Source organism: Serratia sp. JSRIV001, from assembly GCF_019968745.1.
Classification (GTDB): Bacteria; Pseudomonadota; Gammaproteobacteria; order Enterobacterales; family Enterobacteriaceae; genus Chania; species Chania fonticola_B.
Genome location: NZ_CP074147.1, coordinates 5,298,141 through 5,528,826, shown reverse-complemented (window position 1 = coordinate 5,528,826; position 230,686 = coordinate 5,298,141). Strand labels below are relative to the sequence as shown.

The 230,686-nt window shown below is 54.5% G+C and carries 221 protein-coding genes, 2 tRNA genes, 4 rRNA genes, 1 pseudogene and 1 riboswitch (2 of these 229 only partly in view); of the genes and pseudogenes, 146 read left to right on the top strand and 82 right to left on the bottom strand.

Translation table 11 applies throughout. The annotated features are described in order from the left end of the window. Positions 1-218, top strand: the 3' portion of a protein-coding gene (locus KGP17_RS25705) for a YdgH/BhsA/McbA-like domain containing protein (protein WP_223498588.1). The gene continues 67 nt to the left of window position 1, outside the view; only the last 218 of its 285 coding nucleotides appear in the window; its start codon lies beyond the left edge, outside the window; it ends in the stop codon at positions 216-218. A 42-nt stretch (positions 219-260) separates the two neighbouring features. Here the strand turns inward: KGP17_RS25705 and KGP17_RS25700 are convergent, their stop codons facing one another. The 3 genes from KGP17_RS25700 to feoA form a co-directional block, all read right to left on the bottom strand. Next, positions 261-500, bottom strand: a complete 240-nt coding sequence (locus tag KGP17_RS25700; protein ID WP_179253423.1) for a FeoC-like transcriptional regulator — start codon at positions 498-500, stop codon at positions 261-263. Beyond that, positions 500-2,812, bottom strand: coding sequence for a Fe(2+) transporter permease subunit FeoB (gene feoB, locus KGP17_RS25695; RefSeq protein ID WP_021807450.1), 2,313 nt, complete (start codon positions 2,810-2,812; stop codon positions 500-502). Before feoB ends, KGP17_RS25700 begins: the two co-directional genes overlap by 1 nt. Positions 2,813-2,887: 75 nt before the next feature. Next, positions 2,888-3,112 carry a ferrous iron transporter A gene (gene feoA, locus KGP17_RS25690; protein ID WP_021807451.1) on the bottom strand — a complete coding sequence of 75 codons (225 nt, stop codon included), beginning with the start codon at positions 3,110-3,112 and terminating at the stop codon, positions 2,888-2,890. Between the two features lie 788 nt (positions 3,113-3,900). Here feoA and KGP17_RS25685 point away from each other — a divergent pair. Further along, on the top strand, positions 3,901-5,592 hold the full coding sequence (locus KGP17_RS25685) for a molecular chaperone HscC (RefSeq protein WP_021807452.1): 1,692 nt from the start codon (positions 3,901-3,903) through the stop codon (positions 5,590-5,592). A gap of 51 nt (positions 5,593-5,643) precedes the next feature. Here the strand turns inward: KGP17_RS25685 and KGP17_RS25680 are convergent, their stop codons facing one another. From KGP17_RS25680 to greB, 4 genes are all read right to left on the bottom strand, one after another. Then, positions 5,644-8,367 carry a DUF805 domain-containing protein gene (locus KGP17_RS25680; protein WP_223498587.1) on the bottom strand — a complete coding sequence of 908 codons (2,724 nt, stop codon included), beginning with the start codon at positions 8,365-8,367 and terminating at the stop codon, positions 5,644-5,646. Then, positions 8,364-9,071 (bottom strand): DUF1266 domain-containing protein, encoded by a 708-nt coding sequence (locus tag KGP17_RS25675; RefSeq protein ID WP_223498586.1) that lies wholly within the window; start codon positions 9,069-9,071, stop codon positions 8,364-8,366. Before KGP17_RS25675 ends, KGP17_RS25680 begins: the two co-directional genes overlap by 4 nt. A 170-nt stretch (positions 9,072-9,241) precedes the next feature. Then, the gene (locus KGP17_RS25670) at positions 9,242-11,572 is read right to left on the bottom strand and encodes a Tex family protein (RefSeq protein ID WP_223498585.1); all 2,331 of its coding nucleotides are present in this window, start codon (positions 11,570-11,572) and stop codon (positions 9,242-9,244) included. Between the two features lie 125 nt (positions 11,573-11,697). After that, positions 11,698-12,180 (bottom strand): transcription elongation factor GreB, encoded by a 483-nt coding sequence (gene greB / locus KGP17_RS25665; RefSeq protein ID WP_021181715.1) that lies wholly within the window; start codon positions 12,178-12,180, stop codon positions 11,698-11,700. A 378-nt stretch (positions 12,181-12,558) separates the two neighbouring features. Between greB and ompR the strand changes: the two genes are divergently transcribed. Both ompR and envZ read left to right on the top strand, forming a co-directional pair. Then, the gene (ompR, locus tag KGP17_RS25660; RefSeq protein WP_004709363.1) at positions 12,559-13,278 is read left to right on the top strand and encodes a two-component system response regulator OmpR; all 720 of its coding nucleotides are present in this window, start codon (positions 12,559-12,561) and stop codon (positions 13,276-13,278) included. Further along, positions 13,275-14,645 (top strand): two-component system sensor histidine kinase EnvZ, encoded by a 1,371-nt coding sequence (envZ, locus tag KGP17_RS25655; protein ID WP_021807456.1) that lies wholly within the window; start codon positions 13,275-13,277, stop codon positions 14,643-14,645. The genes ompR and envZ overlap by 4 nt, the downstream gene beginning before the upstream one ends. Positions 14,646-14,679: 34 nt before the next feature. Here envZ and KGP17_RS25650 read toward each other — a convergent pair. The 6 genes and pseudogenes from KGP17_RS25650 to KGP17_RS25625 all read right to left on the bottom strand — a co-directional run. Beyond that, a pseudogene (locus tag KGP17_RS25650) lies at positions 14,680-14,865 on the bottom strand (plasmid stabilization protein); the annotation flags it as partial. A 151-nt stretch (positions 14,866-15,016) separates the two neighbouring features. Then, complete coding sequence (gene pckA, locus KGP17_RS25645; RefSeq protein ID WP_021807458.1) at positions 15,017-16,636, bottom strand: phosphoenolpyruvate carboxykinase (ATP); 1,620 nt, start codon at positions 16,634-16,636, stop codon at positions 15,017-15,019. Positions 16,637-16,836: 200 nt separating this feature from the next. Beyond that, positions 16,837-17,715 (bottom strand): Hsp33 family molecular chaperone HslO, encoded by an 879-nt coding sequence (gene hslO / locus KGP17_RS25640; RefSeq protein WP_021807459.1) that lies wholly within the window; start codon positions 17,713-17,715, stop codon positions 16,837-16,839. Between the two features lie 25 nt (positions 17,716-17,740). Continuing rightward, complete coding sequence (gene hslR, locus KGP17_RS25635; RefSeq protein WP_059199457.1) at positions 17,741-18,148, bottom strand: ribosome-associated heat shock protein Hsp15; 408 nt, start codon at positions 18,146-18,148, stop codon at positions 17,741-17,743. Beyond that, positions 18,145-18,825, bottom strand: a complete 681-nt coding sequence (gene yrfG / locus KGP17_RS25630; RefSeq protein WP_218520175.1) for a GMP/IMP nucleotidase — start codon at positions 18,823-18,825, stop codon at positions 18,145-18,147. Before yrfG ends, hslR begins: the two co-directional genes overlap by 4 nt. 84 nt (positions 18,826-18,909) lie before the next feature. After that, positions 18,910-21,042, bottom strand: coding sequence for an intracellular growth attenuator family protein (locus KGP17_RS25625; RefSeq protein WP_021807461.1), 2,133 nt, complete (start codon positions 21,040-21,042; stop codon positions 18,910-18,912). Between the two features lie 448 nt (positions 21,043-21,490). Between KGP17_RS25625 and nudE the strand changes: the two genes are divergently transcribed. After that, the gene (gene nudE / locus KGP17_RS25620; RefSeq protein ID WP_021807462.1) at positions 21,491-22,045 is read left to right on the top strand and encodes an ADP compounds hydrolase NudE; all 555 of its coding nucleotides are present in this window, start codon (positions 21,491-21,493) and stop codon (positions 22,043-22,045) included. Positions 22,046-22,149: 104 nt separating this feature from the next. Here nudE and mrcA read toward each other — a convergent pair whose 3' ends face one another. Beyond that, positions 22,150-24,708, bottom strand: a complete 2,559-nt coding sequence (gene mrcA / locus KGP17_RS25615; RefSeq protein ID WP_223498584.1) for a peptidoglycan glycosyltransferase/peptidoglycan DD-transpeptidase MrcA — start codon at positions 24,706-24,708, stop codon at positions 22,150-22,152. Between the two features lie 121 nt (positions 24,709-24,829). On the opposite strand from mrcA, the gene pilM reads away from it, so the two are divergent. From pilM to trpS, 12 genes are all read left to right on the top strand, one after another. Continuing rightward, positions 24,830-25,672, top strand: coding sequence for a type IV pilus biogenesis protein PilM (pilM, locus tag KGP17_RS25610; protein ID WP_021807464.1), 843 nt, complete (start codon positions 24,830-24,832; stop codon positions 25,670-25,672). Beyond that, positions 25,672-26,208 (top strand): PilN domain-containing protein, encoded by a 537-nt coding sequence (locus tag KGP17_RS25605; protein ID WP_223498583.1) that lies wholly within the window; start codon positions 25,672-25,674, stop codon positions 26,206-26,208. The genes pilM and KGP17_RS25605 overlap by 1 nt, the downstream gene beginning before the upstream one ends. Continuing rightward, complete coding sequence (locus KGP17_RS25600; protein ID WP_209529977.1) at positions 26,201-26,710, top strand: hypothetical protein; 510 nt, start codon at positions 26,201-26,203, stop codon at positions 26,708-26,710. The genes KGP17_RS25605 and KGP17_RS25600 overlap by 8 nt, the downstream gene beginning before the upstream one ends. Next, entirely contained in the window at positions 26,703-27,059 is a 357-nt protein-coding gene (locus tag KGP17_RS25595; RefSeq protein ID WP_223498582.1) for a hypothetical protein, read from the top strand. The genes KGP17_RS25600 and KGP17_RS25595 overlap by 8 nt, the downstream gene beginning before the upstream one ends. Then, a complete protein-coding gene (gene hofQ, locus KGP17_RS25590; RefSeq protein WP_223498581.1) occupies positions 27,059-28,306 on the top strand; it encodes a DNA uptake porin HofQ in 1,248 nt (415 codons plus the stop codon). The genes KGP17_RS25595 and hofQ overlap by 1 nt, the downstream gene beginning before the upstream one ends. Before the next feature lie 552 nt (positions 28,307-28,858). Then, positions 28,859-29,380 carry a shikimate kinase AroK gene (gene aroK / locus KGP17_RS25585; RefSeq protein ID WP_005271698.1) on the top strand — a complete coding sequence of 174 codons (522 nt, stop codon included), beginning with the start codon at positions 28,859-28,861 and terminating at the stop codon, positions 29,378-29,380. A 94-nt stretch (positions 29,381-29,474) separates the two neighbouring features. Then, complete coding sequence (aroB, locus tag KGP17_RS25580; protein WP_021807469.1) at positions 29,475-30,572, top strand: 3-dehydroquinate synthase; 1,098 nt, start codon at positions 29,475-29,477, stop codon at positions 30,570-30,572. 281 nt (positions 30,573-30,853) lie between these two features. After that, the gene (locus tag KGP17_RS25575; protein WP_021807470.1) at positions 30,854-31,846 is read left to right on the top strand and encodes an SPOR domain-containing protein; all 993 of its coding nucleotides are present in this window, start codon (positions 30,854-30,856) and stop codon (positions 31,844-31,846) included. 84 nt (positions 31,847-31,930) lie between these two features. Beyond that, complete coding sequence (gene dam, locus KGP17_RS25570; RefSeq protein WP_021807471.1) at positions 31,931-32,752, top strand: adenine-specific DNA-methyltransferase; 822 nt, start codon at positions 31,931-31,933, stop codon at positions 32,750-32,752. Between the two features lie 26 nt (positions 32,753-32,778). Next, positions 32,779-33,456: a ribulose-phosphate 3-epimerase gene (gene rpe, locus KGP17_RS25565; RefSeq protein ID WP_024482734.1), complete on the top strand. Its 678-nt coding sequence runs from the start codon at positions 32,779-32,781 to the stop codon at positions 33,454-33,456. Continuing rightward, complete coding sequence (locus KGP17_RS25560; protein ID WP_021807473.1) at positions 33,449-34,147, top strand: phosphoglycolate phosphatase; 699 nt, start codon at positions 33,449-33,451, stop codon at positions 34,145-34,147. The genes rpe and KGP17_RS25560 overlap by 8 nt, the downstream gene beginning before the upstream one ends. Before the next feature lie 2 nt (positions 34,148-34,149). Next, entirely contained in the window at positions 34,150-35,154 is a 1,005-nt protein-coding gene (gene trpS / locus KGP17_RS25555; protein ID WP_223498580.1) for a tryptophan--tRNA ligase, read from the top strand. A gap of 125 nt (positions 35,155-35,279) precedes the next feature. On the opposite strand, the gene cysG is transcribed toward trpS, so the two are convergent. The 4 genes from cysG to nirB all read right to left on the bottom strand — a co-directional run bounded on the left by cysG (position 35,280) and on the right by nirB (position 40,484). Further along, positions 35,280-36,683 carry a siroheme synthase CysG gene (gene cysG / locus KGP17_RS25550; RefSeq protein WP_223498579.1) on the bottom strand — a complete coding sequence of 468 codons (1,404 nt, stop codon included), beginning with the start codon at positions 36,681-36,683 and terminating at the stop codon, positions 35,280-35,282. Positions 36,684-36,736: 53 nt separating this feature from the next. Then, positions 36,737-37,537: a nitrite transporter NirC gene (nirC, locus tag KGP17_RS25545; RefSeq protein ID WP_021807475.1), complete on the bottom strand. Its 801-nt coding sequence runs from the start codon at positions 37,535-37,537 to the stop codon at positions 36,737-36,739. Between the two features lie 71 nt (positions 37,538-37,608). Then, entirely contained in the window at positions 37,609-37,938 is a 330-nt protein-coding gene (gene nirD, locus KGP17_RS25540) for a nitrite reductase small subunit NirD (RefSeq protein ID WP_071681341.1), read from the bottom strand. After that, on the bottom strand, positions 37,935-40,484 hold the full coding sequence (gene nirB / locus KGP17_RS25535) for a nitrite reductase large subunit NirB (protein ID WP_021807477.1): 2,550 nt from the start codon (positions 40,482-40,484) through the stop codon (positions 37,935-37,937). The genes nirD and nirB overlap by 4 nt, the downstream gene beginning before the upstream one ends. Positions 40,485-40,770: 286 nt before the next feature. Between nirB and KGP17_RS25530 the strand changes: the two genes are divergently transcribed. Then, entirely contained in the window at positions 40,771-42,054 is a 1,284-nt protein-coding gene (locus KGP17_RS25530) for a cytosine deaminase (protein ID WP_021181689.1), read from the top strand. Positions 42,055-42,109: 55 nt separating this feature from the next. Here KGP17_RS25530 and tsgA read toward each other — a convergent pair whose 3' ends face one another. From tsgA to KGP17_RS25500, 6 genes are all read right to left on the bottom strand, one after another. Next, on the bottom strand, positions 42,110-43,294 hold the full coding sequence (tsgA, locus tag KGP17_RS25525; protein WP_021181688.1) for an MFS transporter TsgA: 1,185 nt from the start codon (positions 43,292-43,294) through the stop codon (positions 42,110-42,112). A 233-nt stretch (positions 43,295-43,527) separates the two neighbouring features. Beyond that, entirely contained in the window at positions 43,528-44,508 is a 981-nt protein-coding gene (locus tag KGP17_RS25520) for a LacI family DNA-binding transcriptional regulator (RefSeq protein WP_223498578.1), read from the bottom strand. Positions 44,509-44,597: 89 nt separating this feature from the next. Next, positions 44,598-45,908: a 6-phospho-beta-glucosidase gene (locus KGP17_RS25515; protein WP_223498577.1), complete on the bottom strand. Its 1,311-nt coding sequence runs from the start codon at positions 45,906-45,908 to the stop codon at positions 44,598-44,600. Continuing rightward, positions 45,905-46,243, bottom strand: coding sequence for a PTS lactose/cellobiose transporter subunit IIA (locus KGP17_RS25510; protein WP_037411230.1), 339 nt, complete (start codon positions 46,241-46,243; stop codon positions 45,905-45,907). The genes KGP17_RS25515 and KGP17_RS25510 overlap by 4 nt, the downstream gene beginning before the upstream one ends. 25 nt (positions 46,244-46,268) lie before the next feature. Next, entirely contained in the window at positions 46,269-47,594 is a 1,326-nt protein-coding gene (locus KGP17_RS25505) for a PTS sugar transporter subunit IIC (RefSeq protein ID WP_021807481.1), read from the bottom strand. 16 nt (positions 47,595-47,610) lie between these two features. Further along, entirely contained in the window at positions 47,611-47,916 is a 306-nt protein-coding gene (locus tag KGP17_RS25500) for a PTS sugar transporter subunit IIB (RefSeq protein ID WP_037376515.1), read from the bottom strand. 311 nt (positions 47,917-48,227) lie between these two features. On the opposite strand from KGP17_RS25500, the gene ppiA reads away from it, so the two are divergent. From ppiA to btsR, 3 genes are all read left to right on the top strand, one after another. Continuing rightward, on the top strand, positions 48,228-48,797 hold the full coding sequence (gene ppiA, locus KGP17_RS25495) for a peptidylprolyl isomerase A (RefSeq protein WP_021181682.1): 570 nt from the start codon (positions 48,228-48,230) through the stop codon (positions 48,795-48,797). A 295-nt stretch (positions 48,798-49,092) separates the two neighbouring features. Beyond that, positions 49,093-50,778 (top strand): sensor histidine kinase, encoded by a 1,686-nt coding sequence (locus tag KGP17_RS25490; RefSeq protein ID WP_021807483.1) that lies wholly within the window; start codon positions 49,093-49,095, stop codon positions 50,776-50,778. Further along, positions 50,778-51,503: a two-component system response regulator BtsR gene (btsR, locus tag KGP17_RS25485; RefSeq protein WP_223498576.1), complete on the top strand. Its 726-nt coding sequence runs from the start codon at positions 50,778-50,780 to the stop codon at positions 51,501-51,503. Before KGP17_RS25490 ends, btsR begins: the two co-directional genes overlap by 1 nt. Before the next feature lie 494 nt (positions 51,504-51,997). Here btsR and KGP17_RS25480 read toward each other — a convergent pair whose 3' ends face one another. Further along, positions 51,998-52,957 (bottom strand): IS110 family transposase, encoded by a 960-nt coding sequence (locus KGP17_RS25480; protein ID WP_059199085.1) that lies wholly within the window; start codon positions 52,955-52,957, stop codon positions 51,998-52,000. 339 nt (positions 52,958-53,296) lie between these two features. On the opposite strand from KGP17_RS25480, the gene KGP17_RS25475 reads away from it, so the two are divergent. Beyond that, a complete protein-coding gene (locus KGP17_RS25475) occupies positions 53,297-54,823 on the top strand; it encodes a helicase HerA-like C-terminal domain-containing protein (RefSeq protein ID WP_223498575.1) in 1,527 nt (508 codons plus the stop codon). A gap of 209 nt (positions 54,824-55,032) precedes the next feature. Here KGP17_RS25475 and KGP17_RS25470 read toward each other — a convergent pair whose 3' ends face one another. Continuing rightward, positions 55,033-55,356 carry a DNA-binding transcriptional regulator gene (locus KGP17_RS25470; RefSeq protein WP_223498574.1) on the bottom strand — a complete coding sequence of 108 codons (324 nt, stop codon included), beginning with the start codon at positions 55,354-55,356 and terminating at the stop codon, positions 55,033-55,035. Then, complete coding sequence (locus KGP17_RS25465; protein ID WP_179250706.1) at positions 55,340-55,699, bottom strand: type II toxin-antitoxin system RelE/ParE family toxin; 360 nt, start codon at positions 55,697-55,699, stop codon at positions 55,340-55,342. Before KGP17_RS25465 ends, KGP17_RS25470 begins: the two co-directional genes overlap by 17 nt. 216 nt (positions 55,700-55,915) lie before the next feature. Here KGP17_RS25465 and KGP17_RS25460 point away from each other — a divergent pair, with 216 nt between their 5' ends. Together KGP17_RS25460 and KGP17_RS25455 are read left to right on the top strand one after the other, a co-directional pair. After that, the gene (locus KGP17_RS25460) at positions 55,916-56,491 is read left to right on the top strand and encodes an aminodeoxychorismate synthase component II (RefSeq protein WP_059199470.1); all 576 of its coding nucleotides are present in this window, start codon (positions 55,916-55,918) and stop codon (positions 56,489-56,491) included. 94 nt (positions 56,492-56,585) lie between these two features. Further along, the gene (locus KGP17_RS25455; protein ID WP_024482717.1) at positions 56,586-57,803 is read left to right on the top strand and encodes an aspartate aminotransferase family protein; all 1,218 of its coding nucleotides are present in this window, start codon (positions 56,586-56,588) and stop codon (positions 57,801-57,803) included. 31 nt (positions 57,804-57,834) lie between these two features. Here the strand turns inward: KGP17_RS25455 and KGP17_RS25450 are convergent, their stop codons facing one another. Continuing rightward, positions 57,835-59,910 carry a YccS/YhfK family putative transporter gene (locus KGP17_RS25450; RefSeq protein ID WP_223498573.1) on the bottom strand — a complete coding sequence of 692 codons (2,076 nt, stop codon included), beginning with the start codon at positions 59,908-59,910 and terminating at the stop codon, positions 57,835-57,837. A 56-nt stretch (positions 59,911-59,966) separates the two neighbouring features. Further along, positions 59,967-60,599, bottom strand: a complete 633-nt coding sequence (gene crp / locus KGP17_RS25445; RefSeq protein ID WP_005969523.1) for a cAMP-activated global transcriptional regulator CRP — start codon at positions 60,597-60,599, stop codon at positions 59,967-59,969. A 381-nt stretch (positions 60,600-60,980) separates the two neighbouring features. Here crp and KGP17_RS25440 point away from each other — a divergent pair, with 381 nt between their 5' ends. After that, positions 60,981-61,388 carry an OsmC family protein gene (locus KGP17_RS25440; RefSeq protein ID WP_021181673.1) on the top strand — a complete coding sequence of 136 codons (408 nt, stop codon included), beginning with the start codon at positions 60,981-60,983 and terminating at the stop codon, positions 61,386-61,388. Between the two features lie 2 nt (positions 61,389-61,390). Here the strand turns inward: KGP17_RS25440 and KGP17_RS25435 are convergent, their stop codons facing one another. Beyond that, positions 61,391-62,299, bottom strand: a complete 909-nt coding sequence (locus KGP17_RS25435) for a LysR substrate-binding domain-containing protein (protein WP_223498572.1) — start codon at positions 62,297-62,299, stop codon at positions 61,391-61,393. 192 nt (positions 62,300-62,491) lie between these two features. On the opposite strand from KGP17_RS25435, the gene KGP17_RS25430 reads away from it, so the two are divergent. Both KGP17_RS25430 and KGP17_RS25425 read left to right on the top strand, forming a co-directional pair. Continuing rightward, positions 62,492-63,691 (top strand): MFS transporter, encoded by a 1,200-nt coding sequence (locus KGP17_RS25430; protein WP_059199473.1) that lies wholly within the window; start codon positions 62,492-62,494, stop codon positions 63,689-63,691. Next, positions 63,688-64,866, top strand: a complete 1,179-nt coding sequence (locus KGP17_RS25425) for an amidohydrolase (protein WP_223498571.1) — start codon at positions 63,688-63,690, stop codon at positions 64,864-64,866. Before KGP17_RS25430 ends, KGP17_RS25425 begins: the two co-directional genes overlap by 4 nt. Before the next feature lie 36 nt (positions 64,867-64,902). Here KGP17_RS25425 and KGP17_RS25420 read toward each other — a convergent pair whose 3' ends face one another. From KGP17_RS25420 to KGP17_RS25410, 3 genes are all read right to left on the bottom strand, one after another. Continuing rightward, positions 64,903-65,772, bottom strand: a complete 870-nt coding sequence (locus KGP17_RS25420) for a phosphoribulokinase (protein ID WP_094981641.1) — start codon at positions 65,770-65,772, stop codon at positions 64,903-64,905. Between the two features lie 151 nt (positions 65,773-65,923). Continuing rightward, complete coding sequence (locus KGP17_RS25415; protein ID WP_021808044.1) at positions 65,924-66,157, bottom strand: YheU family protein; 234 nt, start codon at positions 66,155-66,157, stop codon at positions 65,924-65,926. Further along, positions 66,154-67,134: a hydrolase gene (locus tag KGP17_RS25410; protein ID WP_021808043.1), complete on the bottom strand. Its 981-nt coding sequence runs from the start codon at positions 67,132-67,134 to the stop codon at positions 66,154-66,156. Before KGP17_RS25410 ends, KGP17_RS25415 begins: the two co-directional genes overlap by 4 nt. 117 nt (positions 67,135-67,251) lie before the next feature. Between KGP17_RS25410 and KGP17_RS25405 the strand changes: the two genes are divergently transcribed. The 6 genes from KGP17_RS25405 to tauD all read left to right on the top strand — a co-directional run bounded on the left by KGP17_RS25405 (position 67,252) and on the right by tauD (position 72,240). Next, positions 67,252-67,854: a LysE family translocator gene (locus KGP17_RS25405; protein ID WP_021808042.1), complete on the top strand. Its 603-nt coding sequence runs from the start codon at positions 67,252-67,254 to the stop codon at positions 67,852-67,854. Between the two features lie 10 nt (positions 67,855-67,864). Further along, entirely contained in the window at positions 67,865-68,647 is a 783-nt protein-coding gene (locus KGP17_RS25400) for a PhzF family phenazine biosynthesis protein (protein ID WP_209555022.1), read from the top strand. Between the two features lie 144 nt (positions 68,648-68,791). Then, positions 68,792-69,787, top strand: a complete 996-nt coding sequence (gene tauA / locus KGP17_RS25395; RefSeq protein WP_218520195.1) for a taurine ABC transporter substrate-binding protein — start codon at positions 68,792-68,794, stop codon at positions 69,785-69,787. Between the two features lie 10 nt (positions 69,788-69,797). Then, positions 69,798-70,565, top strand: coding sequence for a taurine ABC transporter ATP-binding subunit (gene tauB, locus KGP17_RS25390; RefSeq protein ID WP_223498570.1), 768 nt, complete (start codon positions 69,798-69,800; stop codon positions 70,563-70,565). After that, positions 70,562-71,395: a taurine ABC transporter permease TauC gene (gene tauC, locus KGP17_RS25385; protein ID WP_021181658.1), complete on the top strand. Its 834-nt coding sequence runs from the start codon at positions 70,562-70,564 to the stop codon at positions 71,393-71,395. Before tauB ends, tauC begins: the two co-directional genes overlap by 4 nt. Next, positions 71,392-72,240, top strand: coding sequence for a taurine dioxygenase (gene tauD / locus KGP17_RS25380; protein WP_021808034.1), 849 nt, complete (start codon positions 71,392-71,394; stop codon positions 72,238-72,240). The genes tauC and tauD overlap by 4 nt, the downstream gene beginning before the upstream one ends. A 3-nt stretch (positions 72,241-72,243) precedes the next feature. On the opposite strand, the gene KGP17_RS25375 is transcribed toward tauD, so the two are convergent. Next, the gene (locus KGP17_RS25375; RefSeq protein WP_223498569.1) at positions 72,244-72,963 is read right to left on the bottom strand and encodes an NUDIX domain-containing protein; all 720 of its coding nucleotides are present in this window, start codon (positions 72,961-72,963) and stop codon (positions 72,244-72,246) included. A 192-nt stretch (positions 72,964-73,155) separates the two neighbouring features. On the opposite strand from KGP17_RS25375, the gene prs reads away from it, so the two are divergent. Together prs and KGP17_RS25365 are read left to right on the top strand one after the other, a co-directional pair. Next, on the top strand, positions 73,156-74,016 hold the full coding sequence (gene prs / locus KGP17_RS25370; RefSeq protein WP_059199480.1) for a ribose-phosphate diphosphokinase: 861 nt from the start codon (positions 73,156-73,158) through the stop codon (positions 74,014-74,016). A gap of 10 nt (positions 74,017-74,026) precedes the next feature. Beyond that, positions 74,027-75,517 carry a nicotinate phosphoribosyltransferase gene (locus KGP17_RS25365; RefSeq protein ID WP_223498568.1) on the top strand — a complete coding sequence of 497 codons (1,491 nt, stop codon included), beginning with the start codon at positions 74,027-74,029 and terminating at the stop codon, positions 75,515-75,517. 37 nt (positions 75,518-75,554) lie between these two features. Here the strand turns inward: KGP17_RS25365 and KGP17_RS25360 are convergent, their stop codons facing one another. Further along, positions 75,555-77,474 (bottom strand): ABC transporter ATP-binding protein, encoded by a 1,920-nt coding sequence (locus KGP17_RS25360; protein WP_115159427.1) that lies wholly within the window; start codon positions 77,472-77,474, stop codon positions 75,555-75,557. A gap of 134 nt (positions 77,475-77,608) precedes the next feature. On the opposite strand from KGP17_RS25360, the gene kefG reads away from it, so the two are divergent. The 4 genes from kefG to slyD all read left to right on the top strand — a co-directional run bounded on the left by kefG (position 77,609) and on the right by slyD (position 80,874). After that, positions 77,609-78,163 carry a glutathione-regulated potassium-efflux system ancillary protein KefG gene (gene kefG / locus KGP17_RS25355; protein ID WP_039996157.1) on the top strand — a complete coding sequence of 185 codons (555 nt, stop codon included), beginning with the start codon at positions 77,609-77,611 and terminating at the stop codon, positions 78,161-78,163. Then, on the top strand, positions 78,163-79,974 hold the full coding sequence (kefB, locus tag KGP17_RS25350; protein ID WP_021808028.1) for a glutathione-regulated potassium-efflux system protein KefB: 1,812 nt from the start codon (positions 78,163-78,165) through the stop codon (positions 79,972-79,974). Before kefG ends, kefB begins: the two co-directional genes overlap by 1 nt. A 14-nt stretch (positions 79,975-79,988) precedes the next feature. After that, complete coding sequence (locus KGP17_RS25345; protein WP_037376686.1) at positions 79,989-80,192, top strand: YheV family putative zinc ribbon protein; 204 nt, start codon at positions 79,989-79,991, stop codon at positions 80,190-80,192. A gap of 94 nt (positions 80,193-80,286) precedes the next feature. Beyond that, positions 80,287-80,874: a peptidylprolyl isomerase gene (gene slyD, locus KGP17_RS25340; RefSeq protein ID WP_021181645.1), complete on the top strand. Its 588-nt coding sequence runs from the start codon at positions 80,287-80,289 to the stop codon at positions 80,872-80,874. A gap of 45 nt (positions 80,875-80,919) precedes the next feature. Here slyD and KGP17_RS25335 read toward each other — a convergent pair whose 3' ends face one another. Further along, complete coding sequence (locus tag KGP17_RS25335; protein ID WP_021808027.1) at positions 80,920-81,147, bottom strand: SlyX family protein; 228 nt, start codon at positions 81,145-81,147, stop codon at positions 80,920-80,922. 317 nt (positions 81,148-81,464) lie between these two features. Here KGP17_RS25335 and fkpA point away from each other — a divergent pair, with 317 nt between their 5' ends. From fkpA to KGP17_RS25130, 41 genes are all read left to right on the top strand, one after another. Then, on the top strand, positions 81,465-82,325 hold the full coding sequence (fkpA, locus tag KGP17_RS25330) for an FKBP-type peptidyl-prolyl cis-trans isomerase (protein WP_223498567.1): 861 nt from the start codon (positions 81,465-81,467) through the stop codon (positions 82,323-82,325). A 326-nt stretch (positions 82,326-82,651) separates the two neighbouring features. Next, positions 82,652-83,374, top strand: a complete 723-nt coding sequence (locus KGP17_RS25325) for a transcriptional regulator (protein ID WP_021181642.1) — start codon at positions 82,652-82,654, stop codon at positions 83,372-83,374. Continuing rightward, positions 83,374-83,763 (top strand): sulfurtransferase complex subunit TusD, encoded by a 390-nt coding sequence (gene tusD / locus KGP17_RS25320; RefSeq protein ID WP_021808025.1) that lies wholly within the window; start codon positions 83,374-83,376, stop codon positions 83,761-83,763. Before KGP17_RS25325 ends, tusD begins: the two co-directional genes overlap by 1 nt. A 9-nt stretch (positions 83,764-83,772) precedes the next feature. Beyond that, a complete protein-coding gene (gene tusC, locus KGP17_RS25315; RefSeq protein ID WP_021808024.1) occupies positions 83,773-84,132 on the top strand; it encodes a sulfurtransferase complex subunit TusC in 360 nt (119 codons plus the stop codon). A 9-nt stretch (positions 84,133-84,141) separates the two neighbouring features. Next, positions 84,142-84,429: a sulfurtransferase complex subunit TusB gene (tusB, locus tag KGP17_RS25310; protein ID WP_021181639.1), complete on the top strand. Its 288-nt coding sequence runs from the start codon at positions 84,142-84,144 to the stop codon at positions 84,427-84,429. A 144-nt stretch (positions 84,430-84,573) separates the two neighbouring features. Continuing rightward, positions 84,574-84,948, top strand: a complete 375-nt coding sequence (rpsL, locus tag KGP17_RS25305) for a 30S ribosomal protein S12 (protein WP_021181638.1) — start codon at positions 84,574-84,576, stop codon at positions 84,946-84,948. 91 nt (positions 84,949-85,039) lie between these two features. Continuing rightward, positions 85,040-85,510 (top strand): 30S ribosomal protein S7, encoded by a 471-nt coding sequence (gene rpsG / locus KGP17_RS25300; protein ID WP_021181637.1) that lies wholly within the window; start codon positions 85,040-85,042, stop codon positions 85,508-85,510. 90 nt (positions 85,511-85,600) lie between these two features. Then, positions 85,601-87,715, top strand: a complete 2,115-nt coding sequence (gene fusA, locus KGP17_RS25295) for an elongation factor G (protein WP_021181636.1) — start codon at positions 85,601-85,603, stop codon at positions 87,713-87,715. A 71-nt stretch (positions 87,716-87,786) separates the two neighbouring features. Then, positions 87,787-88,971 carry an elongation factor Tu gene (gene tuf / locus KGP17_RS25290; protein ID WP_046808053.1) on the top strand — a complete coding sequence of 395 codons (1,185 nt, stop codon included), beginning with the start codon at positions 87,787-87,789 and terminating at the stop codon, positions 88,969-88,971. Between the two features lie 133 nt (positions 88,972-89,104). Further along, positions 89,105-89,299 (top strand): bacterioferritin-associated ferredoxin, encoded by a 195-nt coding sequence (gene bfd / locus KGP17_RS25285; protein ID WP_024485620.1) that lies wholly within the window; start codon positions 89,105-89,107, stop codon positions 89,297-89,299. Between the two features lie 74 nt (positions 89,300-89,373). Then, positions 89,374-89,853 carry a bacterioferritin gene (gene bfr, locus KGP17_RS25280; RefSeq protein WP_021182231.1) on the top strand — a complete coding sequence of 160 codons (480 nt, stop codon included), beginning with the start codon at positions 89,374-89,376 and terminating at the stop codon, positions 89,851-89,853. A 473-nt stretch (positions 89,854-90,326) separates the two neighbouring features. Further along, positions 90,327-90,638, top strand: a complete 312-nt coding sequence (rpsJ, locus tag KGP17_RS25275; RefSeq protein ID WP_001181005.1) for a 30S ribosomal protein S10 — start codon at positions 90,327-90,329, stop codon at positions 90,636-90,638. Between the two features lie 31 nt (positions 90,639-90,669). After that, on the top strand, positions 90,670-91,299 hold the full coding sequence (gene rplC, locus KGP17_RS25270; RefSeq protein WP_004956193.1) for a 50S ribosomal protein L3: 630 nt from the start codon (positions 90,670-90,672) through the stop codon (positions 91,297-91,299). A gap of 10 nt (positions 91,300-91,309) precedes the next feature. Further along, positions 91,310-91,915 carry a 50S ribosomal protein L4 gene (gene rplD, locus KGP17_RS25265; protein ID WP_021182230.1) on the top strand — a complete coding sequence of 202 codons (606 nt, stop codon included), beginning with the start codon at positions 91,310-91,312 and terminating at the stop codon, positions 91,913-91,915. Next, positions 91,912-92,214 carry a 50S ribosomal protein L23 gene (gene rplW / locus KGP17_RS25260; RefSeq protein WP_021182229.1) on the top strand — a complete coding sequence of 101 codons (303 nt, stop codon included), beginning with the start codon at positions 91,912-91,914 and terminating at the stop codon, positions 92,212-92,214. The genes rplD and rplW overlap by 4 nt, the downstream gene beginning before the upstream one ends. Before the next feature lie 18 nt (positions 92,215-92,232). Beyond that, the gene (gene rplB, locus KGP17_RS25255) at positions 92,233-93,057 is read left to right on the top strand and encodes a 50S ribosomal protein L2 (RefSeq protein ID WP_021182228.1); all 825 of its coding nucleotides are present in this window, start codon (positions 92,233-92,235) and stop codon (positions 93,055-93,057) included. A 14-nt stretch (positions 93,058-93,071) separates the two neighbouring features. Beyond that, positions 93,072-93,350, top strand: coding sequence for a 30S ribosomal protein S19 (gene rpsS / locus KGP17_RS25250; protein WP_004929772.1), 279 nt, complete (start codon positions 93,072-93,074; stop codon positions 93,348-93,350). 14 nt (positions 93,351-93,364) lie between these two features. Further along, on the top strand, positions 93,365-93,697 hold the full coding sequence (gene rplV, locus KGP17_RS25245; RefSeq protein ID WP_004391423.1) for a 50S ribosomal protein L22: 333 nt from the start codon (positions 93,365-93,367) through the stop codon (positions 93,695-93,697). A 17-nt stretch (positions 93,698-93,714) separates the two neighbouring features. Further along, the gene (gene rpsC, locus KGP17_RS25240) at positions 93,715-94,413 is read left to right on the top strand and encodes a 30S ribosomal protein S3 (protein ID WP_004956187.1); all 699 of its coding nucleotides are present in this window, start codon (positions 93,715-93,717) and stop codon (positions 94,411-94,413) included. Positions 94,414-94,425: 12 nt separating this feature from the next. Then, the gene (gene rplP / locus KGP17_RS25235; protein ID WP_004929764.1) at positions 94,426-94,836 is read left to right on the top strand and encodes a 50S ribosomal protein L16; all 411 of its coding nucleotides are present in this window, start codon (positions 94,426-94,428) and stop codon (positions 94,834-94,836) included. Next, the gene (gene rpmC, locus KGP17_RS25230) at positions 94,836-95,027 is read left to right on the top strand and encodes a 50S ribosomal protein L29 (protein WP_002218942.1); all 192 of its coding nucleotides are present in this window, start codon (positions 94,836-94,838) and stop codon (positions 95,025-95,027) included. Before rplP ends, rpmC begins: the two co-directional genes overlap by 1 nt. 1 nt (position 95,028) lies before the next feature. Beyond that, the gene (rpsQ, locus tag KGP17_RS25225; protein WP_021182227.1) at positions 95,029-95,283 is read left to right on the top strand and encodes a 30S ribosomal protein S17; all 255 of its coding nucleotides are present in this window, start codon (positions 95,029-95,031) and stop codon (positions 95,281-95,283) included. A gap of 166 nt (positions 95,284-95,449) precedes the next feature. Beyond that, a complete protein-coding gene (rplN, locus tag KGP17_RS25220) occupies positions 95,450-95,821 on the top strand; it encodes a 50S ribosomal protein L14 (RefSeq protein WP_020837240.1) in 372 nt (123 codons plus the stop codon). 10 nt (positions 95,822-95,831) lie between these two features. Then, the gene (gene rplX, locus KGP17_RS25215; protein WP_021808126.1) at positions 95,832-96,146 is read left to right on the top strand and encodes a 50S ribosomal protein L24; all 315 of its coding nucleotides are present in this window, start codon (positions 95,832-95,834) and stop codon (positions 96,144-96,146) included. 14 nt (positions 96,147-96,160) lie between these two features. Continuing rightward, a complete protein-coding gene (gene rplE / locus KGP17_RS25210) occupies positions 96,161-96,700 on the top strand; it encodes a 50S ribosomal protein L5 (protein ID WP_021808125.1) in 540 nt (179 codons plus the stop codon). A gap of 13 nt (positions 96,701-96,713) precedes the next feature. Beyond that, positions 96,714-97,019, top strand: a complete 306-nt coding sequence (gene rpsN, locus KGP17_RS25205) for a 30S ribosomal protein S14 (protein WP_021182224.1) — start codon at positions 96,714-96,716, stop codon at positions 97,017-97,019. A 30-nt stretch (positions 97,020-97,049) separates the two neighbouring features. After that, positions 97,050-97,442 (top strand): 30S ribosomal protein S8, encoded by a 393-nt coding sequence (rpsH, locus tag KGP17_RS25200; protein ID WP_021182223.1) that lies wholly within the window; start codon positions 97,050-97,052, stop codon positions 97,440-97,442. A gap of 14 nt (positions 97,443-97,456) precedes the next feature. After that, positions 97,457-97,990 (top strand): 50S ribosomal protein L6, encoded by a 534-nt coding sequence (gene rplF, locus KGP17_RS25195; protein WP_021182222.1) that lies wholly within the window; start codon positions 97,457-97,459, stop codon positions 97,988-97,990. A 9-nt stretch (positions 97,991-97,999) separates the two neighbouring features. Beyond that, positions 98,000-98,353: a 50S ribosomal protein L18 gene (rplR, locus tag KGP17_RS25190; RefSeq protein WP_021182221.1), complete on the top strand. Its 354-nt coding sequence runs from the start codon at positions 98,000-98,002 to the stop codon at positions 98,351-98,353. A 14-nt stretch (positions 98,354-98,367) separates the two neighbouring features. Next, positions 98,368-98,868 (top strand): 30S ribosomal protein S5, encoded by a 501-nt coding sequence (gene rpsE / locus KGP17_RS25185; RefSeq protein ID WP_021182220.1) that lies wholly within the window; start codon positions 98,368-98,370, stop codon positions 98,866-98,868. 6 nt (positions 98,869-98,874) lie between these two features. Continuing rightward, positions 98,875-99,054 (top strand): 50S ribosomal protein L30, encoded by a 180-nt coding sequence (gene rpmD / locus KGP17_RS25180; RefSeq protein WP_004956161.1) that lies wholly within the window; start codon positions 98,875-98,877, stop codon positions 99,052-99,054. A gap of 3 nt (positions 99,055-99,057) precedes the next feature. Beyond that, positions 99,058-99,492 carry a 50S ribosomal protein L15 gene (gene rplO, locus KGP17_RS25175; protein WP_021182219.1) on the top strand — a complete coding sequence of 145 codons (435 nt, stop codon included), beginning with the start codon at positions 99,058-99,060 and terminating at the stop codon, positions 99,490-99,492. Between the two features lie 8 nt (positions 99,493-99,500). Then, entirely contained in the window at positions 99,501-100,832 is a 1,332-nt protein-coding gene (gene secY, locus KGP17_RS25170; protein WP_021182218.1) for a preprotein translocase subunit SecY, read from the top strand. A 33-nt stretch (positions 100,833-100,865) separates the two neighbouring features. Continuing rightward, positions 100,866-100,982, top strand: coding sequence for a 50S ribosomal protein L36 (gene rpmJ / locus KGP17_RS25165; RefSeq protein ID WP_002227352.1), 117 nt, complete (start codon positions 100,866-100,868; stop codon positions 100,980-100,982). 146 nt (positions 100,983-101,128) lie between these two features. Next, the gene (gene rpsM, locus KGP17_RS25160) at positions 101,129-101,485 is read left to right on the top strand and encodes a 30S ribosomal protein S13 (protein ID WP_021182217.1); all 357 of its coding nucleotides are present in this window, start codon (positions 101,129-101,131) and stop codon (positions 101,483-101,485) included. A gap of 16 nt (positions 101,486-101,501) precedes the next feature. Further along, complete coding sequence (gene rpsK / locus KGP17_RS25155) at positions 101,502-101,891, top strand: 30S ribosomal protein S11 (RefSeq protein ID WP_004929731.1); 390 nt, start codon at positions 101,502-101,504, stop codon at positions 101,889-101,891. Positions 101,892-101,924: 33 nt separating this feature from the next. Beyond that, positions 101,925-102,545, top strand: a complete 621-nt coding sequence (rpsD, locus tag KGP17_RS25150) for a 30S ribosomal protein S4 (RefSeq protein ID WP_021182216.1) — start codon at positions 101,925-101,927, stop codon at positions 102,543-102,545. A 26-nt stretch (positions 102,546-102,571) separates the two neighbouring features. Continuing rightward, a complete protein-coding gene (gene rpoA, locus KGP17_RS25145; RefSeq protein ID WP_002919219.1) occupies positions 102,572-103,561 on the top strand; it encodes a DNA-directed RNA polymerase subunit alpha in 990 nt (329 codons plus the stop codon). Positions 103,562-103,601: 40 nt separating this feature from the next. Further along, a complete protein-coding gene (rplQ, locus tag KGP17_RS25140) occupies positions 103,602-103,991 on the top strand; it encodes a 50S ribosomal protein L17 (protein ID WP_004929726.1) in 390 nt (129 codons plus the stop codon). A gap of 151 nt (positions 103,992-104,142) precedes the next feature. Continuing rightward, positions 104,143-104,574 carry a Zn(2+)-responsive transcriptional regulator gene (zntR, locus tag KGP17_RS25135; protein WP_037376737.1) on the top strand — a complete coding sequence of 144 codons (432 nt, stop codon included), beginning with the start codon at positions 104,143-104,145 and terminating at the stop codon, positions 104,572-104,574. 80 nt (positions 104,575-104,654) lie between these two features. Beyond that, positions 104,655-104,861 (top strand): alternative ribosome-rescue factor A, encoded by a 207-nt coding sequence (locus tag KGP17_RS25130; protein ID WP_021808122.1) that lies wholly within the window; start codon positions 104,655-104,657, stop codon positions 104,859-104,861. A 51-nt stretch (positions 104,862-104,912) separates the two neighbouring features. On the opposite strand, the gene mscL is transcribed toward KGP17_RS25130, so the two are convergent. From mscL to def, 5 genes are all read right to left on the bottom strand, one after another. Further along, positions 104,913-105,329: a large-conductance mechanosensitive channel protein MscL gene (mscL, locus tag KGP17_RS25125; protein WP_021808121.1), complete on the bottom strand. Its 417-nt coding sequence runs from the start codon at positions 105,327-105,329 to the stop codon at positions 104,913-104,915. Positions 105,330-105,468: 139 nt separating this feature from the next. Continuing rightward, positions 105,469-106,845: a Trk system potassium transporter TrkA gene (gene trkA, locus KGP17_RS25120; RefSeq protein WP_021182211.1), complete on the bottom strand. Its 1,377-nt coding sequence runs from the start codon at positions 106,843-106,845 to the stop codon at positions 105,469-105,471. Between the two features lie 70 nt (positions 106,846-106,915). Next, on the bottom strand, positions 106,916-108,205 hold the full coding sequence (rsmB, locus tag KGP17_RS25115) for a 16S rRNA (cytosine(967)-C(5))-methyltransferase RsmB (protein WP_094983206.1): 1,290 nt from the start codon (positions 108,203-108,205) through the stop codon (positions 106,916-106,918). A gap of 72 nt (positions 108,206-108,277) precedes the next feature. Then, positions 108,278-109,222 carry a methionyl-tRNA formyltransferase gene (gene fmt / locus KGP17_RS25110; RefSeq protein ID WP_071683074.1) on the bottom strand — a complete coding sequence of 315 codons (945 nt, stop codon included), beginning with the start codon at positions 109,220-109,222 and terminating at the stop codon, positions 108,278-108,280. 17 nt (positions 109,223-109,239) lie between these two features. Continuing rightward, on the bottom strand, positions 109,240-109,749 hold the full coding sequence (gene def, locus KGP17_RS25105) for a peptide deformylase (RefSeq protein ID WP_021182208.1): 510 nt from the start codon (positions 109,747-109,749) through the stop codon (positions 109,240-109,242). A 132-nt stretch (positions 109,750-109,881) separates the two neighbouring features. On the opposite strand from def, the gene dprA reads away from it, so the two are divergent. From dprA to aroE, 5 genes are read left to right on the top strand one after another with little or no spacing between them, the layout of a single operon-like run. Further along, the gene (gene dprA, locus KGP17_RS25100) at positions 109,882-111,003 is read left to right on the top strand and encodes a DNA-protecting protein DprA (RefSeq protein ID WP_021808118.1); all 1,122 of its coding nucleotides are present in this window, start codon (positions 109,882-109,884) and stop codon (positions 111,001-111,003) included. After that, entirely contained in the window at positions 110,975-111,448 is a 474-nt protein-coding gene (locus tag KGP17_RS25095) for a DUF494 family protein (RefSeq protein ID WP_021182206.1), read from the top strand. Before dprA ends, KGP17_RS25095 begins: the two co-directional genes overlap by 29 nt. A gap of 25 nt (positions 111,449-111,473) precedes the next feature. Continuing rightward, positions 111,474-112,019, top strand: coding sequence for a type I DNA topoisomerase (locus KGP17_RS25090; protein WP_021182205.1), 546 nt, complete (start codon positions 111,474-111,476; stop codon positions 112,017-112,019). 7 nt (positions 112,020-112,026) lie between these two features. Continuing rightward, on the top strand, positions 112,027-112,596 hold the full coding sequence (tsaC, locus tag KGP17_RS25085) for an L-threonylcarbamoyladenylate synthase type 1 TsaC (protein ID WP_223498566.1): 570 nt from the start codon (positions 112,027-112,029) through the stop codon (positions 112,594-112,596). An 11-nt stretch (positions 112,597-112,607) separates the two neighbouring features. After that, a complete protein-coding gene (gene aroE, locus KGP17_RS25080; protein WP_094983208.1) occupies positions 112,608-113,426 on the top strand; it encodes a shikimate dehydrogenase in 819 nt (272 codons plus the stop codon). Positions 113,427-113,459: 33 nt separating this feature from the next. Here the strand turns inward: aroE and KGP17_RS25075 are convergent, their stop codons facing one another. Beyond that, positions 113,460-114,002: a gamma carbonic anhydrase family protein gene (locus KGP17_RS25075; RefSeq protein WP_021808115.1), complete on the bottom strand. Its 543-nt coding sequence runs from the start codon at positions 114,000-114,002 to the stop codon at positions 113,460-113,462. A 516-nt stretch (positions 114,003-114,518) separates the two neighbouring features. Between KGP17_RS25075 and KGP17_RS25070 the strand changes: the two genes are divergently transcribed. The 10 genes from KGP17_RS25070 (at position 114,519) to aceK (ending at position 126,167) form a co-directional block, all read left to right on the top strand. After that, a 16S ribosomal RNA gene (locus KGP17_RS25070) occupies positions 114,519-116,059 on the top strand. A 145-nt stretch (positions 116,060-116,204) separates the two neighbouring features. After that, positions 116,205-116,280, top strand: a tRNA-Glu gene (locus KGP17_RS25065). A 242-nt stretch (positions 116,281-116,522) separates the two neighbouring features. Further along, a 23S ribosomal RNA gene (locus KGP17_RS25060) occupies positions 116,523-119,430 on the top strand. 104 nt (positions 119,431-119,534) lie between these two features. Continuing rightward, positions 119,535-119,650: ribosomal RNA gene (rrf, locus tag KGP17_RS25055) — 5S ribosomal RNA — on the top strand. A 13-nt stretch (positions 119,651-119,663) separates the two neighbouring features. Further along, positions 119,664-119,739, top strand: a tRNA-Thr gene (locus tag KGP17_RS25050). 52 nt (positions 119,740-119,791) lie between these two features. Continuing rightward, positions 119,792-119,907: ribosomal RNA gene (rrf, locus tag KGP17_RS25045) — 5S ribosomal RNA — on the top strand. Together the 16S, 23S and 5S rRNA genes with 2 tRNA genes alongside form the textbook arrangement of a ribosomal RNA operon. Before the next feature lie 195 nt (positions 119,908-120,102). After that, complete coding sequence (gene metA / locus KGP17_RS25040; protein WP_059199050.1) at positions 120,103-121,032, top strand: homoserine O-succinyltransferase; 930 nt, start codon at positions 120,103-120,105, stop codon at positions 121,030-121,032. A 375-nt stretch (positions 121,033-121,407) separates the two neighbouring features. Continuing rightward, positions 121,408-123,006, top strand: coding sequence for a malate synthase A (gene aceB, locus KGP17_RS25035; RefSeq protein WP_223498565.1), 1,599 nt, complete (start codon positions 121,408-121,410; stop codon positions 123,004-123,006). A gap of 46 nt (positions 123,007-123,052) precedes the next feature. Then, complete coding sequence (gene aceA / locus KGP17_RS25030) at positions 123,053-124,360, top strand: isocitrate lyase (protein ID WP_021180852.1); 1,308 nt, start codon at positions 123,053-123,055, stop codon at positions 124,358-124,360. Between the two features lie 61 nt (positions 124,361-124,421). Next, on the top strand, positions 124,422-126,167 hold the full coding sequence (gene aceK, locus KGP17_RS25025; RefSeq protein ID WP_223499725.1) for a bifunctional isocitrate dehydrogenase kinase/phosphatase: 1,746 nt from the start codon (positions 124,422-124,424) through the stop codon (positions 126,165-126,167). Positions 126,168-126,200: 33 nt separating this feature from the next. On the opposite strand, the gene edd is transcribed toward aceK, so the two are convergent. The 3 genes from edd to iclR form a co-directional block, all read right to left on the bottom strand. Further along, positions 126,201-128,015 carry a phosphogluconate dehydratase gene (edd, locus tag KGP17_RS25020; RefSeq protein WP_223498564.1) on the bottom strand — a complete coding sequence of 605 codons (1,815 nt, stop codon included), beginning with the start codon at positions 128,013-128,015 and terminating at the stop codon, positions 126,201-126,203. Positions 128,016-128,080: 65 nt separating this feature from the next. Beyond that, positions 128,081-128,620 carry a gluconokinase gene (gene gntK / locus KGP17_RS25015; RefSeq protein ID WP_059199047.1) on the bottom strand — a complete coding sequence of 180 codons (540 nt, stop codon included), beginning with the start codon at positions 128,618-128,620 and terminating at the stop codon, positions 128,081-128,083. Between the two features lie 258 nt (positions 128,621-128,878). After that, on the bottom strand, positions 128,879-129,709 hold the full coding sequence (iclR, locus tag KGP17_RS25010; protein WP_024484007.1) for a glyoxylate bypass operon transcriptional repressor IclR: 831 nt from the start codon (positions 129,707-129,709) through the stop codon (positions 128,879-128,881). A gap of 275 nt (positions 129,710-129,984) precedes the next feature. Here iclR and metH point away from each other — a divergent pair, with 275 nt between their 5' ends. Beyond that, positions 129,985-133,665, top strand: coding sequence for a methionine synthase (metH, locus tag KGP17_RS25005; RefSeq protein WP_223498563.1), 3,681 nt, complete (start codon positions 129,985-129,987; stop codon positions 133,663-133,665). A 37-nt stretch (positions 133,666-133,702) separates the two neighbouring features. Then, positions 133,703-134,269, top strand: coding sequence for a glycerol-3-phosphate responsive antiterminator (locus KGP17_RS25000; protein WP_071681639.1), 567 nt, complete (start codon positions 133,703-133,705; stop codon positions 134,267-134,269). A 34-nt stretch (positions 134,270-134,303) separates the two neighbouring features. On the opposite strand, the gene KGP17_RS24995 is transcribed toward KGP17_RS25000, so the two are convergent. Both KGP17_RS24995 and KGP17_RS24990 read right to left on the bottom strand, forming a co-directional pair. Continuing rightward, entirely contained in the window at positions 134,304-135,752 is a 1,449-nt protein-coding gene (locus tag KGP17_RS24995) for an FGGY-family carbohydrate kinase (RefSeq protein WP_021180846.1), read from the bottom strand. A 20-nt stretch (positions 135,753-135,772) separates the two neighbouring features. Continuing rightward, on the bottom strand, positions 135,773-137,053 hold the full coding sequence (locus KGP17_RS24990; RefSeq protein ID WP_071681657.1) for a nitrate/nitrite transporter: 1,281 nt from the start codon (positions 137,051-137,053) through the stop codon (positions 135,773-135,775). Between the two features lie 464 nt (positions 137,054-137,517). Here KGP17_RS24990 and KGP17_RS24985 point away from each other — a divergent pair, with 464 nt between their 5' ends. From KGP17_RS24985 to KGP17_RS24965, 5 genes are all read left to right on the top strand, one after another. After that, positions 137,518-138,303 carry an SDR family oxidoreductase gene (locus KGP17_RS24985; protein WP_071681636.1) on the top strand — a complete coding sequence of 262 codons (786 nt, stop codon included), beginning with the start codon at positions 137,518-137,520 and terminating at the stop codon, positions 138,301-138,303. Between the two features lie 70 nt (positions 138,304-138,373). Continuing rightward, on the top strand, positions 138,374-139,828 hold the full coding sequence (locus KGP17_RS24980) for an FAD-binding oxidoreductase (RefSeq protein ID WP_094982857.1): 1,455 nt from the start codon (positions 138,374-138,376) through the stop codon (positions 139,826-139,828). Positions 139,829-139,882: 54 nt separating this feature from the next. Next, positions 139,883-141,217 carry an MFS transporter gene (locus tag KGP17_RS24975; protein ID WP_223498562.1) on the top strand — a complete coding sequence of 445 codons (1,335 nt, stop codon included), beginning with the start codon at positions 139,883-139,885 and terminating at the stop codon, positions 141,215-141,217. 12 nt (positions 141,218-141,229) lie between these two features. Further along, positions 141,230-142,033 (top strand): hypothetical protein, encoded by an 804-nt coding sequence (locus KGP17_RS24970; protein WP_223498561.1) that lies wholly within the window; start codon positions 141,230-141,232, stop codon positions 142,031-142,033. Then, on the top strand, positions 142,030-142,968 hold the full coding sequence (locus KGP17_RS24965; RefSeq protein WP_223498560.1) for an electron transfer flavoprotein subunit alpha/FixB family protein: 939 nt from the start codon (positions 142,030-142,032) through the stop codon (positions 142,966-142,968). Before KGP17_RS24970 ends, KGP17_RS24965 begins: the two co-directional genes overlap by 4 nt. On the opposite strand, the gene KGP17_RS24960 is transcribed toward KGP17_RS24965, so the two are convergent. Together KGP17_RS24960 and KGP17_RS24955 are read right to left on the bottom strand one after the other, a co-directional pair. Then, a complete protein-coding gene (locus tag KGP17_RS24960) occupies positions 142,965-143,237 on the bottom strand; it encodes a 4Fe-4S dicluster domain-containing protein (RefSeq protein ID WP_115159953.1) in 273 nt (90 codons plus the stop codon). The two genes, KGP17_RS24965 and KGP17_RS24960, sit on opposite strands and share 4 nt — an antisense overlap. Continuing rightward, positions 143,234-144,487, bottom strand: coding sequence for an FAD-dependent oxidoreductase (locus tag KGP17_RS24955; protein ID WP_223498559.1), 1,254 nt, complete (start codon positions 144,485-144,487; stop codon positions 143,234-143,236). The genes KGP17_RS24960 and KGP17_RS24955 overlap by 4 nt, the downstream gene beginning before the upstream one ends. A gap of 320 nt (positions 144,488-144,807) precedes the next feature. Between KGP17_RS24955 and KGP17_RS24950 the strand changes: the two genes are divergently transcribed. Continuing rightward, positions 144,808-146,457: a Na/Pi cotransporter family protein gene (locus KGP17_RS24950; protein WP_094982851.1), complete on the top strand. Its 1,650-nt coding sequence runs from the start codon at positions 144,808-144,810 to the stop codon at positions 146,455-146,457. 66 nt (positions 146,458-146,523) lie between these two features. Here the strand turns inward: KGP17_RS24950 and panS are convergent, their stop codons facing one another. Then, complete coding sequence (panS, locus tag KGP17_RS24945; protein WP_024483999.1) at positions 146,524-147,444, bottom strand: ketopantoate/pantoate/pantothenate transporter PanS; 921 nt, start codon at positions 147,442-147,444, stop codon at positions 146,524-146,526. Between the two features lie 259 nt (positions 147,445-147,703). Beyond that, positions 147,704-149,071, bottom strand: a complete 1,368-nt coding sequence (gene lysC, locus KGP17_RS24940; protein ID WP_223498558.1) for a lysine-sensitive aspartokinase 3 — start codon at positions 149,069-149,071, stop codon at positions 147,704-147,706. Positions 149,072-149,181: 110 nt separating this feature from the next. Further along, positions 149,182-149,375: riboswitch (Lysine riboswitch) on the bottom strand. A 336-nt stretch (positions 149,376-149,711) separates the two neighbouring features. On the opposite strand from lysC, the gene pgi reads away from it, so the two are divergent. Further along, positions 149,712-151,358, top strand: coding sequence for a glucose-6-phosphate isomerase (gene pgi, locus KGP17_RS24935; RefSeq protein WP_059199036.1), 1,647 nt, complete (start codon positions 149,712-149,714; stop codon positions 151,356-151,358). 62 nt (positions 151,359-151,420) lie between these two features. Here the strand turns inward: pgi and KGP17_RS24930 are convergent, their stop codons facing one another. Next, on the bottom strand, positions 151,421-152,857 hold the full coding sequence (locus KGP17_RS24930; protein WP_223498557.1) for a capsule assembly Wzi family protein: 1,437 nt from the start codon (positions 152,855-152,857) through the stop codon (positions 151,421-151,423). 224 nt (positions 152,858-153,081) lie between these two features. Here KGP17_RS24930 and psiE point away from each other — a divergent pair, with 224 nt between their 5' ends. Then, positions 153,082-153,489 (top strand): phosphate-starvation-inducible protein PsiE, encoded by a 408-nt coding sequence (psiE, locus tag KGP17_RS24925; protein WP_021180827.1) that lies wholly within the window; start codon positions 153,082-153,084, stop codon positions 153,487-153,489. Between the two features lie 88 nt (positions 153,490-153,577). Here psiE and malG read toward each other — a convergent pair whose 3' ends face one another. From malG to malE, 3 genes are all read right to left on the bottom strand, one after another. Further along, a complete protein-coding gene (gene malG / locus KGP17_RS24920) occupies positions 153,578-154,468 on the bottom strand; it encodes a maltose ABC transporter permease MalG (RefSeq protein ID WP_021180826.1) in 891 nt (296 codons plus the stop codon). A gap of 12 nt (positions 154,469-154,480) precedes the next feature. Further along, positions 154,481-156,055, bottom strand: a complete 1,575-nt coding sequence (malF, locus tag KGP17_RS24915) for a maltose ABC transporter permease MalF (protein ID WP_223498556.1) — start codon at positions 156,053-156,055, stop codon at positions 154,481-154,483. Between the two features lie 93 nt (positions 156,056-156,148). Beyond that, the gene (malE, locus tag KGP17_RS24910; protein ID WP_021180824.1) at positions 156,149-157,345 is read right to left on the bottom strand and encodes a maltose/maltodextrin ABC transporter substrate-binding protein MalE; all 1,197 of its coding nucleotides are present in this window, start codon (positions 157,343-157,345) and stop codon (positions 156,149-156,151) included. A 354-nt stretch (positions 157,346-157,699) separates the two neighbouring features. On the opposite strand from malE, the gene KGP17_RS24905 reads away from it, so the two are divergent. The 6 genes from KGP17_RS24905 (at position 157,700) to ubiA (ending at position 163,829) form a co-directional block, all read left to right on the top strand. Then, positions 157,700-158,674, top strand: coding sequence for an alpha-amylase family glycosyl hydrolase (locus KGP17_RS24905; protein WP_223498555.1), 975 nt, complete (start codon positions 157,700-157,702; stop codon positions 158,672-158,674). Then, positions 158,667-159,782 (top strand): maltose/maltodextrin ABC transporter ATP-binding protein MalK, encoded by a 1,116-nt coding sequence (gene malK / locus KGP17_RS24900; RefSeq protein ID WP_059199032.1) that lies wholly within the window; start codon positions 158,667-158,669, stop codon positions 159,780-159,782. Before KGP17_RS24905 ends, malK begins: the two co-directional genes overlap by 8 nt. Before the next feature lie 29 nt (positions 159,783-159,811). Further along, complete coding sequence (locus KGP17_RS24895; RefSeq protein WP_141234374.1) at positions 159,812-161,107, top strand: maltoporin; 1,296 nt, start codon at positions 159,812-159,814, stop codon at positions 161,105-161,107. A 112-nt stretch (positions 161,108-161,219) separates the two neighbouring features. Next, positions 161,220-162,122 (top strand): maltose operon protein MalM, encoded by a 903-nt coding sequence (malM, locus tag KGP17_RS24890; protein WP_223498554.1) that lies wholly within the window; start codon positions 161,220-161,222, stop codon positions 162,120-162,122. 301 nt (positions 162,123-162,423) lie between these two features. Continuing rightward, positions 162,424-162,945, top strand: a complete 522-nt coding sequence (gene ubiC / locus KGP17_RS24885) for a chorismate lyase (protein WP_021180819.1) — start codon at positions 162,424-162,426, stop codon at positions 162,943-162,945. 17 nt (positions 162,946-162,962) lie between these two features. Continuing rightward, positions 162,963-163,829, top strand: coding sequence for a 4-hydroxybenzoate octaprenyltransferase (gene ubiA, locus KGP17_RS24880; RefSeq protein ID WP_209529599.1), 867 nt, complete (start codon positions 162,963-162,965; stop codon positions 163,827-163,829). 69 nt (positions 163,830-163,898) lie between these two features. On the opposite strand, the gene plsB is transcribed toward ubiA, so the two are convergent. Further along, a complete protein-coding gene (plsB, locus tag KGP17_RS24875) occupies positions 163,899-166,364 on the bottom strand; it encodes a glycerol-3-phosphate 1-O-acyltransferase PlsB (protein ID WP_223498553.1) in 2,466 nt (821 codons plus the stop codon). Between the two features lie 322 nt (positions 166,365-166,686). Here plsB and KGP17_RS24870 point away from each other — a divergent pair, with 322 nt between their 5' ends. The 4 genes from KGP17_RS24870 to KGP17_RS24855 all read left to right on the top strand — a co-directional run bounded on the left by KGP17_RS24870 (position 166,687) and on the right by KGP17_RS24855 (position 169,755). Further along, positions 166,687-167,055 (top strand): diacylglycerol kinase, encoded by a 369-nt coding sequence (locus tag KGP17_RS24870; RefSeq protein ID WP_021180816.1) that lies wholly within the window; start codon positions 166,687-166,689, stop codon positions 167,053-167,055. A gap of 123 nt (positions 167,056-167,178) precedes the next feature. Further along, entirely contained in the window at positions 167,179-167,787 is a 609-nt protein-coding gene (gene lexA, locus KGP17_RS24865; protein WP_021180815.1) for a transcriptional repressor LexA, read from the top strand. Between the two features lie 111 nt (positions 167,788-167,898). After that, positions 167,899-169,239 (top strand): MATE family efflux transporter DinF, encoded by a 1,341-nt coding sequence (gene dinF, locus KGP17_RS24860; RefSeq protein ID WP_223498552.1) that lies wholly within the window; start codon positions 167,899-167,901, stop codon positions 169,237-169,239. A gap of 306 nt (positions 169,240-169,545) precedes the next feature. Beyond that, positions 169,546-169,755: a CsbD family protein gene (locus KGP17_RS24855; RefSeq protein WP_024483982.1), complete on the top strand. Its 210-nt coding sequence runs from the start codon at positions 169,546-169,548 to the stop codon at positions 169,753-169,755. 115 nt (positions 169,756-169,870) lie between these two features. Here KGP17_RS24855 and zur read toward each other — a convergent pair whose 3' ends face one another. Beyond that, the gene (zur, locus tag KGP17_RS24850) at positions 169,871-170,380 is read right to left on the bottom strand and encodes a zinc uptake transcriptional repressor Zur (RefSeq protein WP_024483981.1); all 510 of its coding nucleotides are present in this window, start codon (positions 170,378-170,380) and stop codon (positions 169,871-169,873) included. Between the two features lie 220 nt (positions 170,381-170,600). Between zur and KGP17_RS24845 the strand changes: the two genes are divergently transcribed. The 3 genes from KGP17_RS24845 (at position 170,601) to pspG (ending at position 172,714) form a co-directional block, all read left to right on the top strand. Next, positions 170,601-171,173 (top strand): sugar O-acetyltransferase, encoded by a 573-nt coding sequence (locus tag KGP17_RS24845; RefSeq protein ID WP_209523947.1) that lies wholly within the window; start codon positions 170,601-170,603, stop codon positions 171,171-171,173. A gap of 153 nt (positions 171,174-171,326) precedes the next feature. Next, positions 171,327-172,337, top strand: coding sequence for a tRNA dihydrouridine(20/20a) synthase DusA (dusA, locus tag KGP17_RS24840; protein ID WP_024528008.1), 1,011 nt, complete (start codon positions 171,327-171,329; stop codon positions 172,335-172,337). A 158-nt stretch (positions 172,338-172,495) separates the two neighbouring features. Next, positions 172,496-172,714, top strand: coding sequence for an envelope stress response protein PspG (pspG, locus tag KGP17_RS24835; protein WP_021180810.1), 219 nt, complete (start codon positions 172,496-172,498; stop codon positions 172,712-172,714). A gap of 295 nt (positions 172,715-173,009) precedes the next feature. Here the strand turns inward: pspG and KGP17_RS24830 are convergent, their stop codons facing one another. Beyond that, positions 173,010-173,999 (bottom strand): quinone oxidoreductase, encoded by a 990-nt coding sequence (locus KGP17_RS24830; protein WP_223498551.1) that lies wholly within the window; start codon positions 173,997-173,999, stop codon positions 173,010-173,012. 167 nt (positions 174,000-174,166) lie between these two features. On the opposite strand from KGP17_RS24830, the gene dnaB reads away from it, so the two are divergent. Beyond that, positions 174,167-175,579, top strand: coding sequence for a replicative DNA helicase (gene dnaB / locus KGP17_RS24825; protein ID WP_024483977.1), 1,413 nt, complete (start codon positions 174,167-174,169; stop codon positions 175,577-175,579). Positions 175,580-175,596: 17 nt separating this feature from the next. Then, complete coding sequence (gene alr, locus KGP17_RS24820; protein WP_179249246.1) at positions 175,597-176,676, top strand: alanine racemase; 1,080 nt, start codon at positions 175,597-175,599, stop codon at positions 176,674-176,676. Between the two features lie 87 nt (positions 176,677-176,763). Here alr and KGP17_RS24815 read toward each other — a convergent pair whose 3' ends face one another. Continuing rightward, positions 176,764-177,531: a transporter substrate-binding domain-containing protein gene (locus KGP17_RS24815; RefSeq protein ID WP_021180806.1), complete on the bottom strand. Its 768-nt coding sequence runs from the start codon at positions 177,529-177,531 to the stop codon at positions 176,764-176,766. Positions 177,532-177,755: 224 nt separating this feature from the next. Here KGP17_RS24815 and KGP17_RS24810 point away from each other — a divergent pair, with 224 nt between their 5' ends. The 4 genes from KGP17_RS24810 to KGP17_RS24795 all read left to right on the top strand — a co-directional run bounded on the left by KGP17_RS24810 (position 177,756) and on the right by KGP17_RS24795 (position 180,883). Continuing rightward, positions 177,756-178,223 (top strand): Lrp/AsnC family transcriptional regulator, encoded by a 468-nt coding sequence (locus KGP17_RS24810; RefSeq protein ID WP_115159942.1) that lies wholly within the window; start codon positions 177,756-177,758, stop codon positions 178,221-178,223. Positions 178,224-178,297: 74 nt separating this feature from the next. Continuing rightward, positions 178,298-179,491 carry an amino acid aminotransferase gene (locus tag KGP17_RS24805; protein WP_223498550.1) on the top strand — a complete coding sequence of 398 codons (1,194 nt, stop codon included), beginning with the start codon at positions 178,298-178,300 and terminating at the stop codon, positions 179,489-179,491. Between the two features lie 245 nt (positions 179,492-179,736). Then, complete coding sequence (locus KGP17_RS24800; protein WP_021180803.1) at positions 179,737-180,090, top strand: MmcQ/YjbR family DNA-binding protein; 354 nt, start codon at positions 179,737-179,739, stop codon at positions 180,088-180,090. A 373-nt stretch (positions 180,091-180,463) separates the two neighbouring features. Then, positions 180,464-180,883, top strand: a complete 420-nt coding sequence (locus KGP17_RS24795) for a DUF1090 domain-containing protein (RefSeq protein ID WP_059199022.1) — start codon at positions 180,464-180,466, stop codon at positions 180,881-180,883. Positions 180,884-181,101: 218 nt separating this feature from the next. Here the strand turns inward: KGP17_RS24795 and uvrA are convergent, their stop codons facing one another. Then, positions 181,102-183,930, bottom strand: coding sequence for an excinuclease ABC subunit UvrA (gene uvrA / locus KGP17_RS24790; RefSeq protein WP_223498549.1), 2,829 nt, complete (start codon positions 183,928-183,930; stop codon positions 181,102-181,104). Positions 183,931-184,217: 287 nt separating this feature from the next. Between uvrA and ssb1 the strand changes: the two genes are divergently transcribed. Continuing rightward, positions 184,218-184,760: a single-stranded DNA-binding protein SSB1 gene (gene ssb1 / locus KGP17_RS24785; RefSeq protein WP_024483970.1), complete on the top strand. Its 543-nt coding sequence runs from the start codon at positions 184,218-184,220 to the stop codon at positions 184,758-184,760. 97 nt (positions 184,761-184,857) lie between these two features. On the opposite strand, the gene KGP17_RS24780 is transcribed toward ssb1, so the two are convergent. From KGP17_RS24780 to KGP17_RS24765, 4 genes are all read right to left on the bottom strand, one after another. Further along, entirely contained in the window at positions 184,858-185,589 is a 732-nt protein-coding gene (locus KGP17_RS24780; protein WP_094982838.1) for a Fic family protein, read from the bottom strand. After that, positions 185,564-186,241 (bottom strand): hypothetical protein, encoded by a 678-nt coding sequence (locus KGP17_RS24775; protein WP_094982837.1) that lies wholly within the window; start codon positions 186,239-186,241, stop codon positions 185,564-185,566. Before KGP17_RS24775 ends, KGP17_RS24780 begins: the two co-directional genes overlap by 26 nt. Positions 186,242-186,536: 295 nt before the next feature. Then, the gene (locus KGP17_RS24770; RefSeq protein ID WP_223498548.1) at positions 186,537-187,286 is read right to left on the bottom strand and encodes a 3-oxoacyl-ACP reductase family protein; all 750 of its coding nucleotides are present in this window, start codon (positions 187,284-187,286) and stop codon (positions 186,537-186,539) included. 196 nt (positions 187,287-187,482) lie between these two features. Then, positions 187,483-187,743: a YdgH/BhsA/McbA-like domain containing protein gene (locus KGP17_RS24765; RefSeq protein ID WP_223498547.1), complete on the bottom strand. Its 261-nt coding sequence runs from the start codon at positions 187,741-187,743 to the stop codon at positions 187,483-187,485. Positions 187,744-187,954: 211 nt separating this feature from the next. Here KGP17_RS24765 and KGP17_RS24760 point away from each other — a divergent pair, with 211 nt between their 5' ends. From KGP17_RS24760 to KGP17_RS24740, 5 genes are all read left to right on the top strand, one after another. Further along, positions 187,955-188,179, top strand: coding sequence for a lipocalin-like domain-containing protein (locus KGP17_RS24760; protein ID WP_314733075.1), 225 nt, complete (start codon positions 187,955-187,957; stop codon positions 188,177-188,179). Continuing rightward, positions 188,176-188,844 carry a glutathione S-transferase family protein gene (locus KGP17_RS24755; protein ID WP_179244403.1) on the top strand — a complete coding sequence of 223 codons (669 nt, stop codon included), beginning with the start codon at positions 188,176-188,178 and terminating at the stop codon, positions 188,842-188,844. Before KGP17_RS24760 ends, KGP17_RS24755 begins: the two co-directional genes overlap by 4 nt. Before the next feature lie 46 nt (positions 188,845-188,890). Then, positions 188,891-189,298, top strand: coding sequence for a VOC family protein (locus tag KGP17_RS24750; protein WP_021180795.1), 408 nt, complete (start codon positions 188,891-188,893; stop codon positions 189,296-189,298). Positions 189,299-189,686: 388 nt separating this feature from the next. Beyond that, entirely contained in the window at positions 189,687-191,048 is a 1,362-nt protein-coding gene (locus KGP17_RS24745; RefSeq protein WP_039995975.1) for an NCS2 family permease, read from the top strand. A gap of 184 nt (positions 191,049-191,232) precedes the next feature. Further along, on the top strand, positions 191,233-192,882 hold the full coding sequence (locus tag KGP17_RS24740; RefSeq protein ID WP_021180793.1) for a Na+/H+ antiporter: 1,650 nt from the start codon (positions 191,233-191,235) through the stop codon (positions 192,880-192,882). Between the two features lie 36 nt (positions 192,883-192,918). Here the strand turns inward: KGP17_RS24740 and KGP17_RS24735 are convergent, their stop codons facing one another. Together KGP17_RS24735 and KGP17_RS24730 are read right to left on the bottom strand one after the other, a co-directional pair. Continuing rightward, positions 192,919-194,646 (bottom strand): SulP family inorganic anion transporter, encoded by a 1,728-nt coding sequence (locus KGP17_RS24735; protein WP_223498546.1) that lies wholly within the window; start codon positions 194,644-194,646, stop codon positions 192,919-192,921. 252 nt (positions 194,647-194,898) lie between these two features. Then, positions 194,899-195,783, bottom strand: coding sequence for a LysR family transcriptional regulator (locus KGP17_RS24730; RefSeq protein WP_094981540.1), 885 nt, complete (start codon positions 195,781-195,783; stop codon positions 194,899-194,901). Between the two features lie 134 nt (positions 195,784-195,917). Here KGP17_RS24730 and KGP17_RS24725 point away from each other — a divergent pair, with 134 nt between their 5' ends. Further along, positions 195,918-196,340: a CidA/LrgA family protein gene (locus KGP17_RS24725; RefSeq protein WP_059199016.1), complete on the top strand. Its 423-nt coding sequence runs from the start codon at positions 195,918-195,920 to the stop codon at positions 196,338-196,340. After that, a complete protein-coding gene (locus tag KGP17_RS24720; RefSeq protein ID WP_021180789.1) occupies positions 196,333-197,022 on the top strand; it encodes an LrgB family protein in 690 nt (229 codons plus the stop codon). The genes KGP17_RS24725 and KGP17_RS24720 overlap by 8 nt, the downstream gene beginning before the upstream one ends. A gap of 30 nt (positions 197,023-197,052) precedes the next feature. On the opposite strand, the gene KGP17_RS24715 is transcribed toward KGP17_RS24720, so the two are convergent. Together KGP17_RS24715 and lpxP are read right to left on the bottom strand one after the other, a co-directional pair. Beyond that, positions 197,053-197,742, bottom strand: a complete 690-nt coding sequence (locus KGP17_RS24715) for a CTP synthase (RefSeq protein WP_094981542.1) — start codon at positions 197,740-197,742, stop codon at positions 197,053-197,055. Positions 197,743-197,873: 131 nt separating this feature from the next. Beyond that, positions 197,874-198,794, bottom strand: a complete 921-nt coding sequence (gene lpxP / locus KGP17_RS24710; protein WP_059199014.1) for a kdo(2)-lipid IV(A) palmitoleoyltransferase — start codon at positions 198,792-198,794, stop codon at positions 197,874-197,876. Positions 198,795-199,157: 363 nt separating this feature from the next. On the opposite strand from lpxP, the gene KGP17_RS24705 reads away from it, so the two are divergent. Next, positions 199,158-202,478, top strand: coding sequence for an autotransporter domain-containing protein (locus KGP17_RS24705; RefSeq protein ID WP_223498545.1), 3,321 nt, complete (start codon positions 199,158-199,160; stop codon positions 202,476-202,478). Between the two features lie 79 nt (positions 202,479-202,557). On the opposite strand, the gene fis is transcribed toward KGP17_RS24705, so the two are convergent. The 8 genes from fis to KGP17_RS24665 all read right to left on the bottom strand — a co-directional run bounded on the left by fis (position 202,558) and on the right by KGP17_RS24665 (position 209,624). Beyond that, positions 202,558-202,854 (bottom strand): DNA-binding transcriptional regulator Fis, encoded by a 297-nt coding sequence (gene fis, locus KGP17_RS24700; protein ID WP_000462905.1) that lies wholly within the window; start codon positions 202,852-202,854, stop codon positions 202,558-202,560. Then, on the bottom strand, positions 202,836-203,840 hold the full coding sequence (gene dusB / locus KGP17_RS24695; RefSeq protein ID WP_059199012.1) for a tRNA dihydrouridine synthase DusB: 1,005 nt from the start codon (positions 203,838-203,840) through the stop codon (positions 202,836-202,838). The genes fis and dusB overlap by 19 nt, the downstream gene beginning before the upstream one ends. A gap of 355 nt (positions 203,841-204,195) precedes the next feature. After that, positions 204,196-204,930: a carbonic anhydrase gene (locus tag KGP17_RS24690; RefSeq protein WP_223498544.1), complete on the bottom strand. Its 735-nt coding sequence runs from the start codon at positions 204,928-204,930 to the stop codon at positions 204,196-204,198. A 192-nt stretch (positions 204,931-205,122) separates the two neighbouring features. Continuing rightward, on the bottom strand, positions 205,123-206,004 hold the full coding sequence (gene prmA, locus KGP17_RS24685; protein WP_223498543.1) for a 50S ribosomal protein L11 methyltransferase: 882 nt from the start codon (positions 206,002-206,004) through the stop codon (positions 205,123-205,125). A gap of 10 nt (positions 206,005-206,014) precedes the next feature. After that, a complete protein-coding gene (gene panF / locus KGP17_RS24680; RefSeq protein WP_094981536.1) occupies positions 206,015-207,460 on the bottom strand; it encodes a sodium/pantothenate symporter in 1,446 nt (481 codons plus the stop codon). Then, on the bottom strand, positions 207,450-207,692 hold the full coding sequence (locus tag KGP17_RS24675) for a YhdT family protein (RefSeq protein ID WP_024486310.1): 243 nt from the start codon (positions 207,690-207,692) through the stop codon (positions 207,450-207,452). Before KGP17_RS24675 ends, panF begins: the two co-directional genes overlap by 11 nt. 131 nt (positions 207,693-207,823) lie before the next feature. After that, on the bottom strand, positions 207,824-208,783 hold the full coding sequence (locus KGP17_RS24670) for a sugar kinase (protein ID WP_071681558.1): 960 nt from the start codon (positions 208,781-208,783) through the stop codon (positions 207,824-207,826). 10 nt (positions 208,784-208,793) lie between these two features. Beyond that, positions 208,794-209,624: a DeoR/GlpR family DNA-binding transcription regulator gene (locus tag KGP17_RS24665; RefSeq protein ID WP_223498542.1), complete on the bottom strand. Its 831-nt coding sequence runs from the start codon at positions 209,622-209,624 to the stop codon at positions 208,794-208,796. A gap of 401 nt (positions 209,625-210,025) precedes the next feature. On the opposite strand from KGP17_RS24665, the gene KGP17_RS24660 reads away from it, so the two are divergent. From KGP17_RS24660 to gatZ, 6 genes are all read left to right on the top strand, one after another. After that, the gene (locus KGP17_RS24660) at positions 210,026-210,880 is read left to right on the top strand and encodes a tagatose bisphosphate family class II aldolase (RefSeq protein WP_021180778.1); all 855 of its coding nucleotides are present in this window, start codon (positions 210,026-210,028) and stop codon (positions 210,878-210,880) included. Positions 210,881-210,948: 68 nt separating this feature from the next. Then, positions 210,949-211,839, top strand: coding sequence for a substrate-binding domain-containing protein (locus KGP17_RS24655; RefSeq protein WP_094981532.1), 891 nt, complete (start codon positions 210,949-210,951; stop codon positions 211,837-211,839). Positions 211,840-212,027: 188 nt separating this feature from the next. Next, positions 212,028-213,521 (top strand): sugar ABC transporter ATP-binding protein, encoded by a 1,494-nt coding sequence (locus KGP17_RS24650; protein WP_223498541.1) that lies wholly within the window; start codon positions 212,028-212,030, stop codon positions 213,519-213,521. After that, positions 213,521-214,510, top strand: coding sequence for an ABC transporter permease (locus KGP17_RS24645; protein WP_059199005.1), 990 nt, complete (start codon positions 213,521-213,523; stop codon positions 214,508-214,510). Before KGP17_RS24650 ends, KGP17_RS24645 begins: the two co-directional genes overlap by 1 nt. Positions 214,511-214,544: 34 nt before the next feature. Next, positions 214,545-215,504, top strand: coding sequence for a sugar kinase (locus KGP17_RS24640; RefSeq protein WP_059199004.1), 960 nt, complete (start codon positions 214,545-214,547; stop codon positions 215,502-215,504). Positions 215,505-215,589: 85 nt separating this feature from the next. Further along, positions 215,590-216,879 carry a tagatose-bisphosphate aldolase subunit GatZ gene (gatZ, locus tag KGP17_RS24635; protein WP_223498540.1) on the top strand — a complete coding sequence of 430 codons (1,290 nt, stop codon included), beginning with the start codon at positions 215,590-215,592 and terminating at the stop codon, positions 216,877-216,879. Between the two features lie 84 nt (positions 216,880-216,963). Here the strand turns inward: gatZ and accC are convergent, their stop codons facing one another. The 6 genes from accC to KGP17_RS24605 form a co-directional block, all read right to left on the bottom strand. Next, entirely contained in the window at positions 216,964-218,313 is a 1,350-nt protein-coding gene (accC, locus tag KGP17_RS24630; protein WP_021180772.1) for an acetyl-CoA carboxylase biotin carboxylase subunit, read from the bottom strand. 11 nt (positions 218,314-218,324) lie between these two features. Next, positions 218,325-218,789, bottom strand: a complete 465-nt coding sequence (gene accB, locus KGP17_RS24625) for an acetyl-CoA carboxylase biotin carboxyl carrier protein (protein WP_059199002.1) — start codon at positions 218,787-218,789, stop codon at positions 218,325-218,327. 32 nt (positions 218,790-218,821) lie between these two features. Beyond that, on the bottom strand, positions 218,822-219,274 hold the full coding sequence (gene aroQ / locus KGP17_RS24620) for a type II 3-dehydroquinate dehydratase (RefSeq protein WP_021180770.1): 453 nt from the start codon (positions 219,272-219,274) through the stop codon (positions 218,822-218,824). A gap of 276 nt (positions 219,275-219,550) precedes the next feature. Continuing rightward, a complete protein-coding gene (gene msrQ / locus KGP17_RS24615; protein WP_059199001.1) occupies positions 219,551-220,159 on the bottom strand; it encodes a protein-methionine-sulfoxide reductase heme-binding subunit MsrQ in 609 nt (202 codons plus the stop codon). Then, the gene (gene msrP, locus KGP17_RS24610) at positions 220,160-221,161 is read right to left on the bottom strand and encodes a protein-methionine-sulfoxide reductase catalytic subunit MsrP (RefSeq protein ID WP_021180768.1); all 1,002 of its coding nucleotides are present in this window, start codon (positions 221,159-221,161) and stop codon (positions 220,160-220,162) included. Positions 221,162-221,296: 135 nt separating this feature from the next. Beyond that, positions 221,297-222,277, bottom strand: a complete 981-nt coding sequence (locus KGP17_RS24605; protein ID WP_059199000.1) for an MDR family oxidoreductase — start codon at positions 222,275-222,277, stop codon at positions 221,297-221,299. A 295-nt stretch (positions 222,278-222,572) separates the two neighbouring features. Between KGP17_RS24605 and csrD the strand changes: the two genes are divergently transcribed. The 7 genes from csrD to yhdP all read left to right on the top strand — a co-directional run. After that, positions 222,573-224,504: an RNase E specificity factor CsrD gene (gene csrD / locus KGP17_RS24600; protein ID WP_021807014.1), complete on the top strand. Its 1,932-nt coding sequence runs from the start codon at positions 222,573-222,575 to the stop codon at positions 224,502-224,504. Between the two features lie 322 nt (positions 224,505-224,826). After that, positions 224,827-225,870, top strand: coding sequence for a rod shape-determining protein MreB (mreB, locus tag KGP17_RS24595; protein ID WP_021180765.1), 1,044 nt, complete (start codon positions 224,827-224,829; stop codon positions 225,868-225,870). Positions 225,871-225,966: 96 nt separating this feature from the next. Beyond that, on the top strand, positions 225,967-226,959 hold the full coding sequence (mreC, locus tag KGP17_RS24590) for a rod shape-determining protein MreC (RefSeq protein ID WP_021180764.1): 993 nt from the start codon (positions 225,967-225,969) through the stop codon (positions 226,957-226,959). Beyond that, the gene (gene mreD / locus KGP17_RS24585; RefSeq protein ID WP_021180763.1) at positions 226,956-227,444 is read left to right on the top strand and encodes a rod shape-determining protein MreD; all 489 of its coding nucleotides are present in this window, start codon (positions 226,956-226,958) and stop codon (positions 227,442-227,444) included. Before mreC ends, mreD begins: the two co-directional genes overlap by 4 nt. Positions 227,445-227,454: 10 nt before the next feature. Beyond that, a complete protein-coding gene (locus tag KGP17_RS24580) occupies positions 227,455-228,039 on the top strand; it encodes a nucleoside triphosphate pyrophosphatase (RefSeq protein ID WP_021180762.1) in 585 nt (194 codons plus the stop codon). A gap of 85 nt (positions 228,040-228,124) precedes the next feature. Continuing rightward, positions 228,125-229,594: a ribonuclease G gene (gene rng, locus KGP17_RS24575; RefSeq protein ID WP_021807013.1), complete on the top strand. Its 1,470-nt coding sequence runs from the start codon at positions 228,125-228,127 to the stop codon at positions 229,592-229,594. A 723-nt stretch (positions 229,595-230,317) separates the two neighbouring features. Further along, on the top strand, positions 230,318-230,686 hold the 5' portion of the coding sequence (gene yhdP / locus KGP17_RS24570) for an AsmA2 domain-containing protein YhdP (protein WP_094981527.1). Its footprint extends 3,438 nt past the window's final position; the window shows 369 of its 3,807 coding nt (coding positions 1-369); its start codon is at positions 230,318-230,320; its stop codon lies off the right edge, out of view.

The following is a 230,686-nucleotide window of genomic DNA, read 5'->3' as shown; positions in this document are numbered from 1 at the left end:
CAACCTTGCTAACTAAGGACGAGCTGGATAAGAACCCAGGCAAGTATGAGAAAATTGGTACCGTGTCTTCAACAGCACAGGCCACCGATCCGATGGACTTGAAAGATGAATTGTCCAAACTGGCCGATGAGAAAGGGGGCCAATACTATGTCGTGCTGGCTGCCCGTGAGCACGGCAAGTTCAGCGCCGTAGCGGATGTGTATAAAGACAAGCAATAATCTTCAAGTAGGGGGTGCAGGCAAACTATTGCGCCCCTGTATTCACCCCTTCAAACGATAAATCACCGTGTTACAAGCCAGCCCTTCTGGGCAACTCTTACAGCTGCCGCTCAGGCATTCGTTGCTATCGAGCTCAATGCGTTCAACTTTCCCCATGGCGGTCAAACGTTGCAGCATTGCTTCAACCAATGGCAAGGGCGTTGCCAACTGCTGACTCAGCTGTTGCGCCTGAGCGCTGCCCCGAAGGGCAAGCGCATCACGGATTTGCAGCAGGCTGGCCATTAGTGGCAGTCACCCGAACTTTGACAACAGGACGCCGAGGTGGCGCTACGCAAACGGATCGTTACGCGGCTACGAGCCTTGCGCAAGCCCAATAGCACCAGCGCATTGAACAGCAGCACGATCAGGATCGCTGTCGCGCTGTATTGCGGATGTTGGCTGAAGGTCGCGATCTGATAGAACAGCGTTGCCAGCGAATAGGCCACGTTCAGCCCCCACAGGATGGAGAAGGTCATCCAACCCCGGCTGGACTCACGTGCAATAGCGCCCATCACCGAAACGCAGGGAACGTACAGCAACACGAAAATCAGATAGCTGTAGGCAGAGATTGAAGTGCCAAATTTGCTACTCATAACGCCCATTGAGCCCACGCCCATCTCACCATCGCCCTTGCTGGCTTCGATAGGGTTGGAGAGTACGCTCAGGCTGAAGGTGCTCTTCAGGCCCTGCCAGGTTTCATTGACGGCGGTGCCTAGCTCATCAAGCAGGTTGAAGTTGGCGGCATCGAAGTGCTCATTGGTAATGTTCTCTGCGGTGTACAGCGTGTTGAGCGTTCCGACCACCACTTCTTTGGCCATCGCCCCGGTTACCAGCCCGACGGTTGCTTGCCAGTTATCATTGTGTACGCCCATTGGCTGCAATAATGGCGTCAGCACTTTGGAAACCGAGGCCAGCGCTGAATCATTGATACTGTCTACCGGCTGCCCGCTGAACGAGAAGCTGTTCAGGCCGCCAATAAAGATGCTGGCAATCACGATCACTTTCCCGGCGCGCAGCACAAAACCTTTCAGGCGTTGCCAGGTTTGCAGCAACAGGCTTTTCAGATGCGGCACGTGATAAACCGGCAGCTCCATCACGAACGGTGATGCTTCGCCGCGCATGATGGTGTATTTCAGCACCAGGCCGGTGAGGATCGCCACCACGATGCCGAGCATATACAGCGAGAACACCACGCCCGCGCCATCCTGGCCGAAGAAGGCCGCGGCGAATACGGCAAAGATTGCCAAACGCGCGCCGCAGGACATAAAGGGGGCCATCATGATGGTGATCAGGCGTTCACGTGGGGCATCCAAGGTGCGTGCGCCCATAATGGACGGCACGTTACAGCCAAAGCCGACGATCAGCGGCACAAAGGATTTACCCGGCAGCCCGAGCGCCTGCATCAGGCGGTCCATCACAAATGCCGCTCGCGCCATATAGCCGGAGTCTTCCAGGAATGACAGGAACAGATACATCATGCCGATCTGGGGAACCAGCGGCAGCACGGTATTGATACCGCCCCCCACGCCCTGCGCCAGGAAGACGGTCAGCCACTGCGGGAAATGCAGGGTATAACCGATCCACTGGATGCCCTGAATAAAGATGGCCGCCGAACCGAGATCGAAGATTGGTTGCAGTGCGCCACCGATGTTGATCGCCAATACGAACATGATGTACATCACCAGCAGGAAGATCGGCACCCCCAGCCAGCGGTTGAGGATCACCCGATCCAGTACCTCCGTCAGGCGGTTTGGCAATGCCAGCTTGGAGTTGCTGACCGCATCGCAGATAGTGGCGATCGACTGGTAGCGGGCATCGGCAATTACCAGCGCGGGATCTTCCTGCTGCTGCTGTTGCAGCGCTTGCCTGGAATGAGCCAGCAGATCGGTGGCGTTCCCGGCTAACTGATGGCTGTAGATGTCGCCCTCCAGCATTTGCAGGGCCAGCCAGCGGCGTTGTTCGGTGGGCAACTGTTGAGGCATGGCCTCGGTCAGCGTAGCGATTTCGTCTAACAGCAGCGGCGGATAGGCCACCAGCGCTTTTAACTCATTGAAGCGGTGATTGTCGATGGTCTGTTTCAGCAGGCCAATGCCGTCGGCCTTGGTGGAAACCATGGATACCACCGGGCAGCCAAGGCGCTCGGCCAGGGCGGCGACATCGATCTCAATATTCTGGCTCTTGGCAATATCTTGCATGTTCAAGGCCACGATGCACGGAATACCCAGCTCCAGCAGTTGCAGCGTCAGGTAGAGGTTGCGTTCCAGATTGGAGGCATCGACCACGTTGATCAGCATATCCGCATCGCCGCTCAGGATGTAGTGACAGGCGATCTGCTCATCCAGCGAGGTTTGTTCGGAGATGGTGGTGAGCGAGTAGGTGCCTGGTAAATCAACCAGCGTAACCTGCGACTGCGGCGTCGTAAACTGGCCCTCTTTACGCTCAACCGTCACCCCGGCCCAGTTACCGACCCGCTGGCGTGCTCCGGTGAGCTGGTTGAACAGCGTCGTCTTGCCCGAGTTCGGGTTACCGATTAAGCCAATAGTGATTTTTTTCATAAACCAACGTGATATCAGTAAATTAAGTATCGGCCGTGTTTGCACACGGCAACTGCCTGAGGCGGGGACAGCGCGTTACGCTTGGCTATCTAGCAGGATCAGGTCTATATCTTTTTTCCGCAGTACCAGGCTAACGCGGCGAGTCTTTATTTCTATCGGATCGCCAAATGGTGCCACGCGTACCACGTCAAACTGCGAGCCGGGCAGCATGCCAAGCGACAGTAATTTCTGGCGGTAGGCCGGGCTAATCTCGCTGGAGAAACCGGTAATTTTATAGGTATGTTTAGGAAGCAGCTGCATATTGCCTTCTCAATGCGTTGAGCATTCCCACAGGAATGACACCTTCAGAACATTTGCTGCCCAGACTACCTGTGAAAAGGTGTATGGGGCCAGGAGCGCCGAGCCAAAAACAGAGCAATGAATACACAGAATCATAGTGATAACAATTATCGTATTCAATACGGAATGTATGGGCAATTGTAAATGCTGTCATATCTGCAATGGACGCCTTGCCAGCTCCTGTTTTAGCACTAAGCCAAACGCACTGCAAATGAGTGCAAAAGGTTAATTAAGTTGCAAATTTGTGCATTTTCTTGCGGTAATGAAACAGTTGTAGCTCTATTGGCGTGGCTGAAAGTTTTATGGCGCAGATCTGGCAACATCGCCTGCTGTAAATGAGAGGGGTAAGTATTTGTGTTTACGACACAATCGACGAACTGAAAAGGTGGTGTTAATAAGGGTGTTAACAACGGAGCATTTTTACCGGAGTGCGGGCTTTAAGCGATAGCTCGAAACCGGGTGGCAAAATAATCGCCATTTTATTGCGGTAGGTCAAAATTGTTGGGGGTGGCGCTACCGGTGGCGCAAGAAAAGATGAAAGCCAGGGGAACGAGCAACTGGCTAAATTTTTCAACTAAAGTAGAACATGGCTTTCGAGCAAAAAAATTCCATGGCGATGAGCTATGTAATACCATCATGTTAATATCAAACGATAATAACCCCCCATCATGGACTAGGTTGTTGCGCTTAATACGACTGTACCAGCAGCATCAGGCGCAGCAAGCATCCTTCTCTACGAGGTCAGGACGATGTTACAGCAGCATGACGCTACTCCGGCAATCGGCATCGATTTAGGCACCACCAATAGCCTCATCAGTGTCTGGCAAGACGGGGAGTCGCGCCTAATCCCCAATGCGCTCAATGAATTTCTTACCCCCTCGGTCGTCAGCATTGATGAAGACGGGGCGATACTGGTTGGCCGCTCTGCGTTATCTCGCCTGACGACCCACCCGCAAAAGACGGCAGCGCTGTTTAAACGTTACATGGGCAGCAAGAAGAAATTCAAACTGGACCAACAGACGTTTGACGCCCCAGAGCTATCGGCCATCGTGCTGAAATCGCTGAAATCAGACGCAGAGAGTTTTCTTGGCCAGCCGATCCGCGACGTTGTGATTTCGGTACCTGCCTATTTTAGCGATGAGCAGCGTAAGCAAACCCGCTTTGCCGCTGAACTGGCGGGTTTAAATGCGGTGCGGCTGATTAATGAACCGACCGCGGCTTCGATGGCTTATGGCCTGCACACCCAAGGGGTTGGCCGTACTTTGGTGTTTGACCTGGGCGGAGGCACTTTTGACGTCACGGTATTGGAATATGATCTGCCGCTGATTGAGGTGCACGCTTCGGCGGGGGATAACTATCTTGGCGGTGAAGATTTCACCCAAGCAATCATGAAAGCCTGCCTCAACGAATGGCAACTGAACGCCTCGCAGATTGCGCCCCACGATATGGCACGGTTGTATGATTGCGTCGAGCAGTGGAAATGCCAGCTCAGTCAGCAACAGGGCTCGCATCAGTTGCATTGGCAATGGCAGGATCGACAATGGGAAATAGAGCTGGATGAACGTAAAGCAGGGGAGATCTGGCTTCCGCTGCTGAATCGCCTGCGCGCACCGATTGAGCAGGTGCTGCACGATGCGCGTTTGCAACCGCAGCAGATGGATCATCTGGTATTGGTCGGCGGAGCCACGAAGCTGAACACTATCCAAAAACTGGTGGTGAAGCTATTCGGCCAGTTGCCGCATCAGCACCTCGATCCCAGAACTATCGTAGCATTGGGGGCCGCAGTTCATGCCGCCTGCCGCCTGCGCGATCAAAATATCGACGAAGTGATCCTGACGGATGTCTGTCCCTATACGCTGGGCATTGCTACCTCGAATGCGGATCGGCATGGGATTTTCTCACCGATTCTGGAACGTAATACCGTAGTCCCGACTTCACGGGTGGAAAGCTTCACCACGACGCATGTGGAGCAAAAGGCGATCCGGATAGCGATCTATCAGGGGGAAAGCCCACATGTTGACAACAATATTCTGGTGGATGAGTTTACCGTGCCGGTAAAGCCTAACGGCCATATTCAATCACTGGACGTTCGTTTCAGTTACGATATCAATGGGCTGCTAGAGGTTGATGTCCATTTGCCAGACAGCGGTGATTCCTTCTCAAAAGTGATCGACCACAGCCCCATTGGCCTGAGCCCAGAACAGCGAAAGCAAAGTCAGCAGCGTTTGCAGGAGTTAAAAGTGCATCCGCGCGATACGCTGTCCAACCGTACCTTGCAGGCTCGGCTGGAAAAAGCCTGGGCGCAGTCACTGGGTGATGAGCGTATGCAGATCGGTTTGTGGCTACAGGAGTTTGAAGCGGTGCTGGTTAGCCAGCAGGAGCAAAAAATCCAGCCCATACGCCTGCGGCTGGAACGTTTTCTGGACGAGATGAGTTTCTGATCGTCCACTGCCCCCATAAAACGTTGGGGGCAGTTCCTCACGCCACAATCCTCAGCGCTTTTCTCCTGGCGGCGGGCCATATTGGTTCGCGTGCTTCACGCCGGGTATCAGCAGATACAGCAGGATCAGATAGGGCATGCCTATCAGCAACACAGCTTCAAAGACCGGGTATTTACGGTTTAAATCATGGCTGCGCCGCAGCAGTGCGCTGAACGTATTGAGCAGTAGTAACCCGATAATGACCCAGGCCGAAAGCACGTTGATGAGCAGTAGGTAAACCGCAACCATCACCAGCGGTACTAGCGTCAACTGAGCCAGCAGGCCCAGGCGGTTGATGCGTCGGTCAAATTGCCAGAACTGCCAGAAGCGAGTATCTGGCCTTTGCTCCTTCGCACGTTGCTTTTCAATGACGCGCTGATCCGATAGCTGCACTAATAACCCGGCATTCAATCGCAGAATGGGGGACAGACTGCTATTTGTCAGACAGGCCATCAACTGTTGACGTTCATCTTGCTCCAACTTATCCCAATCGTAGTCATACAGGCGATAGCCAACCTGAGCTATTTTTGTCAGCAATGAGTCCCGGGCAAACAGCGTTGAGCTCCCCAGGGCTTTGGGCTTTTTACCGTTAAGTAATGCCAGCTGTAGGTCGGTTTCCACCTGATTGCCGCAGGCTAACCGTTGAAGCACCTCCCGGCTTTTGTCCTGTATTTGCTGGTCGCCATGGCGTAGTAAAAAGGCGTAAAGCAAGGCTTGCTCGGCCATCGGAGCCTGTTCTATTTCCTCGGGCCAACTGGCAACACGATGATAGAAATGATCGACATTAGTGCAGTTGCACAGCTCTGGCTGGCTCTCCACGCGGAGTAAAAACTGGCTGATAGATACAGGTAACTCCAACCAGCAAAGGAAGTGCAGACGGTGGTCCAACAACAGTTGTTGCTCAAGCTGCCAGACTAGGTCACCTTTTGCCGGGTCGAGTTGTCGGATTAACGGATACAGTTCATAGACGGGATGCTGTTCACTGAGCGTTAAGTGGTTTATCTGCCGGACAGTATCGATATGCCCGGCCGCCCCGTTGAGTAATAGCACCAGTAAACAGGTTTGCCGGTATTGATCCCAGGGAGCGGTAGCGTCGCTAAACGGCGGGATCTCAATCTGCTCCACTGCAGCTAAATAATTCAGCCAGTCATTGATGGTGCCAAGCTGTGCACTAAACGCCGGCTGCTGATACAAGCGGTTCAATCGTGCTGGTGACAGGTAACGCCATTGCCGTAGCCAGAAGACGGCTTGATGCCAGCTAGCGGAGCCAGTATCGGTATATCTCTCTGGCAGTTCGTGATCAATTGGCCCATCCAGCCACTGAATGAAGTCGGCAATGACGCTCGAATCATTCAACCATGCCAGCCGCTGTGCCGCCTGAGATTGCAGCCCTTGCAGGATCAGGGCCTGTAGGGGATCGGCCGGTGTAGGCTGGTCAATAATTTGCTGCAACAGGCCTTCATTACCCAAGGTTAGCATGCAGGCGTGGCGGTACAGTAATCGCAGAGGGTCGGAACCCTCATCAAGCATTAGCTGGTCATACATCACACCGACATGACCGTTACCGGATTTCCAATGGATATAAGCCTGGGCAATCGGCACTGCCGCCCAGTCAAACTGAGCGGCCTCTCCCCAGCGTACCAAGGTCTGTACCGTTTGTGTCGGGGTCAGGAAATTCTGCATCTCATCATCTGCCGCTATCCCTGCCGCAGCAGGGTAAACCGGCCGATCAAAAGCCTGGATCAACAGCGGTAGGTAAGCCGGATGCTGTTCACGGCACCAATCCAATAGGCCTTGCTCGGCCTGCGCGTGCTGCTCTAACCGATATAGCTGTAGCCAATAATCAAACGCCCGCTGATTATCCTGCAGCAAAGCACAATGCCGGGCAGCCAGGTACAACCAATCGCTATTCTCTGCGTCCAGCGCCAGCTGTGCCAAACAGTGATCCCGCAACGTTTCGCTGGGCACTTCCGCCAGGCTGTACCATTGCGCCAGCTGTTTCATTAGCCGTGGGCAATCAGGCCAGTAAATCACTGATGGATTACTCAGCAGTAAACGCAGCATCCATTCTGGCTCATTCCAGTACAGATGATACGCATGGCGGAAGAAGGCAACGGTTTCTACTTGAGCAGGCAGGCTGATTGACGACAGTGTGGATAGATCGAAGATATCGGGGCGTGCGATATAGTCTAAATAATCATCCATCCTGGCCGCGTCATCCTGCTCCAGTTCGTTCAGGCGATGCCGCCAGTTTAAACGTTCCGCTAATAACCTGACGCAGTCGGTAGAGATACATGCTGAGTGGTAAACCCGATCGAGCAGATGCCAGCGCAGCCGATCAATGAGTGCAATATCGTACTGATCCAGCTGAGCGATATAGCGATGCCAGCTTTGTGGCTTATAACGCGTTTCCGGGGTATTCAACAGAGCGTCGAATTGGGCCAGCATGCTCTCGAATAATGGTTCTGCAGCGGATGGCGACGGCTCGGGCGCCTGTTCGAGTTGAGTTGTTCCCTCATCATGAGAACCGTCATCTTCAGCACTGTGTGCAGAACGCAGCATAAACGGGGTCTCGGCCAGTTTTCGCGCGTGCTCAAAAGCCTGACGTAATAGCTGAAAACCGCTCGGGTCATTTTCAGGATGATGGTCGGGGAGCTTACTGCGATAGGCGGCACGAATGGCTTGTTGATCTTCGGTTGGCTCAATGCCTAAAATTTGCCAGCAACGTTGATTCATGACCAATCAACCTCTTCCAGGGACGCCGGTTTCTCTATTTCATGGCAGTCAATGTGCCAGGCCAGATGTTTTAAGGGGCTATCTGCATGGCAATAGAGTTGCTGTTGCATCTGAATATAGTTTTCCGTTCCACTTTGATGGCAAAAAGCATAGTGCTGCTGCTCAGGAGTTTCCTGGTTTAATGACTGCCAATAGGCTCGGCCGACGAAAAATGCGGCGTAATAGCTTTCCCAGTTGGCATAATAGTGGCGTGCGCGCAGTGCTAGCCGGGTATGGAACCACAGGCTCTCCTCTGCGGTGAACCAGCCATTAAGCAGAGCAATGCGACAAAGAAATCCCATTCGCCCAAGGTCCCAGGAATGGATCCCACCATCACCACAAATAACCGCCGTATCAGCGACTATTTGCATCAATACCTGTTCTTCCGCTGAATTTTGCTCTACACGTTCCTGCCATTGGGTCGGGCTGAGGCGATGCCAGAGAAAATAGTAGTGCGCCAGATCTCTCGCATGTCCTCCATCCGCCATGCGAATTATCATGTTTATCACTTCAGAACGCGAGGCGATCCCCCAGCTATCGGTCAAATCGACGGTCGTCTCGAAGGGATAAAATTTGGGTGAATCAAAGGTTGGGCCGTTATCTGCATTCAGCGCCACCATGGGAGAGGAAAGAGCCATTAGCCAATGCTGATAGTGTTGTTCCATCAATCAAGTTCCAATAAATCCCTGTTTTATATCGGCATCAGCAGCCTGCCGATTAAGTCAGGTAGGGGCCAGAACGGAGAGACGATCTATAAGCCGGCGATGTCTCTTGAACAGGAGGTTTGTCCAAGAGACAGCCGAAGGAGGGGATAAGGGTTTATCCCCTCAGCTCATTATTTCTTGCCAAACGCCGCGGCCAGCGCATCACCCATGGCGCTGTTACCTGCCGGGGTGCTGTTGCGTGGTTTAGGCTTATTAGCCGCTGGGCGTGAGTTTTTATCGCGAGCTGGAGCGCTATTATTGCCCCCGCCACGGCGTGGTGAACCTTCACCCGGTTGCTCATCCAGGCGCATGCTCAGCGCGATACGCTTACGCTGCAGATCCACCTCCATCACCTTCACCTTGACGATATCACCGGCTTTTACCACGGTATGCGGATCTTCAACGAACTTGTCCGCCAGTGACGAGATGTGCACCAGGCCATCCTGATGGACGCCGATATCAACAAAGGCACCAAAGTTAGTGACGTTGGTGACCGAACCTTCCAGGATCATACCCACTTGCAGGTCGTTGAGGGTTTCCACCCCTTCGGCGAAGGTAGCCGTTTTGAATTCCGGGCGTGGGTCGCGGCCCGGTTTTTCCAGCTCTTTCAGGATGTCGGTGACCGTTGGTACGCCGAATTTCTCATCGGTAAAGTCGCTGGCTTTCAGGCTGCGTACCGCGCTCGGGTTGCCCATCAAATCTTGCAGAGCCTGGCGGGTTGCGGCCAGAATGCGTTCCACCACCGGGTAGGTTTCCGGGTGAACGGTTGACGCATCCAGCGGGTTATCGCCGTGGTTGATGCGCAGGAAGCCCGCGCATTGCTCGAAGGCTTTTGGCCCCAAACGGCTCACTTTCAGCAGCTGTTCACGGTTGCTGAAGCGGCCATTCTCATCACGCCAGGTGACGATATTCTGCGCCATCATGCGCGTCAGGCCAGCTACGCGGGTCAGCAGCGGCACGGAGGCGGTGTTCAGATCAACGCCAACGGCGTTCACACAGTCTTCCACCACCGAGTCCAGCTTCTTGGCTAACTGGCTTTGGCTGACGTCGTGTTGGTATTGGCCCACGCCGATAGATTTAGGGTCGATCTTCACCAGTTCCGCCAACGGATCTTGCAGACGGCGGGCGATGGAAACCGCACCGCGCAGCGAAACGTCCAGGTTCGGGAACTCCAACGCGGCCAGCTCGGAAGCGGAATACACCGAAGCTCCGGCCTCGCTGACGATCACTTTCTGGGCTTTAACGTCCGGGAACTGCTGCTGCAGCTCGGCAAAGAAACGCTCGGTCTCGCGGGATGCGGTGCCGTTACCGATGGCAACCAGCTCAACCTTGTGTTTGATACACAGCGCGGCAACGACCGCAGCGGCTTTGGCTGCCTGCCCGGTATGCGGATAGACGGTATCGGTGGCAACCAGCTTGCCGGTGGCATCCACCACCGCCACTTTAACGCCGGTGCGCAGGCCAGGATCCAGGCCCATGGTAGCGCGCATACCGGCCGGAGCGGCCATCAGCAGGTCGTGCATGTTGCGGGCGAAAACGTTGATCGCTTCGTCTTCCGCACGCTCACGCAGGGTACTCATCAGCTCGGTTTCCAGATGCAGCAACACCTTGATACGCCACGTCCAGTTAACCACGGATTTACGCCAGGCATCTGCCGGCGCGTTGTTCAGGCGCAGGTTGAGATGGTTGGTGATAATCAGCTCGCCCTGGCTTTCACGCGGGGTTTCTTCAAACTGCGGATCGGCGTTCAGCGCCAGTTGCAGCACGCCTTCATTGCGGCCACGGAACATCGCCAGCGCACGGTGCGAAGGCACTTGCGCAATAGGCTCATGGTGATCGAAGTAGTCACGGAATTTCGCGCCTTCCTCTTCTTTTTCCTCGACAACCTTGGACACCAGATGGGCGTTTTTCCACAGGTAGTCACGCACCTTGGCCAGCAGGGCAGCGTCTACGGCAAAGCGTTCCATCAGGATGTAGCGTGCACCGTCCAGCGCCGCTTTGACGTCTGCCACGCCCTTCTCGGCATCGACAAACCCTTCGGCCAGTTGCTCTGGCTGCTGTTGCGGATCTTGCCACAGGGAGTCTGCCAGCGGTTCCAGACCGGCTTCAATAGCGATCTGCCCACGGGTGCGGCGTTTCGGTTTGTAGGGCAGGTAAAGGTCTTCGAGTTCGGTTTTGCTTTGCGTGGCGTTGATTGCCCCCGCTAACTGCTCGGTCAGTTTACCCTGATCTTCAATGGACTTGAGAATGGTTTGGCGGCGATCTTCCAGTTCACGCAGATAGCCCAGACGAGTCTCCAACTGACGCAGTTGGGTATCATCCAGGCCCCCGGTGACTTCCTTACGATAGCGTGCGATAAACGGCACGGTATTACCTTCATCCAGCAGACGGATGGCGGAGTCAACTTGCTCCGGGCGGGCCTGCAGTTCGGTTGCAATAATGCGGCTCAGTGGATCAGTCATAAGTCAGGTATCTGTTAGCAGCGATAATCGATAGGGGGATAGTTATACGTTTTGCAGGGGGAAAATGCCAGTCCAGAGGGCCGAGGTTTTGATGGGCGCAGCATGCGGCGCCCCTAAGGTCTCAACTATTCTTCGTCTTTGATATATTCGATCTCGTTGACCGTCCAGTAGGCAATACCTGCCGGGGTCTCAACCGTAGCCGTATCTCCCACCTCTTTTTTCAGCAAGGCGCGAGCCATGGGTGAGTCGATGGAGATGTAGTCTTTACGGCCAAAGATTTCGTCGTAACCCACGATGCGAAAGCGTTTGGTATCGCCATCGTCATTCTCGATCTCTACCCAGGCCCCAAAGAACACCTTGCCCGCCTGCTGCGGCGAATAATCGACAATTTTCAGTTGCTCAAGGCACTTGGTGAGATAACGTACTCGACGATCGATCTCACGCAGCCGCTTCTTATTGTATTGGTAATCGGCGTTTTCACTTCGGTCGCCCAGGCTGGCGGCCCAGGTGACTTTCTTGGTCACTTCCGGGCGGTCTTCACGCCACAGAAAATCCAATTCTTTTTTGAGCTTGTTGTAACCCTCACGGGTGATCAGCAATGTTTTCATCGTCATCCATCATCAAATCACAGGAGCAGTGGGCATTCTCGCATAAAGCGGCCACCATATCCGTTGGCGTTTTTTTTATAAACCTGAGGTACACTGCCAATTCGCCAGTCTTGCGGTTTTCTGCCAAGAGTGTACATCATACGCAGCGGGAAGTTGTTTACCGATCTGCCGCTCCGGTTTAAGTGAAAATTGTTGATATTTGGGCAAAAGAATAAGCTTTGTAACAATTTTGGCTAGAATATATACCATTAAACGCTGTCAGTAATGATGGAGTTTTTGAACAATACGAGGCTGTTGCCAAATAGCCGCCAGCGGTGCCAATGCATAAGTGCGGGCCACAGTCTAGAATCAGGCAATACAGCCTTTGGGAGTCAGACAATGCAAGAGAATCACAAGATTCTGGTCGTCGATGATGACATGCGCCTGCGCGCGCTTTTAGAGCGTTACTTAACCGAACAGGGCTTCCAGGTTCGCAGCGTTGCCAACGCTGAGCAAATGGATCGTTTGCTGACGCGTGAGTCTTTCCATCTGATGGTATTAGACCTGATGTTGCCGGGTGAGGATGGGCTATCCATTTGCCGCCGCCTGCGCAGTCAAAGCAACCCGATGCCGATCATTATGGTGACCGCCAAGGGTGAAGAAGTGGACCGTATCGTCGGGCTGGAAATCGGTGCCGATGACTATATCCCTAAGCCGTTCAACCCACGTGAACTGCTTGCCCGTATCCGTGCCGTGCTGCGCCGTCAGGCCAACGAACTGCCGGGTGCGCCTTCTCAGGAAGAGGCGGTGATCGCCTTTGGTAAATTCAAACTGAACCTCGGCACGCGCGAGATGTTCCGTGAAGATGAGCCTATGCCATTAACCAGCGGTGAATTTGCCGTGCTGAAAGCCTTGGTCAGCCACCCACGCGAACCGTTATCGCGCGATAAGCTGATGAATCTGGCCCGTGGCCGCGAATACAGCGCGATGGAGCGTTCCATCGACGTGCAGATCTCGCGCCTGCGCCGCATGGTCGAAGAAGATCCGGCACATCCACGCTATATCCAGACCGTTTGGGGTCTTGGCTACGTCTTCGTCCCGGACGGCAGTAAGGCATGAGGCGATTACGCTTTTCACCGCGTAGCTCGTTTGCCCGAACTTTGCTGTTGATCGTCACCTTGCTGTTCGTCAGCCTGGTGACGACCTATCTGGTGGTGCTTAACTTCGCCATCCTGCCCAGTCTGCAGCAGTTCAATAAGGTATTGGCGTACGAAGTTCGTATGCTGATGACCGATCGGCTGCAACTGGAGGACGGTACCTTGCTTGAGGTGCCGCCAGCGTTCCGCCGCGAGATCTACCGCGAGCTGGGCATTTCGCTTTATACCAACGCGGCTGCTGAAGAGAGCGGCCTGCGCTGGGCGCAACACTACCAATTCCTTAGCCAGCAGATGGCGCAGCAACTAGGTGGCCCGACCGACGTCCGCGTCGAGGTTAACAAAAACTCCCCGGTGGTCTGGCTGAAAACCTGGTTGCAGCCAGATATCTGGGTGCGCGTCCCGCTGACCGAAATCCATCAAGGCGATTTCTCGCCGCTGTTCCGCTACACCCTGGCGATTATGCTGCTGGCGATAGGCGGCGCCTGGCTATTTATCCGCATTCAGAACCGCCCTCTGGTGGAGCTGGAGCACGCCGCCTTGCAGGTAGGCAAAGGCATTATTCCGCCGCCGTTACGTGAGTATGGTGCCTCTGAGGTGCGCTCGGTAACCCGGGCCTTCAACCAGATGGCCTCTGGGGTGAAGTTGCTGGCCGACGATCGCACGCTGCTGATGGCGGGGGTCAGTCATGACCTGCGCACGCCGTTGACGCGTATCCGTCTGGCGACGGAAATGATGAGCGAGCAAGACGGTTATCTGGCGGAGTCGATCAATAAAGATATCGAAGAATGTAACGCCATCATCGAACAGTTTATTGATTACCTGCGTACCGGCCAGGAGATGCAAACCGAAATTTGCGATTTGAATTCCATTCTGGGCGAAGTGGTGGCCACCGAAAGTGGCTACGAGCGGGTGATTGAAACCGATATTCTGCCGGGTGAGCTGATGGTGGATGTGCATCCGCTCTCGATCAAACGTGCGGTGGTGAATATGGTGGTGAATGCGGCGCGCTATGGCAACGGCTGGATCAAGGTCAGCAGCGGGCGAGAACTGCAGCGCGGCTGGTTCCAGGTGGAGGATGATGGCCCCGGTATCAAGCCGGAAGAGCTGAAGCACCTGTTCCAACCCTTTGTGCGCGGCGACAGTGCGCGTAGCACCAGCGGCACCGGGTTAGGGTTGGCGATCGTGCAGCGCATCATTGACGCTCATGCTGGCGTGCTGGATATCGGCACCAGCGAGCGTGGTGGGCTGCGTATCCGAGCCTATCTCCCAATACCGATCGAGAAGAAAGAAACTTCCAGCGGGACCCCGCCAGCCAAAGAGAACGCCTGATATCCTGACTTAAGGCCGCAGCATTGTGGCCTGGTCAGGGCTTCGTGTTTCCTTCATATTCATCGCCAAAGGTGACATCGCGCGGTGGTTCCTCCCCGCGCGGCGGGATTTTCAACTCGACGCCGCCTAATTCGGCAAAGTGTTGATGCATCCAGGTTCCCAATCCATAACGCGGTGGCTTCTTCAGTAAGGTTTGTTTCAAGTCCATATGTGCCTCCTCCAGCCTTCAACGGGCGCAGCATTGCAGCGCCCCTCCAAATTGACCACAAGTGCAAGTCAGCCACGAATTCAAACCAACCTCAAGTGCAAATCAGCCAAAAATAGAAAAGGCGCGGAATTCCGCGCCTTGGCTTAGGAGGTAATCAACGCTATTACAGTTTCGGACCCGAGCTGACCAGTGCAGCGCCTGCCGGGGTATCGGTGTATTTGTCGAAGTTGGTGATAAAGCGGTTCGCCAGATCGTGCGCCTTCTCTTCCCACTGTTCTATGTTGGCATAGGTGGCACGTGGGTCGAGGATGGCCGGATCAACGCCTGGCAGGGCGGTAGGCATCGACAGATCGAAGATTGGCAGCGTGATGGTTTCTGCCTTATCGATTTCACCGTTGAGGATGGCGTCGATAATGCCGCGGGTGTCTTTGATCGAGATACGCTTACCGGTGCCGTTCCAGCCGGTATTGACCAGGTAAGCCTGGGCTCCGGCTGCCTGCATGCGCTTGACCAGCACTTCTGCATACTGGGTTGGGTGCAGTGACAGGAATGCCGCGCCAAAGCAGGCAGAGAAGGTTGGCGTTGGCTCGGTAACGCCGCGCTCGGTACCGGCCAGTTTGGCGGTGAAACCGGACAGGAAGTGGTACTGGGTCTGGTTGGCCGTCAGGCGTGATACCGGTGGCAGTACGCCGAAGGCGTCCGCAGTCAGGAAGATCACCTTGGTAGCGTGGCCCGCTTTGGACACCGGCTTGACGATATTGTGGATGTGGTAGATCGGATAGGAAACGCGGGTGTTCTCGGTTTTCGATCCGTCGTTGAAGTCCACGGTGCCGTCGGCCAATACGGTGACGTTTTCCAGCAGCGCATCACGCTTGATGGCGTGATAGATATCTGGCTCGGCTTCTTCCGACAACTTGATGGTCTTGGCGTAGCAGCCGCCTTCGAAGTTGAAGACGCCATCGTCATCCCAGCCGTGTTCGTCATCGCCAATCAGTTGGCGTTTCGGATCGGTGGACAGGGTGGTTTTACCGGTGCCGGACAGGCCGAAGAACACCGCCACGTCGCCTTTCTCGCCCACGTTGGCCGAGCAGTGCATGGAGGCAATGCCTTTAAGCGGCAGCAGGTAGTTCATGATGGAGAACATACCCTTTTTCATTTCGCCGCCGTACCAGGTGCCGCCGATCAGCTGCATACGCTCGGTCAGGTTGAATGCCACGAAGTTTTCCGAGTTCATTCCCTGCTGCTGCCAGTTCGGGTTGGTGCACTTGGCGCCGTTCATCACCACGAAATCAGGCTCAAAGCCCTGCAGTTCTTCATCGCTCGGGCGGATAAACATGTTTTTGACGAAATGCGCTTGCCAGGCCACTTCTGTGATAAAGCGGACTTTCAGGCGGGAGTCTGCGTTAGCACCGCAGAAGGTATCGACCACGAACAGGCGCTTGCCGGAAAGCTGCTCGGTGACCAATTTTTTCAGATCTGCCCAGACTTCAGGGCTGAGAGGTTTGTTATCGTTCTTGCCTTTACCTTGATCGGCCCACCAGACGGTGTCCCGGGTGATATCGTCACGGACGATGTACTTATCTTTTGGCGAACGGCCGGTGAAGATGCCGGTATCGACGGCAACGGCACCCAGATTGGTTACTACACCACGCTCAAACCCTTGCAGTGAAGGGTCCGTTTCTTCCTTAAACAGTAATTCATAACTCGGATTGTGAACGATTTCACCAACGTTATGAATTCCATAAGCGGCAAGATCCTGGTGGGTTATACCATTAACACGCATGTCACTACTCCTTGATCACAGAATTTCTGGCGACAATTGTAGGGATCCATGGCGATGTAACCGCGATAGGTATCAAATATTTAACGTATTAAACGTTTTTTAGTTACGTTATGAGATGTAGACCACGGAATAAAGCAAGCGTGCAAACGGCGAGGGCTGACGTGCGTCACAACTCGACGCACGTCACACCGCGGTGTTGCTTAATGCAGTTGGGTGTTGCTGTCGGCATTGCCGTTGTGGAGGGCGGCGATGTCTAACGCATCGAATACATAATGATTACCACAGTAATCACAGTGCATATCGATGTTGCCATCCTGTTCCAGCATATCGGCCACTTCTTCCGCTGGCAGCGTGATCAAGGCATCGGCACAGCGCTGGCGTGAACAGGTGCAGCGGAAGATCACGTCCTGAGGTTCGTACAGCGTAACCTCTTCCTGATGATAGAGGCGATACAGCACTTCGTTGGCCGGCAGGGTGAACAGCTCGTGATCCTTGATGGTGGCGGTCAGCTGCACCAGATGGTCGAAATCATCGGCATTGCCATCCTGAGCTGGCAGTACCTGCAGCAGCATACCGGCAGCCGCAGGTTTGCCTTCAGCTTCACCGGTACGGATAAACAGGCGCGTTGGCAACTGTTCGGACTGGCGGAAATACCCTTCCAGACACTGGGCCAGCGTTTCACCTTCCAGACCCACCACGCCCTGATAGCGTTCACCTTCAGACGGGCTGATGGTGATCACCATAATGCCGTTACCCAGCATCTGGTGCAGGGTGCTGTCGGCCACAATCTCGCCTTCGACACGGGCTACACCACGCATCTCCTGGCGATTATTGCCGTTGATCACTGCCAGTTTCAGCGGGCCGTCGCCTTGCACCTGAACGGTAATGTCACCGTCGAACTTCAGCGTGGCGGTCAGCAGGCTGGTGGCTACCAGCAACTCGCCCAGCAGTTTTTGTACCGGTGCCGGATAATCATGGTTGGTCAGGATGTGCTGATAGGTTTCGCTGACGGTAACCAGCTCACCGCGCACCGCGTAGTTTTCGAACAGGTAACGGTGTAATTGGTCATGGTTGGACATAGTTTTCTCTCATTGAGGCGAGGGATTATTCCTGCTCGCCAAATTTAAATTTAATCAAATCGCGCCGCTCTTTCTTGTCCGGACGACGATCCGGATGCGGCATGGTCAGCGCATTCATCTTGCGTGCCAGCGCCACTTTCTCGCGATTGGCAATGCTGGCCTCGGTTTCCTGATACATCAGCTGCGCCTCCTCGGCTCCACGCCGTTGGCTATTGATGGCCAGCACGATGACAGTGCGTTCGTCGTTGCCCTGACGCAGCTTGATTTCGGCATTGATTTCAACGGCTTTACTCGGCTTGCCGCGTTGCCCGTTGTAGTGCACCTTGCCGCCGTCGATCATGTCACGGGCCAGTGCGCGGGTTTTGTAAAATCGGGCGGCCCACAGCCATTTATCCAGGCGGACGGCCTCATCCGGTGTTGCTTTGGCTTTCATTGCTCCCTCCGTTCCAAGGCCGGTATCAACTGGCGGTAGTCGCTCATCGACGGATAACGCTGGAAAGTTTTACTCGCCATGCTGGAATCCGGGTTCTGCACGCCAAGGCAGTAGCGGATACCAAACTTGCTTGCGGCATCCAGAATGGGTTCACCATCATCCACAAACAGCGTGCGCTGCGGGTCAAAGCCGGTTAGTTGCTGAACTGCCTGCCACAGACGCTGATCTTCCTTTGGATAACCAAATGTGTGGGTGGAAAGTAATAAATCAAGGTGTCGATCCAAACCGGTGTGCTCAACCTTCACCGCCAGACTGTGTGGATGCGCGTTGGTGAGCAGGATGGTGCGCTGCCCGGCATCGCGTAACGCCTGCAAAAATGGTTGGGTATCTTCACGCAGCCGAGCGCGGTTACCGACTTCGCTGGTCATTTGGTAGATATTCAGCCCTAGGCGTTCGCTCCAGTAATCAAAGCAATACCAGTTCATGGTGTGTTGCACGGCCAGGTATTCCTGGTGAATGATTTTGCTGGCGTCGTCGAAGGGAATGTCTCGTTGCTCACTCAACGCCTGCGGTACCAGCGTTAGCCAAAAATGGCTGTCGAATTCAAGATCCAGCAGGGTGCCGTCCATATCCAGCAGTACGGTATCAATATCGTGCCAGTCAAACTCAGGAACCATGTACCAACTCCATAGGCGGGATAGCGGTATCCCGCGGATGATAAAAAACATACAGCCTAGTATAGGCGGATGGCAGGTTGGAGGCTACGCCATCGGGCGTATGGACATCGGGGTGAGCTGCGGGTTGAAGCAACTGTCGTAATAGCGCTGGATATCGGCGAGGCGATGTTGGTTTTTGCGCCTGCGTTGTACCAACCGCCAGGAGTTGTAACCCAGCACGACGACCAACACCAGCAACAGCAGGCTGGTGCCAAGATAGCGCCACAGGGTCACGATATCCGGTTCACTATGCAGGGCGATATGCCGAGTGCCGTTGGCATCGACAAAGATATTGGTGATCACCCCGTTTGCCCGGAACGGCGTATGTAGCAACATGCTGCTAAGACGCTGTAGTTCTTTCCATTGGTCGAGTGAGTTGTATTCGTTCAGCGGCTGTGTGGGCAAGGGATAATCCACCAACTGCTTGCCTTCGTCACTGGTAATCAAAAAACCGCCCGGTGGTGGGCTGTTGAGGGCCGCAGCGGCCTGACGGGTTTCCCGCACCACGAAGGCAGAGGTAGCCGCGTTACTCAGGTTTTCCAGCGATTCAGCACTGACCGGACGCAGCAGGACGTTAACGCCTTCCAGCGCCCCGGATTTGGCCCGTTTCACCAGGTTGGCCCAGTTCTTGACGTTACCCAGATTGACCAGCGCATTCTTCAAGCGCACACAGTCGGCCTCCGTGCCACACAGGTCCTGCGTTTTCAATACGATATCCGCAAAGTCATCCAACAGGATCATGCCTGACTTTTCAATGGCGCTGGCCAACTGTGGGTTCACTTTCTGCTCGGCACCGCTTGGGTGCAGTTGCCGGTTGATGGTGGCCATCAGCGCAGCCGCTTTATCGATCACTTCCGATTCGGGCTGTGGCAGCGGGGTCGCCGTATTCCAGTAGATCCCAGAACAATCGAAAGGCATAAAGCTTGGCGCAGTGGCGCTGTTGTTGCCCGAAGGAACGTAGCACATGCCGTTGCCCTGAATTTTCAGCCTATCGCCGATATGCAGTGGAATGGCCTCCAGCGCTTGAACGCTGGTGACTTCCGTTTTCTGTGTGCCCTGTAACCACGCGGTGCTCAATTTAGCGGGTAGGCTGAGTGGAATGTAGATTAACAGTAACAACAGCACCACGAGCGAACTGGCCGCTAATACGGCGTTCTTGCCCCAATGCTGCAAGGGGAAGTTTTTCACTTCGTCATGCAGGGAAAGATAGTGCCCTTGACGTACCACCTGCCGGTTGAGGTAGATATCCACATTGGTGGTTTTACCCAGGTCTGCATTCAGGTAAGGCAACCAGTGCGGGGGGTAGATCAAATCGATAATGCCAAAAGAGATATTACTGATTTGCCCCTGATTGGACTCACCGAATAACCCCCAGCGCTTTGGCGTGCCGCGCAGACAGTGCACCTCTTTCAGCTCTTTTTCGCTCGGGCGGCGCAACAGATGCCAGCAGCTCCAGACGATCATCAGCACCGCTACCAGAATGATCCAGGGGATCACTACCACCGGACTGATCAGGCTAAGGAACAGCAGCAGTAGGGCAGCAGAGATGAGGGCCGCTTCCTTGACGCCGTTCGGCCGGTTAAGCTCATGTTCCTCGCGGGTTTCCTTGCGAATGTTCACCAACTCAATATGTTCGCTCTCTTCTTTGCGGATGGAGGCGTTCCTTGTCGGGGTTGTAGTCACTACCGGCGAAGGTGGGCTGTCGTAAATATGATCCAGCAGCGAATGGCCGTTGAGTGAGATCACCAGCGGTAGAGTCTGGGTCTTGATCACTTCGACATGGTTATCGGCGCTGATGTACTGCTCCCAAAACGGAGGAAGATGGATCTCTTCCGAGTCGAGATAGTAGCGCCAGTTGTTGGGTTCATCGCTTGCCAGACCATAGCGGGTAATGGCATGGGTGATCGGGTAAACGTTGTCGCTCTGTGCGGTCAACGCCAGCCTGGCAGAAGGCAGGGAAGCGGAACCTGACAGCAGTTTGTTGCCCAGGCGGTTTTGTTGGTTGAGGTAATTCTCGATAGCTGCCCGCTCTGGCGCGGTCAGTTTGCGGTGGTTAGGTTTGACGAACGGCAGGATACCTGCCAAGGCTGGCTGGGGGCGGAATTTAAACCACAAGTAGAGGCCAGCAGCGATCAGGCAGGCTAGCGCTAAGGCCAATATCAACGCTATTGTGCTCATGCTATTCTCGTCCTACACCCATGAAACCGCCAATCTTACGCAAAGCCAGACATTATACGGAGTTAACCGCCCAGAGATAGAATGACCCACCGTTTAGTTGTTATCCGGCTCTCATTCGTGGCTATCGTTAGGCATTTACCGTACGATTTTTTAACCTGCACGAGCATAGCAATCCTCATGGTGTCCGGATATCAGGATTATCCTATTTGCCTACCTGTTTTTTTATCCACCGGGATAGCTGCTGGTCAGGTTTGTTAAAAAAAAGTAAATTACAGGCTAAGCTCGTTGCGGAAATGGTTCCCATTAACGCACAATGTGATCAAGATCGAGTTTAGCCAGTGGTTGACCCTTTTGCTGTCTGCCACAACGCGCATATTATTATCCTGGTTACCTGCCTGAGAGTACTGAGTATTCAGTGTATTAAGCGGTTAACCTATTTGAGGCAATCATGGATAAACAGCTGCAAAAACCTAAAATTCTGAAAGTAGAAACGGTCGCGCGCTCGCGTTTATTTAACGTAGAGTCGGTCGATCTGGAGTTCAGTAACGGTGTGCGGCGGGTCTATGAGCGTATGCGCCCTTCGGAACGTGAAGCGGTGATGATTGTGCCGGTGATAGGGGATGATTTGCTGCTGATCCGTGAATATGCGGTAGGCACCGAATCCTATGAGCTGGGCTTCCCCAAAGGGCTGATTGATCCTGGCGAAGGAGTGTTGGAAGCCGCTAATCGCGAACTGATGGAAGAAGTCGGCTTTGGGGCCGGGCGCTTTGATTTCCTCAGCAAACTGACGATGGCACCTTCCTATTTTTCCAGCCAGATGAATATCGTGCTGGCACACGACCTCTATGCGCAAAGCCTGGAGGGGGACGAGCCAGAGCCGTTACCCCAGGTACGTTGGCCGATAGCCAACATGATGGCACTGCTGGCGGAACCGGACTTTCGTGAGGCGCGCAATGTCAGCGCATTGTTCCTGGCAGAGGCATTTCTGCGCGGTTCACGCTAACCCTCCATCGATTCATCTGCTGACAAATCCGCCTGGGCTCACAACATACGGCGCCCGCCGGTTAAGATAAAAAAATGGCCAGATTGCTCTGGCCATTGTCGTTTTTAGAACAGCTCGTGACTTTCGCCACCAGGGTCTGTCAGGGTGGTTCCGGCATCATGTACCGAGAACTCCGTGGGTTGAGTGCCTTCGATAAAGTACTCGGAACGGCTACCTCCGCCCCCGTTGGACAGTTTGCCGGTGCTCTTGTCGATGGTCACGCTGACAATCCCTGGCGGTGGAGTGACTTTCTGCTCTGGCAGGCCTTCCAGCGCCACCTTCATAAAGTCATCCCAAGCCGGTTGAGCACTCTTCGCCCCACCTTCACCACCGGAAATCTGATCCGGGATAGCACCTGAAGCGGAGGAACGGCCAAGATTGCGGCGGTGATCGTCGAAACCGATCCACACCGATGTCACTGTTTCTGGGCCGTAGCCGGAGAACCAGGCATCTTTCGAACTGTTGGTGGTACCGGTTTTGCCGCCGATATCATGGCGTTTAAGATCGCGGCCTGCGCGCCAGCCGGTGCCCATCCAACCCGGTTCACCGAAGATATTGGTGTTCAATGCATCACGGATCAGGAACGACAGCGGGGTGCTGATCACGTGTGGCGCATACTGCTGGTCGTTATCTTGCTGCATCTGGGCCGGGGTTACCTGCTCAAGCTGTGGCATCGGGACGTTGGCATTGTTGCCTTCCTGCGATACCGCCACGTTCTCGACGTTATCATCGGAAAGCATGGCTGAACGATGCGTATCGCCGTAGATCACCGGCAGGTTGCAGCTATTGCAGACCACTTTCGGTTTGGCTTCGAATACCGCGTTACCCGTATCGTCTTCGATCTTGGTGATGAAGTACGGGTCAATCAGATAGCCACCGTTGGCCAACACGGCATAGCCGCGAGCCACCTGTAGCGGAGTGAACGAAGCCGAACCTAGCGCCAGCGATTCCGAATGCACGATATTTTGCGCCGGGAAACCAAAGCGTTGCAGATATTCAGCGGCATAGTCCACGCCCATGGCGCGCATTGCCCGCACCATCACCACGTTTTTCGATTGGCCTAGGCCTTGGCGTAGTCGGATAGGACCGTCGTAAGTAGGTGGCGAGTTTTTCGGCCGCCAGTCGGTACCGGCACCGGCATCCCAACGGGTGATCGGCAGATCGTTGAGGATGGTGGCCAGCGTCAGGCCCTTATCCATCGCCGCGGTATACAGGAACGGTTTGATGTTGGACCCCACCTGGCGCAGCGCCTGGGTTGCGCGGTTGAACTTGCTCTGGTTGAAATCGAAGCCGCCGACCAACGCCTTGATAGCGCCAGTATTAGGATCGAGCGACACCAGCGCCGAGTTCACGTCCGGCACCTGTGACAGCCACCAGTTGTCGTTAACTTTACGCACCCAGATCTGTTGGCCGGGCTGCACCACGTCGGTGACGCGCTTCGGCGTAGGGCCTTGCAGCGTATCGCTCTTGAACGCACGTGCCCAGCGCATGCCAGACATAGGGAGCGTAATGCGGCTGCCATCGGCCAGCATGGCGGTAGCCTGTTCGGCATCCGCCTGCAGGATCACCGCAGGAGACAGCGGGCCGTAGTTCGGCAGGTTCTTCAGTGAATCGACAATCTGTTTCTGATCCCAGGCAGGCTCACCCACTTTCCACAGCACGTTTGACGGGCCGCGATAGCCGTGGCGCATGTCGTAGTTGAGGATGTTGTTACGTACCGCCTCCTGCGCACCTTGTTGCAGCCGCTTGGTGATGGTGGTGTAGACCTTGTAACCGTCGGTATAGGCGTTTTCACCGTAACGCTTGATCATCTCCTGACGCACCAGCTCTGAAAGATAAGGGGCAGAGAAGCTGATTTCCGGCGCATGGTAATTGGCTACCAAAGGTTCACTGCGGGCCTGATCGTACTGCGCCTGTGTGATGTAGCGCTCATCCAGCATTCGCGATAGCACCACGTTACGACGCGCTACGGAGCGATCGTGGGAGTACAACGGGTTAAAGGTAGAAGGTGCCTTGGGTAATCCGGCAATGGTGGCCATTTCGCTCAGCGTCAGTTGGCTGACATCCTTACCAAAATAGACGTGCGCGGCAGCACCCACGCCATAAGCGCGGTAACCCAGATAGATTTTGTTCAGATACAGCTCAAGAATTTCATCCTTGGTCAGCATCTGTTCAATGCGGATCGCCAGGAAGGCTTCCTTGATTTTGCGCATCAAAGTGCGTTCCGGGCTCAGGAAGAAGTTTCTGGCCAACTGCTGGGTGATGGTACTGGCCCCCTGCGAAGCATGGCCGGAAACCAGCGCGACCGAGGCGGCACGGAAGATACCAACGGGATCGACCCCGTGATGATCATAGAAACGGCTGTCCTCTGTGGCGATGAAGGCATGCACCATCACCGGTGGGATTTGGTCCAGCTTGAGAGGAATACGGCGTTTTTCACCATATTGGGCGATCAGTTCGCCCTCCGCGCTGTAAACCTGCATCGGGATTTGTAGCCGCACGTCTTTCAGCGTTGCGACATCGGGCAGCTGTGGCTCGACATATTTGTACAAGCCAAAAATCGAGGCTGCTCCCAGCACGATGCAAAACACTGCAAGGATTAAAAGATACTTTACGAACTTCACCTGAGATTTCCCATTTCATGTCAATTGGGCAGTTTATAAACAACCGCGCGGTAGTATAAAGGCAAGCCTGCAACATGGATATGTTCTTTTGTTATCTGAGGGTACGGAGGTGGGGTGAAATATGTTTTCTCAAACGTGGCAGGTGGGGTTGGATATCCAGGATCACAGCATCAGAGCGCTGGCTGCGCAGCGTCGGCGTAACGGTTGGCAATTGCGCCACTGGTGGCAACAGGCATTGCCCTATTCGGCGCTGCGGGCGGGGCATTTAGAGAGTTCTGCGATGCTGGTGGCGGTACTCAAGCAGTGGCGTAGCCGGTTACCAAGACATATTTCCTTACGCATTGCTTTACCCGCGCAGCGGGTTTTACAGCAGACGTTACCCCTGCCGGATCTGCGCTTGCAGGAACCGGTTCGCCATGACTACATCACCACCCAGGGTCTGAAACAGTTCCCGTTAGACAGCCAGACGTTAGCATTGGATTACCGCCAGGCGCAGCCCAATACCCATCAGTTGCTGCTCACCGCGGCCCGCCAGCAGGAGCTGCAACAATGGCTGCATTGCCTGCAACAGGCGGATCTGCATCCCCAGGTGATCGATATCGCCCCCAATGCGCTAAGTATGATGGCCGCCTTTGCCGGCTTGGCTCCCGATGCCGGGCTGCTGCATCGCCTGGAGTCGGAATGGTTATGGGTAGCACCGCGAGCGATGTCCTTTGCTTATGGCGTCTTGCCTGCGGGGGAAGCCGTCGGCGTCAAGCAAGCGTTGGCAGCCCTGCGTTCAGCTTGCCCAGCCATGGGGGCTAAAGAGGTGTATTACAGCAGCGTGCTGGACGAGGCCGCGCCAGAAGGTGCCATGCCTTGGTCACCGTTCACGGCTTTCAGCCGCTTATACCCACCGCTGCCCGCTCAGCCGATGGCGTTTGTTCTGGCTGGCGGGTTGGCTCTGCGCCGCGAGGATGCCTGATGTATCAGGTCAATCTGTTGCCCTGGCGCCTCAGACGGCAGCGGCAGCGCTACACCTTCTGGTTACGCTGCTTCGTTGCTCAATTGCTGCTGGTGTTGGCTATGCTCACGGCAGCCTACTTTTTGCTGTTCTACCAACAGGCCAGGCAACACTCGATATTGCAGGACTTAGCGCAGCAACACACTGAGCTGGAAGAGCGTATTCAGCAGACTCAGCAAAAGATGGCCGAACTGGCCCGTTTAGCCGCAGAAAGCGACCGTTACCAGCATAATCGAGCGCACAACCTGCGTTACCTGTCGCTATTGCAGCAGCTCTCGGTAACGCTGCCGGACACTTTGTGGCTCACGGGGTTTGAAGAGAACCCCAAGGGGATCTCATTGTGGGGGCAAGGTGGGGCGTATGGGGAGATCGTCACCTTTGAACGGCGGTTGGCCGCGCTACCTTTGTTACAGGGCTGTCGCCTGGTTGAAGTCACACAACGAAAGGAGGGAGGGTTGGCGTTCACTCTAACGGCACGCTGGGGGCAGGATGGATAAGCCCCTGCCAGACTGGCTGATCCCCTGGCTAGCCCGGCCTGGTTGGCAGTTGCTGGCGGCTCAATGGCTGGTATTAGCCGGGGTTGGGCTGTTGGCCTGCAGTGGGCTGATCTCGGGGGAATGGCAACGGTGGGAAAGGCTGGATGAGCAGCGTCAGCAGTTGGTACACCAGATTGCAGAGCGTCAGCAGCAACTTAGCCAGCTACCGCCGTTAGCAGAGCTTGAGCAGCGGTTGGGGCATCAGGTGTTGATCGTGCCTGATGAGCCGGGGGATTTGGGTACTCAGCTCTATCAGCTTGGGGGGCGGCTGCTACGTTTCCAGCAGCAGGAGAAACCAGCCCAACAAAAGATAAGGTTACAGCTAGATTTCGAGGGCTTGCTGCGCTTGCTGGACGCGCTGCCCTCCACCCGCAGGATTGGGCAAATGAAGATCGAGAGGCAGCCCGAAGGGTTAACCACTCAACTGACTCTGATTAGCTCAGAAGAGGCGGTGGATGAATAAGGCGTGGTGGTTTTGGCTGTTGCTCTCGGCCCCGCTGTGGGCTGAACAGTATCGCGATCCGTTCCAGCCACCGCTAACGGCGGCCTGCGCCGATCCTACTGTTTCACCGGAGGATTGGCGGCTGAAAGGGATTATTGGCACGCCGGATTTGCGCTATGGCTGGGTGGTCACCCCGCAGGGGCAGTGGTTGGGGTTATTGCCCCAGCAGCGGGTGCTGGATGGGGATTGGCAAGTGATGCAGATCCAGCCCCGGCAGCTTGAACTCGTTGCGCAGGATAGGGCCGAAGCATGTCGGCCACGCACGGGTAGTGTGGTGCTCACGTTGGGGAAAAACCGTAAGGAAAAGTGATGAAAGGATATCAGTGGCTTTTGGTGGGGTGGCTGGTTCTCCCTTTGGCGGTGATGGCGGGTGTGCAGCAGGAAAAGCCGGTGTCACTGGTGTTCCATGATACTCCGGTCAGCCTGATTTTACAGGCGCTGGCGGAGTATCAAGATCTGAACCTGGTCGCTGCCGAGGGGGTCGATACCAATCTGACGCTGCGGTTGGACAATGTTCCCTGGCAGCAGGCGTTGGCCGTGGTATTACGCATGGGCAAGCTGACGATGACGTTGGAGGGCAATGTGATGATGGTTTTCCCACTGCCGGATGAACAGGAGCTGCTTCGTCGGCAGCGGGAGTTGGCGCAGCAGGAGTCGCTGCACAACCTGAAGATCACGCTGCAAAACGCGGAGGCCAGCGAGATAGCGCAGAGCCTGGATAGCCAACGTGGCAAATTATTGACCGAGCGTGGCAGCGTCGTGGTGGATAGACGCACCAACGCGTTGCTGCTGCGTGACACCGCTCAGGCGCTGGCCCAGTTGAAAACCTGGGTGGCAGAGATGGATGCCCCGCTGGAACAGGTGCAACTGGCTGCCCATATTGTCACCATCAGCAGCGAGAATTTGCGGGAGCTTGGCGTAAGGTGGGGCCTGGCGGCAGAAGAAAGGCCAGCCAAAAAGCTGCGGATAGACAATTTCAGCGTTGGTCTGCCGGTAGAGAACAGCGCCATAACGGCCGGTTTCCACCTGGCACGCATCAGCGGGCGCATTCTGGATCTGGAGCTGTCGGCGCTGGAGCAGGAAAATCAGGTGGAGATTATCGCCAGCCCGCGCCTGCTTACCGCACATCTGCAAACCGCCAGCATTAAGCAGGGCACGGAAATCCCCTACGAGGTGTCGAGCGGTTCCAGCGGTGCCACCTCGATCGAGTTCAAGGACGCGGTGCTGGGCATGGAAGTCACGCCGAAGATTTTACCCAATGGCCGCATCACCCTGGCGTTACAGATCAGCCAGAATATGCCCGGGCGTTCGATCAAACAGGGCGAAGGAGAGGCGCTGGCGATCGACAAGCAGGAGATTAAAACCCAGGTGACGGTGAAAGATGGTGAAACCATCGTCTTAGGGGGCATTTTTCAGCGTCAGCGCAACCAAACGGCCGATAAAGTCCCTGGCGTGGGCGATATCCCCTTGCTGGGATCGCTGTTCAAACACAGCAACCAACAGCATAAAAGGCGCGAGTTGGTGATTTTCATCACGCCCACACTGGTTAAAGTCTAAATTGTCTCGATCGTGATGTTTGGCACGGTGGTGACGCCAAGTCCAAATGAGGGAAACCGACGAAAGTTGCCGTTAATCTGCCAAATCACGACATCCCGTGACTTTTTCAGATAAACTCCAGGCGGAGATCTCGCTGCAATGCTCGGTTCATGAGGTCTTAGTCCAAAATCCTAGCCGTTGAAAACGCTTAAAAGTTGGCAAGCAAATGCACTTTTTTTCGTGCCTTAGAGGCATCTGAGTTTGACGCTGCGGCCGATTTAGCTTACAAGGGTTACCGAATTGAGCACCGAGGTTTTTTTGTTAATGCTGTACCCGTCGTCTTCCAGGCTGAAACCTGGGATCCATAGGGTATAAGACGCCGTTAAAAACGTATGGTTTCCCTCCTGCGGCGTGGATAGTGATTTATTCGGTTGCCAAACTACCAAGAGTGTTGAGATAATTTTTCGTCTGATCTCGCACTATCGCTCATGAGGTTTCAGTTTAGGTCCCGCCGCTAATTTGATTGGCGGGGCGGGTTATCATTAACGAATTGTCTTAGTAATACCGAAAAACATGGCAGAGAAACGCAATATCTTTCTGGTTGGGCCTATGGGTGCCGGCAAAAGCACTATTGGCCGTCAGTTAGCTCAGCAACTCAATATGGAGTTTTTCGACTCCGATCAAGAAATTGAGCGACGTACCGGAGCTGACGTGGGCTGGGTATTCGACGTGGAAGGGGAAGAAGGTTTCCGCGATCGTGAAGAAAAAGTCATTAATGAACTGACGGAAAAGCAAGGGATTGTGCTGGCTACCGGCGGGGGCTCGGTTAAGTCGCGTGAAACGCGTAACCGCCTGTCGGCGCGTGGTGTCGTGGTCTATTTGGAAACCACTATCGAGAAGCAGTTGGCCCGTACTCAGCGCGACAAGAAGCGTCCGCTGCTGCAGGTAGACTCTCCTCCGCGTGAGGTGCTGGAAGCGCTGGCTAGAGAGCGCAATCCGTTGTACGAAGAAATTGCAGATGTCACTATCCGCACCGACGATCAAAGCGCTAAAGTGGTTGCCAACCAGATTATCAACATGCTGGAAAGTAACTGATAGCGGGTTCCGTGTTGGCCGCGGGCAAATGCGGAAATTCTGATTGTGTTCCCCGCGTTGGCGGGGATAAACCACACCGAGAACTGAGCGCGACATGGAGAGAATTACCGTAACGCTTGGGGAGCGTAGCTACCCGATTACCATAGCCGCCGGATTGTTTGACGATCCGGCTTCTTTTATGCCGCTAAAGGCGGGTGAACAGGTCATGCTGGTCACCAACCAGACTTTGGCACCGTTGTATCTGGAGCGGATCCGGTCGGTGCTGGAACAGGGCGGCGTAGTGGTGGATCAGGTGATTCTACCTGATGGCGAACAGTATAAATCTCTGGCCGTACTCGAGCAGGTGTTCTCGGCGCTGCTGGAAAAGCCCCACGGTCGCGATACCACGTTAGTTGCCCTCGGCGGCGGCGTGATTGGCGATCTGACCGGCTTTGCCGCAGCGTGCTATCAACGCGGTGTGCGTTTTATCCAGGTTCCTACCACGCTGCTCTCGCAGGTGGATTCCTCCGTTGGCGGCAAAACCGCCGTCAATCATCCGCTCGGTAAAAATATGATCGGTGCCTTCTACCAACCGGCTTCGGTGGTGGTAGATTTGGACTGCCTGCGTACTTTACCGGCGCGTGAACTCTCCTCTGGTCTGGCGGAAGTGATCAAATACGGGATTATTCTCGATGGTGATTTTTTCGTCTGGCTGGAAAATAATATTGATGCGCTGGTTGCGCTGGATATGGACGCGTTAGCGTACTGCATCCGCCGCTGTTGCGAATTGAAGGCCGAAGTGGTGGCTGCCGATGAACGTGAAAACGGTCTGCGGGCGTTGCTCAATCTGGGCCATACCTACGGCCATGCCATCGAAGCCGAAATGGGCTACGGTGTCTGGCTGCACGGTGAAGCCGTGGCGGCTGGCATGGTGATGGCTGCGCAAACAGCACGTCGCCTGGGCCAGTTCTCGGCTGACGATATTGAACGGATCAAGGCGCTGCTGCTGCGCGCCGGGTTGCCGGTTTGCGGGCCGCAGGAAATGACGCCTGAGGCCTATCTGCCACACATGCTGCGTGATAAAAAAGTGTTGGCGGGGGCGTTGCGTTTGGTATTGCCGAAGGGCATTGGTGAAGCAGAAGTTCGTGGCGGTGTCGCCCATGAGCTGGTGCTGGCATCCATCGCTGACTGTTTACCAACACAGCGCGCGTAAGTCGGTTACACTCAATAACGTTAACGTTTCGCCAGGTCGATATGCAGCCGTTGCTCTGCTGCTATCCGGGCTGTACCTTGCCCGCCGGGCAATTCCATGGATGGCGTAATTTGACGCAGGTCGACAGTGCTTGAGCTTGCGGGCTATAACAGTAGCTTGGCTGCTGTTAGACTCTATAAAAATTGTGCGTAAGGCGAGACAGATATCGCTTTGCCATCATCGGGTTAATAGTCTCGAACCACCTGGGTGGCGAGATTTTGCCTCTAGTTGGAGGGTTTCAGATGGATGAATTTAAACCAGAAGACGATCTCAGGCCTGATACCAGCGATCGCCGTCCTTCGCGTTCACGTCGGCCAGCCGCAACTGGGCCGCGTTTTGCCGTTTCACGCCAGCATATGATGATTGGGATTGGCATTTTGGTGCTGCTGTTGCTGATCATCGGTATCGGTTCGGCGCTGAAGGCCCCCACCAAGCACGAGGTTGCGCAACAAGGGGCAACCCGCGACATCAATCTGTCGGGCTCATCGTCGCTGACCACCAGCAACAACGGTGTTGCGGGCGGCACTACGGATACCAACGATAACAACGGTGTCAGTACCTCTCAGCCCCAGACTGTTAGCGTTCCACCTATCTCCAGCACGCCGACTGAAGCACAACCTGTAGTACCACAGGGCGGTGCTGGTGAGCGTGTCGATCTGCCTGGCAACATGGCTGATGCCTTGTCATCACAGCAAGGTCAGGTTGATGCTGCTGCCGCGCAAAGTCTCAATGCCCCGGTTTCCGCTTTGCCAACCGCTCCGGCAACCGTGATGAACGGTGCTGCCGCGCGTCCGGCGGCGAATAACAATGCAACCGCTGCAACGCAGCCGCATAAAACGCCTGCCTCCAAGCCAGCAGCCACCAAGCCGACAGCATCGGTCAAACCTTCTGCGACCACCACCACGGTTTACACCCCGCCGGCCAAAGGCAAGAGTGGTGTGGTGAGCGGCAGCGGAAGCTCACTGAAAACCGCACCGGGTAGCCATTACACGCTGCAGTTGAGCAGTGCCTCACGCTCCGATACGTTGAATGCTTTTGCCAAGCAACAGAATTTGCCACACTTTATGGTGTACGAGACCAAACGTGATGGTAAACCCTGGTATGTGTTAGTGAGCGGCAACTACGCTTCTTCGGCGGAGGCCAAGCGTGCTATCGCCACACTGCCGGCGGAAGTTCAGGCGAAAAAACCATGGGTCCGCCCTGTACAGCAAGTACAGCAAGACCTGAAAAAATAATCATTAATTTTGTGCGCTGATGTGCTGTCTGAAACAGAGTACATATCCGCCGCTCTGAATTGTAATAAGTAGCTAACTGACGGCATGAAGAAAAACCGCGCTTTTTTAAAATGGGCTGGTGGAAAATACCCGCTGATAGACGAGATCCGTCGTCATTTACCAGAGGGTAACTGCTTAATCGAGCCCTTCGTGGGCGCGGGTTCAGTCTTCCTGAACACAGAGTACGAGGCTTATATTCTCGCCGATATCAACAGCGACCTTATCAGCCTGTATAACATCGTTAAGCTGCGCACGAGTGATTTCGTGCGCGATGCCCGCTTGCTTTTCACCGACGAATTCAATAACTCAGAGCAGTTCTACCTGCTGCGCGAAGAGTTCAACACTACTGCCGATGAGTATCGGCGCGCGCTGCTGTTCCTGTATCTGAACCGCCACTGCTATAACGGCCTGTGCCGCTATAACCTGCGTGGTGAGTTCAATGTGCCGTTTGGGCGTTACAAGAAACCTTACTTCCCGGAAGAAGAGCTGTATTGGTTTGCTGAAAAATCACGCAATGCTACTTTTGTCTGCGAGCATTATCACGATACCATGGTGAAGGCGACCCAAGGTGCGGTGGTCTATTGCGATCCGCCTTATGCTCCTCTGTCGGCAACGGCGAATTTTACCGCTTATCACACCAACAGCTTTAGCCTGGCCGATCAGCAAGGGCTGGCGCGCATTGCGCATCAGCTGTCGGTTGAAAGCCAGGTGCCGGTGTTGATTTCCAACCATGACACCGAGCTGACGCGTGACTGGTATCAGCATGCTTCGCTGCATGTGGTGAAGGCTCGTCGCACCATCAGCCGCAATATTTTAGGCCGCAGTAAAGTGAACGAACTTCTGGCGCTGTATAAAAAAGCGGAATAACTCGACCCCTACGTTTGGAGAAGCGGATGAAAAAGTTTTTGATTGCCCCGTCCATTCTGTCTGCAGATTTTGCCCGCCTGGGTGAAGATACTGCCAAAGTGTTGGCCGCCGGTGCCGACGTGGTGCATTTTGACGTGATGGATAACCACTACGTGCCTAATCTGACGATCGGGCCAATGGTGTGCGAAGCCTTGCGCAATTACGGCATTACCGCACCGATTGACGTCCATCTGATGGTAAAACCGGTCGATCGCATCGTGCCGGACTTTGCCAAGGCGGGGGCAACCTACATCTCTTTCCATCCCGAAGCTTCTGAACACGTCGACCGTACCATCCAACTGATCAAAGAGAACGGCTGCAAGGCGGGCCTGGTGTTTAACCCAGCGACCCCGTTGAGCTATCTCGATTACGTAATGGACAAGATCGACGTGATCCTGCTGATGTCGGTCAACCCTGGTTTCGGTGGTCAATCCTTTATCCACGGCACGTTAGACAAGCTGCGTCAGGTTCGCAAACTGATCGACGAAAGTGGCCGCGACATTCGCCTGGAAGTGGACGGCGGCGTGAAGGTAGACAATATTGCCGAGATCGCAGCGGCGGGCGCGGACATGTTCGTGGCAGGCTCGGCCATCTTTGGCAAGCCGGATTACCGCGCGGTGATTGATCAAATGCGCAGCGAGCTGGCCAAGGTGAGTCATGGCTGATTTTAGCGCTATCCGTGGTCTGGCCTTCGATCTCGACGGCACGCTGGTAGACAGTGCGCCGGGTTTGGCGGCGGCCATCGATATGGCGTTGGCGGAAATGGGTCTGCCGCAGGCCGGTGAGGCCCGTGTTGGCACCTGGATTGGTAACGGTGCCGATGTGCTGGTCCAGCGTGCGCTGCGCTGGGCAGAGGTGGAAGCCACGCCAGAGCTGTGCCTGCAAATGCGTCAACGTTTCGACCATTTCTATGGGCAAACCGTAGAAAGCGGCAGCCGCCTGTTTCCACAGGTAATAGAGACGCTGGCCCGGTTGGCCAAGCTTGGCTACCCGCTAGCGCTGGTCACCAACAAGCCGACACCCTTTGTAGCCCCTTTGCTGACGGCGCTCGGCATTATCGACTTTTTCTCGCTGATCATCGGCGGTGACGACGTGGTGGAGAAAAAGCCACATCCTGCCCCGCTGTATCTGGTGTTCGGCAAGCTTGGCCTGCGGGCCGGTGAAGTGTTGTTCGTCGGGGATTCGCGCAATGACATTCAGGCGGCGCAGGCGGCAGGTTGCCCGAGCGTCGGTCTGACTTACGGATATAACTACGGTGAAGCGATCGCCCTGAGCCACCCCGACCGCGTGTTGGAGCGCTTCGCCGATTTGTTGCCCGCACTTGGGCTGTCATCTTTAGAAGATCGGGAAATTTAACTATGAGTAAGCCCATCGTTTTCAGCGGCGCGCAGCCGTCCGGTGAACTGACTATCGGCAACTACATGGGGGCGCTGCGCCAGTGGGTGCAGCTGCAGGACGAGTTTGATTGCATCTACTGCATCGTCGATCTGCATGCCATCACCGTGCGTCAGGATGCACAACAGCTGCGTAAAGCCACCCTGGATACGCTGGCGCTGTACCTGGCTTGTGGTATCGATCCAGAGAAAAGCACCATCTTCGTGCAGTCTCATGTGCCGGAACATACGCAACTGAGCTGGGTGCTGAACTGCTACACCTATTTCGGTGAACTGAGCCGCATGACCCAGTTCAAAGACAAGTCGTCGCGCTATGCGGAAAACATCAACGCCGGTCTGTTCAGCTATCCGGTGCTGATGGCGGCAGATATTCTGCTGTATCAGACCAATCAGGTGCCGGTCGGTGAAGATCAGAAACAGCATCTGGAACTGAGCCGTGACGTCGGCCAGCGCTTCAACGCGCTGTATGGCGACGTGTTCAAGGTGCCGGAGCCGTTTATTCCGAAATCCGGTGCGCGCGTGATGTCGCTGCAAGAGCCGACCAAGAAGATGTCCAAGTCGGACGATAACCGTAACAACGTGATCGGCCTGCTGGAAGATCCGAAGGCGGTGACCAAGAAGATCAAACGTGCGATGACCGATTCCCAGGATCCGCCGGTCATTCGTTACGACATTGCCAATAAAGCGGGGGTGTCCAACCTGTTGGATATCCTTGCCGGCGTGACCGGCAAGAGCATTGCTCAGCTGGAAGCCGAGTTTGAGGGCCAGATGTATGGTCACCTGAAGGGCGCCGTAGCAGAGGCCGTATCTGGTATGTTGGTCGAGCTGCAAGAGCGTTATCACCGTTTCCGCAACGATGAGGCTCTGTTACAGCAGGTGATGCGTGATGGCGCAGCGAAAGCCCGTGCTCGTGCGCAGGAAACCTTGGCGAAGGTATATGAAGCCGTAGGTTTTGTACCGCATCCTTAATGGATGTAGACAGAGTCTCAGCCAGTAGGGGCGCCGCATGCGGCCCCCCTGGGATCGAACCTGTTTGGTAACGACAAACTTAGCAACATTACTACCTATCTGAAGCGGCCAAAGGGTCGCTTTTTTTATGCTATTTTGCTCAAATCTGCTGGTGTTTCCCGGCAGGCATTCCAGTTCAGCTTGCTGCGCAGGCTGACAACGCTGCCAACGATAATCAGGCTTGGGCTGGCAGCCTGTTTGGCTAGCTCACCCAGTTGCGCCAGCTCGCCTTCTATCACACGTTGGCGAGTTGAGGTGCCGTTTTCGACCAGAGCTACGGGCATTGAGGCCGCCATACCGTGAGCGATCAGCTGCTGCTGGATTTCTGCCGCCTGAGTTAGCCCCATATAGAACACCAGCGTCTGCTGTTTGGCGGCAAGCTGTGCCCAGTCCAATCCGCCGTCGGCCTTGGCGTGGCCCGTCACCAAACGCACGCTTTGCGCGTGATCGCGGTGGGTGAGGGGGATGCCGCTGTAAGCCGAACAACCCGAAGCCGCAGTGATCCCCGGCACTACCGAGAAGGGAATATTCGCTTCGGCCAGCGTTTCCAGTTCTTCGCCACCCCGGCCAAAGATGAAGGGGTCGCCCCCTTTTAGCCGGACGACACGCAGGCCTCGTCTGGCCTGCTCCACCAGGATCTGATTGATGTGTTCCTGAGGTACGCAGTGATATCCGGCACGCTTGCCTACAAAGATACGCTCGGCATCGCGGCGCACCAGGGCCATAATTTCTTCAGAGACCAGGCGGTCGTAAACGACAACGTCAGCCTGTTGGATCTGCTGCAGACCTTTCAGCGTCAGCAGGCCAGCATCGCCGGGGCCTGCACCTACCAGCACCACTTCACCCTGTTCTTCAGGCCGATCGGCGAACAGCTTTTCAACCTGCTGGTTGGCCTGCGGGGTATCGCCGTTGGCCAGGGACTGCGCCAGTCTGTCGTGTACGAACAACCTTTCCCAGAAGCGGCGACGAGCGCCAATGCTGGCAAACTCCTGCTTCACCCGCTGGCGCAATGAACCCGCCAACTGAGCCAGTTGACCCAGATGCTGCGGCAGAATGGCTTCCAGTTTTTCCCGTAGCAGACGTGCCAGCACCGGGGCTTTGCCCCCGGAAGAAACGGCCACCATAATCGGCGAACGATCGATAATCGAAGGCATGATAAAGCTGGCGCGTTTGGGGTCGTCCACCACGTTGCAGAACACCTGCTGTTGGTTGGCGCACTGATAGACCAGGGCGTTGACTTCCACCCGATCGGTGGCGGCAATCACTAACCATTTTTCTGCCAGCAAGTCGGCAGAAAACTCACTTTCTACCAGAGTCACCTGGCCCTGTTCGGCCCAGATCAGGAATTGCTCACTGAATTCGAGCGAGTTGACGGTTAACTGCGCACCGGCGTCCAGCAGCAGGCGAGCCTTACGTTCAGCGACTTCCCCGCCGCCGACCAGCAGGCAGGCTTTGTGTTGCAGTTGGCAGAAAATGGGTAAGTAATCCATCGGCAATCCTCGGAGAAGTGGCTAACGGGGGCGATTGCTCACCCCAAAAATCATTATGCGGTTTGGCGAGCGGCGGCAATCTCAGCCTGTGGACGTTGGGCACGTGGTGTGGCATACCAGTAACCGAGGCCCATAAAGACGGCACCAGAGACCATATTGCCCAGAGTCACCCACAGCAGGTTATGACCGATACCGCTCAGGGTATAGGCTTCGCTGTGGTGGCCGAACCAGGACAGGGCAAACAGCGTCATGTTAGCCACCGAGTGCTCGTAACCGGAAGCGATAAACGCCAGCAAACACCACCAGATGGCGATGAATTTGGCCGCGCCTTCAACGCGCAGTGCCATCCAGATCGCCAGGCAAACCAGCCAGTTACACAGCACGCCTTTGAAGAACAGCACTTCTGCCGGGGCGGTGGTTTTGGCCAGCGCCACGGTATGCACCAGGCTGGTATCCATCGGCAGCAGGCTACCGCCGCCGTAATAATACATCAGCGCGACCAGCACCGAACCGAGCAGGTTACCCAACCAGGTTTGTGGCAGCACGGCCCACATCTGGCGGTGCTTGATGGTACCGGCTTTGACGCCCAGCATCAGAAACATGGTGTGGCCAGTGAACAGCTCTGAACCGGCGATAATCACCAGCGTCAGTGCGATCCCGAAGGTGGCACCCATGACCAACGGACGGATAGACGGATCCACCAGGTTGCCGAGGGTAAAGATCAGGATGATGCCAAGGCCGACATAGGCCCCGGCCATAGCGGAACTGATCCAGAAGCCGAGCGGACTCTCTTTGGCCAGTTTGACGATGCGTGCCGCGTTGGCAGCACATTTGTTGATGGTGTCGGTGAACATAAATTTCCCTGGGAAGTAATAAAAATTGGTGCCGTGCCCCTTGGTTAACCTTAACCAAGGGGCATCGTGTTTTATTGCATTGCCACCTGAACCAGGCCGTCGACTACCCGGCTGGTGAAGCTGGCCACGGAGCGGCTCTCATCTTCCAGACAGAAACCGTCGTGCAGGCGGAAATGCTGTTTTTTCAGTGGGCTGGCGACCCACAATTCACCCTGATGCTCGGCAATCAGTCCGCGAGAGAGCACGCTGGCCTGGGCAAACGGGTCGATATTGCTGATGGCAAACAGCCGTTCGTCGGCATAGGGGCGGAATATCGCCACCTGCTGGGTACCGATCAGCGCACACACGCCGGTCGCGGGCAGAATATCGGCGATGGGGCAAACGGTGATCCACTGGCTCATGCGTTGTTCTCCTCGGTTTCCAGCAAGGTGACGGGAATGCGTTCATCCGGGCGAGCTGGGCGATGTTGCTCGCGCTCGGCCACGACCTGCACGTTAGGATCGCGCTGGCTGTTGTTAATAAAGTGAGCGAAACGCACCTGCGATGCAGGATTTTCGACAGTTGCTTTCCATTCGCAGATCACTGCTTCGCGCAGGCGGGCAATTTCGGTTTCCAGCTGTGCGTTGATGCCCAGCTTGTCGTCGATAATCACCTTGCGCAGATAATCGATGCCGCCTTCCAGGCTTTCCAGCCAGACCGAGGTACGCTGCAGCTTATCGCCGGTGCGGATGTAGAACATCATGAAACGGTCGAGGTAACGCATCAGCGTTTCGTTGTCGAGATCGGCGGCCAGCAAATCGGCATGGCGTGGTTTCATCCCGCCGTTGCCACAGACGTACAGGTTCCAGCCGTTCTCGGTGGCAATAATGCCGACGTCTTTCCCCTGCGCCTCGGCACACTCGCGGGTACAGCCGGAAACGCCAAACTTCATCTTGTGCGGGGTACGGATGCCTTTGTAACGGTGTTCAAGCTGCACGCCGAAGCCAACGCTGTCACCCACGCCATAACGGCACCAGGTGCTGCCGACGCAGGTTTTCGCCATCCGCAGCGCTTTGGCGTAGGCGTGGCCGGTTTCGAAACCGGCGGCGATCAGCTTGCTCCAGATGGCGGGCAGATCGTCTTTCTGCGCACCGAACATGCCGATACGCATCGAGCCGGTCATCTTGGTGTACAGGTTGTATTCTTTGGCAATCTGGCCGACGGCGATCAGACCTTCCGGCGTGATTTCACCACCGGCAGAGCGTGGGATCACCGAGTAAGTGCCGTCTTTCTGGATGTTGCCCAGGAAGTTGTCGTTGGTGTCTTGCAGCGGCGTGTGCTGCGGTTTGAGCACATACTCGTTCCAGCAGGAGGCCAGCAGTGAACCGACGGTCGGTTTACACACTTCGCAGCCGTAACCCTTACCGTATTTCGCCAACAGCTCGTCGAAGGTCTTGATGCCTTCAACCCGGATCAGGTGGTACAGCTCCTGGCGGGAATAGGCAAAGTGTTCGCATAGGTGATGGTTAACCTCGATGCCCTGTTTGCTCAGTTCGGCATTCAGCACCTGGGTGATCAGTGGAATACAGCCGCCGCAGCCGGTACCGGCCTTGGTCTCGGACTTGATCGCCGCCACGGTATGGCAGCCCATATTCACCGCTTTGATGATATCGCCCTTGCTAACGTCGAAGCAGGAACAGATCTGTGCGGTTTCTGGCAGTGAATCTACGCCGATGGCAGGCTTGCTGCCGGCATGGGCTGGCAGGATCAGGCTGTCCGGGTTTTCCGGCAGTTCGATATTATTCAGTGCCAGCTGCAGCAGGTTGCCGTAGTCGCTGGTATCGCCGACCAGCACCGCGCCGAGCAACGTTTTGTTGTCCGCGCTGACGACCAAGCGCTTGTAAACCTCTTTGCTTTCATCCAGATAGACGTAGCTGCGGGCGCCTTCGGTACGCGCATGCGCATCGCCAATGCCCCCAACATCGACCCCTAGCAGCTTCAGTTTGGCGCTCATATCGGCACCCTGGAAGCTGTTTTCACGGCTCAGCAGATGGTCGGCGGTGACCTGAGCCATCTTGTAGCCCGGCGCGACCAAGCCGAAAGTGCGCTGCTGCCAGGAGGCGCATTCGCCAATGGCATAAACGTCTGGATCGGAGGTCTGGCAGTTATCGTTAATCGCAATGCCGCCGCGTGGGGCGGTAGCCAGCCCGCATTGGTGAGCCAGTTTGTCCTGCGGGCGGATACCGGTGGAGAAGACGATAAAGTCGACTTCCAGCTCGCTGCCGTCGGCAAAGTGCATGGTTTTGCGTGCGCTTTTGCCGCCGTTGATAATTTCGGTGGTGTTCTTACCGGTGTGGACTTTGACACCCATGCGCTCGATCTTGCGGCGCAGCTGGTCGCCGCCCATTGGATCGAGCTGTTCTGCCATCAACATCGGCGCGAACTCGATCACGTGGGTTTCCACGCCCAGGCTTTTCAGTGCGCCAGCCGCTTCCAGGCCGAGCAGGCCACCGCCTACTACCGCGCCACGTTTACTGCGGCGGGCGCAGGATTCGATAGCGTTGAGATCTTCAATGGTGCGGTAAACGAAGCAGTCCTGAGTCTCTGAACCTTTGATCGGCGGGATCCACGGGTAGGAGCCGGTCGCCATGATCAGCTTGTCGTAATACACCGTGCGGCCGGTATTGGAGTGGATCACTTTCTCTGCGCGGTTAATGGTGATCGCGCGCTCGCCTACCAGCACTTTGACGCCCTGTTTTTCGTAGAAGCCTTCGCGGACCAGCGAAAGCTCTTCGGCAGTGTGGTGGGAGAAATAGGAGGAGAGATGCACGCGGTCGTAGGCGATGCGTGGCTCTTCACAAAAGATGGTGATGTCGAACTGGTCTTTGTCTGCCTTTTCCAGCAGATCTTCGATAAAGCGGTGGCCGACCATGCCGTTGCCGATAACCGCGAGTTGGACTCTGCTCATTATTGCCTCAAAATTCTGATTTCCTGGATGTACCTTATTCCTCCCAGAAGGCAATTTATTGATACAGGTCAAGCTAGCCCCTATATACCTCTAAGGTGGTATATCTATGATTTTTATCGACATTTGATAAGTTGCGGTTTTTACTCAACTTTAGCTGAATCGAGCCAGTTAATGGAAAAAATACTCCTTGGGGAGTAGCGAAAGGGGAGAGGCACCAAGCGGCGATTTTGTCAGCTCGTCATTGCCCAGTATGATGAAAGAAATGGTGAGCCGAGCAGAGGAAAAAATGGCGAACAATCCGGTCAAGTTTATCGATAACCTGCGCCTGAGCGGGCATGAAGGGCTATGGCAACTGGCTATTGAGCAGGGGCGGATCGCGCATATCATTCCACAGCCTGAGGGGCTGGAGTGGCGCAGCGACGTGTTGGATGCCGAAGGCGGGCTGGCGCTGCCGCCGTTTATCGAGCCGCATATCCACCTGGATACCACGCAAACCGCCGGGCAGCCCGCATGGAACCAGTCCGGCACGCTGTTTGAAGGTATTGAGCGCTGGGCGGAGCGTAAAGCACTGCTCACCCATGAGGACGTGAAACAGCGCGCCTGGCAGACGCTGAAATGGCAAATCGCCAACGGCGTGCAGCATGTGCGCACCCATGTCGACGTCTCCGATCCTACGCTGACCGCGCTGCGCGCCATGCTGGAGGTCAAGCAGGAGGTCGCTCCTTGGATCACGCTGCAGATCGTGGCCTTCCCTCAGGAAGGGATCATGTCATATCCCAATGGGGAAGCCCTGCTGGAGGAGGCGTTACGGCTCGGGGCGGATGTGGTCGGTGCTATCCCGCATTTTGAATTCACCCGCGAATACGGCGTAGAGTCGCTGCACAAGGCCTTTGCTCTGGCACAGAAATACGATCGGCTGGTGGACGTGCACTGCGACGAGATTGACGACGAGCAGTCCCGTTTTGTGGAGACCGTGGCCGCGCTGGCATTGAAGCTGGAGATGGGCGCCAAGGTCACCGCCAGCCACACCACCGCGATGCATTCCTACAATGGGGCCTATACCTCAAGGCTGTTCCGGCTGCTGAAAATGTCCGGTATCAACTTCGTGGCCAACCCGTTGGTGAATATTCACCTGCAAGGGCGTTTCGATACCTATCCTAAACGGCGTGGCATCACACGGGTGAAGGAGATGCTGGAGGCGGGCATCAACGTCTGCTTTGGTCATGACGACGTGTTTGACCCCTGGTATCCGCTGGGCACCGCCAATATGTTGCAGGTGCTGCATATGGGGCTCCACGTCTGCCAACTGATGGGTTATGGCCAGATCGATGACGGTTTGAATCTGATCACCACCCACAGCGCACGAACTTTGAACCTGACGGATTACGGTTTGCGTGCAGGCAATAGTGCCGATTTGGTGATCTTACCCGCAGACAGCGGTTTTGACGCAGTACGCCGCCAGACGCCGGTACGCTATTCGATCCGTGCGGGTGCGGTCATCGCGGCCACCCAGCCTGCGCAAACCACGCTGTATCTGGAGCAGGAAGAGCAGGTCGACTTCAGGCGTTAGACATAAAAAAAGGGTTCTGCGTTGGCAGAACCCTGATGGGGAAAACTAGCAACAGTTAGTGCGTGGTATGCCCATGGTTACGGTGCTTGGTCACAAAACCGAGCAGCAGACACATCACAAACACGGCCAGATACAGGCCGTTGGCCGTAGTCAGTGCGGCATGGACCCCGCTGCTGGCAACGATCGGGCCGGTGACCACGAAGGTCAGCATGGTACCGATGGTGCCGCAGGTCAGGATAAAGTTGACCAGTTTCGGTGAGGAAACCTTGGTTTGCTGCGAACCGAGCGTGATCAGCGTGGTGTAGATCGCGCTGGAGACGAAGCCCAGAGCCATGATGTAGTAGCTCAGGTACTCAGGATTATCGGTGCTGATAAACAGGTACATGGCACCCGTTGCCAGCGCGGCCAGCACGGTGACGATGCGTTGCAGGTCAAAGAAGCGCAGCACGAAGCTGAACACCCACATACCGATCATGTAAGAAGTCCAGAAGTTGCTGACTACCTTGCCCGCCTGATCGATATTCATGCCGAAGGTTTTGGTGGCGTATTCCGGCACCCATTGGATAAAGCCCAACTGGCCAAGGATGTAGCACAGCGCGGCGATAGCCAGGAACAGCACGCCGATGCCCCATTTCTCTTTCACCACCGGCTCGCTGCTTTTCTCCCCTTTGTCACCCAGAACCGGGAACTCGGAACACAGCGTCAGCACGAAGATGGCCAGGTACAGCACCCCAATGCAGGCATAAACCCAGTACCAGCCAATGCTGCGCGCCAGCAGCATTGCGGCGATGATTGGGAAGATCATCCCGGCCATGCTGAAGAAGGAGTCGGTAAACAGCAAGCGTGAACCACGTTGGCGGCCCGCATACATATGGGTGATCAGGAAGGTGCCGATCGACATGGTGATACCGCTGACCACACCGAGCACAAACATGCACAGCGAGAACAGGGTCAGGCTTTTGCCCACCATCAGCCCGGCGATGGCCAGCAGCATCAGGATAAAGCCAAAGATCAGCTGACGTTTCAGCGGAATGATTTCCATCAGCCAGGCATTGAGGAAGATTGAAATCAAAATACCCGCGTTAAGGAAGGTAAAGGTATTGCTCATGCTGGAAACCGGCAGATTGAAATACTCTGCGATGTTTCCCATCACCATCCCTGTGACGATCACTAATGCACCGGTCAGCGCATAAGAGAAGAAGCTGATCCAGGTTAGCCGGATGCGGTTGCTGTCATTCATGTATATAGGCCTGATTATCTTTGTTGTGGTTTATACCCGTGGGCTGTCAGGACGTAACCTGAGATCCCTGGGGTTTAAAGCTGGCATAAGGCCGCAGGTTTTTCCTGCTAAAAACTGGAAAAGATCCCGATCAGGCCACCAGGAGGCGGATCCTAGCATAGACAACGGGAGTTTATGTGACGAGCATCGATTTTTTGATGCAATGGATGAAAGGTTTTTAGATTTTTATGTGATCAGCTACCGGGTGTGGCGATCGAATCGCGCTGGATGATGGTCGGCTCAAAGCTCACCGGTGCGGTCAGTGGATCTATCAGCAGACGAGCGGCATATTGCGCCATTTCGGTAATAGGGAAATGCACGCTGGTGAGCGCCGGGCGGACAAAAGGCGCTCGCTCGCCGCTGTCATAGCAGATCAATGAGATATCCTGCGGTACACGCAGATGCCGTTCATTAATCGCCAGCAAGGCACCCATCGCCATTTCTTCGTTGCAGCAGTAGATCGCCGTAGGCAGCGCTTTGCTGCGCAGCAACTGGTCAGCGCACTGGTAGCCGCTTTCCAGGTCATAGACCCCTTCCGGGCAGCCTAGCGGTTGCAGGTTGGCGGCCTGCATCGCATTGAGGAACCCTTGTAACCGCTGTTGGCTGGAGGCTCGTTGGGCTGGGCCACTGATACAGGCAATGCGCCGATGGCCGGCATCGATGAGCTGCTGGGTAGCAAGCTGGCTGGCATAAACGTGATCGAAGGTGACACAGCGATCTTCCAGGCCAGGGACCAGGCGATCCAGCAGCACAAAGGAGCGCTGTTCGGCCGCCAACTGACGCAGCCGATCGTCGCTGAGGCAGCGCACGTGGAGGATCACTCCGTCGCAACGCAGGCTGAACAGGCGTTGGATCGCCAGCAGTTCATTTTCCGCACTGTTGCGGCCTTGGGTTACCAGCAGCTGTTTACCGTTGGACTCGGCTTCGGTTTGGACGAAATCCATCAGGGCACCAAAGAAGCCCCCTCGGTATGAGGTGGTGACCAGGCCCAAGGTATTGCTTTGGCTGGATGCCAACGCCCTGGCCGCGGGGTTGGGGGTATAGCCCAGTTCGGCCACCGCCCGTTTGACCTTCTCGCGGGTGAGCGCTTTGACCTTGTTGTCGCCGTTGACCACGCGTGACACAGTCGCGCGGGATACGCCCGCTATCGCTGCGACATCTTCCAGTGTCACCATTTTACTGCTCCTGATTACGGGCTTATCCCCCCACTTGATCAGATTACAGGAGATAAGTGGGTCCGGCGAGCCGAACCCAATGTTGATGGTTATGCGTTAAACTGCGGCAAATAGGCTTTATTCACCTCCAGCACTTCTTCCAGCAGCGGCTGGGCAATTTGGGCGTTGGCGACCAGAGGATTGGTGACCAGTGCCAGCAGCCCACTGCGGCGATCGCCATGCACGGCGGCCTCTATCGTCAGGCGTTCATAGGCTTTAACCTGCTGGGTCAGCGCATGCATCGAATCCGGCAGTTGGCCAAACGTCAGCGGATGGGCACCCTGAGCATCGACGATACAGTTGGTTTCTATCACAGCATCGTCTGGCAAACCGCGAATAGCGCCACGATTTGCGGTATTGACCACTAATTGCGTACCGAGATTATTGTGAATGGCACGGATCAGCTCTAACGCCACTTCGGAATAGAAGGAACCACCACGGAAACTGAGCTGCTCGGGCTTGCTGTCGAGATGTGGGTCTGCATACAGTTCGAACAACTCCTTCTCTACTTTCATCACCTGCTCGGCACGGGTACCGCGTTCGGCTGCGGCGGCAATCTCCTCTGCCAGCATCTCTTTGGTCTGGTAGAAATAGCGGTGATAAGGGCAGGGGATCGCCCCTACGGCGCGCAGGAACTCTGGCGGCCAAGGCTCTTCCTTGATGTTGTTCATGGTCAGCGCGGCACCGTCACACAGCATGTCGAGTACCTTGTCGGTCACGTCCTTGCCGTTTTGCAGCACCTGGTGGACCCACACCATGTGGTTCAACCCGGCGAATTGCAGTTGTACCTCGGCGTAAGGGGCCTTCAGCATATTGGCGATCATGTGATGCATGCTGATCGGCACGTTACACAGGCCGATGATTTTCGCCTTGGTATAACGCGAAACGGCTTCGGTCACGATACCGGCCGGGTTGGTAAAGTTGATGATCCAGGCATCGGGTGCCAGCTGTTCAACCTTGCGGGCGATATTCAGCATCACCGGGATGGTGCGCAGCGCCTTGGCAAAACCGCCAACGCCGGTAGTTTCCTGGCCGATCAGTTGGTATTTCAGGCCCAGGCGCTCGTCGGCTGCCCTGGCAGGCAACTGACCCACGCGGAACTGGGTGAGAACGAAACTGGCACCGCGAATGGCCTCGTCCAGATCGAAATGCACGCTGACCTTCACCTGCTCCAGGCCGTTACGGGCCAGCATACGCTGGGTTAATGCGGCAATGATCTCGACCTTCTCCCGGCCAGGCTCAACGTCCACCAACGCCAGTTCGGTCACCGGCAACTCTTCAATTCGCAGGATCAGGCCTTCCACCAACTCCGGCGTGTAGCTGCTACCGCCGCCAATAATGGCGATTTTTAATGCGCTCATGAGCGGGCCTCCAATTGTACCTGACGGCGATAAAGTTCGATCATGTCGTCGGCCAGATCCTGAATGACCATGGCGTTCATCAAGTGATCCTGTGCGTGTACGGTGATCAGGGTGATGGCCAGTTTGCCGCAGCCTTCGTCCATGCCGATCAGTTGGGTCTGAATGCGGTGGGCCTGTTTCACCGCCTGCTTGGATTCGGCCATATGTTCGGCGGAACCGGTGAAATCACCGGCACGGGCCTGTTGCAAAGCCATCAGCGCGCTGCTGCGGGCGCTACCGGCAAATACCAGCAGCTCCATAATGGTGCTTTCAAAATCCTGGCTGACTTCAGCCATCAGTTCAGTCACGTTATCTCTCCTGTTACTGTGCGGCGGCGGCGTTGCTGGCTTCACGTTCAGCCTCGGCCTGCTCGTGTTCCTGCGCCAGTAGTTGTTTTTCATACACCTTGAAGAACGGCAGCCAGATCGCCAGGTCAATCACCATCAGCACCAGCACCAATACGGCGGCACGGATATCCCAGGAGGCGGAGATCATCGCTCCCAGCGGTGCCGGAGCGGTCCAGGGAGCCATCGCCACCATTTTCTCCACCATATCCCAGTGCAGGGCGAAATAAGCCAGAGTGGCGTTAACCATCGGCACCACAATCAATGGGATAAACAGCGTTGGGTTCATCACCACCGGCGAACCAAACAGCAGCGGTTCATTGATATTGAAAGCCGCCGGGACCACGCTCAGCTTGCCGATGGTGCGTAGATGAATGGAACGGCTGCGCAGATAAAGGAAGGCCAACACCAGCGTGGAGCCAGAGCCGCCGATACAGACATAGAATGACCAGAATGGCGCGGTCAGCGTTTGGGTCATGGCTGCACCGTTGGCGACCAGCGCGGCGTTAGTGGCCAGGTTAGCCATAAAGATCGGGTTCAGCAGGCCGGTCACGATGTTGTCGCCGTGAATACCGGCAAACCACAGCAGGTTGGCAATCAGCACCGCCAAAAGGATGGCTGGCAGCGTATCGCCGACGGAAATCAGCGGCTGGAACACCTGCATAATCGCAGCGGGCAGCAGCAGTTGGAATTCGCTCTGCATCAGGAGGCTGATGGGGTAGACCGTCAACAGAATGCCGACCACTGGGTACAGCAGTTCAAACGAGCGGGCAATGGCAGGGGGAACCTGCTCTGGCATGCGAATGGTGATGTTGTACTTTTTCAGCAGGCGGATCAGTTCGACCGACCAAATGGCGCAGATCAGGGCGGTGAATACCCCCTGGCCACCCAGAAAATCGAGGGACATCTTGTTGTCGACCTGTGGCGCGGAGGCCAGCAGGAATGCCATCAGCGACAGCAGCGCAGCGGTCAGCGCATCCATTTTGTAGTGCTTTGCCAGACTGTAGGCGGTACCAATAGAGACAAATACGCTCATCAACCCCATGGTCATAAAGAACGGCATGGTGATGGTGTCCCAGTGCTTCTTGGCGAACCCTAACCAGGCTTGCCCAAAGCTGGAGGTGGTGGTCGCGTCAAACGGCGGGTTGGCGACGATCAGCATGATACTGCCGACGATCAAAAATGGCATAGCGCTGATAAAACCGTCACGAATGGCAATAATATGGCGCTGGCTACCGATCCGGCCAGCCAGTGGCGCGATATGGCTTTCGACCACGCGCATCAGGGAAGCGTATAGGCTCATAGGGTTCTCCGCGGCGTCAGGCGATCAGGCTGAGGGCTTGGTCTAATACCTTGTCACCGCGCAGGGTGCCGTAATCCATCATGTCGATGACGGCAACCGGCAGGCCATGCGGCCCGGCAAGCTGGCTGAAGCGGGCCAGTTCGTACTTTACCTGTGGCCCCAACAGCACCACGCTGGCAGTTGGCAACTCAGCTTCGAAATCCGCAGCCGGTACCGCCACAATCTCCACGGCCAGTTCGCGCTTTTGCGCTTCGGTTTGCATGCGTTTGACCAGCATGCTGGTGGACATCCCCGCGGCACAGCACAGCACTATCTTTTTCATCATTGCTCTCCAGTATTATTATGGTTATCAGCGCAAATGAGAGCGCTCTCATTTATTTAGCCTAGCTGGATTGCAGAACCAAACCGGGATTTGTGTCGCAAAAACCGATGAAGGGCGAAAATCGGCAAATAATGCGTGATCGGCTTGGCAAAAATCAGTACGGGGATCATACTGTCGGCAGGAAAAAACCGGGCGCACTCAGAAACGTCCGGCAATTGAGTAAATATAGGTAAATGGCTGGCGCTGCCGGGCGCAGCTCTTTAGAATCAAAGCGCTTTCCGTTGTTTGTATCTCAAAGAAAGGACCCGTTCATGTTCAAACGTACTTTAGTGACCTTCGTTGCGCTGTGTTCACTGACAGCCATGGCACCCGCCGCATTAGCCGCCGGTGAAACCCACGTCATGCTGACCACCTCGGCAGGGAATATCGAATTGGCGCTCGACAGTCAGAAGGCACCGGTCTCAACCAAGAACTTCATTGACTACGTGAACAGCGGTTACTACAACAACACCGTTTTCCACCGCGTGATCCCTGGTTTCATGGTTCAGGGTGGCGGTTTTACTGCGGATATGCAGCAGAAAACCACCAATGCACCGATCAAAAACGAAGCCGACAACGGCCTGCGTAACCTGCGTGGCACCATTTCCATGGCGCGTACCGCCGATAAAGACAGTGCCACCAGCCAGTTCTTCCTGAACGTGGCAGACAATGCGTTCCTCGATCATGGCCAGCGTGATTTTGGCTACGCGGTGTTTGGCAAAATCGTTAAAGGTATGGACGTAGTAGATAAAATCTCCCAGGTACCCACTGGCAACGTCGGTCCTTACCAGAATGTCCCGAGTAAACCTATCGTGATCCTGTCGGCCAAAGTGCTGCCATAAATCACCCAAGCCGGTCTCTAGCTGGGGGCCGGCCTGCTTTTCCCTCCTGAATGTTTGCCTGCATCACTGTTTTTTTCGATCCCACGTGATTTAATTGCCCGCTTTTATACCCTATGGATTTCAAGTTGCAGCTAGGCGACAAACTTACTCATCCTCAGGAGCTTACTTTTGGGTAAGTGACTGGGGTGAGTAAGTGCAGGTAACAACGCTGCAGCTTGAAAGACGACGGGAATATAACCAGACCGGATACCCGGCACTTTTTTGATCGCTCCGTTGTTCAGGATGAGCCGTTTTTATGTACGAATTTAACCAGGTGTTACTGCTGCTACAGCAGATGTGCGTGTATCTCGTCATTGCCTATCTGCTGAGCAAGACGCCGCTGTTTATTCCGTTGATGCAGGTGACCATTCGCCTGCCGCACAAGTTGCTGTGCTACGTCATTTTCTCGGTGTTCTGCATTATGGGCACCTATTTTGGCCTGCATATTCAAGACTCCATCGCCAATACCCGCGCTATCGGCGCCGTGTTGGGCGGGCTGCTGGGTGGGCCCTCCGTCGGTTTCCTGGTTGGCCTAACGGGCGGCTTGCATCGTTATACACTGGGGGGCATGACAGACGTCGCCTGTGCGATCTCCACGGTGGCCGAAGGTCTGGTTGGCGGTATTGTGCACAGCATTGCCATGCGGCGCGGGCGTATCGATCTGCTGTTCAACCCGCTGTTTGTCGCCGGGATTGCGTTGGTGGCCGAAGTGCTGCAAATGGCGATTATCCTGATCGTCGCGCGTCCGTTCCCCGAAGCGGTGCTGCTGGTGGAGCACATCGTCCTGCCGATGCTGATCGCCAATACCATCGGTGCCGCCATGTTCATGCAGATCCTGCTTGATCGGCGGGCGATGTTTGAGAAATACACCAGCGCCTTCTCCTCCAAGGCGTTGAAGATTGCCGAACGTACCGAGGGTATTCTGCGCCAGGGGTTTGACCAGGAAAACAGCATGAAGGTGGCGCGAGTGGTCTATCAGGAGCTGGGCATCGGCGCCGTGGCGATCACCGACCGTGACAAGCTGCTGGCCTTTATCGGCATTGGTGACGACCACCATCTGCCGGGCACGCCGATCTCCTCGGTCCACTCCCATCGCGCCATCGATAACAACGAGGTGGTGTATGCCGACGGCAATGAGCTGTCTTACTGCTGCTCCATCAACGGCAATTGCAAACTAGGTTCGACACTGGTGATCCCGCTGCGTGGTGAAAACCAGCGAGTGATTGGCACCATCAAACTGTATGAACCCAAGACCAAGCTGTTTAGCACCATTAATCGCACGCTGGGGGAAGGGATTGCCAGCCTGCTGTCGGCGCAAATCATGGCCGGGCAATATGAGCGCCATAAACAGCTGCTGGCCCAGTCGGAAATCAAACTGCTGCATGCGCAGGTGAACCCGCATTTCCTGTTCAACGCCCTGAATACGCTGGTGGCGGTGATCCGCCGCGATGGCGACCGGGCCTGCGAACTGGTGCAGTATCTGTCGACCTTTTTCCGTAAAAACCTCAAGCGCTCCGACGATGAGGTGAGCCTGGCGGACGAGATCGAACATGTGAACGCCTATCTGCAGATCGAAAAGGCCCGTTTTGCCGATCGGCTGGAGATCACCGTTTCGCTGCCGGAAGAGTTGCTGGCAGTGCGTTTACCTGCGTTCTCGCTGCAGCCGATTGTGGAAAATGCCATCAAGCACGGTACTTCCCACCTGTTGGGGATTGGCCGTGTCGATATTGGTGCTCGTCTGGAGGGCGATCACTTGCTGTTGCAGGTGACGGATAACGCCGGGCTGTTCCGTCAGCAGACCGGTGGCAGCGGGTTGGGGATGAACCTGGTCGATCGGCGTATCCGCGTGCGCTATGGTGAAGATTATGGCGTGCAGGTCACCTGCGAACCTGAAGCCTATACTTGCATCACCCTTAACGTTCCCTTGGCGAGGGCTGCTTGATGTTGAACGTACTGATTGTCGATGACGAGCCCTTTGCCCGCGATAACCTGCGCCACCTGCTGGAAGAGGAAGAGGGCATTACCATTATTGGTGAATGCGCCAATGCCATTGAGGCCATCAGCCAAATCCACCGCTTGCAACCGGACGTGGTATTCCTGGACATCCAGATGCCGCGTATCAGCGGATTGGAAATGGTTGGCATGCTCGATCCGAACCGTATGCCCTACATCGTGTTTCTGACGGCCTATGACGAATACGCAGTGCAGGCCTTTGAGCAGCATGCGTTTGATTACCTGCTGAAACCGGCGGAGCCGAATCGGCTGAATAAAACCCTGCAGCGCCTGCATCAGCGCCGTGCTCCGCAGAATATTGCGGCGTTGGATGAAAGCGCGGGCTACCTGAAATACATTCCCTGCACCGGCCACAGCCGGATTTACCTGCTGCGTTTCGACGAGGTGATCGCTATCCGCTCACGCTCGACCGGGGTGTATGTGGTACGCAATGACGGCATGGAGTGTTTTACCGAACTGACGCTTCGCACGTTGGAAAGCCGCACGCCATTGGTGCGCTGCCACCGGCAATATCTGGTGAACCTTGAGCGGGTCAAAGAGATCCGTTTTGAAGAAAGTGGCACGGCGGAAATGATTATGTCGGTGGGGGAGCCGGTACCGGTCAGCCGCCGCTATCTCAAATCGCTGAAAGAAGAGCTGGGGTTACGCGGATAACGTTAAGCGACTCGGTTTGGCATGAGAGACTCTAATGTGCCACAGATTGACTCCTACGATTGATATCGGTTCCGCATCAGCTCCCTCTTACTAAAGGAAGGGCTGGTTGCACGTCCCGCGATACGGTTTGGCATGAGGGACCCTAATGTGCCGCAGATTGACTCCTACGATAGATATCGGCTCCGCATCAGCTCCCTCTCCCTAAAGGAAGGACTGGTTGCACGTCCCGCAATACGGTTTGGCATGAGGGACCCTAACGTGCCACAGATTAACTCCTACGATTGATATCGGCTCTGCATCAGCTCCCTCTCACAAAAGGAAGGACTGGGTGCACGTCCCGCGATACGGTTTGGCATGAGGGACCCTAATGTGCCGCAGATTGACTCCTACGATTGATATCGGCTTGAAGAGTTTGCTGAGGTGACCTCTTTCACTTGCAAAAGAGCAGGGGCTAATAGCTCCCTCTCCCTGTGGGAGAGATACCGTCTTGTCGGCTATCCGGCAAGCGGTATTTCCGCATTAAATGTCTTTCCTGATTTCACCACACCATAGGCCAGTTGCAGCAACTTTCGCATCGCCGCACACACTCTTTCTTTGCCCGACTTCCCACGCAACTTTAGCCTTTCTGTTAAGTCTTTAACCACAACATTGTATTGGCCTGCCACTACCGCGGGCATGTATAACGCACTTCGCAGCTCACCGTGCCCCACTTTCGATAACCGGCTTTTCCCTTTAAACATCCCCGACTCACATCGCTGTGGATTCAGTCCTGCGTACGCTACCAGGGCCTTGCTGCTGGTGAACCGACGCAGGTTTCCTGCGAAGGCCAGCAGGCTGGAGCTCAGCATCTCTCCCACTCCAGGGATACTTTTTAGCAACTCGCTGTCCCGTTTCAGGTCAGGGTTATCATCGATGTGCTGACTGATTTTCTTTTTCGTTTCTCGTATCAGTTCATCCAACGTGGCGATGTGCTCATTGAGTGAAGGGACGATGACTGCTTCGGCCACCTCCAGGCGATTTTCTTCCATCTGACGCATCTCTTCCAGGTTCTTAAGATGCCTGACCAACGCGGTCAACTGGCGCTCGCTCAACGGGGCTGGGAACCACGGGGCAGGCTGATGCAGTGCGCAGTAGCGGGCTATCATCGCTGCATCGCTTTTGTCCGTTTTGTTCCGGGCCAGTTCTGTATTGCCGAAGGAATGGATACACGCCGGGTTCATCAGACTGACGTGGTAGTTGTTGTCTGCCAGATAAGTGGCCAGTTCCGTGCTGTAGCTCCCGGTGGCTTCCATACAGACATGACAGTCGCCAAAGCGGCTCAACCAGGCTGCGAACTCGCGGCATCCAGAAGGGGTATTGGCAAACTTTTTGGTTTTATACTTCTGATTGTCCAGCAGTACGGCGACATCAAATTTGTGTTTAGCGATATCAACGCCGACAGGGGTTCTACGCATTATGGCACTCCATAACCATGTCTGAAATTTATCGCCGGACCATCCTTATATGTAGGTGCTCATAGGCACAGGATACCGTTCGGTCTACAAGGCGACAGGGAAATAGACAGCCGGGGCACAATCTCTCCCACGGGCTCATAGGCACTAGGGTTAGGGGGAGCTCACCGGCTATCTCCCGATGATCAGTCGGGGATCTTCTCCGCTAAGGCGGAGAAGATCAAGACATAAGGGTTGGGGTGAGGGGCCCTTTTGTTTGTCCTTGACGGGTTTACGTCTCGCTTATAGCCTTGATGATATCAACGGGCGCATTCGCGCCGTACAGGGTTATAGGAACAGAAAATGAGCGAAGCACGGATTATTGCCAAAGCGATGAAAGACGGGAAACCGGCGCAGGAACTGGTCATTTTGCCTGCCCTGGCTAACCGCCACGGGTTGATCACCGGGGCGACCGGTACGGGCAAAACGGTCACCCTGCAAAAGATGGCGGAGCAGTTCTCGCGCATCGGCATTCCGGTATTCCTGGCGGACGTTAAAGGCGATCTGTCGGGCATTGCGGCCGAAGGTGTTCCCTCCGAGAAGTTGCAGGCGCGGTTGGCGGCAATTGGCGTTACCGACTGGCAACCCCAAGCCTGTTCCATGATCCCTTGGGATATTTTTGGTGAAAAGGGCCATCCTATCCGTGCCACCATTTCCGATCTTGGCCCGCTGCTGCTAGGCCGCCTGTTGGATCTGAATGAGGTGCAGAGCGGCGTGTTGCAGTTGGTGTTCAAGATCGCCGATGACAACGCCTTACTGTTGCTGGATATGAAAGACCTGCGTGCGATGGTGCAGTACGTCGGGGATAACGCCAAACAGTTCCAAACCCAGTACGGCAACATCTCTTCGGCCTCGATCGGGGCGATCCAGCGTGGTTTGCTGACGCTGGAACAGCAGGGTGCCAATCAGTTCTTTGGCGAGCCGATGTTGGATATCAACGATCTGATGAGAACCGACGCCAACGGGCACGGCATTATCAACCTGCTGGCGGCGGATAAGCTGATTAACCAGCCGAAGCTGTATGCGGTGTTTTTGCTGTGGCTACTGGCGGAGCTGTTTGAGCATTTGCCGGAAGTGGGCGATCCGGAACAGCCAAAGCTGGTGTTTTTCTTCGACGAAGCCCACCTACTGTTTAACGATGCGCCACCGGCATTGCTGACCAAAATTGAACAGGTGGTGCGCCTGATCCGTTCCAAAGGCGTGGGCATCTACTTTGTCACCCAGAATCCGTTGGATATCCCGGACAGTGTCCTGGGCCAGCTGGGTAACCGTGTCCAGCACGCGCTGCGGGCCTTTACACCACGCGATCAGAAAGCGGTGAAGGCGGCGGCACAAACCATGCGCGCCAATCCAGACTTTGATGCGGAAATGGCAATCACTGAGCTAGGCGTGGGCGAGGCACTAGTCTCCTTCCTGGATGAAAAAGGGCGGCCGAACGTGGTGGAGCGTGCGATGGTGATCGCTCCGGAATCGAAAATGGGCATGCTGGGGGCCGAAGGGATGAACAGCGCCATCAATAAATCCCCGCTCTACGGACGTTATGAGGATATGGTAGATCGTGAATCTGCCTATGAAAAACTGGCCGCAGGTGGTTTTGCCACTGTGGGTACGCCACAGCCTGGGCAACCGGCTCAGAAACCGGCCGCAGGGCAGGAAAGCGGCGGTGGCTTGATGGGCGGCTTGAACGAGATCCTGTTTGGTTCCACTGGGCCACGCGGCGGTAAACACGACGGCATCGTGCAGACCGCCGCCAAGAGCATGGCGCGCGATCTGGGCCGCCAGATCCTGCGCGGCGTTTTAGGCTCGATCATGGGTGGCCGCAAAAAGTAGGTCTGTGATTATTTTGTGGGGCGCAGAATACTGCGTCCGTTTAGCTTTGCCAGCGGTTTCAAACTTGGCAGTCAGAGCAGATTTCGCAGACAGTGTCTGCGAAATGGCTTGCCTCACAAATTTCTCTGATAGCATCCGAGCAATTTCCAGGCTAAAGCCCTAAAACTGCTCAGGATGCTTGGTGTGAAACTGGATGATTGAGCAAGTCATTAAATCAACACATTAAGCCCATGTTTCAGGACCACGGTAAGTAACTTCAACGACAGGCCACTGGGGCGTTTTGCGCCGCTTTCCCATTTTTGTACTGTAGAAACGCTGGTGTTTAGATAACGGGCAAAGACTGGCTGGCTGACATTGAGCTTTTCCCGCAATGCTTTGATTTCAAGTGGTTGAAGATCTTTGACGCTGCTGATGCAGGCTTGATCGAAGCTACGCATCGTCTCCTGCGGGATGGCATCGACGCTGAATAACCCAGAAGCTGCACTATGGATGGCTTCAAACGCAGGACTTTTGAATTTACTTTTTGCGGTCATGACAAATCTCCACCAGCTCTTTATTTGTAATCAATGCCATAATCTTTTCATCTGTAAGTACCGCATAGTACTTTGCTAACTCTCGAAATCCAGCAAGTTCACGTTTATCGATGTTGGCCATATCCTGTTTAGCATACAGGAACGTGTAAAACCAATGCACTCCGCCTTTGGCTAATATTATCGCGCGATCACGATTCTCCCTTAGGTGCTTCTTGTATATTCCGCCTCCGAGGTCATCGGCCTTCCCTTCTATCACTGCGTCAATAGCCCGGCATAATTCCCTATCTTTGATGCCATGAGATTCGGCCATTTTGGCAAACCATTTGGTTTTAAATACGCGCATTAGGTTGACATCCTGTTACCTTAACTATAGCACTCGGTGCTACACTACTCTCTTTTTTGGCTGATTCAACGTTTTCCAATCAGCAAAACTGGCTGTCTTTATGGATTACTGTTCGAACGTGGCTATAGGTGTAACGGCGAAGGTTAGATAAACTCGGCTATCTAGCTATTTGATACGGGCGACCGTAACGATCCTTCATACTAAGTTCATTTAAACATGCTGCTGCTGATCGATAACTACGACTCTTTTACCTACAACCTCTATCAGTACTTCTGCGAACTGGGTGCAGAAGTGCTGGTGAAGCGTAACGATGAACTGCAACTGGCCGATATTGAGCGGCTGGCACCGCAACATCTGGTGATCTCCCCTGGCCCCTGTACGCCGAACGAGGCGGGCATCTCGCTGGCCGCGATCCGCCATTTTGCCGGCAAGTTGCCGATCCTTGGGGTTTGCCTTGGGCATCAGGCGTTGGGCCAGGCGTTTGGTGCCGACGTGGTTCGCGCTCGAGAGGTGATGCACGGCAAAACCTCAGCTATCCGCCATCAAAATCTCGGCGTGTTCAAGGGATTGAATAATCCACTGACCGTCACCCGCTACCATTCACTGATCCTGGACGCGGCGACGTTGCCGGAGTGCTTTGAGGTGACCGCCTGGAGCGAACGTGACGGCGAACGGGATGAGATCATGGGGATCCGCCACCGGACGCTGGCGCTGGAAGGCGTACAGTTCCATCCAGAGAGCATTCTCAGCGAACAGGGGCACCAACTGCTGGGTAATTTCCTTGGAAGTTAGCCGTTAGTGGTTTTTTAAGCTTGCCCTTGATTGGTTTTTTATGCATATTTTGTGATTATATTTTCACTTGATAGTTAGCCGCCTGGAGCCAGTAATGACCGAAAAAACCGCAGTTACCCGCAGCACCTTTGATCAGGTTATCCTGCCTGTTTATGCACCCGCCCAGTTTGTGCCGGTGAAGGGCAAGGGGAGCCGCGTATGGGACCAGCAGGGGAAAGAGTATATCGACTTCTCTGGTGGCATCGCGGTGACTGCGTTGGGGCACTGCCATCCGGCACTGGTTGAGGCTCTAAAGCAGCAGGGCGAAACCTTGTGGCATACCAGCAACGTATTCACCAATGAGCCCGCGCTGCGCCTGGCCAGTAAATTGATCGCTGCCACCTTCGCCGACCGGGTGTTTTTCGCCAACTCGGGTGCGGAGGCTAACGAAGCGGCTTTCAAGCTCGCTCGTCATTACGCCATCACCCGTCATAGCCCGTATAAAACCAAGATTATCGCGTTTAATAACGCTTTCCATGGCCGTACGCTGTTCACCGTTTCCGTGGGCGGGCAGCCAAAATATTCCGACGGCTTTGGGCCGAAACCGGCCGATATCGTGCATGTACCTTTCAACGATCTGGCCGCGGTGAAAGCGGTGATGGACGATCACACCTGTGCGGTAGTGATGGAGCCTATTCAGGGTGAAGGGGGCATTACCGCCGCCGATCCTGTCTTCCTCAAGGGCGTACGTGAACTTTGCGACCAACATCAGGCGCTGCTGGTGTTTGATGAAGTGCAAAGCGGTATGGGCCGTAGCGGCAAGCTGTTTACCTATATGCATTACGGCATTACGCCAGACATCCTCACTACTGCTAAAGCGCTGGGCGGCGGTTTCCCGGTGAGCGCGATGCTGACCACCGAAGAGATCGCCTCGGTGATGCAGGTTGGCACCCACGGCACCACCTACGGCGGCAACCCACTGGCCTGTGCAGTGGCAGAGGCAGCGTTGGACGTGATCAACACGCCAGAGGTGCTAAGCGGGATTGAGCAGCGTCGTGGGCTGTTTGTTCAGGCTTTGCAGGAGATCGGTAAGAAATACGATGTGTTCAGCGATATTCGTGGCATGGGGCTGTTGATTGGCGCGGAACTGAAGGCTGGCTATCACGGCAAAGCGCGTGATTTCCTCACTGCCGCTGCTGCACGTGGTTTGATGATCCTCAATGCCGGGCCAAATGTGATCCGTTTTGCCCCTTCGTTGGTGGTTGAGCTGAAAGATATCGACGAGGGCATGGCGCTGTTCGAATTGGCCGTACAGGATGTGATTAACGGCTGATCAAGTTAGCGGGGCTGCGGTCCCGCTAGTCTCAGCTTTCCCGCAATTTGCGCTTCAGCCAGATCCCATGATGTGGGCGCTGGCGCCATGCCAATGACGAAATGGTATGCATCACGGTCAGGTGAGAAAGGATCCGCCTCAAGTGGCGTTCCATCTCGGTGATCGGCATATCTGGATGCAGGTCCGGCGGCTGCATGATGCTGTTGCTGGTACTCGGGCCGTCATATTCCAACCGCTGCTGACAGCTCTGTAAGGCGATCTCACAGGTTTGCAGATACTCCTGAGCCAGCTTTGGCGTCAGCATATAGTGCTCGCGCGCCAGAATGGTCATCGCATTCAGGTGTTCAACAATAAACTGGTTATGGGTGATCCACAGCCGCATATCAGCCAGATAATTCGATTCAAACCCCGGTTCCTGCATCGCCTGATTGAGCGAGGTAAACAGGGCGTTATGCGCCTGATTGACCTGCATGCGTGTGTAGGCCAGTTCGCTGGGGTCGGGTTCCTGTTCTTCCAGCAATAAACGCAGTGCAGTCTGATCGTGCTCCAGAGCCTGATGGGCGTTTTTACGCAGCATGCCGCTCTGCCACTGCGGCCATAGCCAGATTGTGCCACCAAACACCAGTACGCAGCCGATAAGGGTATCGATCAGGCGGGGGACCAGGAAATGGGTACCGTTCAGCGCCAGGAGCTGCAAGGTGTAGACGGCGGTCACGGTGAAGCCCATCACCGCCAGCCCGTAGTTTTTCCGCAGGATCAGATAGGCCGCCAGGGTGATGACCAACATGATGCTCAGCGTCACGTTCTCCGGCATCTGTAGTTGCAACAGTCCAGCGGCAATCACCAGCCCGGCCAACGTGCCGAGGGCACGGTGCTGGATCCTCACCCGCGTGGCGTTATAGCCGTTTTGGCTGACCAGCATGATGGTCAGCAAGATCCAGTAGGGTTTTGGCAGATTGAACAGCATGCCCAGGCTGCTGCCTGCCGCCAGAATGACCCCCAGTCTGGCGGCGTTACGCAAGGCGTTGGATTTGAACGATAGATAGCTCACCACTGCAGGCCAGAACGGCAGGCGTGACTGATTGGCCATCAGATTACGGCGGTAAAGTGGGTGCTGAGTGCGCAGCAGGCGTGCGATGCGACTGAAGTGGTAATAGCAGAACTGGCCAACCGGATTATCGGCGTGCTGTGAGGCCACTTTTTCCAGCGCCGCCAGCTCATTCTTCATGCTGAAACGCGTAGAGTGCCGATGATAGAGAATATCGTCGGCCACCACCCGCAGGCGCGTGGCGATCACCTGGGCGTTGCGGCGGATGATCGCTTCGGCCTGGCTTTGCTCCACCAGCTTTTGCACTTCTTCCGGCAGATGCAGGCTGACGGTGATGTGCTCTTGCAAATCGAGCGCCACCTGAAACGTACGCCGCAGGCGCTTTTGCTCCAGGTTATTGGCATGGGGCAGGAAATTAAGCTGTTGGTATAGCAGACTGATCAGATCCATGACTTTCTGCTGGCGTTGCAACAGCGGCGGCAGGGCAGTTTCAGGATCGGTATGCTGCGTCAGTAATGAGTATTTGGCTTCAAAATAGTCGGCCAGCTGCATATACAGCTGGCTTAGAGATTCGCGCATCGGCTGCTCTTTCCACAGCTTGAACCAGGCCCAGGTAAACAGCCCGTACCAGGCGGTGCCGACGATATACAGCAAAGGGGCATGCCAGATTGGCACGGTGCCTACCATGCTGAGGGAAAAGATGGCGGCGACCAATGCGGCTGGTAGCAGGCGTGCGTGCAGCGGGCTGATCTCACCGCTGACGCCGAGCAACAGCGCCATTGCCAGCATCAGCAAGGGTAACGGCAGATCCCACAGCAGGGCTTGTTGCAGCAGAAGGCTGCTGAGTGCGAACAGGGAGCCGCCTACGACCAGGCGTTTGAAAAAGCGTTTGTGCGGCGTATCCAGCCCGGCAATGTTGCAGCAGGCGGGCACCAACGAGAACAGCATGCCGAGTTGCAGGTTGCCAATCAGTAAACCAAACGCCACCGGCAGGCACAACACCAGCGTTTGCCGCAGTGCGTAGTTGACTTCCGGGTGGTAGATCAGGCGGCGCCACATGGTTGGCTATTCAGCAGGTAAAGAAACGGCGCATTGCTGCACCGTTTCCCTGGGGATTAACGCGTACCGTACACGACAATGGTTTTGCCGTGCGCGGAGATCAGGTTTTGATCTTCGAGCATTTTCAAAATACGACCGACGGTTTCACGTGAGCAACCGACGATTTGGCCAATTTCCTGGCGGGTGATTTTGATCTGCATGCCGTCTGGGTGAGTCATGGCATCAGGCTGTTTTGCCAGGTTCAGCAAGGTCTGTGCAATGCGGCCGGTTACGTCAAGGAAGGCGAGATTACCCACTTTCTCTGAGGTGACTTGCAGGCGGTTAGCCATCTGTGCGGACAGGCGCATCAGGATATCCGGGTTAACCTGGATCAACTGGCGGAATTTCTTGTAGGAAATTTCAGCCACTTCACAGGCGGTTTTGGCCCGTACCCAGGCGCTACGCTCCTGGCCTTCTTCAAATAATCCTAGCTCGCCGATGAAATCCCCCTGGTTAAGGTAGGACAGGATCATCTCTTTGCCTTCTTCATCTTTAATCAGCACCGCGACGGAGCCTTTGACGATGTAGTAAAGCGTTTCGGCCTTTTCACCTTGGTGAATAAGCGTACTCTTCGATGGATATTTGTGGATATGGCAATGAGACAGGAACCATTCGAGAGTCGGGTCTGTTTGCGGTTTGCCGAGAACCATTCGCTGTTATCCTCTGTTGTTATCGCTGCCTTGTATCACAGGGGTCAGAGTTCCCTGTAAAACGTGCTTATAGCCCGGTGTTTTAATTGTGGCTATCAACAGGTTTTGAGGCGTGTTATAGAAATACGCTTGTGCTCTAGCATATTAACTTGCAGGGAGAGCTGCAAGCTACATTCTGTTAACAAACCAATATAGGGGCCTTTCCTTGGACATATCCCTGAAATCGGTGACCTGGAAAGAGTTATTGCGGCTCTGTTTGTAGCACAGAGTGAGGCGGGTGTCTTGTGTTGTCTCGCTTCAGCATGATTAGCGTCAGGTTACGTTGCCAGAATGTATGCGAAAGCGTACCCTGTTTTTAAGAAATTAACCGGAGTGTGTAACATGCAGGCAAGAGTTAAGTGGGTAGAAGGGCTGACATTCCTGGGTGAGTCTGCGTCTGGTCACCAGGTTTTGATGGATGGCAACGCTGGCGATAAAGCGCCAAGCCCGATGGAAATGGTGTTGATGTCCGTCGGCGGCTGTAGCGCCATCGACGTAGTGTCGATCCTGCAAAAAGGGCGTAACGATGTGCGTGACTGTGAGGTAAAACTGACCTCCGAGCGTCGTGAAGAAGCACCGCGTCTGTTTACCCATATCAATCTGCATTTTATCGTCACCGGCAAAGGGCTGACCGATAAGATCGTCGAGCGTGCGGTGGATCTTTCCGCCGAGAAATACTGCTCCGTCTCCTTGATGCTGGGTAAAGCCGCCAGCATTACCCACAGCTTCGAAATCCGCGAAGTGGCCTGATCCTACCAAGGGTAGCGCAGGCAGTGGGCACGCAATAAATCAAGAAATCGCCGTGCCGTCACGGTTAGCGGCGATTTCTGTGAATACAGCACGCAATATTGCGCTTGTGGCAACGTGTCGATAGGCAATGCCACCAGCCGACGCTGCAAATAGAACGGTGCACTCATCGCCCGCGCCACGATAGTCAAATAATCCGCCTCCAGCACCATATTCAAGCCACAGGTCACAGAGTCCGAGCGAATGGGCGAACGACTCAATTGCTGATAGAAGGTGCCTAACACCGCACGCAACTGCTGGTAGTAACCCATATCGGTTTCCGGTAATAACCACTTGGCCTCACGCAATTCGTCCAACGAGGTGGCCTGCGCCAGTGGGTGCCCCTGGCGTGCGATAATGCAAAAAGAGGCGTTGAACAGCGGTTCATGCACCAGATCCTCCAGCGGAAGTTCCGGGCTGACGGTACCCACGGCAAAATCCAGGCGGCCTTCGCGCAATGCTGGCAGTAGCGTAGAAAGCTGCGCCTCGCGGATCAGCAGATTGGCCTGTGGAAAAGGTTGTTTGAAGGCCTCGACCAGTTCCGGTAATACCGTCAGGGCGAGTAGCGAAGAGCAGCCAATGGCGACGTTACCTTGCGAATGCTGATTCAACTGCTGGATCTCGTCGGCGGCGCGCTGCAATTCCTCCAGGATCAACTGCATTCGCAGGGCGAAGGCGCGGCCGGTTTCGGTCAGCGTCATTCCCTGACTGCTGCGATTGATCAACTGGGTTTCCAGGATCTGTTCCAGTTCACGGATGGTGCGGCTCACCGCCGGTTGAGATTGCTCAAGCGCGCGTGCCGCCCCGCGAATACTGCCGCTTCGGATCACCTGCTGGAAGACTTTCAACTGTTGTAACTTCGGTAAATAGCGCATTCCCCACCCTATCAATAAAAAGCATCACCCCTTACAAAATTGTATCTTATGCCGCTCGGCAAAAGGCGATAATTTCAGCATATTGCTGTAAGTGACTGTTATTAAAACTATAAAGTGACCTGGATCACATTATTAAACTACGCCCGTCACGCTGGTGGGCAGCCTGGGTGATAACTTAAAGGAATATCGGCGATGAAAAATCGTTCGCTAATGATTTTTTTGCTGTTTGTGGGCTATGTCGTGGTGTACATCGATAAAACCGTGATGGGTTTTGCGCTGTTACCTATCGAACGCGAGTTCAATCTACAGCCGGAACAACTGGGCTACATTACCGGGATGTTTTTCCTGGCGTATTCCCTGTTCCAGATACCGGCGGGCTGGCTCAATGACCGCTTTGGCTTTAAGAAAGTGCTGTGCAGTTCGTTACTGCTGCTGGGGGGATTCGCCCTGTGCTTCGGCATTCTGGGGTTCGGCCTGGGCCTGCTGGTGACGTTCCGCTTCCTGTCGGGTATTGGCCACTCCGGCTACCCGTGTTCCTGCGCCAAGGCAGTGGTGGCGAATTTCCCACTGGAACAGCGCACCTTCGCGCAGTCCATTCTGCTGTCCTCCGCCGGGTTGGCGATGACCGTCGGGCCGCTGGTCGCGGTCTACTGCCTGGATCACATCGGCTGGCGTGGGTCGTTCTCTGCACTTGGCCTGTTGGCATTCGTGATTGCCGCCTGCATCTTGTGGCTGGTTCCTAATCCACCACAGGCAGCATCCGCCAAAGCTGGGGCAGCCGCTGCCAACTATAAGGCCTTGCTGAAAAACCCCATCGTGTTGCTGCTGTTTGTGGCGATTTTCTGTATCAACATCCCGTCGTACGGCCTGATGGCCTGGCTGCCGAAATTCCTGGTACAGCAGCGCGGAATGCCGATTGACGTCTCCAGCATGGTGGTGGCCGCCGGCGGTCTGGGGATATGGATCTCCTCACTCGGTACCGGCTGGCTGGTCGGGCGCTATCTGCAAGGGCTTGAGCCGTGGGTGATCTTCTTCAGTTCCCTGATCAGCGCCTTGTGCATCTGGCTGGTGTTTACCAGCGAATCGGCGCTGACGGCTAGCCTGTTCTTGTTCCTGGGTTATATCTTCCTGATGGCCTCGTTCGTCACGGTGTTTACTCTGCCGATGAAGCGCCTGCCTGCGGAAGTGATGGGGGCAGCGATGGGGCTGATAAACACCGGCGGCACTTTGGGTGGCTTTGTGGCCCCTATCGCCATGGGGTATTTGATCACCATCAGCCACAACTACATGACAACGTTTATCTTTTTGGCACTGGCTATGGTGGTTTCCGGGCTGGTGATCCTGCCATTGGCAGGTAAAGCGCGCCAACCGGCACTGAATCAAGGAGTATGAAAATGAACATTGAACAGCTGATTGCCGACGTGGAACAACAGGTATTGCAGTGGCGTCGCCACCTGCATGCCAATCCAGAGTTGTCATTTCAAGAGGCGCAGACGGCAGATTACATCGCTGCACAATTGGCTCACCTTGGCCCGTTGAAGATCTCACGCCCTACGCCAAATAGCGTAGTGGCTGAATTGCAGGGCTCAGCGCCGGGGCCGTGCTATGCATTGCGCGCCGATATCGATGCCTTGCCGATCCAGGAGGAAAGCGACGAACCTTTCTGCTCGACCCGGCCAGGGGTGATGCATGCCTGCGGCCATGATGCTCACAGCGCGATGTTGCTGGGCGCGGCCAGCGTGCTGTGCCAGTTGCAGGCGCACCTGCAAGGCTCGGTGCGTTTTATCTTCCAGCATGCCGAAGAAGTGCCACCGGGCGGAGCCCAACAGCTGGTAGACCTGGGTGTTCTGGATGGCGTGAAGATGATCTTCGGCCTGCATGTCATGCCCAACTTCCCGACCGGTGAGGTGGGCTTGAAGCAGGGCGTGTTCAGTGGCTCCAGCGATAACTTCGACATCGTGCTGCAGGGTAAGGGTGGACATGGCTCGATGCCGCATCTGTGTATCGATCCGGTGCCGATTGGTGCGGAGATCGTTACCGCATTACAGCAGATCGTGGCACGGAAGCTGGATCCGTTAAATGCCCCGGTGTTGACGGTGGCAACCTTCCAGGCAGGAGACAGCTATAACGTCATTCCAGACACTGCCCGGTTGGCAGGAACGTTACGTACTCATAATCAGGAAGTCCGTGATCGGGTGCCGCTGTTGGTAGAGCAAACCGTCGCTGGGATCAGCCAGGCGCACGGTGCCAGCTATAAGGTTGACTGGACACGTGGCTATACTATCGGCAATAACCACCTTGATGCCTGCGCCATTGCGCGCGAGGTGGTGGCCGAAGCCGTGGGGCCACAGGCGTTGCGGGAATTGACTACCGCGATGTTTGGCAGCGAAGATTTCTCCTCCTATCAGGAGAAAGTGCCGGGGTGCTTCCTGTTTATCGGCAGCGGTAACGAGGCGATCGGTGCCACCTACGGCGTGCATAATCCCCGTTTTAAACTGGACGAGGCGGCGATGCAGATTGGCGTGAAACTGCACGTCGGTTTTATCCGCCACCTGTTGATGCGCTAACGACGGCGGGCGCGGAAATTAGCCGCGCCCGATAACTTATTCGATCTTCTTGCCTTCCATCAACCGCTGCACCAGCGGTGCCATAATCAGTTCCATTGCCAGCCCCATCTTGCCACCCGGTACCACCAGCGTATTGATATGCGAGATAAACGATCCTTGCAGCATTGCCAGCAGGTAGGGGAAATCGATCTGATCCAGGCCCCGGAAGTGGATCACCACCAAGCTTTCGTCGAGTGAGGGGATTGCCTTGGCGGCAAACGGGTTGGAGGTATCTACCGTCGGGACGCGTTGGAAGTTGATATGGGTGCGCGAGAACTGTGGCGTGATGTAGCTGATGTAATCCTCCATCGAACGGACTACCGAGTCCATCACCGCCTCACGGGAATGGCCACGCTCGCCGGTATCGCGGATCAGCTTCTGGATCCACTCCAGGTTGACGATCGGCACCACGCCGACCAGCAGATCGACATGTTTGGCTACGTCGATCTGATCGGCCACTACGCCGCCGTGCAGCCCTTCGTAGAACAGGACATCCGTGGGGGCGGGCAGTGGCTCCCAAGGCGTGAACGTGCCAGGAACCTGGTTGTAAGGCACCGCCTCGTCGTAGGTATGCAGATATTTACGTGAGCGGCCGGTGCCGTTCTTGCCGTATTCGATAAAGCTTTGCTCAAGCAGGCCAAAGTCGTTGGCTTCCGGGCCGAAGTAGCTGATATGGCGCCCCATATCGCGGGCTTTACGAATTGCCGCATCCATTTCCGGCCGGGTGTAACGGTGGAAGCTGTCGCCTTCCAGCTGGGCGGCGCACAGGTTTAGCTGCTGAAAAATCTTGCGGAACGCCAGGCTGGTGGTGGTGGTGCCGGCTCCGCTGGAACCGGTCACCGCGATAACGGGATGTTTGGCAGACATGGTCGAGGGTCACTCCGTATTAAATGCGCAGGCTCAGAATGAGATTTTTAGTATGGCTGATACCCTTTCGCCCAAGGCGAAATTGTGCGCGTTGGTTTGCAATACTGCATTGTTACCTGATTTTTTCCCTCAGTCATAGCGCGCAATAAGACTAAATTTCCTCCTGCCCGGCGCGGATCTGCCCGCGAGGCATGATGTTGACGGTTTCATGTAGTTCTGACCACACCAGCACCACTTCGCCGCTTTTCAACTGGCGGCGCACGTCGTCGACCTTCTGTTCCAGCGAACGTTCGTGCTCGCCGTAGTCGGTTCCTTCGCGTAATACAAAGGATTCGATCAGGCTGTTGAGAGTCTCTTGTTCAATTTCTTGCCAGGGAATAATCACTTGGTGGGTTCCAAAAAAGAAGAAAGCCAGGCCGGGATTCGTTGCTCCAGCCACATTTGTGGTTTTTTCAAGGTGCCGCCGACAAAACCGACGTGGCCACCGCACTCCGTCAGCTGATATTCGATATTAGGCGGCAGGCTGGCGAGATCGGGTATCACCGCATCGGTCATAAACGGATCGTCTTTAGCGTGAATGATCAGCAGTGGCGTGGTGATCTGCGGCAACAGCGGTAGGGCGCTGCAACGGCGATAGTAATCGACCGCGTCGCTGAAGCCGTGAATGCGCGAGGTGATCACATCATCAAACTCACGAATGCGCCGCAGCTTGTTCAGTTGCGACAGATCCAACGGCAAGGTGCCTGGATAGTGCAGCAGCTTGCGGGTGGCATTTTGCTTGAGTTGGCCCAATAGGTAGCGCTGATAAACGCGGGAGAATCCCTGCTCCATGCGGATTGAGCATGGCTCCAGCATCAGCGGGGCAGAAACGACCACTGCCGCTTGTAGCAGGCTGTCATTGCCCTGCTGGGCCAGATAATAGGCCAGCATATTGCCGCCAAGGGAAATCCCAACCGCTGCCGTTGGCACTTCGCCAAAGCTGTCACGCAACCAGCGCAGGAAGAAGCGGGCATCTTCCGTTTCGCCGGAATGATAGATGCGTTGCTTACGGTTAGGCACGCCGCTGCAACCACGGAAATGCATCACCACGCCCAACCAACCTTGCTCGCGCCAGGCATTAAGCAGCCCATGTGCGTAAGGGCTGTAGAAATTACCCTCTAACCCATGGAACAGCACCACGCGCGGTTTATCGCGCGCCAGTTGCGGATCTTCACTCCAGGCCAGATCGACGAAATCGCCGTCCGGCAACTCCAGCCGCTGCCAATGGGGTTGTAGCCGTATGCGGCGGCGCACCAGCCGTGGCAGCAGGGTTTGCAGGTGTGGATTACTGGCCCCGGTCAGGGGGCGAAAGGATTCATACATAATGAATAAAATTCTTGTTGGCGGCTATTGTGTGATCCGAACCGCACTGTTAGCTTCAAACACATGTATTAGCAATCATACTGCAAAAAAGTCATTTGGGTGAGGAGCACCCGCTTCATGGAACTGAGTTTATTTCTTTCGATGCTAGGCTTCCTGTGGGTGGCCGCGATCACCCCTGGCCCCAATAATATGTTGCTCACCACCTCAGGGGCCAATTTCGGCTTTATGCGTTCATTATGGCTGATGATCGGCATCATGCTGGGTATGCAAAGTATCTTGGTGCTGGTGGCATTTGGCGTTGGTGGGTTGATCCTGATTTATCCTTCATTGCACCTGATCCTGAAAATCCTCGGTAGCCTTTATCTGTTGTGGCTGGCGTGGAAAGTGGCGACGGCGGCCTATGAAAAGCTGGAAACCGACGCGCCGCCACCAAAGCCGGTGCGCCTGTACCAAGGCTGGCTGTTGCAATTCCTCAACCCCAAGGCCTGGCTGATGGCGCTTGGGGCAGTGGCGAGCTTTAGCCTGGCGGGAGATAAATACAACCACTCGATTCTGGCCATCGCCTTCGGTATCTTTGCCGTCAACATCGTTGCCGGGATCATCTGGTTGGGTTTTGGTACGGTGATTGGCCGCCTGCTGCGCAGCAAGAAAGCCTGGATAATCTTTAACGTGTCGATGGGGTTGTTAACCGCCGCCTGTGTATTACTGATTTGGCATTGAGGGAACGCTGATGAACGAAAACTATTTCCATGTGGATGCCTTTATCGGCGAGGGACTGCGGGGCAACCCGGCCGGTGTCTGCCTGCTGCCACAACCGCTGGAGGCAGCGCAGATGCAGGCCATCGCCAATGAACTGAACCTGCCGGAAACCAGCTTTGTCTGGCAGGATGGCGACATGTATGCGATCCGCTGGTTCACGCCGACGCGGGAAGTGGATCTGTGCGGGCATGCTACTTTGGCTACGGCGCACGTGTTGTTAAACGTGGTCAACCCGGGGTTGAGCGATATCCGTTTCCGTTCCGCCAGCGGTGAACTGTATGTCAAACGTGATGCGGCCGACGGTGAACGGCTGATCCTGGATTTCCCTTCTCGCCCACCACAGAAAATTGCTGAACCGCCACAGTTGGCTGCTTTGCTCGGTGTGCAACCGCAGGAAGTGTGGCGAGCCCAGTCGCTGATGGCGGTATTGGCCGATGAATCGCAGGTCAGGGCGGTGCAGCCTGCGATCGCCGAGCTGATCGACCATCTCGGTTGCGGCGTGATCGTCACGGCTCCGGGTGATGAGGTGGATTTTGTCTCGCGCTATTTCTCAATGGATCGCAGCGAAGATCCGGTCACCGGCTCCGCCCATTGCATACTGATGCCTTACTGGACGGCGCGCCTTGGCCGCCACGTATTGCATGCTAAGCAGCTGTCATCACGCGGCGGCGAGTTGTTCTGCGAGCAGCAAGGAGAACGTACGTTGCTGGGTGGCTACGCGCGCATCTTCTTGCGTGGTTCTCTTTCAGGTTGAACTCTGGCCTAGCACGTCGGGGATGAGTAGGTAGTGTAGATATCGCCATAAGTAATAAAGAAGATTTTTTTATTCTTTTATTGCCGAGCGTCGCTCAGATAAAACTGTTGGTCACAGCACAGAATTTTATCAACGGAGCGGATCATGGCGAGCAAACTTTTCTCATTACGCAGTGCAGTATTGTTGGCTTTATCGCTCGGTGCGGCCAGTGCCCAGGCAGTGGACGTCACCGTGGCGTACCAGACCTCCGCCGAACCCGCCAAGGTGGCGCAGGCGGAAAACAGCTTTGCCAAACAGTCTGGCGCGACCGTTGACTGGCGCAAGTTCGACAGCGGCTCCAGCGTGTTGCGTGCGCTGGCCTCTGGCGACGTGCAGATTGGCAATATCGGCTCCAGCCCACTGGCCGTGGCCGCCAGCCAGAAGCTCCCTATCGAAGTGTTCCTGATCGCCTCGCAGTTGGGTAGTTCCGAAGCGCTGGTGGTGAAAAAGGACATTAAATCTCCCCAGGATCTGATCGGTAAGCGCATTGCGGTACCGTTCATTTCCACCACTCACTACAGCCTGCTGGCCTCTCTGAAACACTGGGGCATCAAACCTGACCAGGTGCAAATTCTCAACCTGCAACCGCCAGCCATTGCGGCGGCCTGGCAGCGTGGGGATATCGACGGGGCTTACGTATGGGCTCCGGTGGTCAATGAACTCGCCAAACAAGGCAAGGTGCTGACCGATTCCGAGCAGGTTGGCCAGTGGGGCTCACCAACGCTGGACGTGTGGGTAGTGCGTAAAGACTTTGCCAAGCAGCATCCTGAGGTCGTCACCGCGTTTGCTGCCAGCGCCCTGCAAGCACAGAAGGCCTACCTGGCACAGCCGGAGCAGTGGCTGAAAGATTCAAGCAACCTCAACACGCTGGCTCGCCTGAGCGGGGTGCCGGCAGAGCAGGTACCGGAACTGGTGAAGGGTAACCGTTACCTGCCGGTCGCCGATCAGATCACTCAACTGGGCCAGCCGGTAGATAAAGCTATTCGCGATACCGCCGAGTTCCTTAAGCAACAAGGCAAGATCCCGCAGGTGGACAGTGATTACAGCGCCTATGTGACCGACCGCTTTGTCAAACAGGTGCAGGCTGCACCGCAGTCGTAAGGGATCCGCCATGCTAAACGTTAACCATCTTTCGGCCGATTATCAGGGGCGTGCGGCGCTGCGCGATGTGTCGTTCCAGATCGCCGGCGGGCAACTGGTGGTGGTGTTGGGGCCTTCTGGCTGTGGCAAGACCACGTTGCTGAATTTGATCGCCGGGTTTATTGAGCCAACGGCAGGCAGCATTACGCTGGATGATGTCCCCGTCAAAGGCCCGGGTGCCGAGCGGGGCGTGGTCTTCCAGCATGAAGGCTTACTGCCGTGGCGCAACGTGGTGGATAACGTGGAGTTTGGCTTGCAACTGGCCGGTGTGGCCAAACTGCAGCGCCGCAAGGTGGCGCAGCAGATGTTGCAACGCGTTGGGCTGGCCGGCTATGAGCAACACTTCATCTGGCAACTGTCCGGTGGGATGCGTCAGCGGGTGGGTATTGCTCGCGCCTTGGCAGCCGACCCTCGGCTGTTGCTGCTGGATGAGCCTTTCGGGGCACTGGACGCATTCACTCGCGAACAGATGCAGGAACTGCTGTTAAATATTTGGCGTGATACCGGCAAGCAGGTGCTGTTGATCACCCATGACATCGAAGAAGCGGTATTCCTGGCCAGCGAGCTGTTACTGCTTTCTCCTGGTCCTGGGCAGGTGGTGGAGCGTTTATCGCTGAATTTTGGCCAGCGCTATGCCGCCGGAGAGGCTTGCCGCGCCATCAAGTCCGATCCTGAGTTTATCGCCCTGCGTGAATACGTGCTGGGCCGGGTGTTCCAACAGCGCGAGGCCTTGCTATGAGCCTGCATTCTGTTCTTAAAGCCGCAGTACCGACAGCGGTGCGCCAATCTCGTTTCACGCTGCCGCGCAGCCTCAAGCTGAGCACGGCAACCTTGCTGGTGGTGTTGGCGGTTTGGTGGGCAGTAACTACCTTGCAGCTGATCAGCCCGTTATTTCTGCCCGCACCGCAGCAGGTATTGCATCAGTTGGTGGTCATTGCCAGCCCACAAGGCTTTATGGATGCCACGCTATGGCAACACCTAGCCGCGAGTCTTGGGCGGATCCTGGTGGCATTACTGGCTGCTGTGGTCATCGGCGTCCCGGTGGGCATTGCGATGGGGCTGAGTGAGACCGTGCGCGGCCTGCTTGATCCCCTGATTGAAATTTATCGTCCGGTGCCGCCGCTGGCCTATCTGCCGCTGATGGTGATCTGGTTTGGCATCGGTGAAACCTCGAAAATCCTGCTGATCTACCTGGCGATTTTTGCCCCGGTGACGCTTTCGACCGTGGCAGGTGTACGCAGCGTAGCGCAGGTGCGCATTCGTGCTGCACAAGCTTTGGGGGCCAACCGCTGGCAACTGCTGCGCTTTGTGGTGTTGCCCAGCGCGCTTCCGGAAATTCTGACCGGCATCCGTATTGGCCTGGGCGTCGGCTGGTCTACGCTGGTGGCCGCTGAACTGATTGCTGCCACGCGCGGTCTGGGATTTATGGTGCAGTCCGCCGGTGAGTTTTTGGCGACCGACGTGGTCATCGCCGGTATCAGCGTGATTGCGATAATTGCATTTGGTCTGGAGCTGGGGCTGCGTGCCTTACAGCGCCGTTTGACCCCCTGGCATGGAGTACAGCAATGAACGAACGTTTAGCAATTACCCCGTTGGGGCCTTATATCGGCGCGCTGGTGGAAAACGTCAATCTGGCGCGGCCATTGGGCGATGGCCAGTTTGAACAGCTTTACCATGCTTTGCTCAAGCATCAGGTGCTGTTCCTGCGCGATCAGCCCATTACGCCATTACAACAGCGCGAGCTGGCAGGGCGTTTCGGCGATCTGCATATTCACCCGGTGTATCCGCATGCTCCCGATGTGGAGGAGATCATCGTGCTGGATACCCATGACGATAATCCGCCGGATAACGACAACTGGCATACCGACGTCACCTTTATCGAAAACCCGCCGCAGGGGGCGATTTTAGCCGCCAAGCAGCTGCCGACGACCGGTGGCGACACGCTGTGGGCCAGCGGGATTGCCGCGTATGAGGCGTTGTCCTCACCGCTGAAAAAGTTGTTGGTCGGGTTGCAGGCAGAGCATGACTTCACCAAGTCGTTCCCCGAATATAAACATCGTGGCAGCGAGGAAGAGCATCAGCGCTGGCAGTTGGCCGTGCAGAAAAACCCACCGTTATTGCATCCGGTGATCCGCACCCATCCGGTGACCGGCAAGCAGGCGCTGTTCGTTAATGAAGGATTTACTACGCGGATTGTCGATCTGGCGGCGAAGGAGAGTGATGCTCTGCTGAACTTCCTGTTTGCGCATATCACCAAGCCGGAGTTTCAGGTGCGCTGGCGCTGGCAGGCCAATGATATTGCCATCTGGGATAACCGGGTGACGCAGCATTACGCCAATGCGGATTACCTGCCGCAGCGGCGCATTATGCACCGTGCGACCATTTTGGGGGATAAGCCGTTCTATCGTGCCTGAGGATCACTCCACCATCAGGTTTCTGGAAAAGTTTCTCATATCTACCCCCGCTTTCCTGCGGTACAGGCGTGCCTTGCGTGCGCCTGTTGCCACTCTCTCGCCGGTTTCCTCAAACATTTCCGAAGCGTCAAAACGCCGCATCAGGCTTTTGCGCTGCACCGTATGCGACAAAATGATCTCAATCACTTCCTGCAATTGGGAAAGCGTGAACTCCGCTGGCAGGCAATAGACCGGCAGCATGGAGTAAGCCGTTTTTTGCCGTAGCCGCTGAAGTGCCGCTTCCACGATCGTTTGATGATCGAAAGCTAACAGCTGTGTTTGCAGGTTGTCCAATGGCACCCAGGCGACGTCATTCACGTCGGCGATATGCGGCTGGCAATCGGCATGGGCGATCAGAGCAAAGTAGACCGTGGTCAGGCTCCAGCCACGCGGATCCCTTTCCGGGCCAGAAAAACTGGCCAACTGCGCCAGATAGGGCGGCACCACACCGGTTTTTTCCCTCAGTTTACGTTCGGCCGTCGCTTGCGTTGAGGTGTCGCGCTGCAAATCGATAAACCCTCCGGGCAATCCCCATTGATTGAGGAAAGGGTGATTAGCGCGCTTGGCCAACAGCACGCACAGTTTCCCGCCGTGCACGGTAAACAGCACGCTGTCGACGGTGACAAGCGGTGAGGGGAAGAGGCGCGGATCGTAGTTTTTCAGGTACTCGGCTTGGGTGGTCATGCTGGCGCTCGGCTAAAAAGGTCTTTGGGACAATATAACAATAGCTGCCGGCTAATGATAATTATTACAAGCTCAAATAAACAAATGGTTAAGCGAGTTTTCTGCGATTAAGACATTTTTTTGCTTGCCAATAAGTGTCTCTTGGACAATTATATAAGTGTCCCAGGGACATTAATTGATGGGGGGAAGAATATGAGCGCACAACTGCAGTTGTTTTTGAACGACATTGAAGTGAAGGTGACAACCGGACAGTTTCCCGATGGGGCGGTGTATGTCCGGTTTGCACAGCCTGAAACAACGGGGACTTCGCAGATGCGTATTCGTGCCAGCGCAATGCGCAGCATGGATGACTTCATGCTGTTGGCACAGTTGACGCAGGCGGTACGCCACCAGTTTCTGATCAAAGAAAGCCTGCTTGAGCTGCCTTATCTGCCCTACGCCCGCCAGGATCGCCATATGGCCTCCGGAGATAGCTTTGCGCTCAAGGTTTTCGGCCAATTACTCAACACCTTGGCGTTTGACCGTGTGACGGTGCTGGATCCACACAGTGAAGTAGCTGCCGCTGTGATCGACAACATGCACATCATCACTCAGCAACAGTGCATGCAGCACAGCAGCAGACTGACCAGTTTACTGACCCAGCAGCAGCTGTTCCTGGTGGCACCGGATGCCGGAGCGCTGAAAAAAATTCACGCGGTAGCGGCCCACTTTGGCATCGCGCAATACGGCATCCTGACCAAACACCGGAACGTATTCAGTGGCGAACTGACGGGCTTTGAACTGCTGGCTGGTGATGTGCAGGGCAAAGATGTGCTGATTGTGGATGACCTGTGCGACGGTGGCGGCACCTTTATCGGCTCGGCCCAGGTGTTACGCCAGGCGGGGGCACGTACGGTCAGCCTATATGTCACCCACGGGGTATTTTCCAAAGGTACCGCGGCTTTGCTGAATCAAGGCATTGATAACATCTATACCACCACTTCCTATGCTGCGGCGGAACTCGCTGAGCAACGTGTTGAACTGATTGATATTGCGCGTATCTACGCTCACTAAGGAACCGACTATGTTAACCAATCCTATTCTGGCGATTGATGGCTACAAAGTGTCACACCGTGAGCAATATCCGCTGGGTACTACGCGGATCTACTCCAACTTCACGCCGCGCAGCGATCGGTTCTTTGCTTCCCCGTTGCCGGACGGCCAACTGGTGTTCTTCGGTTTACAGGGCTTTTTACAGTGGTTCATGGTGGATCTCTTCAACCAGCAGTTTTTTGCCCAACCGGAAGAGCAGGTAGTGGGGGAATATAAAACGCTGATGGATAGCTACATTGGTCAGGATCGGGTCTGCGTGGAGCATATTCGCGCCCTGCATCGGTTGGGTTATCTACCGCTGCATATCAAAGGGTTGGACGAAGGCAGCAAGGTGAGGATGAAGGTACCAGTGCTGACCATTACCAATACGCGTGAGGAGTTCTTCTGGCTGGTCAACTACCTGGAAACGGTGATCTCGGCCGAACTGTGGAAGGCTTCCACCAATGCCACCCTTGCCCATCATTATCGCAAGATCTGCCAGATGTGGGCGGATAAAACCTGTGATGACCTGGCGCATCTGGATTTCCAATGCCACGATTTTTCCTTCCGCGGCATGTCAGGGATGCATGATGTCGCGCAGGCCGGTACCGGGCATTTGCTCAGCTTCAAGGGCACCGACAACATTCCGGCGGTGCTGTACGCACAGAGGTATTATCCAACCGCAGAAGATTACTTCGTGGCTGGCAGCATCCCCGCCACCGAACATAGCGTGATGTGCATGGGAGAGCAGGCAACGGAGATCGAAACGTTCCGCCGTTTGATTGAAGATCTCTACCCAAATGGATTGGTTTCCATCGTGTCGGATACCTGGGATTACTGGCAGGTGCTAACGGAGTTTACCCGTGAGTTGCACAGCAAAATCATGGCTCGCGATGGCAGGGTAGTCTTCCGCCCAGACAGTGGCGATCCGGTGGCTATTCTTTGTGGAACCGGCAACGACAGCGATCGCAGTGCGCAACGCAGCGCCGAAGAGAAAGGCTCGGTGGAAGTGTTGTGGGAAATCTTTGGTGGCACGGTTAACAGCAAGGGCTACAAAGTGTTGGATCCCCATGTCGGGTTGATTTATGGCGACTCCATCACTCTGGAACGCGCCCAGGAAATCCTGCAACGCCTGGAAGCGAAAGGTTTTGCCAGCTCTAACGTAGTGTTTGGCGTGGGTTCCTTTACTTATCAGTATAATACCCGCGATACCTTTGGTTTCGCGATGAAGGCCACCTACGGTGAGGTGAACGGGGTGGGGCGTCCCATCTTCAAACAACCGAAGACCGACAGCGGCCTGAAACAATCTGCACGCGGTTTGTTGCGGGTGATCCGCGATGGGGAAGGAGAATATCAACTGCTGGATAATCAGGACTGGCAGCAGGAGCAGCAGGGTGAACTGAAAACGCGCTTCCTGGATGGCAAACTCTATAACCAGGACTCACTGGAACAGATCCGCCAGCGCATTGCCTGCTACAGATAAAGGTTGCCCCCTCTCAGTAGAAAAGGGGCAACTATGATTAACTCTCCGACTCAAACGCCTGGGTCAGATTTTCCAGCTGTTCCTGGGCATCCAGCCAGGTCATTTCCGTTTCTTCCAGAGCGGACTTGGCCTGGCTTTGCTTTTGCAGGCAGGCGGTCAGATCGGCTTTACGGCTGATGTCGTACAGCGCCGAGTCTGCCAGCTGTTCTTCCACCGCGGCCAATTCGGCACCCAGCTTATCCATCTGTTGTTCCAGCTTGGCGATCTGCTTACGCAGTGGTTGGGTTTGCGTACGGAATTCGGCTTCACGGCGCTTTTGGTCTTTACGCGCCTGGGCGCTGTTGCCGTTATCCTGCTTTGGTGCGGCATCCTGCTGTGCCTGCTGCTTTTGCAGATCGCTAAGCCACTGCTGGTAATCGTCCAGATCGCCCTCGAACTGCTCCACCTGGCCATCGTGCACCAGATACAGATCGTCGGTGGTAGAACGCAAAAGGTGACGGTCGTGCGAAACCACCACCAACGCCCCCTCGAAATCGATCAACGCTTCAGTCAACGCCTGGCGCATATCCAGATCCAGGTGGTTGGTCGGTTCATCGAGCAGCAGCAGGTTAGGGCGCTGCCAGACGATCAGCGCCAGCACCAGCCGTGCCTTTTCACCGCCGGAGAAACGTTCGGTGATTTCGGTGACCTTATCGCCCTGGAAGCCGAAGCCGCCAAGATAATCGCGTAACTGCTGTTCTAACACGCGAGGGGCGATGCGGCTCAGATGCTGCAGTGGCGACTCATCGGCGCGCAGGAACTCCAACTGATGCTGGGCGAAGTAACCCAGTTTGATGCCCTTTGCCAGCCCGATCTCTCCGCTGAGCGGCTCCAGCGTGCCAGCCAGCATTTTGATCAGCGTTGATTTACCGGCACCGTTACGCCCCAACAGGCCAATACGTGAGCCGGGTACCAGGTTGAGCTTGATTGACTGCAAGATCACTTTGTCGCCATAGCCTGCGCTGACTTTTTCCATCCGCAGCAATGGATTCGGCAGGCTTTCGGGTTGGCGGAAGCTAAACGTGAACGGGTTATCGACGTGCGCAGGGGCAATCAGCTCCATCCGCTCCAGCATCTTGATGCGGCTCTGTGCCTGTTTGGCCTTGGTGGCCTGAGCACGGAAACGGTCAATGTAGCTTTGCAGATGTGCCACTTTCTCCTGTTGGCTCTGATACAGCGACTGCTGCTGTGCCAGTTTGGTGACGCGCTGGCGCTCGAAGGAGGAATAGTTGCCGGTATATTCGTTGATGGTCTCATTTTCGATGTGCAGGATCTTGTCGACGATAGGGTCGAGGAAATCACGGTCATGCGAAATCAGCACCAGGGTACCCTGATAGCTTTTCAGCCAGCGTTCCAGCCAGATCACTGCATCCAGATCCAGGTGGTTGGTGGGTTCGTCCAGCAACAGCAGATCGGAACGGCAAACCAAAGCCTGAGCCAGGTTGAGGCGCATGCGCCATCCGCCGGAGAAGGCACGCACCGGGCTTTGCAGCTGTTCATTGGAAAAGCCTAAACCGTGTAACAGGCTGGCGGCACGGGAACGGATGGTCCAGGCATCCAGAGCATCGAGCTTGCCGTGCAGCGTGGCGATGGCGTGGCCGTCGTTGTTATCGTTTGCCACCTGTAATTCGGCTTCCAACTGGCGGAATTCCCGATCGCCATCGATAACATACTCAATGGCAGGCACTTCCAGTGCCGGTGTTTCCTGATTCACCCAGGCCAGCGCCCAGTTGTTTGGAAAGGTGTAGCTACCACCGTCTGCGGCGATCTCACCTTTCAACAGGGCCAGCAGCGTGGATTTCCCACAGCCGTTCTTACCCACCAGGCCGACCTTCTGACCTGGATTAACCGTCGCCGTGGCGTTGTCCAACAGGACGCGGGTGCCGCGTCGGATTTGTAGCGAGGAGAAAACAATCATAAAGCGCCGTTTGTTCAGAGTATGTTAAATTGAATTGAGTTTACGTTAACAGGACGCGTAGCAGTCCTATTATTAGTCTTTGCGTTGCATGGTAACGGAAATCCGCCACCCTGACGACGCTTTGGAGGGGAATGATGTCACAGCCGCCGAAGGTTTTGCTGCTGTATGCCCATCCGGAATCCCAGGACTCGGTAGCGAACCGGGTTTTGTTACAACCGGCACAGCAGTTGGAACATGTTACCGTGCACGATTTATACGCGCACTATCCGGATTTCTTTATTGATATCCATCACGAACAACAACTGCTCCGCGACCATCAGGTCATCGTTTTCCAACACCCCTTATATACCTATAGCTGCCCGGCTTTGCTGAAAGAATGGCTGGACCGTGTGCTGTCCCGCGGGTTTGCCAGTGGTGTCGGCGGTAATGCGCTGGCGGGCAAATACTGGCGTTCGGTGATCACCACTGGGGAACCGGAAGGTGCCTATCGCACTGGCGGTTACAATCGTTATGCGATCGAGGATATTCTGCGCCCTTTTGAGCTGACCGCGGCCATGTGCCATATGCACTGGCTGACGCCGATGATCGTTTACTGGGCGCGCCGTCAGAAACCGGAAGTGCTGAGCAGTCACGCCAGCGCTTATGGCGACTGGCTGCGTAACCCGTTGCCGCACACCGGGAGGCACTGATGGAAGGTTCCTCGCTATTAACCGCCATATTGCTGTTCCTGTTTGCTGCGGTGTTGACGGTGCCGATCGCCCGCCGTCTTGGGATCGGAGCTGTTTTAGGCTATCTGATCGCCGGTATTGCCATTGGCCCGTGGGGATTGGGATTCATCCGGGATGTGGATGAAATTCTGCACTTCTCCGAGTTGGGCGTGGTGTTCCTGATGTTTATCATCGGGCTGGAACTGAACCCGGCCAAACTGTGGGAACTGCGTCGCTCGATCTTTGGTGTCGGTGCCGGGCAGGTATTGGTCACGGCGGCCGTGCTCGGTGCGCTGCTTTACTTCAGCCATTTTGCCTGGCAGGCGGCGGTGATAGGTGGCATTGGTCTAGCCATGTCATCGACAGCCATGGCGCTGCAACTGATGCGTGAAAAAGGCATGAACCGCAACGAAGGGGGGCAGTTAGGCTTCTCGGTGCTGCTGTTTCAGGATATGGCGGTGATCCCGGCGCTGGCGTTGATCCCGATCCTGTCCGGGGGAGCGGGTACCAGCGACGATTGGGCGAAAATCGCCATGAAGGTCGCGGCCTTCGGCGGCATGCTGATCGGGGGGCGCTTCCTGTTACGCCCGTTATTCCGTTATATCGCCTCATCTGGGGTGCGTGAAATATTTACCGCCGCCGCGCTGTTGGTGGTGCTGGGGGCTGCGCTGTTTATGGATGCCCTTGGCCTGTCGATGGCATTGGGGACCTTTATCGCCGGGGTGCTGCTGGCAGAGAGCGAATATCGCCATGAACTGGAAATCGCCATAGAGCCTTTCAAAGGGCTGCTGCTCGGGTTGTTCTTCATCTCGGTAGGCATGGCGCTGAATATGGGGGTGTTGTATACCCATCTGCTGGAAGTACTGCTGGGCGTGGTGATCCTGGTGGCGGTGAAATCGGGTGTGTTGTACTCGCTGGCGCGTATCTTTGGCCTGCGGCGCTCGGTACGTCTGCAATTTTCCGGGGTGCTGAGCCAAGGCGGTGAGTTTGCCTTCGTGCTGTTCTCGGCGGCTTCGACGCAGCATATTTTCGACGACGATCAACTGGCCTTGCTGCTGGTCGTGGTGACGCTCTCAATGATGACCACGCCGCTGCTGATGCAGATTATCGATCGCATTCTGGCCCGCCGCTATAACGCCAAAGATGAGGATGAAGAGGCGCCCTACGTGGCAGATGACGATCCGCAGGTCATTATCGTCGGTTTCGGCCGCTTCGGGCAGGTGATTGGCCGCTTACTGATGGCTAATAAGAAGCGTATCACCGTGCTTGAGCGGGACGTTAGCGCGGTTGGCGTATTGCGCCGATACGGTTACAAGGTTTACTACGGAGATGCCACGGAACTGGAGTTGCTGCGGGCAGCCGGTGCGGCAAAGGCCAAATCTATCGTCATTACCTGTAATGAGCCGGAAGATACCATGGCCATCGTCCATCTGTGCCAGCAGCACTTCCCCAACCTGTCCATTTTGGCGCGGGCGCGGGGGCGTGTGGAGGCGCACGAGTTGTTGCAGGCTGGCGTAAAACAGTTTAGTCGTGAAACCTTCTCCAGCGCCCTGGAGCTAGGGCGCAAGGCGTTAACGGAGTTGGGGATGCACCCGCATCAGGCTTATCGCGCTCAGCAGCATTTTCGCCGTCTGGATATGCGCATGCTGCGTGAATTGATGCCACCGCATCTGGGGGACGTGGCTCAGATTTCCCGCGTGAAAGAAGCCCGGCGCGAGCTGGAAGAACTTTTCCACCGCGAAATGCAAAAAGAAAAACGGCAGTTCGACGGCTGGGATGATGAATACGAATAATTCGGAGCACAATGATGTCTGCAACTCGTAAAAGATTTATCGCCGGGGCGGTTTGCCCAAGCTGTAACGCTATGGATACGCTGGCGGTTTGGCGTGAAGACCAGGTTGAAGTAGTGGAGTGTGTCAAGTGTGGCCACCATCAGCGCCAGACCGAGCAACAGGTGGAAAAACACGTTCGCCCGCAGGAGCAGGTGATCGGTATTTTTCACCCAGAGTAGCGTTATCTGCCGTGATTTTTTATGCTGAAGGGTACAGCGCTGGAGATTTCCGCTACAATCTCCACCGATTTAGTTTCCAACGGTAGGAGATATCATGAAAGTAACAAAAGACTTGGTGGTCAGCCTGGCTTACCAAGTACGTACAGAAGACGGTGTTTTGGTTGATGAGTCTCCGGTGAGTGCACCGTTGGACTATCTGCACGGGCATGGCTCTCTGATCGCAGGTCTGGAAAAAGCACTCGAAGGTCACGAAGCGGGTGATCGTTTCGACGTTCATGTCGCCGCTAACGAAGCTTACGGCAACTACGATGAAAACCTGGTGCAGCGCGTTCCTAAAGACGTCTTTATGGGCGTTGATGAACTGCAGGTAGGCATGCGCTTCCTGGCTGATACCGATCAGGGCCCGGTTCCGGTTGAAATCACCGAAGTTGATGGTGACCACGTAGTGGTTGATGGTAACCACATGCTGGCTGGCCAAGACCTGAACTTCCACGTAGAAGTTGTGGCGCTGCGTGAAGCGACCGAAGAAGAACTGGCCCACGGCCACGTTCACGGTGAGCACGATCATCACCATGAACACGGTGACGGCTGCTGTGGCGGTCATGGCCACGATCACGACCACGATCATGACCACGGCAAGAAAGGCGGCTGTGGTGGCAACGGTGGTTGCGGCTGCCACTAATCCTGGTGCTGTAACTGCAACAAAAGGTCGCTTCGGCGGCCTTTTTTAGTAATGCGGGGGAGGTGTCTCTTCCGACTGCGAGGCGATCATCGAAGGTTGGCTGGCGCGCAGTTTGTCGGTCAGCAGCCGCAGATGTTCTTGTATCTTCAGCATTTCAAGCTGATGCTGTACCACGGTTTGATTGAGTTCCTCAATCGTCACTTCCTGAAAGGCCTGGCGGCTTTCCATCTCTTCCAACCGCTGCAGCAGGCTGTCGTAGTTTTGCTCGTGCATGATGTTACCTCTGGCACTGTTAAATCCGGGATTCTGGCACTATGTTATCAGTAGCGCTCGGCTTTGTGCCTGCCAATTTCGGCAAGCGGTTTATCACTGCTGCAAGGCGGGCAATTCAACTCGCAAGTCCGTCAAATAAAGGTGTTAATTATCAATGCGATAATTATTTTTCTTGAACTTTGCTACCAATATGAGGTCACATCTTGACTCGATTGGTTACCTGTGTGACTGTTTTGTTTTGTTTCAGGCAGCTATAGTAGCCCGGTTAACTTACTTAATGATGGTTTGAGGCACCGCTTCAGACACTGGAGAAATGGATGAAATCTTTGTTTAAAGTCACGCTTCTGGCAACCACTATGGCGCTTGCTCTGAATGCGACCCAAGTTATGGCAGCCGATGCAGCCAAACCTGCTGATGCAGCTACCGTTACCACTACCGGTGAGGTTGCGCCTGCTGCTGAAGCACCAAGCACCGGTAAGTTCAAGAATGACGATGAGCAGGTTGCTTACGCACTGGGTGTTCAACTCGGCCGCTACATGGAAAACTCGCTGGATGAACAGGAAAAGCTGGGCATCAAGCTGGACAAAGACGTGATGCTCGGGGCTGTTAAGGACGCGTTTGCCAAGCAGAGCAAGCTGAATGACTCTGACATCGAAAAAACCCTGCAAGGTTTTGAAGTGCGCGTGAAGGCTTCTGCTCAGGCGAAGATGGAGCAGGACGCGAAAGAAAACGAAGCGAAAGGCGTTAAATACGCTGAAACCTTCGCCAAAGAAAAAGGCGCGAAGAAAACCGAATCTGGCCTGCTGTACAAAGTAGAGAAAGAAGGGACCGGTGAAGCACCGAAAGACAGCGATACCGTAGTGGTAAACTACAAAGGTACCCTGACCGACGGCACCGTGTTTGACAACTCCTACGATCGCGGCGAGCCATTGTCATTCCGTCTGGACGGCGTGATCCCTGGCTGGACTGAAGGCCTGAAGCACATCAAGAAAGGCGGCAAGATCAAACTGGTTATCCCACCGGCACTGGCCTACGGTAAAAATGGCGTTCCAGGGATCCCTGCCAACTCCACGTTGGTGTTTGATGTTGAACTGTTGGATGTGAAACCAGCAGCCAAGGCTGACGACAAAACAGAAAAAGCGGCTGATGAAGCTGCTGTAGACACTAAAGCCAAGTAAGTCTAAGATTTTCGCAACCGCCGCGAATGTCCTTCGCGGCGGTTTTCATTTCTGCGCTACCAAGAATGCAAAATATCCTGCAACTTTACTCCCTGTCTTTACTGATCGCTTGACGCCTGCCGGGCATCGGGCTTAACGTCAATATCACGCGCAAATGTAAGAACCAGCATCTGACCGTTTTGCTAGACTCTGGGTCTGAACTTATGAATCATGCGCCTGCCCCTTAGGGCGTGTACCTAAAACTGCTCCCGGCAGCGATTGTCTCCTGCACGAGCCGTTTTAGTTGCGTCCCCTGGCACAGGCGATCTATGTAGGTGGTATCTTCGATGTCAAATTCGCTTTTATCCAGCGAAGCCAGCGAACTTGATTTGCTGAATGAGCGTCCGTTTAGTCAGACGGACCATGAAATCCTGAAGTCGTATGAAGCCGTGGTCGATGGGCTGGCGATGCTGATTGGTGGGCACTGCGAAATCGTGCTGCACTCCCTGGAGGATCTGAAATGCTCCGCCGTGCGTATTGCCAATGGTGAACACACCGGGCGTAAAATCGGTTCGCCGATCACCGATCTGGCACTGCGTATGCTGCATGATATGGCGGGCGATGACAGCAGCGTCTCCAAAGCCTATTTCACCCGGGCCAAAAGTGGCGTGTTGATGAAGTCGGTAACGATTGCCATCCGCAATCGCGAACAGCGGGTGATCGGCCTGCTGTGTATCAACATGAATCTCGATGTGCCGTTCTCGCAGATTATCCAGACCTTTATGCCGCCGGAAACGCAGGAGGTGGCTTCCTCGGTCAACTTCGCCTCCTCGGTTGACGATCTGGTGGCGCAGACGTTGGAGTTCACCATCGAAGAGGTGAATGCCGATCGCAACGTGTCCAATAACGCCAAAAATCGCCAGATCGTACTCAACCTGTACGAGAAAGGCATTTTTGATATCAAAGACGCGATCAATCAGGTTGCCGATCGCCTGAATATCTCCAAGCATACCGTCTACCTGTATATCCGCCAGTTCAAGAGTGGCGATTTGCTGGGCAATGAGCGCTGATGCTTAACTACTGCCTATTGGTCACCGGCCCGGCTTATGGTACTCAGCAAGCGAGCAGCGCCTGGCAATTCGCCCAGGCCCTGTTGGCGGCAGGCCACCGCATTACCAGCGTTTTTTTCTATCGTGAAGGGGTGCTGAATGCCAACCAACTGACCTCTCCAGCCAGCGATGAATTCGATCTGGTGCGGGCGTGGGTGGCTCTGGCGCAGCAACATGGCGTGGAGCTTAATGTCTGTGTGGCGGCAGCTTTGCGCCGTGGCGTGACCGATGAGCAAGAAGCCGCACAGTTGGCGTTGGTGGCTGCCAACCTGCAGCCGGGGTTTACCCTCAGCGGTTTGGGCTCATTGGCCGAAGCGGCGCTGAGCAACGATCGCCTGATACAGTTTTAAGTGAGCAGAATGAAGCGAGTTGCGTTTGTATTTACCCAAGGGCCACATGGCAGTGCGGCTGGCAGGGAAGGGCTGGATGCGGTACTGGCGACGTCGGCACTGAGCGAGGATATCGGCGTATTTTTTGTCGGCGATGGTGTGTTGCAACTGCTGCCGGGCCAACAACCCGAAAAGATCCTGGCCCGCAATTACATCGCCACTTTTGGCGTATTGCCGCTGTATGACGTTGAAAACTGCTATCTCTGCGCAACGGCCATCCAGGAGCGCGGCCTGCAACAGGTCACCGACTGGGTGCTGAAGGCCGAAACTCTGCCGCCAGATACTCTGCGCCAGAAACTGGCCACTTACGATGTGGTCATGACTTTCTAGGATACTTTGATGCTGTATACCCTCAGCCATTCCCCAACCCGTTGCGACCTGCCTGCGTTGTTAAGGCTCACCAGAGAAGGTGATGCTCTGTTGTTGTTGCAAGACGGCGTACTGGCCGGCCTGTCCGGTAGCGCCAGCCTTGATTTATTGCTCAATGCCCCCATATCCCTTTATGCGCTGCAGGACGATCTGGAAGCCAGAGGCCTGTCTGTTCATTTTTCACCCAAAATCACGCTAATCGGTTATACTGACTTCGTTGTGTTAACCGAGAAACACCACAGCCAAATGGCATGGTAATGCGGGTGATGTTGTATATTTCTTGACACCTCTACCAGTCAGCCATAAAATTCTGCGTCCTCGTACTGTGCCAAAAGTGCATACGGGGGATTTATCACATGTTTACGAAGCAAAAAACGAAGCAAAACCCAGGAGCTTTTTTTAATGACTACGATTAATCAGCTGGTTCGCAAACCACGCTCTGTGAAGGCTGCTAAAAGCAACGTTCCAGCGCTGGAAGCCTGCCCGCAGAAACGTGGTGTATGTACTCGCGTATATACCACCACCCCGAAAAAACCAAACTCCGCACTGCGTAAAGTTTGCCGTGTGCGTTTGACTAACGGTTTCGAAGTGAGTTCTTACATCGGTGGCGAAGGCCACAACCTGCAGGAACACTCCGTAATCCTGATCCGTGGCGGTCGTGTTAAAGACTTGCCAGGTGTGCGTTACCACACCGTTCGTGGTGCACTTGACTGCTCCGGCGTTAAAGACCGTAAGCAAGCTCGTTCCAAGTACGGCGTGAAGAAGCCAAAGGCTTAATGGTTCTCCGTTAAGTAAGGCCAAACATTTTAATGTCAAAATAAACTCGTAGAGTTTTGGACAATCCTGAAATTTTCAACGGAGTATTTCCATGCCACGTCGTCGCGTAATAGGCCAACGTAAAATCCTGCCAGATCCTAAGTTCGGATCCGAGCTGTTGGCTAAATTTGTAAACATTCTGATGGTAGATGGTAAGAAATCTACTGCAGAAGCAATCGTCTATACCGCGCTGGAGACCCTGGCTCAGCGTTCTGGTAAAGGTCACCTGGAAGCTTTCGAAGTCGCTCTCGACAACGTGCGCCCGACTGTAGAAGTTAAGTCTCGCCGCGTTGGTGGTTCTACCTACCAGGTACCAGTTGAAGTTCGTCCGGTTCGTCGTAATGCCCTGGCAATGCGTTGGATCGTTGATGCAGCTCGTAAACGTGGTGATAAATCCATGGCTCTGCGCCTGGCGAACGAACTGTCTGATGCAGCAGAGAACAAAGGTTCTGCTGTTAAGAAGCGTGAAGACGTTCACCGTATGGCAGAAGCCAACAAGGCGTTCGCCCACTACCGCTGGTAATCCACGCAGTAGTTATGCTAACCAAGTGGGCGCTTCAAGAAGCCAACCCGCTTGGTTTCACCGAACCGCCTAAGGCAATAGAGGAATCAAATGGCTCGTACAACACCCATTGAGCGCTACCGTAATATCGGTATCAGTGCTCACATCGACGCCGGTAAGACCACAACTACCGAACGTATCCTGTTCTACACCGGTGTAAACCACAAAATCGGTGAAGTTCATGACGGCGCCGCCACCATGGACTGGATGGAACAAGAGCAGGAGCGTGGTATTACCATTACTTCTGCAGCGACAACTGCTTTCTGGTCTGGTATGGCCAAGCAGTTTGAGCCGCACCGTGTAAACATCATCGACACCCCAGGGCACGTTGACTTCACCATCGAAGTAGAACGTTCCATGCGTGTGCTTGATGGCGCGGTAATGGTTTACTGTGCTGTTGGTGGTGTTCAGCCACAGTCTGAGACCGTATGGCGTCAGGCTAACAAATATAAAGTGCCACGCATCGCGTTCGTTAACAAAATGGACCGTATGGGTGCCAACTTCTTGAAAGTTGTTGGTCAGCTTAAATCTCGTCTGGGCGCAAACCCGGTTCCATTGCAGCTGGCAATTGGCGCAGAAGAGAAATTCACCGGTGTTGTTGACCTGGTGAAAATGAAAGCCATCAACTGGAACGAAGCTGATGCAGGCGTGACCTTCGAATACGAAGAGATCCCAGCTGACATGCAAGAACTGGCTGCTGAATGGCACCAGAATCTGGTTGAGTCTGCAGCTGAAGCCTCAGATGAGCTGATGGACAAATACCTGGGCGGCGAAGAGCTGACCGAGGAAGAAATCAAGAAAGCTCTGCGTCAGCGCGTGCTGAACAACGAAGTGATTCTGGTAACCTGTGGTTCTGCCTTTAAAAACAAAGGCGTACAGGCAATGCTGGATGCGGTTATCGAATACCTGCCAGCGCCAAATGACGTTGAAGCTATCAACGGTATTCTGGACGACGGTAAAGATACCCCGGCTGTGCGTCATTCTGACGACTCAGAGCCGTTCTCTGCACTGGCGTTCAAAATCGCTACCGATCCATTCGTGGGTAACCTGACGTTCTTCCGTGTGTACTCTGGCGTTGTTAACTCCGGTGACACAGTTCTGAACTCCGTTAAGGCCGCGCGTGAGCGTCTGGGCCGTATCGTTCAGATGCACGCTAACAAGCGTGAAGAGATTAAAGAAGTTCGTGCAGGCGACATCGCTGCAGCAATCGGTCTGAAAGACGTAACTACCGGTGATACGCTGTGTGATCCTGCTAGCCCGATCATTCTTGAGCGTATGGAGTTCCCTGAGCCGGTAATCTCCGTAGCGGTAGAACCAAAAACCAAAGCTGACCAGGAAAAAATGGGTCTGGCTCTGGGCCGTCTGGCGAAGGAAGACCCATCATTCCGCGTATGGACTGACGAAGAATCAGGTCAGACCATCATCGCAGGTATGGGTGAACTTCACCTGGATATCCTGGTTGACCGTATGCGTCGTGAATTTAACGTTGAAGCGAACGTGGGTAAACCACAGGTTGCTTACCGTGAAGCGATTCGCGCGAAAGTTACTGACATCGAAGGTAAACACGCCAAGCAGTCTGGTGGTCGTGGTCAGTATGGTCATGTTGTTATCGACATGTACCCACTGGAGCCGGGCTCAAATCCGAAAGGTTACGAGTTCATCAATGACATTAAAGGCGGTGTGATCCCAACGGAATACATCCCTGCCATTGATAAAGGCCTCCAGGAGCAACTTAAGTCTGGTCCACTGGCCGGTTATCCGGTAGTTGATCTCGGTGTGCGTCTGCATTTCGGTTCTTTCCACGATGTTGACTCCTCCGAATTGGCGTTTAAACTGGCCGCGTCTATCGCCTTTAAAGATGGCTTTAAGAAAGCAAAACCTGTTTTGCTTGAGCCTATCATGAAGGTTGAAGTTGAAACGCCGGAAGAGAACACTGGTGACGTCATCGGTGACCTTAGCCGTCGTCGTGGTCAACTGAAAGGTCAGGAATCCAACGCTACTGGCGTTCAGATTCACGCTGAAGTTCCGTTGTCCGAGATGTTTGGATACGCAACTCAACTGCGTTCTCTGACCAAAGGCCGTGCTTCTTACTCCATGGAGTTCCTGAAGTACGATGATGCGCCGAACAACGTCGCTCAGGCCGTTATTGAAGCCCGTGGTAAATAAGCTTTCGGGTTTAACACATTGATCAGTGCTCCCTCCATGAGGGGGGAGCAAAAGAGTTAAGGAATATAGCCGTGTCTAAAGAAAAATTTGAACGTTCCAAACCGCACGTTAACGTTGGTACTATCGGCCACGTTGACCACGGTAAAACTACCCTGACCGCTGCAATCACTACCGTTCTGGCTAAAACCTACGGTGGTTCTGCACGTGCTTTCGACCAGATCGATAACGCGCCAGAAGAAAAAGCTCGTGGTATCACCATCAACACTTCTCACGTTGAATATGACACCCCGACTCGTCACTACGCGCACGTTGACTGCCCAGGGCACGCCGACTACGTGAAAAACATGATCACCGGTGCTGCTCAGATGGACGGCGCTATCCTGGTTGTTGCTGCGACTGACGGCCCTATGCCTCAGACTCGTGAGCACATCCTGCTGGGTCGTCAGGTTGGCGTTCCTTACATCATCGTATTCATGAACAAATGCGACATGGTTGATGATGAAGAGCTGCTGGAACTGGTAGAAATGGAAGTTCGTGAACTTCTGTCTGCTTATGACTTCCCTGGTGATGACCTGCCGGTTGTTCGTGGTTCAGCGCTGAAAGCACTGGAAGGCGAAGCTGAGTGGGAAGCTAAAATCATCGAGCTGGCCGGTCACCTGGATTCTTACATCCCAGAACCAGAGCGTGCTATCGACCAGCCGTTCCTGCTGCCAATCGAAGACGTCTTCTCCATCTCCGGTCGTGGTACCGTAGTTACCGGTCGTGTTGAGCGCGGTATCGTTAAAGTTGGCGAAGAAGTTGAAATCGTTGGTATCAAAGACACCGTTAAGTCTACCTGTACCGGCGTTGAAATGTTCCGCAAACTGCTGGACGAAGGCCGTGCTGGTGAGAACGTTGGTGTTCTGCTGCGTGGTATCAAGCGTGAAGACATCGAACGTGGTCAGGTACTGGCTAAACCAGGTTCCATCAAGCCACACACTCAGTTCGATTCAGAAGTGTATATCCTGAGCAAAGAAGAAGGTGGTCGTCATACTCCATTCTTCAAAGGCTACCGTCCACAGTTCTACTTCCGTACAACTGACGTGACCGGTACCATCGAACTGCCAGAAGGCGTAGAGATGGTAATGCCAGGCGATAACGTGAACATGGTTGTTACCCTGATCCACCCAATCGCTATGGACCAAGGCTTGCGTTTCGCAATCCGTGAAGGCGGCCGTACTGTAGGTGCGGGCGTTGTTGCTAAAGTTATCGCTTAATCGCGAATAATTTATAAGCACTAAAAGAGGGCACTTCGGTGCCCTTTTTTTATACAATTTTTTACCAATCTTAATTGAAATAAAAACGATTCTTATTTAGACTTACTGCATTGGTTAAGAAGTGAGTCTCTCTATGTACGTATGTTTGTGTAATGCTGTGTCCGACAAAGCGATCCGCAAAGCGGTGCGTCAGCACAATCCCCATACCATGAAGCAACTGCGTGAGCTGGTGCCGATTGGAACCGACTGCGGTAAATGCATTCGTCAGGCAAGGCAAATTATGGTGGAGGAACGCGCAACCCTGATTCATATGCACGAAGTCGCCTAATAAATAGTAGGGTTATTTTTTGACTCTTGGCCCGCAGCTTCTACACTTTTAGAACTGCCCAGGAGGATTTACCTATGAAAGGCGATAAAAAGATCATTGCTCACCTCAACAAGCTGCTCGGTAACGAGCTGGTTGCCATCAATCAATACTTCCTGCACGCGCGTATGTTCAAAAATTGGGGCCTGATGCGTCTCAATGAGAAGGAATATCACGAGTCGATCGATGAGATGAAACATGCCGATCGCTACATCGAGCGTATTCTGTTCCTTGAAGGGCTACCGAACCTGCAAGATCTTGGCAAGCTGAATATCGGCGAAGATGTCGAAGAGATGCTGAGGTCCGATTTGGCTCTGGAACTGGATGGTGCCAAGAACCTACGGGAAGGTATCGCCTATGCCGACTCTATCCATGATTACGTCAGCCGCGATCTGATGAAAGAGGTGTTGGCCGATGAGGAAGGTCATATCGACTGGTTGGAGACTGAGCTGAGCCTGATCGAGCGGCTTGGCATCCAAAACTATTGCCAGGCGCAAGTGCTGGAACGTAAAGACTGACATCACGGCCCCTCACCCTAGCCCTCTCCCACAGGGAGAGGGGACAGCCCGTGCCACAACTTAACTACGATATTCATCCTTTACATTCCACTATCACATACCAGCTTTAACCCCATACCAGTCCTCACATTCCCCTGTTACAGATTATCTTCTGAACTTGCTAACAGCGCCGATCGGCTCCCTCTCACTAAAGGAGAGGGTTGGGGTGAGGGGTAAAACGCATTAAATACCGCTCATTCTGAGCATATTTCCATCCGTGGCTTGCAACCTGGCCTGGTTTGCGTATAATGCGCGGGCTTACCTAATCTTGGTAAGCCTGATTTTAGCGAATCAGTCGATTGGCAAGAACGTTTTGCCCTTCGAACAATACTCCCGATATGGGGGTTATATGTTGACGATTACACTCCCCCATCAATCGAAATGGGTGTGAGGAGTAATTATTTACGTTTATAAATAATTGGAGCTCTGGTCTCATGCAGAACCAAAGAATCCGTATCCGCCTGAAAGCGTTTGATCATCGTCTGATCGATCAATCAACTGCGGAAATCGTCGAGACTGCCAAGCGCACTGGTGCGCAAGTCCGTGGTCCGATCCCGCTGCCAACTCGCAAAGAGCGCTTTACCGTTCTGATCTCCCCGCACGTCAACAAAGACGCGCGTGATCAGTACGAGATCCGCACTCACAAGCGTCTGGTTGACATCGTTGAGCCAACTGAGAAAACCGTTGATGCTCTGATGCGTCTGGATCTGGCTGCCGGTGTAGACGTGCAGATCAGCCTGGGTTAATCAGGTCATTGACGATTGAGAGGTTGAAACAATGATTGGTTTAGTCGGTAAAAAAGTGGGCATGACTCGTATCTTCACTGAAGATGGCGTTTCTATCCCAGTAACCGTGATTGAAATTGAAGCGAACCGCGTGACTCAGGTTAAAGACCTGGACAACGACGGATACCGTGCCATTCAGGTCACTACCGGTAGCAAAAAAGCTAACCGTGTGACCAAACCGGAAGCGGGTCATTTCGCTAAAGCTGGCGTCGAAGCTGGCCGTGGTCTGTGGGAATTCCGCCTTGAAGAAGGTCAAGAGTTCGCTGCAGGTCAAGAAATCAGCGTAGAAATCTTCGCTGACGTTAAAAAAGTCGATGTTACCGGTACTTCCAAAGGTAAAGGTTTTGCTGGCACTGTAAAGCGCTGGAACTTCCGTACTCAGGATGCAACCCACGGTAACTCCTTGTCTCACCGCGTTCCGGGTTCTATCGGTCAGAACCAGACTCCGGGCAAAGTGTTCAAAGGCAAGAAAATGGCTGGCCACCTGGGTGACGAGCGTGTAACCGTTCAAAGCCTGGACGTAGTACGTGTTGACGCTGAGCGCAACCTGCTGCTGGTTAAGGGTGCTGTACCGGGCGCAACCGGTGGCAACCTGATCGTTAAACCAGCTGTGAAGGCGTAAGGGGATAGCAATGGAATTAGTATTGAAAGACGCGCAAAGCGCGCTGACTGTTTCCGAAACTACCTTCGGTCGTGATTTCAACGAAGCGCTGGTACACCAGGTTGTTGTTGCTTATGCAGCAGGTGCCCGTCAAGGTACCCGTGCTCAGAAGACCCGTGCTGAAGTGACTGGTTCCGGTAAAAAACCGTGGCGCCAGAAAGGTACTGGCCGTGCGCGTTCAGGCACTGTAAAGAGCCCGATCTGGCGTTCTGGTGGTGTAACCTTCGCTGCGAAGCCACAAGACCACAGTCAGAAAGTAAACAAAAAGATGTACCGCGGCGCGCTGAAAAGCATCCTGTCCGAACTGGTACGTCAAGATCGTCTGATCGTTGTCGAGAAGTTCTCTGTAGAAGCGCCTAAAACTAAGCTGCTGGCACAGAAACTGAAAGATATGGCCCTGGAAGATGTGCTGATCGTGACCGGTGAACTGGATGAGAATCTGTTCCTGGCAGCTCGCAACCTGTACAAGGTTGACGTGCGCGATGTAGCAGGTATCGACCCAGTTAGCCTGATCGCCTTCGACAAAGTGGTTATGACTGCTGATGCTGTGAAGCAAGTTGAGGAGATGCTGGCATGATCCGTGAAGAACGTTTGCTGAAAGTGCTGCGTGCACCGCACGTATCTGAAAAAGCATCCGCTGCGATGGAAAAAAGCAACACCATCGTACTCAAAGTTGCCAAAGACGCGACCAAAGCAGAAATCAAAGCTGCAGTGCAGAAACTGTTTGAAGTCGAAGTCGAAGACGTTAACACCCTGGTAGTAAAAGGGAAAGTGAAGCGTCAAGGTCAGCGTGTTGGTCGTCGTAGCGACTGGAAAAAAGCTTACGTCACCCTGAAGGAAGGCCAGAACTTGGACTTCATCGGCGGCGCAGAGTAAGTCGGAGGAGTAAGAACAATGGCAATTGTTAAATGTAAACCTACATCTCCGGGTCGTCGCCACGTTGTTAAAGTGGTTAACCCTGAGCTGCACAAGGGTAAACCTTATGCCCCGCTGCTTGAGAAACTGAGCAAAAGCGGTGGTCGTAACAACAATGGCCGTATCACCACCCGTCATATCGGTGGTGGCCACAAGCAACATTATCGTCTGGTTGACTTCAAACGCAACAAAGATGGTATCCCTGCTGTGGTTGAGCGTCTGGAGTACGATCCGAACCGTTCCGCGAACATCGCGCTGGTTCTGTACAAAGACGGCGAACGCCGTTACATCCTGGCGCCGAAAGGCCTGAAAGCTGGTGACCAGATCCAATCTGGTGTTGATGCTGCAATCAAAGCGGGTAACACCCTGCCTATGCGCAACATCCCAGTAGGTTCAACGGTTCATAACGTAGAAATGAAACCAGGTAAAGGCGGCCAGCTGGCTCGTTCTGCTGGTGCCTACGTTCAGATCGTCGCACGTGATGGTTCCTACGTAACTCTGCGTCTGCGCTCTGGCGAAATGCGTAAAGTTCCAGTTGATTGCCGCGCCACCCTGGGTGAAGTCGGTAACGCTGAACATATGCTTCGCGTTCTGGGTAAAGCAGGTGCTGCACGTTGGCGTGGTATTCGTCCTACCGTTCGCGGTACGGCGATGAACCCAGTCGATCACCCGCACGGTGGTGGTGAAGGTCGTAACTTTGGTAAGCACCCGGTAACTCCGTGGGGCGTTCAGACCAAAGGTAAGAAGACCCGTAGCAACAAGCGTACTGACAAGTTCATCGTACGTCGCCGTAGTAAAAAATAATTAGAGGATAAGCCATGCCACGTTCTCTCAAGAAAGGTCCTTTTATTGACCTGCACTTGCTGAAGAAGGTAGAGAAAGCGGTGGAAAGCGGTGACAAGAAGCCTTTGCGCACTTGGTCCCGTCGTTCAACGATCTTTCCTAACATGATCGGTTTGACCATCGCTGTCCATAATGGTCGTCAGCACGTACCAGTATTTGTTTCCGATGAAATGGTCGGTCACAAACTGGGTGAATTCGCGCCGACTCGTACTTATCGCGGCCATGCGGCTGATAAAAAAGCTAAAAAGCGCTAAGGTAGGAGGAAGAGATGGAAACTATCGCTAAACATCGCCACGCTCGTTCTTCTGCTCAGAAGGTTCGCCTTGTTGCAGACCTGATCCGCGGTAAGAAAGTGTCGCAAGCTCTGGAAACTCTGGCCTACACCAACAAGAAAGCTGCTGGTCTGGTCAAGAAAGTGCTGGAGTCTGCCATTGCTAACGCAGAACACAACGATGGCGCTGACATCGATGATCTGAAAGTCACGAAAATCTTCGTAGACGAAGGCCCAAGCATGAAGCGCATTATGCCTCGTGCAAAAGGTCGTGCAGATCGCATCCTGAAGCGCACCAGCCACATTACTGTGGTTGTGTCCGATCGCTGAGACTCTGGAGACTAGCAATGGGTCAGAAAGTACATCCTAATGGTATTCGCCTGGGTATTGTCAAACCTTGGAACTCTACTTGGTATGCGAATACCAAAGAATTCGCTGACAACCTGGACAGCGACTTTAAAGTTCGCCAATTCTTGACTAAAGAACTGGCGAAAGCTTCCGTTTCTCGCATCGTTATCGAGCGTCCAGCGAAGAGCATCCGTGTGACTATTCACACCGCTCGTCCTGGCATCGTTATCGGCAAGAAAGGTGAAGATGTCGAAAAACTGCGTAAGGTCGTAGCGGATATCGCTGGCGTTCCTGCGCAAATTAACATCGCCGAAGTCCGTAAACCGGAACTGGACGCAAAATTGGTTGCTGACAGCATCACTTCACAGCTGGAACGTCGCGTTATGTTCCGTCGTGCTATGAAGCGTGCTGTACAGAACGCAATGCGTCTTGGCGCTAAAGGTATCAAAGTTGAAGTAAGCGGCCGTCTTGGCGGTGCTGAAATCGCGCGTACCGAATGGTACCGTGAAGGTCGTGTTCCGTTGCATACACTGCGTGCGGATATCGATTACAACACATCTGAAGCGCACACCACTTATGGTGTAATCGGCGTTAAGGTATGGATCTTCAAAGGTGAGATCCTGGGTGGTATGGCTGCAGTTGAACAACCGGAACCGGCTGCTCAACCTAAAAAGCAGCAGCGTAAAGGCCGCAAGTAAGGAGAGTCGCTGATGTTACAACCAAAGCGTACAAAATTCCGTAAGGTGCACAAGGGCCGCAACCGTGGTCTGGCGCAAGGTACGGATGTTAGCTTCGGCACTTTCGGTCTGAAAGCTGTTGGCCGTGGCCGTCTGACTGCTCGTCAAATCGAAGCAGCTCGTCGTGCAATGACTCGTGCAGTGAAGCGTCAAGGTAAGATTTGGATCCGTGTATTCCCGGACAAACCAATCACCGAGAAGCCTCTTGAAGTGCGTATGGGTAAAGGTAAGGGTAACGTGGAGTATTGGGTTGCCCTGATCCAACCTGGCAAAGTCCTGTACGAAATGGACGGCGTTCCAGAAGAAGTCGCCCGTGAAGCGTTCAAGCTGGCAGCAGCTAAACTGCCGATCAAAACCACCTTTGTAACTAAGACGGTGATGTAATGAAAGCACAAGAGCTGCGTGAAAAAAGTGTTGAAGAGCTGAACACTGAGCTGCTCAACCTGCTGCGTGAGCAATTCAACTTACGCATGCAGGCGGCGAGTGGCCAACTGCAACAAACTCACCTGTTGAAACAAGTGCGTCGTAATGTCGCACGCGTTAAGACTTTACTGACTGAAAAGGCGGGTGCGTAAAATGACTGATATTATCCGTACTCTGCAAGGTCGTGTTGTTAGTGACAAAATGGAGAAATCCATGGTTGTTGCTATCGAACGTACGGTGAAGCACCCGATCTACGGGAAATTCATCAAGCGTACGACTAAGCTGCATGTACATGATGAGAACAACGAATGTGGTATCGGTGACGTGGTAGAAATCCGCGAATGCCGTCCACTGTCCAAGACTAAGTCATGGACGTTGGTTCGCATTGTAGATAAAGCGATTCTGTAATAGAGTAGCTGACTCTAACTTAATAAACGGCTCAGAAAGTGAGCCGTTTATTTTTTCTACCCATACTCTGGAAGCGGTGTTATAATGCTGCGCCCTCGGTTATGGGGCTTTTCAACGACCTAGTAATAGGTCCTAAAGTTGTAGTTGACATTAGCGGAGCACTAACATGATCCAAGAACAGACTATGCTGAACGTGGCCGACAACTCCGGTGCACGTCGCGTAATGTGTATCAAGGTTCTAGGTGGCTCGCACCGTCGCTACGCAGGCATCGGCGACGTCATCAAAATTACCATCAAGGAAGCAATTCCGCGCGGTAAGGTGAAGAAAGGCGATGTGCTGAAGGCGGTAGTGGTGCGCACCAAGAAGGGTGTACGTCGCCCGGACGGTTCTGTCATTCGCTTCGATGGTAATGCATGCGTTATTTTAAACAATAACAGCGAGCAACCTATCGGTACGCGTATTTTTGGGCCGGTAACTCGTGAACTGCGTAATGAGAAGTTCATGAAAATTATCTCTCTGGCACCAGAAGTACTCTAAGGAGCGAACCATGGCAGCGAAAATCCGTCGTGATGACGAAGTTATCGTGCTTACCGGGAAAGACAAAGGTAAACGCGGTAAAGTAAAAAATGTCCTGTCTGCTGGTAAGGTCATTGTTGAAGGTATCAACCTGGTTAAGAAACATCAGAAGCCGGTCCCGGCCCTGAACCAACCAGGTGGCATTGTTGAAAAAGAAGCTGCTATTCAGGTTTCCAACATTGCGCTGTTCAACTCGGCTACCGGTAAGGCTGACCGTGTAGGCTTTAGATTCGAAGACGGCAAAAAAGTCCGTTTCTTCAAATCAAATAGCGAAACTATCAAGTAATTTGGAGTATGACGATGGCGAAACTGCATGATTACTACAAAGACGAGGTAGTCAAACAACTGATGTCTCAGTTTGATTACAACTCTGTCATGCAAGTCCCTCGGGTCGAGAAGATCACCCTGAATATGGGTGTTGGTGAAGCGATCGCTGACAAGAAACTGCTGGATAATGCAGCAGCTGACTTGGCAGCAATCTCCGGTCAAAAGCCGTTCATCACCAAAGCACGCAAATCTGTTGCAGGCTTCAAAATCCGCCAGGGCTATCCGATCGGCTGTAAAGTAACTCTGCGTGGCGAACGCATGTGGGAGTTCTTTGAGCGTCTGATTTCCATTGCTGTTCCACGTATCCGTGACTTCCGTGGCTTGTCCGCTAAGTCATTCGATGGCCGTGGTAACTACAGCATGGGTGTGCGTGAGCAAATCATCTTCCCAGAAATCGACTACGACAAAGTCGATCGCGTTCGTGGTTTGGATATTACCATTACCACTTCTGCGAAATCTGATGATGAAGGCCGCGCGCTGTTGGCTGCTTTTAACTTCCCGTTCCGCAAGTAAGGCAGGGTTACTAATGGCTAAGCAATCAATGAAAGCACGCGAAGTCGTTCGCGTGAAACTGGCTGACAAGTACCGCGCTAAACGCGAGGAATTGAAAGCTATCATTTCTGGTGTGAACTCTTCTGACGAAGATCGTTGGGATGCTGTTCTCAAGCTCCAGTCTCTGCCGCGTGATTCCAGCCCGTCTCGTCAGCGTAAACGCTGCCGTCAAACTGGCCGTCCACATGGTTATGTGGGCAAATTCGGGTTGAGCCGTATCAAGCTACGTGAAGCCGCTATGCGCGGTGAAGTACCAGGCTTGAAAAAGGCTAGCTGGTAATTACCAATTGAATCACGGGAGTAAAGACAGATGAGCATGCAAGATCCGATCGCGGATATGCTGACCCGTATCCGTAACGGTCAAGCCGCGAACAAAGTTGCGGTCACCATGCCTTCCTCCAAGCTGAAAGTGGCAATTGCCAACGTGCTGAAGGAAGAAGGTTTTATTGAAGATTTCAAAATTGAAGGCGACACCAAGCCTGTTCTGGAACTGGTACTGAAGTACTTCCAGGGCAAGGCAGTGGTAGAAAGCATTCAGCGTATCAGTCGTCCAGGTCTGCGCATCTACAAGAAAAAAGATGCACTGCCAAAAGTTATGGCCGGTCTGGGTATCGCTGTTATTTCTACCTCTAAAGGTGTTATGACCGATCGTGCAGCTCGCCAAGCTGGTCTTGGTGGCGAGATTATCTGCTACGTAGCTTAATTCGGGAGGAAAGAATGTCTCGTGTTGCAAAAGCACCCGTCGTCATTCCTGCCGGCGTAGAGGTAAAACTCAACGGTCAGGTTATTTCGGTTAAGGGTAAGAACGGCGAGCTGACTCGTACAGTCCATGACGCCGTTGAAGTGAAGCAAGAAGCTAACGCACTGACTTTCGCCCCGCGCGAAGGTTTTGCTAACGCATGGGCCCAAGCGGGTACCACGCGCGCTCTGCTGAACGCAATGGTTGTCGGTGTTACCGAAGGTTTCACCAAGAAGCTTCAACTGGTAGGTGTTGGTTATCGTGCTGCTGTTAAAGGCAACGTGGTGAATTTAGCCCTGGGCTTCTCTCACCCAATCGATCACCAGCTGCCAGCAGGTATTACTGCTGAATGCCCAAGCCAAACTGAAATCGTGCTGAAAGGCGCTGATAAGCAGGTTATTGGCCAGGTTGCTGCAGATCTGCGTGCCTACCGCCGTCCTGAGCCTTATAAAGGCAAGGGTGTCCGTTACGCCGACGAAGTCGTGCGTACCAAAGAGGCTAAGAAGAAGTAAGGTAACACTATGGATAAGAAATCTGCTCGTATCCGTCGTGCGACCCGCGCACGCCGTAAGCTCAAAGAACTGGGTGCAACCCGCCTAGTGGTACATCGTACCCCGCGTCACATTTACGCACAGGTCATTGCTCCTAATGGTTCTGAAGTTCTGGTAGCCGCTTCTACTTTAGAAAAAGCTATCACTGAGCAATTGAAGTACTCCGGTAACAAAGACGCAGCAGCAGCCGTAGGTAAAGCTCTGGCTGAGCGCGCGTTGGAAAAAGGGATTGCGAAAGTCTCCTTTGACCGTTCCGGTTTCCAATATCATGGTCGAGTCCAGGCACTGGCAGATGCTGCCCGTGAAGCTGGCCTTCAGTTCTAAGGAAGAGGTTTAAGATGGCTCACATCGAAAAACAAGCTGGCGAACTGCAGGAAAAGCTGATCGCGGTAAACCGCGTATCTAAAACCGTAAAAGGTGGCCGTATTTTCAGCTTTACCGCACTGACAGTAGTTGGTGATGGTAACGGTCGCGTTGGTTTTGGCTACGGCAAAGCACGCGAAGTTCCAGCAGCGATCCAGAAAGCGATGGAAAAAGCCCGTCGCAACATGATGAATGTCGCGCTGAACGGCGGCACCCTGCAGCACCCTGTTAAAGGTGCTCATACGGGTTCCCGTGTGTTCATGCAGCCAGCTCATGAAGGTACCGGTATCATCGCGGGTGGTGCAATGCGCGCCGTTCTCGAAGTTGCTGGGGTGCACAACGTACTGGCTAAAGCTTATGGTTCCACCAACCCGATCAACGTGGTTCGTGCAACTATCGACGCTTTGGCTAATATGAAGTCTCCTGAAATGGTCGCTGCCAAGCGTGGTAAATCCGTTGCAGACATTCTGGGGTAATTGACCATGGCTAAGACTATCAAAGTTACACAAGTTCGCAGCTCCATTGGCCGTCTGCCGAAGCATAAAGCTACACTGCTCGGTCTGGGTCTGCGTCGTATTGGTCACACCGTAGAGCGCGAGGATACTCCTGCTGTACGCGGTATGATCAACCTGGTTTCCTACATGGTTAAGGTTGAGGAGTAACAGATGCGTTTAAATACTCTGTCTCCGGCTGAAGGTGCCAAGCATGCGCCTAAGCGTGTAGGTCGTGGTATTGGTTCTGGCCTGGGTAAAACCGCCGGTCGTGGTCACAAAGGTCAGAACTCACGTTCTGGCGGTGGCGTACGTCGTGGGTTTGAAGGTGGTCAGATGCCTTTATATCGTCGTTTGCCGAAATTCGGCTTCACCTCTCGCAAAGCTATGATCACGGCAGAAGTTCGTCTGTCTGAACTGGCTCTTGTTGAAGGCGACGTAATCGACCTGAACACGCTGAAAGCCGCTAACGTTGTTGGTACCCAGATCGAGTTCGCGAAAGTTATGCTTTCTGGCGAAATCACTCGTCCGGTTACCCTGCGTGGTCTGCGTGTCACCAAAGGCGCTCGTGTTGCTATCGAGGCTGCTGGCGGTAAAATTGAGGAATAAGTAAGCTGATGGCTAAGCAACCAGGATTAGATTTTCAAAGTGCTAAAGGCGGACTCGGCGAGCTGAAGCGCAGACTTTTGTTTGTTATCGGCGCGCTGATTGTTTTCCGCATTGGCTCTTTCATTCCGATTCCTGGTATCGATGCCACTGTGCTTGCCAAACTGCTCGAACAGCAGAGAGGCACCATCATTGAAATGTTTAACATGTTCTCTGGTGGTGCTCTCAGCCGTGCTTCTATTTTTGCTCTGGGGATCATGCCGTACATTTCGGCCTCGATCATTATCCAGTTACTGACGGTGGTTCACCCAGCGTTGGCGGAAATCAAGAAAGAAGGGGAGGCTGGCCGTCGCAAGATTAGCCAGTACACCCGCTACGGTACGCTGGTGTTGGCCATATTCCAGTCGATCGGTATTGCTACCGGTCTGCCGAATATGCCTGGTATGCAGGGCCTGGTGTTAAACCCAGGCTTTGCATTCTACTTTACTGCGGTTGTGAGTCTGGTTACCGGGACAATGTTCCTGATGTGGCTGGGCGAGCAGATTACTGAACGTGGTATCGGTAACGGTATCTCAATCATTATCTTCGCGGGTATTGTGGCGGGTCTTCCGCCGGCAGTTGGCCATACTATTGAGCAAGCTCGGCAAGGCGACCTGCACTTCCTCTTGTTGCTGTTGGTTGCAGTATTAGTGTTTGCAGTAACCTTCTTCGTTGTTTTCATTGAACGTGGTCAACGTCGTATCGTCGTTAACTATGCGAAACGTCAACAGGGTCGTCGTGTTTACGCAGCACAGAGCACACACTTACCGTTGAAAGTGAATATGGCAGGGGTAATCCCGGCAATCTTCGCTTCCAGCATTATTCTGTTCCCTGCCACGATTGCATCATGGTTTGGGGGCGGTACCGGTTGGAACTGGCTGACAACGATTTCGCTGTATTTGCAGCCTGGACAACCGCTTTATGTGTTACTCTATGCGTCTGCAATCATCTTCTTCTGTTTCTTCTACACGGCGTTGGTTTTCAACCCGCGTGAAACAGCAGATAACCTGAAGAAGTCCGGTGCCTTCGTACCAGGAATTCGTCCGGGAGAGCAAACGGCGAAATATATCGATAAAGTGATGACGCGTTTAACCCTGGTGGGCGCGATGTACATTACTTTCATCTGCCTGATCCCGGAGTTCATGCGTGATGCAATGAAAGTACCATTCTACTTTGGTGGTACCTCGCTACTGATCGTGGTTGTCGTCATCATGGACTTTATGGCTCAAGTGCAAACTCTGATGATGTCAAGTCAGTACGAGTCTGCATTGAAGAAAGCAAACCTGAAAGGCTATAACCGCTAATCTGGTGCGTTTGAGAAGTTACGGAGAGTAAAAATGAAAGTTCGTGCTTCCGTCAAGAAATTATGTCGTAACTGCAAAATCGTTAAGCGTAACGGTGTCGTTCGTGTGATTTGCAGCGCCGAGCCGAAGCATAAACAGCGTCAAGGCTGATTATCTCGCATATTTTTCTTGCAAAGTTGGGTTGAGCTGGCTAGATTAGCCAGCCAATCTTTTGTATGTAGCTGCAACATTATTTGAGTATCCTGAAAACGGGCTTTTCAGAATGGTGTTGCCGTAAAAATTAGTAGGAGTGCATAGTGGCCCGTATAGCAGGCATTAACATTCCTGATCATAAACATACCGTTATCGCGTTAACGTCGATCTTCGGAATCGGCAAAACTCGTTCACAGTCTATCTGTGCTGAGACGGGTATTGCTGAAAATGTTAAGATCAGTGAGCTGTCTGAAGAGCAAATTGAACAACTGCGTGAAGCAGTTGCCAAATTCACTGTTGAAGGTGATTTGCGTCGTGAAGTTACCCTGAGCATCAAGCGTCTGATGGATCTTGGTACATACCGTGGTTTACGCCATCGTCGTGGTCTGCCAGTTCGCGGTCAGCGTACTAAGACCAACGCACGTACCCGTAAGGGTCCGCGTAAACCGATCAAGAAATAATCGGGGTGATTGAATAATGGCAAAGGCACCTGTTCGTACACGTAAGCGTGTAAGAAAACAAGTCTCTGACGGCGTGGCTCATATCCATGCTTCTTTCAACAACACCATTGTGACTATTACCGATCGTCAGGGTAATGCTTTGGGTTGGGCAACAGCCGGTGGTTCCGGTTTCCGTGGTTCTCGTAAGTCAACTCCGTTTGCAGCTCAGGTTGCAGCCGAGCGTTGTGCTGACGCAGTTAAAGAATACGGTATCAAGAACCTGGAAGTTATGGTTAAAGGACCTGGTCCTGGTCGTGAGTCTACTATCCGCGCTCTGAACGCGGCTGGTTTCCGCATCACTAATATTACCGATGTGACTCCGATTCCTCATAACGGTTGTCGTCCACCGAAAAAGCGTCGCGTGTAACGCCCCTGCTTTTCGGATTGTTGGAGAAAGAAAATGGCAAGATATTTGGGTCCTAAGCTCAAGCTTAGCCGCCGCGAGGGCACAGACCTGTTCCTGAAGTCTGGCGTTCGCGCGATAGATTCAAAGTGCAAAATTGAACAGCCACCTGGTCAACACGGTGCGCGTAAACCGCGTCTGTCTGACTACGGTGTACAGTTACGTGAAAAGCAAAAAGTTCGCCGTATGTACGGTGTTCTGGAGCGTCAGTTCCGTAACTATTACAAAGCAGCAACCCGCCTGAAAGGCAACACCGGTGAAAACCTGTTGACCCTTCTGGAAGGTCGTCTGGACAACGTAGTTTACCGTATGGGCTTCGGCGCCACTCGTGCAGAATCACGTCAGCTGGTTAGCCATAAAGCCGTTATGGTAAATGGTCGCGTTGTTAACATCGCTTCTTATCAGGTATCTCCGAATGACGTAGTCAGCATCCGCGAGAAAGCTAAAAAGCAGTCTCGTGTTAAGGCTTCTCTGGAGCTGGCTGAGCAGCGTGAAAAGCCGACTTGGCTGGAAGTTGATGCTGCGAAGATGGAAGGTGTGTTCAAACGTATTCCTGAACGTACCGATCTGTCCGCCGACATTAACGAACACCTGATCGTCGAGCTTTACTCCAAGTAAGGCTTGAGTTTCAAAGAGAGGACACAATGCAGGGTTCTGTGACAGAGTTTCTAAAACCGCGCCTGGTAGATATCGAGCAAGTCAGTTCGACGCACGCCAAGGTGACCCTTGAGCCGTTAGAGCGTGGCTTTGGCCATACTCTTGGCAACGCACTGCGCCGTATTCTGCTTTCATCTATGCCGGGTTGCGCGGTGACCGAGGTTGAGATTGATGGTGTACTACATGAGTACAGCACCAAAGAAGGCGTACAGGAAGATATCCTGGAGATCTTGCTCAACCTGAAAGGGCTGGCGGTGAGAGTTCAAGGGAAAGATGAAGTTATTCTTACCCTGAATAAATCTGGCATTGGCCCTGTGACCGCTGCCGACATTACCCATGATGGTGATGTCGAAATCGTCAAGCCGCAGCACGTTATCTGCCACCTGACCGATGAGAACGCTGCTATCAGCATGCGTATCAAAGTTCAGCGCGGTCGTGGTTATGTGCCGGCTTCTGCCCGAATTCATTCGGAAGAAGATGAGCGCCCGATTGGTCGTCTGTTGGTTGACGCCTGCTATAGCCCTGTAGAGCGTATTGCCTACAATGTTGAAGCAGCGCGTGTAGAACAGCGTACTGACCTGGACAAGCTGGTCATCGAGATGGAAACCAATGGTACGATCGATCCTGAAGAGGCGATCCGCCGTGCGGCCACCATTCTGGCTGAACAACTGGAAGCTTTCGTTGACCTACGTGATGTACGTCAGCCGGAAGTGAAAGAAGAGAAACCAGAATTCGATCCGATCCTGCTGCGCCCTGTTGACGATCTGGAATTGACTGTCCGCTCTGCTAACTGCCTTAAGGCAGAAGCTATCCACTACATCGGTGATCTGGTACAGCGTACCGAGGTTGAGCTTTTGAAAACGCCTAACCTGGGTAAAAAATCTCTTACTGAGATTAAAGACGTGCTGGCTTCCCGTGGACTTTCTCTGGGCATGCGCCTGGAAAATTGGCCACCGGCTAGCATTGCTGACGAGTAACCGGATCACAGGTTAAGGTTTTACTGAGAAGGATAAGGTCATGCGCCATCGTAAGAGTGGTCGTCAACTGAACCGTAACAGCAGCCATCGCCAGGCTATGTTCCGTAACATGGCCGGCTCTTTGGTTCGTCATGAGATCATCAAGACGACCCTGCCAAAAGCGAAAGAGCTGCGTCGCGTTGTTGAGCCGCTGATTACTCTTGCCAAGACCGACAGCGTTGCTAATCGTCGTCTGGCATTCGCCCGTACTCGTGATAACGAGATCGTGGCAAAACTGTTTAACGAGCTAGGCCCGCGTTTTGCGAGCCGTGCCGGTGGTTACACTCGCATTCTGAAGTGTGGCTTCCGCGCAGGCGACAACGCGCCGATGGCATACATCGAGCTGGTTGATCGTGCTGAGTCTCAAGCAGAAGTAGCAACTGCAGAGTAATCTGTGGAAGCGTAAAAAAACCGGGCTTGCCCGGTTTTTTTACATCTGTAGCTCGCCAAACGTGCTCTTCCCTCCCGGCAATGCTTAAGATCCCTCCCCATATTCGCTATGCTCAGGCTATCAGTGATAAGTGCAACACGGAGAAGTCATGATGTTCAAGATTGGGCAATTAGCCAAGCTGGCTGGCGTAACGCCAGATACTGTGCGCTATTACGAGAAGCAAGGCATGATGGATCATCATGTTCGTACCGAGGGCGGCTACCGGCTGTATAGCGATCAGGACTTACAACGCCTGCGTTTTATCCGCTATGCCAAGCAACTGGGCTTCACGCTGGAAACTATCGCCGAATTGCTGTCGATCCGTGTGGATCCAGAGCATCACACCTGCGAAGAGTCGAAATCCATCGTTGATGCGCGCCTGCATGAGGTTGAAAGCAAACTGACCGAGTTAACCAGAATGCGTGAGTCGCTGAAAAGGCTCAGCGATGCCTGCTGTGGTAGCGAACACACCAGCAATTATTGTTCGATCCTGGAGGCTTTGGAGCAGGGAGCCAGCGAAGAGAAAGCTAAAAGTGCGGTTTAACGGCGTCTGGGGCTTTAATTTTTATCTGGCCAGCAGTATTATCGGCGCGTTTATTATCACCAACCAACAGGAAGACCATGATGACTCAATATCGTCATACCAAAGGCAAGATCCAGGACAATGCTATTGAGGCGTTGCTACATGACCCTCTTTTCCGCCAACGGGTAGAGAAGAACAGTAAAGGGAAAGGCAGCTACCGGCGTAAAGACAAACATGCAAAAGGCGGTAACTGGGAGGCCAGTGGTAAATTGCCCAACGACAATTTACCACTGGCCTTCTGGTTTTAACCCGCAAAAAAGCCATCTCGTAAGATGGCTTTTAGCGTTATAAGCGGTGAATTACAGCTTCGGCTGCTGTTGCTGACTCAGCAGATCGCGGATTTCTGTCAGCAGCTTCTCTTCTGCGGTTGGCGCAGGCGGTGCGGCCGGCTCTTCAACTTCTTTACGGCGCATTTTGTTCATCAATTTGATGGCCATAAAGATCGCAAAGGCGACGATCACGAAATCAAAGATATTCTGCAGGAAGGAGCCATAGTTCATCACTACCGCTGGGACATTGTCTTTGGCTTCACGCAGTACCAGATGGAACTGTTTGAAATCAACGCCACCGATCAGCAGCCCCAAAGGTGGCATGATGATGTCGGCAACCAGGGAAGACACAATTTTACCGAATGCCGCACCAATGATCACACCCACTGCCAGATCGACCACGTTGCCACGCATGGCAAATTCGCGGAACTCTTTTAACATACCCATCAGAACACCCCTCAAAAAATTAGTAACGCAATTTTAACAAAGCAATTCCCCTTTGACACAATCAGTATAGGAAAATTTTTTGTTTTTCCTAATCCTCGACCTGGGATGTGTCAAAAAATCATTCGCATGATTTAAGTATCTATAAGAAGAACGGGCTTGGTTGGAACAGGCGCTCAACGTCTGGCACAAATTTCTTATCGGTAATAAACATGATCACGTGGTCGCCTTGCTGGATCCGGCTGTTGCCGTTGGCAATGATCACATCATCGCCGCGCACGATCGCGCCAATGGTGGTACCTGGCGGCAGCTTAATCTCTTCGACCATACGGCCTACGACCTTGGAGGTGCTTTCATCGCCATGGGCAATCGCTTCAATGGCTTCGGCAACGCCGCGGCGCAATGAGGAGACGCTGACAATATCGGCTTTACGTACGTGCCCCAGCAGCGCGGAGATGGTGGCCTGCTGTGGCGAAATTGCGATATCAATCACGCTGCCCTGGACCAGATCGACATAGGCACGGCGCTGGATCAATACCATCACCTTTTTGGCCCCCATGCGCTTGGCCAGCATGGCAGACATGATATTGGCTTCGTCATCGTTGGTGATGGCAATAAATACGTCCACCTGCTCGACATGCTCTTCGGCCAGCAGTTCCTGATCGGAGGCATCACCGTAAAATACGATGGTATCGTGCAGTTGCTCTGCCAGTTCGGCGGCACGTTGCTGGTTTTTCTCAATCAGCTTCACGTTGTACGATTTTTCCAACCGATGCGCCAGTCCGGCACCTACGTTACCACCGCCGACGATCATGATGCGTTTATAGGGCTTTTCGAGCCGTTGCAGCTCACTCATTACTGCGCGGATATGCTGTGATGCGGCAACGAAGAACACCTCATCGCCGGCTTCGATTATGGTCGAGCCTTGCGGGCGTATCGGGCGGTCATGGCGAAAAATAGCCGCCACGCGAGTATCGATATGTGGCATATGCTCACGCATGGCAGACAGAGCATTCCCCACCAGTGGGCCGCCATAATAGGCCTTCACAGCGGCGATGCTGACCTTGCCGTCGGCAAAGTTCACCACCTGCAAGGCGCCAGGGTATTCGATCAGCTTGTAGATGTAATCGATAACCAACTGCTCGGGTGAGATCAGGTGGTCGATGGGCACCGCTTCTGGATGGAATAGCTTCTCGGACTCACGGATATAATCCGGCGCCCGGATCCGTGCAATGCGGTTCGGGGTGTTAAACAGCGTATAAGCGATCTGGCAGGCGACCATATTGGTTTCGTCAGAGTTGGTGACGGCAACCAGCATATCGGCATCTTCGGCACCGGCTTCACGTAACACACGTGGGTGGGAGCCGTGCCCCTGGACGACGCGCAGGTCAAACTTGTCCTGCAACTGGCGTAGGCGCCCGGTATCGGTATCGACCACGGTGATATCGTTATTTTCACCCACCAGGTTTTCAGCCAGTGTTCCGCCTACTTGTCCTGCGCCAAGAATAATTATTTTCATCGATTTCTCTGCTCGATCTGCGACGGCCGTAGCCGATAGTTGAGAATGCCCGCGGGCGCTCCCTGAACAGTTATATTTTAATCAGCTTAGCGTAAAAGAAACCATCGCCATCCTCAGGATGAGGAAGATTCTGTTTACCTGGTGATTGTACATCGCCGGTTTCAACCAGCTTGGCATCGCCGTGACGTTGCAGGAACGCGGCTATCTGCTCACTATTTTCCTGCGGCAGAATAGAGCAGGTGGCATAGACCATCACGCCGCCGGGTTTCAGGCGTGGCCAGATGGCTTCCAAAATCTCACTCTGTAAGGCGGCCAGTTCGGCGATATCGCTGTCACGACGCAGCCATTTGATATCCGGGTGGCGGCGAATAACGCCGGTGGCGGAACAAGGGGCATCTAACAGGATACGATCGAACTGTTGGTCACCGCACCATTCCTGCGGGGTGCGGCCATCACCCTGGCGAACTTCTGCATGCTGGCGCAGGCGCTGCAGGTTTTCTTTCACCCGGCTTAAACGCTGTTCGTCAATATCCACGGCGAGCACGTGAGCTTTAGGAGCGGCTTCCAGAATATGGGTCGTTTTGCCGCCGGGGGCTGCGCAAAGATCGAGGATCTGTTCGCCGTTTTGCGGATCCAGCAGATCAACGCAACCTTGAGCGGAGGCGTCTTGTACCGTTACCCAGCCCTCGGAGAAGCCGGGCAAGTCCGTTACTGGGCACGGGGCCAACAAGCGCACTGCGTCGCGATACTCCGCATGAGGCTCGGCAGCAATGCCGGCCTGCTGCATAAGCTGCAGATAATCTTCACGGGTATGGTGCAGACGATTAACGCGCAGCCACATTGGCGGCTTCTGATTATTGGCATCAACGATCTGTTCCCACTGTGCCGGATAAGCCAGTTTGATGCGTTTAAGCAACCAGCTAGGGTGCAGATAGCGGCTTTCGTTATTGGCTGCACGTGCCAGCAGTTCTTCTTGCTGGCGTTGGAACTGGCGCAGTACACCGTTAATCAATCCTTTCAGCTGTGGGCGCTTCAAGGCGACCGCGCCTTCAACCGTTTCGGCTAACACTGCGTGCGGTGGAATACGGGTATACAGCAACTGATACAGGCCAACCATCAGCAAATAGTGCAGTGGGCGCTGTTTACCGGTCATAGGCTTTGCCATTAACTGCTGGATGCACCATTCGAGCTGCGGCAGCACCCGCAGCGTACCAAAGCAGAGCTCCTGCAATAGCCCACGGTCTTTATCAGAAATATTTTTTTGTAATGCGGGCAAAATGGTGCTGAGCGACTGCCCTTGATCCAGTACCTGGCCGATGGCCTTGGCAGCAATGCTTCGGAGATTGTAATTGTTTTTCATAGGCTAAGGCGGATTACGATCGGCATTAAGAAACGAACAGCCCGGCAACAATGGCCGGGCAATGGGAGTGGCTTATAACCGGTTGCCCGGCGTGAACCATTCGCGGCGAGAATTCAGTAAATCTTGTGCCGACATCGGTTTTTTACCGGCAGGCTGGAGCTGCGTGAGGTTGAGAATACCTTGCGCGGTAGCCACCTGAATGCCGTGCTTGTCGGCGTGCACGATAGTACCCGGTTCTGCGTTGGCGGTTTCCGCCAGCACGGTTGCCTGCCAGACTTTCACCGGTTGATCGTCGATGGTGAAATAGCTGATTGGCCAAGGGTTGAAAGCACGAATACAGCGTTCCAACTGTTCGGCAGAAAGGCTCCAATCCAGGCGTGCCTCTTCCTTGCTCAGCTTTTCTGCGTAGGTCACCAGCGCTTCGTCTTGAACTTCTCGCTGCACCGTACCCGCCGCCAATTGCTGCAAGGTAATCAACAGCCCTTGTGGCCCCAGTTCTGCCAGCTTGTTGTACAGGCTGGCACTGGTATCCGTGGCTTCGATCGAGCAAGCGATCTTGTGCATCATGTCGCCGGTATCGAGACCCACGTCCATTTGCATGATGGTTACGCCAGTTTCGCTATCGCCAGCCCACAAAGCGCGTTGGATCGGTGCCGCACCGCGCCAGCGTGGCAGCAGAGAACCATGAACGTTGATACAGCCCAGGCGAGGCATATCCAGCACGGCTTTCGGCAGGATCAGGCCATAGGCTACCACCACCATCACGTCCGCATTCAGGTCGGCAACCAGATGCTGATTCTCTTGCGGGCGCAGTGACTTAGGCTGGAAAACGGGGATTTGATGCTGTTCGGCCAGCACCTTGACCGGGCTTGGCGTCAGTTTGTTACCGCGGCCTGCGGGGCGATCGGGCTGGGTGAAGACGCCGACCACCTGGTGCCCAGATGACAACAGCGCGTCTAGGTGACGCGCTGCAAAGTCTGGAGTTCCGGCAAAAATAATCCGTAAAGAGTCAGACACGTTGATTTCCTGATCGGTTAGGCGCGAGCTTCAAGCTTGGCCATTTTTTCCAGTTTCTGACGGATACGTTGGCGTTTCAACGGCGACAGGTAATCGACAAACAGTTTGCCAACCAGATGATCCATTTCGTGCTGGATACAGATTGCCAGCAGGTCATCGGCCTCAAGCTCAAAAGGTTGTCCTTCACGATTGAGGGCGCGGATCTTCACTTTCTCTGCGCGTGGCACCAGGGCACGTTGCTCAGGGATGGAAAGGCAGCCTTCTTCGATACCGGTTTCACCGCTTTTTTCCAGCAGTTCCGGGTTGATCAACACCAGGCGTTGATCGCGGTTTTCAGAAACGTCGATGACGATAATGCGCTGATGAATATCGACCTGTGTCGCAGCCAGGCCAATGCCTTCCTCTGCGTACATGGTTTCAAACATATCATCCACGATGCGCTGGATATCTGCATTGACTTCTTTTACCGGGGCCGCAATTTTGCGTAGCCGCTCGTCTGGGAAATGTAATACCTGCAAGACTGACATATATCTTAAGATCTGTATCCGAGTGATGAACAGTGATTAGCTTCTATTCTAGACATTTCTTGGCCTGATTGACAGCATCCCAGACCAATTGCACGAATTGGTAATCCCCTAATTGCAGCGAGGGAATGCTCCATGCGGCCAGAAGAAATCGCTCTACGTATGCATGCGGTGACAAAGATCGACGCCCCGCAGGCCAGCCAGATTATCGATCGCCTGATTGCCGAAGGCGGCGATCCTTATCGGTTGCTTAAGCCCCTGGGGCTGAATGACCAGCAGCAAAGGCAGTTTCGGCGGGGGCATGGGCAATATCTCAAGGCAACGCTCAACTGGCTGGAGCAGCTGGGCAATCAGATGGTGCGATACGGTGAGCCAGCGTATCCCGAACTCTTGGCGCATATCGATGACGCGCCGTTATTACTGATGGTGCAGGGAGATATAGAGGTTTTGCAACAGCCGCAAATCGCTATGGTGGGTAGCCGTCAGTTCAGCCACTATGGCGAGCAGTGGGGCAGTTACTTTGCCAGCGGGTTGGTGCATTGCGGTTTCGCCATCACCAGCGGCTTGGCGATTGGCATTGACGGGATCTGTCACCGTGCCACTTTGGAGGCTGAAGGGGTCACCATTGCGGTATTGGGTAGCGGTCTGGCAAATATCTACCCACGCCGCCATCGCCGGCTGGCGGAGCAAATCATTGAGCAGGGTGGCGCTGTGATTTCCGAGCATCTGGCTACCGATTTGCCGCTGGCGGCTCATTTCCCGCGTCGTAACCGTATTATTAGTGGATTAAGCGCGGGTGTGGTGGTCATAGAGGCTTCATTGCGTAGCGGGTCGCTGATCACCGCGCGCTATGCGTTAGAACAGGGGCGCGAAGTGTTTGCCCTGCCGGGAGCATTGGGTAACCCGATGAGCGAGGGAACTCATTGGCTGATCCAGCAGGGGGCCAGCCTGGTCACCGGCCCAAAAGATATCGCAGAACAGCTGGGAAGTGGGCTGCAATGGCTGTCCGTGAGCGAAAATACAACTATTTCTGCATCAGAGGCCGAAGTTGAATTGCCATTTGCCGATGTGTTGGCTAACGTAGGAGATGAGGTGACACCTGTTGACGTCGTCGCTGAACGTGCCGGCCAACCTGTGCCAGAGGTAGTAATCAAATTACTCGATCTGGAGTTAGCAGGTTGGATCGCAGCTGTACCCGGCGGCTATGTCCGAATAAGGAGGGCATGCCATGTTCGACGTACTCATGTATTTGTTTGAGACCTATATCCACAATGAGCCAGAGATGCACGTTGATCAGGATACCTTGACCGACGATCTTACCGAAGCAGGATTTGATCGTGATGATATCTTCAACGCGTTGAATTGGCTCGAAAAGCTTGCAGACCTCCAGGAAGGCGAGAATGCCCCTTATTTTATGGATGCCGATCCGCTGGCTATGCGGATCTACACCGAAGAAGAGAGCGTGCGTTTAGATGCCGGTTGCCGTGGTTTTCTCCTGTTCCTAGAACAGATCCAGGTATTGAACCTCGAAACCCGTGAAATGGTTATCGATCGTGTTATGGCTTTGGATAATACGGAATTTGATCTCGAAGATCTGAAATGGGTAGTGCTGATGGTGTTGTTCAATATCCCCGGATATGAGAGCGCCTATCAGCAGATGGAAGAACTGTTATTTGAAGTAAACGAAGGTTACCTGCACTGAGTAGGTAACAGGCATAGAAGACGTTATGACAAAACCAGCGATTTTTGCCGCGAGGCAAAATGAACCCTGTCCGGAATGCGGGGCCGAGTTGGTGATCCGCAGTGGTCGCCACGGCCCCTTCCTCGGCTGTTCTCAATATCCGCAGTGCGAGTATATCCGGCCTTTGAAAGCGCAGGCGGATGGCCATATCGTCAAAGTGCTGGAGGGCCAGCAATGCCCGAAATGCCAGGCAACGCTGGTGTTGCGCCAGGGACGTTATGGCATGTTTATTGGTTGCAGCCATTATCCCGACTGCGATCATACTGAAGTGATCGACAAACCGGATGAAACCAGCATCGCCTGCCCTCAGTGTGGCCAAGGCCAACTGCTGCAGCGCAAATCTCGCTATGGCAAGGTGTTCCATTCCTGCGATCGCTATCCGGAATGTCAGTTTGTACTCAATTTTAAACCCGTCGCCGGTGAGTGTGCTTACTGCCACTATCCATTACTGATGGAAAAGCGCACGGCAAAAGGCCCAACGCTTTGCTGCGCCAGTAAACTGTGCGGAAAACCCGTCGCTATCTCAGAATAATCAAGCTATGAACCCAGAACAAACTTCCGCATTCGCGCCTATTATTGCCGCGCTGGAAAACCAGCAAGTAATCGCTTATCCAACAGAAGCGGTATTCGGTCTGGGGTGTGACCCAGATAGCGAACAGGCCGTCAGACAGCTGTTGGCCTTGAAACAACGTCCGTGGGAAAAAGGCTTGATCCTGATCGCTGCCGATTATGCTCAGCTAGCGCCGTATATTGATGATGGCGCATTGAACGAGCAGCAGCGTGCCACGATCTTTGCCAGTTGGCCTGGCCCGGTAACCTGGGTGATCCCGGCAAAACCGCAAACGCCAGCCCTGCTGACAGGCCGCTTTAGTTCGTTGGCCGTGCGCGTTAGCGATCATCCTTTGGTGCAACAGCTGTGCCGCCAGTTCGGTAAGCCGCTGGTGTCAACCAGTGCCAACTTAAGCGGTGAGGAGCCGTGCCGCACCGTAGCCGAAGTGATACAGCAGTTTGGTGACGCTTTCCCGGTGCTGGCAGGTAACGTGGGTGGCCGGTTAAACCCTTCTGAAATCAGAGATGCTTTGACCGGTAAGCAGATCCGTCAGGGCTAGAGGCTAGATCTATGGAGAAGTTCGCGGTATTCGGTAACCCGATTGCTCACAGTAAATCCCCACGCATCCACGCGCTGTTTGCGCAGCAAACCGGGATCGAACACCCCTACGGCACCGTGCTAGCTCCGTTGGACGGATTTGTACCCACCTTGCAGCAGTTTATTGCTGCTGGTGGCCAAGGGGCCAACGTCACCGTCCCTTTTAAAGAATGTGCCTATGAGGCAGCAAGCGAACTTAGCGAAAGGGCGGCAATGGCCGGTGCGGTGAATACGCTAAAGGTATTGCCCGATGGAAAGCTGCTGGGGGATAACACCGACGGTATCGGTTTGCTGTCTGATCTTGAACGCCAACGTTTGATTCTGCCAAGTGACCGCGTGTTGCTGGTTGGAGCCGGTGGTGCTGCGCGCGGCGTGATCCTGCCATTGCTCTCTTTTGGTTGTGAAGTGGTGTTGACCAACCGCACCTTCAGCCGTGCCGAGGAGTTGGCAGCGGCGTTCCGGCATCTGGGGGAGATCGCTGCCTTGCCGCTGGATCGGCTGGATCAACAGCATTTTGATTTAGTGATCAACGCGACTGCTTCAGGATTCAAGGGGGAGATCCCGGCACTGCCTGACAGTATTATCCACAGCACGACCCGGTGCTATGACATGTTCTACCAACAGGGCAGCACCCCATTCCTGGCCTGGGCTCAGCAGTTGGGGGCGCAACATTATGCGGACGGTTTAGGCATGCTGGTGGGGCAGGCTGCCCATGCTTTCTTTTTATGGCATGGCGTGATGCCGGAGATCGAACCGGTATTGCAGCAATTACGTCAGGAAATGGCGGTGTGAGGGGGCCCCGCTCTGGCAAGCAGGGCGGGGCAGTTAGATATCTTCACTGAGATATTCGTCTTTCCAACGTACATAGTTATTGGCCGAATAGCGTAGCCCTTCCAGTTCCGCCGGGGTCAAGGCTCTAACCCGGCGTGCAGGGCTGCCTACATATAAGTAGCCACTCTCCAGATGCTTGCCGGGTGCGACCAGGCTACCTGCACCAATCATCACATCATCTTCTATTACGGCACCGTCGAGCAGAATGGAGCCCATCCCCACCAAAACGCGATTACCGATGGTACAACCATGCAGCATGGCTTTATGCCCAACGGTGACATCCTCGCCGATCAGTAAAGGGTAACCCGCCGGATTATAATCGGATTGATGGGTGACATGCAGAATGCTGCCATCCTGGATATTACTGCGTGCGCCGATCTTTACCGCGTTGACATCACCGCGGATGGCAACCAAGGGCCAAACGCTGACGTCATCAGCCAGATCAACGTTGCCGATCACTACGCTGGAAGGATCGATCATGACGCGTTGGCCAATTTGAGGGGAGTAATGCAGATAAGGACGCACTGAATTGGACATGGGATTGCCTCGTATAAGGATCTTATTACCGGCAATACTAGACTTTGACGGTGGAATTACAACCAGTTAACACGGGGGATCGTCGGTAAAACGACCTTGATCGGGCAAGATCCGTGCGAAAGGGCGGAAAAGTGCGCAGTCGGTAAGAAAAGATCTAAAAAGGGGTTGTGGAAAAAAATGGGATCCCTATAATGCGCCTCCATCGACACGGAACATGTGAACAACTTCACAGAGTCTCCGGGGGTCGCAGAGAAAAAACCTGAAATTAAGGTTGACTCTGAAAGAGGAAAGCGTAATATACGCCACCTCGAGTTAGCAAGCGAAAGCGCGTAACTCACTGCTCTTTAACAATTTATCAGACAATCTGTGTGGGCACTCACAAGACGATATCCAGCTACTTCGGTAGCAAAAAAATATCAAGTCTTGAAGAGTGACCAAGCAGTCATTCATGCGAATGAATGATTACGAAAGTTAATTTTCGAGCATCGCTGCACGAGTTGCAGCAAGTCAAGCTTTTAATTGAAGAGTTTGATCATGGCTCAGATTGAACGCTGGCGGCAGGCCTAACACATGCAAGTCGAGCGGTAGCACAAGGAGCTTGCTCCTGGGTGACGAGCGGCGGACGGGTGAGTAATGTCTGGGAAACTGCCCGATGGAGGGGGATAACTACTGGAAACGGTAGCTAATACCGCATAACGTCTTCGGACCAAAGTGGGGGACCTTCGGGCCTCACACCATCGGATGTGCCCAGATGGGATTAGCTAGTAGGTGAGGTAATGGCTCACCTAGGCGACGATCCCTAGCTGGTCTGAGAGGATGACCAGCCACACTGGAACTGAGACACGGTCCAGACTCCTACGGGAGGCAGCAGTGGGGAATATTGCACAATGGGCGCAAGCCTGATGCAGCCATGCCGCGTGTGTGAAGAAGGCCTTCGGGTTGTAAAGCACTTTCAGCGAGGAGGAAGGGTTCGGTGTTAATAGCACCGTTCATTGACGTTACTCGCAGAAGAAGCACCGGCTAACTCCGTGCCAGCAGCCGCGGTAATACGGAGGGTGCAAGCGTTAATCGGAATTACTGGGCGTAAAGCGCACGCAGGCGGTTTGTTAAGTCAGATGTGAAATCCCCGAGCTTAACTTGGGAACTGCATTTGAAACTGGCAAGCTAGAGTCTTGTAGAGGGGGGTAGAATTCCAGGTGTAGCGGTGAAATGCGTAGAGATCTGGAGGAATACCGGTGGCGAAGGCGGCCCCCTGGACAAAGACTGACGCTCAGGTGCGAAAGCGTGGGGAGCAAACAGGATTAGATACCCTGGTAGTCCACGCTGTAAACGATGTCGACTTGGAGGTTGTGCCCTTGAGGCGTGGCTTCCGGAGCTAACGCGTTAAGTCGACCGCCTGGGGAGTACGGCCGCAAGGTTAAAACTCAAATGAATTGACGGGGGCCCGCACAAGCGGTGGAGCATGTGGTTTAATTCGATGCAACGCGAAGAACCTTACCTACTCTTGACATCCACAGAACTTTCCAGAGATGGATTGGTGCCTTCGGGAACTGTGAGACAGGTGCTGCATGGCTGTCGTCAGCTCGTGTTGTGAAATGTTGGGTTAAGTCCCGCAACGAGCGCAACCCTTATCCTTTGTTGCCAGCGCGTCATGGCGGGAACTCAAAGGAGACTGCCGGTGATAAACCGGAGGAAGGTGGGGATGACGTCAAGTCATCATGGCCCTTACGAGTAGGGCTACACACGTGCTACAATGGCATATACAAAGAGAAGCGAACTCGCGAGAGCAAGCGGACCTCATAAAGTATGTCGTAGTCCGGATCGGAGTCTGCAACTCGACTCCGTGAAGTCGGAATCGCTAGTAATCGTAGATCAGAATGCTACGGTGAATACGTTCCCGGGCCTTGTACACACCGCCCGTCACACCATGGGAGTGGGTTGCAAAAGAAGTAGGTAGCTTAACCTTCGGGAGGGCGCTTACCACTTTGTGATTCATGACTGGGGTGAAGTCGTAACAAGGTAACCGTAGGGGAACCTGCGGTTGGATCACCTCCTTACCTAAAGATATGCAGTTGCGTGCAGTGTCCACACAGATTGTCTGATGAAAAGTAATGAGCAAAGCGCTACCTGTTGATGTAATGAGTCTTCTGGACTCATGCTGATACGAGAAACGGTTAAACCCTGGGTTTAATCGGATTTTGTGTCCCCATCGTCTAGAGGCCTAGGACACTGCCCTTTCACGGCTGTAACAGGGGTTCGAATCCCCTTGGGGACGCCATCCGATAATGAGTGAAAGACATTATCACCGGTCATTCGTGACTGATTATCTTAAAGATGACTCTTGCGAGTCGTGTTTAAGATATTGCTCTTTAACAATCTGGAACAAGCTGAAAATTGAAACATGACAGCTGAAACTTATCCCTCCGTAGAACTATTGGGGTAAGGATTAACCTGTCATAGAGTCTCTCAAATAAACAGCACGACAGTGTCTCTGTTTACAGAAACACCTTCGGGTTGTGAGGTTAAGTGACTAAGCGTACACGGTGGATGCCTAGGCAGTCAGAGGCGATGAAGGGCGTGCTAATCTGCGAAAAGTGTCGGTAAGGTGATATGAACCGTTATAACCGGCAATACCCGAATGGGGAAACCCAGTGTGTTTCGACACACTATCGTATGGTGAATACATAGCCATACGAGGCGAACCGGGGGAACTGAAACATCTAAGTACCCCGAGGAAAAGAAATCAACCGAGATTCCCCTAGTAGCGGCGAGCGAACGGGGAACAGCCCAGAACCTGAATCAGTTCTTGTGTTAGTGGAAGCGTCTGGAAAGTCGCGCAGCAAAGGGTGATAGCCCCGTACACTAAAATGCATTAACTGTGAGTTCGATGAGTAGGGCGGGACACGTGACATCCTGTCTGAATATGGGGGGACCATCCTCCAAGGCTAAATACTCCTGACTGACCGATAGTGAACCAGTACCGTGAGGGAAAGGCGAAAAGAACCCCGGCGAGGGGAGTGAAATAGAACCTGAAACCGTGTACGTACAAGCAGTGGGAGCACCTTCGTGGTGTGACTGCGTACCTTTTGTATAATGGGTCAGCGACTTATATTTTGTAGCAAGGTTAACCGTATAGGGGAGCCGTAGGGAAACCGAGTCTTAACTGGGCGAATAGTTGCAAGGTATAGACCCGAAACCCGGTGATCTAGCCATGGGCAGGTTGAAGGTTGGGTAACACTAACTGGAGGACCGAACCGACTAATGTTGAAAAATTAGCGGATGACTTGTGGCTGGGGGTGAAAGGCCAATCAAACCGGGAGATAGCTGGTTCTCCCCGAAAGCTATTTAGGTAGCGCCTCGTGAACTCATCTTCGGGGGTAGAGCACTGTTTCGGCTAGGGGGCCATCCCGGCTTACCAAACCGATGCAAACTCCGAATACCGAAGAATGTTATCACGGGAGACACACGGCGGGTGCTAACGTCCGTCGTGAAGAGGGAAACAACCCAGACCGCCAGCTAAGGTCCCAAAGTCATGGTTAAGTGGGAAACGATGTGGGAAGGCATAGACAGCCAGGATGTTGGCTTAGAAGCAGCCATCATTTAAAGAAAGCGTAATAGCTCACTGGTCGAGTCGGCCTGCGCGGAAGATGTAACGGGGCTAAACCATGCACCGAAGCTGCGGCAGCGACGCTTAGGCGTTGTTGGGTAGGGGAGCGTTCTGTAAGCCGTTGAAGGTGAACTGTGAGGTTTGCTGGAGGTATCAGAAGTGCGAATGCTGACATAAGTAACGATAAAGCGGGTGAAAAACCCGCTCGCCGGAAGACCAAGGGTTCCTGTCCAACGTTAATCGGGGCAGGGTGAGTCGACCCCTAAGGCGAGGCCGAAAGGCGTAGTCGATGGGAAACAGGTTAATATTCCTGTACTCGGTGTTACTGCGAAGGGGGGACGGAGAAGGCTAGGCTAGCCGGGCGACGGTTGTCCCGGTTTAAGCGTGTAGGGGGAGTGACCTGGTAAATCCGGTTACTTACTAACCCTGAGGCGTGATGACGATGCACTACGGTGCAGAAGTAGTTGATGCCCTGCTTCCAGGAAAAGCCTCTAAGCATCAGGTAACATCAAATCGTACCCCAAACCGACACAGGTGGTCAGGTAGAGAATACCAAGGCGCTTGAGAGAACTCGGGTGAAGGAACTAGGCAAAATGGTGCCGTAACTTCGGGAGAAGGCACGCTGGCGCGTAGGTGAAGAGACTTGCTCTCGGAGCTGAAGCCAGTCGCAGATACCAGCTGGCTGCAACTGTTTAATAAAAACACAGCACTGTGCAAACACGAAAGTGGACGTATACGGTGTGACGCCTGCCCGGTGCTGGAAGGTTAATTGATGGGGTCAGCCGCAAGGCGAAGCTCTTGATCGAAGCCCCAGTAAACGGCGGCCGTAACTATAACGGTCCTAAGGTAGCGAAATTCCTTGTCGGGTAAGTTCCGACCTGCACGAATGGCGTAATGATGGCCAGGCTGTCTCCACCCGAGACTCAGTGAAATTGAACTCGCTGTGAAGATGCAGTGTACCCGCGGCAAGACGGAAAGACCCCGTGAACCTTTACTATAGCTTGACACTGAACATTGAGCCTTGATGTGTAGGATAGGTGGGAGGCTTTGAAGTGTGGACGCCAGTCTGCATGGAGCCAACCTTGAAATACCACCCTTTAATGTTTGATGTTCTAACTCGGCCCCGTAATCCGGGGTGAGGACAGTGTCTGGTGGGTAGTTTGACTGGGGCGGTCTCCTCCCAAAGAGTAACGGAGGAGCACGAAGGTTAGCTAATCACGGTCGGACATCGTGAGGTTAGTGCAAAGGCATAAGCTAGCTTGACTGCGAGAGTGACGGCTCGAGCAGGTACGAAAGTAGGTCTTAGTGATCCGGTGGTTCTGAATGGAAGGGCCATCGCTCAACGGATAAAAGGTACTCCGGGGATAACAGGCTGATACCGCCCAAGAGTTCATATCGACGGCGGTGTTTGGCACCTCGATGTCGGCTCATCACATCCTGGGGCTGAAGTAGGTCCCAAGGGTATGGCTGTTCGCCATTTAAAGTGGTACGCGAGCTGGGTTTAGAACGTCGTGAGACAGTTCGGTCCCTATCTGCCGTGGGCGTTGGAAGATTGAGAGGGGTTGCTCCTAGTACGAGAGGACCGGAGTGAACGCACCACTGGTGTTCGGGTTGTCATGCCAATGGCACTGCCCGGTAGCTAAGTGCGGAAAAGATAAGCGCTGAAAGCATCTAAGCGCGAAACTTGCCTCGAGATGAGTCTTCCCTGGGCCTTTAAGGCCCCTGAAGGAACGTTTAAGACTAAGACGTTGATAGGCTGGGTGTGTAAGTGCAGCGATGCATTGAGCTAACCAGTACTAATGATCCGTGAGGCTTAACCTTACAACACCGAAGGTGTTTTAGAGTAGACGACAATTTTCAGCAAAGTTCCGAGATTGGTTTCAATGGCGACACGAGAGTGAAGCGGTTGAAATGAAACGAATTTGCCTGGCGGCAATAGCGCGGTGGTCCCACCTGACCCCATGCCGAACTCAGAAGTGAAACGCCGTAGCGCCGATGGTAGTGTGGGGTCTCCCCATGCGAGAGTAGGACACTGCCAGGCATCAAATTAGCGTGCTGATATGGCTCAGTTGGTAGAGCGCACCCTTGGTAAGGGTGAGGTCCCCAGTTCGACTCTGGGTATCAGCACCACTTTATTTAAGTGGTTTAGAAGTTCGGCAGAAAAAAGAATCAAAAGAATTTGCTTGGCGGCAATAGCGCGGTGGTCCCACCTGACCCCATGCCGAACTCAGAAGTGAAACGCCGTAGCGCCGATGGTAGTGTGGGGTCTCCCCATGCGAGAGTAGGACACTGCCAAGCATCAATTAAGCCGAGAGGCCATCCGCAAGGATGGCCTTTTTGCTTTTGTGCGGTTTGAAATTCCCCATACTGGCTGACAGCCTGGCGATGAAACATTTTCACCTTCCCGTTGAATCCTCGACATGACGCTAAAAAAGCGCTATCTTCGGGCATCTAGAAGTCTAAACGTATAAACGGATGTGTGAGGGGTAAGCAATGCCGATTCGTGTTCCTGATGAGTTACCTGCGGTCAATTTCTTGCGTAATGAGAACGTGTTTGTCATGACATCCTCACGCGCAAAAACACAGGAAATCAGGCCGTTAAAGGTACTTATCCTCAACCTGATGCCGAAAAAGATCGAAACGGAAAACCAGTTTCTGCGTTTGCTTTCCAACTCGCCATTGCAGATCGATATTCAGCTACTGCGCATCGATAGCCGTGAGTCGAAGAATACGCCCACGGAGCACCTGAATAATTTCTACTGTAACTTTGAAGATATCCAGAATGAGAACTTTGACGGGCTGATCGTCACTGGCGCTCCGCTGGGCCTGGTGGACTTCTGTGATGTTGCCTATTGGCCGCAGATCGAGCGAGTGATCGAGTGGGCCAAGGATCATGTGACTTCAACCCTGTTTGTCTGCTGGGCAGTGCAGGCCGCGCTAAACATCCTGTACGGCATTCCAAAGAAGACGCGTGAGGTGAAGCTCTCCGGAGTGTACCAGCATCGTACGCTGCACCAACATGCCTTGCTGACCCGAGGTTTTGATGAAACCTTCCTGGCTCCTCACTCCCGCTATGCTGATTTCCCAACCGAGATCCTGCGGCAGTACACCGATCTGGATATCCTGGCTGAATCAGAACTGGCTGGCGCCTATCTGTTCGCTACCAAGGATAAGCGCATGGCCTTTGTCACCGGGCATCCGGAATATGACGCCCTGACGCTAGCGGGTGAGTATTGTCGTGATAACGATGCAGGCCTCAACCCGAGCGTACCGCTAAATTATTTCCCCGATGACAACCCCGAATTGCCCCCCGCAGCTTCATGGCGAAGCCATGGTCACCTGCTGTTTTCCAACTGGTTGAACTACTACGTTTACCAGATCACGCCGTTCGATCTGCGTCATATGAATCCTACCCTCGAGTAACATTTTTCTCTGCACCGGGTGGCTGAATCGAGGCCGCCCTGGTTTACCCTGCCGTTTTTCCTGCCAAACCTGCAACGTTTCAGCATCGATAACTTATTTAAAAACAATGTATTACCGGCATTCCTTTATCGTAATGGAACCGGTTTCCTAGTTTGCTATAAATGATAAATAATCTAATCAATTGATAATAAAAGGTTAATAAAATATTTATTAAAAAAATGGAAATCGTTTTTGATTTTTAATTTTTGTTGGTTATTCTAGGATCCTGCGGGATGACATCTGACCAGTTGGCGGTCTTTTTTTCACCCGATTTCCGACAACAATGCTTCGCCTGGCCTGCAATGGCGGCGTGGAATGATGGAAAGGATCAAGACAATGACGCAACAGATGGTAGGCACAGAATTAGCGTTTACACAGGCTTTCGGCTCTGCAGAGCGGCAGATACTGACGGATGATGCGGTCGAGTTCCTGGCGGAACTGGTGGGGAAATTTACGCCGCAACGCAACAAACTGTTGGCGGCACGCGCCAGCTGGCAAGAGAAAATCGATCGCGGCGAGTTGCCTGGCTTTATTTCGGAAGCGGATTCCATTCGGCAGGGTGACTGGCAGATCCGCGGCGTTCCCGCTGACTTGCGCGACCGTCGGGTTGAGATTACCGGTCCGGTTGAACGCAAAATGGTGATCAATGCCCTCAATGCCAACGTCAAAGTGTTTATGGCCGACTTTGAAGACTCACTGGCACCCAGCTGGGACAAGGTTATCGACGGGCAGATCAACCTGCATGATGCGGTCAACGGCACCATCTCTTACACCAATGAAGCCGGCAAGATTTACCAGCTCAAACCCAACCCGGCGGTGTTGATTGCCCGCGTACGTGGCCTGCATTTGCCGGAAAAACACGTGCAGTGGCAGGGGGAAGCGATCCCTGGCGGGTTGTTCGATTTTGCACTCTATTTCTTCCATAACTATCGCCAACTGCTGGCAAAAGGCAGCGGCCCGTATTTCTACCTGCCGAAAACCCAGTCCTGGCAGGAGGCTGCCTGGTGGAATGAAGTCTTTAGCTTTACCGAGGATCGCTTCGGGTTGCCGCGCGGCACCATCAAGGCCACGGTATTGATTGAAACCCTGCCTGCGGTATTCCAGATGGACGAGATCCTGTATCACCTGCGCGATCATATCGTCGGGCTGAACTGTGGCCGTTGGGACTACATCTTCAGCTATATCAAAACGCTGAAGAACCATGGCGATCGGGTGCTACCGGACCGTCAGTCCGTCACTATGACCCAGCCTTTCCTCAGTGCTTATTCTCGCTTGCTCATCAAGACCTGCCACCGCCGCGGTGCTTTTGCGATGGGGGGGATGGCGGCGTTTATCCCCAGCAAAGACGCCGAGCAAAACGCGGTGGTGTTGGGCAAGGTGCGTGCGGATAAAGAACTGGAAGCGACCAATGGCCATGACGGGACTTGGGTGGCACATCCAGGTTTGGCCGATACGGTGATGGAAGTGTTCAACCGCATCCTGGGGGAGCGGCAGAATCAACTAGAGGTGCTGCGTGAGAATGATGCACCTATCACGGCGGCGCAACTGCTGGAACCGTGTGACGGTGAGCGTACCGAAACCGGCATGCGCGCCAATATCCGCGTAGCGGTGCAATACATTGAAGCCTGGATCTCCGGTAATGGCTGCGTACCGATTTATGGCCTGATGGAAGACGCCGCTACTGCCGAGATTTCACGTACCTCAATTTGGCAGTGGATCCATCACGAGAAAAGCCTCAGCAATGGCCAACAGGTAACCAAGGCCCTGTTCCGCCAGATGCTGCAGGAAGAGATGCAGGTCGTTCGTAAAGAACTGGGTGAAGCGCGTTATCACGCAGGCCGCTTCGAAGAGGCGGCACAGCTGATGGAGCGTATCACCACGCAAGATGAATTAATCGATTTCCTGACCTTACCCGGCTACGAATTACTGGCCTGAAACCGTTCCTGACCTTTAACCCTACAGTATTGAAAAGGATAAAAATATGACGACCTCTCGTACCCAACAGATCCAACAGCTGGAACAGGAATGGAAATCAGCACGCTGGGAGGGCATCACCCGCCCTTACAGTGCAGAAGACGTGATCAACCTGCGTGGCTCGGTCAATCCGGTTTGCACGTTGGCGCAAAACGGTGCAGCGAAACTCTGGGAACTGCTGCATGGCAAATCCCGCAAAGGGTACGTGAACAGCCTTGGGGCGCTGACCGGTGGCCAGGCGCTGCAACAGGCGAAAGCCGGTGTCGAAGCGATCTATCTGTCCGGTTGGCAGGTAGCGGCTGATGCCAATACCGCTGCTGCCATGTATCCCGATCAATCACTGTATCCGGTCGACTCTGTCCCGACGGTGGTTGAGCGCATCAATAATACCTTCCGTCGGGCGGATCAGATCCAGTGGGCAAACCAGATTGAACCCGGCAGCAAAGGCTATACCGATTACTTCCTGCCGATCGTGGCGGATGCTGAAGCCGGATTTGGCGGCGTGCTGAATGCCTTTGAACTGATGAAGGCGATGATCGAAGCCGGTGCGGCCGGGGTACATTTTGAAGACCAACTGGCGGCAGTGAAGAAGTGTGGCCATATGGGCGGCAAGGTCTTGGTACCGACCCAGGAAGCTATCCAGAAGCTGGTTGCGGCGCGCTTGGCGGCTGACGTTCTCGGTGTGCCAACCCTGTTGATTGCCCGTACCGATGCCGATGCGGCGGATTTGCTGACCTCCGACTGCGATCCGTATGACAGTGCCTTTGTGTCTGGCGAACGCACCGCCGAAGGTTTCTACCGCACCCATGCCGGTATTGAGCAGGCCATCAGTCGTGGTTTGGCTTATGCCCCTTACGCCGATCTCGTGTGGTGCGAAACCTCAACGCCGGACCTGGAAGCTGCGCAACGCTTTGCCGACGCGATCCATGCCAAGTTCCCGGGCAAGCTGTTGGCTTATAACTGCTCACCGTCGTTCAACTGGAAGAAGAACCTGGACGATCAGACTATCGCCCGCTTCCAGGATGCACTGTCCGCCATGGGCTACAAATACCAGTTCATCACGCTGGCCGGTATCCACAGCATGTGGTTCAACATGTTCGATCTGGCACATGCTTATGCGCGTGGCGAAGGCATGAAGCACTATGTTGAAAAAGTGCAGCAGCCGGAATTTGCCGCAGTCGAGCGTGGCTACACCTTTGCTTCGCATCAGCAGGAGGTGGGGACCGGCTACTTCGATAAGGTAACCACCATTATTCAGGGGGGAGCTTCCTCGGTAACGGCACTGACCGGTTCCACCGAAGAACAGCAGTTCTGATCCCCAAGGGGCCTGGCATGGCGCCAGGCTCTGGTTTCATTCCTGAATGGCAGAGGCAAAGATGGCGGAAAAACTGGAGCTGTTGATTGCACAGACGATCCTGCAGGGCTTTGATGCGCAATATGGCCGCTTTCTTGAAGTCACGGCCGGAGCGCAGCAGCGTTTTGAGCAGGCAGACTGGCCCGCCGTACAACAGGCGATGAAACGACGTATCCATCTTTACGATCACCACGTCGGTCTGGTGGTAGAGCAACTGAAATGCATCACCGGGCAGAAATATTACGATGCGGATTTCCCTAATAGGGTGAAGGCGGTTTATACCGAACTGTTGCCCGACTACCCGCGTTTTGAGATTGCCGAAAGCTTCTTTAATTCGGTTTACTGTCGGCTGTTCAAACATCGGGATTTAACCCCGGACAAGCTGTTCGTTTTCAGCTCGCAACCCGAACGGCGCTTTCGCGATATTCCCAGGCCGTTGGCACGTGATTTTACTCCCAATGGTGATTTGGCTGCCATGCTGCACAGCCTGTTGATCGACTTGCCGCTGCGCCTGCCGTGGGAAGACCTGCCACGCGATATTCGCTATATCACCCAAGCCTTACTGCAGACCTTCAGCTCCCATCAGCTAGCTGCAGCAACGTTTCAAATCGGCAATGAGCTGTTCTACCGTAACAAGGCGGCCTGGTTGGTCGGCAAGCTGCGCGTGGCCGACGGGGTTTACCCGTTCCTGTTGCCGATCCACCACAGCGAGTCTGGCGCGTTATTTATTGATACCTGCCTGACCAGCAAGGCCGAAGCCAGCATCGTGTTTGGCTTCGCCCGTTCCTACTTTATGGTGTATGCCCCGTTGCCAGCGGCGATGGTTGAGTGGCTGCGGGAGATCCTGCCGGGCAAGACCACCGCCGAACTGTATATGGCGATCGGCTGCCAAAAGCATGGTAAAACCGAATGCTACCGTGAATACCTGAATTTTATGGCGCAGTCGCAGGAGCAATTCATTATTGCGCCGGGCGTGAAAGGCATGGTGATGCTGGTGTTTACGCTGCCGTCCTTCGACCGGGTATTCAAGGTGATCAAAGACGAATTTGCGCCGCAGAAAGAGGTTACGCAGGCGCAGGTGATGGCCTGCTACCAATTGGTAAAAGAGCACGACCGCGTCGGGCGGATGGCCGATACCCAGGAATATGAGAATTTTGTGGTGGATAAGGCACGCATCAGTCCGCAACTGCTGGCGGAGTTGCAGCGCGAGGTGCCGGAAAAGCTGGAAGATCTCGGCGATCGGGTGGTCATCAAGCATCTGTATATGGAGCGGCGGATGACGCCGTTAAATCTGTATCTTGAGCAGGCAGACGAACGGCAAATGCATGACGCCATTGAAGAATATGGTAATGCGATCAAGCAGCTGGCTGCGGCCAATATCTTCCCAGGCGATATGCTGTTCAAAAACTTCGGCGTGACGCGCCATGGGCGCGTGGTGTTTTACGACTACGACGAGATTTGCTACATGACCGAGGTGAACTTCCGTAATATCCCGCCGCCGCGCTACCCGGAAGATGAACTGGCCAGCGAACCCTGGTACAGCATTTCACCTAACGATGTTTTCCCCGAAGAGTTCCGCCATTTCCTGTGTGGCGACCGGCGCATCCGCAAGGTCTTTGAGGAGATGCACAGCGATCTGTTTGAAGCGGACTACTGGCGAGGGTTGCAGCAGCGTATCAAGGAGGGGCACGTCGAGGATGTGTTTGCCTACCGTAAAAAGCGGCGTTTCAGCCAGAGGCTACCTTCGGGGTACGCGCAGGCTGGCTGATAGCAGGCCCAGCAGGCTGGGCCATGGTCAGGATTAAAACGTGATGCAGCAGGCGCCCTGTTCGGCCCCGGAAAGCTGGCTGCGTAACGCGCTGAACAGCTCACGGCCACAGCCGTTCCTTTCACCGCTCAGATCGGGTTGATAGGGAATGCGCTGGGCCAGCTCTGCTTCGGCGACCAGCAGTTGCAGCTCGCCGGTGTGTCCATTCACCCGGATCATATCGCCGCTTTGTACTTTGGCCAGCATACCGCCGGTGTACGCCTCCGGGGTGACATGGATCGCCGAAGGAACCTTGCCGGAAGCGCCGGACAGGCGGCCATCGGTCACCAACGCCACCTTGAAGCCGCGATCCATCAATACCCCAAGCGGTGGCATCAGCTTATGCAGTTCAGGCATGCCATTGGCCTGTGGCCCCTGGAAACGCACGACCACCACGCAGTCCCGATCCAGTTTGCCTGCTTCGAAGGCGGGGACGATATCGTGCTGGCTTTCGAATACGACCGCCGGGGCTTCGATAATCTGATTTTCGGCAGGCACCGCAGACGTCTTCATCACCGCACGGCCCAGATTACCGGCCAGCACCTTGGTGCCGCCATGGTGCTCGAACGGTTTGGCTATGCTGGCAATCACGTTAGCGTCCAGCGAACTTGCTGCCCCGTTGCGCCAGGCCAACTGGCCATTGTCCAGCCAAGGCTCCTGAGTGTAGCGCTCCAGGCCGAAACCGGCGACGGTATGCACATCCTGATGCAACAGGCCGTTGTTCAGCAGCTCACGCACGACCAATTGCACACCGCCCGCCGCCTGGAACTGGTTGATATCCGCCGGGCCGTTGGGGTAGATGCGGCATAGCAGTGGCACTGCATCGGAAAGCTCAGAGAAGTCGTTCCAGTTGATGATGATACCCGCTGCGCGAGCCATGGCTACCATATGCATCGTCAGGTTGGTGGAGCCCCCGGTGGCCAGGAGCGATACGATGCCGTTAACCACCACTTTTTCATCCACCAATTGGCCTATCGGCAGGTAATTACCGGCGGTTTCTGTCAGGCGGGTGACTTGGCGAGCGGCGGCATCATTGAGCGCATCGCGCATTGGCGTGTCTGGATGAATGAAAGAGGCGCCGGGTAGATGCAGGCCCATCACTTCCATCACCATCTGGTTGGTGTTGGCCGTGCCGTAGAAGGTGCAGGTACCAACGCCATGATAAGAGGCGGCCTCGGCTTCCAGCAGCGCGTGGCGATCGGCTTTGCCCTCGGCATACAGCTGGCGCACACGTACTTTCTCTTTATTAGGTAGGCCGCTGCTCATCGGCCCGGCAGGCACAAATACGGCAGGCAAATGGCCGAAGGACAAGGCGGACATTACCAGCCCTGGCACAATCTTGTCACAGATACCCAGAAACAATGCGCCGTCGAACATGTTATGGGAAAGGCCGATGGCTGCGGACATGGCTATCACATCGCGGCTCATCAACGACAGCTCCATGCCGTCCTGTCCCTGTGTCACGCCGTCGCACATTGCTGGCACACCACCTGCGACCTGGCCAACGGCGCCAACGCTGTGTAACGCCTGCTTTAGCCGCTGTGGATAGCTTTCATAAGGCTGGTGGGCAGAAAGCATATCGTTGTAAGCGGTGATGATGGCGATATCGCTGCGCACCATGTTTTTCAGGGCGGCTTTATCGTCGGGCTGGCAGGCGGCAAAACCGTGGGCCAGGTTGCCACAGGCTAGCTGCGAGCGGTGTACCGTCTGCGTGCGGGCTGCGCTAATACGTGCCAGATAGGCAGCTCGGCTCTCTTTTGAACGTTCAATAATGCGTTGTGTTACACGTGCCAGGGTGCTGTTAATCATATCATCCTCACAATGCAGCCCTAATGCGCGCGGCGAGGGCCAGTTATGTCGTTCAGAACATCTCGTTATGCACAGGCTTCTTGTGGTTGGAAACTCTGGATATGCCGCACAGTGTCGGCAATCACTGCATCCAGTGATTGATCGATATCGATGGCCTGGACGTCAATTTCATCTTGGCCTGGCTGCTCCAGCGTGGCGAACTGGGTGACCAGCATTTGGGGTTTGAAGAAATGGCCCTTGCGGGCAGCCAGCCGAGCCTCGATCACCGGGAAGTCGCCGTGCAGATAGATGAATGACAGATTGTCATTACCGGCACGCAGCCGATCGCGATAATGTTTTTTCAGTGCAGAGCAGACGATGATCGAGACCGCATTGGTACGCTGCATAGCGAAAGCCGCGTCGTTCAGGGCGGCCAACCATGGTGCGCGATCGTCGTCATTGAGCGGTTCGCCTGAGGCCATTTTCTGGATATTGCAGCGCGGATGGAGAAAGTCACCGTCCAGAAAGTTGGCGGATAGCCGTTGGGCTACGGCATTGGCGACGGCGGACTTGCCGCTGCCGGATACGCCCATAATGACGTAAACACGATTCTGATTATTGATCATGGTTTGGTTCCCCCACCTGCGAGTCATAGTCTGCAGCGGCTATATTATTATACGAATGATTGTTACCGGTAACATGTTATCGGTAACATTGTCAGGGGAAGCGCCAAAGGTTGCAATCGGCTTTCGGTGGCAAGATCGCTAATTGTGATCGAATTCATACTTTTCGCGGGAGGCGAAACAAAGTCTCTACAGCGCGATACAGAAAAATAACAGCGGGAATTTGCTCAGGGCTTAGGGCGCAATGCTGCGCCCGTCTAATCACCGTACGCCGCCGTACTCCAGGCTGATTTCTTTTGCCGCATGGATCACTAGCGCACCCAGTTCGGTAACGCGATCGTCGGTAATGCGTGATACCGGGCCGGAGATGGAGATGGCGGCAAAGGCTTCGCGGTGTTCATCAAAAATGCAGGCGGCCAGACAGCGTAGGCCCAGGGCATGCTCTTCATCGTCGAACGAGAACCCCTGCTTGCGGATCACCGCCAACCCTTCTTTCAGGTTATGTGGCGTGAGCGTGTGTGGGGTATAGGTGTGCATGCCTTTTTTATGCAGCAGCCGGGTTACCTCATCGTCCTGCATGCTGGCCAGAAAGGCTTTGCCTGCGCCAGAGGCGTGCATCGGCAGCTTGCCGCCAATCGGGGCTGACATGCGCATCAACGCGGTGCATTGTACCTGATCGATAATCACTGCCTGATCCTCGGCTTTGTCCATTACCGCCAGATTGACCGTTTCCCCCGACTCTTCCATCAGGCGGCGCAGCGTTGGGTGCACCATCGCCAGCAGGTTACGGCTTTGCAGGAAGCTGCTGCCCACCACAAACGCATGTGCTCCCATGGTCCACAGGCCAAGATCGCCCACCTGACGGACAAACCCCTGCTGTTGCATGGTCGTCAGCAGGCGATGGGTGGTGGAGTTGGGCAACCCGGCTTGCTGGGCCAGATCGGTCAGCGCTACGTTGCCCTGCGCTTCGGCAATATATTCCAATAGTTTCAGACCACGGGTCAATGACTGGACCTGGCCGGTCGCCGTGCTGGTAGCGGGTGCGGCGGCGCGGGGTTTTTTACCGCGTTTGGCGGGAACGGGAGTGGCCATGATTCACCTTGTGCTTTCCGTATGATGGAATTCATTTTCGTTTTTTGAGTGTGAATTGCAAGTTGCTTCTCCGCTCATCGGATCTGTTGTTCGGCGAACCTGAAAAACTCTCAATACCCGCTCGCATCTTTGCCGCCATAACCTGTGCTAGGATGTCAGACCCTCCATCTTTCAAGTTGCAGGATGCATGACGGGCGCAGCGTGCCGTGCCGCTACAACATTGGGATGTGGGGTAATAAGTCGTCGGGCGGATAATCGGGTGTGAAGGGGCTACAGTGATAAATCGAGTGGAACAACTGCGTCAGCAGCTATCGCAGCGTATTTTAGTGTTGGACGGCGGTATGGGCACCATGATCCAGAGCTATCGGCTGGAGGAGGCAGACTACCGCGGTGAGCGTTTTGCCGATTGGCAAAGCGATCTGAAAGGCAATAACGACCTGCTGGTGTTAAGCAAGCCGGAGGTGATCACTGCGATCCACAACGGTTACCTGGAGGCGGGGGCCGACATCCTCGAAACCAACACCTTCAACTCGACCACTATCGCGATGGCCGACTACCATATGGAGTCGCTGTCCGCCGAAATTAACTACCAGGCCGCTTTGCTGGCGCGCGCTTGTGCTGATGAATGGACGGCACGCACCCCGGAAAAACCGCGCTACGTTGCTGGCGTACTGGGCCCAACCAACCGTACTGCCTCCATTTCCCCTGACGTTAACGATCCGGCCTTCCGTAATGTCTCTTTTGACCAATTGGTAGAGGCCTATCGCGAATCAACCCGTGCGCTGGTGGAAGGGGGCGTCGATCTGATCATGATCGAAACCATCTTCGATACCCTGAATGCCAAAGCGGCGGCCTTTGCGGTCGAAACCGAATTTGAAGCGCTGGGCGTGACCTTACCGATCATGATTTCCGGCACCATCACCGACGCCTCTGGCCGCACCCTTTCCGGCCAGACTACGGAAGCGTTTTACAACTCGCTACGTCACGTTAAGCCGCTGACCTTTGGCCTGAACTGTGCGCTCGGCCCGGATGAGTTACGCCAATACGTGGCGGAGTTGTCTCGCATCTCTGAAAGCTATGTTACTGCTCACCCAAACGCCGGTTTACCCAATGCCTTTGGTGAATACGATCTCGATGCCGAAGAGATGGCCAAACAGGTGGGCGAATGGGCGCACGCCGGTTTCCTCAATATCATCGGTGGCTGCTGTGGCACCACTCCGGCGCATATCGCCGCGATGGCTAAAGCGGTCGAGGGCGTACCGCCACGGCAGTTACCAGAGTTACCGGTAGCTTGCCGCCTCTCCGGCCTGGAACCGCTGAATATTGATGCCAAATCGCTGTTCGTCAACGTGGGGGAGCGTACTAACGTTACCGGCTCGGCCCGATTCAAGCGGTTGATTAAAGAAGAAAAATATAACGAGGCGCTGGCCGTGGCCCGCCAACAAGTGGAGAGCGGCGCCCAGATCATCGACATCAACATGGATGAAGGGATGCTTGACGCCGAAGCGGCGATGGTGCGTTTCCTCAACCTGATTGCCGGTGAGCCGGATATTGCCCGTGTTCCGATCATGATCGACTCCTCCAAATGGAGCGTGATCGAAAAGGGCCTGAAATGCATTCAGGGTAAAGGCATCGTCAACTCGATCTCGATGAAAGAGGGCGAAGAAGCCTTTATCCACCATGCCAAACTGGTGCGCCGCTACGGTGCCGCCGTGGTGGTGATGGCCTTCGATGAAGTTGGTCAGGCAGATACTCGTCAACGCAAATTTGAGATTTGCCGCCGTGCTTACCAGATCCTGACCGAGCGCGTGGGTTTCCCGCCGGAAGATATCATTTTTGACCCGAACATTTTTGCCGTTGCCACCGGTATCGAAGAGCATAACAACTATGCCGTCGACTTTATTGAAGCCTGTGCCGACATCAAAACCCACCTGCCGCATGCGATGATTTCCGGCGGTGTGTCCAACGTCTCCTTCTCGTTCCGTGGCAACGATCCGGTGCGTGAAGCGATCCACGCGGTGTTCCTGTATCACGCCATTCGCAACGGCATGGATATGGGGATCGTCAACGCCGGGCAGTTGGCGATCTATGACGATCTCAGCACTGAACTGCGTGAAGCCGTTGAGGATGTGGTGCTCAATCGCCGTCAGGATGGCACCGAGCGCCTGCTGGAACTGGCGGAGAAATACCGGGGTAGCAAAGACAATGAAGTGGCGGTGCAGCAGGCCGAATGGCGCGGCTGGCCGGTAGTGAAGCGCCTGGAGTATTCGCTGGTTAAAGGTATTACCGAATTTATCGAGTTAGACACCGAAGAAGCGCGCCAGCAGGCGGATCGCCCGATCGAAGTGATCGAAGGGCCACTGATGGCTGGTATGAACGTGGTTGGTGACCTGTTTGGCGAGGGCAAAATGTTCCTGCCGCAGGTAGTGAAATCGGCCCGCGTGATGAAGCAGGCGGTGGCCTATCTCGAACCTTACATTGAGGCCAGCAAACAGAAGGGCACCACCGCCGGGAAAATTCTGTTGGCGACGGTGAAGGGCGATGTGCACGACATCGGCAAAAACATCGTCGGCGTGGTGCTGCAATGTAACAACTACGAAATTATCGATCTGGGCGTGATGGTGCCGACGGACAAGATCCTGAAAACCGCCCGCGAACAGAACGTGGATATTATCGGTCTGTCTGGCCTGATCACCCCGTCACTGGACGAAATGGTCAACGTGGCAAAAGAGATGGAACGCCAAGGCTTTACCCTACCGCTGCTGATCGGTGGGGCGACCACCTCCAAGGCCCATACCGCGGTGAAGATTGAGCAGAACTACAGCGGCCCGACTACCTACGTGCAGAACGCCTCGCGTACCGTTGGTGTGGTTGCGGCGCTGCTGTCAGACACTCAGCGGGACGAGTTTGTCGCCCGTACCCGCAAAGAGTACGAAACTGTGCGTATCCAGCACGGGCGTAAAAAACCGCGTACGCCGCCGGTCAGCCTGCAACAGGCACGGGATAACGCCATGGTGCTGGACTGGGAAAACTACCAGCCTCCGGTGCCGAACAAACTTGGTGTGTTCCCGGTTGAGGCCAGCATTGACACGCTGCGTCACTATATCGACTGGACGCCGTTCTTTATGACCTGGTCACTGGCGGGCAAGTATCCGCGCATTCTGGAGGATGAAGTGGTAGGGGAAGAGGCCAAACGCCTGTTCCAGGATGCCAACGAAATGCTGGATATGCTGGCCGCTAACGGTAGCCTCAACCCGCGAGGCGTCTATGGTCTGTTCCCGGCCAACCGCGTCGGGGATGATGTAGAAGTCTACCGGGATGAAAGCCGTGAAGAGGTGCTGGTGGTCAGCCGTCATCTGCGTCAGCAAACGGAAAAGACCGATTTCCCTAACTACTGTCTGGCCGACTTTGTGGCCCCGAAAAGCAGCGGCAAAGCCGACTATTTTGGCGCATTCGCAGTCACGGGCGGCTTGGAAGAGGATGCTTTGGCGGCGGCCTATGATGCCAAGCATGACGACTACAACAAGATCATGGTCAAAGCGTTATCCGATCGTTTGGCAGAGGCCTTTGCCGAATACCTGCACGAGCAGGTGCGCAAGCTGCACTGGGGCTTTGCCGCCGATGAAAACCTGAGTAACGAAGAGCTGATCCGTGAGAATTATCAAGGTATTCGCCCGGCCCCCGGCTATCCTGCTTGTCCAGAACATACCGAAAAAGCGGAGATCTGGCAGTTGCTGGACGTTAACCGCCATACCGGCATGGAACTGACCGAATCCTTCGCCATGTGGCCTGGGGCAGCGGTATCCGGCTGGTATTTCAGCCATCCGCAAAGCAAGTACTTTGCCGTGGCCCAGATCCAGCGCGATCAGGTCGAAGACTACGCGCAGCGTAAGGGGATGAAGATCGGTGACGTAGAGCGCTGGCTGGCCCCGAATCTGGGATACGATGCAGATTAATTTTCAGCCAGCAGGCTGAAAGAGACAGGGGAACAACGTGTCTATCGAAGAACTGTTAAAGCTGCACCCGGTGATCGCAGCGGTAAAAGATAATGAGAGCCTGCAGATCGCGGTCAAGTCGAACTGCCAGATCATCTCGGTGCTGTACGGCAATATCTGTAATATTGGGCGCATCGTGCAGCAGGTGAAGGAGGCTGGCAAATACGCTTTTGTGCATGTTGATTTGCTGGAAGGCAGCTCCAACAAGGAGATCGTGATTAATTTCCTGAAAATCGTCACGGCGGCGGATGGCATTATCAGCACCAAGGCCTCGATGGTGAAGGCGGCGCGTCAGCAAGGCTTCTACACCATTCACCGGCTGTTTATCATGGACTCGATTTCCTTCCACAATATCGACAAGCAGGTGGCGCAATCGACGCCGGACTGCATCGAAATCCTGCCGGGTTGCATGCCTAAGGTGCTCGGTTGGGTGGCAGAAAAGATCGACTTGCCGATTATTGCCGGTGGCTTGGTGTGTGATGAGGATGATGCGCAAACCGCGCTGAATGCCGGGGCCATCGCCGTTGCCACCACCAATCACGACGTATGGAAGTTGAAATTGTAATGATAAGGGCACCGAAGGCCGGTGCCCCTGCCAGTTAGTCGACCAACGGACTGAGTGCCTGTAGCAGCGGGTCCAGATGTTGGTTTACCCGTTGATACACCTGCTGATTCAACTGATTGTAGAACCGATGATTAGCCATATTCGGTGTAAAACTGTCCCCCATTCGTACCAGCTTCTGCGCGGCCTGTTCGTAATCGGTAAAGACGTTCACCGCCATCCCGGCGTTGATGGCACAGCCCACCGCTGCCGAACCTTTCATCACGTTACGGCTGGTGGGGATGCCAAACACGTCGGCAAAGATCTGCATAAACAGATCGCTGTTGGCCCCGCCGCCGGAAATAATCAGGTGCTTGAACGGGGTTTTCAGCTCCAGCGCCATCTTGTCCATATGGTTTTTCATGGTGAAGGCGATGCCCTCCAGCACCGAACGGTACATATGGGCACGGGTATGGCGGCCATCGAAGCCAATCATGGCCCCTTTACGGAATTCCGCTTCTGACGGTGGTGCCCAGTCATGTACGGTGATCAGGCCTTCACAACCCGCAGGAACGCGCTCTGCTTCCTGATTCAGTAACTCCTCAATGCTGGTTCCGGCGTCATGGGCATCCGACAGTGCGGCCGCGCCAAACTGATCGCGGAACCAACTGATGGTCCACATGCCACGGCGCACGCCCATGCACTCATACAGGTAACGCCCAGGGATCGAAGCCTGGAACGGCCAGAAGTTTTGCGCGTCCTTCACGTTGGCATGGCCGTGTACCATGGCACCGATATAGGTACCGAGGGAAATCAGCGCGACGCCTTCATCCAGTGAACCGGCACCCAGTGCTTCCACCGCTTTGTCATGTGCGGTAGCCACCACCGGAATACCTGCGGGGATGCCAAGCTGCTGCGCTACCTGCTGGGTGATGTGGCCGAGGATTTCACCGGGTTTCACCACGTCCAGTACCATGTCGCGCGTCAGGTTGCAGCTTTGCCAGGCGGCGGGATCGGTGCTCCAATCGAGGCTGTCATTGTCCATCGGCCACCAACCGATGTAGTTGGCACAGGTGTCTTTGAACTCACCGGTCAGGCGATGGGTGATGTAACCCGAGGTGGTCGTCACATAACGTACGCCCTGATAGGCATCGATATATTCGTAAGGTTTGTTCAGGCGCTTATCCATCCAGTTGATTACCGGATAGGCCAGCTCACCATTGTCCTTCAGCAGCACCCGGCAACAGCGGACGATGCAAATGCCCATCGCCAGAATGTCCTGCGGCTTGCCACCACGTTCGCCAAAACGCTGCATGGCGCGGCGGAAAGCCACCTTAAGTGAATCCCATAGATCGTCGTCCGGGTGTTCTGCCAGCAGCGGGGCTGGGATATCCATCTTGCGTAACTGCTGTTTCCCTTCGCAAATGGCGTTGCCGTCCAGATCAAAAATCACCACTTTGGCGCTCTGGGTGCCCACGTCCACACCCATCAGGTACTTGCTCTTCATGTCGCAACTCCTTGAGATAATTATTCGGTGACCGGCTGTGTTGTTGTGTTTTTGGCGCCGGCGCGCTTGATGTTGTTAAACAGCAGGAAGGTGAACACCACGACCAGGCAGGTTGCCCCTAACCCCATCAGCCACATATTGTGATAAGCCTCGGCGGCGGGCAGCGTGTCCTGCCAATGGCCGATAACCGGGTAAACAAACACGTCGGGCAGGAAGCCGATCACCGAGCAGATCCCCACGGTGGTGCCCATAATGTATTTTGGCGTTCTGGCTTCGCCGATACAGGCAAAGTACAGCCCACGTGACGCGTAGCAGGTGAAGGCCAGCAACAGGATCAGGCCAATCCCCACGGCGACCGAGGTCGGGTTCTGGTTGGTGATCAGCAAGACGGCCAGGGTGGCCAGGCTGACTAACGCCAGTAACTGAATAGCTCGCGTGGGTGATTTCAGCCGGGTGTAAGTGGTGATGATCCCACCGAGTGGCCCGCACATGGCCCGGAAGATTTTGTTGATCACAATCCCCATATAGCTGGCGGCGACCAGAGTCATACCATACATTTCGGTCAGGTAGTTGGTGGAGTAGCTGAGGATGGCGTAGATGGTATAGACGCCAAAGATAATCATGCTGCAATACCAGGTGGTGCTGATTTTGAGCACCGAGAGAATATCCCCCAGGCTGAATTTATGCGGTTTTTCGCTCTCGTCACTGGTGACAAAGCCGTCTGTAACAAAGAACCAGCAGAGAATGCCCAACAGGATATATACGCCGCTGTAGATCAGGATCACCGCCTTCAGGCTGTTGGGGTTTTCCGGCGCGAACAGCGAGAAGATCCACATGGTGAATACGGCCAGGGCCATCACACCCACGCCGCGTAGCCCCTCCATCCAACCCATGATTTTGCCCTGCTCTTCATGGTTGCCGAGCAGCGAGGCCGCCTTGATCGAAACCGACCACAACAGCAGGATAGTGGTGATCGCGAAGGCGACCTGGATCAGGATCATCACCCAGAACGGTGGATAGACTGCCATCAGCAACCCCAGCAGGCCAGTGGCGATCATCGCGAAAGTCATCATCTTTCTATGAGAGAACTTATCGGCAACGATCCCGCTAGGGGCATACAGAATAATCGCGGTGATGCCGAAAGTACTCATAATCAAGCCGATCTCGGTATTGGAGAACCCCATAAACTTGGCCATCGGGATTTGGTAAATATAACGCAGATAGGCGAGATCGAAACTTACTCCGCCGCTGATACTTATTATTGCCAGCGTTAACCAACGGTGGGAATTATTTTTTTCCATGGTGAAGTTCCGCATAAATACACCCATTAATGGTTAATGTTTGGAGTGACTCCCTTCTTTTAACCGTTATTGGGTACATCGCGTTAAACAAAAAAAGAGAAAAGCAAGCTTCCCGCAGTGCAGGAAGTTACTTTTCTCTTCGTCTCTTTCAGTAACTGCGGTAATAAATAGCACGGCAACCTATAATTCATCTGTGAGAGTTATCACAAAACCGAAGTAGGGAACATTAGACGGGATCTGATTGCATAGTAATTCACCGAGTTAGTGCGAAATAAATAAGTTTTAATATCAATCCGACCTGGCAAGAAATGAAACTGTGATAGGCATCACGGAATAGCCTTGACCCTATGTGTTACTTTTTTTGCCAGTTACTAGAGATGAAGAGAAAAGTAACTTCTCTGCCAAGCGCAGGGAGGTTGCTTTTCTCTTTTTTTTGCGTTTTTTCCAGACCAAGGGGCAAAATCATGTCAATAAACGCGTTAAATGAGTTCTCGTTAGATTTCTTCTCGCTAAAAGGCAAAACCGCCATCGTCACCGGTGGCAACAGCGGTCTGGGGCAGGCATTTGCCATGGCGTTGGCCAAAGCCGGTGCCAACCTGTTCATCCCAAGCTTTATCATGGATAAGGGCGAAACCCGCGAAATGATTGAGCGGCAAGGGGTGAAGGTTGAGTTTATGCAGGTGGACATTACTGAGAAAGGCGCGCCTGCCAGAGTGATTGCCCAGTGTCTGGAGACCTTCGGTTCGGTGGATATCTTGGTGAACAACGCCGGTATCTGTAAGCTGAATAAGGTACTGGATTTCGGCCGCGAAGACTGGGATCCGATGATCGATATTAACCTGACCGCAGCCTTTGAATTGAGCTATGAAGCAGCAAAAATCATGATCCCGAAAAAACAGGGGAAAATCATTAATATCTGTTCCCTGTTCTCTTATTTGGGCGGCCAATGGTCACCGGCGTACTCGGCCACTAAACATGCGTTGGCCGGTTTTACCAAGGCCTATTGCGATGAATTAGGGCAATACAATATTCAGGTTAATGGTATTGCGCCAGGCTATTATGCGACAGATATTACGATCGAAACGCGTAAAAACCCAGAAACCAATAAGCGCGTTCTTGACCATATTCCGGCTAATCGTTGGGGTGAAACGCAGGATCTGATGGGCGCGATGGTATTTTTAGCCAGTCGAGCCTCTGATTATGTTAATGGTCATTTGTTGGTTGTCGATGGCGGTTATTTGGTTCGCTAAATTAATGGGTGGTTCCTTTTAATTTTACTTAAGCCGATTTTATCTATTCTTAATTTAGGAAGGGTTATTTATGTCTCTGTCCCGTGAAGAAATTGTCGTTCAGTTAAAAGAACTTGTTGGCCCAGAGCGGGTGATTACCGACGAAAAAGTGCTGCAGAAAAACAGCGTAGACCGTTTCCGCAAATATGCCGATATTCATGGCGTGTTTACCCAGCCGCTGCCTGCCGCCGTGGTGAAATTGGCCGACACCCAGCAGGTGTCCGATGTGCTGGCGTTCATGAATAAGCACGGCATTACTGGCGTACCGCGCACCGGGGCTTCGGCCACCGAGGGCGGGTTGGAAACGGTAGTGAAGAATTCCGTGGTGCTGGATGGCTCGGGAATGAATAAGGTCATCAACATTGATATCCGTAATATGCAGGCCACGGCGCAGTGCGGCGTACCGCTGGAAGTGCTGGAAAATCAATTGCGTGCCCAGGGTTATACGACCGGCCACTCTCCGCAATCCAAGCCGTTGGCCCAGATGGGAGGCCTGGTGGCAACACGTAGTATCGGTCAGTTCTCTACGCTGTACGGCGCGATTGAAGACATGGTGGTTGGGCTGGAAGCGGTGTTCCCGAACGGCAACATCACCCGCATTAAAAACGTACCGCGCCGTGCCGCTGGCCCGGATATCCGCCACGTGATTATCGGTAACGAAGGGGCGCTGTGTTTTATCACCGAAGTGACGGTGAAAATCTTCAAATACATGCCGGAAAACAACCTGTTCTACGGTTACATCCTCGATAACATGGCAACCGGTTTCGACATCCTGCGGGAAGTGATGGTCGAAGGCTATCGCCCTTCCATTGCCCGCTTGTATGACGCGGAAGACGGGACCCAGCATTTTACCCACTTTGCCGAAGGCAAATGCGTGCTGATCTTTATGGCCGAAGGGGCAAAAGGGATCGCGCAGGCGACCGGCGCGGGGATTGATGAGATCGTTAAACGCTATCCGGAATGTAAAAAGGTCGACAGCAAGCTGATTGAAACCTGGTTCAACAATCTGAACTGGGGCCCGGAAAAAGTGGCGGCAGAACGTGTACAGATCATGAAGACCAACAATATGGGCTTCACCACCGAGGTTTCCGGCGACTGGGGCTGCATCAATGCGATTTACGAGAATGTGATCCGCCGCATCCGCGATGAGTTCCCACATGCCGGTGATATCACTATGCTGGGCGGCCACTCGTCACACAGCTATATCAACGGCACCAATATGTACTTTGTGTACGACTACAACGTGGTGGACTGCAAGCCGGAAGAAGAGATCGACAAGTATCACAATCCACTGAATAAAATCATCGTGGAGGAGACCATCAAGCAGGGTGGTTCGATGGTGCATCACCACGGTATAGGTAAGCACCGTGTGCACTGGACCAAGGATGAACACGGCAGTGCCTACTATATCCTCAAGGCGCTGAAAGAGGTGTACGACCCGAATGGCATCATGAATACCGGCACCATTTATCCGATTGAAAAATAATGTTCCTGTCTGGCCCGGCTTGCCGGGCCTTTTGCGCTGGAATAGGGGGTAACGATGACAACACGGCTGCCTCGGCAAGTGCGCATGGATGATATTCCGCTCAACGCTTTTCACTACAAAATGGCGGGGCTGACCTTTGGCGCTCACCTCACCGATGGCTATGTACTGGGCGTGATAGGCTTTGCGCTGGCCCAGCTCAAGCCGCAGATGGGGTTGACGCCGTTTTGGGAAGGAATGATTGGCAGCTCGGCGCTGATTGGCCTGTTCCTGGGCAGCCTGGTATTGGGTTGGGTTTCCGACCATATTGGCCGTCAGAAAATTTTCAGCTTCAGTTTTGTCATCATTACGTTGGCTTCCGTGATGCAATTTTTCGCCACTACGCCGGAACAGCTGTTCTGGCTACGGGTATTGGTCGGGATCGGGCTAGGGGGCGATTACGCCGTAGGCCATACCATGTTGGCCGAGTTTGCTCCGCGTAAACATCGCGGCATCCTGCTGGGATCCTTTAGCGTGATCTGGACGTTAGGCTACGTTGCCGCTGGATTTGCTGGCCATTTCCTTGCCGATCTGGGGCCGGAGTCCTGGCGCTGGCTGTTGGCTTCAAGCGCCGTGCCTGCGTTGATGATTATGCTTTTACGCATCGGTACGCCAGAGTCGCCACGCTGGCTGATGCGCAAAGGGAGGATCGCCGAGGCTCATCTGGTAGTGCTGCGCTGTTTTGGCCCGCAGGTGATCCTCAATGACGAAATCCCGGTAGAAACCGCACGCCATATGCACACCTTATTTTCACCGCGTTACTGGCGGCGTACCGCGTTCAACAGCCTGTTCTTTGTCTGCCTGGTGATCCCTTATTTCGCCATTTATACCTTCCTCCCCTCGATCCTGACCACCCTGGGGCAGAGCCAAAGCTTTGCGACCGATTTGCTGCTTAATGGTTTGCTGATGGTGGGGGCGGTGATGGGAATTGCCCTTACCCAATGGTTGCCGCGCCGTCGCTTCCTGATCGGCGCGTTCTGGATCCTGGCTGTCAGCCTGGGGGCATTGGCCTTTGTGCCTCCGGGTCAGGGAGCCATGTTAATGCTGTTTGCTCTGTTTACGCTGACGATTTCGGCGGTCAGTAACCTGGTCGGGGTATTCCCGGCGGAAAGCTTCCCGACCGATATTCGTTCACTGGGGGTCGGTTTTGCCACCTCGATGAGCCGGCTCGGCTCGGCCATCGGCACCGCTTTGCTGCCGCTGTCGATGCTTTCACTGGGTCTGCAAGGCACCATGCTGATCCTGACTGGCGTATTGGTATTGGGGGCGGTGGTCTCAATCATGTGGGCACCGGAAACCAAGGATATGACGCTGGTGGGCGCTTCATCGGTAAAGCAGTTAATCGCCCACTGACAGGAGAAACGGATGAATCTGCTGTTGGCGATTAAGGTCGCACCGGATCTGGGCATGTTGGCAAGAAGCGATTGGCAACCCGATGGGCGGTTGCAGATTGATACCCGCTTTGCCCGACGTCTGTTAAGCGGCTATGACGAAAGTGCGGCGGAAATGGCGCTGATGCTGCGTGATGAGAGGGAACTTAATCTGAGCGTCGTGACGGTGGCCGATGCTATGGCCGAACCGGCGCTGAAGCAACTGATGGCGCTGGAATATCAGCAGGCGGTACGCATTGAACCTCCTGCGGAGTGGGATCTGCGTTTTAACCCTGCAACGGTTGCCGCCCTGATCGCGGCCTATCAGCAGCATATGGGATCCCAACAGGTGATCGTCATGGGCGCGCAAAGCCTGGAAGGGCAAAATAGCCAAACGCCTTTGCTGTTGGCAGAGCGCCTTGGCTGGCCTTGTATCACCGGCGTTTGCCAATTAGCTGCGGCAGAAGAAGTGGGGGCCTTAAGGGTTACCCGGCAAACCGCTTACGGGCAGGAGGTGATGACGGTGATGCCTCCTTTGGTGCTGGTGGTGGGGAACTCGCAACAGGCGAGTGCATTACGTGTTCCTACGTTGCAGCAGAAGCTGGCGGCGGGTAAACGGCAGATCCAACGTCTGTCACCTGCCGATCTGGCGATGACCGAACAGCTTGCCGGTGATGTGCGGCTGTGTGGCTTAAGCTATCTGGAGCATCGTCGCGCCGGGATAGTGATTGAGGGGGACAGCGTGGAGCAGAAAGTGCAGCGGTTGTGCCGGGATTATCTCGGTGAAAGGTGGCCATGATGAATATTGCACTGATATTGGATGCAGATGCCCCTAACTTTGCTACGCAGGCCAGTCAGATTAATCAGTTCTTGCGGCTGAGCGAGCTTACTGCAGAGAGCCTGGAGCTGTGGTTATTCAGCAACGGGGTACCGCAGAGTCTGCCACGCCTGGACGGTGAGGTAGTAGAAATACGTTGGGTTAGCGCTCCCCGGCTGGCAGAGACGCGATTAGCGGTATTGGAGCAGATGCGGCAAGCTTTCACACCCCGATTACTGCTGTTTGCTGGAGATGAAGGCGGCGAGTTGGCCACGCGACTGGCCTGCCGGAGTGGTGGTTCTGCCTGCTGTGCGGTAGAACGGGCGCACATTAACGGCAGCGAATGCCGGGTAACCAAAGCTATCTATGGCAATCATCTCACCGCCAAGCTGGTGATGATGCGGGAGCCTTGGTGCCTGAGCGTGGCCCGCAGCGGTGCGGTAAGCATGAAAATACTGCCAGGCCCGGTGGTAGCCAAACGCTTTGAGCCAGCCAATATACCTGATGCCGAGTGGATACTGGCCTCGGCGTGTTCACCACAACCCGCAGCGTCACCGCTGAACCAGGCGCGCTACGTGCTGGCCATCGGGGACGGGGTTGGCAGTGCCGGGCAGGTTGCCCATATGCAGCAGTTAGCTACCCACATAGGTGCGGAGCTGGCAGCCAGCAGACCAGTAGTAATGAACGCCTGGTGCGAGATGGATCGCTTACTGGGCATGTCCGGTGCCATCATTGCCCCTGAGGTGTGCATTGCTGCCGGGATTTCCGGTGCTCCGGCGTTCGCCATCGGTATTCGCCATAGCAAGCTGATTGTGGCGATCAACCAGGATCCACAGGCGGCTATTTTTGCCCAGGCAGACGTAGGGATTGTGGGGGACATGCACGAGGTGCTAGAGGCTCTGGCAAACGCCCTTTAACCGAAGCGGAACTCAATTCCGTTACCCGCATGCGGATAGCGCCAGCGGGTGATGGTCTCTTCCCCACACAGCAGGCGGCAGGTACCACATTCCAGGCACCCCTGTACGTCGAAACGCAGGCTGCCGTCCGGCTGGAACTGGTACAGCCCGGCGGGGCAGGCGATCACCAAACGTATCAGCATCGTACGATCCTGTGCGTCGGCCAGGATGATGTGTGGATTGGCATGATCCCCCTGATAATGGTTGTGGCTGAGATCGGGCTGGTTCATAGGCTGCGCATTCCATTGACGGTATCTTTCAGTAATTGCTTCAGGCCGATGCGGCGCGCGTGGCGCCATAGTAGCTTGTGCAACGGCGTAGGGGCATTTCCATTGACCTCAAACATCTCTTGCAGCACGTCGGCAGCCAACTGCGGGTAACGGCTAAACCAATGGGGCGACTGCAACATCATCTCCGGCAGACGCCGATACTGCTGGATCAGCGCCCAGAGCGAACTTTGCTGTAACCGCAGGGGGTAATGCTGCAACTCTTGCCCGGCAATCAAGGTTTCCGCTGCCGCCTGTGCCGATAGCATCGCCAGATCCATACCCCGCACGGTATGCCCGGTATTAATACATAACCTCGCGGCATCGCCGACCAGCAGATAGCCAGGACCAAACAGCGGTGGCATGCTTTCCACCCCGCCTTCGGGGATCAGATGGGCGCTGTATTCCCGTAACTCGGTATTTTTCAGCAATGGCCGCACGGCAGGGTGTTGTTTGAACTGTTGCAACATCTGCGGCAGGGCGATTTTACTCTCAGTGAGGCTGGAAAGATTACATACTACGCCGAGCGACAGGCTATCGCGGTTGGTGTACAGGAAACCACCGCCGACTTTCCCCTGCGTGGGCTGGCCAGCGAACAGCCAGGCGCAACCTTGGTTATCCTCCAGTGCGAAACGATCTTCCAACCGCTCGCGCGGCAGTGCCAACACCTCTTTCACGCCGATCGCCATCGTTGCTGCTGGTGGTTTTGGCTGCAATCCGGCATGCTCACCAAGCAGCGTATTGGCCCCTTCTGCCAGGATCACCGTATTGGCGTATAACGCTTCACCCGCCGCCATAACGCCGACCACCCGGCCTTGCTGCACGATCAGCTCATCGACCAAGGCACCGGTCAGGCATTGTGCCCCGGCGGCTTCCGCCTGTGCCATCAGCCAGGGATCGAAACGGGCGCGCAGTAGGCTGTAGGAACAGGGCAAGGCATGGCGATAATCTAGCGTCACCGCGCTATTGCCGCTCACCATTGAGAGCCTTTCCTGGGTGATCTGGCGTTCCAGAGGGGCGGTAGCGGCAAAATTTGGCAGCAGATTGGCCAAAACATGGGTGTATAACCTGCCACCGCTAACGTTTTTACTGCCCGCCTGAGTACCCCGTTCCAGTAACAAAGTATTGATGCCCGCGCGTGCCAACAACAGCGCCGCGGTGCAGCCCGCAACGCCGCTGCCAACGATAATGGCTGCAAAACCAGGATGTTCCATCAGCTCTGTTTACCAAGGGTTGAAGTGTGACGATTAGAATAACACTCGTGTGCCAGAGTTCATTGATATTGCACAGTTTTTGCGCGCCCGTGGCCGATTTTCACCCGAGGGAAGCCAAATTAGGCTACAATTGGAAACTGTTATATTCCGGGTAGTTGCATGATTTCGCTGTTGCATTGATTGATAATGCATGGTGCGCTCTCCCTCTAGAGTATTCCTTCTTGATAGCAATAAGCGATTTGCCGCTGTCCTGCTTAACTGGCGTCTGGCAGGCGGGATAGCCTGTGGTGCCTGCCGGGCGTCAATGGAGCGAGCCTTCCGTGTTGACCCTTCTTAATCTGCTTTCCGCCATTGCGATGCTGGTGTGGGGAACCCATATCGTCCGGACCGGCATCATGCGGGTCTATGGTGCCAATCTGCGCCAGGTTCTGAGCAGCAGCATAGAGAAAAAGCCGCTGGCCTTTGTGGCAGGGATCGGTGTAACCGCGTTGGTGCAAAGCAGCAATGCGACGGCGTTGCTGGTTTCTTCTTTTGTGGCGCAAGGGCTGGTGGGCCTTGGGCCTGCGCTGGTGATTATGCTGGGGGCCGATGTTGGCACGGCGATCATGGCGCGGGTGCTGACGTTCAATCTCTCCTGGCTTTCGCCGCTGCTGATTTTTGTCGGCGTGATTTTATTCCTCAGCCGTAAGCAAACCCGCGTAGGCCAGATGGGGCGCGTCGCCATTGGTCTTGGCCTGATTGTATTGGCGCTGGAACTGATTGTGGCCGCCGCTACGCCGATCACTCAGGGCTATGGCGTCAAAGTGATCTTCTCGTCGCTGACCGGCGATGTCATGCTTGATGCGTTGATCGGCGCCCTGTTTGCCATTATCAGCTATTCCAGCCTGGCAGCTGTACTGTTGACCGCGACGTTGACAGCCTCGGGAGTGATTTCTCTACAGGTGGCGCTGTGCCTGGTGATTGGTGCCAACCTGGGCAGCGGCCTGTTGGTGATGTTGAACACCAGCGGCCAGAATGCCGCAGGCCGTCGCGTGGCGCTGGGTAGCCTGTTGTTCAAACTGCTGGGTAGTGCGCTGGTGCTGCCGTTTGTTTCCCTGATTGCGCACGGCATTGAGCGGTTGCCTGGTAATACAGAAGAGTTGGTGATCTATTTCCACATGTTCTACAACCTGGTGCGTTGTCTGCTACAGGTGCCGTTGTCAGGGCCGATGGCGCGCCTGTGCGAAACGTGGATTGTCGATGCTCCGACAGAGGATCCCCGTTTGCGGCCACGCCACCTCGACGTCAGCGCGCTGGATACGCCAAGTTTGGCACTGGCCAATGCGGCGCGGGAAACCCTGCGGATGGGGGATGTGATAGAGCATATGATGATCCTGCACCATGAGGTATTGCATGGTAAGCGCATCCAGGCCAAAGAAGTTCGTCGTCTGGACGATGACGTTCACGTGCTATACACCGCGATCAAACTTTACCTGGCGCAGATCCAGAAGGAAGACCTGGGAGAGGCGGATTCGCGCCGCTGGGCGGAGATCATCGAAATGGCCCTCAACCTGGAGCAGGCTGGCGACATCATCGAACGTATGGCTAGTGATGTGGCGGATCAATCGCATGGCGCGCGCAGTTCGTTCTCCGCCGAAGGTCTGGCTGAACTGGACCAATTGCATGAAAAGTTGACTGACAATCTGCGCCTTAGCCTATCGGTATTCCTCTCTGGGGATATCACCAGCGCCAAGCGGTTACGCCGTTCCAAACACCGTTTCCGTATTCTAGATCGTCGCTATGCCCATGCGCACGTCGATCGTCTGCATCAGCAAAACGTGCAAAGTATTGAAACCAGTTCGCTGCACCTGGCCCTGTTGGGGGATATGAAGCGGCTTAACTCGCTGTTCTGCGCGGTTGCTTATAACGCGCTGGATCAAGATGAGAAAGATGACGACCGTGATTGGGAGGAAAGCCCTAGAACGCCGTAATGAATGAAGAACAATACCTGCGTAGGGGCGCTGCACATGCCGCGCCCCTTATGAACCTATTTGCTGTTAATCCACTTTCTTGATCGGGCGGCCAGACCAATAGCCTGCCAGCAGTGAACCGGACAGATTGTGCCAAACCGAGAACAGCGCACCCGGTAGTGCGGCCAGCGGTGAGAAGTAAATCTTGCCCAGCGTTGCCGCCAGACCGGAGTTTTGCATACCGACTTCAATAGCCAGCGTACGGCAGGTAGATTCGTCGAAGCCGAGCATTTTTCCTCCCCAGTAGCCCCCGAGCAGCCCGATCCCGTTGTGCAGGATCACCGCAATAATCACCACAAACCCGACCGAAGCAATATGGCTCTGGCTACCCGCGACCACCGCACTGATGATAGCCACAATACACACCATCGACAGGGCTGGCAGATAGGGCTCAACCCGCTTGACGGTTTTGGTAAAGCTGTGGTGGACGATCAGGCCCAGCCCAATAGGGATCACCACGATCTGCAGAATGCTGAATAACATCCCCATGATATCCACGCTGATCTCGGCATCGACATACAGGCGTGTCAGCAACGGGGTGGCAAAGACACCAACCAGAGTCGAAACGGCGGAAATAGTCACCGACAGGGCAACATCGCCTTTAGCCAGATAGATCATCACGTTGGAGGCAGTGCCGCTGGCTACGCTGCCAACGAGTACCATACCGGCGGAGAGATCCGGCGGCATACGGAACAGCATCGCCAGCAGCCAGGCGGCCAGCGGCATAATCAGGTAATGCAGGAAGATCCCCGCCGCTACCGGGCCGGGGCGCGACAGCACGCGCTTGAAGTCATCCAGGCGCAGGGTGACGCCCATGGCAAACATGATCAGCATCAGCAGCGTACTGACGTAAGGGCTGATACCGGTAAAGGTCGACGGGGTGTAATAGGCCGCAATAGACAGCAGCACGGCCCATAATGGGAATAAGCGTGTGATTTTTGCCAGCATGAGAGAGGTTATCCTTTGCCAATATTGAACGGGTGTGGTGGTGTGTGTTGTGGTGGGCTCAGTTTGCTGAGCCTCTGTAGATTCAGTTAAGGCCAATCAATTTCCCTTCACCCCAGCCCTCTCCCGATATGGCGTCCAGGGATGCCTGTTGTACTGTGGTGGGGAGAGGGGGCGAGTTCGGAGCTACAGGTAGGTGCAGATATTAACCTGTGGCACGTTCAGTCCCCTCTCCCTGTGGGAGAGGGTTAGGGTGAGGGGCTTACTCAAACAGATTGTGATGCAGCGTTTGTACCACGCGCTCAGCATCATCACCCGGCACCAGGAAGCACAGGTTATAGCTGCTGGCTCCGTAACAGATCATGCGGATATTGAACGGATCCAGCACGCCGAACACCTCTTTACCGACGCCGCAAGCTTGGGAGAGCTTGTTGCCGATCAGGGCGACCAGCGCCAGATTTTCTTCCACTTCTACCCGGCACAGCGAGGACAATTCGGTGAGTAGGGAGGTGGTTAACAGACTGCCGCCGGTGGTGGTGGAACCGGTGGTATCCATGGTTAATGCCACGCTGACTTCGGAAGTGGTGATCAGATCGACCGAGATATTATGCCGGGCCAGAATGTTGAACACTTCGGCCAGGAAGCCGCGTGCATGCAACATGTTCAGGCTGTGCAGCGTCAGTAGGGTTTGCTTGCGACGTAAGGCCAGCGCGCGGAACAGCGGCGGGTTTTCCGTGGTATTGCACACCAGCGTGCCACCCGCGGCAGGATCTTTGCTTGAGCCGACGAAGACCGGGATGTTGCTGCGCACGGCAGGTAGCAGAGTGGCCGGGTGCAGCACTTTGGCACCGAAGGTGGCCATTTCCGCCGCCTCTTCAAAGGCAATTTTATCGATACGTTTGGCGGCAGGCACCACGCGTGGGTCGGTGGTATAAATACCCGGAACATCAGTCCAGATATCCACGCGGCTGACGTTTAACGCTTCACCCAGCAGGGCCGCAGTAAAGTCACTGCCGCCACGGCCCAGCGTAGTGGTGCGGCCTTTGGGTTCGCAGCCGATAAAGCCCTGAGTGATCACCAAAGCATGTTGCAAGCGGGGCTTCAACAGGGTTTGAGCCAACTCGGTCAGCGCAGCGCTATCCGGTACGGCGCGGCCGAAATGGTCGTCGGTACGCATCACTTTACGCACATCGAACCATTCTGCCTGAACCTTACGGTCGCGCAGAATTTCCACAAACAGCAGGGTAGACATCAGCTCGCCATGGCTGACCAGTTCATCGGTCAGTGCGGCAGAGGTGGCCAGCGCAGCGGCCTCCGACAGCGTGGTGATATTTTCCAGCATACGGTCGATTTCTTCGCGGATCACCATCGGGTTCTCGAGGCGATCGAGAATGGCGTATTGAATGCGGCGGATTTCGGCCAGCTGTTCGTTGCGCTTGTCGGCGTCGCAACCTTCGGCCAGGGCCACCAACAGGTTGGTGATACCGGCAGAGGCGGAGAGAACCACCAAGCGGACATCGGGATTAGAAAGTACCACGTCGGCGCTGCGGTTCATCGCCTCGAAATCGGCCACGCTGGTGCCGCCGAATTTGGCTACTACGGTTGCGTTTTGGGGTGCTGCTTGAGTCATGTAAAACCTCGTGTCAGGGACGCCATTCAAATTGGCATTTAATTTCCATAAGCCTTGGCACAAGGGAAGAGCGGTAAACAGGGAGCAGGCGTAGAGGTTGAGGCTACGATACACCCAGAAGCGCCCCACCTTGCTGACTGCACATTCAGAGCAGCCCATGGTGACAACTCAGGGGATTCAGCCCCTGTAGCCGACGTGATGATTGCCGTAAGCATCTCGCCTCGGCGTCGCTCCCCCTCCTGTGCCGTCATCGGATAATGGCTCCTCTGACACTCTACCTGGGCGACGCGCCTCTTCTGGCTTGCACAATGGATATGCAAGTAGGCTGTTAGGAATAACGGGTTTATTGGCTACTGTCAACGGGTAGACGCTGAGGGATTTTCATCTGCGCTCTGGAAGAAGCAGAGCGACCGAATATTGCGGACTGCGCATGAAGAGAAAAGCGTGATGAGAAGGACGTTTCAGCGTCGTGATAACAGGCTGTTAGGTGAAATATCAGCAGATTGTTGTGGAAAGGTAAAAATGGAGTGCGGCGGCCTGAGAGTTAACGCCTATCGCAAGAAAAGAGATCATAATCACAGTCGAACAGGCTACAATCGGTCCATTACCTCCTATTCATTCTCAAGCATAAGAGCGCGCTATGAAAAATATCAATCCTAGTCAAACCGCTGCTTGGCAAGCCCTGCAGCAACATTTCGAACAAATCAAAGACGTCCAGATCCGTGACCTGTTTGCTCAGGATAGTGAGCGTTTCTCCAAGTTCTCTGCCACTTTCAACGATCAGATGCTGGTGGATTACTCCAAAAACCGCATCACCGCAGAAACCCTGGAGAAGCTGCAGGCACTGGCGAAAGAAACCGATCTGCAAAGTGCGATCAAATCGATGTTCTCCGGTGAGAAAATCAACCGTACTGAAGATCGCGCCGTGCTGCATGTTGCCCTGCGTAACCGCAGTAACACGCCAATCATTGTTGATGGCAAGGACGTGATGCCAGAAGTCAATGCGGTGCTGGCGAAGATGAAACAGTTCTGCGACCGTGTCATCGGTGGTGACTGGAAAGGTTATACCGGTAAACCGATTACCGACGTGGTCAACATCGGCATCGGCGGCTCAGACCTCGGCCCTTATATGGCAACCGAAGCGCTACGCCCGTATAAAAACCACCTGAACATGCACTTTGTTTCCAACGTAGACGGCACCCATATTGCCGAAACGCTAAAACCGTTGGATCCGGCGACGACCCTGTTCCTGGTGGCGTCTAAAACCTTCACGACCCAGGAAACCATGACTAACGCCCTCAGCGCGCGCGACTGGTTCCTGAGCACTGCTGGCGATCAGCAGCACGTCGCGAAACACTTCGCCGCGCTGTCTACCAATGGTAAAGCGGTAGCCGAGTTTGGTATCGACACTGACAATATGTTCGAATTCTGGGACTGGGTGGGTGGCCGTTACTCTCTGTGGTCGGCAATCGGCCTGTCTATCGCGCTGTCTCTGGGCTTTGAAAACTTCGAGCAGCTGCTGAGCGGCGCGCATGAGATGGACAAACACTTTGCCCAGACGCCTGCTGAGCAAAACCTGCCGGTGCTGTTGGCGCTGATCGGTATCTGGTACAACAATTTCTTCGGCGCAGAAACCGAAGCGATCCTGCCGTACGACCAGTATATGCACCGTTTTGCCGCTTATTTCCAACAGGGCAACATGGAGTCAAACGGCAAATACGTTGACCGTAACGGCAACCCGGTAGATTACCAGACCGGCCCGATTATCTGGGGTGAACCAGGCACCAACGGCCAGCATGCGTTCTATCAACTGATCCATCAGGGGACCAAACTGGTGCCTTGTGACTTTATCGCTCCGGCCATCAGCCATAATCCACTGAGTGACCACCACGCGAAACTGCTGTCGAACTTCTTCGCACAGACGGAAGCGCTGGCGTTTGGCAAGTCACTGGACGTGGTTGAGGAAGAGTTCGCCGCACAGGGTAAAACGCCGGAAGAGGTCAAGCACGTTGCTCCATTCAAAGTGTTTGAAGGCAACCGTCCAACCAACTCCATCCTGCTGCGCGAAATCACTCCGTTCAGCCTGGGTAGCCTGATTGCCCTGTACGAGCACAAGATCTTCACCCAAGGCGCGATCCTCAACATCTTCACCTTCGACCAATGGGGCGTAGAGCTGGGTAAACAGCTGGCTAACCGTATTCTGCCGGAACTGGCGGGTAAAGAAGCGGTGACCAGCCACGACACCTCAACCAACGGCTTGATCAATCGCTTTAAAGCCTGGCGTTAAGTTGCTCTGAATTGCAGCCAATAAAAAACCCGCCGCGGCGGGTTTTTTGACATCTGCAGGGATTACAGATTGATCGGTACTGCCAGGCTGACACCGGCACCCACGTCATCGGCGGTGCTGTTGTTGTTATCGGTGTACCACAGGCTGGTATCAAATTTCACTTGTGAAGCGAAGTTATAACCCCAACCCAACTGAATGCCTTTCAGCGTGTCAGATTTCGGGAATGCCTGGTTAATGCTCTGGTTCAGCGGGTTCACCTTGGCATACACCAGGCGAGTGCTCCAGCGCTGGCCATCGTCCAGCACCAGCTCGACACGGCCGGACAGCATTTGCCCGTCACCGCCCATAGCGTGACCCAGCGGGTAACCCTGCTGGTAGTAGCCGTCTTTATAGGTATGATGTGTATAAACATAACCCTTACGGCTCATATCGGCGCGAGTATCAGCCCCTTCGATATACCAGTTGATAACGGTTGGGCCCCACTCTGGGTGACCTTCCAGGCCGAGCAGGTAGGTGTTTTGTGATGGCAGGTAGCCGGCCTCATCTTCCCCCACCAACTGGCCATACAGGCTGACCGGCATACCGATCAATGGCTGCATTTTCAGCTTGAAGTCGAAACCGGCAAGCTGGTTGCCCGGATCGTTACCTTGGCCGGAGTCGTCGTTATCGCGGCCAGCAAAGGCGTCCCAGAATGAGCTGAAGGACTGCGGACGACCATCGCCACCCCACTGCATAATGCGTGAGGCACCCAGTTCCAGGAAGTCGGTTGGCATCATGGTCAGACGGCCACCGATCAGTTTGGTGTTAGGTACTGCGGTATATTGTGACAGTTGACCTGCGGTGATCTGATATTGCCAACGACCAATCCAGGACAGCCAAGGCGTTTCAAACGGGGATTGATCGGCACGTTGCAGCATAAAGCCAGCCACCGGGCGTGCCGCGTCGGAACGGATCAGGCTGCCGTCATAGCCAGGGCCCCACCATTGAGAGACCTCACCGAATGACAGCCACTGGTTCCACACTTTGATGGCACCGTATGAGCCGTTCAGGTTGAATTTGGAACCATCAGAGACGCGCTGATCGCCTTCCACGGCACCTTGCAGGCGCACGTCCCAGAACTCACCGTTGGCACCGGCGCCGATGGTCAGGCTGCTGTCGGCATAGTGACTTTGGCCGAAGCCCTGCGGCGTGCCCGGTTTGTCGGTAGAGGTATAACCGGTGACGGTAATATTGGCTTTTAAGTCACCCACCCGGCGTTGTACGCGGTCAATGACGGTTTTTTCTGTGTTGGTCACCGGCTTGGCTTGCGCCAGCACCGAGTTGATCTCTTCCTGACTTAGCGGCCAGGTAGACAGGCTGACGTTAATCACACCGCGATCGGATAACCAGGCGAGGTCATTGCGCAGATCGTTATCAGGAGTCACCAGTCCGCCGGCGTAGCTGGCAAACGAACAGGTGAAAAGGCCTGCCGCGACCAGTGCGTGGAGTTTAGCTCGCATGAAAGTTCCTTTCTAGATTACGGGAATTTGGAGGCATAATGCCTGAGATTACGCCCATGATAGAGGACATTTCAATTTGCTACAAATATATACAAGCGTAATCAATTCACATAACTGATTGAAAATAGGGTGATTCGCCTGAAAATAAACCCTCAGGGCAACTTTAGGAAAAAGCCCATTAGGTATTTTCTGCACTAATAACTGGCCGAACGACGGGAGAAGTCATGGCAAAAACATCACGATCATTGATGATCGCCAAAGGGTTACAGCGGGTACTGAACGTAGGGTTGCTGCTGTTGGCGGCGATTTTGGTAGTTTTTTTGGTCAAAGAAACCTTTCATTTGGCGAAAGTATTATTCGTCAGCAACGAGGAGTCTTCTTCGTATCAGCTGATTGAAGGGATTGTGATTTATTTCCTCTACTTCGAATTTATCGCCTTGATTGTTAAATACTTTGAGTCGGGTTATCACTTCCCGCTACGCTACTTTATCTATATTGGCATTACCGCGATTATTCGTTTGATCATCGTTGATCATGAAAACCCTTTCGACACGCTGGTTTATTCCGGCGCCATATTATTACTGGTAGTGACCTTGTATCTGGCCAACACCGATCGGCTGAAGCGGGAGTAAAAATAAAAATGGCGGCCCAGCGAAGGCCGCCAAAGACACAGTTCATAGAGAGAAGCAAAGTACATCAAACGTATTGCAGTGGCATAAATTAACCTTTCACCCCTCCCGCCGTCAGGCCACCGACCAACCAGCGCTGTGCCAGCAGGAATACGGCGGTGATCGGAATGGCGGACAGCACAGCGGCGGCGGCAAAGTCACCCCACAGATAGTTCTGCGGATTGAGGTATTGCTGCATGCCGACGGCCAGCGTGTAGCTGTTCACGTCACGTAACAGCAGTGAAGCCACTGGCACCTCGGTGATCGCCGCGATAAACGACAGAATAAACACCACCGCCAGGATCGGAACTGAAAGGGGCAGCAGCACCAGGCGGAACGCTTGCCAAGGCGTGGCACCGTCCAGGGCGGCGGCTTCTTCCAACGAGTTATCGATGGTTTCGAAGTAGCCTTTTATGGTCCATACGTGCAGCGCAATACCGCCCATATAGGCGAATATCACACCGCCATGGGTATTGAGGCCGATAAACGGAATGTACTGCCCCAGGCGATCGAACAGGGCGTACAGCGCGACCAAAGACAGCACCGCCGGGAACATCTGGAAGATCAGCATGCTTTTCAGCAGGGTGCTTTTGCCACGAAAACGCATACGGGCAAAGGCGTAGGCACAGGTGGTAGAGAGCGTCACTATGCCCACGGCGGTGATTGCCGCGACCTTAACCGAGTTCCACAGCCATAACAGCACTGGGAAAGGCGGTGGGGTGATACTGCCATCCGCCTGGGTGACGCTCATCCCCAGCGCCAGCCGCCAGTGGTCCCAGGAGATCTGATCCGGGATCAGACTGCCGGTGGCAAAATTACCGGAGCGTAGCGAAATCGCCACTACCATCAGCAACGGGAACATGATCAGGGCAATAAAGCTCAGCATCAGAATATGGGTGATCCACAGGCGTACGCGCTGGGATTTGGGTTGCACCATGGCCATTGTCGTTCTCCCTTAGTCAAAGTTCATCTTGCTGGCTTTCAGGTTCAGGATCGCCAGTGCGCCAACCAACAGGAAAATCAGCGTGGCAATGGCCGCCGCCAGCCCGAAGTCCTGACCCCCACCGCCTTCAAACGCGATGCGATAGGTGTAGCTCACCAACAGATCGGTATAGCCGGCCGGTGTGGTGGTGCCGATCATGTCTGGCCCGCCGCGGGTCAGCAGTTGGATCAGCACGAAGTTGTTAAAGTTGAAGGCAAAGCTGGCAATCATCAGCGGCGTCAACGGCTTGATCAGCAATGGCAGGGTGATACGGAAGAAATTCTGCATCGGGCTGGCGCCGTCCATTGCCGAGGCTTCATACAGATCGTCGGGAATGGCTTTCAGCAGGCCCATGCACAGGATCATCATGTACGGATAACCCAGCCAGGTATTGACGACCAGGATCATGCTTTTGGCGGTGAGCGGATCGGTAAACCAGGCCGGTTTAATGCCGAACAGCGCGTTGAGCATCAGGTTGATTTCACCGAAGCTCTGGTTAAATAACCCTTTGAAAATCAGAATGGAAATAAACGAAGGCACCGCGTAAGGCAGGATCAGCAACACCCGATACACCGCTTTGCCTTTCAGCGCTTCCCACTGCACCACGCAGGCCAGCACCATGCCTACGGCCACGGTGAGGATCACGGTCATCACCGAGAAAATAATGGTCCAGACAAAGATGGAGATAAACGGCTTCTGGATGCCTTCATCGTTGAGCACCCGTAAGAAGTTTTTCCAGCCGATGGTGACGGTATAACCCGGGCTGAGGGTGTCGGTGGCCCAATTACCCTCGGCATTGATGGCCTGATAGAAACCGATATCCGGGTTAGGGCGATACTGTACCTGTGTCTGGTTATCGGTCAGCGTGCCGTCTTTGCCTAGCGTGTATAACGGGCTGGTGCCGGAGAACTGGCGCAGGGAACTCATGCGCAGCTCGCCACCTTCCGGCAGGATGGCGACAAGCTGGCTCAGCGTCTGGCGATTCTGGGTGATCACGCGCAGCGTAGCACGCTCACCGGCAGGCTCTGTGCTTTCGACCGCCAATTTCAATGTTTGTGGCTCGGTGGCGTTGAGGCTGAACGGTTCGGAAATCAGTAACTGACCGCTGTCCGGATGAGTTAATTGCAGACGCCACCGTTGGTTTTCTGCCGGATACAGCCCAAAGGTGAAGGTTTTACCGGTCTGGAACTGGCGTTGCATCAATACCGACTGAGCGCGTTCAAAGGTCAGTTGGTTGGTGCTGCTGTAGTTGGTAAAGGCGATAGCGATGGTACAGATCAGCGGGAACAGGACGAACAGCCCCATCCCGGCGACGCCTGGATAGACATAGCGCCAGGCATAGGCACGGCGGTTGGCAAACACGTAGAGCCCGGCACTGACCAGCACCAGCGTCAGGATAGCGAACAGATATTCTCCCTGTGCATACATCACCACAATCAGATAGCAGGTCACCAGGCTGAACAGGCCGACAATCAGCCATTTCAGTATGTCACTCTGCCACCACTTCGATTTTTTTCGCGCGGGTGTTCCGGCGTGAGCAAGTTGCATAGGGCTTTCCTTTCAGGTGTTACCGCGAGAGGCCCTAGGCCTCCCACACAGCAGGGCAAAGGCGGGCATCACAGCCCGCCAATGGCCAGGGTATTACTTGGTGATACGGGTATGAGCATCTTCCAGTGCGGCTTTCACCGTCTGGCGGCCAGTGATGGCGTTGATCACGGCGCTACGCATTGCATACCAGAAGGTACTCATCTGCGGGATGTTTGGCATGATTTCGCCGTTTTGCGAGTTTTGCATGGTGGCGGCAATCTTCGGATCTTTTGCCAACTGCTCCTGGAACGATTTCAGCGCCACGGCACCCAACGGTTTGTCTTTGTTAACGTCAGCCAGGCCCTGATCGGTGATCAGGTAGTTCTCCAGGAACTCGGTCGCCAGCTCTTTGTTCGGGCTGGCGGCGTTGATGCCCGCGGTCAGCACGCCAACGAACGGCTTGGACGGCTTGCCCTGGAAGGTTGGCAGCAGCGTGACGCCATAGTTGATTTTGCTTTGCTCGATGTTGGTCCAGGCCCAAGGCCCGTTGATGGTCATCGCCGTCTGGCCCTTGTTGAAAGCGGCTTCGGCAATCGAGTAATCGGTATCGGCGTTGATGTGCTTGTTCTTCACCAGATCGACGATGAACTGCAGGCCAGCCTGTGAACCGGCGTTGGCTACGCCCACGTCTTTGATGTTGTATTTGCCATCTTCAAACTTGAAGGCATAACCGCCATTGGCGGCAATGACTGGCCAGGTGAAGTAGGGTTCTTGCAGGTTCCACATGATGGCGCTTTTGCCTTTGGCGCGCAGCTCTTTATCCAGCGCCGGGATCTCTTCCCAGGTTTTTGGCGCTTCTTTGATCAGGTCTTTGTTATAAATCAGCGACAGGGCTTCCACCGCGATCGGGTAACCGATCAGCTTGCCGTCAAAGCGTACCGCATCCCAGGTGAACGGATAGATTTTTTCCTGGAAGGCTTTGGAAGGGTGGATTTCTGCCAACAGGCCCGATTGCGCGTAGCCCCCGAAACGGTCGTGAGCCCAGAAGATGATGTCCGGACCGTCACCGGTAGCGGCAACCTGCGGGAACTTCTCTTCCAGTTTGTCCGGATGTTCAATGGTCACTTTGATACCGGTGTCTTTCTCAAACTTTTTACCCACCTCGGCCAGGCCGTTATAGCCTTTATCGCCGTTGATCCAGATAACCAGTTTGCCTTCTTCTATTTTGGCGAAAGCGGAGGAGGAGAGCACCAGCGTTGTTAATGCTGAAAGCGCAAGCCGGCGTACGGTTGTTGTCATTGTGCGATTCATAAATCCAATCCTTCTGTGGGGACTGCGGTAAGGAGAGCGGTTACGCGCTAATAGTGGGTCACAACCCGCTGTGTTCTCATCCTCCCCCCGTCTACGCCCCATGCCTGAGTAGTGTGATCCAGCTAGCAAACCGCCCTATTCTGTGGTGTCGGACACGAAAAGACAGGGCTATTTTTGCAAGGAAGATCACAGATTTGCCTTATGCCGGGAACTTTCGCCGCGCATCGTCGTTCTCTCATCCTCCCATCTCCTCCCCCATGAAAAATCCTGTTACGGATGATTACCCCTTCTTGCCGTTACCCCACTATTGGCAACATTGATTTTTACCGCCTAACGCTGCAGGAACCCGGACCTATGTCACCAGTGCGTACCGCCACTCACCCCACGCTGTACCGGATCCATCCGGTCAGTTTCCGCGATGGAAACGGCGATGGTGTGGGCGACATGCACGGCATGATGGCGGCGCTGCCCTATCTGAAAGCACTGGCGGTGGACGGGCTGTTATTGCCGCAGGCGTTATCGCCAGAGGCTGGAGCGGAAGTCGCCGGGCACGGGCTGGCACTTTGGCACAGTGAAGGCTCTCAGCGTATCTGCCGCAGTGCTGCTCCCGAACAGCACTATGTCCGCAGCGCGTTGGCGCTGGAAGTGGTGCCGTTCAGCTGCGAAAAGCTGGTGGAGGTGTTGCATACCCATCGTCACCAACTGGGCGAAAAAGTCTGGAGCACCGGCGAAATCGATCAGCCGCGAGTGGTCAGCCATTGGGGGCAAGGCGATCTGCGTTCTGCACAGGCTTTCCTGACCCTGTTGGCATTACTGCCCGCACCTATCTGCTTGTATCAGGGCGAAGAGCTGGGCTTGCCACACGCGGCGGATCTGCAAGAACCGCAGGGGGCACAAACCCCGATGCCTTGGCATGAAGCGCCGGAGCAGGTCACCGCAGGAGAGATCCATTGGTATCAACAGGTGGCGATAGAACACCGTGCGCTGGCCATCAGCCGCCAGCAACACGACCACCATTCAACCTTACGTTACTGCCAGGCCCTGTTGGCTCTGCGTCAGCACCCGGTGATCCAATGTGGTGTTCTGAACCAGATCAGCCAGGAAAATGGCGTTATTCGCTTACTTATTACCCATCAGGATCAATGCCTTGAAGCGCTGATCAACCTACAGCCTTATACTCAGCCGGCTGCACCGGCTGAGGCGACCAAGCCTATGGCATGGCAGTACGGTGCGCAGCAAGAGGGTCATCAATGGGTCTTGGCGGGCTTCGGTTCCGCCATCTTCACACGAAATGTTAACTGCGAAAGCAGGGGAGTAACGCATGGCTAGCGTCACACTGCGCAGCGTTTATAAGGCCTTCGGCGAGGTCGTGATTTCCAAAGACGTCAATCTGACTATCGATGACGGCGAGTTTGTGGTGTTTGTCGGGCCATCCGGCTGCGGTAAATCAACGCTGCTGCGCATGATCGCCGGGCTTGAGGATATTACCTCTGGCGATCTGTTCATCGGTGAGAAACGGATGAATGAGGTGCCGCCTTCCGAGCGCGGTATCGGCATGGTGTTCCAGTCTTACGCGCTGTATCCGCATCTGTCCGTGGCCGACAACATGTCGTTTGGCCTGAAGCTGGCCGGGGCTAAAAAAGCGGAAATCAATCAGCGGGTTAATCAGGTGTCTGAAGTGCTGCAATTAGCGCATTTGCTGGACCGACGCCCAAAAGCCCTGTCCGGTGGGCAGCGTCAGCGTGTGGCGATTGGCCGTACGCTGGTGGCTGAGCCGGATGTGTTCCTGCTGGACGAACCGCTTTCCAACCTGGATGCCGCACTGCGGGTGCAGATGCGCATTGAGATCTCACGTCTGCACAAGCGGCTGCAGCGCACCATGATTTACGTCACTCACGATCAGGTTGAAGCGATGACGCTGGCCGACAAAATCGTGGTGCTGGACGCCGGGCGTGTGGCCCAGATCGGCAAGCCGTTGGAACTCTATCACTACCCGGCCAACCGCTTTGTCGCGGGCTTTATCGGCTCGCCAAAAATGAATTTCCTGCCGGTGAAAGTGACCGGTGTGGAAGCGCTGCGGGTACAGATCGAACTGCCGATGCCCAATCGCCAATTGGTATGGCTGCCGGTTGAGGGGGAGGGCATTGAGGTTGGGGCCAACCTGTCGTTGGGGATCCGCCCAGAACATCTGTTACCGAGTTCCGAGTCTGAAGTGACATTGATGGGTGAAGTACAGGTGGTGGAGCAGCTCGGCAACGAGACGCAAATCCATATCCAAATTCCGGCAATTCGTCAAAACCTGGTTTACCGCCAGAACGACGTGGTGCTGGTAGAAGAAGGTGCAACATTCGCCATCGGCCTGCCGCCACACCGCTGCCACCTGTTCCGCGAGGACGGGACGGCGTGTAAACGGCTGCATCAGGAACCGGGTGTTTAAAGCATCAAGGTCTGTATAACAGGAGAATAATGATGACTACTCTGCGCAAACTTCCTCTGACTCTGGCTGTCGCCGCCGGTGTCTTATCCTCATCAGCGATGGCGGTGGATTTCCACGGCTACGCACGTTCCGGTATCGGTTGGACCGGGAGCGGCGGTGAGCAACAGTGTTTCCAGACCACCGGTGCCAGCAGTAAGTATCGTCTGGGTAACGAATGTGAAACCTATGCGGAACTGAAACTGGGCCAGGAAGTGTGGAAAGAGGGCGACAAGAGCTTCTACTTCGACACCAACGTGGCCTATTCCGTGTCGCAACAGTCTGATTGGGAATCGACCAATCCGGCCTTCCGTGAAGTGAACGTGCAGGGTAAAAACCTGATCGACGCGTTGCCAGGTGCCAACATGTGGGCCGGTAAGCGCTTCTATCAACGTCATGACGTCCATATGATCGACTTCTACTACTGGGACATCTCAGGTCCTGGTGCCGGTCTGGAAAATATCGACCTGGGCTTCGGCAAGCTGTCTGCTGCCGTGACCCGTAACACCGAATCCGGTGGTTCCTTAGGTTATATCGACAATCAACGTGACGAGCGTCCAACCGTCAACGATACCTACGACCTGCGTTTGGCTGGCCTTGAGCTGAATCCTGGCGGTACGTTGGAACTGGGTGTGGATTATGGCCGTGCCAATGAGCAAGACGGTTACCACCTGGTCGACGGGGCAAGCAAAGACGGTTGGATGTTTACCGCGGAACATACCCAGAGCATCCTGGGCGGCTTCAACAAATTCACGGTACAGTACGCCACCGATTCCATGACTGCGCAGAACAACGGCCGCAGCCAAGGTTCTTCCATTGATAACAACGGCAAGATGATCCGCGTGCTGGATCACGGTGCCATCGACTTCAACGATGATTGGGCAATGATGTATGTTGCCATGTATCAGGACGTTAACCGCGACAATGACAACGGCACCACCTGGTACACCGTGGGCGTGCGCCCAATGTACAAATGGACGCCAATCATGAGCACCTTGATGGAAGTTGGCTACGACAACGTGAAGTCGCAACGTACTGGCGATCGCAACGGCCAATACAAAGTCACCCTGGCACAACAGTGGCAAGCGGGTAACAGCATCTGGTCACGTCCGGCGATCCGTGTCTTCGCGACCTACGCCAACTGGGATGAGAAGTGGGGCTACGCAAACAACGATTCCGGTGCGGGCTACAACGCAGGTACGGCTTATAACGATACCAGCATGCATACCTTCAGCCGTGGTAAAGACAGCGAAGTCACCTTCGGTGCCCAGATGGAAATCTGGTGGTAATACTGGCTTGACGGGAGGGCGCCTGTACGCCCTCCCTCTTACCGTTTAACCGGCAGTAGTGCGCTTGCCTGCCCGCTGCCGGGATACACGCTCAAAGCGAGAGGGTATAACAATGAAAAAAAATCTACTGTCACTCTGCCTGTCTCTGGCGTTGACCGTCGGCGCACCGCTGGCGACCTATGCCGATACTCCGGCCAACGTTTCCGTCGCACCGGCCATCAGTGCCACTACCCTGCAAAGTTTGCCTTGGCAGCTGTTGGTACCGCCGGTGACCCAGGATGTCCAACTCAATAATGTCAGCCCGCAGATCAACCAGGGCCAGATCCAGGGGGCCGTTGCTGCATTTGCGCTGCCGGCCGATCGAGGATCGCTGGAAATCCAACTGAGCAGTCTGGCCAATAAAAACTCAATCTATGCTCCAAGCGTATTGGTGCTGGATGAACATATGCGCCCGGCGGCCTATTATCCGAGCAGCTATTTCGCTTACCAGCCACCGGGCGTGATGTCTGCCGATCGGTTGGAGGGCACATTGAAACTGACCCCTGCGCTGGGGCAAAAACAGATCTATCTGTTGGTGTACACCACCCAGCAGGATCTGGCTAAAACCACCATCCTGACCAACCCGGCCAAAGCCTACGCCCAAGGGGTGGGTAACGCGGTACCGGACATCCCGGATCCGATCGCCAGCCACAGTACTGGCGGCACGTTGAAGCTGAAGGTGACGGCAGAACAAGGGGCCAGCAACATCATGATTGGCATGCTGCAATCGGCTCCGGCAACGCCACCGGTCGTGGTGGGTGCCACCGCTCCGGCAGTTGCGGCTCCAGCACCGGTTGCCAGCGCACCGGCAGAGCCGATGCTCAATGACACCGAGGCTTACTTCAATAACGGCATCAAACAGGCAGTCAAGGCGGGGGATATCGATAAGGCGCTGAAACTGATGAATGAGGCCGAAAAACTGGGTTCCACCACCGCTCGTGAAACGTTTATTGGCAGCGTGAAAGGCAAGGGGTAATCCCCCACGCTACCGATGCTGGCTTGATGATTGGTGCGTTTCGGCGCACCTTTTTTCATCTGCCCACCCGCGTTTCCCCACTGATACCGAGCAGAGGGGGACTGCGTGGCGCCAACAGTACGAACTCTCTCGCGTTATGACATCTTCCACTACGACAGCCTGCCGTTTTACCCCCTGATAATGGGGGATGCGTTACGTCACGAATCTGCCTGCCGCTTTTGCGTTTCTGCGTTACAATGGATTTCTGTTAACAGTTTGTATGGCTTGGCGCGGCACGCAGCCTCCGGCCTGGAGTAGCATAATGTCTGACATTAGGGAGCCTATCCTGCCGCCTATTGAGTGGCTGTCTGAACATTCCTCAATACCTGCCGCCGTTAGCGATTGGCTGATGGAGTTAGGTTCCATGACCCGCCGTTTTGAGCGCCATTGTGGCCGTGTGCAGGTAGAACCACAGCGTGAATGCTTCATCACTCGTGACCAGCTTGCCGAAGAGGCGGTTCATCTGCCACACAGCGAGCGTTATTGGCTGCGTGAAATCGTTTTACTGGGTGACGGCGAGCCTTGGCTGCTGGGGCGTACGGTGATCCCACAGGAAACACTGACCGGGCCGGATCTGGCACTGGTCGATCTGGGGACGTTGCCACTGGGCCGTTATCTGTTCAGCAGTGAAAGCCTGACTCGTGATTATATCCATGTTGGCCAGCAGAAGGATCTGTGGGCGCGGCGTTCTCGCCTCCGTCTGGCGGGAAAACCATTGTTACTGACGGAACTGTTTCTACCGGCCTCTCCACTGTATGCGGTGGAAAAGGGCACTCCGGCATAATTAGGGGAGAAAGAACTTTGGAAGGGAGCGTGATTCAAAGCAAATGGCAGGCCTATTGCCATCTGATGCGTATCGATAAGCCGATTGGCACGCTATTGTTGCTGTGGCCCACCCTGTGGGCATTGTGGTTGGCAGGGGGGGGAGTTCCTTCGCCGTCGGTATTGCTGGTATTTGTGCTTGGCGTTTTCCTGATGCGTGCTGCGGGTTGCGTGGTGAATGACTATGCCGATCGCGCTTTCGATGGGCATGTGAAACGCACCGCAGGCCGCCCGATGCCGAGCGGCCGCGTCAGCGAAAAAGAGGCCAAGATCCTGTTTGTCTCGCTGGTGCTGGTTTCCTTTGCGCTGGTGCTGACGTTGAATGCGATGACCATCTGGCTGTCGCTGGCGGCTCTGGCGCTGGCCTGGGTTTACCCGTTTATGAAGCGGGTGACCAATCTGCCTCAGGTGGTGCTGGGGGCGGCGTTTGGCTGGTCGATCCCGATGGCCTATGCCGCTGTCAGCGAGTCGCTGCCACTGAGCTGCTGGTTGCTGTTTCTGGCCAATATCTGCTGGACGGTGGCTTACGATACCCTGTATGCCATGGTCGATCGTGATGACGATGTGAAGATTGGGATAAAATCCACCGCGGTGCTGTTTGGCCGCCATGACAAGCTGATCGTCGGGGTGTTGCAGTTTGCTACGCTGTTGCTGATGTTGTGGGTAGGTTATCTGATGCAACTGGGGGGCGCGTTTTACTGGTCGCTGTTGCTGGCCGGGGCGTTGTTTATCCATCAGCAAAAGCAGGTGGCTGGCCGCGATCGCGATGCCTGCTTCCGTGCCTTCCTGAATAACAACTACGTCGGCTTGGTGTTGTTCATCGGTATTGCGCTTAGCTACGTATGATTTGCCCAACGCAAAAAGTAAAAAGGCATCCATTAACGGATGCCTTTTTCGTGGTAACTGGCCTGTAAGTTACTCGTCTTCTTTTACGACTTCAGCTGTCAGCGCTGGGGTATTGGTTTCTTCCGGCATGCTGACGCTTTCGATGGTCAGCTTGATTTCCGGGGTGATCAGATCGCTCAACATGGTGTAAACCTCCATGGTGTGCTCGCGGATCGCATCGCCAATATCATTGATAAAGCCTTCTTCACGCAGCGTCGCCACCAAGGTGGAGAACACCGCCTTATCGAAGAATTCCGGCGCGTTGATGCCGTGCAGCACCGACAAACGCTGGGCCATAATGCGGCTCTCTTTCTCCAGGGCACCCCGGTTGATACTTGGGTTGGCGCTGAGGATCGACATGGTGATGGCATAGCGTTGCAGAGTTTCACGCACCCCGGCGGCCAACAGCTGCAACGGACGGATGCGCGCAGGGTTCAGCACCAGCTCATCGCCTTTGCTACAAATCAGCTGCTGACGTATCAGCTCTTCGATCAGCGGTTGCAGCACTTCGGCTAGCTGTTCTTTGTCGTAACGCAGGAACAGCTCGGCCTTCAGCATCGGATAGATCAGACTGACCTGACGCAGCAGCTCAACGCGCGACACGCGGCGGTGATGCATCACGATAGAGGCGATCAACGAAGGCAGTACCAACATATGATGGATATTGTTGCGATAGTACGTCATCAGCACCGCTTGCTCGCGCGGCAGAATGATGATGTCACCGATGTTGTCCTTCTCCACTTCAAACTTGTTCATGTTTAAAGCGTGATCCAGCAACTGGTCTGGCGTTTGCGCTGGTACGGTGGCGTCCGGTGCATATGGCACGTTACGCATTAACTGTAAGTAGCATTCCAACTGCTCAAGCAACTGCTCACGGGTCAGCGAACGTTGGCGTGAGGCCAGCAGCGCGGTGGAGCACAGGTTCATGGCGTTGGCGGCGGCAGCGTTGTTGATGCGCACCATGATCTGAGCCGCCAGATCGTTGACCGCTGGCGTCAGCCAGCTTGGGCGCTGTGCTTCGATCGGGTCGATAGACTCACGCCAATGCGGGACGTTGTGGTTCAGGTACGTAGTCAACGGCAGCGGTTCACCAAAGTTTACGTAGCCCTGGCCGAGGTTGCGTAGCTTGCGTAAGCCACGCACCATTTGCAGCAGGCTCTCTTTCTCTTTGGTCGCGCCACGCAGCTCTTTGGCGTAAGTACCTACTTCCATCACGTGCTCGTAACCGATATAAATCGGCACCAGGGTGATCGGACGTGTACCGCCACGCAGCATGGCCTGGATGGTCATCGACAGGGTGCCGGTTTTCGGTTCCAGCAGGCGGCCGGTACGAGAACGCCCGCCTTCAACAAAGTATTCCACCGAGTAACCACGGGTGAACAGCTCACCGAGGTATTCACGAAACACGGTTGAATAGAGTTTGTTGCCCTTGAAGGTGCGGCGAATAAAGAATGCGCCCAGGCGACGGAAGATCGGCCCGGCAGGCCAGAAGTTCAGGTTAATACCCGCTGCGATATGCGGTGGCACCAGCCCTTGATGGTAGAGCACATAGGACAGCAGCAGATAGTCCATATGGCTACGGTGACACGGCACATAGACGATCTCGTGACCATCCTGCGCCAGCTGACGCACACGCTCGGCGTTGGTGACGTTGATACCCTGATACAGCCGGTTCCAGGTCCAGCTCAACACGCGGTCGGACAGGCGCACCGTTTCATAGGAGAAATCGGCGGCAATCTCTTCCATCAGCGCAATCGCGTTCTGCTGGGCCTTTTCGTGGGAGATTTTTTTGCTGCGCGCTTCATCTTCGATCGCTTTTTCAATCGCCTTGGAGGCCAGCAGCTTGTTGAACAGATCCTGACGGGCTGGCAGGCTTGGCCCAACGGCGGCAAGGCGCTGGCGTGCAAAGTGCATACGTGCGACACGGGCCAGTTTTTGCGCGATGGTCTTATCGGTGCCGTGCTCTGTCGCCATCCGGCGTAGGGACACGGTGTTGGAGAAACGGACAAAGCTGTCGCGCCCCAGCCACAGTACAGCGAAGAACTTCTGTACGCCGTTCAGCAGGCGCAGGTGCGGCGTGCCGTGGCCTTCGCGCCCTGGGGAGCGGCCAAACATCACCGATACCGGCAACATCTGAATATCGAGATCCGGGTTGCTGCGGTGCAGATCCAGATAATCGTGGAACAGTTTTACCGATTCTTCTTTGGGGGTGTAATAGCGGAATACGCGTGGGCCATCGTGGATAAACACGTAGCTTGGCAGCACGGTGCCATCGATTTCCAACGGGTTAAGGGGATCGGGCAGATCTTGCGCCAGACACTGGGTGCGCAAGGTGAGTAAATCCGCCTTGGAATTATAAGGTAAAACATACAAAATCGGTCGTGAGGGATCCAACCCTAACTCCGTGACCGGATCTGTTGGGATAACCTTACTTCTTACCAACATTTTTAGTGGTAAGTTCAATATCTTATAATAGATTTTACGCCAACCTGACATGACAACGTGAAGCCTCTTGTTAGCAATTCGCCGCAAGCATACCAGAAACCGGGTAGCAGATCTGTGGCGTTGGGAAATCCACGGCCATTCACGGCAATGGAAGTACATAGTTGAATTATACCTGATGGATATCAAATTGGCCGCTCTAGCGCACTCATGCGCGCGCGGCATTGGTACGACATAGCTAGGTGATTAAGGTATTCCAACCTTGCTGTATACTGCGCTGCGATAAAAATGTGATTGGGCTGGCAAATCTGTCTGGAACGTTGCGGCTGCAACACGACGGGTACATGATCCATCTTGGAGAAAGGCGTTCTTAACTATGGCAAATCAAGCAACTGGCCTGACGCGTATCATTAAAGCGGCAGGCTATTCCTATAAAGGTTTAACCGCTGCCTGGCAGAACGAAGCCGCATTCCGTCAGGAACTGGTGGCGACGGTGGTGGCTATCATCGTGGCGGTTTGGCTGGATGTGGGAGCGATAGCGCGCATCTTGTTGATCGGCTCGGTGCTGCTGGTGATGATTGTCGAAATCCTCAACAGTGCGATTGAGGCCGTTGTCGATCGCGTGGGGACGGAATATCACGAGCTTTCCGGGCGGGCCAAAGATATGGGCTCGGCGGCGGTATCGCTGGCAATCATTCTGGCGCTGTTCGTTTGGGCTTCGGTACTTTGGCAGCATTTGGCGTGAAAACCAGCGGGTATCGTTGCGATCACGCTCGCTACCTGCTGATTTTTATTTATTCTTCGGTTCCCAATCCAGACTTAGCTGTATATACTCACAGCAAGACTGTATAAACAAACAGGGGGCGGAATGAAAGCACTAACTACCAGACAGCAAGAGGTCTACGACCTGATTCGCGATCATATTTCGCAAACGGGCATGCCACCGACGCGTGCCGAGATCGCAATGCGCCTGGGGTTCCGCTCACCAAATGCTGCAGAAGAGCACTTGAAAGCACTGGCTCGCAAAGGCGTTATCGAGATCATCTCCGGTGCATCACGCGGTATCCGCTTGCTGATGGAAGATGAAGAGGGGTTACCTCTGGTGGGCCGTGTGGCTGCCGGTGAACCTCTGTTGGCTCAGCAGCACATTGAAGGGCACTATAAGGTGGACCCTTCACTGTTCAAGCCTAATGCCGATTTCCTGCTGCGCGTTAGCGGCATGTCGATGCGCGACATCGGCATCCTGGATGGCGATCTGCTGGCAGTGCATAAGACTCAAGACGTACGCAACGGCCAGGTCGTCGTCGCCCGCATTGAAGACGAGGTCACGGTCAAACGCCTGAAGAAACACGGTAACGTCGTCGAACTGCTGCCAGAAAACAGCGAATTCCAACCGATCGTGGTCGATCTGCGCCAGCAGAACTTCACCATCGAAGGCCTGGCGGTGGGTGTGATCCGCAACGGCGACTGGATCTAACCGTTTTACCTCGTATTACAGCCCTTTAAAACGGCAAACCTCGCCCCAACTCTGGGGCGATGTCATTTCTAAGCTACGCTAAAATCCATGCTTGTACGGGAACATATCGCCATGCGCCTGCTTTCTGCCTTCACCAGTGACACCGACAAAGCTCTGTGGCGTCTGGCGTTGCCGATGATCTTCTCCAATATTACCGTCCCCTTGCTTGGCCTGGTGGATACCGCCGTTATCGGTCATCTCGATAGCCCTAGCTACCTTGGCGGGGTCGCGGTGGGATCAATGGCCACCAGCTTCCTGTTTATGTTGTTGTTGTTCCTGCGTATGAGCACCACCGGGCTGACGGCGCAGGCGCTGGGGGCGCAAGATCCCTACCGGCTGGCTCGCGCATTTATGCAGCCGTTATTGTTGGCGCTGGTGGCCGGGCTGGCGATTGTGCTGTTGCGAGCCCCGTTGATCACCTTGGCGCTGAACATTGTGGGGGGCGATCGGGAAGTATTGGTTCAGGCCAGGCTATTTTTGGAGATCCGCTGGCTGAGTGCCCCGGCGGCGTTGGCCAATATGGTGTTGCTCGGTTGGTTGCTGGGAGTTCAATACGTGAGGGCGCCGGTGATCCTGTTGATTGTCGGTAACCTGCTGAACATCGTGCTGGATATCTGGCTGGTAATGGGGCTGGGTTGGAACGTGCAGGGGGCTGCAACTGCCACGGTGATTGCGGAGTACGCCACGCTGTTGCTGGGTTTGTGGTTAGCATGGCGGGTACTACGCATGCGGGGGATTTCGCTGGCAATGCTGCGAACCGCGTGGCGTGGGGATATGCGCCGCCTGTTGGCACTTAACCGCGACATCATGCTGCGTTCGTTATTACTGCAACTGTGTTTCGCTTCGTTGACCATTCTGGGAGCCCGCATGGGCGGAGAGGTGGTGGCGGTGAATGCGGTGCTGATGAATCTGCTGACCTTTACCGCCTATGCTCTGGATGGTTTTGCCTACGCGGTGGAAGCCCATTCCGGCCACGCCTATGGTGCGCGGGACGGGCGGCAACTGCGTAAAGTATGGCGTGCCGCCTGTCGGCAGGCTTGCCTGGTTGCCTGTGGTTTTGCCGTTATTTATCTGTTCGCCGGGCAGCAGATTGTGGCGGGCTTAACCTCGCTGCCGGAGTTGCGTGCGCTGGCAAATCATTATCTGCCCTGGCAGGTGGTGCTGCCTCTGGTGGGGGTTTGGTGCTATCTGCTGGATGGCATGTTTATCGGCGCCACCCGTGGCGCAGAAATGCGTAACAGCATGGCGGTAGCCGCAGTGGGCTACGGGCTGACGTTGTTCACCCTGCCGGTATTGGGCAACCACGGTTTATGGCTGGCTCTGGCGGTATTCCTGGCACTGCGCGGGGCTGCTTTGGGCTGGGTTTGGCACCGTCATAGCGTGCAAGGCACCTGGTTTTCATCCCCTAACTAGCGATACATAGGCCAGACTAGTTGATGATTCTGGATGGGTATTCACATTTGGTTACATGTGTTGAGGGCTGTTTTGCTTCGCTTGCTTACTGTTTTAACGGCGTTTTTTGCTATTGAGACTTTTCCTAACCCTATTTCATGCTGCTTTTCGGGTGCTTTTCGTGATGGGTGACTATAGTTAATCACGTGGCTGGCGAATTAAGCCCGCGCTTAATTGGCAACGGACGCATTAGATAACCTTAAATTTGACTCAGTTAAGTCCAGCCAGATTTATCTAAAACTGACAACCAAGAGTAACGGAGAGATTATGAACAAAGATCAAGCCGACGGTAACTGGAAGCAGTTTAAAGGTAAAGTGAAGGAAAAATGGGGCAAGCTGACCGATGACGATATCACCGTGATCGAAGGGAAACGCGAACAGCTGGTCGGTAAAATCCAGGAACGCTATGGCTACCAGAAAGAGGCAGCCGAAAAAGAAGTCAAAGCCTGGGAAGAACACAGCAAGTATCGTTGGTAGCGCGATGAGCCGCTGAGTATTGCGGCGCTACGACACCATCCGGCCTGGCAGATTTCCCCCCTGCTACGGCCACGGGAACAAGGATGTACCCGCTCCCTCCTGCAACCCAATCCGCTTATTTTTTCTTCACCACAATGCTGTGGTCATGATCGCAATCGTGTTGGTTTTCACAATTTTCTACCACCACACAGGCAGAACACAGACCGTGGGCTTCCACTACGCTGTGGCGCAGCACAAACCCTGATTCTTGAGCCAGTTTCTGCAAGGTTTCTTCCACCCCTTCGGTAGTACGCTCCGTGACCTGTCCGCAGCGATCGCAGATAAACAGGGCGGAGGTATGCATCGGCTGTTCGAAGTGGTGGCACAGCACATAGCTGTTTGCCGATTCAACGCGGTGGATAAATCCCTGTTCCAGCAAGAAATCCAGTGCACGATAGACCGTAGGTGGCTTGGCCTGCGGCTCTGCCACACGCAGTAAATCCAGCAAATCGTAAGCGCTGATGGCGCCGGGTTGCTCAGCCATCAGGCGTAACACTTCCAGCCGTTGCGGGGTCAGTCGCACGTTGCGTTGCTGACAGAGTTGTTCAGCCTGCGCGAGCAGCTTTTCCTGGTTGGTTGAGTTCATGGCAATTATCCGGCTATGCAAAGAAGCCGATTTTATCATGTTTCAACGCAATCGCCGAGGGTTGCCCCGCTTTCCCTGGATAACGCAGCAAATCGGGCGATTTTGCGCAGCAAGACTAGGCACAATGAGATGTGGATCACGATTTGCCGCTTTATGTCATAGGCTCCACTCGGGCACGGCGGTATAACCCGTAAGGTGTCAAACCTTTCAGGAGCCTGGGATGTCAGAAAGAGAGAAATTGCTGCGTGGTGAGGTATATAACAGCCGTGATGATGAGCTGATTGCCATGTACCATCGGGCGAGGAGCCTGACTAAACAGCTCGCAGCGTTGGACTCACCTCAGTCTGAAGAGAAACAGCGTCTGTTGCGTGAGTTGTTTGCAGCATGGGGTGATGACAGCTGGATTGAATTACCGTTCTGGTGCGACTATGGCCAGCATATCAGCATTGGCAGGAATTGCTTTATCAACGTCAATGCGGTGTTTCTTGACTGCAACACCATCACCATTGGTGATAACACGCTGATTGGCCCAAACGCGCAAATCTACACGCCAAGCCACCCGCTCAAGGCCAGCGAGCGGTTTACCGGCAATGCCGATTTTCCGTTCCATACCTCAGCCAAGCCGGTGGTGATTGGCAGTAACGTCTGGATTGGCGGCAACGTGGTGATCCTGCCTGGCGTCACCATTGGTCATGGCACTACCATCGGCGCAGGCAGCGTGGTGACCGAGGATATTCCGGCTAACGTGTTGGCGCTTGGGCAGCCGTGTCGCGTGATCCGACAATTGGAATAGGGCCGAGAGAAAACGTTACCGCTCTGAGATCCTAATCAGAATGAACGACGGTTTCCCCAAGACCGTCGATTGCCGTTATAATAGCCATTTGCGGCATCGGCACAACGCGCTGATTGTCGAGTCCCGGACTTATCAGGTAGCCAGTAACTCAGCATGACGAAAGATATTAATAATACCCAATACGCCGCCAATCGTTTTTCCATTGCCCCTATGCTGGACTGGACCGATCGCCATTGCCGTTACTTCCATCGCCTGCTGAGCAAGGAAACGTTGCTGTACACCGAAATGGTGACCACCGGCGCGATCATCCACGGTAAAGGTGACTATCTGGCATACAGCGAGGAAGAGCACCCCGTGGCTTTGCAGCTAGGGGGCAGCGATCCGGCAGCACTGGCGCACTGTGCCAAACTGGCGGAACAGCGTGGCTATGACGAGATCAACCTTAATGTCGGTTGCCCGTCGGATCGGGTACAAAACGGCATGTTTGGTGCTTGTCTGATGGGGCAGGCGACCTTGGTGGCCGACTGTATCAAGGCGATGCGCGACGTGGTGTCGATCCCGGTGACGGTAAAAACCCGTATTGGCATTGATGATCAGGACAGCTATGAGTTCCTGTGCGATTTTATCTCTACCGTTGCCGGGCGTGGGGAATGCGATATGTTCACCATTCATGCCCGTAAAGCCTGGCTTTCCGGCCTGAGCCCGAAAGAAAACCGTGAAGTCCCTCCGTTGGACTATCCGCGTGTTTATCAGTTGAAACGTGACTTCCCGGCGTTGACCATTGCGATCAACGGCGGCGTGAAAACGCTGGAAGAAGCCCAACAGCACCTGCAGCATCTGGACGGTGTGATGATGGGGCGCGAGGCGTACCAAAATCCTGGCATTCTGGCGCGGGTGGACAGCGAGATTTTCGGCCGCCAGAGCGAGGTGATGGACAGCGTGGCGATTATCGAATCGCTGTATCCGTACATCGAGCGCGAGCTAGCGAACGGAACCTATCTGGGTCACATCACTCGCCATATTCTTGGCCTGTTCCAGGGCATTCCTGGCGCGCGGCAGTGGCGCCGCCATCTGAGTGAAAATGCCCATAAGCCAGGGGCCGATGTGCGCACCGTCGAACAGGCTTTGGCATTGGTGCGCTCACCTCGCACTGAAATGGCATAATCGGCAAAAAATTTGACTAAAAGTTGGTTTTTTTGACCAATGGCGCCACCGGTTGTGGCGCTATTTTTATATAATTTCAATAAGTTATCATTGACTTCAAGTTGGCACGTTTCTTGTAAAGAACAAGACAGACCTATTGTTTTGCCAAGGAGCAACCCATGTTAGAACTGTTCTTTCTGATCGGCTTTGTCGCCATGCTGCTGGTAACGGGTATTTCACTGCTGGGCGTGATGGCTGCGTTATTTGTGGCCGCGGCTTTTATGCTGCTGGGCGGGCTGTTTGCCATGGTGTTTAAACTGCTGCCGTGGCTGATCCTGGCGGTGGTTGGCGTGTGGATATACCGTTCTATGCAGAAACCACAGATACGGCGCTATTAATATTTTTTGCCGAAATATCAGTCAGTCACGCTGAAACTCACTAGGCAGATTGCTTGCCAGTGTGGCGGGGATCACAGCTTGATGTTTTAAATGCGAATGCGGCACATTAATCATATTTTTTACTTATCGAGGCTGCTAGGATGGCTCCGCAGCAGTGATGCTAATCATTTTCATCACCGCGAGAGCTGACAAGAGTGTTGCTTGAAGCAACCCCCATCTCTGGCGGACTCTGCTCTACCCCTACAAAGCGCTGTAAACTAGAAAGGGCCCCTTATGAGGCCCTTTCTTTTTGCTGCTACAGGCCAGGGATCAGCAGGCTGGAACCGCTGGTCTGGCGGCTTTCCAGGATCTGGTGTGCCCGCTGGGCATCTGCCAACGCAAACTTTTGTGTTTCCTTCACGTCAACGTTGATCGCACCACTGCCTATCAGCGAAAACAGCTCGTTACTGGCAAACTGCAATTCCTGGCGGTTGGTGATGTAACCGTTGAGTGAAGGGCGGGTGACGTACAGCGAGCCTTTCTGATTGAGTAACGCCAGATCGACGCCGGTAACCGGGCCGGAGGCATTACCAAAGCTCACCATCAGCCCGCGGCGCTTCAGGCTGTTCAAAGAGTCCTGCCAGGTACTTTGCCCTACGGAGTCATAGACCACGTTAACCTTTTCGCCGTTGGTCAGTTCAGCTACGCGCTGGGCAATGTTTTCCTGGCGATAATTGATGGTAGCCCAGGCTCCGGCACGCAAGGCAAGCTCTGCTTTTTCATCTGAACCCACGCTGCCGATCAGTTTGGCACCCAACGCTTTGGCCCACTGACAGGCGATCAGCCCGACGCCCCCTGCGGCGGCATGGAACAGGAACACCTCTCCTGGCTTGATCTCATAGGTTTGTCGCAGCAGATAATGTACGGTCAACCCTTTGAGGAACGAGGCAGCACCCTGTTCGAAAGTGAGGTTATCCGGCAGGAAAGCTATCTTTTCCAGCGGGACGTTGTGAACTTCGCTATAGGCACCCAGTGCGGACTGGGCATAAACCACGCGATCGCCCGGTTTGACCGCGCTGACACCTGCCCCGACCTTGATGACTACCCCAGCCGCTTCGGTACCTAACCCGCTAGGGAAGTTTGCCGGTGGGTACAGGCCGCTACGTACGTAGGTATCGATATAGTTGATACCGATCGCCTTGTTCTCGACCTGAACCTCCCCCGCAGCGGGATCGACAGGAGTAAAATCAACATACTGCAGCACTTCTGGGCCGCCGGTGGCGGAGAATTGGATGCGTTTTGACATGTCGCTACCTCGTTTAAATGGCTGTTTTCACCCTACGCTTATCAGCCCACACTATCTAGCTCGTTGCGCAGTGATTAATCCTTTTTTGCGCAGGGAATCATGACTGAAAATCACGTATACTCTTGCGTCAGCTACCCCCATTCGCAACTGAATAAAGAATAGGCTTCATGGCAGGCAAAAAACCAACCAACAAGACAAACACGTACGAACCCAGAGACCGCCAGATGGAAGGGCTGAAGATGCCGCCACATTCGCTGGAGGCGGAGCAGTCCGTGTTGGGCGGTTTGATGCTGGATAACGAACGCTGGGATAACGTGGCGGAGCGCGTGGTCGCCAACGACTTCTTCAGCCGTCCACACCGCCTGATCTTTACCGAAATGCAGCGTCTGCTGGAGATGAGCCGGCCCATCGACCTGATCACGCTGTCCGAATCGTTGGAACAGAGGGGCGATCTGGAAACGGTGGGCGGTTTTGCCTATCTGGCAGAATTATCGAAAAACACCCCAAGTGCGGCCAACATTGGTGCATATGCCGACATCGTACGTGAACGTGCGGTAGTTCGTGAAATGATCTCCGTCGCCAACGAAATCGCCGATGCGGGTTACGATCCGCAAGGGCGCAGTAGCGAAGATCTGCTCGATCTGGCGGAATCCCGGGTATTCCAGATCGCGGAAAACCGTGCCAGCAAAGATGAAGGCCCCAAAGGTATCGAACGTATTCTGGAAGATACCGTCGCCCGCATTGAACAGCTCTATCAGCAGCCGCACGACGGTGTTACCGGCGTAGACACCGGCTATCACGATCTCAACAAGAAAACCGCCGGTCTGCAAAAGTCTGACCTGATCATCGTCGCGGCCCGTCCGGCAATGGGTAAAACCACCTTCGCGATGAACCTGTGCGAACATGCCGCGATGACGCAGGATAAACCGGTGCTGATCTTCAGCCTGGAGATGCCCTGCAACCAGATTATGATGCGTATGCTGGCCTCGCTGTCGCGCGTGGATCAGACCCGTATCCGTACCGGTCAACTGGATGACGAGGATTGGGCGCGGATCTCGAGCACCATGGGGATCCTGCTGGAGAAGCGCAATATGTATATTGACGACTCCTCTGGCCTGACGCCTACCGAAGTGCGCTCCCGCGCGCGGCGTATTTTCCGTGAACATGACGGGATCAGCCTGATCATGATCGACTACCTGCAGTTGATGCGCGTGCCGTCACTCTCCGACAACCGTACCTTGGAGATTGCTGAAATTTCCCGCTCGCTCAAAGCGTTGGCGAAAGAGCTGCAGGTGCCGGTGGTGGCACTGTCGCAGTTGAACCGTAGCCTGGAACAGCGCGCCGATAAGCGCCCGGTTAACTCCGACCTGCGTGAATCTGGCTCCATCGAGCAGGATGCCGACCTGATTATGTTCATCTACCGTGATGAGGTTTATCACGAGAACAGCGATCTGAAAGGGATTGCCGAAATTATTCTGGGTAAGCAGCGTAACGGCCCGATTGGTACCGTACGCCTGACCTTTAACGGCCAGTGGTCACGCTTCGATAACTATGCGGGGCCACAATATGATGACGAATAATCAGCTAAGGAATTGAAATGAAAGCGGCAACTGCTGTTATCGACCGCCGCGCCCTGCGACACAACCTGCAACAGATCCGTCGCCTGGCGCCGCAAAGCCGCCTGATTGCCGTGGTGAAAGCCAACGCCTATGGACATGGCCTGTTGGAAACGGCTCATACCTTGCAAGATGCCGACTGTTACGGCGTAGCGCGTATCGGCGAAGCATTGATGCTGCGTGCCGGTGGCATCGTTAAACCGATCCTGCTGCTGGAAGGTTTTTTCTGTGCTGAAGATTTGCCCGCGCTGGTGGCGAATAATATCGAAACCGCCGTTCACAGCATCGAACAGCTTGAAGCGCTGGAGCAGGTTGAACTGGCGCACCCGGTATCGGTATGGATGAAGCTCGATAGCGGTATGCATCGTCTGGGCGTGCGTCCGGAACAGGCAGAGGCGTTCTACCAGCGTTTGAGCGCCTGTCGCAACGTGGTTCAGCCTGTCAATATCATGAGCCACTTCAGCCGCGCCGACGAGCCCTTGGTGGATGCTACCGAAAAGCAAATCAGCTGCTTTGAGCATTTCGCCAACGATAAGCCGGGCCTGAAGTCGATCGCTGCTTCCGGCGGGATCTTGCTGTGGCCACAGGCTCATCGTGACTGGGTACGCCCGGGGATTATCCTGTATGGCGTATCCCCGTTGGAGAAACCCTACGCCGATCATTTTGGGCTGCAACCAGCCATGACGCTGAAATCCAGCCTGATCGCGGTGCGTGAGCATCGAGCTGGTGAACCGGTGGGCTACGGCGGGCTATGGGTGAGTGAACGAGATACCCGCCTGGGCGTAGTGGCGATGGGCTATGGCGACGGTTATCCACGCAGTGCGCCTTCTGGCACGCCGATATGGCTGAACGGACGTGAAGTACCGATCGTCGGCCGCGTCTCCATGGATATGATTTCCGTCGATCTGGGGCCGGATGCCAGCGATAAGGTGGGTGATGAAGTGGTTTTGTGGGGCAATGAGCTGCCGGTTGAACGGGTGGCTGCCTTTAGCGGCATCAGCGCCTATGAGCTGATCACCAAGCTGACCCAGCGCGTCACGATGGAATATATCGGCGAGTAACTTCCCCAACTTTCTCACTACTGCGTAGGGGCGCCGCATGTGCGCCCGCTTAACGTATGCGATGCTAAAGTCAGGTGAGGAGGAGCTTTACTTCTTCACTGCCAGCCACTGGCCGATAATCTTCTGATACTCCCCGCTGGCCTTGCTCAAGTGCAGCCACTGATCGACATACAGCTTCCAACTCATATCATCACGCGGCAACATATAGGCCTTCTCACCGTACTGCATCGGCTTATCCGGGTTCACCGCACACAGCTTGGGATAACGTTTCTGCTGGTACAGGGCTTCGGAGGCATCGGTGATCATCACGTCGGCCTTGCGATCCACCAACTGCTGGAAAATGCCCATATTATCGTGGGACAGCGTCAGGTTGGCCTTGGGCAGATGAGCACGGACAAAGGCTTCGTTAGTGCCACCGGCAGGCTCGATCAGCCGCACCGCAGGTTTGTTAATCTGCTCAATGGTGCGGTATTTTTTCACGTCGGTACAACGTACCAGCGGGATCTTGCCGTCGGTATCAAGCCGCTCGGCAAAAAACACCTGCTTCTGGCGTTCCAGCGTCACTGAGATCCCCCCCATGGCGATATCACATTTCCCGGCCACGAAGTCAGGCGTCAGGGTTTTCCAGGTGGTTTTTACCCATTTCACTTTGGCCCCCAGACTGTTGGCCAGCGACTCGGCCATAGCGATATCAATGCCTTCGTAGCTGCCATCCTCTTTCAGGAAGGTGTAGGGCTTGTAATCGCCGGTGGTACAGACCGTCAGCGTTTTTTGCTGCAATACCTTGTCCAGATTGGATTGTGCGCTGGCGCTCCCGGTGGCGACCAGCAAGGCGAGAGGCAATAGTTTTTTCATCAAATTTCCTTTTCATGTCGACAAATACATTTGTGGTTTTATGCGCGGTTTTGCCGTTAATTGTTGTTGGTTTGCGTAATTTGGCCGTTTTTTATGCCATTTCTGAGCAAGGAAGCTGGCTTTGCTGCTATGTCTCTCACAACCCGCCAGCACCGATGGTTGCAAGACTAAAAAAGCTGCTAGTCTGTAGCGTCAACATTTATTAACACATTTTACAGGTGGCTATGTACAACATTGACGATTTTGATATGAAAATCCTGACGCTGTTACAGGCCAATGGCCGTCTGACCAATCAGGAACTGAGCGAACTGGTCGGGCTTTCGGCCTCGCAATGCTCGCGCCGCCGTATCAGCCTGGAGCAGGCCCAGTTGATCAAAGGGTATCACGCCAGGTTGGCACCGGAGGCGATGGGATTAGGACTGGTGGGGCTGATAGAGGTAAGCCTGCTGACCCATACCCAAGAGCAGATCGACAGTTTCCATCAGATGCTGGCAGAAGTGGACGCAATTGTTGACGTTTATAAAACTACCGGCGATGCCGACTACCTGCTGAAAGTGGCGGTAGCAGACCTGCCAGCGTTAAGTGAGTTTATCAGCCAGACGCTGTCCCGCCATAAAAGCGTCGGGCATATCAAAACGGCGGTGGTGCTGGAACGGATCAAAGAAAACGGTTTGCTTCCGGTGACCAGATAAAGCTAAAACCCAACGCCGATTTGTGGCTATATTAGGGACTGTGCCCGAACAACCAAAATCAGGAGAACCAACCCGTGTTCCAGAATGTTGAAGCCTATGCAGGTGACCCGATCCTGTCGCTGATGGAAAAATTCAAAAAAGATCCCCGTGCGCACAAGGTGAACCTGAGTATTGGCCTTTACTACAATGAGCAAGGCATCATCCCACAGATGAAGGCCGTTGCCGCTGCTGAAGCCCAACTTAACAGCGTTGAACAGGGGGCCTCGGTCTACCTGCCGATGGAAGGCCTACAGCCTTACCGTAGCGCAATCCAGCAACTGTTATTTGGTGCTGAACACCCCATGCTGCAACAAGGGCGCATTGCCACCGTTCAAACCGTGGGCGGTTCTGGTGCGTTGAAAGTGGGGGCTGACTTCCTGAAAAGCTATTTCCCGGACTCTCAGGTTTGGGTCAGCGATCCGACTTGGGAAAACCACGTGGCCATCTTTGGTGGCGCCGGTTTCAAAGTGAATACTTACCCCTATTTCGACGGTGAAAAACTGGGGGTGAAATTTGATGCCATGCTGAGCACGCTGCAACAGCTGCCGGCCAAGAGCATTGCCCTGCTGCATCCTTGCTGTCATAACCCGACCGGTTCCGATCTCACCAATGCCCAGTGGGATCAGGTGGTTAAAGTGATCGCCGAACGTGAACTGATCCCGTTCCTCGACATCGCCTATCAAGGCTTTGGCGGCGGAATGGATCAGGATGCCTACGCCATTCGTGCCATTGCGGCTGCCGGTTTGCCGTGCCTGGTGAGCAACTCATTCTCGAAAATCTTCTCACTGTACGGTGAGCGCGTGGGTGGGCTTTCTGTAGTGTGTGAAAGCAGCGAAGCCGCCGAGCGTGTGCTGGGGCAGCTGAAAGCGACCGTGCGCCGTAACTACTCCAGCCCACCGAACTTCGGTGCTCAGGTGGTGGCAAAAGTGCTGAACGATGCGCAGTTGAAAGCGCAATGGTTGGCCGAAGTGGAGTCCATGCGCAGCCGTATTCTGGAGATGCGTAAAGCGCTGGTCGAAACGCTCAAGGGCGCGTTGCCACAGCGTAACTTCGATTACCTGCTCGAGCAGCGCGGCATGTTCAGCTACACCGGCTTCAGCGCGGCTCAGGTTGACCGGCTGCGTGAAGAGTTCGGTGTCTATCTGATCCACAGCGGTCGTATGTGTGTGGCGGGCCTGAACCACAATAACGTTCGTCAAGTGGCCGAGGCCTTTGCCGCGGTGCAGTAACGACCTGAATGCAGTGATTTTAGGGGCGATAGCGATATCGCCCCTTGTTGTTTCTGCGTGCTGGCGGTTGCCGCCAACTGGATAAAGAATATACTGACTGAGGGCGCTGAGATTTTTCTCATGCGCCATCAAGCCTTGCTTTCAGCGACCAGGCGCGGTTCTCTATCTGACTGGCAGGGTATCTGGCTGGTAACAGCATACTCACAGTGGTTCGCGCCGCATTGTGTCTTTCGGGAAATAACCCAATGAATAACTCAGCACTGCTGGAATACTGCATGGCGAAACCTGGCGCACACCAAAGCGATCAAAACCAATGGCAGGCCAGCCAGATCAAGGTGGGTGATGTCATGTTCGCTATGGTGTGTGAAGTGCAGGGTCGCCCAGCGTTGGCGATCAAAAGCAGCCCGGAGCTGGCAGAAAGCCTACGTGAGCAGCATCCGGAAATCGTCCCCTGCGAACATTTGAATAAAGCCCATTGGAACGCGGTATTTCTGGACGGCAACTTGCCCAATTCGCAGTTTTATCATTTGATCGACAGCTCATATCGTTTGGTGCTGGAAGGGTTGCCCGATCAGGTGCGCCAAGAGCTGCGCATTTGAATTTATAGGTGGCCAGGCCTGTTGGCTCAAGAGTGGCGACAGGCCAGAGGACTACGCCCCCGATACCTATGGGGTAATTTTATTTTGTAGGCCAATATCGTTTACTGCGTTATTTAGTTCTGAGAAACAGGATTGGCAAGGTTTTTTTTGGGTTAATTCCACTAATTTTATTATTTTCTATTAATCGGTGAATATTTAAATTTTGATAAAAACAGGGTGGTAATTTATTTTAAATAGCACGGAGCTGTTAATTAAGAGAGTTCTCATTGGAATATAAATTATGACTGTGTTATTAATGCGTCTATATCAATCTGCTTAAAGGCAAATAAGGATAAGGGATCTGTAGGGGAACCTACTAAAAGGAAATTTAATTATGAAACTGCATCATTCAATATTTCTCGTACTGCCACTGCTCGTTTATTCCTCATTATCATTGGCGGCGCCCAATTGTGCAATAAAAGAACAAAAACTGCGAGAGCAGCTCGAGTACGCGACGCGTTATGGCAATGTCCATCGTGTTGAGGGGCTGAATCGGGCCTTGGCCAATGTGCAGACCTACTGCCACGGTGGTTACAAAGGCCGTTATAATAGATACGATTATGCACCTGCCACTCAGCCGTTCGAATTCGATCGCCAGTATGAAATTGCCAAGAAGCAACGTAAGGTAGAGAAAAGAAAACAAGAGCTATATGAAGCACAGCTCAAAGGCAAACCGAGCAAAATTGCTAAGCGACAGAGAAAATTAGCTGAGGCCGAATTTGAACTGAAGCAGGTGGAGTCATGGGGAAGGTAGCCTTGCCGATATGAGTATATTTTAGCTGCAGATAAATAATGCTGAATTTGGGTGGTGAGAGTTATTTCACCACTGCGCGGCACTTACATATCCGTGTGATAGTTAAAACCCCAAATCCGCTCCTGCCATTCTAAGGTGGAAACGTATTGCTGTCCCTAGGTTGCGCCGTAATAACGGCCAACATGCCGAGCTTGGTGTTCGGCATGTTGGCCACGGTGTTATCTCTGCAACATCGGTTTCAGGAACCGCGCGGTATGAGACTCTTTACAGTTGGCCACGGTTTCCGGCGTGCCGGACACCAGGATCTCACCGCCGCCGCTGCCGCCTTCCGGCCCCAGATCGACGATCCAGTCCGCCGTCTTGATGACGTCCAGGTTGTGTTCAATCACCACGATGGTGTTGCCCTGATCGCGTAACTGATGCAGTACCGCCAGCAACTGCTGGATATCGGCGAAGTGTAGGCCGGTAGTAGGCTCATCGAGGATATACAGCGTCTGACCAGTACCCCGCTTCGACAGCTCACGCGCCAGTTTCACACGCTGCGCTTCACCACCGGAAAGGGTGGTGGCCGACTGCCCGAGGCGGATATAGGAAAGCCCAACCTCCATCAACGTTTGCAGCTTACGCGCCAAGGCGGGCACGGCATCGAAGAAATCACGGGCTTCCTCAATGGTCATCTCCAGTACTTCGTGGATGTTTTTACCCTTGTACTTCACTTCCAACGTTTCGCGGTTATAGCGTTTGCCTTTGCACTGGTCGCAAGGCACGTAGATATCCGGCAGGAAGTGCATCTCTACCTTGATCACTCCGTCGCCCTGGCAGGCTTCGCAGCGACCGCCCTTGACGTTAAAGCTGAAACGGCCCGGCGTGTAGCCACGGGTACGGGATTCAGGTACCCCGGCAAACAGTTCACGCACCGGGGTGAAGATCCCGGTATAGGTGGCCGGGTTAGAGCGTGGCGTACGGCCAATTGGGCTCTGATCGATATCGATCACCTTGTCGAAATGTTCCAGGCCGGTCACTTCGCGGTAAGGAGCCGCTTCGGCAATGGTTGCACCGTTGAGCTGGCGTTGGGCGATCGGGAACAGCGTATCGTTGATCAGCGTTGACTTGCCGGAACCGGAAACGCCGGTAATGCAGGTAAACAGCCCGACAGGCAGCGTAAGCGTCACGTCCTTCAGGTTGTTGCCGCGTGCGCCGCTGAGTTTCAGCACCTTGCTCGGATCCGCGGGTACGCGTTCGGCCGGAATGGCGATTGAGCGCTTGCCGCTAAGGAACTGGCCGGTCAGTGAATCCGGTTGGGCCATGATGTCATCGACGGTGCCTTCCGCTACCACCTGGCCGCCGTGAACACCGGCACCAGGGCCGATATCGATCACGTGGTCGGCTGCGCGGATCGCGTCTTCATCGTGTTCTACCACGATCACCGTGTTCCCCAGGTTACGCAGGTGGATCAGGGTTTCCAGCAAGCGTTCGTTATCGCGCTGGTGCAGGCCAATAGATGGCTCATCCAGCACGTACATCACGCCTACCAGACCAGCACCGATCTGGCTTGCCAGGCGAATACGCTGGGCTTCACCGCCGGACAGCGTTTCCGCGGAGCGTGACAGTGAAAGGTAGTTCAGCCCGACGTTAACCAGGAACTTCAGACGATCGCCGATCTCTTTCAACACCTTCTCGGCGATCTGGGCACGTTGACCGCTCAGCTTCATATTCTGGAAGAAGGTCATGGCATGGCCGATGCTGAGCTCAGAGATCTCCGGCAGCGTAGTATCTTCCACGAACACGTTACGGGCTTCTTCACGCAGGCGGGTGCCACGGCACGAGGCGCAAGGACGGTTGCTGATAAATTTGGCCAGCTCTTCACGCACCGCGCTGGATTCGGTTTCTTTGTAGCGGCGCTCCATATTATGCAGCACGCCTTCAAACGAATGGCGGCGCACGGTGGTGTCACCGCGATCGTTGATGTATTTGAATTCGATTGACTCTTTGCCCGAACCGCTCAGTACCGCTTTCTGCACGTTGGCATCCAGGCTGCTGAACGGGGCTTCCACATCAAAGCTATAGTGCTCCGCCAGCGAGCGCAGCATCTGGAAATAATAGAAATTACGGCGGTCCCAACCGCGGATAGCACCACCGGCCAGAGAAAGCTCGGGGTTCTGAACCACACGCTCAGGATCGAAGAACTGCTGCACGCCCAGTCCGTCACAGGTAGGGCAGGCGCCGGCCGGGTTGTTGAACGAGAACAGCCGGGGTTCCAGCTCGCGCATGCTGTAGCCGCAGATGGGGCAGGCAAAGTTGGCGGAGAACAGCAGTTCATCCGCCTTTTCGTCATCCATATCGGCGACGACGGCGGTACCGCCGGACAGTTCCAATGCGGTTTCAAACGATTCGGCCAAACGCTGTGCCAGATCGTCACGCACTTTGAAACGGTCCACCACTACTTCAATGGTGTGTTTCTTTTGCAGTTCCAGCTTTGGCGGATCGGAGAGATCGCACACTTCACCGTCGATACGCGCGCGGATATAGCCCTGGGTTGCCAGGTTTTCCAGCGTCTTGGTGTGTTCACCCTTACGATCTTTCACCACCGGTGCCAACAGCATCAGGCGTTTGCCTTCCGGCTGGTTGAGCACGTTATCCACCATCTGGCTGACGGTTTGTGCCGCCAGCGGAACGTGGTGATCCGGACAACGCGGTTCGCCGACGCGGGCAAACAGCAGGCGCAGGTAATCGTGGATCTCGGTGATGGTCCCGACCGTGGATCGCGGGTTATGCGAGGTCGATTTCTGCTCGATGGAGATCGCCGGGGATAGACCTTCAATGTGGTCGACGTCCGGTTTTTCCATCAGCGAAAGAAACTGGCGAGCGTAGGCAGAGAGCGACTCAACGTAGCGCCGCTGCCCCTCGGCATACAGGGTATCAAAAGCCAGTGAGGACTTGCCTGAACCTGATAAACCGGTGACGACGATCAGCTTGTCGCGCGGGATAATCAGGTTGATGTTTTTGAGATTGTGGGTTCGAGCACCACGAACTTCGATATTGTCCATTTACACTTCCCGTCTTGATGATACACCGCGCCTGTCTGCGTTCTTTTGTGGGCGATTATGTGATCTATTGCGCAAAAAAACGGCTCGGCCAGTACGAAACGCATAATTATGGCACAAAAAAACCTGAATGAATATCCAGTATACGAATGCAACAAGGTCGATCGCCGGGACATTTTTGGAAGGCACTTCGCAGGTATAATCTAAGCAGGTGGCATGCTACAATTTGTGGTTTAGACTATCCAAAATGTGGTCTGAATCCACTTAAATGACTCATCGGGAGATCGAACATGGCCAGCAGAGGCGTAAACAAAGTAATTTTGGTCGGGAATCTGGGTCAAGACCCTGAGGTCCGTTACATGCCTAATGGCGGCGCAGTTGCCAACATTACCCTGGCGACCTCCGAGAGCTGGCGTGACAAGGCTACTGGCGAGCAGAAAGAAAAAACGGAATGGCACCGCGTGGTGTTGTTCGGCAAGCTGGCAGAAGTGGCGGGTGAATACCTGCGTAAAGGTTCCCAGGTTTACATCGAGGGTGCATTGCAGACCCGTAAATGGACCGATCAGGCGGGCGTAGAAAAATACACCACCGAAATCGTGGTCAACGTGGGTGGCACCATGCAGATGTTGGGCGGCCGCCAAGGTGGTGGTGCTCCAGCAGGCGGCGGCGCTCCAGCGGGTGGCCAGCAGGGCGGTTGGGGTCAACCTCAGCAGCCACAGGGTGGCAACCAGTTCAGCGGTGGTCAACAGCAGCAGGCTCGCCCAGCGCAAAACAGCGCACCAGCGGCCAGCAACGAACCACCAATGGACTTTGACGACGATATTCCGTTCTGATTGCGTCGTTTTGTTGAAAAATACCAGCAGCCTTTGGCTGCTGGTATTTCAGTGTTAGCCACATCGCCATCTATCTCTTCGAGTTCAACTTGCTTACCTAAATGCTCTCACCGCGCGCACGTTTAATGTCTTGGTAAGCTGCGTTTGCCTCGGGGTCATCTGCTTTATAAACGATATCGGGCAAACTTGTCCTATTTCGACCATCCAGCCCAGATAGTGACATTAAGTGTTGCAGTAGATCCTTGTGTCGAGTCTTGGAGCAAAAAGGAAGGAGATAGTTATCGAGATGTTTTCCTTGAGGATTCTCAATCTCTAATGTGAGTGCTTTTAGGTAAGCATTCTTTTGTGATGCGCCCCAGTCAATCGAAAAGCCAGCTCGGTGGCAAAGTTCGCTATGAACCAGCAGCATTGTTCTGCCGTTTCCATCAAGAAAAGGATGGCCCCAGGCAAAGATACCCATCACCGTTCCCGGTTGTCGCCTTAGGATGGCAGCATCGTTGCCCTTGGATAAGCCCCACTCGATTGCGTGTTGGCAACGCTCGGAGACTTCGAATTGTATTCGCTTGCCTTTGCTCACCAATCGGCCGACCCCTAACATTAGCCTATCCTGACCGGCCCAAGGGTAAAACTCGCCGAAAAGTAAGCGATGAACTTGCAGGAAATTCGAATAGGTGAGTTTACCTTTGATCGCGTGAAGATATGAGAGCGCCTCTTCAAGATTGGCTTCGAAGAATACATGTTCCTGACGTTTCAGCTCATCAAGATCTTTAATACCCTCAATGTTCCTGAGATATCCTGCCGTTTCATAGTCGCCGAACGGATCGAACATTTTTCACTTCCCTCATATAATTGGTCATTAGACGGGCAAGCTGTCGCCCGCTAATCAAGTCCTTTTTCTTCAGTGCGATAAGCAGCTTCTCTGTTATGTCGAGCTCTATTTCGTCACCGGCCAATCGAGTAACGGATTCGGCAAAGTCATCCAAGCCTGTACGTTGATATTGAATGCCATGTGCAGCGGCAAGTTTTTCGATAAACTTTCGTACACCTTTGGTTGGTAAATCATCGACATCTTGTGATAATAAATAATCCCCGTTAGATATTTTTTGATTATTACTATAGCGGATGGGGATCCCGTTTATTTCCAGCTTGCGTGAAACTCGCTGAGCGCCGATATCAACAATGCAAATATCTTGCCCGGCAATATGGTCTATTTTGATATCTTTGACCGGAGTGTCGAGTTTTTTAAATATCTCTTTGACTACTGTGATACAACGATCTGAATTGTATAGACCCTTATACTGCCGGTGCTCGTTTTTAACGTAAATACCTAAGCCAGGCTTAGTCAGGAAGCCGGAAGCAACCAGATCCCTCAGACTATCTGTGACTTGCGTACGTCCGCCAAGGGCTGAAAGCTCATGGCGCAAAACAATGCTGTCTGGGCTGTTTTCTAACGCTTTTATTAATTTGTCTTTGATTGACATCTCCACACTCCAGTGGTGTGTATATTTTGACCATTTTAGTGCTTTTTAAACCTTTTTTCAAGTTGACTTCAGTTCGTGAGGTCGTGGCCTACATTGGCTCAGCTAGGATGAGTGACTTTATTATTAAAATTTATTTGCAGCGTTCCAGGTCCTCTTGAAAGTACTGAAATATAATTCATCGGGTTTTACTCTATCTGATGATAAGAATATTATAGCGGCAGCGGGGATCTACAAACTGGTAATTAAGTACTTAACTAAACTGCCCCTTTTTAGTAGGAGCAGTTTGTCTAGGGCATTACGCTGAGAAGCCACCGTCAATCGTCAGGCTGGCACCGGTGATATATCCCGCCTCCGGCCCCGCCAGATAAGCCACAAAGCTGGCAATCTCTTCATCCTTACCATAACGGCCAACGGCCATCATCGGTTTCAACTGTTCGGCAAAATCGCCATCAGCCGGGTTCATATCGGTATCTACCGGGCCGGGCTGGACGTTATTGACGGTAATGCCGCGTGAACCCAGATCGCGAGCCATGCCCTTGGTTAAGCCGACCAGCGCCGACTTGCTCATGGCGTAGATCGCCCCACCGGCAAACGGCATGCGCTCGGCGTTGGTGCTGCCGATATTGATAATGCGACCATTATCATTCATATGGCGCGCGGCCCCCTGGCTGGCAACAAATACGCTGCGGACGTTAACGGCCAGCGTGCGATCCAGATCTGCTAACGACAATTCCTCCAGGTTACCCATTGCCAGCACGCCCGCGTTATTCACCAGAATATCCAGCTTGCCGAAGCTGTTTACCGTCTGGCGTATAGCCTGTTGCAGAGCCTCTGCGTCGGCACTGTCTGCACGGATGGCAATGGCTTGACCGCCAGCCGCCGTAATGGCTTCAACCACCTCATCGGCTTTATCGGGGGAGGAAACGTAGGTGAATGCGACGGTAGCGCCTTCACGTGCCAGGCGTTTAACGATGGCGGCACCGATACCGCGTGAACCACCTTGGACAAAAGCTACTCGGCCAGACAGAAGTTGGGTTACCGACATGATATCTCTCCAAAAGTTGTAATGGTTATAAATAGCAACTGCAGTATCTGGGAAAACGCAGGCAGGGGATTGCCAAAATGGGCCATGTGCCGGTTGGCTGGCGGGGATGGGTTACATTATAGAGTAGTCTGGTTGTTCCGGTTTGTATTACCGGTTAAAACGCGAAAAGCCCCTTGCGGGGCTCATAATCTGACGATTAGTTAAAAATTTCTGCTGTGCCGTAAAGCTTGTTCTGGCCACCGGCGGAAACGATACGGTAAGAGTTGGCACCGGATGCGGCCGCTTTGCTTGCCAGTTCGGCTTCCAGAGCGCTCAGGTTGCTGGCACCGCTTACGGAAACCACACCGATTTTCTGTGAGTCGGCAGTTGGCTGGCTGGTGACCTGGTCAGCGGCAATGCTGGCGAAAGAAGCGGAAGTTAACATTACAGCGGCAGCAAAAATTTTGATGCTTTTCATAATTCAATCCTCAGGGGTTTTGTTAGGTGAGAGGCCGTTGTCTCTCGATGTGTTGAATGATAGGCCACTTGGCGGTAATGGAAAATCGGAGAGTTTTGAGTATCTACATCAAATAAATTGAATTATACGTAGGGTTGGCGATAGTTGAAATCACAACTACCTTTTAACCTGGGCGTCAAGGGAGCGAATGTGATGACAACGAATCAGTTTATTGGCAGTTGGCCACTATCGGATTGATGAAGATAAACAGTGCGTCATTCATCGGGTCGAGGGGTGTTCGTTCCCCAACTGGCTGGGTAGCCAGCAGATCCGCTTCTACAGTTTCACTGGCGAGACACTCACATTACGCACCGTGCCGTTGCAACTGGACAACAGCGTGCAAATTGGCGAATTGGTGTGGCAACGGCTCCAGGCCGCTGAGGGAGAAAAATCATGATTATCGTGCATCATCTGAACAACTCGCGTTCGCAGCGCATTTTATGGTTTCTGGAGGAGCTCGGTGTTCCCTATCAGGTTCTGCGTTATCAACGCGATAAAACCACCATGCTGGCACCGCCCGAATTGAAAAAGATCCACCCGTTGGGCAAATCGCCGGTAGTGGTAGACGGCGATCTGACACTGGCCGAGTCGGGCGCCATTATTGAATACCTGCAGGAAGCCTATGACGCACAAGGGTTATTCACGCCCACGGATTTTCACGCTCGCCAGGAGTATCGCTATTGGCTGCACTATGCAGAAGGGTCGTTGATGCCGCTGCTGGTAATGAAACTGGTGTTTAGCCGTTTAGGACACCCGCCGATCCCATGGGTGATACGCCCGATTGCCGGGGCGATCGGTAAAGGGGTACAGAAAGAGTATCTGGATAAGCAGATTGTCACGCATCGCGATTATCTGGAGCAACACCTGAATAAAAGCACCTGGTTTGTGGGCAATGAATTCAGCGCTGCGGATATCCAGATGAGTTTCCCGGTGGAGGCGCTAGCTGGACGAGGCGGGCTGGAGGGGTGCCCGAAACTGCAAGACTATCTGCAACGCATTCACGCGCGTCCTGCATATCAACGGGCTCTGGAACAGGGGGGGCCGTTTAGCGTGCTGGGGTGAAGGCTTGAACTATACTCGATAGGGTCACTTTCATAGGAGGTAGCCCATGGCTACGCAAATTTTTGTTAACCTGCCCGTCAGCAATTTGCCCGCTTCTATCGAGTTCTTCCGCCAACTGGGGTTTATCTTCAACCCGCAGTTTACCGATGACACTGCCGCCTGCATGGTCGTGAGTGAGAGTATTTACGTGATGTTGCTGACTCACGAGAAATTCCAACTGTTTACCCCCAATCCCGTCAGCGATGCCAACAAAGCGACGGAAGTGCTGATTTGCCTGTCGCAACCCAGCCGTGCTGCGGTAGACGCGTTGGTACGCAAAGCCATTGCCGCCGGTGGCAATACCTATAATCAGCCACAGGATTACGGCACTATGTATGGTCATGGCTTCCAGGATTTGGACGGTCATATCTGGGAGTTGATGTACATGGATGAGCAGGCGATGCAATCGCAATAATCTTTTCCGCCCCAAGCTGTCGGGGCGATCTCTCCTCTTCAAGTCGTAATGTGATAAACCTCACATCTTCAACAATGAGCGATCCCAATACGTTTTCGCATAAATTGTCGCGATCTTTAGTTGATCAGACGGCATAGAAGGCTAGATAATCGTTTGCCTTGAAAATCCCACCCAGTAGCGTTTGGGATTTTTGGGGATAAGACCATCATAAATCACCCGCTGCATGCGATGAGAGTTAAACGTTTGCCTTTTACACGGCGTCTGTTGCCGCGTTCCTGAAGGGTAAGGAAGCGAACGTGACGGAAACGGTTTCGTAATGACCATGCATCAGTGGGATAACAAGCCACTTCATCCAGGCTGGCAGCAATGAAAAACAGGGGACAGCAACATGTCGAATTCTCAAGCAAATAACGCCGTGACACCCAAAGGCGGGCTTGATGCGTACTTTAAACTTACAGCACGGGGTACCAACGTGCGTCAGGAAGTGGTGGCAGGGCTAACCACCTTCCTGGCGATGGTCTACTCGGTGATCGTGGTTCCCAGCATGCTGGGTAAAGCCGGTTTCCCACCGACTGCGGTATTCGTTGCCACCTGCCTGGTTGCCGGTTTGGGGTCGTTGCTGATGGGCTTGTGGGCCAACCTGCCGATGGCGATTGGTTGTGCCATTTCACTGACGGCGTTCACCGCCTTTAGCCTGGTGCTGGGTCAGCAGATCAGCATTCCCGTGGCGCTGGGCGCGGTATTCCTGATGGGGATCCTGTTTACCATCATCTCGATTACAGGTATCCGCTCCTGGATCCTGCGTAACCTGCCAATGGGAGTGGCGCACGGCACCGGTATTGGTATCGGCCTGTTCCTGCTGTTGATCGCGGCTAACGGTGTCGGCCTGGTGGTGAAAAATCCGCTGGATGGTTTGCCTGTAGCGCTGGGAGCATTTACCTCGTTTCCGGTGGTGATGACGTTAATCGGCTTAGCGGTTATCTTCGGCCTGGAAAAACTGCGTGTACCTGGCGGCATCTTGCTGGTCATTATTGCCATTTCGGTTATCGGCCTGATTTTCGACCCGGCGGTGAAATACCAAGGGTTGTTCGCCATGCCTAGCCTGGCGGGGCCGGATGGCAAATCGCTGATCTTCAGCCTGGATATCATGGGGGCGTTACAACCGGTGGTGTTGCCAAGCGTGTTGGCATTGGTAATGACTGCGGTGTTTGACGCCACTGGCACCATCCGTGCGGTCGCCGGGCAGGCCAATCTGCTGGATAAAGATGGCCAGATCATTAACGGTGGCAAAGCGCTGACCTCTGATTCCCTGAGCAGCATTTTCTCCGGGCTGGTTGGGGCTGCACCTGCCGCGGTTTATATCGAATCTGCCGCAGGTACGGCGGCGGGCGGTAAAACCGGCCTGACGGCCACCGTGGTTGGGCTGTTATTCCTGCTGATCCTGTTCCTGTCGCCGCTGTCCTATCTGGTGCCAGTGTACGCCACCGCTCCTGCGCTGATGTACGTTGGCCTGCTGATGTTGAGCAACGTCACCAAGCTGGATTTCGACGACTTTGTCGACGCCATGGCGGGTTTGCTGTGCGCGGTGTTTATCGTGCTGACCTGTAACATTGTGACGGGCATCATGCTGGGCTTCAGCTCGCTGGTGATTGGCCGCGTGTTCTCCGGTGAATGGCGTAGGCTGAACATCGGTACCGTGTTAATCGCGGTGGCGCTGGTGGCATTCTATGCGGGTGGTTGGGCAATTTAAGCCTTTCTTCTACGGGGCCATCCTCCGGCCCCGTCGTTCATTTCCTTAAGACTATTCTTCCCCTTTTCTGCGACGTGTTTTGAAAGGCACAACAAGCTTTATAACTGAGAAAAAAAGTGATCTACTATTCGGACACTGTTACCCGCGCGCTTTGGTGATCTGAACTTAAGAGTCTAAGGAAAGCATGGAAATATTTTTTACAATCCTCATTTTGATCCTGGTGGTCTCCCTGTCTGGGGTGGTAACACGCATGTTGCCGTTCCAGATCCCGTTACCCTTGATGCAAATTGCCATTGGGGCCTTGCTGGCCTGGCCGCATTTCGGGTTGCACGTTGATTTTGACCCCGAACTGTTTTTAGTGCTGTTTATTCCACCGTTGCTGTTTGCCGACGGATGGAAAACGCCTACCCGTGAATTCTTGCACCACGGGCGTGAAATCCTGGGGTTGGCCCTGGTGTTGGTGTTGATCACCGTTGTCGGCGTGGGTTATCTCATTTACCTGATGGTACCAGGGATCCCGCTGGTCGCCGCGTTTGCGCTGGCGGCAGTATTGTCTCCTACCGATGCCGTGGCTCTGGGCGGTATCGTCGGTAAAGGGCGTATCCCAAGAAGTATCATGAGTGTGCTGGAAGGTGAGGCGTTGATGAATGACGCTTCTGGCCTGGTATCGTTAAAATTTGCCATCGCGGTGGCAATGGGGACCATGGTGTTTACCGTCGGTGGCGCCACTATGGAGTTCCTGAAGGTGGCAATCGGTGGCCTGCTGGCCGGTGTGGCGGTGACGTGGACCTACAGTAAATCGCTGCGCGTGATGAGCCGTTGGAGCGGAGACGATCCGGCCACGCAGATTGTGCTGCTGTTGCTGTTACCCTTTGCCTCCTATTTGATTGCCGAACATATCGGCGTGTCCGGCATCCTGGCTGCCGTCGCGGCGGGGATGACCATCAGCCAGTCTGGCGTGATCCGTAACGCACCGCTGGCCATGCGTTTGCGCGCTAACAGCGTCTGGGCGATGCTGGAGTTCGTGTTCAACGGCATGGTGTTCATCATGTTGGGGCTGCAACTGCCGGGGATCTTGGAAACCTCGATTGTGCAGGCTGAACTGGATCCGACTATCGAGACCTGGTATCTGTTCACCGACGTGGCGATTATCTACGCCGCGCTGCTGGTGCTGCGTTTCAGCTGGCTGTGGGTAATGAAAAAGGCCAGTAATCGCTTTATGAAAAAGCGCCCTCTACAGTTTGGCGATTACAGCATACGTGAGCTGTGGGTTGCTTCTTTCGCTGGCGTGCGTGGGGCGATTACGCTGGCTGGTGTGCTCTCTATCCCGCTGTTACTTAGCGATGGCACCGCCTTCCCGGCGCGCTATCAGCTAGTGTTTATCGCCGCCGGGGTGATCTTGCTGTCACTGATCGTTGGCGTACTGGCGTTGCCGTTATTACTGCGCGGGGTGCATGTCGCAGACAAGAGCGCCAGCAAGACCGAAGAGCGCATGGCGATTGCCATGGCTGCCGAGGTGGCGATTGAGAGCATCAACAAGATGGAAGAGCGGCTGGTGGCCGACACCGAGGAAAACCTCGATCCGCAGGTGCTCAAAGAGGTCAGTTCCAGGGTGACCGGAATGTTGCGGCGGCGTATTGCCAGTAAAGACGATATCGAAAATGCGCTGGCGTTGGAAAACCTCGAGCGGCGTTTCCGTTTGACCGCCTTGCGGGCGGAGCGTGGTGAGCTTTATCACCTACGCGCTACGCAAAAAATCAGCAACGAGACGCTGCAAAAACTGCTGCACGATCTCGATCTGCTGGAAGCCTTACTGGTTGAGCGAGAAGGCTAACCACATCTTTACGGGGGCCGCTATGCGGCCCCTATCTTATTCAGCCAAGGCTTCGGCATCTCGATCCCCTTGCGCTTTACTCTCCTTGCTTTGGATCAGCTTCAACGCCAGATACAGGTCGGGAACCAGGATCAGTTTATTCTCCTTGCTGCCGGAGCGATCCAGGCGAAACCAGCGTGTCAGCTCGGTACGGCGGCCTGCGAGCACCAGGCCGATCCCCCGTAGTTGCAAATCCCGCTTCAATTCCTCGATAGCGGCTAACACGCTAATATCCGCATGGGTGAAGCTGGCCACCGCGTCAATAACCACCCAACGTGGATGGCCCGGAGCCCCATTTACCAGAGTGGTGATCCGCCGCTTGAAGTAGGCAACGTTAAAATAGGTCAACGGCGAATTAAAGCGGTACATAATGACGCCATCGACAGGCTGGACGCCGTTGCTCTTACCCAGCGAATGGATCATACCGTCTGCATTGACCCCCAGTAGCTGTTCGGTTGGCCGGAAAACCGTCTGTAGAAACTGCAACAGACCCAGCAGCACCGCCAGCCCAATGCCGGGAATGATCCCTACCAGCAGCACGCTCAAGAAAGTAAACAGCGCCAGATAGAACGCGGGGCGGTTGCGTTTGCGCAACCGGAAAATGCTGCGCATATCCAGCAGTGACCAAGAGGCGTAAATCAGCACCACGCCGAGCACCGGGATGGGGATAAACTGCAGCGGCTCGCTAAAAAATGCCACTACCAAAGCGATCGCCAGCGCGGCAATCACCGAGACCAACTGACTTTTTCCGCCGTTGGCATCATTAACGGCGGTACGAGAGTTGGCACCGCTGATGGCAAACCCCTGCGAAAGCCCGGAGACGATATTCACCAGCCCCAGTGCGCGAAACTCGCTGTCGGCGTCAACCTCGTAGCCATTCTTTGCCGCAAAGCTCCTGGTGGTCAGCATCATGCTGACAAAGCTGACTACGGCAAGGTTGAGCGCCGGGATCACCAGATCGCGCAGCAGCCCGGGTTTAAAATCAGGCCATGACACCATGGGCAAACCGCCACCGGTATAGCCCCCAACCGTTTCAATGCCAAAATGCGGCAAATTAGCCGCCCAGGTCAACGCCGTTGTCAGCACTACGGCGAACAGCGGTGCAGGCCAGTTAGGCCGGGTGTAGTGGACGCCAAGCAGGATCAGCAGCGTCAGCAGTGACATAAGCACCGTGGGCCAATGGCTGTTGAGTAAGTTAACCGGCAGTGCGTAAATACGTTCAATCAGCTCGCTGGAGGACGAGGCAAACCCGAATATCTTGCTGATCTGATTGACGATAATCGTAAGCGCCACGCCGTTGAGCAATCCATTGAGGATCGGGCGTGACAGCAGGTCTGCAATGGCTCCCAGCTTGAAGCGGCTGGCAATCAGGCACCAGGTTCCCATCATCAGGGTCATTACGATGGTCAATTGCCAGTGCAGCTCGGTATGGCCAGCCGCTAGAGGAGTGACTACTGCGGCGATGACCGCGCAGGTGGCTGCATCAGGCCCGACGATCAGCTGACGCGATGAGCCAAAAATGGCGTAGGCGATCATCGGTAGAATACAGGAGTAAAGCCCGACGATGGCGCTCACGCCAGCCAGCTCGGCGTAGGCAATCGCCACCGGTAATGCCACTGCTGCCACCGAGAGGCCAGCGCGGATATCAGGTTTCAACCAGCTACGATCGTAAGCGAGCAGGTTCATCAGGCCAGGCGCGATACTCTGGAGGGATTTCCGCTGCATATCATTTCCATCCGGCTGAATAAAGGGGCATGCTGTCTCTTTCGTTGGCCGGAAGAGTAAATCAGCGGTTTTTTTGTGATTTTGGGTGAGCATTAGCCGAAGTATAGCAGGGGATTATGACGTGAATTTGCTACCGTTATGCAATGAGAGGGACTTTACGGGCCACAGATTGATCACGCTACTTGATAGGCGCTCTGAATCGGCTCCCTCGCCCTTTGGGAGAGGGTTGGGGTGAGGGAAAACAGAAGACTATCAAGGCTGAGGCCAGTACTCCCGGCAGCAGGCAATCCAGGCCTGGGCGCTGTGAGAAAGGTAGCTGCCCTGGCGCCAGATCAGCCCCACTTGCCACTCCATTCGTGGCTCCAGCGGCAGCCAGATCAGGTTTTCTTTATCCAGCCATTGGCAGACTGGCTCCGGTAAGGTGGCAATTCCCACTCCGGCCTGCACCATCGCTGCCAGAAAATCCCACTGGCCGCTGCGTACGGCAATCTTGGGTTCGAAGCCCGCCTGCTGAAAGGCTGCCATCAGCATTTTATACAGCGTGAAGTCTTCGTTATAAATCAGGATTGGCCACTCGGCCAGCTCATTGATCGCGATGCTGGTGCGGTTGAGCCAGTGTGCCGTCTTTGGCACAACTACGCACATCGGGTGGCTTAGCAGGGGCAAAAAGGTCAACGGCTGGTCAGAGACTGCGGGCAGTATCGTCATCGCCAGATCCAATTCTCCGGTTAACACCGCCTGTTCGACCGAAAGGCCGCCCAGTTCGGAGATCTTCAGTTCGATCCCCGGATAGGTCTGGCGGAACTGACGGATCAAACCGGCGATCTGCCTGCCGACCATCGGTGGAATACCCAGCCGCAGCACCCCCTTTTTCACCGAGCTGATGTCCTCCAGTTCGGCCTCCAACTGGCGGAACTCATCGAGGATCGCCAGGCCGCGCTGATAAACCGCCTGCCCGCTGTCGGTGAGGTGCAGCTTGCGCCCTTCGCGTACCAGTAGTGTGCACTCCAACTCATCTTCCAGATGGCGCAACATCTTGCTGATGGTGGGTTGGGTAACAAACAGCTTCTCGGCCGCGCGGGTGAAACTTTGCTGGCGGACCACTTCCACAAAATAACGCAGGGTGCGGACATCCACTTTGGGCTCTCCTGAAGGCGGTGCCGCCGGGAAACTATTCCCTTACGGCATGATGTTGATAATTTTAATTCATTTCAGGCAGGGTTTCCCGGCTGCGTATACTGTAAGCCTTGATTTTTTCTGAGGTTGCTTTCATGTCTCTGGCGTTACGCCGTGCTGCACCTGCTTTGCTGACTCGCTTACAGGTACCGATCCAGGTAGTGCTATATGCCTTGTTATTCCTGCTTGCCGATCGGTTGGTGCAACTGTTTCATCTGCCTTTGCCCGCCAATATCGTGGGGATGTTGATGATGTTGGCGCTGATCCTGCTGCGCATTTTGCCGCTCAACTGGGTAAAAGCGGGATCGCGTTGGTTACTGGCCGAAATGCTGCTGTTTTTTGTGCCAGCGGTGGTGGCGGTGGTGAACTATGCCCAACTGTTGATGGTGGAAGGCTGGAAGATTTTTCTGGTGATTGCCATCAGCACCATGCTGACGCTGGGAGCGACCGGGTTGGTGGTGGATCGCGTTTATCGCTTCGAGATCTGGCTGCAACGGCGGAAAATGCGTAATGAATGACGTGATCCTCAGCATCACCTGCCTGGTGGTGACATTGGTACTCTACTTTGCCAATAAACGGCTCTATCGCCGTCGCCGTAGCCTGCTGTTGATGCCATTGGTGCTAACGCCGATGGTATTGGTGCTATTGCTGGTGGTGACGCATATCTCGTATCAGAGCTATATCGGTGAAACGCACTGGCTGCTGTGGCTGCTTGGCCCAGCAACCATCGCTTTTGCCGTGCCGGTATATGAAAACCTGCATATTATCCGCCGCCATTGGCTTTCTCTCAGCGCCGGGGTGCTTACCGCAGTGGTGGTAGCCGTTTACAGCTCGGTGTGGCTGGCCCGTTGGTTGACGTTACCGGATGAAGTGCAGCGCAGCCTGGCGGTGCGTTCTATCACTACGCCGTTCGCGCTGGAAGCGGCGAAGCAGATGGGGGGGCAACCCGATTTGGTGGCACTGTTTGTGGTGATTACCGGCGTGTTTGGCATGGCGGTAGGCGATATTCTGTTCCTGCGCCTGTCGGTGCGCAGCGGTCTGGCGAAAGGGGCGGGGTTTGGTGCTTCTTCCCACGGTGCCGGTACCGCCAGAGCCTATGAGATAGGCCAGCAGGAAGGGGTGGTGTCTAGCCTGGTGATGATGTTGGCGGGGATTATCACGGTGATCGGGGCACCCTTGATTGGCCGGTTAATGTGGTAATCAGGGGGCTGGGTTAGCCCCCGGCAAGGCTTATCGAGCGGCCTGGATCAGGGCCACAATCAGTGGGGAAAGATCCCCACGTAACGCTGCACGTTCTGACTGGAATAGGGTAGCGGCATAAAAACGGTGCCCTGGCAGTTCCACCGAGCGCACATCGCCTTCAATGTCATGCCCACTAATGATCAGTGGGTGTTGCTCCAAATCCGCCACAAATTCAGGGTTAACACCAAAGTTACAGTGATAGCCTTCGTGAGTCTCCAACTTGCCATAGGCGCGGGCGATCAGCGTGTTTGGCTGAAACAGGATGGTGCCGGTTTTCTCAACCAGTGAACAGCTCAGCGGTGCGATCACCAAGCGGCCCCCGCTATCGGTCTCCGCGTGGCCAGCATCGTGCCAACCCATCACATTGCGTGCATATTCCACCACCGCATATTGAAACCCACCGCAAGACCCTAGAAAGGGGATGTTCTGCTCGCGAGCATGGCGGATCGTCATAAAGACGCCGCCATCGTTGCGATAGGGGCTGCCAGGGACCACCCAGATAGCATCATAATCCTGCAGGACAGAGACATCGGTCAAAGATTCTGTGGGGAGCCACTGGGATTGGATATCAATATCGAGGTGTGAGGCGGTAAGTTGGAGAGCGACGGGGATGGCCTGGTGGGCAACGGCTTCGCTGCGGTAATCACCAATCAGAGCAAGACGAACCTGCGTTTTCATCATTTCTTTTCCTGAGCGGGTAAAAAAGGATGTTACAGCAGAGTTAAAAACGGGTCTGTGAATTTTTCAAAAGAGAGCACAAAATGCACGAGGGGGATGGGGTACCAGAAGTGGCACCCCTGAAAGCGAGTTTAATACAGTGAAGGCGAACCCGTAGGGCGCGTTTTGAAGCGGCGATGCAGCCACAGATATTGCTCTGGAGCGCGCATGATCTCTTTTTCTACCACTTTATTCATGTAGGCGGCGGCGGCCACTTCATCGTCGATTGGGTAGTCTTCTAACGCCGGTTGGATCAGCAGATCGTAGCCACAGCCTTTCGGGCGGCGGATTAGTACGACCGGTACCAGCGCCGGTTTGGCCATGCGGGCCAGCATAAAGGTCCCGCTGGTGGTGGCGGCCTGATCGACGGCAAACAGCGGGGCAAACACGCTGCCACGTGGGCCGTAATCCTGATCGGGGGCAAACCATACGGCTTCGCCGCGCTTCAGGGCTTGCACCATGCCGCGCAGATCTTTGCGATCCAGCATGGCTTTGTTGGAGCGCATGCGGCCTTTGGTCTGTGCCCATTCCATCGCCTTGTTGTTGTGTGGGCGATACATGGCCATCATCGGCTGACACAGGCCCATCGCCCGGCCGCCCAACTCCAGCGACATGAAATGCACCCCAATCACCAGCACACCACGGCCATTTTGCTGGGCCTGTTTCAGGTGGTTGATGCCGCTCACGTTGAACCAGCGCTTCACGCGTTTATCTGACCAGAACCAGGCCATGCCGGTTTCCAGCAGGCCCATGCCGAGGGATTCGAAATTACCGATAATTTGACGTTCGCGCTGTGCTTCGTCCATCTCCGGGAAGCACAGTTCAAGATTGCGGCGGGTGATCGACACGCGGCGTTTCAGGAAGCGCATAGAGGTGCGGCCCATCCAGCCACCGAGCTTGTGCAGCAGGGGATAGGGTAGTTGAACCAGCAGGAACAGTACCGCCAGACCAAACCAGGTAAGCCAGTAGCGAGGGTGCAGTAATGCACGTTTAAAAGTTTGTGGACGCTTCATATCAACTCTGTATGCGAAATGGGGTAGAAACCTGTAGCGCATAAAGAAGCGACTCAATAGCGATACCATACTCTGACACCCAGTCATGACGATCGTTTAGCCGTTGACTAAACCTTTACATTCGAAGGGCGGTTCGCACTGCTATCAGACTTCGGAAGGACGGCTGCTTGCCAGCGAAGGAGGCTCTCGTATTCACGATTATACCACACAAAACGTGGGCGTGAGAGTGGGGGGGTGATACGTCCACAAAGGGTTATCCGGGGGCTATTTGGGTATTTCTTGTTAGTTATGTTGATTCTTTGTTTAAACGAGGTATGTCTTTCTATACTGGAAGGAAATATTTCCTTTCATTTGTACACAAGGATGGTTAATTTGAAAAAGCTTTTGATCACCGCGGCGTTAACCAGTTTTTTCGCCAGTCACCCTAGCTACGCCGCAGACAGTTACCTGGTTTATAACACGAATAATGTTGCCGTCTTCCAGGTACGTTTCTTTGATGTGGGTGATGGCCCTTTTATGCCGGACTATCCACAGCCAATTGAGTCCACCTGGGATCTGAATTACCAGCAGAAAGCAAAAATACTGGATGCCATGCGGTATTGGGCTGAAGTCATTACCCCCAGACCCGATCAATTGCCTGCCATCATCAACGTAGGTACTTTTGATGAGGTGAACGCTGCAGGCCTCAGCGAATCGGTCACCGATGGTGTAATCACCATTACCCAATTGCAGGGGGCTTTGAACGGTATTGATACCGGCGAGTTAACCTTCGGTTCTCATGGCCAATTTATCATGGGAAAAATGGATTTTGACCATATTCCCTATGTCCCTGCGCAATTACCTCGCTCCGGAAAAACGGATCTGGTCAGCGTTGCCGTTCATGAACTGGCTCATGGGCTGGGTATTTCTAATATGGCCACCGATTGGGCTGGGGAAGGGACATTTACCCCAGCTTTTGACACCGATATGCCTTTCGGTTCCTGGACTGCACATCTGCGCGATGACAATGGAAATCCGGCACGCCCCGGTCAGGTCATACTTTGCGAAGGGTGCAATAACGCCTGGGATCCGCAAGGTTTTGATGTGCGCCTTGATAAGGGGTATTTCGCAGGTAAACACGTGGATGAAGTGCTGGCGGGGGCCATGCCTGGTATTCCGGTGAGAATGTTGGCTGACGATGGCTCGGTTGACGATAACTATATGAGCCACATTGAGCTGAAAAACAGCATGATGAGCCATCAGAATTACCGCAACTACACCACGTTTATGGAAGCCGAGTTGGCGTTATTGCAGGACATGGATTATCAGATCGATCGGCGTAATTTCTTCGGCTTTTCGCTCTACGGTGATGGGCAGACGCTGGTTAATCGACACGGTTACTTTTTACGTAACAAGCAGGGCGATGGCTACATCACGGGGAAGTATAATACCGCGACATTGGGCGTTGGCTTACATGTTTACGGCAGTAACAATCACATCTCCCAGCAAGCGGATCTGTTAACGCAGGGCGCCGGTGGGGCAGGTATTCGTATCGATGGGCAAAACAACACGCTGAACGTTGAGCCTGGCACTCGCGTCTACGCCGACGGGATGAATGGCCGCGGCGTGATGTTTGCTTATGGTAAGAACCATAATCTAATTCAGCGAGGCGATGTTCAAGCGCTAGGCGCTAATGGCGTTGCCCTCAGTTTTGATTTTGGCAACAACCTGCTGGGCAACGATGTGGATTACCGGGGCTCCTGGATACATTATGTTGGCGGGGAGGCTGCAACATTATTGCCAGAGCTACAGGGGGCGCTGGTCAATAATGCGGATATTAGCGGCCGGGTTGCCGCTAAAGGTGCGGCGATGTATATCTCGCAAAACGCGTTGGTCAACCATATCAATCTGTTAAATGGTGCCCAGTTGGAAGGGAATATCTACTCGGATTATAACCAGTTGGATGATCATGGCCAGCAGCGCCTGACCCAGTTTACCTTTGGGCGCCTGGCCAATTTGCAAGGGCAGGCCACCGATCAGGCAGACCCCAGTTTCCGGTTCAACTATCGGGGAAATATTGAAGGTATCGACAATCTGGCGCTGAGCACTCGCGGGGGGATAACTTCGCTTAATGGCCACCACCAGATTTACAGCATGTCTATCGCACCAGGCTCCACGCTGGCTGGCAACAGCGATTATACCTTGAACCCGGCGGGCCGCTTTGTGAATGACGGTATCCTCGCGCCAGGTAATTCGCTAGGGCAAATCGAGGTCACGGGTCTCTATCAACAGGGCGAGAATGGGCAGTTGCTGTTAGAGGTCGATGGCCGTGGTGGACACGATACCTTGCAGGTAAATGGCCATGCTGAATTTAATGGTCAACTGACGTTCGCACCACAGCCAGACTGGTATGCAACAGACTGGCGGCTGGATTCGGGCGAGATGCTGAAAGCCACCTCGCATAGCGGAGAATTCCGCACGGTGAACGGCTTACTCAGTTCGCCTACGCTGACCTTGCAGGCAACGCCGCAGGGTGAGGATCGTTGGCAACTTGCGATGCTGCGCGCTGACAACGCCTACAGTCAGTATGCGCAGGACAATAATGCTTGGCAGGTCGGCCAGGCGTTGGACCATATCGTTTCGGGCGCGGGTGCAGACATCCAGCCGTTGTATAGCACATTGGACTTTTCTGCTATCGATGGAGGGAGCATCAGCAGCGCTTTGCAGCAGCTTTCGCCCGCAGCCTACAGTGCGATGTTCGCCAGCTCTCTTAATCGCGAACAACAGATTACGCGGATCGTCAGCGGCTCCCATCCCTCCAATACGCCAGAGCAGCAGGTTGCAGGCGAATGGCATAGTTTTGCCATACCCTTTGGTGGCGGTTTCTGGCAGCAGCGCCAGGGGAGTCAAGTTGGCTATGATGCCAGCAGCTACGGCATAGTCTTTGGTGCTGACAAGCGCAGTGAGCAGAATAGCGATTGGGTTTATGGTTTCCATGGTGCGGTTAGTGGGCAATCGGTAACGGTCAAATCACCAGAAAACGCCACCGGTAAAACCACGGCTTTCGATCTGGGTATCCAGGCTCGTTATGCTGTCGATCGGCAAGCGGGGATGTATTTATTCGGCAATGGCCGGTTTGGCATTGAAGATAGCCGTTTGGATCGCAGCATCAGCGTCGAGACTTATCAAGCGAGCCAACATGCCAGTTGGACCGGCCTGGCGGGTTCTGTTGCTGCTGGTGGCGGTTATCGTTGGGCGTTGAATGACCAATGGAGCGCTGGCCCTGTGGCCGCACTGAATTACACAACCCTGCATCGCCCAAGCGTGACGGAAATCGGCAACGACAGTAGCCGCCTGGCGCTAGGTTCGAGCACTTATGATTCTCTGCGCTCCAGCATTGGGGTCAACAGCAGTTGGGATCTTCCGCTCTCTTCGGGCGCGGCTATTGCTGCCGATCTGCAACTTACCTGGGATCATGAGTTGTTGGATGGCGATGTGTCGCAAGAAGCCTCTTTCGCCAACTATCGGGCGGCAAGCTTCAGCAACAAGAATCAGGTGACTGGGCGTGACTCCATGGGGGTGAAAGCCGGGGTTCGTTACCAAATCAATAGGGATGTGGAGCTGGGCTTGGGGGTAGAGAGCGATCTGTTCCGTTCTGGCTATGACTCGGTAGCGGGTAACCTGTCGGCCACCTGGCGTTTCTGACAGGCCAGTATGATAAAAGAAAAAGGCGCTTACCGAATGAGGTAAAAGCGCCTTTTTTCAACATCTTAACTGATTGTTATCAGTTCATGCCGTATTTTTTCAATTTCTTACGCAGTGTACCGCGGTTGATCCCCATCATCAGGGCAGCGCGGGTCTGGTTGCCACGGGTGTACTGCATCACCATGTCCAACAGTGGCTGTTCAACTTCAGCCAGTACCAGCTCATACAGATCGTTAACGTCTTGACCGTTCAGTTGAGCAAAATAGTTCTTCAGTGCTTGCTTAACCGAGTCACGCAGAGGCTTTTGAGTCACTTGGTCCTGTGAGTTCACGGTTGAAACGGTCAGTACGTCAGAATTTACGCGTTGTTCGAACATAGTTCTGTCAGCTCTTTTTTTACGCTAAGATTTTCGAAATATGCCTCCAACGCCTCCAGCTGTTCGCTGGCATCCTCTATGGCGTTGAATGTGCGCCGAAACTGGTCATTAGGGGCATGCTCCTGTAAGTACCAAGAGACGTGCTTTCGAGCAATCCGGAATCCCTTGCCTTGGCCGTAAAAGCCGTGCAATTCCCGAATATGCCCTATTAACAAGCGCTTCACTTCGCCAAGTGGCATCGGTGGCAGCAGCTCCCCAGTGTCCAGATAATGCTGGATTTCCCGGAAGATCCAGGGTCTCCCCTGAGCAGCACGGCCTATCATCAGGGCATCAGCCCCAGTGTAGTCGAGCACTGCTCTGGCTTTATGCGGGTCAGTAATGTCGCCATTCGCGATAATCGGAATGGAAACATTCTGCTTAACTGCCCGAATGCTGTCGTACTCCGCGTTGCCGTTGAACAGGCAGGCACGGGTTCGGCCATGAATCGTCAGGGCCTGTATACCACAATCTTCGGCCAGTTGGGCAATTTCTACACAGTTACGGTTCTCTGGTTCCCAGCCGGTTCGGATCTTAAGTGTTACCGGCACATCCACCGCGTTAACCACCGCGAGGAGGATCTGTCTAACCAGATCCGGGTACTGCAGTAACGCAGACCCTGCAAGCTTCCGGTTCACTTTCTTGGCTGGGCACCCCATATTGATGTCGATGATCTGTGCACCGCTGGCCACATTAATGCGCGCCGCGGCGGCCATATCATCAGGATCACATCCGGCTATTTGCACGGAACGGATCCCTGGTTCATCGCTATGTACCATACGTAGACGTGACTTATCCGTGCGCCACACCTCCGGGTTGGAGGAGAGCATTTCGGATACAGCCATCCCAGCACCCATTGCATGACATAAGGTTCTGAATGGGCGATCTGTGATGCCGGCCATCGGGGCCGCAATCAGGCAATTTGTTAACTGGTGGTGTCCAATGCGCATAGACAAAGACTGACCATACTGTGTCCGCAAGGGCGCGTATATTACGCATTTTTTCATTCAGATGAAAGGCCAAACTTTAACCAATCGACAGTTATTGGGCAATAAAAGTGCGCTTATCCTCCATTGGTAAAAATATTATGTTTATTTAACAATTGGTTGTGTGATTTTGCTTGATTTTTGTGCGCTAAAATATTCCACTAACGACAGGATTTTATCTTTATGCGCCGGTAATAACAGATCGTAACATCAGGTTATTTGTAACATTGTCAGCTTAATACTTTGACAAATCGGCAAGAATGATGCTGGGAATTACCGCCACCCCAGTGAGGGCAGCGGTAGTTGTCGCAGGCAAGAATCAATCGACGATGACGCGGCCGTTGAGCGGCTGTACCGGACGATTGTTGTTATGGTGCACTACCGAGTGGAATTGACTAATCTGTTCGGCAGAAGCGCTTACAGGCTGATCTAGCACCAACCAACTGACCCCTTCGGAGCAGGGGGGCGTCGTCAGTGAACCGCTGAAGCGGTAGAAGTTAAACTGTTTCGGCAGCAGCGCTTTGATATCCAACGGCTTGTTCAGCACGGCGGTCTGATCGACGGCGGTAGGCATTTGTTGCCAGGCCTGCGCCAGTTGCGGATTGGCTTTACCTTGCTGGAACATCAGGGCCAGCACCGCCAGGGCACCGTCTTTGTCCTTGTAGACAAAGTGCGCTTCCAGTGGGAACTGCTTGCCGTCGATCTCGTTTTCGCTCGGGGCGTGGAAATGGAACTGCTGCAGCGTGAAGGTGTCGTTATCCAGCCGTAGGGTGTTACCTTCGCTGACGTTGACTTGAATGGTGTGCCCGTTGTTGACGATTTGCTGTTTGCCCGGATGGAAAGCCAGCTCAAGTTTGCCGTGCTGGGTTTTCAGCGCGCCCTGGATGTTGACCGGGGACTGGTTTTTACCGGTTTCACACAGTGAAAAATCGGGTGAAAGCTTGCCCCAATGCGCCGGGTCTTCCTGGCCTTCATAGCCCCAATGAGCATGCTCTGCGGCACCGATAGAGAAGCTGGCGGCCAACAGGGCGGCAAGCAACATTTTTCCTTTCATTTCCTAATCCTTGTCCAATGAAAATACCAATTATCCTGGGTGGGCGGCTCATATGCTGCGGGCTACCTTCACTCCGAGCAGGAGAATACCCCCAGCAAGTGCCGGGATAAACTGGCGGATCCTTAGGAAAAGAACAAAACCACCGGAACTGATTAAATTTCCGATGGTTTTTGGCAGGCGGGGAAAATGTAACTAGTTGCGTTGGCCGGTGATGCGGCACCACTCTTCGCGCTCGGCCACCGGGTCGAGAGTGAATTTATCCTGATAGGCTTCGGCTACGCTGGCGGCTTGAGTCGCCAGTACGCCTGACAGGCCCAGATAGCCGCCGGATTTTGGCAGGTCGCTGATTAACGGTGCCAGTTCACGCAGCGGGCCAGCGAGAATGTTTGCCACCACCACATCGGCCAGCAGGTCGGCTGGCTGGTCTTTTGGCAGATACAGCTCCAGACGCTCTGAAACGCCGTTACGCTGCGCGTTGTCGCGGCTGGCCTGAATGGCCTGGGGATCGATGTCGATACCAATGGCGCGGGCGGCACCGAGTTTTAACGCGGCAATCGCCAGGATGCCTGAGCCACAGCCGAAGTCGATGACGGTTTTACCGGCCAGATCCAATCCATCCAGCCATTGCAGGCAAAGCGCGGTGGTCGGGTGTGTGCCGGTACCAAACGCCAGGCCTGGGTCTAACATGACGTTCACCGCGTCTGGATCGGGCACGTCACGCCAGCTTGGGCAAATCCACAGGCGCTCGCCAAAACGCATCGGGTGGAAGTTATCCATCCACTCACGTTCCCAGTCTTTATCTTCCAACTGTTCGATTTTGTGGCGGAAACCGTTGCCCAGCAACGGGTGCTGTTCCAGTATGGCGACCACTTCGGCCATATCGCTTTCGGCATCATACAGGCCGATCACATCGGTATCGCCCCACAGCAGGGTTTCACCCGGCAGCGGTTCAAATACCGGATTATCGTGGGTGTCCTGAAAGGTGACCGACACCGCGCCGCTTTCAACCAACGCATCGCTCAGGTCTTCTGCCTGGCTGCCGGTGGTGTTCAGTTTTAGTTGGATCCAAGGCATAACAATTCTCTCAAGAAGATAAGGACGACGCCAACTGGCGTTTTTCGCCGTAGACGTTACCGAGATAAAACGCCAACAGGCTGAGTAACAGCGAAGGCACAATAGGATGCAATCCGGCCAGTTGCAGGCCGAAGCTGGCTAATAGCGTATAGCATAACGCACCGGTGACCATTGAGCTAAGGGCACCTTGCGCGTTGGCACGTTCCCAGTACAGGCCCAACACCAACGGCCACAGGAATACGGCCTCCAGGCCGCCGAATGCCAGCAGGTTCAGCCAGATGATCATTTCTGGCGGACGCCATGCGGCCAGCAGCACCAGCAATCCGAGGATCAGCGTAGTCAGGCTGGAGAAGCGTTTGATCATCTTCTCATTGTTCATCTGCAGAGGACGTACGCCCAGATAGAGGTCTTTGATGATCGTGGCTGAGGATTGCAGCAGTTGCGCATTAATGGTCGACATGATCGCTGCCATCGGTGCGGCCAGGAAGATCCCTGCGGCGTACGGCGGCAGCACGGTGATCATCAACGTTGGGATCACCTGATCGGGGATCTTCAGATCTGGCAGTACCGCACGGCCCAGGGCGCCAGCAAGGTGCATACCAAACATCAGAATTGCCACCACGATGGTGCCGAGGATAATGCCACGGTGCACGGCTTTGCTGTCCTTATACGAGATACAGCGCACGGCGGTGTGCGGCAGGCCAATTACGCCAAAGCACACCAGGATCCAGAACGAAGCCATAAACGGCAGGCTGAGGATCTGATCGCCGCCTTGCGGTGAGACCAACGCCGGATCGATCTGTTGCAGCTTATCAACCGCGCTGTGCAAGCCGCCTGCCGCGTGGATCACCGCAACCAGCAGTAATATCGTGCCTATCAGCATCACCAGCCCCTGCATGGCATCGTTCAGCACGCTGGCACGGAAGCCGCCAAACGCGGTGTACAGCGCAATGCTGATACCAAATATCAGCAGGCCGGTGTCGTAAGGAATGCCCGCCGCAGTCTCGAGCAGACGGGCGCCGCCGATAAACTGGACCGTCATCGCCCCAAGGAAGGCGACCAACAGACTTAGACTGGCTAGCCACACCAGCAAACGGCTCTTATAGCGAGCGAACAGCATATCGTTAAGGGTGATGGCATTGTAGCGCCGCGCCAGAATGGCAAACTTTTTCCCCAGCACGCCAAGTGAAAGCCAGACGGCGGGCAGTTGGATCATCGCCAGCAGCACCCAGCCAAGGCCGTATTTATAGGCGGCACCCGGTCCACCAATAAACGAACTGGCGCTGATATAGGTGGCGGTCAGCGTCATGGCCAGCACAAAGCCACCCATCGAACGGTTGCCGAGGAAATATTCACTCAGGAAGTTACCGCTTTGGCGACGGGTATAGGCATACACCGAAAGGCCAAACACCAGCAACAGATAGGCAACCAGCGGCAGAATGACCTCAGTTTGCATCGCTATCCTCCAGGGGGATATCGCGGAAGATGCCGCGTACCATCAGCCAGCACAGGCCTATAAACAGCAGCGGTACCAGCAGGCAGGCCATTTCGAACCAGTGTGGCAGCCCGGTGATCCCGGCGTTGCTGTCTGGCAGATAGGCCGCCAGCGACCAGGCCAGCAGGTAAAGCAGCGTCAGGCCCAGTGCCCAGCGTGCTTCGCGGTTAGCTTGAACAAAGCGTTGTTCCATCCGTGCCTCCAAGGGGTTTACGGTTATGGATTGGCAAAGGAGGGGATTTTACGACAAGGGACGGTTTTGCCAAGCCGTTATGTGGGCAATCGGGATAAAAAACCGGCCAAAGGCTGGCCGGTTGATGGGATTTACGCCTGTTGTGCAATAAAGTGCTCGATCTGCGCCAGGCTGGATAACCCTTCCATCGGCCCCTTATGGGACACCGCCAGGGCACCGCTGGCATTGGCATACTGCAACGCTTTTTCTGCGCTGAAGCCGGACAGGAACAGGCTGACAAAGGTAGCGCCAAAGCAGTCGCCTGCCCCGGTCGGATCGACCATCTTGCTGCTATAGCCTGGAGTGTGTAGCTCCTGCGTCTGGCCGTTTTGCTGCTGGTAATGGCTGGCCCCTTTCTGGCCCCGCTTGATCACGATATGGCTCACGCCGCTGGCCAACAGTTCCTGCACGATATCCGCTTCCTGCTGATTTTTGCTGCTGGCAAAGTGGTGCACTTCTCCCTCGCTCGGCAGGAAGATATCGGTATATTCGAGGATGTAATCGAAGGCCTGGCTCATCTCCGGGATATTGAGCATCTCTTTGCGAATATTGGGATCGAACGACACCGTCCCCTTATTGGCCTTGACGATCTGGATCGCCCGGCGCATGGCATCGATGATGCGGAATGAGAACAGCGAAGAACCCATAATGTGGAAATGTTGGCACTGGTTCAGCAAGCCCAGATCGATATGGTCGGCGGTAAAGAAGCCGCAGGCGCTGTTGGGGATATTGAAGATAAAATCGCGTTCCAGCGGGTTGCGATAGCTGACAAATGCCGTGCCGGTCGGGGCCTTGTCGATCACGCTGATGCCGTCGGTGATCACGCCTTCCAGACGCAGGCGCTCGATATTCAGGCGGCCAAAATCGTCGTTGCCCACGCAGCCAAACAGCGTGGAGCCAAAGCCAAGCCGCGCCACCTGAGCGGCATAGATAGCCGGTGCCCCGCTGGGGAACGGCCCAAGAAACTCGCCTGGCTGAGTGAATCCCTGATTATAATTTTTTGAAAGGAATTCAACCAGTAACTCACCCATCGTGCAGATGCTAACTGACATAAGTGCCCCTTTATTCCCCGATCGTTTCCCGGTTGGCCCAGGTAAAACATTCGTTATTGGTGTAGCGGATGCTGAAGTCGGATTCGAATAATTGCTGCTGATAATGTTCATTCACGCCACGGTTGGTCACCAGATTATCCACCTGGCTGAGGTGGCCGATAGTCCCGATCGCACTGGCCTGAATGGGCAAATGGGTAATGATGGCGGTTTTATTCTGCGCCTTGTCCAGGCAGCGCTGGTAGTGGGACGCCAACAGCGGCTGGTCGATATTCAGGATGCCGGAGCTGTCCGTAATGCTGGCCTCGAGAATGCAGTGGTTGATGGTGAACTGTTGGATCACATTATCCAGCGCTTTACCGCTGAGCGCGGTATGTGAGCGGATCAACTCCCCACCTGCGACGATAATTTCACCGTCCAAAAACTGATCGGCCAGGATCGCATGCTGTAGGTCATTGACGATCAGCCGCAGCTTTTTCAGGCCGCTCAGGAACGGGATGATTTTGCGACAGATGTCGCCGTGGCCGAGAAACAGCGTATCGCGATCGGCAATCATCCTGGCGCAGTGGCGGGCGATTTCCAACTGGTTAGCCAGCGTGAGCGGGGGCAGGGCGAGCCCTGGGTCGATCGGCGCCGCCAACGGCTGTGTTGGGGTTGCAATGGCTCCGCCAAAGGATCGCTTGAGGTAGCCTTGTTGTTCAAGGTAGCTGAGATCGCCACGGATCGTCACGCCGGAAACCCCCAACTGGGCAGAAAGATCTTCGACCTTGATCTCCCCCTGCAGGCCGACGATTTCAGCAATTTTCAATCTGCGTTTCAGCAGGTTAGATGACTTTCTGGGCACATTTGCCCCCATCGTTAAACGGTAATAGGGGCTACTATATCCTTCATACTTTCTAATTGAAAGTAATACCCACGCAGGCTTTCGTTATTTTGAAAGTCTGCGATGGGTGAACGAACAAGCATATATTTTTACTATTATTCATAATGTTAGATGCTATTTTCGGGTGGGGTATACTCGTGGCATGGCGATCTTAAGCGCGCAAATACCGGAACATGCCTTATGTTTCGTAATTACCATCTTGTTAAGTTACGTTTTGAAAGTTATTTGATAATCTTCGATCCCTGTCACGCTTTTTTGCGCATTTTATCTCTATATTCGGTTTCACTTAGAAAGTTTGTCCGAATAAGTTTTCATTTTGTAATTACCGACTGCGGTATCAGATGCGGGATCGAGGAGAATCGATGTACATCATTTCAAGCAAAAACATGCTGCAGAAAGCGCAGCAGCAAGGGTACGCGGTGCCGGCATTCAACATCCACAACCTGGAAACCTTGCAGGTGGTGGTCGAAACCGCTGCACAGTATCGTTCGCCGGTGATCCTGGCGGGAACGACCGGCACTTACCGCTACGGCGGGCTGGAAAACATCATCATGATCGTCAAGGCGCTGGCGCACGAGTATCAGATCCCGCTGGCGCTGCATTTGGATCATCACGAAGAACCCGCCGATATCTTCCATAAGATCAACGCCGGGATCCGTTCCGTAATGATCGACGGCTCTCACTTTCCTTTTGAAGAAAACGTGGCACTGGTCAAACAAATCGTAGAGTACAGCCACCGCTACGACGCTAGCGTTGAAGCAGAGCTAGGCCGCCTGGGGGGCCAGGAAGACGATCTGATCGTGGAGGGGAAAGACGCTATCTACACCTCTCCAGAGGCGGCGGTGGAGTTTGTTGCCCGTACCGGGATCGATTCGCTGGCGGTGGCTATCGGTACCGCGCATGGCCTGTACCAGTCCGAACCCAAGCTGGATTTTGCCCGCCTGGAACAGATCCGCGATCGCGTTGAAGTGCCGCTGGTGTTGCACGGGGCTTCTGGCCTGAGCGATAGCGATATCCGCCGCTGTATCAGTTTAGGCATCTGTAAGGTCAACGTGGCTACCGAGCTGAAAATCGCTTTCTCGGATGCCCTGAAAGCGTATTTCCACCAGCATCCTGATGCCAATGACCCGCGCCATTATATGCAGCCAGCGAAAAGCGCCATGCAACGGGTGGTGGAAAAAGTGATTGGCGTATGTGGTTGTGAAGGTCAGCTGTAAATATTAATAAGTTCCCTACAAAACAGTAAGAAAAACCAAGCAGCAATAATAAAAACTGAGGATAGATCATGCATAAATTAAAGGTGTTAGGCTCCGTGCTGGCCATCGGACTGGCAGTATTCTCGCAGTCAACGTTAGCCAAGGAATATAAAATTGGCGCATCGCTGCTGACGCAACAGCATCCATTCTATATTGATCTGGCCGACGCAATGAAAGCGGAAGCCAAGAAAGACGACGTGGTGCTGAATATTTCCATTGCCAATCAGGATCTGAATAAACAACTCTCCGACGTAGAAGACTTTATTACCAAGAAGGTCGACGCCATTATTATTTCCCCGGTGGATTCCAAAGGCGTACAGGCGGCGATTATCAAAGCGGAGAAAGCCGGTATTCCGGTGATTACCGTTGATGTGGCCGCCGAGGGCGTGCCGGTGGTCACTCACGTGGCTACCGACAACTACGCCGGTGGTGTCGAAGCGGGCAAGCTGATGGGCAAACTGCTCAACGGTAAAGGCAAGGTAGCGATTATCGATTATCCGGCGCTGCAATCGGTGGTGGCACGCGTGGACGGCTTCAAGAAAGGGCTGGCTGATACGCCAGACGTGAAGATTGTGGCGATCCAAACCGGCATCACCCGGGCGGAAGCGTTAACCGTAGCGCAGAACATGATGCAGGCACACCCGGATCTGAACGGCCTGTTTGGTTTTGGTGATGATGCTGCGCTGGCTGCGGTGATCGCCGCCAAATCCGCGCGTAACGACAATATCAAGATCATCGGTTTCGACGGGATGAAAGAGGCTCGCGACGCCGTCGACAGCGACAAGACCTTCGTGGCAGTTATCCGCCAATACCCAGACCAAATGGGAGCCAAGGCAATTGATGCCGCCGTCGACCATTTGAATGGTAAACCTGTAGCGAAAATGATCCCGGTCGCACCTGGTGTTTACACCGGTAAATAGCCCCTCACCCCAGCCCTCTCCCACAGGGAGAGGGCGCTGTCCGAAGTATGTAGTTAGCCCATACAACTTCGGAAAGTGAGGGAGTAATAAGAAAGGCAGGGTATTACGCGGAGAAATCAGCGAACTCGATCGGTCCCCTCTCCCTGTGGGAGAGGGTTAGGGTGAGGGCTATTTGGGTGGAGGAAATAATGACGGATACGGTGCTGGCGGTAACGGAAATAGCCAAAAGTTTCGGCCATGTTCATGCATTAAAAAATGTCAGCCTGAAAATACGCAAAGGTAAAGTCCATACGCTGCTCGGCGAAAATGGCGCCGGTAAATCCACGTTAATGAAAATATTGGCAGGCATTTATCCGCCGACCAAAGGAGAAATACGACTCAAAGGGCAGAGCGTCACTATTGCCAACCCCCAGCATTCCAGAAAGTTGGGTATCGCGATTATTTTTCAGGAGCTGAGCCTGAGCAATAATATGAGCGTAGCAGAGAATATCTATGCCAATAATGAGCCAACCCGTTTTGGTTTTATTAACGATGGTCAGATGGTGAATGATTGCCAGCGCCTGCTGGCGGACTTGGCCATTCCGCTCGATCCGCAGCAAATTGTCGGCACCATGTCGATGGCCCAGCGCCAACTGGTAGAGATTGCCAAGGCGCTGAGTTACCCGGCGGATGTCGTGATCATGGATGAACCCACGTCGTCCCTGAGCGATAACGAGGCGGACATCCTGTTTGGCATTATCGACAAGCTGAAACAGCGCGGCTGCGCGGTGATTTATATCTCGCACCGCATGGATGAGATCATGCGGGTATCTGACGATATCTCGGTGCTGCGTGACGGCGAGTTCATCGCCACCCATGATAAACACCAAACCGATATTCACCGGCTGATTGCCCAGATGGTTGGCCGCGAAATGACCAATATCTACCCGCCACGCATCGGCGAACCTCCTTCAGCGGAGCAAGTGCCGGTGCTGGAAGTCAGGCAATTTTCGCAGGACAAACTGTTTCACGATATCCATTTCTCACTGCGTGCAGGTGAAGTGCTGGGCTTTTTTGGGCTGGTGGGATCGGGGCGTTCAGACGTGATGAAGGCAATTTTTGGCCTGACTGGCTATCAAGGTGAAATTCGCATCTATGAGGCGGTAGTCACTATTCGCAATCCAAAGCAGGCGATAGAGCATGGCATCGCCTTCGTGACGGAAAACCGCAAGGAGGAGGGGTTGGTGCTGATGCATGACGTGAGCATGAACACCCATCACGTGGCCTTTCAGTATGCGGGCTCCAGCCTGATCAACCATAAGCACGAAGAGGTGAAAACCCAGCAAGCAATCCGGCGGATGAACATCAAGGTCAGCTCGCCACATCAACTGGTCAGCACCCTGAGCGGGGGCAATCAGCAAAAGATCGTGCTGTCGAAATGGTTGGAAAAGGTGCCACGCATCTTAATTCTCGACGAGCCAACGCGCGGCGTGGATGTTGGCGCCAAGTTCGAGATTTATAACGTCATACGCCAGCTTGCTGCACAGGGCACTGCCATTATCTTGATCTCTTCCGAACTGCCGGAAGTCATGGCGCTCAGCGATCGGCTGGTGGTGATGCGCGCCAAGCAGATCGCCGACGTTTTTGCCACCGATGGACTCACGCAAACCCAGGTCATGACCGCAGCAACAGGAGTGAAATAATGAGCGATAAAGTGCTGGCCGCCGAGGGCCATTCGGCGTTCAACGGGCCAGGGAAACTGGCAAAAGCCGCCAAACAGTACGGCGGCATACTGGCGGGCCTGGTGGCCTTGGTGATCCTGTTCAGCGTGATCAACGACAGTTTCCTGAGCGTAAATAATATTACCAATATTATTTTGCAGGTCTCGATCATTGCCATCACCGCCTATGGCATGACTTACGTGCTGTTGCTGGGGGATATCGATCTTTCGGTGGGGTCAACCATTGCACTGGTTGGGACCTTTGCCGCACTCGGCCTGTCGTTTGGCATCCCGTTTATTCTGGTGATCCCGCTGTCGATTATGGCCGCGCTGGTGTTGGGCCTGGTTAACGGTAGCCTGACTGCGATGGCCGGTATCCCGTCGTTTATCGTTACCGTCGCGACGATGGGGATCTTCCGGGGTATCGCCTATATCGTCACCGATGGCACGCCGATCATGATCAAGAACGAGGCGTTTCTGGCGCTGGGTAACGGCGAGTTCCTCTATATCCCGATCCCCATCTGGATCCTGTTGGTGTTGCTGATCGTCAACCACTTCATCCTGTCGAAAACCACCTTTGGCCGCAAAATTTATATCACCGGCGGCAATAAAGAGGCCGCGATCTATTCGGGGATTAACGTTTCTGCGCTGAAAATAAAGGTCTTTATGATCACCGCCGTGATGGCGGGCATCAGCGGCATGATCCTGGCTTCACGGCTGTATTCCGGCCAGCCTAACGCCGCGCTGAGCTATGAGCTGGATGCCATTGCCGCCGCCGTGTTGGGGGGCACCAGCCTGAATGGCGGCTACGGCACGGTGATCGGCACCATGATCGGCGCGCTGACCATCGGGGTCATCAACAACGGTATGAATTTAATGAACGTGCCTTATTTCTATCAAATGGTGGTGAAGGGGCTGGTGATCCTTATCGCGGTGTATGTCGACGTCAGAAACAAGAAGAAACGTGGCTAACGATCACAGGCAGATTTGTATAAGGAACGGGACAATGAGAAAAATTTATACCATCGGCGAGATCCTGGTTGAGATCATGGCCGATAAGGTTGGCCAATCTTTTACCCATCCAGGCTTATGGAATGGTCCTTTCCCCAGTGGTGCCCCGGCGATTTTTATCGACCAGGTGACCAAGCTGGGCGGGCAGTGCGGCATTATCAGCTGCGTGGGTAACGACGGCTTCGGCACGCTGAATATCGAACGCCTAAAGGCTGACGGAGTGGATACGCGAGGCATCCGTGTGTTGCCGCATGAGACTACCGGCAGCGCCTTTGTTACCTACCACTCCAACGGCGATCGCGATTTTATTTTCAATATCAAGAACGCAGCCTGTGGGAAATTATCGGCCGAGCATGTGAATGCTGAACTGCTGCAGGACTGCCAGCACTTCCACATCATGGGTTCATCGCTGTTTTCCTTCCATATGGTGGATGCGGTGAAGAAGGCGGCGGGGATCGTCAAAGCGAACGGCGGCACCTTGTCTTTCGATCCGAATATCCGCAAGGAAATGCTCAATATCCCCGAGATGCGTGATGCGCTGCATTACGTGCTGGAGCTGACCGATATCTATATGCCGAGTGAAGGCGAAGTGATGCTGCTGTCCTCCCAAACCACGCTGGATGAGGCGATTGCTCGCTACCTGAAGGACGGCATTAAAGAAGTGGTGGTGAAACGCGGCAGTAAAGGGGCGAGCTATTATTCCGCGGATGAAACCCTGCATGTCGACAGCTATGCCGTAGACGAGGTAGATCCGACCGGGGCAGGCGACTGCTTTGGCGGCGCTTATATTGCTTGTCGGTTGCAGGGGCACAGCGTTTCCCAGGCGCTGCGCTATGCCAATGCCTGCGGCGCGCTGGCGGTGACCCGGCGTGGACCAATGGAAGGGACCTCTACCTTCGCTGAAATCGACGCTTTCTTGCAGCAGCAACGGACCGTGCCGGTCGGCGCGCTGTAAATAACATTCCAACGTCCTGAATATTCAGTTCAGGACATTGCTTACCCTGTGACTTGAAAGGCGACGGGTAAATGAGGCCAAAAGTATGAAATCTATTATTAAGCAGCATAAAAGCGGCAAGCATATTGGCATCTGTTCGGTTTGCTCGGCACATCCGTTGGTGATCGAGGCCACGTTGCGTTTTGACCTGGCTAGCCAGCGTAAGGTATTGATTGAGGCCACCTCCAACCAGGTGAACCAATTTGGCGGCTACACCGGGATGAAACCGGCGGATTTCCGCGAGTTTGTGTATGCCATTGCCGCCAAGATTGGCTTCCCGCAGTCACGGTTGATATTGGGAGGTGACCATCTTGGGCCTAACTGTTGGCAGGATGAACCAGCTGGGCTGGCGATGGAGAAAGCTGAACGCCTGATTGCCGATTACGTTCAGGCCGGGTTCAGTAAAATTCATCTGGATACTTCCATGTCCTGCGCGGACGATCCGGTTCCTCTGCCGCCAACGGTGGTGGCAGAGCGTGCGGCACGGCTATGTGCGGTGGCTGAAGCTGTGGCCACTCCTGAGCAGCGGCAGGCGCTGAGCTACGTGATAGGTACGGAAGTGCCGGTTCCGGGGGGTGAAAGCCACGCTATCGCTCAGGTGCACGTCACGCGGCCACAGGATGCCGCTGAGACCATCGAGACGCATCGGCAGGCGTTTGCTCGTTTAGGTTTGGAGCAGGCCATGGAGCGGGTGGTGGGGCTGGTGGTGCAGCCGGGAGTCGAGTTCGACCATTCCACGGTGATCCACTACCAGCCGGAACAGGCGCGCCAGCTTTCCGCCATGATTGAGTCAACGCCGTTGGTGTTTGAAGCCCATTCTACGGATTATCAAACCCCGAAAGCGTTCCGCCAGTTGGTGCGCGATCACTTTGCGATCCTGAAAGTCGGCCCGGCGCTGACCTTTGCCCTGCGTGAGGCGATCTTCAGCCTGGCGCTGATCGAGAAGGAACTGATCGCCGCAGAACAGCAGAGCCACGTGCTGGCGGTGATCGACAGCGTGATGCAGGATGAGCCCAAGTATTGGAAGAAGTATTACGATCCGCGTCATTCGAAGGCGATGATCGATCTGCACTACAGCCTGTCCGATCGGATCCGCTATTACTGGCCTGAAGCGCGCATCAGCGCAGCCATCGACAAGCTGGTGGCAAATCTTAGTGGGGTAGCCATTCCGTTGGGTATGCTGAGCCAGTATTTCCCGCTGCAATTCCCACGCCTGATGGCTGGCGAGTGTGCTGGTGACCCACATAGCCTGATGATCGACAAGATCCAGGAAGTATTGCGTGCGTATGCCTATGGGTGTAATGAGCGGCAGGAAGAGGCGCTAAACGTGCTTTGAGGCAGAGACCCCGGCCCCAATAAAAAAACACCGCAGAAGTTCTCATGCGGTGTTTTTTATTCGCCCAATATCGTTAACCGATAATCAGGTTTCCTGCAGACCCAGCTTTTTCTCCAGATAGTGGATGTTGGTGCCACCATGCTGGAAGTTTTCGTCGGTCATGATCTTCTGCTGCAGTTCAACGTTGGTTTTGATGCCATCGATGATCAGCTCAGCCAGGGCGTTCTTCATGCGGGCAATTGCCACGTCACGGTTTTCACCGTAGGTGATCAGCTTGCCAATCATGGAGTCATAGTACGGCGGCACGGTATAGCCAGCGTAGATATGAGATTCCCAACGCACGCCGAAACCACCAGGAGCGTGGAAGCGGGTGATCTTGCCTGGGCTTGGCAGGAAGGTGTTCGGGTCTTCGGCGTTGATACGGCATTCCACCGCATGGCCTTGTACCTTCACTTCGTCCTGTTTGATCGACAGCGGTTGACCAGCAGCGATACGCAGCTGCTCTTTGATCAGATCCACGCCGGTGATCATTTCGGTAACCGGGTGTTCCACCTGGATACGGGTGTTCATTTCAATGAAATAGAACTCGCCGTTCTCATACAGGAACTCAAAGGTACCCGCACCGCGATAGCCGATTTCCACACAGGCTTTTGAGCAGCGCTCGCCGATGTAGCGGCGCAGCTCTGGGGTGATCCCCGGTGCTGGTGCCTCTTCGACCACTTTCTGGTGGCGGCGCTGCATGGAGCAGTCACGTTCAGCCAGATAGATGGCGTTGCCCTGACCGTCTGCCAACACCTGAATTTCGATGTGGCGTGGGTTTTCCAGGTACTTCTCCATATACACCATGTCGTTGTTGAAAGCCGCTTTGGCTTCCGCTTTGGTCATGGAGATGGATTGCTCGAGATCTTTGTCGCCGCGCACAACGCGCATGCCGCGACCGCCGCCGCCACCGGAAGCCTTGATGATCACCGGATAACCGATGCGCTTGGCGAAGGCACGGTTTTTGTCCATGTCATCGGTCAGCGGGCCGTCGGAGCCTGGTACGCAAGGTACGCCGGCTTTTTTCATCGCGCTGATGGCAGAAACCTTGTCACCCATCAGGCGAATGGTTTCGGCGCGTGGGCCGATGAAGATAAAGCCAGAGCGCTCTACCTGCTCGGCAAAGTCGGCGTTCTCGGACAAGAAGCCATAGCCCGGGTGGATCGCCACGGCGCCGGTAATTTCGGCGGCGGAGATGATGGCCGGGATGTTCAGATAGCTTTTAACTGACGGTGCAGGGCCGATACAAACGGTCTCATCCGCCAGCAGAACGTGTTTCAGATCGCGGTCGGCACTTGAGTGAACGGCAACGGTTTTGATGCCCAGTTCTTTACAAGCGCGCAGGATACGTAGCGCGATCTCGCCACGGTTGGCGATAACAATTTTATCTAGCATGGTGCGCCTCGTTATTCGATGACGACCAGTGGCTCGTCAAATTCAACCGGTTGGCCGTTTTCTACCAGGATCGCTTTAACCACACCGGATTTGTCAGCTTCAATCTGGTTCATCATTTTCATGGCTTCAACGATGCACAGAGTATCACCAGCATTCACTTTCTGGCCCACTTCCACGAAGGCTTTCGCGTCCGGGCTTGGGGTGCGGTAGAAGGTCCCTACCATTGGTGAACGAACGGTATGGCCACTCATGGCCGCTGGTGCTGCTGGGGTTTCTGCTGCAGCAGGGGCAACGGCGTTGGCCAGAGCAGGTTGCTGCTGCTGGGCTGGCATTGCGTACTGTTGCATCATTGGGTAAGCCTGCACCGGTGCGGCACGGCTGATGCGAACCGACTCTTCGCCTTCAGAGATTTCCAGTTCAGAAATGCCTGATTCTTCAACCAGTTCGATCAGTTTCTTGATTTTACGAATATCCATGAGTGTGATTCCGTACTCTTTTTGTGTAGCAATTAGTGGGTTTTTGACAAACGGCGAACCGCTGCCTGTAAAGCAAATGTGTAGCCATCCGCGCCGAGGCCACAGATCACGCCTACCGCGATATCAGACAGGTAGGAGTGATGACGGAAAGGCTCACGAGCGTACACGTTGGACAGGTGGATCTCGATAAACGGGATCTGTACTGCCAACAGTGCATCGCGCAACGCCACGCTGGTGTGCGTGAATGCGGCAGCGTTAATCAGGATAAAATCCGTATTGCCGCGTGCCTGATGAATGCGTTCGATGAGCGCATGCTCGGCGTTGGACTGCAGGTGACTCAGGGTGATATCTAGCGCGAGCGCCTGGTTTTCCAATCCGTTAACAATCTCTGCCAGCGTAGCGCTGCCGTACTTTTCCGGCTCACGCGCCCCCAGCAGATTGAGATTGGGGCCGTTCAGAAGCAAAATGTGAAACTTATCCGCCATTGTGCTGGTATCTCCGGCAATAAAACCATCATCGTAGAAAATAACCCGATGTCACCGATTTGTCACCTGTTACGCGCAGATTTTACAGCTGCGATAGGGACAAGGTCGGGCATTATAACGATATCGTGGCAATTCGCAGCTAAATACTGGTCTTATCAGCGAAGATATTCAACCCTAAATCAGCAAACACCAAGTGCCGCTATTGGATTATGAGGGGTAGAACACAGAAAAGTTCCGCTCCCCGATCTGGGATTTTTACCGTCAATCTTGCCGGTTTTAGCGCGGTTTACGCCACCACGAGCGGAATTTCTTGTAACGCAGAGCTAACAGCAGCAGCGCCAGCGACGCATAAATAAAAGGCTGCGGTGACAACGTTTTTACCGACCAAAGGTAGTGGATCGGTGCCAGGATCGCCACCAGATAGACGAAGTTGTGCAACTTCTGCCAGTTGGCCCCCAATTTACGCTGCGCCCATAGCGTTGAGGTGGCCGCCAGAGCCAGCAAAATCAACCAGCAGAGGATACCTAGCGTCAGATAGGGGCGGGTTACCAGTTCGCGCCCCAGCAAGCCAATGTTGCTCAGCCCCAGTTCCAGCGTCGAGTAGCTTACCAGATGCAAGGTTCCCCAGGCAAAACACCACAAACCCAGCAGGCGTCGGCAACGGATCAGCAACGGCTGGCGTGCGTAGCGGGCCAATGGAGTGACGAGCAGGGTGGCCAGCAGCAATTTCAACGTCATCCTGCCGGTAAAATGCTGGATATCCTTGGCCGGATCGGCGCTCAACCAGCCCTGATCGACGGACAACACCAGCCACAGAAAGGGCAGGAATGCCGCCAGGTAGATGGCAACTTTTAGCCAGGTGATCTGCTTGGGGGTTAAGCGCACTCAGAAGTTCTCCCGTAAATCGAGGCCGCGATAGAGCGAAGCCACCTGATCGGCATAACCGTTAAACAGCAGCGTCGGCTGGCGTTTCACATCCAGAATGCCGCCGGAACCGATAAAGCGTTCGGTGGCCTGCGACCAGCGAGGATGATCGACATGGGGATTCACGTTGGCGTAAAAACCATATTCGTTGGGCGCAGACAAATTCCAGGTGGTTGGCGGTTGTTCGCGGGTCAGGGTGATCTGTACGATAGACTTGATGCCTTTGAAGCCGTACTTCCATGGGGTGATCAGGCGCACCGGAGCACCGTTTTGCGGTGGCAGCATCTTGCCATACACGCCCACGGTCAACAGAGCCAGTGGATGCATGGCTTCATCAAGGCGCAAACCTTCGACATAGGGATACTTGAGGCCACCACCAATAAAGCGATCTTTCTGGCCTGGCATCTGCTCTGGATCGTACAGCGTTTGAAAAGCCACGTAACGCGCATTGCTGTTGGGTTCCGCCAGCTTAAGCAGTTTGCCCAGCTCAAAGCCGATCCACGGCACCACCATCGACCAGGCTTCGACGCAGCGCATGCGATAAATGCGTTGCTCCAGCGGGAAACGCTTGAGTAAATCGTCGATGTCCAGCGTTATAGGCTTGCCGACTTCGCCGTCGATTTTCACCTTCCAGTCCGTCGTTTTCAGGGAGCCTGCGTTGGCCGCGGGATCGGCCTTATCCAGGCCAAATTCGTAGAAATTATTGTACCCCATGACTTTTTCTTCCGGTGTCAGTTCCAGCTTGGCTTGCCAGGCTTCGGGCTTGCTGAAGTCCAGCGGTTTGCCTGCTGGAGCCGGGGGCCGATCGTTACCTTTGAACCAGGAAAGCAAGTCGGCCTGTGCCTGGATGGGCAAAGCCAGTGAGGCTGCCGTGATCCCTAGCGCCTGGAGCACCTTGCGCCGCTGATAGAACACGCTTTCCGGCGTGACATCGGCTTCGGTCAGTTTTCGCTGTTGTTTCATTTTTTATCTCCGCAAGTGATGGTGTAAGCATGGCGTGAAAGCCAACTTTCTGCGAGAGGGGGGATGTAAAGAGAGGTAAACGAGAGGTAATTTCTTGTGGGGAAAAAGCGGGCGCCGGATGCGGCGCCCCACAGATTATGAACGGATTTTTACCAGGGTGCGGCCAGTGATCTGATTGTTCATCAGCGCGGTAGCCGCGGCAGGCACGTCTTCCAGCTGAATTTCCTGGGTGGCTTGATCATAGAAACTTTCTGGCAGAATACCGGCCAGACGTTCCCAGGCGGTTTGGCGACGATGCAGCGGCGTCAGCACCGAATCAACGCCTTGCAGACGCACGTTACGCAAGATAAACGGCATCACGGTAGTCGGCAACTGGTAGCCTCCCGCCAGGCCGCAGGCGGCAACGGTGCCGTTATAATTCATCTGCGCCAGCACGCGAGCCAGCAATTTGTCGCCGACGGTGTCGATGGCGCCGGCCCACAGCTGTTTCTCCAGCGGGCGCGGTGTTTCAATATATTCGCTACGGGGCAGCACGGTTTTGGCACCGAGGGATTTCAGATAGTCGGTATTGCTGTCGCGCCCGCTGATGGCGGTGACGCTATAGCCCAGTGCGGACAGTAGGGCGACCGCCGTGCTCCCCACGCCGCCGCTGGCTCCGGTGACCAGCACGTCGCCGTCCTCCGGTTTCACTCCGCCTTCTTCCAGTGCCATCACGCACAGCATGGCGGTAAAGCCGGCGGTGCCGAGGATCATCGCTTTGCGTTCACACAGCCCTTTTGGCAGTGGTACCAGCCATTCGCCGCTAACGCGGGCCTGTTCGCCCAACCCGCCCCAGTGATTTTCGCCAACGCCCCAGCCGGTGAGTACTACGCTCTGGCCTGGTTTAAAACGCGGATCTTTGCTGCTGTGTACCAGGCCTGCAAAATCGATACCAGGCACCATTGGGAAGTGACGAATGATTTTCCCCGTGCCGGTGATCGCCAGGGCATCCTTATAGTTGAGGCTGGACCAGTTGACGTCGACCGTCACATCCCCTTCTGGCAACTGCTCACTATCAATATTCTTGACTTGTGCCAGGGTTTTTTCGCCATCTTGTTCCAATAATAATACGCGCATGCATCGCTCCCCGCTTTTTCATATATTATATGAATGTATGGTTCAGTATTGTCTGACTATATGCATAATAAAAAAGCCTGTCCTGATAAAGGACAAAAAAAGAGTGTTTAATGGTTTTCTTCGTCGGTCAGGCTTGATAGCTTTGTATGAGCTAACCTGATGCTTGGCAAAGAAATTGAAGTCGCTTCATGATTTTTAATATCAGGGTATTGCGTTGTTTTCAATCGAGCAGGAACGGGGCCTTGGAACTTCAAAAGGTGGCTCTTCATTTTATCATCGCGCAGAAGGCACAGGGATGAGATTTACAACCAAACTCTCTGCACTAATCACCCTGCTCGTCGCATTGGCTATGTTTTTGATGCTGATGGGGTGTTCATACAGTTTCTTTTACGTGACTCAGGAGCGCCTAGAGCGTCGTTTTGAAGCCCTGGCCACCTCCATCGATCAGGCAATGCTGCTGCAACCGCTGCAGGCTCAGGATAACTGGCTGCCCCTGGTGATGCGGCCGCTAGGCATCGTGGCGATTAATGTCGATACCGAAACCAGCAACCTTTTCTCCTACAGCCTACCGACCATCAAAGCCCCCTGGGCATCGCTGGCTGGCTACCGCCAAACCTCGTTGACCATGATGCATCACCCCGGCACCCGGGTAAGTGTCACCTACCTCGATCCGTTCGCCAGCGACGTGCGTTCATTGCAGTCCACGGCGGCGGTCACGCTGTCGATCGTCATCATGGTGGTGATACTGCTGTTCAGTTTACGCTGGCTGCGTGAACAGGCGGTAGGTGAAGATCGCCTGGAACGCCGGGCGCGGCGCATTCTCAACGGCGAACGTGAACAGGTGCTGAAGGGAGACGTTCGCGAATGGCCCGCCAGCGTCAGCGGTGCGTTGGATCGGCTGCTGGCCGATCTGGCCGAAGCGCGTGAGGAGCGCAGCCGGGTAGATACCCTGATCCGTGCTTTTGCCGCTCAGGATGCGAAAACCGGCCTCAATAACCGGTTGTTCTTTGATAACCAGCTCACCACTCAGTTGGAAGATGTCGGGTCACACGGCATCGTCATGATGGTGCGCCTGCCAGATTTCGATACCCTGCGTGAAATTCACGGCAATGCCGCGGTGCAGGAGCTGATGTATTCGTTGGTCAACCTGCTGTCCACCTTTGTCATGCGTTACCCTGCCGCCTTGCTGGCCCGTTATTTCCACAGTGATTTTACCGTTCTGCTGCCACACCGCACGCTGAAGGAAGCGGACGGCATCGCGGCGCAACTGGTCAACGCGATCGACTCCTTGCCCTCAACGGCGCTGATTGACCGTGAGGCTTTCTTACATATTGGTATTGTGGCCTATCGCAGCGGGCAGACCCCGGAAGAGATCATCGATTACGCCGAACAGGCAACCCGTCATGCCGTACTGCAAGGCGAAAACGGCTGGTACGTCTATGACAGCAATGTGCCGGAGAAAGGGCGCGGCAGCGTTAAATGGCGCACTCTGCTGGAACAGGTGCTGGCGCGCGGTGGCCCTCGTTTATATCAAAAACCGGCGGTGACGGTGGAAGGCGATGTGCATCACCGCGAAATCATGAGCCGGATTTATGATGGCGCACAGGAACTGTTGCCCGCCGAATATATGCCGCTGGTCAATCAGCTGGGCTTGGCGGAAAGCTATGACCGCCAGCAGATGAATCGGATTATTCCTTTATTGGCGCTGTGGCCGGAAGAGACGCTGGCGTTTCCACTATGCGTTGATTCATTATTGCAGCGCAGTTTCCAACGTTGGCTGCGCGATACCCTGTTACAGTGTGAAAAAAGTCACCGCAGGCGAATTCTGATTGAACTTGCAGAGGCAGATGTGTGTCAACATATCGACCGTTTGCGTCCGGTGCTGCGATTACTGACCGGATTGGGCTGTCGTCTGGCAGTTTCTCAGGCCGGGTTGACGGTGGTGAGTACCTCTTATATCAAGTCGTTACCGGTGGAGATCGTCAAGCTTCACCCAGGGTTGGTACGGAGTATTGACCGGCGGGATGAGAATCAGCTGTTCGTTCAGAGCTTGACCGGTGCCTGCGAAGGTACTCAAGCGAAGGTTTTTGCTGCCAGCGTGCGTACGCGCAATGAATGGCAGACGCTGAAAGAGCGCGGGATCCTTGGTGGGCAGGGGGACTTTTTCGCTTCGCCAGAGCCGATCGATATAGCTCGCAAAAAATATTCGCGTCGATATCGTGTTTAACCTGATGACCGGGCAAAAATTAACGTAGAATGGCCCGTCTTTTCCTGTGGGCGTCAGTAGGTGCTTACCACCGGTGACAATCAGGAAAAATGTTAGATTTTATGAGCTGTGTTACTGCCGTTTGGTACGTTGATTTGGTGGCTAGCTGAGCCTTTGTTGAGGGATATCAGGCCCCATTCGCTTTCCGTGCATTCGGTCACAAATAACGCAGACTAATTTTCACCGAAGTAGGACGTTTTTGCGCCTTGTCGCTGCTTCGTGTGGTTGGTAAAGTAGGCGGATTTTATTTTCCGCCCCCAGCTTGCAGGATTATCCTTTCGTTATGTTTAAGAAATTTCGTGGCATGTTTTCTAATGACTTGTCCATCGACTTGGGTACCGCCAATACCCTGATTTATGTTAAAGGACAAGGCATTGTACTGAATGAACCGTCGGTGGTTGCCATTCGTCAGGATCGTGCCGGCTCACCCAAGAGCGTTGCGGCCGTAGGTCATGACGCCAAGCAGATGCTGGGGCGTACGCCTGGCAATATCGCGGCTATTCGCCCAATGAAAGACGGCGTGATCGCCGACTTCTTTGTCACCGAAAAAATGCTGCAGCATTTCATCAAGCAAGTTCACAGCAACAGCTTTATGCGCCCAAGCCCGCGCGTACTGGTTTGCGTACCTGTTGGTGCCACCCAGGTTGAACGCCGTGCGATCCGTGAGTCCGCTCAGGGCGCAGGCGCGCGTGAAGTCTTCCTGATTGAAGAGCCTATGGCTGCGGCGATCGGTGCGGGTCTGCCAGTATCGGAAGCCACTGGCTCCATGGTGGTTGATATCGGTGGTGGTACTACTGAAGTGGCGGTGATCTCGCTTAACGGTGTGGTGTACTCCTCTTCCGTGCGTATCGGCGGTGACCGCTTTGACGAAGCCATCATTAATTATGTGCGCCGTAACTACGGTTCACTGATCGGTGAAGCTACCGCAGAACGTATCAAGCACGGTATCGGCTCGGCCTATCCGGATGACGAAGTGCGTGAAATTGAAGTGCGTGGCCGTAACCTGGCAGAAGGTGTGCCGCGTGGCTTCACCATGAACTCCAATGAAATTCTCGAAGCTTTGCAGGAACCTCTGACCGGCATCGTCAGCGCGGTCATGGTTGCGCTTGAACAGTGCCCGCCGGAACTGGCTTCCGACATCTCCGAACGCGGTATGGTGCTGACCGGTGGTGGCGCATTGCTGCGTAACCTGGATCGCCTACTGATGGAAGAGACCGGTATCCCGGTAGTGGTGGCTGAAGATCCTCTCACCTGTGTGGCTCGCGGTGGTGGTAAGGCGTTGGAAATGATCGACATGCATGGCGGCGATTTGTTCAGCGAAGAATAGTGAGCAGCCCCAGAATGGAGGGATCGTAGCGGATGACGGCATTAACCTGGCATCTGGTGCGTTCCCCTTTCTGTTGTCGAGGAACGTGCATAATTTATGAAGCCGATTTTTAGCAGGGGGCCTTCCCTGCAACTACGACTTTTCCTGGCAGTGATCGTGGCGATTGCGTTGATCGTTGCCGACAGCCGGCTCGGTACGTTCGTTAAAATACGAAACTACATGGACACCGCCGTCAGCCCTTTTTACTTCTTGGCTAACGGGCCGCGTAAAGTTTTGGACAGCGTATCGGAAACGCTGGCTACCCGCCAACAGCTAGAGCTGGAAAACCGCGCTCTGCGGCAGGAACTGTTACTCAAAAACAGCGATAATCTTCTTCTTGGCCAATTCAAACAGGAAAATGCCCGTTTGCGTGAGCTGCTAGGCTCGCCGTTGCGCCAGGACGAACACAAAATGGTCACTCAGGTGATCTCTACCGGTTCAGACCCCTATAGCGATCAGGTCGTGATTGATAAAGGGTCGGACAACGGGGTTTATGAAGGCCAGCCGGTTATCAGTGATAAAGGCGTGGTCGGGCAGGTGGTGGCGGTGGCTAAAATGACCAGCCGCGTCCTGCTGATCTGTGATGCTTCCCATGCGTTGCCGATCCAGGTATTGCGCAATGATATCCGGGTGATTGCCGCAGGCAGTGGCTGTACGGATGACCTGCAGCTGGAACATCTGCCGGGCAATACCGATATCCGCGTCGGGGATGTGCTGGTCACCTCCGGTTTGGGCGGGCGCTTCCCGGAAGGGTATCCGGTCGCTGTGGTGTCCTCGGTAAAAGTGGATAACCAACGCGCCTATACCGTGATCCAGGCGCGGCCAACCGCTGGTCTGCAACGCTTGCGCTATCTGTTGTTACTATGGGGTGCCGATCGCAACGGCACCATGCCGCTGCCGCCGGAGGAAGTTCACCGCGTTGCCAATGAACGCCTGATGCAGATGATGCCGCAGGTATTGCCGCCGGCTGATGCCATGGGCCCACCGGCTCCGCTGCCGGCTCCCGCTACCGGTACCGTTCAGCCGCCACCGGTGGGGGCAACCCGATGAATCGCTATCGCAGCAACGGGCGCTGGATTATCTGGCTGTCATTCCTGGTAGCATTAGTGCTGCAAATCATGCCGTGGCCGGACCAAATCTACATGTTCCGGCCATCCTGGCTGCTGCTGATCCTCACTTACTGGGTGATGGCGTTACCCCATCGGGTTAACGTCGGCACCGGCTTTATCCTGGGGTTGATCATGGATCTGATCCTGGGTTCCACGCTCGGCGTGCGTGCGCTGGCCATGGGCATCATCGCCTATCTCGTCGCGTTCAAATTCCAATTATTCCGCAATATGGCCCTGTGGCAGCAAGCGCTGATCGTCGTGCTGCTATCATTGGCCATGGACGTGGTGGTGTTCTGGGCGGAGTTTTTAGTGATCAACGTCTCTTTCCGCCCCGAGGTGTTCTGGAGTAGTGTGGTCAACGGCGTGCTTTGGCCGTGGTTATTCCTGCTGATGCGCAAGATCCGCCGTCAGTTTGCCGTACAATGAGGTTATAACGATGTTTTCGCTCTATCTTGCTTCCGGTTCTCCCCGTCGCCATGAACTGCTGACTCTGCTCGGCGTACCGTTTGAAGTGATTCTGACGCATACTGAAGAGCAGCGGCAGGAAGGGGAAGCGGCGGAAAATTACGTTCGCCGTCTGGCGCAGGATAAGGCCAGGGCAGGTGTAACTCTGGCGCAACAGGATTGGCCCGTGCTGGGTGCAGATACTATCGTGGTGTTGAACGGCCAGGTGTTGGAAAAACCGCGGGATGAAGAGCATGCGGCGCAGATGCTGGCAGCCTTGTCCGGGAAACAGCATCAGGTGATGACCGCCGTGGCGATTGCCGATAAACAGGGCGTTTTATGCCAACTGGTGGTCACCGACGTGACGTTCCGCAATCTGTCACCACAGGATATCTGCGACTATATCGCCACAGGCGAACCGATGGATAAAGCGGGCGCTTACGGAATTCAAGGTAAGGGTGGTTGTTTCGTCAGAACGATAACCGGAAGTTATCACGCGGTGATGGGGTTGCCGCTGGTCGAAACACATGAGCTGCTCAGTCATTTTGTCGCATTACGAGAGGTAAGAGCCGGCTGATGCCACCACTAGATTTCCCGTCGCCGCCATAGCGTGAGCACAGGAAAGATAAGGGCAGGCGCTACACCGGCTCTGAGGAGAAAGCATGACAGCTGAGCTACTGGTAAATATTACGCCGTCGGAAACGCGGGTTGCCTATATTGACGGCGGCATTCTGCAAGAGATCCATATTGAGCGCGAAGCCAAGCGTGGCATCGTGGGCAATATCTACAAAGGGCGTGTCAGCCGCGTGTTACCCGGCATGCAGGCGGCCTTTGTCGATATTGGCCTGGATAAAGCGGCCTTCCTGCACGCCTCCGATATCATGCCGCACACCGAGTGTGTTGCCGGTGATGAACAAAAGAATTTCTCCGTGCGCGATATCGCCGAACTGGTGCGCCAGGGGCAGGATCTGATGGTTCAGGTGGTGAAAGATCCGCTTGGCACCAAAGGTGCACGCCTGACTACCGATATCACTCTACCTTCGCGCTACCTGGTCTTTATGCCGGGCGCAGCACACGTGGGGGTTTCCCAACGCATTGAAAGTGAAGCCGAACGCGAGCGTCTCAAGCGTGCCGTCGCGGGATATTGCGACGATCTGGGCGGCTTTATCATCCGCACTGCGGCTGAAGGAGTAGGTGAAGAAGAGCTGGCGCAGGATGCCGCCTTCCTCAAGCGTTTGTGGACCAAAGTCATGGAGCGCAAAAAGCGCAACCAGACCAAATACAAACTGTATGGCGAACTGGCGTTGGCGCACCGTATCCTGCGCGACTTTGCCGGGGCGGCGCTGGATCGTATCCGCGTCGACTCGCGCCTGACGCATGACCAATTGGTGGAATTTACCGGCGAGTACATCCCGGATATCACCAATAAGCTGGAGCTGTATACCGGCAGCCAGCCGATCTTCGATCTGTACGACGTCGAGAACGAGATCCAGCGGGCGCTTGAACGCAAGGTTGAATTGAAGTCCGGCGGTTACCTGATCATTGATCAAACCGAAGCCATGACCACCGTGGATATCAACACCGGGGCCTTTGTCGGCCACCGCAATCTTGATGAGACCATCTTCAATACCAACATCGAAGCGACGCAGGCCATTGCCCGCCAGCTGCGGCTGCGCAACCTGGGCGGCATCATCATCATTGATTTCATCGATATGAACAATGATGAACACCGCCGCCGGGTATTGCACTCGTTGGAACTGGCGTTGAGTAAAGATCGGGTAAAAACCACAATCAATGGTTTCTCTCAACTAGGATTAGTGGAGATGACGCGTAAACGCACGCGTGAAAGTATTGAGCATGTGCTGTGTAACGACTGCCCGACCTGCCAAGGGCGCGGAACGGTGAAAACGGTGGAAACCGTCTGCTATGAGATTATGCGTGAGATCGTGCGCGTGCATCATGCTTACGATTCCGATCGTTTCCTGGTCTATGCCTCTGCGGCCGTGGGTGAAGCGCTGAAAAGTGAAGAGTCACACGCCCTGGCGGAAGTGGAAATCTTCGTTGGCAAACAGGTCAAGGTGCAGATCGAACCTTTATACAGCCAGGAACAGTTTGACGTTGTGATGATGTAATACCCCTCACCCCAACCCTCTCCCATGGGGAGAGGGAGCTGTTAGTTCCTGCTCTTTTGGAGGTAAAGAAGTGATTTGGGCACCGTGATCGCCCCCTCATGCAGGTGGAATAGCCGGTGCTTATGAAGGATCACAACCCTCTTTCGCGGGGAGAGGGAGCTGTTAGTTCCTGCTCTTTTGGAGGTAAAGAAGTGATTTGGGCACCGTGATCGCCCCCTCATGCAGGTGGAATAGCCGGTGCTTATGAAGGATCACAACCCTCTTTCGCGGGGAGAGGAAGCTCTTAGTTCCTGCTCTTTTGGAGGTAAAGAAGTGATTTGGGCACCGTGATCGCCCCCTCATGCAGGTGGAATAGCCGGTGCTTATGAAGGATCACCACCCTCTTTCGCGGGGAGAGGGAGCTGTTAGTTCCTGCTCTTTTGGAGGTAAAGAAGTGATTTGGGCACCGTGATCGCCCCCTCATGCAGGTGGAATAGCCGGTGCTTATGAAGGATCACAACCCTCTTTCGCGGGGAGAGGGAGCTCTTAGTTCCTGCTCTTTTGGAGGTAAAGAAGTCATCTAGGCAACCGTGATCGGCTCCGCATCCAAGGTGGATCATCCGGTGCTCATGAAGGATCACAATACTTTCAGCCTAACTCGATCGGTCCCCTCTCCCTGTGGGAGAGGGTTAGGGTGAGGGGCACAAGCGTTAGGTTATATATTTGGTCATTAAGGAGAAATGCGTGAGGCGACTGCCCGGGATCCTGTTAGCCACAGGCGCCATTTTGATTGTTGTTGTGGCGTTGCTGATCAGCGGGTTGCGTCTGGTGCTGCCTGAGCTTAACCACTATCGCCCGCAATTGCTGGAGAAGGTGCAGGCGATCGCCGGGGTGCCCGTCGAGGCCGACTTTATCCAGGGCAGTTGGGAAACCTTTGGCCCCACGCTGGAGGCCCGCAACATCCGTTTGGCCCTGCCAACAAGCAAAATCCAGATCGAGCGCGTCACGCTGGCGCTGGACGTGTGGCAATCCCTGCTGCATTGGCGCTGGCAGTTCCGCGATCTCACCTTCTATCAGTTGCAGCTTGATCTTGACGCGACGCTCGGGGGGGAA

Coding starts and splice junctions, on each gene's coding strand:
- KGP17_RS24810 (WP_115159942.1), top strand. CDS start 177,756: ATGTACAACATTGACGATTTTGATATGAAAATCCTGACGCTGTTACAG.
- KGP17_RS24770 (WP_223498548.1), bottom strand. CDS start 187,286: ATGTCGGTAACCCAACTTCTGTCTGGCCGAGTAGCTTTTGTCCAAGGT.
- rplW (WP_021182229.1), top strand. CDS start 91,912: ATGATCCGTGAAGAACGTTTGCTGAAAGTGCTGCGTGCACCGCACGTA.
- mreD (WP_021180763.1), top strand. CDS start 226,956: ATGAATCGCTATCGCAGCAACGGGCGCTGGATTATCTGGCTGTCATTC.
- rplN (WP_020837240.1), top strand. CDS start 95,450: ATGATCCAAGAACAGACTATGCTGAACGTGGCCGACAACTCCGGTGCA.
- aroB (WP_021807469.1), top strand. CDS start 29,475: ATGGAGAGAATTACCGTAACGCTTGGGGAGCGTAGCTACCCGATTACC.
- KGP17_RS25400 (WP_209555022.1), top strand. CDS start 67,865: ATGAACGAAAACTATTTCCATGTGGATGCCTTTATCGGCGAGGGACTG.
- tusD (WP_021808025.1), top strand. CDS start 83,374: ATGCTTAACTACTGCCTATTGGTCACCGGCCCGGCTTATGGTACTCAG.
- aceB (WP_223498565.1), top strand. CDS start 121,408: ATGACGCAACAGATGGTAGGCACAGAATTAGCGTTTACACAGGCTTTC.
- hslR (WP_059199457.1), bottom strand. CDS start 18,148: ATGAAAGCCAAAGCAACACCGGATGAGGCCGTCCGCCTGGATAAATGG.
- KGP17_RS24955 (WP_223498559.1), bottom strand. CDS start 144,487: ATGGAACATCCTGGTTTTGCAGCCATTATCGTTGGCAGCGGCGTTGCG.
- rpmD (WP_004956161.1), top strand. CDS start 98,875: ATGGCTAAGACTATCAAAGTTACACAAGTTCGCAGCTCCATTGGCCGT.
- KGP17_RS24605 (WP_059199000.1), bottom strand. CDS start 222,277: ATGCGCGTATTATTATTGGAACAAGATGGCGAAAAAACCCTGGCACAA.
- rpmC (WP_002218942.1), top strand. CDS start 94,836: ATGAAAGCACAAGAGCTGCGTGAAAAAAGTGTTGAAGAGCTGAACACT.
- rplO (WP_021182219.1), top strand. CDS start 99,058: ATGCGTTTAAATACTCTGTCTCCGGCTGAAGGTGCCAAGCATGCGCCT.
- tusB (WP_021181639.1), top strand. CDS start 84,142: ATGCTGTATACCCTCAGCCATTCCCCAACCCGTTGCGACCTGCCTGCG.
- KGP17_RS25345 (WP_037376686.1), top strand. CDS start 79,989: ATGTCTGCAACTCGTAAAAGATTTATCGCCGGGGCGGTTTGCCCAAGC.
- tauD (WP_021808034.1), top strand. CDS start 71,392: ATGAACGAACGTTTAGCAATTACCCCGTTGGGGCCTTATATCGGCGCG.
- KGP17_RS24690 (WP_223498544.1), bottom strand. CDS start 204,930: ATGAAAGGAAAAATGTTGCTTGCCGCCCTGTTGGCCGCCAGCTTCTCT.
- pgi (WP_059199036.1), top strand. CDS start 149,712: ATGAAAAATATCAATCCTAGTCAAACCGCTGCTTGGCAAGCCCTGCAG.
- yrfG (WP_218520175.1), bottom strand. CDS start 18,825: ATGGTTCCTGAGTTTGACTGGCACGATATTGATACCGTACTGCTGGAT.
- rplD (WP_021182230.1), top strand. CDS start 91,310: ATGGAATTAGTATTGAAAGACGCGCAAAGCGCGCTGACTGTTTCCGAA.
- KGP17_RS24735 (WP_223498546.1), bottom strand. CDS start 194,646: ATGCAGCGGAAATCCCTCCAGAGTATCGCGCCTGGCCTGATGAACCTG.
- msrP (WP_021180768.1), bottom strand. CDS start 221,161: ATGAAACAACAGCGAAAACTGACCGAAGCCGATGTCACGCCGGAAAGC.
- KGP17_RS25420 (WP_094981641.1), bottom strand. CDS start 65,772: ATGTCTGCCAAACATCCCGTTATCGCGGTGACCGGTTCCAGCGGAGCC.
- tauA (WP_218520195.1), top strand. CDS start 68,792: ATGGCGAGCAAACTTTTCTCATTACGCAGTGCAGTATTGTTGGCTTTA.
- btsR (WP_223498576.1), top strand. CDS start 50,778: ATGTTGAACGTACTGATTGTCGATGACGAGCCCTTTGCCCGCGATAAC.
- csrD (WP_021807014.1), top strand. CDS start 222,573: ATGAGATTTACAACCAAACTCTCTGCACTAATCACCCTGCTCGTCGCA.
- KGP17_RS24845 (WP_209523947.1), top strand. CDS start 170,601: ATGTCAGAAAGAGAGAAATTGCTGCGTGGTGAGGTATATAACAGCCGT.
- bfr (WP_021182231.1), top strand. CDS start 89,374: ATGAAAGGCGATAAAAAGATCATTGCTCACCTCAACAAGCTGCTCGGT.
- feoA (WP_021807451.1), bottom strand. CDS start 3,112: ATGCAGCTGCTTCCTAAACATACCTATAAAATTACCGGTTTCTCCAGC.
- mreB (WP_021180765.1), top strand. CDS start 224,827: ATGTTTAAGAAATTTCGTGGCATGTTTTCTAATGACTTGTCCATCGAC.
- ssb1 (WP_024483970.1), top strand. CDS start 184,218: ATGGCCAGCAGAGGCGTAAACAAAGTAATTTTGGTCGGGAATCTGGGT.
- aroK (WP_005271698.1), top strand. CDS start 28,859: ATGGCAGAGAAACGCAATATCTTTCTGGTTGGGCCTATGGGTGCCGGC.
- pspG (WP_021180810.1), top strand. CDS start 172,496: ATGTTAGAACTGTTCTTTCTGATCGGCTTTGTCGCCATGCTGCTGGTA.
- rpmJ (WP_002227352.1), top strand. CDS start 100,866: ATGAAAGTTCGTGCTTCCGTCAAGAAATTATGTCGTAACTGCAAAATC.
- KGP17_RS25405 (WP_021808042.1), top strand. CDS start 67,252: ATGGAACTGAGTTTATTTCTTTCGATGCTAGGCTTCCTGTGGGTGGCC.
- panF (WP_094981536.1), bottom strand. CDS start 207,460: ATGCAAACTGAGGTCATTCTGCCGCTGGTTGCCTATCTGTTGCTGGTG.
- pckA (WP_021807458.1), bottom strand. CDS start 16,636: ATGCGTGTTAATGGTATAACCCACCAGGATCTTGCCGCTTATGGAATT.
- KGP17_RS25475 (WP_223498575.1), top strand. CDS start 53,297: ATGAGCGAAGCACGGATTATTGCCAAAGCGATGAAAGACGGGAAACCG.
- KGP17_RS24580 (WP_021180762.1), top strand. CDS start 227,455: ATGTTTTCGCTCTATCTTGCTTCCGGTTCTCCCCGTCGCCATGAACTG.
- rpsJ (WP_001181005.1), top strand. CDS start 90,327: ATGCAGAACCAAAGAATCCGTATCCGCCTGAAAGCGTTTGATCATCGT.
- nudE (WP_021807462.1), top strand. CDS start 21,491: ATGGATAAACAGCTGCAAAAACCTAAAATTCTGAAAGTAGAAACGGTC.
- fkpA (WP_223498567.1), top strand. CDS start 81,465: ATGAAATCTTTGTTTAAAGTCACGCTTCTGGCAACCACTATGGCGCTT.
- fis (WP_000462905.1), bottom strand. CDS start 202,854: ATGTTCGAACAACGCGTAAATTCTGACGTACTGACCGTTTCAACCGTG.
- KGP17_RS24815 (WP_021180806.1), bottom strand. CDS start 177,531: ATGAAAAAACTATTGCCTCTCGCCTTGCTGGTCGCCACCGGGAGCGCC.
- gatZ (WP_223498540.1), top strand. CDS start 215,590: ATGAAATCTATTATTAAGCAGCATAAAAGCGGCAAGCATATTGGCATC.
- KGP17_RS24905 (WP_223498555.1), top strand. CDS start 157,700: ATGTCACCAGTGCGTACCGCCACTCACCCCACGCTGTACCGGATCCAT.
- dusA (WP_024528008.1), top strand. CDS start 171,327: ATGACGAAAGATATTAATAATACCCAATACGCCGCCAATCGTTTTTCC.
- KGP17_RS24640 (WP_059199004.1), top strand. CDS start 214,545: ATGAGAAAAATTTATACCATCGGCGAGATCCTGGTTGAGATCATGGCC.
- tauB (WP_223498570.1), top strand. CDS start 69,798: ATGCTAAACGTTAACCATCTTTCGGCCGATTATCAGGGGCGTGCGGCG.
- KGP17_RS25500 (WP_037376515.1), bottom strand. CDS start 47,916: ATGAAAAAGATAGTGCTGTGCTGTGCCGCGGGGATGTCCACCAGCATG.
- KGP17_RS24980 (WP_094982857.1), top strand. CDS start 138,374: ATGTCTCTGTCCCGTGAAGAAATTGTCGTTCAGTTAAAAGAACTTGTT.
- rng (WP_021807013.1), top strand. CDS start 228,125: ATGACAGCTGAGCTACTGGTAAATATTACGCCGTCGGAAACGCGGGTT.
- KGP17_RS25470 (WP_223498574.1), bottom strand. CDS start 55,356: ATGACCGCAAAAAGTAAATTCAAAAGTCCTGCGTTTGAAGCCATCCAT.
- KGP17_RS25325 (WP_021181642.1), top strand. CDS start 82,652: ATGTCAAATTCGCTTTTATCCAGCGAAGCCAGCGAACTTGATTTGCTG.
- nirD (WP_071681341.1), bottom strand. CDS start 37,938: ATGAGCCAGTGGATCACCGTTTGCCCCATCGCCGATATTCTGCCCGCG.
- KGP17_RS25520 (WP_223498578.1), bottom strand. CDS start 44,508: ATGGTGACACTGGAAGATGTCGCAGCGATAGCGGGCGTATCCCGCGCG.
- rpsC (WP_004956187.1), top strand. CDS start 93,715: ATGGGTCAGAAAGTACATCCTAATGGTATTCGCCTGGGTATTGTCAAA.
- KGP17_RS24670 (WP_071681558.1), bottom strand. CDS start 208,783: ATGTCAGTTAGCATCTGCACGATGGGTGAGTTACTGGTTGAATTCCTT.
- dam (WP_021807471.1), top strand. CDS start 31,931: ATGAAGAAAAACCGCGCTTTTTTAAAATGGGCTGGTGGAAAATACCCG.
- slyD (WP_021181645.1), top strand. CDS start 80,287: ATGAAAGTAACAAAAGACTTGGTGGTCAGCCTGGCTTACCAAGTACGT.
- KGP17_RS25505 (WP_021807481.1), bottom strand. CDS start 47,594: ATGAGCCTATACGCTTCCCTGATGCGCGTGGTCGAAAGCCATATCGCG.
- ompR (WP_004709363.1), top strand. CDS start 12,559: ATGCAAGAGAATCACAAGATTCTGGTCGTCGATGATGACATGCGCCTG.
- KGP17_RS24755 (WP_179244403.1), top strand. CDS start 188,176: ATGATTATCGTGCATCATCTGAACAACTCGCGTTCGCAGCGCATTTTA.
- trkA (WP_021182211.1), bottom strand. CDS start 106,845: ATGAAAATAATTATTCTTGGCGCAGGACAAGTAGGCGGAACACTGGCT.
- KGP17_RS24970 (WP_223498561.1), top strand. CDS start 141,230: ATGAATCTGCTGTTGGCGATTAAGGTCGCACCGGATCTGGGCATGTTG.
- envZ (WP_021807456.1), top strand. CDS start 13,275: ATGAGGCGATTACGCTTTTCACCGCGTAGCTCGTTTGCCCGAACTTTG.
- bfd (WP_024485620.1), top strand. CDS start 89,105: ATGTACGTATGTTTGTGTAATGCTGTGTCCGACAAAGCGATCCGCAAA.
- KGP17_RS25440 (WP_021181673.1), top strand. CDS start 60,981: ATGCAGGCAAGAGTTAAGTGGGTAGAAGGGCTGACATTCCTGGGTGAG.
- KGP17_RS24715 (WP_094981542.1), bottom strand. CDS start 197,742: ATGAAAACGCAGGTTCGTCTTGCTCTGATTGGTGATTACCGCAGCGAA.
- rplC (WP_004956193.1), top strand. CDS start 90,670: ATGATTGGTTTAGTCGGTAAAAAAGTGGGCATGACTCGTATCTTCACT.
- KGP17_RS25090 (WP_021182205.1), top strand. CDS start 111,474: ATGACAAAACCAGCGATTTTTGCCGCGAGGCAAAATGAACCCTGTCCG.
- rplX (WP_021808126.1), top strand. CDS start 95,832: ATGGCAGCGAAAATCCGTCGTGATGACGAAGTTATCGTGCTTACCGGG.
- rplV (WP_004391423.1), top strand. CDS start 93,365: ATGGAAACTATCGCTAAACATCGCCACGCTCGTTCTTCTGCTCAGAAG.
- greB (WP_021181715.1), bottom strand. CDS start 12,180: ATGAAAACATTGCTGATCACCCGTGAGGGTTACAACAAGCTCAAAAAA.
- hslO (WP_021807459.1), bottom strand. CDS start 17,715: ATGTCCAACCATGACCAATTACACCGTTACCTGTTCGAAAACTACGCG.
- KGP17_RS25465 (WP_179250706.1), bottom strand. CDS start 55,699: ATGCGCGTATTTAAAACCAAATGGTTTGCCAAAATGGCCGAATCTCAT.
- ubiC (WP_021180819.1), top strand. CDS start 162,424: ATGTCTGACATTAGGGAGCCTATCCTGCCGCCTATTGAGTGGCTGTCT.
- KGP17_RS25595 (WP_223498582.1), top strand. CDS start 26,703: ATGAATAAGGCGTGGTGGTTTTGGCTGTTGCTCTCGGCCCCGCTGTGG.
- malF (WP_223498556.1), bottom strand. CDS start 156,055: ATGCAACTTGCTCACGCCGGAACACCCGCGCGAAAAAAATCGAAGTGG.
- aceA (WP_021180852.1), top strand. CDS start 123,053: ATGACGACCTCTCGTACCCAACAGATCCAACAGCTGGAACAGGAATGG.
- KGP17_RS25675 (WP_223498586.1), bottom strand. CDS start 9,071: ATGGAACAACACTATCAGCATTGGCTAATGGCTCTTTCCTCTCCCATG.
- KGP17_RS24655 (WP_094981532.1), top strand. CDS start 210,949: ATGCATAAATTAAAGGTGTTAGGCTCCGTGCTGGCCATCGGACTGGCA.
- rplE (WP_021808125.1), top strand. CDS start 96,161: ATGGCGAAACTGCATGATTACTACAAAGACGAGGTAGTCAAACAACTG.
- rpsL (WP_021181638.1), top strand. CDS start 84,574: ATGACTACGATTAATCAGCTGGTTCGCAAACCACGCTCTGTGAAGGCT.
- KGP17_RS24745 (WP_039995975.1), top strand. CDS start 189,687: ATGTCGAATTCTCAAGCAAATAACGCCGTGACACCCAAAGGCGGGCTT.
- KGP17_RS24870 (WP_021180816.1), top strand. CDS start 166,687: ATGGCAAATCAAGCAACTGGCCTGACGCGTATCATTAAAGCGGCAGGC.
- rpsH (WP_021182223.1), top strand. CDS start 97,050: ATGAGCATGCAAGATCCGATCGCGGATATGCTGACCCGTATCCGTAAC.
- alr (WP_179249246.1), top strand. CDS start 175,597: ATGAAAGCGGCAACTGCTGTTATCGACCGCCGCGCCCTGCGACACAAC.
- tusC (WP_021808024.1), top strand. CDS start 83,773: ATGAAGCGAGTTGCGTTTGTATTTACCCAAGGGCCACATGGCAGTGCG.
- KGP17_RS25605 (WP_223498583.1), top strand. CDS start 25,672: ATGTATCAGGTCAATCTGTTGCCCTGGCGCCTCAGACGGCAGCGGCAG.
- rpe (WP_024482734.1), top strand. CDS start 32,779: ATGAAAAAGTTTTTGATTGCCCCGTCCATTCTGTCTGCAGATTTTGCC.
- accC (WP_021180772.1), bottom strand. CDS start 218,313: ATGCTAGATAAAATTGTTATCGCCAACCGTGGCGAGATCGCGCTACGT.
- rplP (WP_004929764.1), top strand. CDS start 94,426: ATGTTACAACCAAAGCGTACAAAATTCCGTAAGGTGCACAAGGGCCGC.
- KGP17_RS24975 (WP_223498562.1), top strand. CDS start 139,883: ATGACAACACGGCTGCCTCGGCAAGTGCGCATGGATGATATTCCGCTC.
- KGP17_RS25685 (WP_021807452.1), top strand. CDS start 3,901: ATGTTACAGCAGCATGACGCTACTCCGGCAATCGGCATCGATTTAGGC.
- KGP17_RS24830 (WP_223498551.1), bottom strand. CDS start 173,999: ATGTCAAAACGCATCCAATTCTCCGCCACCGGCGGCCCAGAAGTGCTG.
- KGP17_RS24675 (WP_024486310.1), bottom strand. CDS start 207,692: ATGGAACAACGCTTTGTTCAAGCTAACCGCGAAGCACGCTGGGCACTG.
- edd (WP_223498564.1), bottom strand. CDS start 128,015: ATGATTAACAGCACCCTGGCACGTGTAACACAACGCATTATTGAACGT.
- rpsD (WP_021182216.1), top strand. CDS start 101,925: ATGGCAAGATATTTGGGTCCTAAGCTCAAGCTTAGCCGCCGCGAGGGC.
- lexA (WP_021180815.1), top strand. CDS start 167,179: ATGAAAGCACTAACTACCAGACAGCAAGAGGTCTACGACCTGATTCGC.
- KGP17_RS24930 (WP_223498557.1), bottom strand. CDS start 152,857: ATGCGAGCTAAACTCCACGCACTGGTCGCGGCAGGCCTTTTCACCTGT.
- KGP17_RS25375 (WP_223498569.1), bottom strand. CDS start 72,963: ATGACCACCCAAGCCGAGTACCTGAAAAACTACGATCCGCGCCTCTTC.
- KGP17_RS25670 (WP_223498585.1), bottom strand. CDS start 11,572: ATGACTGATCCACTGAGCCGCATTATTGCAACCGAACTGCAGGCCCGC.
- KGP17_RS25425 (WP_223498571.1), top strand. CDS start 63,688: ATGAAAATGAACATTGAACAGCTGATTGCCGACGTGGAACAACAGGTA.
- KGP17_RS24650 (WP_223498541.1), top strand. CDS start 212,028: ATGACGGATACGGTGCTGGCGGTAACGGAAATAGCCAAAAGTTTCGGC.
- lpxP (WP_059199014.1), bottom strand. CDS start 198,794: ATGAAGCGTCCACAAACTTTTAAACGTGCATTACTGCACCCTCGCTAC.
- KGP17_RS24855 (WP_024483982.1), top strand. CDS start 169,546: ATGAACAAAGATCAAGCCGACGGTAACTGGAAGCAGTTTAAAGGTAAA.
- dprA (WP_021808118.1), top strand. CDS start 109,882: ATGCGGCCAGAAGAAATCGCTCTACGTATGCATGCGGTGACAAAGATC.
- gntK (WP_059199047.1), bottom strand. CDS start 128,620: ATGATCAATAATCAGAATCGTGTTTACGTCATTATGGGCGTATCCGGC.
- KGP17_RS25510 (WP_037411230.1), bottom strand. CDS start 46,243: ATGGCTGAAGTCAGCCAGGATTTTGAAAGCACCATTATGGAGCTGCTG.
- rpsK (WP_004929731.1), top strand. CDS start 101,502: ATGGCAAAGGCACCTGTTCGTACACGTAAGCGTGTAAGAAAACAAGTC.
- KGP17_RS24775 (WP_094982837.1), bottom strand. CDS start 186,241: ATGTCAATCAAAGACAAATTAATAAAAGCGTTAGAAAACAGCCCAGAC.
- mscL (WP_021808121.1), bottom strand. CDS start 105,329: ATGGGTATGTTAAAAGAGTTCCGCGAATTTGCCATGCGTGGCAACGTG.
- ppiA (WP_021181682.1), top strand. CDS start 48,228: ATGTTCAAACGTACTTTAGTGACCTTCGTTGCGCTGTGTTCACTGACA.
- malE (WP_021180824.1), bottom strand. CDS start 157,345: ATGAATCGCACAATGACAACAACCGTACGCCGGCTTGCGCTTTCAGCA.
- lysC (WP_223498558.1), bottom strand. CDS start 149,071: ATGACTCAAGCAGCACCCCAAAACGCAACCGTAGTAGCCAAATTCGGC.
- KGP17_RS24740 (WP_021180793.1), top strand. CDS start 191,233: ATGGAAATATTTTTTACAATCCTCATTTTGATCCTGGTGGTCTCCCTG.
- KGP17_RS25515 (WP_223498577.1), bottom strand. CDS start 45,908: ATGAGCGCATTAAAAATCGCCATTATTGGCGGCGGTAGCAGCTACACG.
- nirB (WP_021807477.1), bottom strand. CDS start 40,484: ATGAGCAGAGTCCAACTCGCGGTTATCGGCAACGGCATGGTCGGCCAC.
- rplF (WP_021182222.1), top strand. CDS start 97,457: ATGTCTCGTGTTGCAAAAGCACCCGTCGTCATTCCTGCCGGCGTAGAG.
- KGP17_RS25560 (WP_021807473.1), top strand. CDS start 33,449: ATGGCTGATTTTAGCGCTATCCGTGGTCTGGCCTTCGATCTCGACGGC.
- KGP17_RS24800 (WP_021180803.1), top strand. CDS start 179,737: ATGAATAACTCAGCACTGCTGGAATACTGCATGGCGAAACCTGGCGCA.
- KGP17_RS24795 (WP_059199022.1), top strand. CDS start 180,464: ATGAAACTGCATCATTCAATATTTCTCGTACTGCCACTGCTCGTTTAT.
- KGP17_RS25450 (WP_223498573.1), bottom strand. CDS start 59,910: ATGTGGCGCCGCCTGATCTACCACCCGGAAGTCAACTACGCACTGCGG.
- kefG (WP_039996157.1), top strand. CDS start 77,609: ATGTCACAGCCGCCGAAGGTTTTGCTGCTGTATGCCCATCCGGAATCC.
- KGP17_RS25600 (WP_209529977.1), top strand. CDS start 26,201: ATGGATAAGCCCCTGCCAGACTGGCTGATCCCCTGGCTAGCCCGGCCT.
- tsgA (WP_021181688.1), bottom strand. CDS start 43,294: ATGAATGACAGCAACCGCATCCGGCTAACCTGGATCAGCTTCTTCTCT.
- KGP17_RS24995 (WP_021180846.1), bottom strand. CDS start 135,752: ATGAAGAGCAAGTACCTGATGGGTGTGGACGTGGGCACCCAGAGCGCC.
- accB (WP_059199002.1), bottom strand. CDS start 218,789: ATGGATATTCGTAAAATCAAGAAACTGATCGAACTGGTTGAAGAATCA.
- rplB (WP_021182228.1), top strand. CDS start 92,233: ATGGCAATTGTTAAATGTAAACCTACATCTCCGGGTCGTCGCCACGTT.
- rpsE (WP_021182220.1), top strand. CDS start 98,368: ATGGCTCACATCGAAAAACAAGCTGGCGAACTGCAGGAAAAGCTGATC.
- rpsQ (WP_021182227.1), top strand. CDS start 95,029: ATGACTGATATTATCCGTACTCTGCAAGGTCGTGTTGTTAGTGACAAA.
- prs (WP_059199480.1), top strand. CDS start 73,156: ATGAGCGCACAACTGCAGTTGTTTTTGAACGACATTGAAGTGAAGGTG.
- KGP17_RS24645 (WP_059199005.1), top strand. CDS start 213,521: ATGAGCGATAAAGTGCTGGCCGCCGAGGGCCATTCGGCGTTCAACGGG.
- KGP17_RS25130 (WP_021808122.1), top strand. CDS start 104,655: ATGACTCAATATCGTCATACCAAAGGCAAGATCCAGGACAATGCTATT.
- malM (WP_223498554.1), top strand. CDS start 161,220: ATGAAAAAAAATCTACTGTCACTCTGCCTGTCTCTGGCGTTGACCGTC.
- KGP17_RS25410 (WP_021808043.1), bottom strand. CDS start 67,134: ATGTATGAATCCTTTCGCCCCCTGACCGGGGCCAGTAATCCACACCTG.
- KGP17_RS24725 (WP_059199016.1), top strand. CDS start 195,918: ATGTCTCTGGCGTTACGCCGTGCTGCACCTGCTTTGCTGACTCGCTTA.
- malK (WP_059199032.1), top strand. CDS start 158,667: ATGGCTAGCGTCACACTGCGCAGCGTTTATAAGGCCTTCGGCGAGGTC.
- KGP17_RS24895 (WP_141234374.1), top strand. CDS start 159,812: ATGATGACTACTCTGCGCAAACTTCCTCTGACTCTGGCTGTCGCCGCC.
- KGP17_RS25435 (WP_223498572.1), bottom strand. CDS start 62,299: ATGCGCTATTTACCGAAGTTACAACAGTTGAAAGTCTTCCAGCAGGTG.
- secY (WP_021182218.1), top strand. CDS start 99,501: ATGGCTAAGCAACCAGGATTAGATTTTCAAAGTGCTAAAGGCGGACTC.
- aroE (WP_094983208.1), top strand. CDS start 112,608: ATGGAGAAGTTCGCGGTATTCGGTAACCCGATTGCTCACAGTAAATCC.
- KGP17_RS24960 (WP_115159953.1), bottom strand. CDS start 143,237: ATGAACCAGCCCGATCTCAGCCACAACCATTATCAGGGGGATCATGCC.
- crp (WP_005969523.1), bottom strand. CDS start 60,599: ATGGTTCTCGGCAAACCGCAAACAGACCCGACTCTCGAATGGTTCCTG.
- KGP17_RS25480 (WP_059199085.1), bottom strand. CDS start 52,957: ATGCGTAGAACCCCTGTCGGCGTTGATATCGCTAAACACAAATTTGAT.
- def (WP_021182208.1), bottom strand. CDS start 109,749: ATGTCAGTCTTGCAGGTATTACATTTCCCAGACGAGCGGCTACGCAAA.
- dnaB (WP_024483977.1), top strand. CDS start 174,167: ATGGCAGGCAAAAAACCAACCAACAAGACAAACACGTACGAACCCAGA.
- KGP17_RS25490 (WP_021807483.1), top strand. CDS start 49,093: ATGTACGAATTTAACCAGGTGTTACTGCTGCTACAGCAGATGTGCGTG.
- KGP17_RS25455 (WP_024482717.1), top strand. CDS start 56,586: ATGACCGAAAAAACCGCAGTTACCCGCAGCACCTTTGATCAGGTTATC.
- hofQ (WP_223498581.1), top strand. CDS start 27,059: ATGAAAGGATATCAGTGGCTTTTGGTGGGGTGGCTGGTTCTCCCTTTG.
- kefB (WP_021808028.1), top strand. CDS start 78,163: ATGGAAGGTTCCTCGCTATTAACCGCCATATTGCTGTTCCTGTTTGCT.
- dinF (WP_223498552.1), top strand. CDS start 167,899: ATGCGCCTGCTTTCTGCCTTCACCAGTGACACCGACAAAGCTCTGTGG.
- uvrA (WP_223498549.1), bottom strand. CDS start 183,930: ATGGACAATATCGAAGTTCGTGGTGCTCGAACCCACAATCTCAAAAAC.
- plsB (WP_223498553.1), bottom strand. CDS start 166,364: ATGTCAGGTTGGCGTAAAATCTATTATAAGATATTGAACTTACCACTA.
- rplR (WP_021182221.1), top strand. CDS start 98,000: ATGGATAAGAAATCTGCTCGTATCCGTCGTGCGACCCGCGCACGCCGT.
- KGP17_RS24965 (WP_223498560.1), top strand. CDS start 142,030: ATGATGAATATTGCACTGATATTGGATGCAGATGCCCCTAACTTTGCT.
- rpsG (WP_021181637.1), top strand. CDS start 85,040: ATGCCACGTCGTCGCGTAATAGGCCAACGTAAAATCCTGCCAGATCCT.
- rpsS (WP_004929772.1), top strand. CDS start 93,072: ATGCCACGTTCTCTCAAGAAAGGTCCTTTTATTGACCTGCACTTGCTG.
- dusB (WP_059199012.1), bottom strand. CDS start 203,840: ATGCGCATTGGACACCACCAGTTAACAAATTGCCTGATTGCGGCCCCG.
- rpoA (WP_002919219.1), top strand. CDS start 102,572: ATGCAGGGTTCTGTGACAGAGTTTCTAAAACCGCGCCTGGTAGATATC.
- prmA (WP_223498543.1), bottom strand. CDS start 206,004: ATGCCTTGGATCCAACTAAAACTGAACACCACCGGCAGCCAGGCAGAA.
- psiE (WP_021180827.1), top strand. CDS start 153,082: ATGGCAAAAACATCACGATCATTGATGATCGCCAAAGGGTTACAGCGG.
- KGP17_RS25075 (WP_021808115.1), bottom strand. CDS start 114,002: ATGTCCAATTCAGTGCGTCCTTATCTGCATTACTCCCCTCAAATTGGC.
- KGP17_RS25530 (WP_021181689.1), top strand. CDS start 40,771: ATGGCGAACAATCCGGTCAAGTTTATCGATAACCTGCGCCTGAGCGGG.
- nirC (WP_021807475.1), bottom strand. CDS start 37,537: ATGTTCACCGACACCATCAACAAATGTGCTGCCAACGCGGCACGCATC.
- aroQ (WP_021180770.1), bottom strand. CDS start 219,274: ATGGCGGATAAGTTTCACATTTTGCTTCTGAACGGCCCCAATCTCAAT.
- iclR (WP_024484007.1), bottom strand. CDS start 129,709: ATGGCCACTCCCGTTCCCGCCAAACGCGGTAAAAAACCCCGCGCCGCC.
- KGP17_RS25575 (WP_021807470.1), top strand. CDS start 30,854: ATGGATGAATTTAAACCAGAAGACGATCTCAGGCCTGATACCAGCGAT.
- tauC (WP_021181658.1), top strand. CDS start 70,562: ATGAGCCTGCATTCTGTTCTTAAAGCCGCAGTACCGACAGCGGTGCGC.
- KGP17_RS24990 (WP_071681657.1), bottom strand. CDS start 137,053: ATGGAAAAAAATAATTCCCACCGTTGGTTAACGCTGGCAATAATAAGT.
- KGP17_RS25625 (WP_021807461.1), bottom strand. CDS start 21,042: ATGAGCACAATAGCGTTGATATTGGCCTTAGCGCTAGCCTGCCTGATC.
- mreC (WP_021180764.1), top strand. CDS start 225,967: ATGAAGCCGATTTTTAGCAGGGGGCCTTCCCTGCAACTACGACTTTTC.
- aceK (WP_223499725.1), top strand. CDS start 124,422: ATGGCGGAAAAACTGGAGCTGTTGATTGCACAGACGATCCTGCAGGGC.
- KGP17_RS25360 (WP_115159427.1), bottom strand. CDS start 77,474: ATGATTGTTTTCTCCTCGCTACAAATCCGACGCGGCACCCGCGTCCTG.
- rsmB (WP_094983206.1), bottom strand. CDS start 108,205: ATGAAAAACAATTACAATCTCCGAAGCATTGCTGCCAAGGCCATCGGC.
- zntR (WP_037376737.1), top strand. CDS start 104,143: ATGTTCAAGATTGGGCAATTAGCCAAGCTGGCTGGCGTAACGCCAGAT.
- KGP17_RS24705 (WP_223498545.1), top strand. CDS start 199,158: ATGGTTAATTTGAAAAAGCTTTTGATCACCGCGGCGTTAACCAGTTTT.
- zur (WP_024483981.1), bottom strand. CDS start 170,380: ATGAACTCAACCAACCAGGAAAAGCTGCTCGCGCAGGCTGAACAACTC.
- rplQ (WP_004929726.1), top strand. CDS start 103,602: ATGCGCCATCGTAAGAGTGGTCGTCAACTGAACCGTAACAGCAGCCAT.
- trpS (WP_223498580.1), top strand. CDS start 34,150: ATGAGTAAGCCCATCGTTTTCAGCGGCGCGCAGCCGTCCGGTGAACTG.
- metA (WP_059199050.1), top strand. CDS start 120,103: ATGCCGATTCGTGTTCCTGATGAGTTACCTGCGGTCAATTTCTTGCGT.
- KGP17_RS25680 (WP_223498587.1), bottom strand. CDS start 8,367: ATGAATCAACGTTGCTGGCAAATTTTAGGCATTGAGCCAACCGAAGAT.
- cysG (WP_223498579.1), bottom strand. CDS start 36,683: ATGGATTACTTACCCATTTTCTGCCAACTGCAACACAAAGCCTGCCTG.
- KGP17_RS25365 (WP_223498568.1), top strand. CDS start 74,027: ATGTTAACCAATCCTATTCTGGCGATTGATGGCTACAAAGTGTCACAC.
- tsaC (WP_223498566.1), top strand. CDS start 112,027: ATGAACCCAGAACAAACTTCCGCATTCGCGCCTATTATTGCCGCGCTG.
- KGP17_RS25335 (WP_021808027.1), bottom strand. CDS start 81,147: ATGCACGAGCAAAACTACGACAGCCTGCTGCAGCGGTTGGAAGAGATG.
- KGP17_RS25095 (WP_021182206.1), top strand. CDS start 110,975: ATGTTCGACGTACTCATGTATTTGTTTGAGACCTATATCCACAATGAG.
- KGP17_RS24985 (WP_071681636.1), top strand. CDS start 137,518: ATGTCAATAAACGCGTTAAATGAGTTCTCGTTAGATTTCTTCTCGCTA.
- feoB (WP_021807450.1), bottom strand. CDS start 2,812: ATGAAAAAAATCACTATTGGCTTAATCGGTAACCCGAACTCGGGCAAG.
- KGP17_RS24750 (WP_021180795.1), top strand. CDS start 188,891: ATGGCTACGCAAATTTTTGTTAACCTGCCCGTCAGCAATTTGCCCGCT.
- pilM (WP_021807464.1), top strand. CDS start 24,830: ATGTTTTCTCAAACGTGGCAGGTGGGGTTGGATATCCAGGATCACAGC.
- KGP17_RS24660 (WP_021180778.1), top strand. CDS start 210,026: ATGTACATCATTTCAAGCAAAAACATGCTGCAGAAAGCGCAGCAGCAA.
- KGP17_RS24720 (WP_021180789.1), top strand. CDS start 196,333: ATGAATGACGTGATCCTCAGCATCACCTGCCTGGTGGTGACATTGGTA.
- KGP17_RS24780 (WP_094982838.1), bottom strand. CDS start 185,589: ATGTTCGATCCGTTCGGCGACTATGAAACGGCAGGATATCTCAGGAAC.
- KGP17_RS25700 (WP_179253423.1), bottom strand. CDS start 500: ATGGCCAGCCTGCTGCAAATCCGTGATGCGCTTGCCCTTCGGGGCAGC.
- KGP17_RS25430 (WP_059199473.1), top strand. CDS start 62,492: ATGAAAAATCGTTCGCTAATGATTTTTTTGCTGTTTGTGGGCTATGTC.
- malG (WP_021180826.1), bottom strand. CDS start 154,468: ATGGCCATGGTGCAACCCAAATCCCAGCGCGTACGCCTGTGGATCACC.
- KGP17_RS25460 (WP_059199470.1), top strand. CDS start 55,916: ATGCTGCTGCTGATCGATAACTACGACTCTTTTACCTACAACCTCTAT.
- rpsN (WP_021182224.1), top strand. CDS start 96,714: ATGGCTAAGCAATCAATGAAAGCACGCGAAGTCGTTCGCGTGAAACTG.
- panS (WP_024483999.1), bottom strand. CDS start 147,444: ATGCTGGCAAAAATCACACGCTTATTCCCATTATGGGCCGTGCTGCTG.
- fusA (WP_021181636.1), top strand. CDS start 85,601: ATGGCTCGTACAACACCCATTGAGCGCTACCGTAATATCGGTATCAGT.
- KGP17_RS24765 (WP_223498547.1), bottom strand. CDS start 187,743: ATGAAAAGCATCAAAATTTTTGCTGCCGCTGTAATGTTAACTTCCGCT.